Origin of the sequence: Giesbergeria anulus, from assembly GCF_900111115.1 — a bacterium.
Lineage (GTDB): Bacteria > Pseudomonadota > Gammaproteobacteria > Burkholderiales > Burkholderiaceae_C > Simplicispira > Simplicispira anulus.
The window spans coordinates 57,672-288,357 of sequence record NZ_FOGD01000002.1; the positions used below are offsets into that span (position 1 = coordinate 57,672).

Consider the following 230,686-nt stretch of genomic DNA (forward strand, 5'->3'; position numbering starts at 1 on the left):
TCTCGCCATAAAACTGGTGATACATCTGGCCTACTGGGCTTTTCAAGAAGGCGACGCCGCCGGAGTGGCCGGGGCAGTGCCAAGAATAAGAGCCGTCTTCGGCGTAGTCCAGCAGCGCCTTAAAGAACGGTGGCTGCACGCCCTCCAGATAGCTTTTGGCCTCGCGGATGATGTGCTTAGCCACGAACTCCGGCGTATCCTCAAACATGTGGATAAAGCCGTGCAGCTCGCGCAGAATGTCGTTGGGCAGGTGGCGGCTAGTTTTGGTCTCGCCATGCACATAGATGGGTACATCGGCGTTCTTGCGCCGCACTTCGCCAATAAAGTTGCGCAGGCTCAGCACAATCGGATCAAGGCCAGAGCCTAAGGTAAATTCTTCATCGTCTATCGACAAAATAAAGGCACTGGCACGGCTTTGCTGCTGGGCAAACTGGCTCAAGTCGCCATAGCTGGTCACGCCCAGCACTTCAAACCCTTCAGACTCGATAGCTTGGGCCAGCGCACGGATGCCCAAACCCGAAGTATTCTCCGAACGGTAGTCTTCATCGATGATGATGATGGGAAAGCGAAATTTCATGGGCAACCTCTCGAAGTAGCGGTTCAAGGGCGCAGTGCCCTAAAAAAGAAAATAGGCGCGAAGTGTAAGGAATAACTTTGTCGGTGCCGTGACGCATACCGTCAATGTCCCAGAGTATGCTGTGGTGCAGATTGATTGCAAAGGGAGACTCTTGTGACCCTAGATGATTCCACGCTGTGGTGGCTGCTGGCAGGGGCGATTGTGGTGGCCGAGTTGCTCACTGGCACTTTTTACCTGCTCATGCTGGCGCTGGGGACGGCAGCAGGGGCGCTGGCGGCCCATGCGGGCTTGGCACAGCCAGTGCAAATTACCCTCGCAGCACTGGTGGGCGGTGGAGCCGTAGTGCTGTGCCACTGGTACCAGCGCCGCCGCCCCAGAGACCCCTCGCCCCGCGCTGACCGCAGCGTCAACCTCGATATTGGCGAGGTGGTACACATTGAGGGCTGGAGCCCCGACGGCACCGCCTCGGTGCGCTATCGGGGCGCACAATGGACGGCCATTCACCGCCCCGGCACCACGCCGCGCACAGGCGCACACCGCGTGGCCGAACTGGTGGGCAGCCGCCTGCTCGTAGACCCGGTGTGATACCAACGCCTGTTTTTTCCAGTTCCCGCAGAAAGACCCATCATGGAAATCGCCATCATCGTTTTTATCATTGCCGTGATTTTTATTGCGCGCTCCATCAAAGTGGTGCCGCAGCAAAACGCGTGGGTCAAAGAGCGGCTAGGCAAGTACGCTGGCACACTGACACCAGGGCTGAATTTTTTGGTGCCTTTTGTGGATAAGGTGGCCTACAAACACAGCTTGAAGGAAATCCCGCTGGACGTGCCCAGCCAAATCTGCATTACCCGCGACAACACGCAGTTGCAAGTGGATGGCATCTTGTATTTTCAGGTGACTGACCCGATGCGCGCCAGTTATGGCTCGTCCAACTACATCATGGCGGTAACGCAACTGGCACAAACCAGCCTGCGCAGCGTGATTGGCAAGCTGGAATTAGACAAAACCTTTGAAGAGCGCGACATCATCAACGCCCAAGTAGTGCAGGCGATTGACGAAGCGGCGCTCAACTGGGGTGTGAAGGTGTTGCGCTACGAAATCAAGGATTTGACGCCACCCAAAGAAATTTTGCACGCCATGCAAGCGCAAATCACCGCAGAGCGTGAAAAGCGCGCCTTGATTGCCGCCTCGGAGGGCCGCCGCCAAGAGCAGATCAACATTGCCACCGGCGAACGTGAAGCCTCTATTGCCCGCTCGGAGGGCGAAAAACAGGCCGCCATCAACCAAGCCCAAGGCGAGGCCACGGCCATCATGACGCTGGCCTCAGCCTCGGCCCAAGCGATTGAGCGCATTGCTACCGCTATTCGCCAGCCCGGCGGTGAGCAGGCGGTGCAGCTCAAGGTGGCAGAAAAAGCCGTAGAAGCCTACGGCAAGGTGGCCCAAGATGCCACCACCACCTTGATTGTTCCCAGCAACATGACCGAGGTCTCGGCGCTGATTGCTTCGGCCATGAAGATGGTGCAAGCGCAGCCTCCGGCTTGATAGATCAATATTTATTTCTGTTTTTGCTCTGGAGTTGCAAATTTAGCACTACAATCATAGGCTCACGGAGAGGTGGATGAGCGGTTTAAGTCGCACGCCTGGAAAGCGTGTGTGGGCTAATCCCCACCGCGGGTTCGAATCCCGCCCTCTCCGCCAAAGATAAGTTTTCAGTGGTTCACCACTGTTCGCTGAAGTACAAAGTTACCCCAGTAAGTCATTGATTTACTGGGGTTTTTTGTTTTTTGGCGTTCTTTCCTGTTCGCTGACGTTATGTTTAAACCGGGGAAGATTGGGGGTACTTTTGGGGGGATGGGGGTATCGTGTTGGGGGTATCTTGAAAACATCCCCACTCGAAACACTCCACCATGCCCCTGCTTGACGCTGCAATCGGCAAAACTAAACCCACCGACAAGTGCACATCAGACAGCGAATTTATGGGAATTCTGGCATGGGAGGATCGTTTTCTTGCCCCCCCCAATCTGGCGATCATTCGGTTGGTTTTAACGTTCCAACTTATAAAAATCCCGAATGATGGCCCACGCCTCAGCAGGATCATCGGTCACGTGAAACAGCTTGAGATCGTGGGCCGAGATGGTGCCCTCTTCGACCAAGAATTCCCAATTGATAAGCCGCTTCCAGTAGTCGCAACCAAACAAGATGATCGGCACCGGCTTGGCTTTTTTGGTCTGCACCAAGGTCAGCACTTCAAACAGCTCGTCTAGCGTGCCAAAGCCGCCCGGAAAGGCTACCAACGCTTTGGCTCGGATCATGAAGTGCATTTTGCGCAAGGCAAAATAGTGAAACTTAAAGCTCAAAGACGGCGAAATAAAGCGGTTGCCCCCTTGCTCGTGGGGTAGGGCAATGCTCAGGCCAACATTGGGCGCATCGACATCGTGGGCACCTCGGTTAGCTGCTTCCATAATGCCGGGGCCACCACCAGTACAGATGTACAAGCGGTTTTCCGGTTTTTGGCGCTTGCTGTGCTCTGCCACCAACCGGGCAAAGTTGCGCGCTTGGGCGTAGTACTTGGCATTACGCACCGCCCGTTCTGCTTCTGCCATCTGATGGGCATGGCCTTTCTCTTTGGCTTGGGCCAGTTGTTTTGCTGCCTGCTTGGGCGAGACAAAGCGGGCGCTGCCATAGACCACCACCGTATTGTCAATGCCCTGTTCGGCCTGCCCAAGGTCGGGCTTGAGCATTTCAAGCTGAAAGCGGATGCCACGGGTTTCGCGCCTGAACATAAACTCAGGATCAGCAAACGCCATGCGATGGGCATCAGCGTGCAGGGGGTTGCCTTGGTGGGCATCGGTGTGCAATTCGGCCCACGCATCGGCGAGGCGGCGTTGATTCAGGCGGGTATTAGCGTCCATGGTGTCCAAAAAAACAGTGGTTTTTACTCATGCAGTCTCAACTGCGCTGGGTCAACAAGAGAGATATTGTTTGCAATCCGGCAATGGTCATGAGCAAAGAGCCCAGCAAGTGCAGCGCACTCCAGCCTAACGCCATCAGATAACGCTGTTGTTGCAATAGCCCTACTACTTCGACAGAAAAACTAGAAAAAGTAGTCAGCGCCCCTAAAAACCCCGTCACAAGGGCCAGCCGCCACACTGGATCGAGCTGTGGCATAGCCTGAAACAAGCCAACCAAGACACCAATCAAATAGCCGCCGATCAGATTGGCTACCAACGTGCCCCACGGCAAGACGGCACCAGTACTGAGCCAAACCCCCAAACGCCAACGCACCAGCGCGCCCACACTGGCCCCGACACAGATGCTCAACACTTGCACTGGCATGACGATCACTTGGGTGCGTCTTGGCGGGTGGGTGCCGGAAGAATACGGCTCAGGGAGGGTGGCACCCCCTTGTGCCGCGCTTGACGGGCACGAAACAACCCCGCCCGCATCAAAAAAATGGTGGTGATGGGTACGGTAATAGCCATAAAGAGGGCAATCAATAGGATATGCAGCGCCGGTGGCTCTGAGCGCAAGGAAAAATACAATACAGCGGCACCCACCATACACCAGCAGCCCAAGGTAGAGATCATGGCTGGCGCATGAACACGCTCAAAAAAACTGGGCAAACGCAGCAAGCCGATAGAGCCAAGCAGCGCAATGATGGCACCGCACAACAACAGCGCCGCAATAGCGATTTCTGCCCACAGGGGCAAGGCAGTGCTGCTCATTCAATCACCTCGCCACGCAGCAAAAACTTGGCCATGGCTGTAGAACTGACAAAGCCGAGCAAGGCCACCAACAAGGCGGCCTCAAAGTAGTGTGGGCTGTCGTAGCGCAAGCCCAGCACCAGCATCGCCAACATGGCGTTAAGGTACATGCAGTCCAGTGCCAACACCCGGTCTTGGGCGGTGGGGCCGATCAGCACACGCACCAAGGTGCAAGCCATTGCCAGCACCAAGATCAGCAGAGCCAAAGGGATGGCCCACGACAAAATAGGCGCGGTGGTGGTCATGGTTCAAAAATCTCCATCAGGCGGCGCTCATACTGTTGCTTGATATGGGCGACGATGGCATCGGCATCATCCAACTCCAACACATGCAGCAGCAATACACTGCGGTCAAGTGCCAACTCGGCCCAAGCGGTGCCGGGGGTGATGCAGACAATCATGGCTAGCACGGCCAGCGCATGGGGGTCACGCACCTCCAGCGGCACATGGACAAAGCCTGCCGGATAGCGTCTGCGGCTGGGCAGCAACAAAAAACGCATCAGGGCGATGTTGGAGCGGATGGAATCGAGCAACACTGCCAGCAGCAAACGCACGATGGTGCCGGGCCGCCGCACCCGCACCGACAAGGGGCGCAGCCCTTGGGTCAGTAAAGGGATCAGCAGCGCCAGCAGCACGGCCATGAGCCAGTGGCCTGCACTCAAACTGCGATTGAGCAGCAACCACAACAGCAGCAAAGCCAGAGACAGCAACGGCGTGGGCAGCAAACGTTTCATCATGGGGTAGCCTCCGTGTGGGGGGAGGGTATCGGCATGGTGGACATCACCGCGCGTATGTAGGTTCCGGGCGAGTGCAGGGCATCGGCGGTGGCTTGGGTATAGCGCAGCACGGGTTCAGCCGCCACGGTCAGCAGCACACAGGCCAGCAGCAGCCCGGCAATCGGCAGCCCCTCTACCAAACGCAATTGCGGTGCGGCCCGGTCGTGGGCCGCCCAAAAATGCCGGATGCCCACACGGGTAAGGGCTATCAGCGCCAGCAGCCCGGAGGCAATCAGCAGCGCCAAAAAACTCCAGCCCGGCCAACCGGGTTGGTACCCCGCCGAGGCCCCCATGCCCAAGGGGTTGAGCACAGCCGTGAGCATGGCAAACTTGCCGACAAAACTGGCCAGTGGCGGCAAGCCTGCCACCATCAGGGTGCAGCCCAAAAAAGCTATGCCCATAAAGGCTGCTGCCGCCGGAATGACGCGGCCCACCAGCACTTCTTCCTCATCATCGAGGTTCATGCCTGCGGGGGCGGGTACGAGTTCAGCATCTAAAAACGGGGCTTCATCGGCCAGCGGTTCGTAGGGCATGGTGCCACTGCCGTCGGAGCGCCAACGGTCGATCAGGTCACTGAGCAAAAAGAGCGCGCTGACCGCCAAGGTGGAGCCGAGCAGGTAATACAGCAGGCTGCCTGTGAGCAGGTTGTGACCGAAACCCATCGCTGCCAGCAAGGTGCCCGACGACAACACCGCCGCATAACCCGCCAAATGGCCTAGGCGCTGCGAGCCGAGCATGCCTATCGCCGCAAAAGCCATCGTCAGTAAGCCGCCACTGAGCAGCCACAGACTACCAAACCACGCCGACGCCCCCGACTCGGTGCCAAACAGCAGCGTCCACAAGCGCAGCAGGGCGTAAATACCCACCTTGGTCATCAGGGCAAACAAGGCACCAACGGGGGCCGTGGCGGCACTATAGGCCGGTACCAGCCAAAAATTGAGCGGCCAAGCCGCAGCCTTGATGAGAAAAGCCGTGGCTAGCACCGCCGCCGCCGCGTGCAGCAACCCCCGGTCGTTGCTGTGGATGGCGGGCATACTGCGGGCCAAATCAGCCATGTTTAGTGTGCCAGTCAGGCCATAGAGCATAGACACGCCAATCAAAAACAGTGCCGAAGCGGCCAGATTGATAGCGATGTAATGCAGCCCTGCTTGCACCCGCGCCCGCCCAGAGCCATGCAGCAGCAGGCCATAAGAAGCGGCCAGCATGATCTCAAAAAAGACAAACAGATTGAACAAATCTGCCGTTAGAAAAGCACCGCTCAAACCCATCAACTGAAATTGGAACAGCGGGTGGTAATGCACCCCGGCCCGGTGCCAGCGCGCCGATGCAAACAGCACCGAAGCCAGTGCTACCACGCTGGTGAGCACCAGCATCAGCGCGGCCAGGCGATCGAGCGCCAACACAATGCCAAAGGGGGCAGGCCAGTTGCCGGGCAGATAGACCCCCAAGCTGGTGGGCAAGCCCTGCTGGTTTGTCCAGAACAGCAACACCACGGCAATGAGCAGCCCCAAGGCGGTAGAAAGCAAGTTGAGCGTGACTTTGAGGCGCTGCTGTTCTTCGCGCAAGATCAGCATCAAGGCGGCAGTCACCAGCGGCAACACCACCGGGGCCAGCATCAGATGGGGCATGGCGGCCTGCGCCAGTGAGAGCAGCAGGGCCTTCATGCATCGTCCTCAGGGGCTTGGCGCGGGTCGCGGCCATCGACATGGTCATTGCCTGCCAGCCCGCGTGAGGCCAGCAACACCACCAAAAACAAGGCCGTCATGGCAAAGCCAATGACGATGGCCGTGAGCACCAAAGCCTGCGGCAGCGGGTCGGCATAGTGCGCCAAATCTTGGGCCACGCCGGGGCGCAGCACCGGGTCCATGCCAGTGCTCAGGCCTAAGCGGCCCATGCTAAAAATAAACAGGTTAACGGCATACGATAGCAGCGACAAACCCATAATGACCTGAAAAGTGCGCGGGCGCAGCAGCAGCCAAACGCCAGAGCCAGTTAATACGCCAATCGCCAAGGCCAAAGTCAGTTCCATTTGTCGCCTCCGGGCTGATGGGCAGCCTCTTCTGCCATCCGGGCATGAAAACGGTGGCCGCGCACCGACTGGTGGGCAATCGAGGTCAAAATGACCAAAGTAGCCCCCACCACCAAGGTAAACACACCCAAATCAAAAAACAAAGCGCTGGCCAAGTGCAACTCGCCCAGCCAAGGCAAGGTGAGATGCGCGGTGTGTGTGGTCAAGAAAGGGTAGCCCCAATACAGCGCACCCAAACCGGTAGCCAAGGCAAACAGCAGGCCCGTAGCCATCCAGCGCCGGGGCGTGAGCGGCATATGGGCCTCGACCCACTGCGTGCCCGACACGATGTATTGCAGCAGCAGCCCGACTGAAAACACCAGCCCGGCCACAAAGCCGCCCCCCGGCTCGTTGTGGCCACGCATGAACAAATACACCGCCACCAAGATGGTGAACGGCAACAGCAAACGCACCAGCACCGCAGGCACCATCAGGTAGCCCACTGCTGTATCGGTGGCTTGGCGTGGATTGATGAGGTCGGTTTGCAAGTCTGCGGGCAGCGAGCGTTGCTGCACCGGCAAATCCAGTGTTTCAGTGGCTGGGCGAAAACGCCGCAGCAAGGCATAAACCGTCAAAGCCACGATGCACAGCACCACGATCTCGCCAAAGGTGTCAAAGCCGCGAAAATCGACCAGCATCACATTGACCACATTGCTGCCGCCGCCGCCCGTCAGCGCATTTTCTAAAAAGAAAGTGGAGGTGCTTTCGGGAAAAGGCCGACGGAGCATCGCCAGTGCCAAAACCGCCATGCCAGCACCGGCGGCCAGCGCCAGCCAAAAATCGCGCAAGCGCCGCGCTTGGGTGCGCAAGCGCCCCGTGGGGGCGGGGGCGATGTCTTGCTCGCGCCGGGGCAGCCAGCGCAGGCCGAGCAAAATCAGCACCGTGGTCACCATCTCTACCATCAGTTGTGTCAGGGCCAAATCGGGTGCAGAAAACCACAGAAAAGTCATGCTGGTACACAAGCCCGCCCCGCCCATCAGCGTGAGCGCTGCCATGCGGTGGTATTTGGCCTGCCAAGCTGCTGCCACCGCGCAGGCCATGCCCGCCAGCCACAACACGACAAAGGCAGGCGATACCGGCATGGCCGAGCGGTTGCCGATATGCAGCCCACGGCTCCACAGCGGCACCGAGGCCACTAACAGGGTGATGCAGCACAGCCAGAACATTTGCCATTGCAGGCGCTGGGTGCCCAGCAAGCGCCGCCCTTGGCGTCCGAGCAGCGACAAGCGCGCCAGCCCATGTTCAAACAGGCGCTGGGCATCCAAGCCCCGCAGCCCCGGTGTGCCCTCCAGCCCCACACGCGCCCGTTGCCAACGCAACAGACTGTACAACGCCGTGCCCCCCAGCAAGGCCACCACACTCATCACAAATGGGGTATTAAAGCCGTGCCACACCGCCAAGCTGAACTCAGGCAAACGCCCGCCCACCACAGGCAATGCAGCAGCATTTAAGTAAGGGCCAACTGCCCAAGCAGGCAACATGCCCACCACCAAACAGGCACACACCAGTAGCTCGACCGGCACGCGCATCCAATGCGGCGGCTCATGGGGCTGGCGCGGCAGGTCGGTGGCGGGTGGCCCCCAAAACACATCTACCGTAAAACGCAAGGAATAAGCCACGCTAAACACCCCGGCCACAGTGGCAGCGATAGGCAAGAAGTAATTCACCAGCGTACTGCCATCGACAAACACGGTTTCGGCAAAAAACATCTCTTTCGACAGAAAACCATTGAGCAAAGGCACCCCGGCCATTGCTGCTGCCGCCACAGTCGCCAAGGTGGCCGTAATTGGCATCATGGTGCGCAGCCCAGACAAACGCCGGATATCGCGGGTGCCGCTTTCGTGATCGACAATGCCTGCCGCCATAAACAACGAGGCTTTGAAGGTGGCGTGGTTCAAAATGTGGAACACCGCTGCCACTGCCGCCAACGGGCTATTGAGGCCCAACAGCAGGGTAATCAAGCCCAAATGCGAGATGGTCGAATAGGCCAGCAAGCCTTTCAGATCATTTTGAAACATGGCGACATACGCGCCCAGCAGCAGGGTACAAGCCCCCGCTCCCCCCACCAGCCAAAACCATTCTTCAGTGCCACTAAGCACCGGCCACAGCCGCGCCAACAAAAACACCCCTGCCTTGACCATGGTGGCTGAATGCAAATAGGCCGACACCGGCGTGGGTGCTGCCATGGCATGGGGCAACCAAAAATGGAACGGAAACTGCGCGCTCTTGCTCAAGGCACCAAGCAAAATCAGCACCAACGCCGTGAGATACAGCGGATGGTCTCGCACCAACTGGCCCGCCACCAGCACATGGTCTAGGTCGTAACTGCCCACAATATGGCCCAGCACCAGCATCCCAGCCAACATACACAGCCCGCCCGTGCCCGTCACTGTGAGGGCCATGCGCGCACCGCGCCGAGCATCTTTGCGGTGGTGCCAGTAGCCAATGAGCAAAAACGAGAACAAGCTGGTCAGTTCCCAAAACAGCGCCAACTGGATCAGGTTGCCCGACAGCACCACGCCCAGCATGGCCCCCATAAAAGCGAGAAAGAAGGCAAAAAAGCGCGGCACCGGATCGGCTGGTGACATGTAGTAGCGCGCATACAGCACCACCAACGCACCGATGCCCAGCACCAGCATACAAAACAGCCAAGCAAAACCATCCAGGCGCAGCACCAAGTTCAGCCCTAGGGCTGGTAGCCAAGTGATTTCTTCGCGCACCACACCGCCACCGGCCAACTGCGGAAAATACAGTGCCATCTGTACGCAGCAAAACAGCGCCACTGCTCCAGCCAGCGTGGACTCGGTATTGCGCGCATTAGATGGCAGGACAGCAGCAACAGCGCTGGCTAAAAATGGTAGAAAAAGCAGGAGAATCAAAGACATGCAGAAACCATTTTACGGGGTGACACTATCATCCACACCATGATGCGAATACAAGACCTTTTCGGAATCGAGCTACCGATCATCCAAGCACCCATGGCCGGGGTACAAAACAGCGCATTGGCGATTGCTGTGTCCAACGCGGGGGGCTTAGGCTCCTTGCCTTGTGCCATGCTCAGTGCAGAAGCCCTGCGCTCCGAGCTAGAAACCCTCCAAGCCCAGACCCAGCGGCCATTCAACCTCAATTTCTTTTGCCACCAGCCACCTACCCCTGATGCCAGCAAGGCTGTTGCATGGCAGTCCCTGTTTGCGACCTATTACGCACAGTGGGGCATTGACCCCACCCAAGTGCCACGCGGCCCAGCCCGGATGCCATTCAACCAAGAGATGGCAGCCTTGGTGTGCGAATACCAGCCTGCGGTGGTGAGCTTTCATTTTGGGCTACCCGCCCCAGAACTGCTGAACATGGTGCGCAACTGCGGGGCCAAAATCGTCTCGTCGGCCACCACCGTAGCCGAAGCGCTGTGGCTAGAGGCCCAAGGGGTGGATGCCATCATTGCCCAAGGGCTAGAAGCAGGGGGCCATCGCGGTATGTTTCTCAGCCAAGACATCAGCACCCAAGTGGGCACCTTTGCCTTGCTACCGCAGATCGTGCAGGCCGTCAAGGTGCCAGTGATTGCCGCCGGGGGCATTGCCGATGCCGCTGGGGTACGCGCCGCCTTGGCTTTGGGCGCGGCAGGTGTGCAGGTGGGCACAGCCTATTTGTTATGCCCAGAGGCTACAACCAGTGCCGTCCATCGCGCAGCGCTCCAGAGCAGTCACGCACGCGTTACGGCACTGACCAATGTGTTCTCAGGCCGCCCCGCGCGGGGCATTGTCAATCGCTTGATGCAAGAGCTGGGGCCGATGAATACGCTGGCCCCAGCGTTTCCACAAGCCACCGCTGCATCAGCCCCCTTGCGGCTTGCCGCTGAACGGGCGGGCCTTGGCGATTTCTCTCCTTTGTGGGCTGGGCAAAATGTGTCGGGCTGCCAAGAGATTTCTGCGGCAGCACTCACGCAGGAGCTGGCAGGCTGAAGTCCGTTTAGAATCAAAAGTTCCCGTCATTGGGGAGTAGCCGACCTGCACCACGCAGGAGTTTGCGTCAACACACTTGTCCCTCAGGACATGGCGCAAGCAGCTTCCAAGCCTGGCAAGACCTTTGACTGTACCGCCTGCGGATGGGCCGCCGGGCTGTGCAGTCTTTGTTTTGCTTGCGGCCCTTGGAGTTGTTATGGAATCCTTCTTTATCTCTACCGGCGTGGTCGCTCTGGGCGAAATGGGTGACAAAACCCAGTTGCTGGCCGTCTTGCTGGCAGCCAAATTCCGCAAACCCTGGCCGATTATTTTGGGCATTTTGGTCGCCACCTTAGCCAACCATGCCTTGGCCGGGGCGGTGGGGCAATGGGTAGCCAGCCTGCTAGGGCCAGAGTTGTTGCGCTGGGTAATTGGCGTGTCTTTCTTGGCAATGGCTGGTTGGATGCTGATCCCAGATAAAGTAGATGATGATGCCGCCGATAGCAAGGTGCTGCTGGGCGTGTTTGGCACCACCGTGCTGGCTTTTTTTATGGCCGAGATGGGCGACAAGACCCAAATTGCCACAGTGGCTTTAGCCGCTAAATACCCAGATTTTGTATCGGTTGTGGCCGGTACTACTTTTGGCATGATGCTGGCTAATGTGCCAGCGGTGTATTTGGGCCACAAGGTGGCCGAGCGCATCCCCATGAAGTTGGTGCATGGCATTGCAGCGGCTATTTTTGCTGTGCTGGGGCTGCTCACTTTATTCAATGTGGGTAATCTTTGGTAACAGACGGCACGGCCCAAGCACTCTATCTAACACCTTGATACTCCAAAGGAGTAGGTTTGACTATTGGTACATCATTTCTGCTCATCATTCTGGCCAGTGTGGTATTGGCCATGGCGCTGGCAGTGGTGTCGTACCGCCGCACCGGTACCCATGTACTGCATATCTGGGCCAGTGGACTGGTCGTCCATGCCATAGCCTATGTGCTGTTTGCCTTGCGCGGCCAAATCAACGATGGGCTGTCTATTGTGCTGGCCAATACCCTGCTGGCCTTTATGTTTATTCTGTTTGCATTGGGCGTGGCCCGGTTTCAGCAGCGCCCATTAGCACCCCTGCTGCTGTGGGGGCCGATGGTGGTGGTGCCACTGCTGTTTACCGTGTTGTTACCCTATAGCGAGGCCAGAGTGGTGCTGGGTGGGGTGATCTTTTCTGCACAAGCGGGGTTGGCTGTACTGCTGCTGTGGCAGCAGCGTCAGCAAACGCCGGGGCGAGGGCAATACATTTTGATGGCCGGGTTTTTTCTGGTCATTTCGGTGTTTAGCTTGCGCGCCGTCGCTACCCTGACCGGATACGTCAAAATGACCTCGATACTAGACGAAAACCCGGTGCAGTACCTCTCTTTTCTGACAGTAATTGTTTGTTTAATGTTGCTGGCCATGGGACTGGTGTTGATGGTTTATGAACGCCTAGAAACCGCTTTACTCGACAGCCAAGCCCTGTTGCAGGAACAAAACCAAGAACTGGCACAGTATGCGATTGATTTAAAGCGGGCCAATCAACAATTAGAAACCCTGTCTATCACCGACGGCCTCACTGGGCTGTTCAACCGCCGCCATTTTGATCATCTGCTAGAAACGCAGTGGGCGCAGGCGGCCCGCCAAGGCGGTGTGTTTTCGGTGCTCATGACCGATGTAGACTGCTTTAAGAAATTTAACGACCACTACGGCCACCAAGCAGGCGATGCATGTTTAGTGCAGGTAGCGCAAGTGCTGCAAAATCTTACCCTGCGGGCTGGCGATGTGGTTGCCCGCTATGGAGGTGAAGAGTTTGTTTTGCTGTTGGGCGGCAGCGCACAGCCCGCTGCCGCTGGCGCAGTGGCGGATGCCTTATGCCAAGCAGTGCAGGCGTTGCACATTCCCCATACCAAATCACCGTGGGGATATGTCACCATCAGTGTGGGCGTGGCCTCGGTAATGGCAACCCCACAGGGGTCGGTTGACCAAGTGTTAAAGCTGGCCGATGACGCTTTGTACGCGGCCAAAGCTGCTGGGCGCAATCGGGTTTGCACTGCGGCATCACTCAAGGCCAGCCCGCACGCCCTTGAGATTGCTCATTGATGTGGGCCACAAAAGCAGCGGCCTGCGTTTGGGGCAGGCGCAAATGCAGCGTGACCAACGAGGCGTGTTCTACCTGCAACAATTCGGCCCCGGCGTGTTCAATCTCGCGGCGCAGCAGGCCCTCTAGGGCATACGGCACAAGGCATTGCAAGGTTTGCATCCGTTGCAACTGCACTTTTTGCGCTGTGAGCAAGGCTTGGGCAATGGTGTCGGTGTAGGCACGCACCAAGCCCCCGGCCCCCAGCTTGACGCCGCCAAAGTAGCGCACCACGGTCGCCAACACCCCTTCAAGGTCTTGGTGGCGCAGCACATCCAACATAGGCCGCCCTGCCGTACCCCCCGGTTCCCCATCATCCACCGCTGCCGATTGCCCACCCGCCAGCAAAGCCCAACAAATATGGGCCGCCCCCGGATGTTCTTTCCAGAGGGCATCCACATGGGCTTGGGCCGAGGCCCGGTCGCTCATGGGCAGCACGCAACCGATAAAGCGGCTCTTTTTAATGATGAGTTCGCTGTGCGCTGGGGCAGCAAGGGTTTGGGACATGGGGCGGCAGTTTACGCGCCGAGATAGGCTTTGCGGATATCACCGTTGGCTAGCAGATTAGCCCCGGTATCTTCGAGCACGACCCGGCCATTTTCTAGCACATAGCCCCGGTCGGCAATTTGCAACGCTTTGTTGGCATTTTGCTCCACCAAAAACACCGTCACGCCCTCGCTGCGCACCTTTTGAATGATCTCAAAAATCTGGGCAATGATGAGCGGGGCCAGCCCCAGCGTAGGCTCATCGAGCAGCAACAGGCGCGGTTTGGACATCAGCGCCCGCCCAATCGCCAGCATTTGCTGCTCACCACCCGACATGGTGCCTGAGCGCTGATGCGCCCGCTCGCGCAAGCGTGGAAACAGGCCAAACACGTGCTCAATGCCCGCCTCAATCTCAGCGTTGTCGAGAAAGAAACCGCCCATTTTCAGGTTTTCGGTCACGGTTAAATCGGCAAAGACGCGCCGCCCTTCGGGCGAGATAGCAATACCCTTGCGCATCAAAAGGTGCGAGGGCAAGTTGGTGATGTTCTCGCCCTCAAACCACACCGAGCCACTGCTGGCGCGGGGGTTGCCACACACCGTCATCAGCAGGGTGGTTTTGCCAGCACCGTTAGAGCCGATCAAAGAGACGATCTCGCCTTGGTTGACGCGCAGGCTGACATCGCTGGCTGCCCGGATGGCTCCATAGTAGGTATTGATGTCGCGCAGTTCCAACATGGTTTGCATCATTCTTCTCCCAGATAGGCTTTGATGACCCGCTCGTCGTTGCGAATGGCTTCGGGGGTGCCCAAAGCAATCGGTTTGCCGTACTCCATCACCAAAATGCGCTCCGAGACTCCCATCACCAAGCTCATGTCGTGCTCAATCAACAACACCGTGACTTTGTGCTGATCGCGCAATTGCCGGATCAAGCCTTGCAGGTCTTTTTTCTCTTGGGGGTTCAGGCCCGCCGCAGGCTCGTCCAGCATCAGGACGCGCGGGCGGGTAATCATGCAGCGGGCAATCTCTAAGCGGCGCTGGTGACCGTAGGCCAAATTGCCCGCCTCGCGGTTGGCAAACTCGCGCAGGCCCATGTAGTCCAGCCACTGCACGGCTTGGTCGATGGCTTCTTGTTCGGCGCGGCGGTAGGCCGCCGTATTGAACAGCCCGGCCAGCAATCCGGCACGCACATGACGGTGTTGGGCCACCAGAAGGTTTTCCAGCACCGTCATGTTTTTGAACAAGCGGACATTCTGAAAGGTACGCACCAAGCCGTGCGTGGCTACGGTGTGGCTACCTAAACCGGCAATGTCGCGGCCTTCTAGCGCAATGCGGCCCGTGCTGGGCTTGTAAAAACCGCTGATGCAGTTAAACACCGTGGTTTTGCCCGCCCCATTGGGGCCAATGATGGCAAAAATCTCGCCACTTTGCAGCGAGAACTCGACGCCATCCACGGCCAGCAGACCGCCAAAACGCATCGACAGTTGCTTGATGTCTAGCAAAGGGGCGCTCATGTTCGCACCTCGATATGGTGACGTTGCATCGGCAGCAGCCCTTGGGGCCGCCAGACCATCATCAAAATCATGACCAGCCCAAAAATCAACATGCGGTATTCAGAGAACTCACGCGCCAGCTCAGGCAGCACCGTAATCAGGATGGCCGCGATAATCACGCCCAATTGCGAACCCATGCCGCCCAGCACCACAATCGCCAAAATCAAGGCCGATTCAATAAAGGTGAATGATTCAGGATTCACAATGCCTTGGCGCGCCGCAAAAAAGGCACCACCAAAACCGGCAAACATAGCCCCCAGCGTAAAGGCCGAGAGTTTGATTTTCATCGGGTTCAGGCCCAAAGAGCGGCAGGCGATTTCATCCTCGCGCAGCGCTTCCCAAGCCCGGCCAATCGGCATGCGGATCAGGCGGTTAGAAATCCACAGCGTCAACACCGCCAGCGCCAGCGCCATCAGGTAGAGAAAAATCACCATGTGCAAGGAGTTGAACTCCAGCCCCAGCCATTGGTGGAAAGTGGTACCCCCCTCCACACTGGGATTGCGGGCCAGCTCCAACCCAAACACGGTGGGTTTAGGAATGCTAGAGATGCCATCGGGGCCGCCCGTCCAGTCAGTCAGGTTGACCAGCAACAGGCGGATGATTTCGCCAAAGCCCAGCGTAACGATAGCCAGATAGTCACCGCGCAGACGCAGCACCGGAAAGCCCAACAAAAAGCCAAACAGTGCCGAGGCCGCGCCAGCCAACGGCAGCGCCTCCCAGAAGCTCCAGCCCGCCCAGTGGAACAACAGGCCATAGGTATAAGCGCCCACGGCATAAAAGCCGACAAAACCCAAATCGAGCAAGCCTGCAAAGCCGACCACAATGTTCAGGCCCAAGCCAAGCATGACGTAAATCATCGCCAAGGTGGCAATGTCCACGGCGTTACGACCGGCAAAAAACGGCCAGCTCACCGCAATCAGCAAAGCGGCCAATATCAGGCCGGTACGCTGGCTGCCAGACACCGATGGCAAGCTAGGCCAAGCCAAGTGTGACAGGCGCTTGCCTAGCACCGGGCGCAGCATTTGCACCACAAACACCAAGGCACAGGCCCAGAAGACCCCATTCCACTGCGGCAGCACCACTGTGCGGCCCCCAGCGCGCTCTAGGTGCAAGCCAAAAATCGGAATCACTACCAATGCCGTGAGCACGGTAGCCATGAACGCATGGCGAAGGTTAGAACGCAGCATCACACCTTCTCCACTTCAGGTTTGCCCAGCAGGCCCGTGGGGCGGAACAACAAAATCAACACCAGCAAGCCAAAGGCCACGATGTCTTTGTATTCCGACGAGATATAGGCAGCGGCAAAGGTTTCTGCCACCCCCAGCAGCAAGCCGCCGAGCATGGCCCCCGGAATGCTGCCAATCCCGCCCAGCACCGCCGCCGTAAAGGCTTTGATGCCAACCAAAAAGCCAATGAACGGATTGAGCTTGCCCACGGCTAGCGCGATCAGCACCCCGCCCACCGCAGCCAGCATAGCCCCCAAAATAAAAGTGAACGAAATCACGCGGTTGGTATCAATACCTAACAGATTAGCCATATGCATATCCTGCGAACAAGCCCGCGAGGCACGCCCCATGCGCGAATGCTTGATATACAGCGTCAGGGCAATCATCAAGGCCACAGCCACCACAATAATCAGCACACGCGAATAGGGGATATAAATTTCAAAGCTACCCTCAGTACCAAAGCGCATGGCACCGGGAATGAGCGAGGGCACAGCCATGTCGCGCGCACCTTGGCCCAAGGCCACCCAGTTTTGCAGAAAAATCGACATCCCAATGGCCGAGATCAGCGCGACCAAGCGGGGGCCGTGGCGCACCGGCTTGTAGGCCACTTGCTCGACGACAAAGCCATAAACGCCGGTGAGCAAAGCCGACACCAGCAGCATCAGCCCAATCACCACCGCCACGGGCAAACCGCTTTGCGTGCCAATGACCGACAAAGTGACCAGACCGGCATAGGCACCGATCATATAAATTTCGCCATGCGCAAAGTTGATCATGCCGATGATGCCGTACACCATGGTGTAGCCAATGGCAATCAGCGCATAAATCGCACCCAGCGACAGGCCGTTAAACAGCTGTTGAATCAGCTGTGGCAGGAGTTCAGACATCCAGAGCCATCCAAAAGAAAAGGGGCCATACGCCCCCAAGAATCAATGACGCACCAAAGCATGGCCCCCGCTACTGCGGGGCCATGCTCAGGCAAAAGGTTTGAGGGTGGGTTGCGGTTTACTTGGTAGCCAACGACTTGCCGCCGTCTTTGTGCCACTGGTAAATTTGGAACTCAAACGACTTCAGATCGCCCTTTTTGTCCCACGCCACGGTACCAATGGGGGTTTCAAACGATGCTTTGTGCAAATGTTCGGCCACCTTGGCGGGGTTGTCACCCACGGCCTTGATGCTGTCAATCAGCACTTGGGCAGCGGCATAAGAAGACAATTGGAAGGCACCGGCAGGATCGCGCTTCTTGTCTTTGAATGCCTTGACGATGGCGGCATTCTTGGGGTTGGCAGAAAAATCGGCGGGCAGGGTCAGCAACATGCCTTCTACGGCAGGGCCAGCAATGGCATTGATTTCGGGGTTGCCCACGCCTTCAGGGCCCATGATGCGGGTTTTCAGGCCCTGCTCTGCCGACTGGCGCAGCAACAAGCCCATTTCAGGGTGATAGCCACCGTAGTAGATGAAATCCACACCGGCACTCTTGAGCTTGGTAATGACGGCAGAGTAATCGCTGTCGCCCGCGTTAATGCCTTCAAACAGCACTACATTGACGCCCACCTTCTTTAGGTCGTCGCGCACGGAGGCGGCAATGCCTTGGCCGTAGGATTGCTTGTCGTGCAGCACAGCCACTTTTTTCGGCTTGATTTTGTCCGCAATAAACTTGGCTGCTGCGGGGCCTTGCTGGTCATCGCGGCCAATAGTGCGGAAGATGAACTGGAAGTTCTTGCCTTCGGTCAGGGCCGGAGAGGTGGCCGAGGGGGTGACGGCCACTACGCCTTCATTGTTGTAGATTGGCACGGCAGCAATGGCAGCGCCAGAACACACTGGGCCGACCACATAACCAATTTTGGCATTAACAACGCGGTTGGCCGCCACGGGGCCTTGCTTGGGCTCGCAGGCATCATCGACCGGCACCAGTTCAATCTTCTTACCGTTAATGCCACCGGCGGCATTGGCCATTTCTACGGCAGTGGTCACGCCTTCTTTGACCATATCACCGTACTGGGTGACGGGGCCAGTGGCCGGAATGACCATCGCAATTTTGATATTTTGGGCGTGGGCTACGGGCAACAACATGGCACCAGCCAAACCCAAGGCCGCAGCGACGGTGTGCAAGCGAAACGAAGACGTCATCGGAAATACTTCCAAAATAGGGTGATACCAAACTTACAGTTTGGCGAAAAGTGGCGCTATTGTCTGCCAAGATGAAAGAATTTGTATAGAAGGAACCCTGCCTGCTGGGGTATTACCGTACGACCTTATGTCAGACCACTGGTTGCTTGCCCCACACCCCAGCCACCGCTTGCAGTTGCCGCTGCAAGAGACTACAGCCTTGCTAGAAAAGTTGGGCCACGCCAGCAGCCATGCCGTGGCGGAAGATTTGCTGCGCCTGCTGGGCCGCCATGTGGCCTTGGCGCAATGCACCATCTTTACTTTTCGCGGCCAAGGCAGCCCACAACTGGTGGGGTTGGGGGATCGTTCTCGCACCCAGCAGTTGGCGCTGATCTCTAGCGACTATGTGCGCCGTTTTTACCTGCTCGATGGCAGCCAGCAGGTGATGCAGGCTGAGCAAAGCCGCCATCGCCGCTCAGGTGCCGCTGGTGATCGGCAGCGCATCTTGTTACACCGCCAGCGCAGCAGCGATGTACAGCACCCGGAATACCGCGCCATTTGTTATGAGCAGCCCCGGCTGGTGGAGCGGCTGTCTATTTTGCAGCCGCAGGAGGGCGGGCGCTGGCTGTCAGTCAATCTGTACCGGGGCGTAGAGCACGGCTTTTTGGATGAAACGGCCATTGCCACCATCGAAGCCTATGCCCCCTTGGTCATGCAGGCCATGCGTCTGCACTATGCGGGCCAAACCTTGGAGGATGACTTGGCGGGCTTGGTGCTGGCCCGCCTGCAACAGCGTTGTGCCACTTTAACGCCGCGTGATCTGGACGTAGTGCGGGCCGTATTGCAGGGCCTGAGCACCGAGGCGCTGGCCGAGCGCTTGGGCCTGACGGTAGAAAGCGCCCGCACTTACCTCAAGCGCCTGTACCGCAAACTGGGCGTGGCCGGGCAGCGCGAGCTGTTTGCGCTGCTGCTAGAGCCTGTGGCCTAAAACCTACCGCCCCCCACGGGAAAAACCACCCCTCAGCAGGAGCTGTATGTCCCCTTTTAGGGACATTTTGGACGCGCCTTCATTTCTACACTGCATAGCATTCAGATTGGAGACCTTGTTGATGCACCAGCCCACCACCCAGCCGCGTCCCTCGATTTACTATCCTTATCAGGTCTTTGCGCCGTGGCTGCCCTCGCAACACCCGGCCCAAGAGCGCAAAAAAGTGGTGATTGCCGGTTCTGGCCCCGCTGGGATGGTGACAGCGCTGGAGCTGGCCCGCCACGGCGTGCCCTGTGTGGTGCTGACCTCAGAATTGCAATTTTCGCAAGGCAGCCGAGCGATTGTGTTTACGCGCCGCAGCATGGAAATTTTGCAGCAGGTGGGCACCGCCGAGCGCATGACTGAAAACGGTCTGCCTTGGCTATATGGCAACTCTTACTACCGGGGCCAACGTGTATTTCGCATGGAAAGCCAGCACGACACGGACGACCGCTTCTTTCCGATGCTCAACATCCAGCAGCAGTACATGGAAGAATATCTGTACGAAGCCTGCGCCGCCCAGCCGCTGATTGATTTCCGCTGGGGCAACAAGGTGGTCAAGGTAGAACAAAAAGCCCCAGTGGCCCATGTCACGGTGGATACGCCGGAGGGTGAATACCAACTCGATACCGATTGGCTGGTGGCCGCCGACGGTGGCCGCTCTGACATCCGTACCGCCCTGAATTTGCAGATGGAAGGTGCATCTTACGAAGGCTTTTTTGTCATTGCCGACATCAAGATTGATTTGCCCTTACCCACCGAGCGCTTTGCCTATTTTGACCCCGACTGGAACCCCGGCAACACCATCTTGATGCACCGTGAGCCGCATGGCATTTGGCGCGTCGATTACCAATTACCCCCGGGTGAAACCCCGGAGCAAGCCCTGCGCCCCGAATCGCTCAAGGCGCGCATCAATGCGCAATTGGCGATGATTGGCCATGCTGGCGTGCCGTGGGAGCTGGATTGGAGTTCGGTCTATTCGGCCCGCACCCTGACTCTGCCCGACTATGTACACGGGCGTATCTTGTTCACCGGCGATGCCGCCCACCTGCTGCCCATTTTTGGCGTGCGCGGGGCCAACACGGCTTTCCAAGACGCGCAATCCTTGGGCTGGCAGTTGGCTTTTGTGGTCAAAGGCTTGGCGAGTGAGAAACTCTTGGCCAACCACAGCGCCGAGCGCGTTGGCGCGGCCCGCGAGATCATTGACGAGGCGGGCAAAAGCACCCGTTTCATGGCCCCGCCCAGCGCAGGCTTTCGCCTGCTGCGTGATGCGGTGCTGTCTTTGTCACTCACCCAAGCCTTTGTGCGTCCGCTCTACCACTGGCGCACTTCGCGCCCCCATGCCTATACCCATTCCATACTCAACAGCTTGGGGGACGATAACGCCCTGTTCAAGGCCGGGCCAGCGCATGGTGCGCCGCCACAAAATATCCGTTTGGGGGCCAACGATTTTCTGCTCGACCACTTGGGCGGTGGTTTTGACCTGCTGTATTTCACCGATGCAGCAGCCATCCCAGAAGCTTTGCAAAAGGTGGTGCAAGCTGCCCGCGCCCAAGGCGTGCCGCTCAAGGTGATTGCCGTGGGGGCCAACCAACCCGTGGCGGGGGCCGATCAAACGCTGGCCGATGCTGAAGGCCATTTCCGCCAGCGCTATGGCGTTTTAGCCAATGGTGTTGCTTATCTGCTGCGCCCCGATCAGCATATCTGCGCCCGCTGGCTCACGCTGGATGCCACGCGCCTGCAAGCAGCCCTGAACACGGCTTTGCCCCAGTAACCAGAGAACCCCATCATGACCACCACCCCCAACGCCCTGACCATTGCTGGCCTAGAAACCGTGTACGACGCCTTGGCCAGCGCCATCGACCAAGCTGGCCCCGAAAAATCGCAACTCTTTTTGGTCAAGCTGGCGCTGCTCAACGCCAACACGCTGGCCGATACCGAGCTGTTTGCGGCGCACATTGCGGCCTCCTTGTGCGATTTGTAACCGCGCTGCCCGTCAGGGCGCACTCAACGACCGCTGGCCCGACACGCAGGCTGTGGAATACTTCACGCTCTGAGTTTTTCTTCACGGAGCAGCGCCTTGCCGGGCCTGAATGTTTTGTCTTCTGCGCACACTTCCTGCCATTGCGGCCACGACCACGGCCCCAGCGCCAAGCATATTTATATCTATTCGCCCTCCAGCGCCGTGCGCGACAAAGCAGCGTTTCGCCGGGGCGTGAAGCGTTTGCAGGCACTGGGCCATGAGGTAGAAATTGATACCGATGCCTTGGCTAGCCATACCCGCTTTGCAGGCGACGATGCCACACGATTGGCCGCTATTGGGCGCGCCGCCGCCAGTGGTGCCGATGTGGCGCTGATCTCACGCGGGGGCTATGGTCTGACGCGCATTTTGCCCGGCATCCCCTATGCCGCAGTGGACAAGGCAATTGCGCAGGGCACACAGTTTGTCGGGGTGAGTGATTTCACGGCCTTCCAATTGGCCGTGCTGGCGCAAACTGGGGCCACCACTTGGGCTGGCCCGGCCCTGTGCCCCGATTTTGGCGGCACTGAGGCCCCCGACGACATCATGCAAGCCTGTTTTGAAGATTTGCTCTACGGCCACGGCGAAGGCTCTGGCTGGCGCTTGCCACCGCCCAAAAAGCTGCCAGCCGATCAGCCATCGCCACCACCACAAGAACTGCACATCGAATCGGGGCGGCTGTGGGGCGGCAACCTGACCGTGCTGTGCTCTTTGCTGGGCACGCCATATTTTCCGCAAGTGCCGGGCGGCATTTTGTTTCTAGAAGATGTGAACGAGCACCCCTACCGCATTGAGCGCATGTTGACGCAACTGTTGCACGCTGGGGTGCTGGCGCAACAACAGGCGGTGCTGTTGGGACAATTTACTGGCTACACCTTGGCCGCCCATGACAAGGGTTTTAAGCTGGCTACCGTGGTGGAAGGGCTGCGCAGCCAACTCAAGGTGCCGGTGCTGACCGGCCTACCCTACGGCCATGTCGAGACCAAGGTGCTGTTGCCCGTGGGGGCAACGGTGGAGCTATCGGTGCAGGGGCGCGATGCCCTGCTGTATTGGGGCCATCTATAAAGCGCAAGCAGAAAATTTGCGTCCCGCTACAGCGCACCCAAACTGGTACTGCGCTGGGCAGCATACAGCCCTACGCGCACCATGGTGCGGTGGTTAAGCTCCATCGTGACGGCGGCACGAGGCAGCGCAGACTGGATCAGCGGCTTGCTGTCAGCCGTTTGGTGCAATCGAGCCGGGTTGTATTGCTTGCCATTTTGATCGGCCAGACAGGCCACCAGCGGCAGGTTGGCTCTGTCGCTGCGGCGCAGCACAATGGCGGTGTCGCCGTTGTCTAGGCGCACAAAAGTGCCGGGCGGGCACAGGCCAATACTGCGCACCAGCAAATAGCCTACCTCGTCGCGTTGGTCAATGCCGGGGCCAACCAGCGCCCGTACAGAGTCGGTAGCACTGCGCCCTGGGCGGCTGTGGCGCGGGCTGATCATGGCGGCGTAGCGGTCAATGGTGTTCAAAATCCGCGTCAGGCGATCCACCTCTTCCAGCGCGGCCAGCGGTGTGCGCTGGGGCAGATTGAGATGGTGCTGGCCCACCACGTCCAGCCAGAGATGATCGGTGACGTACAAGCGCTCTAGCAAGGCTTGGCCTTCGTCGGGGTGCTTTTGGATGGCTTGTTGCTGCTCCGCGTTGGGACGCTCGTGCTGGTTAGCCAACTCATCTTGCAGCGCGGTCATGCCCACATTCATGGTCAGGGCAGCGCGCACCAAGGCATTGCGCTCGCGCTGTGGCAGGGCCAGCTCTGCGGCCATGATGTGGCACAAAGTAGCGCAGACCAGCGCGTGAGAGGTGCTGTAACCCACGGTAGAGGTAGAGGCCAACTGAAACATCAGGTACAGCGCGGCGTCAATGTCGTGGGCCACCAAGTCTTGCAGCCAGCGGTCACACTGGCGCACTTTGGCGGCAAAATTGCGCGCTTGCAGCGGATAGGCGAGCAATACCGACAGGCTAGACTCCAAATCGGCCCACAAGCCCAGCAGGTCTTCGTATTCTTCGTCTTGTGCCTGACGACGCGGCACTCTGGAATTCATGGCGGAGAGCAAAACGGGAGGTCAGCGGCGCTTTTCTAGCACCATCTGGTCGGGGCTGCGGGTCATCTGAAAATAGTTCAGAAAATTGTTGCCCAGTAGCACATAGGGCATGGGTTGCGACGTCACTATCGCATCGACACCAAAAACCTGCACATCCCCCAAGCGCACGCTATCGAGGCGCAAACGCCAGCCTTGGGCAATGCCATTGGCAGTGTTTATGCGTACCGGCGGGCCGCTGCGGTAGTCCAGCCCTAAGCGCTGGGCTTGGGCTTGGCCCAAGGCGATGGTAGAGGCACCGGTATCGACCATAAACTCCATCAACTGGCCATTGATCTGCCCTTGCTGCACAAAATGCCCTCGGGCATCGGCCACCAACACCACACGTTGGCTGCCACCGCCAGTGCCACCCACACTCACGGGCGCTTGGCCCAGTTGCAAGGTGCTGCGCGTGCCAGCCACCTCCACCACGGCCTCTTCTTTGCCCACCGAGAGCACACGCACGCCTTGGTGCGTTTCACCGGCAGCCACGGCGCGGGGCGCAGCGCCCGCCACCACCAACAGGGCCTTGCCACCGAGCACGCCACTCAAGGCCACGCTTTGTGCTGGCGCTAATGTGGGGGTCAGCGCCAGAAAGGCCGCTGCCAACAGGTGATGTATCCCGTGGGAGTAAGGCTGCAACATGGGGCCGATCCGCAAGCTGGGGCGCTTAGTCGCGGAAGTTGTTAAACGACAGCGGCATATCGGCAATGTCTTTGCGGATCAGTGCCATTGCAGCCTGCAAGTCGTCGCGTTTGGTGCCGGTAACGCGCACTTTTTCGTCTTGGATGGCCGCTTGCAGCTTGAGCTTGCTCTCTTTGATGAGCTTTTGCAGCTTTTTGGCCAGTTCGCCCTCAATGCCGTTGCGCACCTTGATGACTTGCTTGAGCTTGTCACCGCCCATTTTTTGCGGCTTGCCAATGTCCAAAAAGCGCACATCCACATTGCGCTTGGTCAGCTTGTTGCGCAGCAGGTCTTCTACCTGTTGGAGCTGGAACTCAGCATCGCCAAACAGGGTGATCTCTTTGTCTTTTAGCTCAATGCCCGCAGAGGTGCCCTTAAAGTCAAAGCGGGTGCCAATTTCTTTGGCCGCGTTGTCCACGGCATTTTTGACTTCTACAAAATCGGCTTCGCAAACGGTATCAAACGATGGCATAGTAAAAAATCTTTCCAAAAAAGCGTGTCGCACACAATACACAAGCCCGCCTAGCAGCCCGGTGCGACAATCTGGGCAATGTTAGTCGAGAAAAACGTTTCCTTACAACCTTGCAACACCTTTGGCATCTTGGCCCGCGCCCAGACCTTGGTGCGCGTGCGCAGCGTGGACGATTTGCATGCCCTGCGCGCCGATCCGGTGCTGGGCCGCCAACCTTGGCTGGTGCTGGGCGGTGGCAGCAATATCGTGTTTACTGGCGATGTGGAGCCGGTGGTGCTAAAAATGGAACTGCGGGGCCGCCGCTTGGTGCAAGAGACCGAGCGCGCTTGGATTATCGAGGCCGCCGCTGGTGAGTCTTGGCACGACACCGTGGCCTGGACGCTAGCGCAGGGCTGGCCGGGGCTAGAAAACATGGCGCTGATTCCGGGCACCGTGGGCGCAGCGCCAGTGCAAAACATCGGTGCCTATGGTATCGAGTTGCAAGACCGTTTTGAGTCTTTAGATGCCATCGACATGGCGACGGGCCAAGCTTTTACGCTGGATGCTGCGCAATGCGCCTTTGGCTACCGCGATTCGGTGTTCAAGCACCTGCCAGCCGCCAGCACTGCCGAGGGTCTACCGCGTGGCATGGGGCTGGCTGGGCGCGCCATCATCACACAGGTGCGCCTGCGCCTGCCCAAGCCGTGGAAGCCAGCGCTGGGCTATTTGGAGCTAGAACGCCGCTGCGCTCAAGAGGGTACAACGCAGCCCAGCGCACAGCAAATTTTTGACTGGGTGTGTGAAATTCGCCGTGCCAAGCTACCCGATCCGGCAGTGATTGGCAATGCAGGCAGTTTTTTCAAAAACCCCACGGTCACGCCCGAGCAGTGCGCCGACATCATCGCGCGCGAGCCGAAAATCGTGCATTACCCCATGCCCGATGGCACGATCAAGCTGGCCGCCGGTTGGATGATTGACGCCTGCGGCTGGAAGGGCAAAACCGTGGGCCAAGCCGCCGTGTATGACAAGCAAGCGCTGGTGCTGGTGAATCGAGGCCGAGGCGAGAACAGCGTCACTGGCGGCGAGGTGATGACGCTGGCCAAAGCCATCCAAACCAGCGTCTATGAGCGCTTTGGTATCCGGCTAGAGCCTGAGCCGTTGGTGGTATAGCACGGTCGTGGTTTAAGAATCTGGCTGCGTGCCATCGAGCAAGTAGCGCTTGACCAGATCAAAGAAGCTATCGTAAAAGCTGTCTGAGGAGATAGTCTGGCTACCCACCTTAGCCAAAGACTCGCCCCCGGAGCTAAATGGCAACGACACTGACCCCAGCCCCCCTACACCCAAGCTAGCCGAGTTGTTGATTTTTTTCAGGGTGTAGCTGTCTTGCACAGCGGTGACAAAGCCCAAACTGACGTTGCCGGTGTGGCCTTCGGACACACAAACGATGCGAATCAGCATTTGCAAGTGCGTATCGCCGTTGGGCTGAAAGTTTTTCTTGCCCTCAATCAGCTCAGGTTGGCTGGTTTCAATCAGATAGCCTTGGCTGAGCAGGGCACGCCGGGCGGCCTCGCAGGTTTGCGCGGGGGTGGCATCAAACAGCCGCGAATAAGTAGCCACCGAAGAAAAGCTCTCTTGTGGCCCCAGCACCTTGGTACGACTGGTGGCACAACCGGCCAGCAGGGCCACAGTGCACAAACCAACTGCACAGGCGCTGCGCGGCCCACGGGCCCAAGGGGCGGAAAACGGCAAATAGCTCATAGCAGGGGGCTCATTTTTCTACCGAGGCGCTCCAGCGGTCGCCCCAGTCGCGCACGCGTTCTAGGTCGCGGCGGTTGCGTTTGGTCGGGCGGCCTTCGTGCAGGCTGGCAGCAGGCTCTGGGGCTAGGCGGCGCTGCTCGGCAGCTTTCTCACGGGCCAAGATACTGTCGGGGGTTTCTTCGTACAGTTGCTGCGCTACGGGAGCCGGGCCACGGGTGTGGCTGATAGCGCGTACCAGCACAGTGCGCGGCACCAAGCCTTGGCGCAAGGCCACGGTGTCGCCGGGGCGCACTTCACGGGCTGCTTTCACCGCTTGGCCATTCACGCTCACGCGGCCTTTGGCGATTTCGTCAGCCGCGAGGCTGCGGGTTTTGAAAAAGCGGGCGCACCACAACCATTTGTCAATGCGCAAAGTTTCGGGAGGGTTCATGGCAAGGGCAGGTAGAGATAGAAACCGTTTTATGCTGCTGGCGTGAGCGGCGCTGGCTCACTGTCTTGTGGCAGGGGGGCAAGATCAGACAAGCGCGCCAGCCGCTGCGCCGCTTTATAGCCTTGCTCTACAGCGCGGCGCAAGTCGCTCAGGCGAGCCAGCCAGTCATACACCGCACCCACATCCACGGCACCACCGGCACCGGCGTGCAGCAAGGCAGCTTTGGCCGCTTGGTAGCTGTCTTCAAAATTATCGTGGGCCTCTGTCAGGAGCCAAGTGCAGCCGGGGCCTTGTTGCTCGCCCTCAGGGTCAGCGGTGGTAAAAAACTCCTGTGCGGCCTGAAACACCGGCACCACACACACGACGAGATCTGTGCTGGGGGTTTTGGTTGGCTCGGTGGGCACAGGGGCGGTGCCTGACGTGCTGGTTGGGGTCAATATCTGTTGCAGTACATTGGGCAAAATCAGCAGCGAGGGGGCTGCGCTGGCAAGGGCTGGCTCAGGCCGGGGCATATGCCAGCCTTGCAGGCCTACATGGTGCATGACCCGCGCCAAGGTATCAAAGTGGGTGGCAATGCGCAGCAGTTCGGGCAGTTGGCTCGATACATCTTGGGGCATGGGCTGGCGGCTCAGTTCCCCGACAAAATCACCAATGGCGCGTTGCAGGTGCTCCACGGTTTCTAATTCGCGGGCCAGTTGCTGCTCGGCATGGGCCGGTGCCGCTGCCCAAGGCAAAGCCAACGGATTCAGGCGGGTGGCATGGCCGGCTAATTGCACTGACAGATGGCCCATGCGCGCCAGTTCGCGCCGCAGGGCTTGCAAAGCCAGCACCGGCACCGCCGTCACGTTGCGATCAAGATAACGCGGGCGGGCCAAGTCTTCATGGCCGCTATCAAAGCGCGCCAGCAAAAATTGAACCAGCCAATGCGACAGCGGCCACATCAGCAGCACGCCCAGAAAATTGAACACCGTATGAAACACCACCAGCTGCGTGACCACATCGCCACTGTCGGCGGCCCACAAAATCATGGTGTGGATCAGCTCCAGCAAGGGCGAGAGCAGTGCCATCGCCACCACCGCCGTGACCACATTGAACAAGACATGCGCGGCTGCCAGCCGCCGAGCATTGGCAGTGGCACCAATGGCCGCCAGAATGCCGGTCAGTGTGGTACCCACATTGGCACCAATCACCATGCCTGCGCCCACCTCGACCGTCATCATGCCCCCAGCCACAGCGGTAAGCACCAGCGTCAGGGTGGCCGATGAGGCTTGCAACACAATGGTCAGCGCCAGCCCGATCAGCATAGCCAAGCCCACGCCATGCCAGTCATTGCCCAACTGCGGCAAAGATTCTGGCCCCAGCCCGGCAAAGCCGTTTTTGAGCATATCAATACCCAAAAACAGCACACCAAACCCGGCCAGCGCCATGCCCAGCCCAGCCCGGCGCGTGCCTGCCCCAGTGAGCTTGAGTGCCATGCCAATGCCAATAAAGGGCAGGGCAAAGGCATCAATTTTCATTTTGAAGCCAATCCAAGCCACCAGCCAGCCCGTGACCGAGGAGCCTAGGTTGGAGCCAAACACCACCCACAATGCCGAAGAAAACGTGAGCAGCCCGGCATTGACAAAGCCAATCGCTGCCACCGTCATGGCCGTGGACGATTGCACCAGTGCCGTGAGCAAAATACCTGTGATGAGCCCGTGCAGGCGGGTGCGCGTCCAAGCGGCCAAAATGCGCTCCAAAGCCCGGCCTGCGGCCAGTTTCAGGCCATCGGTGAGCATGGTCATGCCCAGCAAGAACAAGCCAATGCCACCCAGCAAGGCGATGAGCATCATTGTGGGCGAAGGGGCAGCAGGGGTCATCGTTCTCTCCTTCGGCAAAGGTGCGCTAGGCCGTAGGCGGCAGGGTTACGACGAGCGGCGCGGCAGCCGCGTGCGCGCTGCGGCCTGACAAGCCCGGCGAAAGCGGCGCAGCGTCTGTTCGGCGCGGGCAATCACGCTGCCCGCTTCTGCCGTCATGCCGCTGGCATCGACACCGGGGGCGCAACCCGTGAGCAAGGCTATGCCATCGCCCACATGGCTGGCGGTATAGATATGAAAATTCCCTTGCGCTACCGCTTGCACGATGTGCGGCTCTAACATCAGGTGGTGGCGGTTGCGCGCCGGAATCAGCACCCCTTGGCGGCCATCCAAGCCCGCCGCTGCGCAGGTGCGAAACCAGCCCTCGATTTTTTCATTGATACCGCCCACGGGCAGCACCTCGCCGTGCTGGTTCAAAGCCCCAGTGACGGCAATGCCTTGTGCCAGCGGCAAGCCCGACAGCGCCGACAGCAGTGCATACAGCTCGGCGCACGAGGCCGAATCGCCCTCCACACCGCTGTATTCTTGCTCAAACACAATCGAGGCATTCAGCGCCAGCGGGGCAATGTGACCAAACAGCGCCATCAGGTAGCTGTGCAAAATCAGCACCCCCTTGTCATGGATGGGGCCAGACATTTCTACTTCGCGCTCAATGTTGAGCAAGCCCTCGTGCCCGGCAAAGGCCCGCGCTGTGATGCGTACCGGAAAACCAAAGCGGTAGTCGCCCAAGTCAATTTGCGTTAAGGCGTTGATCTGACCGATATGGCTGCCGTGCAGGCTCAGGAGCCGCTCGCCGTCGGTGATGGACTCGTGCAGGCGCTCTTCGGGGTAATTGTGGCGCAACATGCGCGCTTGCAGGGCAGCGTCAATATCGCAAGACTCGACCAAAGTGCCGCTGCGGCTGCTGCACTGCGCGGCACTCTCAATCACCAGCGCCTCGGTTTGGGCAAACAGGGCACTTTGTCGCGTTTGGTCGTCGGCATCGCGGTGGCTTTGCTCTAGCAAGCGGGCTACGGCAGCGGCAGAGAGATGCGGCAGGTTGCGCTTGCGCACCGTTTGGGCGATAAAAACGGCAGTGTTGTGCCGGGTGTGCGCCGTGGCACGGAAGGATTCGACAAAATCGACCTTGACACGAAAGCGCCGCGCCACTTCGGGGTCGCCTTCTTGCAGGGCGTAATACTCGTCCACCGAGCCAATCAGCACAATTTTCACGTCCACCGGCACGGACTCTGGTTGCAGCGCCACCGTAGCTAGGGGGCCATGCGGGGCACCCGGCTCCTCAATTTGCAGCCGGTTGCAGCGCAAAAAGCGGCGCAAGCGCTCCCACAAGCCCTCGTCTTCGAGCAGATCGCGCAGATGCAACATCAAAAAGCCGCCATGTGCGCGCAGCAAGCTACCGGCATGGATGCAAGAAAAATCAGCCAGCAGCATGTCGTCTTGGGCTTGGTATTCAATGCTGCCAAACAGGGTACGCACCTGCGGGTTGTCTTCGCTCAGCACCGGGGCGCTATCTAACCCGGCATTGTCTACCACCAGATTGACATGGCAATGCGCCAGCAGGTCTTCCAGATCGTCTTTGCGCTCTTCTTCGGCGGCCTCACTGCTAGGCTCGCTGCTGACAAACAACTCTAGCTGCTCAAGCACCTCTTTTTGCACTTGCGCTAGCCATTGCGTCAGGCGGGTAGGGTCAGCCTCTGGGGCCTCTGGGGCCTCTGGCGTCTCTGGGGGGGCTTGCAGGCTAGCGCGCACGGTTTGCAAGGCTTGCTCTACCAAAGGCTGGGCCGTTTGGCGGCGCAGTTGCTCTAGGGCCTCGTCGCGGGCGCGCTCCAACGGGCGCGTAACATCGAGAAAATGGGTGATTTCTCCGCGCAGGCGTTGCTCGGCGGTATCCAATTCAGCGCGGCGCTCACGCGGCAGAGCATGGGCTTCGTTTTCGGTCAGTGGGTGGCCTTTGGCCCCCAGCAGGGTAAAAACCATGTGGCCGTTATCGCGGCTGAGGCGAAAGTGCAGCGTTTCGGCCAAGGCATCGAGCGCAGCAAAGGCGGCATTTTCTTGCGTTTGGTAGTTTTTTTCGATGCGTTCGGCCTCGGCGCGAAAGTCCGCCCCTTCTAGCCGCTTGGGCAGTTCGGTTTGCAAGGTGCGGGTGCATTGCTCCATGCCTTGGCGCAAAAGGCGGCCTTGGCCTGCGGGCAGGCGCAGTGCATGGGGGTGCTCAGGGGTGTCAAAGTCGTGCAAATAGCAGACATCGGGCGGCACCGGGCGCTCCTTGGCCGCCGCCTGCATAGCTTGGCGCAGCAGTGAGGTGCGCCCGCTGCCCACTTCGCCCAGCACAAACAGGTGGTAGTCGGGTTGCAGCAGTCCTAAGCCAAACTGCGCCGCTGCCTGTGCGCGCTCTTGGCCTATCCACGGCACGGGCAACCCTTGCAGTTCTGCGGTGCTGGCAAAACCCAAGGTGGCAGGATCGATGGTCAGGCGCAGTTGGTTGGGGGCAAGGGTGGCAGCAGGCATGGAGCGATGTGGGTTTCTCAAGATGGGTTAATCGGAGGTGTGTCAGGCACCTTCTGGCGCGCCACCGGCCAGCGCATGGGCTTTGGCGCTAGCCTGTACCATGCGATCAGGCGCTTGCGTGGGCCAGCCCAACAGGTGCTGTTGGGCAATGCCTTGCAGCGCGGCAATCCAGCCGGGGCTGTCATTCAAACAAGGGATGTAGTGAAATTCTTTGCCACCAGCGTGCAAAAAGGCTTCGCGTGCTTCTTGGTTGATTTCTTCAAGCGTCTCTAGGCAGTCGCTGCTAAAGCCAGGGCAAATCACATCCACCCGCTCCACACCCGACTGGGCCAATTGCACCAAAGTAGGCTCGGTGTAGGGTTGCAGCCATTTGGCCTTGCCAAAGCGCGATTGGAAGGTGACTTGGTAATCGTCCTTCTGCAAGCCCATGCGCTGGGCCAGCAGGCGCGCGGTCTTGTGGCTTTCGCAGTGGTATGGGTCGCCCAGATGCAGGGTGCGCTCAGGCACGCCATGAAAGCTCATCACCAGCTTATCTGGCGGGCCATGGCGCTTCCAGTGGTTTTTCAGACTGGCGGCCAAGGCATCGATATAACCAGCATCATCGTGGTAGTGATTAACAAAGCGCAGCTCTGGGATGTGGCGCGTGCGCGCCGCCCACGCATAAACCGCATCACACACGCTAGCCGTAGTGGGGCCAGAATACTGTGGGTACAGCGGCAAAATCAGGATGCGCGTAGCCCCTTCTGCCTTCAGGGCATCGAGCTGGCTGGCAATCGACGGGTTGCCATAGCGCATGGCATGGCGCACCAACACATGGTGCCCGGCGTCTTCTAGGGCATCGTGCAACAGGGCGGCCTGCTTGGCTGTCCAAACGGCCAGCGGCGAGCCTTCGGGCGTCCAAACGCTGGCATATTTGGCCGCTGATTTGCGTGGCCGGGTGCGCAAAATAATGCCGTGCAAAATCAGCCACCACAGCGGCTTAGGGATTTCTACCACGCGCTGGTCAGACAAAAACTGCCCCAAATAACGGCGCAATGCTGATGGCGTGGGTGCATCGGGGGTGCCCAAATTGCACAGCAAAACGCCAGTGCGGGGGGCTTGTCCGTGGGTGTAGGCTGGTTCAGGATAAAAAGGCATCGGCATCAATCAAAAGAGCGTACGAGGCGCACGGCCAAGGGCGTGGTTTTGGGCAGATCGCCGGTAGCCTCGCCCGTTTGCGGGTTGAACGCCCAGCCCAACAAAGGCGACAGGGTACTGCCGCCTTCGCCGGTGCGACCTTGGGAAATGTTGGCATAGTCGTACTGATTGCCAGGGCTGTGCTGGATAGAGGGCGTAGACGTCCAGTGCAGATCGGTGGGCGCTTGCGGAAACAAACCCGGATGCAGCCCCGGTGGCTTGCTGTATTTGTCCACCAGATGGCGCAACTCAGACACACGCGGCAACCGCCAGCGCACTCCCGGCGCTGGGCTGCGCGCCGCCGCCAACTCTACGGCATCGGCATACTCAAACAACATGCGAAAGCCAATGCAAGTGCTGCCCGTCCAGCGCATCCCCTCCACACAGCGCGGCCAAATCAACCTGCTGCGCAGATCGAGCACATAGTTGCCATCGGCAGAAACCACCAAATGCGGTGGTACTGGCGGCAGGGCAGGCGTAGCACTGGGGGAGGCGGGTATGGGGGTGATGGTCACAGCCACCCCTGCCGGTGCGCTCTGTGCCGCCCCCTTGGTGGGAGCTGCACCCAGCACCAAGCAGGCCACGACACACAGGGCAGAAGAAAAAAGCGTGGAGTGCAGCATGGTAGGGGCCATCAGTGCCTTTAGTGCGCCTTGTGGTGCTGTTGTTCCCAACGCGACTTGCAAGCCACACAGTGCTGCGTTTGCGGCTCGATTTTCAGACGCTCAAACGGGATATGGCAACCACATTCACCACACAGGCCATAACTGCTGTCTTCAAGGGTCTTGAGGGCATGGTCAATGCGCTGGATGTCGGCAGCTTCAATGTCGGTCAAGGCTTGCTCTACTTCGCGAGCCACATTGCGCTGCACCACGCCACCTTCATCGGCAGAAGGCGGGGTCAGGTTCTCACGTTTTTGCGCAATTTGCAGCAGCAATTCGCTGCGGTGGGCCAGCAGCAAAGCTTTGAGTTCATCGCGTTGCACGGCGGTCAGTGCTTGGGGCATGTGGTTCTCCTGTAGGGGAAGGGTCAAAAAAAGATGGGCCTGCGGCCACCTGTCCAGAATACCCGTTTCCGCCCCCCGTGCCGGGCAAATGCAGCAACAATTGGGGTTTATGGCTCAAGCACGTGCATTGTGACGGCTTGCTGGCTCTGGCTACGCCCCCCTGCCTACACTAGTGGCAGTGCCCACCAAGAGAAGATCGTAGCCCTGCCAGTACATTATCAGAAACTTCTTTAGAAGAATGGTTTATTGTGGAATATATGCCATTTAAATAATTGGCAATCATTCAATTCGATAAAAATAAAAATCTAGAAAAATTAATACTGCCGGTAGTTTTTACAATCGTAACCAGCTTTATTATATCCACACCAAAACCAAGAAAGTAAAAATAACACAGAAAATAATATCTACGCCGAATTTTCGGCATCATGTTATATAGCATACGAGATTGAGGAAAATTTTTACAAATAGGAATTCCGGCTGCCGGAGCCAATAAAATTGGTGCCATCAGCACCCAACAATCCAGAACATCAAGAATTTATCTACAAACCAGCATTGCAAACCCCATACAAATAGTCTTTAATTCTTTATTCTGCTAACGGCATGGAAATTCCACATTATTATAATTTTCCTAAAAAACAAGGACATCAATCTACTGACCTCAGGCACTCTATTGAAAAATCCAATGGGGAAATCATAGAAACCCCATGTTAAAAATTTTAACCAAAGACCTGTTATCGCCAACAGACCGCCATCAAAAACAAATCTAGCCATATGATTAGCATACCGACTAAAATTTTCTTAATTATCCGAATAATTCTGCTTTGCCAGACAACCAAATTCGCTCTTGAAAATCCTAATCTTTCACCATCAATATGCCAAAATAATGAATTATTGCAACACCCAGAGATCAATCAAGCATACTTGATAAAATCAAAGAACCCAGTATCAATGCACGAACCCCTATTAAAACAACTCCATCGACTAGCTAGATTTTGTAAATTATCCTTCCAATCAAAGATTCCTTTATTCCTGTGCGCACAATACAGTGGCTGACCCACAAAAGCTCTGGTGGCCTTTCTACATTATTTCTTCTCTTAGCATAGTTTTCTTGTGGCGCATATAACATCCATTGCATGCAGCCACCACCAAAATCCAGAGCATGATCTGTGGCAAAGAAAAACCCCATACCTTGCCAGTATTTTTCAAGCTGAATTTCATATTTTTCAGTATCTTAAATATTTTTATTCGATCAATACAACGAATTAGCAAAAGACTTAGGCCAGAGCAACGAACCCCCTCATCTCCATTATTAAAACAGAATAAAAATAGCCATAATTACTCAAAAATATGGCAATCAACGAAACACTATTGCGAAAATTAAACATACTGGAAAAAAATATGCTCTTTCTAAAACATGAATGGCAGGCAATCGCCATAAAAGTGACACAAGCACTGCCGCCATCATACCAAGATGCTCTCAATTTCTTCAGCACCAAAATCAGCTAATAATTTTATGGATCACTGTATTTTTAAATCATTGGATTAAAAAGTTCACGCTATTGAATTGATAAATATTCTGTACTCACACACAATGCTCGCGACGACATTATCGGCCCGCCAAGTATGTCCAGTGATCTTAAAAAACGATCAAGTCTTCAACTCAGGCACTGTGAGGCCATCGTTCATTTTTCAAATGATACAATTATTAGAAAAATGCTAGGCGGTGTAATCATTAGCTGCCCCCAGAGGATGAATCTATTTCAAATTAAACCGATGGCACAATAATTTCAAAAATCAGCACCATGTTACTTCTAGAAGATTACCAGCATGAAAAATAAATTCTTCAGAATTAAGAAGCGGTATCGTCAAATTCCTGAGGGGCCGACTGTGCGAAGATAGTATGATGCTTAGCATCAGCGCCACGATTTTTCTGATCTTTGATGGTCAAGGAAATGTAGTCGGCACCTCTGAGGTTGCACGCGATAATACTGAGAAAATTCGCAAAAACGATCTAAAACGCTTGACGTAAACCCATATGCTCACAGGCTTGGCAATCGGCACCATTTCACAGCACTGACCGAGCAAGAGTTAGCACACACCGCTTTCTACGGTAGAAAATTATCGGCATTGATAATATATATTGACCACTTCAAAAATATCAATAGCACCTATGGTCACCATGCTGGCGATCTGGTTACTCAGAAGCTGGGACAATTGTTCCAACAAAATTTGCGTAAAGATATTGACGTGGCAAAGCGCATTGGTGGCGAGGAATTTGCTGTTATTTTGCCCAAAACAGACAGTCAGCAGACCGTGGATGCCGCAGAACGTTTGCACGACGGATTGCACGCACCGAGGTGCCTTGGGAGCAGGGTGGCCCGCTCCACTTTACCGTGTCAGTAGGGGTGGTCGGTACCTCTATGGTGCCAAAGCAAATGGCCGTAATCGGGTCTGCTGCGAGCATGCCGCCCTCTCGTGATGGTGGGTGACGCCGGAGCCAGCAGCCACAGGCGCAGGACAATACGGTTCTTACTTTTTGGAGGTACTTTTCCGATGTTGTTGTTTCCCCTGTTAACGCTGCGGTGGTGGCAGCCATGATTTTCGGCTTGACTGAAGAGCAAATTGCCGAATTTTTCCTCACCTATGGCGTCGGTGCCTTTATCGTACTGATGCTTTTTATCATTGGGCAACTGGCTTGGGAGTCCAAGGCGGGCAAGTTTGGCACGATGATCATGTTCATCGGCTTGGGCCTAGGTATTTTGGGTTTTGTGGCCAAAATGGTGTTGCAGTCGGTGCTCAAGTTATAGCGCCAGCTGGTCAAGCACGCCCAAACCCGCAGCGGTGCCACTGCGCACCGCCCCCTCCAACGTGGCGGGGTAAGGCCCAGCAATGTAGTCGCCACAGGCCCACAGGCCATTGGCAATCTGGCGCGCTGGGCGTTGCAGCCCTGGGGTGCAGGCAAAGGTGGCACGCTTTTCAATCACGGTTTGTACCGGCACCAATCCCTCGAGGCCCAGTTCGCGCTGCGCCTGTTCTAGCACCTGCTGCTCTAGGCTAGCGCGGTCTCCTTGGCTAGCGCTGGCTACAAAGGCCAACAGCCCCGGTGGGCCACCAAGCTGGCCCCGATCAAAAACAAATTGGGCAGGCCCATGCAGATGGCTACGCAAGGCCAGCATCGGGCTTGACAATACCGGCCCCGGCCCACGCTCTTGCATCGGCACTTGGGCATACACAGTGGCTATGGCCTGAAACTGCAAGGCTTGTGCGGTGGCCGTCCAATCGCACAAGCGGATCACCATGGCAGGCGGGGCCGTTTGCACGCAATGCGACACCAGCCGTGCCGCTTCATTGCTCGAGCAGGCCAGCACTACAGCATCAAAGGGGGTGCCGTTGATCAGCCAGCGCCCACTTTGGGGCATGGCATTGAGTGTGCGCGCGCGCACCCCGGTGCGGACAATCGAGCCTTGGCCCCGCAGCCAGCGCGCAGCGGCTTCTGGAAAAACCTCACCCAAATTGACACGCGGCAGCAGCAAATTGGAGCCCCCCGGCCCACTGAACAAGCTATCGTGCAGCACCCGCAAAAAAACTTGGCCACTGGCCTGTAGGGCGGGCGTGTTGAGTGCTGCCACGCACAGCGGGTCAATAAACTCATCGAGCAGGCGCTGGGGCAGGGCGCTACACAACTCGGCCACCGTCACTTGGGCATCACAGCGAAAACGCTTGAGCCGCCACTTGAGCGCCGTGCGCAACAGCGCCAGCCGCTCTTGGCGCTTCCAGCCTCTGGCAGTAGCAATAGCCACCAGTGCATCCCAAGGCGGCGATAGCCTAGGCCATTGCAGCCCGGTGCCATCGGCAAAACGCAGCACCAGCGGCAAGCGCAACAGCGCGGCATCTACATCCACACCCACTTGGCGCATCAAACGCAGCGATTCAGTATAGGCACCAATCAAGATATGCTGACCGTTGTCGAGCACCAGCGGCGCCTCATGGCTGGCACTGTGGCCCAAAATGGCCCGCGCCCGCCCGCCAATCACGCGCGCAGCCTCTAACACCGTGGCACGGTGCCCGCCTTGCACCACGGCCATGGCCGCTGCCATACCCGCCCAACCCGCCCCAATGACGGCTACTTTTTTCACAAACGCCCCAAGGCTTGAACTTTCCAAGCCAACCAAAATTTGCGCAGTGGCGTCAGGCTGATGCGCTGGTGCAGCACTTGGAATTCCTCGTCTTCAATCTCACGCAGCAAGGTGCGGTAGATGCTGGCCATCATCAGGCCAGGCTTTTGGGCGCGCCGGTCTGCCGCTGGCAGCAAGGCCAAGGCTTCGTCGTAGAGCTGGTGCGCCCGCTGGGCCTCAAACCGCATCAGCGCCACAAAGCGCTCGGAGTATTCGCGCTTGATGATCTCGTGCGCCTTGACATCAAACTGCTGTAAATCATTAACGGGCAGATAGATGCGCCCGCGCAGCGCATCCTCGCCCACATCGCGCAAGATGTTGGTCAGTTGCAGCGCTTGGCCCAAGCGGTGGGCATATTGTGTGGTGGCGGGGTCAGTTTGGCCAAAAATTTGCGCCGCCACCTCACCTACGATGCCCGCTACCAAATGGCAATAGCGTTGCAGGCCAGCGTAGTCCAAATAACGGGTTTGGTCTAAGTCCATCAGGCAGCCCTCAATCACGGCTTGCAGGTGGCGCGGCTCCATGTGGTAGCTGGTGGTGTGGGGCATCAGGGCCTGCATCACCGGATGGCTAGGTTGGCCCTGAAAGGCCCGTTGCACTTCGCCCTGCCACCACACCAGCTTGTTGCGCGCAACGCTAGGGTCGGAGGTTTCATCGACCACATCATCAACCTCTCGGCAAAAGGCATAAAACGCCGTAATAGCTGCCCGCCGGGGTGGAGGCAGGAACAAAAAGGCGTAATAGAAACTGCTGCCCGAAGCGGCGGCTTTTTGCTGGACGTACTGTTCCGGATTCATAGGGCGATTGTCACATGATGCCTGTTCGCTTTTGGCAGAGCTTTCGGGCGCTATCATCGCTGGCCCCCAGCCACTTCTCTCTCCTATTGCTTGTCTTGCCCCTATGTTCAATAACCTGCGCATTACCCAGCGTTTTATCGTCATCCTTTGTGCTTACTGGATTTCATTTGCTGCTGTGATTGCAGTCAGCCTCTGGGGTTTGCTGGCAGCACGCGATGGCCTGCGCATCGTGCATGACCAAGCCATGCAGCGCGCACTCATGGCCGAAGAATCCATGAATGCCACGATTCAAAATCGCTTACAAGTACTGTTGGCCTTCCAACACGCACCAGAGAACCCATTGGCGTCGGTACACACCCACCCAACCAATCTCCACTTGGATGCCATTGCCGAGACCCGTATCAAAGCTAACGCAACCAACAAGGCGATGGAAGAGGGCATTGTCGATCCCGAAGAGCGCAAACTCTACGATTCCACCAAGCCCATCCGCGCCGCATGGCGGGCCAAGCTCGATGAGACCACTGAAGCCATCCGCACGGGCAACTTCAGTACTGTGGCATTAGAACGATTTTTGGTGGCCAGCCGTACCGAAGGCGAGGCAGTTGTCCAGTCGATGGGGGCCTTTCGCGATTACCAAGTAAGCCGCGGCAAGCTGGCCTATGAAGAAGCGCAAAAGCGCTACGAAGCGGGCCTGTGGGTGTTTGGCCTGACCACCGTGCTGGGGGGCATTCCTGCCACCTTCCTGGCGCTCACCTTGCTCTCACGCATGCGTTCAGGCTTTGGCATGGCTATTGAAACTGCCAGCGAGATTGCAGGCAACAACTTGTCGCACCCCGTGCCCCATGCCGGTCACGACGAAATTGGCACACTGCTGGGCCAGATGGAAATCATGCGCAGCAATCTGCACAAAACTATCAGCCAAGTACGCCACGGGGCCAATGCCATTGCCGGTGCGGCTGCCGAGGTAGCCACGGGCACACACGATCTGTCGGCCCGCACCGACTCACAAGCCAGCTCTTTGGAGCAAACGGCGGCGGCCACCGAGCAGCTCTCAGGCACTGTGCGGCACAACGCCGACAACGCCAACCAAGCCAACCAACTGGCCTCTGCGGCCACCGGCATGGCTCAACGTGGCGGTACTGTGGTGGCACAAGTGGTAGGTACGATGGAAGCCATCAACACGTCTTCGCGCAAAATTGTGGACATCATCGGCGTGATCGATGGCATTGCTTTTCAAACCAATATTTTGGCGCTCAATGCAGCAGTAGAAGCAGCACGCGCTGGTGAGCAAGGCCGGGGCTTTGCCGTGGTGGCCTCTGAGGTGCGCAACTTGGCTGGACGCAGCGCTGAAGCAGCCAAAGAGGTGCGCGCCTTGATTACAGACTCGGTGGACAAAGTGGGCGTGGGCAGCACCCAAGTGTCACAGGCGGGCACTACCATGCAAGAGATTGTCTCTGGCATCCAGCGGGTGGCCGATATTGTGGGCGAGATCGCAGCGGCCAGCGTCGAGCAATCTTCCGGGCTGGCACAAATTAACCAAGCCGTGGCCCAACTCGATGGCGTCACGCAGCAAAATGCGGCCTTGGTCGAACAAACCTCAGCCGCGTCCAGTGCCTTGCAAGATCAAGCGCGCCAATTGGCTGCGCTGGCGGCCTTGTTTACTTTGGAGTCTGGCAGCAGTGCCAGCCAGACCCTGCGTTCTGTACCACGGACATCCGTGGCCCTGCTGGGCCGGTGATGCACTCGTGGCGCTCTGGGGCATACCAGCCATTGCCTTGTTATGCAGGCGTGGTCGGTACTGCCGTTGTTCATATTGATTGCAGCCAATCCAATGGGGTGTTGTGCTGATTGCGTGGGGAATTTATGTCGTCCGTTCTTCAAATTCCAGGTCTTTCGTTTGAGGAAGCTGATAACCAAATTTTGTTGGTGGCCTTGCCCACCACAGAGCGTCAGCCCATCGATAGCGATACCCTGCACGAATTGCTGCTACAAGCCGGTTACGGCGATTGCTCTATCAATCAAGCGTCGATCCGCAGCGCCGCTGAGATGTGCAATATGCAGAAAGAGCCTTTTGGCATTGAGCTGGCGCGCCGCTACGATGCAGAGTACCAAGTGCATGTGTCCTCTGATGGCATGAATGCCACCCTGACCATCATCGCGCCCATTGGTGGCAAAGCGGTCAGCACCGATGATGCTTTGCGCGCATTGAGCAAGGCCAGTGTCAGCTTTGGGATTGACCAAAGTGCCGTGCAAACGGCCTGCGAGCGCGGCAGTTGTACCCATGTGATTGTGGCGCGTGGCATTGATGCCATTGATGGTATCGATGCCTTATTTGAAGACCTGACCCCGCACACCGTCGATCGCGAGCCTAAGCTCGATGAAAATGGCCTGATTGACTACCGCGAGCATGGTGAAATCGTTGCTGTGCAGCCCGGCTATCCACTGATGCGGCGCACACCAGCCACCACCGGCACCGATGGCAAAAGCGTCAAGGGAACCGTGGTCAAGGCCAAACCTGGTAAAGACAAGCCTTTTGCCACCGGGCTCAAGGGAGCAGAAATCTCTGCCGATGACCCCACCGTGCTGGTGGCGGCCATCGGTGGTTTGCCAGTACGTGTCGATGCAGGTGTTAATGTCGAGCCGGTGCTGCATTACAAAGAAGTAAATATGGCCACCGGCAACATCCACTTTGATGGCAGCGTCCATGTCACGGGTGAGGTAGTGCAGGGCATGACCATCCATGCCACCGGCGACATCGTGGTCGATGGCATGGTCGATTCGGGCATTTTGCAGGCCGGGGGCGATATACGTATTGCTGGCGGCATCATTGGCCGCTCAACGATTGAAGCGGCAGGCTCGGTAACAGCCCGTTTTGCCGAAGGGGTAGAAATCCGCGCAGGCACTGTCATTGCACTCAAAGACATGGCGCTAGAGTGTGAGCTGCACGCCATCAACCAAATCACCATTGGCACAGGCGTGCGCAAAACTGGGCGCTTGGTGGGTGGCAGCGCCTCGGCCATGATGGCGATTCGTGTCGCCACCCTAGGCTGCGACAAAGGTGGCACCACCAAGGTCACGTTGGGCGTTAATCCAGCCTTAGATGCCGAATATGCCGCTCTGCTCAAGCGCATTGAAGAAGAAAAAGCCCAAGAAACCCGGCTAGAGCAAGTGGTCAAGCAACTCAAAACGGCTGATCCAAAAGGGATGCTGGAGCGCGCCCGTGCTTCTTGGCAACTGGCCGTGCAAGTGTGGGGGAAATCGCTCAAAGAGCGTGAGGTACTAGAAAAAGAACTCGAAAAAGCCCGTTTAGCACACCTAGAAGTCACTGTGGGCACTGAGGGCGCGGTAGAAATCACCCTGTGCAAATTGGTAGCCCGTTTGCGCCAAGACTTTAGTGCTGGAGCATTTCACTTGGATGAGGGCGGCAGCCTGATCTTTACGGGGCGCGACAGCAAACCGGTGATTTTGGCACTGGGCTAAACAGCCAGCACTTGTTTACATCACCAGCGCCCGCCCCAGCATCAGCGGCCCATCCCAAGCTCGGATGCGGGGCCGCTGGTGCAAGCTGGCACCGTGCAGCGCCTCCAGTTTGTCCAAGATGCGCAGGCCCCCTTGCACCACCAGCCGCAACTCCCAACCAATGCGCCCCGGCAACCGATGCACCAGTGGCGCACCGCGCAGCATTTCGCTGCGCGCCCATCGGGCGCAGTCCAGAACCAAGGCCACGGTGGCTGGGGTGCTGCGCAGCGCCAGCAGATCAGCCCGCGCCACGGCATGGGCAGTGCAGTCGGCTTCGGGCAGGTAGAACCGGCCGCGTGGAATATCTACACTCAAATCTTGCCAAAAATTAATCAGTTGCAGCGCCGTACAGATAGCGTCACTTTGCTGCAAGGCTTGGGGCTCTTGCACGCCATACAGGTGCAATAACAAGCGCCCCACAGGATTGGCGGAGCGGCGGCAGTAGTCGAGCAATTCGGTGCGGTCAGCGTAGCTGGCAGCGGCAGCTGTTTTTTGTACATCTTGTACAAAGGCACTGAGCAAATCGTCCAACAGGGCTACCGGCAGCTGGTGGCGGTGCAACATGGCTGCCAACGGCACAAACACCTGCGCCCAACGCGGGCCGGGGGCAGCACCCGTAGCAATGATATGCAGCTCCATGCGGTAAGCCGTTAAATCGGCCAGCCGTTCAAGATCTGTGGCATCACCTTCGTCGGCAATATCGTCAGCAGTACGCGCAAAGGCATAAATAGCAGCAATCGGTGGCCGCAGTGCGGGCGGGCACAAGAGCGAGGCCACCGGAAAATTTTCGTAATGGGTAATAGCTTGAGGTTTAGTCACAGGCCTGATTGTCGCTTGACAAGCAACGCCCCTATCGCCTAGATTACTAACCAGTCAGTCAGTAACTACCCGCTACTCTGGATTTTTCATGTCCTCTTTGCCCGCACCACCGTCCCGTAAGGGGCTTTTTTGGGTTTGTGCCGCCACTTTCTGCTTGGCGGCCTGCTCCCGGCCCGAACCTGCTCCTGAGCCACTGCGTGCCGTCAAGCTGCTGACGGTGGGAGCCAACGCCTTGCAAGCCCAGCAAGAATATGCGGGTGAGGTGCGCGCGCGCACCGAGTCACGACTGGGCTTTCGTGTGGCGGGCAAAATCATGCAGCGCCCGGCAGAACTAGGGGCACATGTGCGCCCCGGTGAATTGCTCGCGCAGCTCGATCCACAAGACTACCAACTGGCAGCGCAGGCAGCACAGGCCCAAGTCACGGCAGCACAAACACAGCAAGAATTGGCAGCTGCTGACTACCAACGCTACGCCCGTCTGCAAGCGCAAAACTTTATCAGCGGTGCTGAATTAGAGCGCCGCGAAACCACCCTCAAAGCCGCACAAGCCACGCTGGCCCAATCGCGCGCCCAAGCAGCGGCACAAAGCAACCAAACCGGCTACACCCGCCTGTTGGCCGATGTGGCCGGTGTGATTACTGCCATTGAGGCAGAACCCGGTCAAGTCGTCACTGCGGGAGCACCGGTGCTGCGCTTGGCCCACGATGGCCCGCGCGATGTGGTGTTTGCTGCACCCGAAGACAAAGTGTCCGCCCTGCGCACCGGCCAAGCGGTGCAAGTGCGGCCTTGGGTGCAGGGTGCCTTGTTGCAAGGGCGTATCCGTGAAGTAGCTGCCAGCGCCGATCCCACCACCCGCACCTACGCCGTCAAGGTGGCTTTAGAGGGGGCCAACCCGCCAGCTTTGGGGGCCACGGTGTATGTGCTTCCGCAGTCTTTAGGTCGGGCTGGTCAGACCGCTATCACCCTGCCCACCACTGCACTGCTGCAGCAAGGCAATGGCACCGCCGTCTGGGTGTATGACCCAGCCACCAGCACGGTGCGCCTGCAAAAAATAGAAGTGGCTACGGCCGATGGCAATGCAGCCGTGGTGGCCTCTGGCCTGACCCCCGGCATGCAGGTGGTAGCTACAGGCGTGCATGTGCTGTCGCCGGGGCAAAAAGTGACCGTGTACCAGCCCAAAACCGGGGTTGCAAATGGTGTTGTTTCTTCTCAGCATTAAACCGCCATGACTACCCCGACCAAGCCAGAGGGCTTTAACCTCTCCCAGTGGGCGCTAGACCATCCGGCCCTCACGCGCTACCTGATGATCGTGCTGATGCTGCTGGGCTTTGCGGCCTACTTTCAGCTGGGTCAAGACGAAGACCCGCCCTTTACCTTCCGCGTCATGGTGGTGCGCACCCTGTGGCCCGGTGCCACCGCGCAGCAGATGGCCGAGCAAGTGACCGACAAGCTCGAGCGCACCCTGCAAGAGGCCCCCTATGCCGACAAAATTCGCAGCTACTCTAAGCCCGGCGAGTCACAAATCATCTTCCAGATCAAAGACTCCTCCCCAGCCAGTGAGGTAGCCAATGTCTGGTACACCGTGCGCAAAAAAATCACCGATATGCGCCACACCCTGCCCCAAGGCATCCAAGGGCCGTTTTTTAACGACGAGTTTGGCGATGTCTATGGCGTGATTTATGCACTAGAGGCCGATGGCTTTAGCCCAGCGGAACTCAAAGTCTTTGCCGATGATGCGCGCCAGCAGTTGTTGCGCGTACCCGATGTCGCCAAGGTAGAACTCTTTGGCGTGCAAGACGAAAAGCTGTTTGTCGAAATTTCGCAAAAGCGCCTATCCCAGCTGGGGCTGGACATGAATGCTGTGCTGGCCCAACTGGGCCAACAAAACGCCATCGAGAGCGCGGGCACAGTGCAAACCCCGCACGACCAAATCCAAGTGCGCGTAGCCGGACAGTTCAACGCCATCGAAGAACTGCAAGCCATGCCCATCCGGGGCGCTTCGGGGCGGCCATTGCGTTTGGCTGATATTGCCGAGGTGCGGCGTGGCTATATCGATCCGCCCAACGTCAAGGTGCGTCACGAAGGACAAGACGTCATTGCCTTGGGGGTTTCGATGACCAAGGGCGGCGACATCATCGCCTTGGGCAAAGCCTTACACCACGCCACAGACACCATCGCCCAACAATTGCCTGCCGGTGTGCGGCTGGTCAATGTACAAGACCAGCCCCAAGCCGTGGCTAATTCGGTCAATGAATTTGTCAAGGTGCTGATGGAAGCCGTGGTCATTGTGCTGCTGGTGAGCTTTATCAGCCTAGGCTTGCACCGCCGCCCCGGCACGCAACAGTGGTGGCGACGCTGGACGCTCGACCCCCGGCCCGGCTTGGTGGTCGGCATCACCATCCCACTGGTTTTAGCCATCACCTTTTTGGCGATGTGGTACTGGAACATTGGGCTGCACAAAATTTCTTTAGGCTCGCTCATCATTGCGCTGGGCCTGTTGGTGGACGATGCCATCATCGCCGTAGAAATGATGGTGCTCAAGCTCGAAGAAGGCTACGACAAGGTGCGCGCTGCCACCTTTGCCTATGAAGCCACAGCCATGCCCATGCTCACTGGCACCTTGATTACCGCCGCAGGTTTTTTACCCATCGGCATTGCCAAGTCGGTCACGGGTGAATACACCTTTGCCATCTTCGCCGTGACGGTGATTGCGCTGGTACTGTCGTGGGTGGTGTCGGTGTATTTCGTGCCCTATTTGGGCACCTTGATCCTCAAGCCACCACCGCATTTGCCGTTAGTACCCGCAGCACCGGGAGCGCCTGAAGGCATCCACGCCGATCCGCACGAAGTGTTTGACACCCCGTTTTACACCGCGTTTCGCCGTTTGGTTGATGGGTGCGTGGAGCACCGCTGGCTCACCATTGCAGCCACGGTACTGATTTTTGCCTTGGGCGTAGTGGGCATGGGCCGGGTGCAGCAACAGTTCTTCCCCGATTCCAACCGCCCCGAAATTTTGGTCGATGCGTGGTTTCCCGAAGGCACCTCTTTTGTGGGCAACGAAGAAGTCACGCGCCGCATTGAGGCCCGACTGCGCGCCGAGCCAGGCGTGAACAGCGTCACTACGTGGATTGGTTCGGGCGTACCCCGTTTCTATCTGCCCCTCGATCAGGTGCTGCCACAGAGCAATGTGTCGCAGTTCATCGTCATGTCCAAAGACTTAGCCACCCGTGCTATTTTGCTGGAACAACTGCCTGCCACCTTGGCCAGTGAGTTTCCTGAAGTACGGGGCCGCGTCAAACTGCTGCCCAACGGGCCACCCGTGCCCTACCCGGTACAGTTTCGTGTCGTGGGGCCAGACCCGCTAGTGCTGCGCGCCCGTGCCGACGAGGTCAAAGAGGTGCTGCGCCAATCGCCACAAATGCACGGCGTCAATGACAACTGGAACGAATCGGTCAAAGCGCTGCGTCTGGAAGTCGATCAAGACAAAGCCCATGCGCTGGGCGTGAGCAGCCAGAGCATTGCCCAAGCCTCTAGGGTGATGCAGTCGGGCGCATCCATTGGCCAGTACCGTGAGGGCGACAAACTCATCGACATCGTGCTGCGCCAGCCCGAAGCCGAGCGCCGCTTGATTACCGACATTGCCAATACCTACTTGCCCACGGCATCAGGCCAGTCGATTCCAATGATGCAAATTGCCAAGCCCATCTTTACTTGGGAACCGGGCGTCATGTGGCGCGAAAACCGCGACTACGCCATCACCGTGCAAGGCGATGTCACCACCGGCGTGCAGGGCGCTACCGTCACCGAGGCACTGCTGCCCGCACTGCGCCAAATCGAAGCGCGTTGGCACACATCTGGTCAAAATGCCTACCGCATTGAGGCTGCTGGAGCGGTAGAAGAAAGCGCCAAGGGTGCAGCCTCAATTGCGGCGGGTGTGCCCGTCATGCTGTTCATCACCTTCACCCTATTGATGCTGCAATTGCACAGCTTTAGCCGGGCACTGCTGGTATTTTTGACTGGGCCGCTGGGCATTGCCGGTGTAGCTGCTGCCCTGCTGCTGCTTGATCGCCCGTTTGGCTTTGTCGCTCTGCTGGGTGTGATTGCCCTGATGGGCATGATCCAACGCAACTCCGTCATTCTGATCGACCAGATTGAAAAAGACCGCGCCCGTGGCGTACCGGCCTGGGATGCCATTGTCGAGGCTGCCGTGCGCCGCCTGCGCCCAATTGTGCTCACAGCCGCCGCAGCAGTGCTGGCTATGATTCCCCTGTCGCGCAGCGTCTTCTGGGGGCCGATGGCCGTTGCCATCATGGGCGGCTTGATCGTGGCCACCGTACTCACGTTACTGGGCCTGCCAGCCCTGTATGCAGCCTGTTTTCGTGTGCATCGGCCCAATCCTTTACTGCGTGATGGCTAAAACTGCTCGCCAACAGGTTAAAATAACGGACTCACCAATTTCACACAGGCGGCAAACTCAGCGTTGCCGCACTGTTTGTTAGAAGAGTGCGCGGGTGGCGAAATTGGTAGACGCACCAGGTTTAGGTCCTGACGCCAGCAATGGTGTGGGGGTTCGAGTCCCCCCCCGCGCACCACTCTTTTATAAAAACTTGCCCCCCATTGGCGTGCGCTATGGCGTCATGGGCAGGTTCAAATCCCCCCAATATAGGAATCGTCATGGCTGTTACCGTTGAAACCCTCGAAAAGCTCGAACGCAAGATCACGCTGAGCCTGCCTGCCACCGCCATCGAAACCGAAGTGCAAACCCGCCTCAAGCGCTTGGCCCGCACTGTCAAGATGGATGGCTTCCGTCCCGGCAAGGTTCCTCTGAGCGTGGTAGCCCAACGTTATGGCTACTCAGTGCAATACGAAGTGCTCAACGATAAAGTAGCAGAAGCCTTTTCCGTGGCCGCCAACGAAGCCAATCTGCGCGTTGCTGGTCAGCCCCGCATCAGCGAAAAAGAAGGCGCACCTGAAGGCGAACTGACTTTCGATGCCGTGTTTGAAGTCTTCCCCGAAGTCAAACTCGGCGACCTGAGCGACGTCACCATTGAAAAGCTCACCACCGAAGTCGATGACGGTGCCATCGATAAAACTGTGGACATCCTGCGCAAACAACGCCGCACCTTTGCCCAGCGCCCCCAAGACGCTGCTGCCCAAGACAGCGACCGCGTGACGGTGGATTTTGAAGGCAAGCTCGATGGCGAACCCTTCCAAGGCGGCAAGGCTGAAGACTTCCAGTTTTTGGTCGGCGAAGGCCAGATGCTGAAAGAATTTGAAGACGCCGTGCGCGGCATGAAGGCAGGCGAAAGCAAGACTTTCCCCTTGGCCTTCCCTGAAGACTACCACGGCAAGGACGTGGCCGGTAAAACAGCCGACTTCTTGGTCACCGTCAAGAAGATTGAAGCCGCCCACCTGCCCGAAGTCAACGAAGCCATGGCTAAGTCCTTGGGCATTGCTGATGGCAGCATCGATGGCCTGCGCGCAGACATCAAAGCCAATCTGGAGCGCGAAGTCAAGTTCCGCCTGCTGGCCCGCAACAAGCAAGCTGTCATGGACGCCCTGCTGTCCAAGGCTGAACTCGATCTGCCCAAGGCCAGCGTAGAGTCTGAAGTCGAGCGTCTGCGCGAAGGTGCCGTGGCCGACCTCAAGCAACGCGGCATCAAAGACGCCGACAAGATCGAAATTCCTGCTGACGTCTTCCTGCCCCAAGCCGAGCGCCGCGTGCGTCTGGGCTTGGTCGTAGCCGAGCTGGTACGTGCCAACGAACTGCAAGCCAAGCCAGAGCAACTCAAAGCACACATCGACGATCTGGCCGCCAGCTACGAAAAGCCTGAAGACGTAGTGCGCTGGTACTTTGGCGACCGCCAACGTCTGGCCCAAGTCGAGGCCGTAGTGATCGAAAACAATGTGTCCGATTTTGTCTTGGGCCAAGCCAAGGTCACCGAAAAAGCCATCGCCTTTGACGAGCTGATGGGCCAGAGCTGATCCACGGATTCCACGGTGCTTGGCGAAAATCTTTGATTTCGCCAGAACCTTTGGCATCCTAGGGGCTTGTGCTTACGCGCACAGGCCCCCATTTGTTTCTGGGTACAGTACCCGCCTGACAGGAGAAAACAATGAGCGCACTGGAAACACAAGGCCTGGGCATGATCCCGATGGTCATCGAGCAATCGGGCCGTGGTGAACGGTCTTATGACATCTATTCGCGCCTGCTCAAAGAGCGGGTGATTTTTCTGGTCGGGCCAGTCAATGACCACAGCGCCAATTTGGTCGTGGCACAGTTGTTGTTCCTTGAAAGCGAAAACCCCGACAAGGACATCTCGTTCTATATCAACTCGCCCGGTGGCTCCGTCAGTGCCGGCATGGCGATTTTTGATACCATGAACTTCATCAAGCCCGATGTGTCCACACTGTGCACCGGCTTGGCCGCCAGCATGGGGGCGTTCTTGTTGGCTGCTGGAGCCAAGGGCAAGCGTTTTTCGCTGCCCAACTCCAAAGTCATGATCCACCAGCCTTTGGGCGGTATGCAGGGCCAAGCCACTGAGATCGAAATTCACGCCCGCGAAATCCTCAAGACCCGCGAGCAGTTGAACAAAATCTTGGCCGAACGCACCGGCCAGCCGCTGGAAAAGATCGAGCGCGACACCGAACGCGACTACTTCCTCTCGGCGGCTGAGGCCAAAGACTACGGTCTGGTCGATCAAGTTATTGACAAACGCGCCTGAACCTAGCCACTGCACCGTGGACGGCGTTTTCCCCCACAGGGAAGGCGCCGTTTCTGTTTGGTTATCATCGCAGGCCCATTTTCTTCATTCTCGTCACAAGGCATTCTTCCCATGGCCGATAAAAAAGGCTCTCCCAGCGAAAAAACCCTTTACTGCTCTTTCTGTGGCAAAAGCCAGCACGAGGTAAAGAAGCTGATTGCCGGCCCGTCGGTTTTCATCTGCGATGAGTGCATCGACCTGTGCAATGAGATCATCCGCGATGAACTACCCGCCGACGCTGGCCGTGATGCGCGTGGCGATCTGCCCACCCCCGCAGAAATCAAGGGCAACCTTGACAACTACGTTATTGGCCAAGAAACGGCCAAACGCACCTTGGCGGTGGCGGTGTACAACCATTACAAGCGCCTGCGCCACAAAGACAAAGCCCACAAAGACGACATCGAGCTGTCTAAGAGCAATATTTTGCTGATTGGCCCCACAGGCTCCGGTAAAACGCTGCTGGCACAAACGCTGGCCCGTATGTTGGATGTACCCTTTGTCATGGCCGATGCCACCACCCTGACCGAAGCCGGTTATGTGGGTGAAGACGTTGAAAACATCGTAGCCAAGCTGCTGCAAAGCTGCAATTACGACGTCGAGCGTGCCCAGCGCGGCATTGTCTACATCGACGAAATCGACAAAATTTCGCGCAAGGCCGACAACCCCTCCATTACCCGCGATGTCTCCGGTGAAGGCGTGCAGCAAGCACTGCTCAAATTGATCGAAGGCACGATGGCCAGCGTCCCACCCCAAGGTGGGCGCAAGCACCCGAACCAAGATTTTCTGCAAATCGACACCACCAACATTCTGTTCATTTGCGGTGGTGCCTTTGCTGGGCTAGAAAAGGTGATTGAAAACCGTACCGAAGCCTCTGGCATTGGTTTTGGCGCTGCCGTGCGCAGCAAAAAGCAGCGCTCGTTGTCGGATGTGTTCACGGAGATCGAACCCGAAGATCTGATCAAATTTGGTCTGATCCCTGAGTTGGTAGGCCGGATGCCGGTAGTCACGGCGCTGGCCGAACTGAGCGAAGATGCCTTGGTGCAGATTTTGACCGAGCCCAAGAATGCCTTGGTTAAGCAATACAGCAAGCTGCTGACCATGGAAGGGGCCGAGCTAGAAATCCGCCCAGCCGCCCTCAAAGCCATTGCCCGCAAGGCGCTGGCACGCAAAACGGGTGCCCGTGGCCTGCGCTCCATTCTGGAGCAGGCATTGATTGGCACGATGTTCGATCTGCCCACCATGAGCAACGTGGAGAAAGTGGTGGTCGAAGAGTCCACGATCGAAGAAAGCAAGCCCCCGCTGCTGGTGTACCGCGAGGCGGCCAAGCAAGCCTAAGCCTCGACAGCCAACCTGTTTCTCACGCCGCAGGTTGGCGTTTGTGCTGCTATCGTCACGCTGGCGGGTTGAAAACCCCAGTCTGCGGGTCATCTTCTATCCAGCTTCATGAGAATTCCCATGTCCGGACACACCCCCTTGCCTGCTCTCCCGATTGATCTACCCCTGTTGCCGTTGCGCGACGTGGTTGTTTTTCCCCACATGGTCATACCGCTGTTTGTCGGCAGACCCAAAAGCATTAAAGCCCTAGAACTGGCGATGGAAGCCGACCGGCGCATCATGCTGGTGGCGCAAAAAGCAGCGGCCAAAGACGAGCCATCGGTCAGCGATATGTTTGATGTGGGTTGCATCTCCACCATCCTGCAAATGCTGAAATTGCCCGATGGCACCGTCAAGGTGCTGGTCGAAGGCCAACAGCGTGCCTTGGTGAAAGAAATTGTTGATGCGCAAACCCATTTCTCCGCCACCATCCTGCCGGTAGAACTGGAACTGACCGCTGGCAAACCCAGCGAGATCGAAGCCTTGCGCCGCGCGGTGATGCAGCAGTTTGACCAGTACGTCAAGCTGAACAAAAAAATCCCGCCCGAAATCCTGACCTCCATCTCCAGCATTGAAGATCCAGGCCGCTTGGTCGATACCATCGCTGCCCATCTGCCACTCAAGCTGGAAAACAAGCAAGCCGTGCTAGACCTGTCCGACATCAAGGATCGGCTAGAAAACCTGTTTGAGCAGCTCGACCGCGAAGTCGATATCCTGAATGTAGATAAAAAAATCCGGGGCCGCGTCAAGCGCCAGATGGAAAAAAACCAGCGCGATTTTTACCTGAATGAGCAAGTCAAGGCCATTCAAAAAGAATTGGGCGAAGGCGAAGACGGGGCTGATCTCGAAGAACTGGACAAAAAAATCCGCTTGGCCAAGATGCCGCTGGAAGCGCGCAAAAAAGCCGAGAACGAGCTGAAAAAGCTCAAGCTGATGTCGCCTATGTCAGCAGAAGCCACCGTGGTGCGCAACTACATTGACGTGCTGGTGGGTTTGCCTTGGAGCAAAAAAACCAAAGTCAAGCACGACTTGGGCCATGCCGAAACCGTGCTCAACGAAGACCATTACGGCCTCGACAAAGTTAAAGACCGCATTTTGGAATACCTTGCGGTGCAACAGCGCGTGGACAAGGTCAAGGCTCCCATTTTGTGCTTGGTTGGGCCTCCGGGCGTGGGCAAAACCTCACTGGGGCAATCGATTGCCAAGGCTACCGGGCGCAAATATGTGCGCATGGCCTTGGGCGGTATGCGCGATGAAGCCGAGATTCGGGGCCACCGCCGCACCTACATTGGTGCCATGCCCGGCAAAGTTTTGCAAAGCCTGAGCAAGGCTGGCGCACGCAACCCGCTGTTTCTGCTTGATGAAATCGACAAGCTGGGCACCGATTTTCGGGGTGATCCGTCCAGCGCCCTGCTCGAAGTGCTTGACCCAGAGCAGAACAGCAAATTTGCCGACCACTATGTCGAAGTGGATTTCGACCTGAGCGACGTCATGTTTGTCGCCACCTCGAACTCCATGAACATCCCTCCGGCATTGCTGGATCGGATGGAAGTGATTCGCCTGTCGGGTTACACCGAAGACGAAAAAACCAACATCGCCACCAAATACTTGGTTCCTAAGCAATTCACCAATAATGGTGTCAAGGCCGACGAGCTGCGTATCGACGAATCCGCCGTGCGCGACATCGTGCGCTACTACACCCGTGAGGCAGGCGTGCGCTCGCTAGAGCGCGAACTGTCCAAAATCTGCCGCAAAGTTATTAAAGGTTTGCAGCTCAAGCAGCTGCAAGCTCCGGTGGTGGTGGGCGCAGACAATCTGCCCGACTATCTGGGCGTGCGCAAATACAGCTATGGCCGCGCCGAGCAGCAAAACCAAGTCGGTCAGGTCGTTGGCTTGGCATGGACAGAGGTGGGTGGTGATTTGCTCACCATCGAGGCTGCCACTATGCCCGGCAAGGGCGTCATTACCCGCACCGGCTCGCTGGGCGATGTGATGAAGGAATCGGTAGAAACAGCCCGCACTGTGGTGCGCAGCCGCGCCCGCGCCTTGGGTATTTTGGACGAAGCCTTTGAAAAGAAGGACATCCATATCCATGTGCCCGATGGCGCTACCCCCAAGGATGGCCCTAGCGCGGGTGCCGCCATGACCACGGCATTTGTGTCAGCGCTGACGGGCATTCCGGTGCGCGGCGATGTGGCGATGACCGGCGAGATCACCCTGCGCGGTGAAGTCACGGCCATTGGTGGCCTGAAAGAAAAGCTGCTGGCCGCTTTGCGTGGTGGCATCAAGACGGTGCTGATCCCGGAAGAAAACGTCAAGGACTTGCAAGAGATCCCTGACAACGTCAAAAGCGGCCTAGAAATCGTGCCAGTGAAATGGATCGACAAGGTGCTAGAGATTGCCCTAGAGCGCCAGCCTGTGCCCCTGACCGAAGAGCAAGTGCAGGCGCAGCAGGCTGCCGCAGCCGCGAAAGCACCGGCCAGCGCGGTGGTAGCAGCTGTGGCCCCCCCTGCCCCAGTCCCGGCCAAGACGAGAAAAGCACCGGTCAAGCACTAAAATTTGTGCAAACCCAAAAAACTGCGCTATAATAAATGGATTGCAGCAATCGTAAGATTTCTGCTTTATGCGGGATTAGCTCAGTTGGTAGAGCGATACCTTGCCAAGGTATAGGTCGAGAGTTCGAGCCTCTTATCCCGCTCCAAATTGGCATAAAAGGGAAGCAACCGCTTCCCTTTTGTATTCGGATGATAAGGCGCGGTAGCAAAGCGGTTATGCCCCGGATTGCAAATCCGGTTAGTCCGGTTCGACTCCGGACCGCGCCTCCAAAGTTTGGAGCCTTCAAAAGCTCTGATATAATTGGAAACCACAAAATTGTGGTGACTCTGCGGGATTAGCTCAGTTGGTAGAGCGATACCTTGCCAAGGTATAGGTCGAGAGTTCGAGCCTCTTATCCCGCTCCAAATTAAAAACAAAAGGGAAGCAACGCTTCCCTTTTGTTTTGGGTATTGCCTTGGCGTAAAGGCCGGGTTACGCTGTGGTAAAACCATATGCACAGCACCCATGCCCCGATGGTGAAATTGGTAGACACTGCGGACTTAAAATCCGCCGCTTCCTGAAAAGGGGCGTGCCGGTTCGATTCCGGCTCGGGGCACCATTACGATTCAATCATGTCAAACTACAACGCTCCCTTCGAAATTCATGTACATGGCGAGGTGTTGCTGCGCGCCGATGTTCAATACGCACAGTTGCAAGAGGCGCTCAAACCCCTGTGGCAATACGCCGGGGCACGCTCCTTAGCTGCCGGTGCTGCCAGTGCCTATGAAGAAGAGCCGGGCATCAAGTTTGATGCCCCAGAGCATGTTTTGCGTATGTGCTGGACAGTGCGCGGCGACGAAGATTTCCGCCAGTCTTTGGATGAGATGTGCATGGGCCTCAACGAGTTGGCCGAGCAGGGCGCACCCATTGAAGTCACGTTTTACGATGCCCAATTCGATGACGACGAAGATGAGAACGATGACGCAGAGTCGCGCGATGACTTTTTGATGCTGTTCGTTGGGCCGACGCCCGCAGCCATCATGCAGGTGCAGCGTGATCTGTTGGTGCAAGATGTGGTTCACATGATGGAGCGCCATTTTGATGGTGCTGAACTGGGCGGCGTCGTCACTGAGATCGACAAGCTGTTTACCCAGCGTTTTGACGCTTTGGTCGATTCCTTAGAAATCAGCAAACCGCCCCGTGGCGCTTCGGGTGGTGGTCATGGTGGTGGCCGTCGGCCCCGCCACTTGCACTAAGCCATGGCCTTGGGGGGGCGCGGGGTGCCAGTCGCCCCGCCCGCGCATGATTTTCCTTATCTGCGCGCCTATTCTGAGAGCTTGCGCCAACAGGTAGCGGCGCTGATGGCGCAAGAGGATGGTTTGGCTGCGCTGCTGCGACGCAAGTACCCGCACGCGCATACCGTGCGCACCGACAAAGCACTCTACCACTACACCAGCGCCCTCAAAAGCCGCCATCTGCGCAATGCCGACGCGGTGAACAAGGTGGTGTTTGACAGCAAAATCCATGTCGTGCGCCATGCCCTAGGGCTGCACACGGCGGTGTCACGGGTACAGGGGGGCCGCTTGGCGGCTAAACACGAGATTCGTATCGCAGCGATGTTCAAGCAGGTGCCTGAAGAGTTTCTGCGCATGATCGTGGTGCATGAACTGGCACATCTGCGTGAGCGTGAACACAACAAGGCGTTTTACCAACTCTGTGAGCACATGGAACCTGCCTACCATCAGTATGAACTCGATGTACGGCTGTACCTAACGCATTTAGAGCACACTGGCCCTAGGCTATGGCAGGCTGATCTGGCGGTGGCTGAATAGCCATTACAGGTCAGTGGTGCGGCAAAGCAATGGCTTGGCAACAGCTGGTGGGCAGTTGCAGCCAGCGCGCTGCGGCGGTTTGCAGAGCAGCGAGGGTGCCGGTGGTGTAAAGCTGCACGGCTGTGTGAGGGGCGGCTATGGCCTCTGGTGGCGCTAGGGTGCCTGCCGCTTGCAACAAACGCCGTGTTTGGCGCGCTACCGGGTCTCCGGTGGCTATCAGGCGAATGTGTGGCCCCAGCAGAGCGCGCAGCTCCTCTTGGGCAAACAGATAGTGCGTGCAGCCCAGCACCAAGGTATCCATAGCGCCGGTCTGCGGGCCAAAAGCACCCATCGCTTGGGTATATTGAGCGCACAAGGCGTGGGTTTCTGTCTGCGTGGCATCGTCGGGCGGGGAATGCAAGGTGCTGCGCTCAATGGCATGGGCCAACCCATCGCACGGTTGCACCACAAACTCGGCCTGCCCTTGCAGGGAGGCCAACAGCCGGCCAAAGCGGGCGCTGCCCAGCGTGCCACGCGTGCCCATCACGCCAATGCGCTTGGTCTGGCTCTGGGCTACGGCAGGCTTGAGGGCTGGCTCCATGCCCACCAGCGGCAAGGCTGGGTGCTGGGTGCGCAATACATCAATGGCGGCGGCGGTGGCGGTGTTGCAAGCAATGACCAGCGCCTTGATATGGTGTGTTTGGCAAAGATAATCTGTAATAGCTTGGCTGCGTGCCGTGACAAAAGCGTCACCGCGCTCGCCGTAGGGTGCGTAAGCGCTGTCGGCCAAATAAACAAAACGCTCATGCGGCAACTCAGCCCGCAACGCTTGGAGCACGCTCAACCCACCCACGCCACTATCAAAGACACCAACAGGGGAGGAGGAAAGTGGCATGGCGCAGCAAAACCCAATGGCGAGGTAAAGAAAAATCGAGGCCCGATTGTAGGAAAACACGCCTCGGCTGTCGCTGGCTTAGGTGGGTGGTGGTGGCAGATAAAGCCGGTCTGACCACGTAGCCAGCCATTCTGGTCTAAAAGCCACAAAAATGGCGGTCATCATCCCAGTCATAAAGGCATCGCCCCAAGCCATGAGCCAATGCGCCACCATCGACAAATCGCCGCCCACACCGGGCAGGGGCTGGCCCAACCACTGCGCCAGCGCCGATGCCGCAAACAACGACAACGCAGTGCCCAAAAAGGCCCGGCCCAGCACATAAACAAACAGGTGCTCGCCGGTCAAGCGGCGCAACAACGCCCCCCAGCCCAGCGCCAGCGTAGCCGGAAGCACTCCCTGCCACAGCGCCAAGGCCATGATGCCATCCAGCGATGGCGCGCCACTGAACACACCCGCCACCACAGCCACCAGCAGGAATAACAGCACAGCCAAAGGCCAGCCCAACATCAGCGCCACCATGCAAGCGCCTGAGAACTGCAATTGCAGCGGCATAGCGTGCAACTGCGGCAAAGCCCACATCCACGGCAGCACCACCAAGGTAGCTAGCACGGGCGTGAGCAGGGCACCACCGCGCAGCCAGCGCCAAGGCTTCATCCACAGGGCGATAGCCAGAGTACAGGCCAATAGCAGCAGGGTAGGTTCTTGGTCGGTCATGGTGGCGATGTCTCTTATGCTACGGTATCTACCGAGGGAGTCAACGGCTGTCCCAAACTGCGCAAAATCTCGCGCACGGCTTGGGCACGGTCTTGCGGGTCGGGCAGGGCGCGTTCAATGCGCAGTTTCTCGTTGCCAGCCAGTTTGATATGTTTGTGCTTTTGCACCAGCTCAATGATGCGCATCGGGTCAATGGGGGGCTGGGGCTTGAAGGTGATGATGATGACGCCTGGTGTGGCATCCACCTTGGTCACGCCATAGGGCTGGGACAGCACACGCAAGCGATGCACATCGACCAGCGTTTGCGCCTGCGGTGGCAGCTTGCCAAAGCGATCGACAATTTCTTCCAGCAGCGCATCAATTTTGTCGGCGGTTTTGGCAGTGGCGAGCTTTTTATAAAAGCTCAGGCGCAGATGCACGTCACCACAATAATCATCCGGCAATAATGCCGGGGCGTGCAGGTTGATGTCGGTGGCTGCCGACAGCGGGGCCAGCAGGTCTGGCTCTTTACCGGCTTTGAGGCAGCGCACGGCTTCGGACAGCATCTCGTTGTAGAGCTGAAAGCCAATCTCCATCATGTTGCCGCTTTGGTTCTCGCCCAGCACCTCACCAGCACCACGAATCTCCAGATCGTGCATCGCCAGATAAAAGCCGCTGCCCAGTTCTTCCATCGCTTGGATGGCGTCCAGCCGCTGTTGGGCCTGTTTGGTCAGGCTCTCGATGTCGGGCACCATCAGGTACGCATAGGCTTGGTGGTGACCGCGGCCCACGCGGCCCCGCAACTGGTGCAACTGTGCCAAGCCAAACTTGTCGGCGCGGCTCATGATGATGGTGTTGGCGGTGGGCACGTCAATGCCGGTCTCGATGATGGTGGAGCAGAGCAGAATATTGAAACGCTGGGCGACAAAATCGCGCATCACTTTTTCGAGTTCGCGCTCAGGCATTTGGCCGTGGGCGATGGCAATGCGCGCTTCGGGCAAAATTTCCAGCAGCTTCTGGCGGCGGTTTTCAATGGTTTCGACTTCGTTGTGCAAAAAGTAGCACTGGCCGCCGCGCTTGAGTTCGCGCAGTATGGCTTCACGAATCACGCCGTTGTTTTCGCTGCGGACAAAGGTTTTAATCGCCAAACGCCGTTGCGGTGCCGTGGCGATCACGCTCAGGTCGCGCAAACCTTCTAGCGCCATGCCCATGGTGCGCGGAATTGGCGTGGCCGTGAGCGTGAGCACATCCACTTCGGCGCGCAGGGCTTTCATCTGCTCTTTGTGGCGCACGCCAAAGCGGTGTTCTTCGTCAATGATGAGCAGGCCCAAGTTGTGGAACTTTGTCGATTCACTGAGCAGCTTGTGCGTACCGACCACAATATCCACTGTGCCATCGGCAATGCCCTTGATGGCGGCAGAAATCTCTTTGCCAGAGCGAAAGCGTGACACTTCGGCAATTTTGACCGGCCATTTGGCAAAGCGATCAACCAAGGTTTGGTAGTGCTGTTCCGCCAGCAGCGTGGTTGGGGCCAAAAAGGCCACCTGTCTGCCCCCAGTGACGGCGACAAATGCGGCGCGCAATGCCACTTCGGTTTTGCCAAAACCGACATCGCCACAGACCAGTCTGTCCATCGGGCGCGGGCTAATCATGTCTTGGATCACGGCATGGATAGCGGCGTTTTGGTCGGCGGTTTCTTCAAAGCCGAAGTCGTTGGCAAATTGTTCGTATTCTTGCGGGTGGAAACGGAAGGCAAAGCCTTCGCGGGCGGCGCGGCGAGCGTAGATGTTGAGCAACTCGGCGGCGCTGTCGCGCACCTGTTCAGCCGCTTTGCGCTTGGCTTTTTCCCATTGGCCGCTACCCAGTTTGTGCAACGGAGCCTCGTCGGCACTGACGCCGGTATAGCGGCTAATCAGGTGCAACTGGCTGACCGGCACATAGAGCACGGCTTGGGCGGCGTATTCCAAGTGCAGAAATTCTTGCAAGGCCGGGCTGCCATCGGCGTTTTTCTCGCCCAAGTCCATGTTCACCAGACCCCGGTAGCGGCCAATGCCATGCTGGCTATGGACTACCGGGTCACCGATGTTCAGTTCGCTCAGGTCTTTGATGAGCGCTTCGACATCACTGACTTGCTCTTGCTTTTTGCGTCGGCGCACACTGGCCCCGGCGGAGAACAATTCGGTCTCGGTAATGAAGTCGATGCCCTGCTCTTGGCAAGAAAAACCCACGGCCAAGGCGGCAGTAGCCATGCCCAGCGGCTCGGTGCTGGCCGCAAAGGCGGCCAGCGAGTCAAACACCACCGGCTGCACCTTGCCTGCACGCAGAAAGTCGAGCAAGCTCTCGCGGCGGCCATCGCTTTCGGCTAGCAGCAGTACGCGCTGCGGGGTGTTAGCAATGTGGGCGCGCAAGCGGGCCAGTGGCTCCTCAGCGCCGCGCACCACCGACACATCCTTGATGGATTGGATGTCAGACGCGCCTGCTGCGGCATCGCTGCTGGCGGGGCGCAGCGCCAGTTGCGCATGGGCCTTGCACTGGCCGTAGAACTGCTCGGTACTCAAAAACAGCGCTGGCGGGGGCAGCACTGGGCGTTCTGGGTCGCCCTGCACCAGGCGGTAGCGGTCTTGAGTGTCTTGCCAAAAGCGCTGGAACACGGGTTCTAAATCGCCGTGCAGCACCACGGTGGCGTTTTCGCCCAAGTAGTCGAACATGGTGGCGGTGTCATCAAAGAACAGCGGCAGGTAATACTCGATGCCCGCCGTGGCTACGCCGTTGCCCATGTCTTTGTAGATGCGGCTTTTGGTCGGGTCACCGTCCAGCAGTTCGCGCCAGCGGCTGCGAAATTTAGCCCGCGCCGGCTCGTCCATCGGAAACTCGCGCCCCGGCAGCAAGCGCACTTCGGGCACCGGGTACAGGCTGCGCTGGGTGTCTGGGTCAAAGGTGCGGATGCTGTCGATCTCATCATCGAACAAATCCACGCGGTAGGGCACGGGCGAACCCATTGGGAACAAATCTATCAGGCCGCCGCGCACGGCATACTCGCCGGGGCTGACTACTTGCGTCACATGGTTGTAGCCCGCCAGCGTGAGTTGGGCGCGAAATTTAGCCTCATCCAGCTTTTGCCCCACCTTAAAGTGGAAGGTGTAGCCAGCCATAAAGCTCGGCGGAGCCAGCCGGTACAGCGCCGTGGTGGCGGGCACAATCACCACGTCTGCGCCGGTATCTTGGGTTTTTTGCCGGATGCGCCAGAGAGCCGCCAAGCGCTCGCTAATCAGGTCTTGGTGCGGTGAGAAGGTATCGTAGGGCAGGGTTTCCCAATCCGGAAACAACGCGCAGCGCAAGCCGGGGGCAAAAAAGGCCAGCTCGTCCAGTAGGCGACCAGCATCGCTGGCATCGGCGGTGACGATAGCGGTAGTACGCTGGGCGGCCTGTTCGCGCTGGCCGAGGCGGGCCAGCAACAGGGCATCGGCACTGCCCACAGGGCGGGGAAGGGTAAAACGTTTGCCGGGGGAGAGTTTGGGGAGTTCCATGCGCTCAAGGGGAAAGTGGCCGCGCCACGACCCCGGTGGCGCAAACTGTGCACACACCGCCCGCGACGGGAAGCGGCAATTTTAGAATGCTGCCATGACTGCCCCCCCGCCCCTATCCCAAAGCCTAGCCCATAGCACTGTCACACCTCCCCGTTTTTGGGCAGTGATTCCTTGTGCGGGCACCGGTAGCCGCGCCCTGTCTGCGGATCAGGCCAGTGCAGCCGCCCCCTTGCCCAAGCAATACCAACAGGTGGCGGGCCAACCTTTGGTGCTGCATACCTTGGCAGCTTTTGCGCTGGTACCACGGATACAGGCCACGCTGGTGGCCGTGGCCGCTGGAGACCACTTTTTGGCGGCCTACCCGGCGACCTCTTTCTTTTTGGCCGAATGCGGTGGCCCCACCCGCGCCGATACCGTGCTCGGGGGCTTACGCACCTTGCGCCAACGCGGCGCCCAAGAGCAAGATTGGGTGCTGGTACACGATGCCGCCCGCTGCCTGATTACGCCGCAGCAAATTGACGCGCTGATTGACGCCTGCGCCAGCGATGGCGTCGGTGGCCTGTTGGCGCACAAGCTGGCCGACACCCTCAAAACCGCTACCAACGGCCCAGCCGGTTTGCGCGTGGGCAGCACCTTAGACCGCAGCGACAAATGGTTGGCGCAAACGCCCCAAATGTTCCGCCTTGGCCCCCTGTGCCATGCGCTAGAGCAACTGGGGCCAGCGGCCACCGACGAGGCCAGCGCCATCGAGGCGATGGGGCTACACCCACGTTTGGTACCGGCCAGCGCGCTCAATTTCAAGGTCACGTATCCCGAAGATTTTGCGCTGGCCGAGGCGGTACTGACACAACGTGCCCACGGTGCCACGCTAGAACGCTTTGGCGGCGACCGGGGCTTGGCCAGCGATGCGCCACACCGCACTATTTTTTAAGGACGATTTGCATGAACTTCAGAATTGGCGAGGGCTGGGACATCCATGCCTTGGTGCCGGGACGCCGCTTGGTGCTCGGTGGCATTGAGATAGCCCACCACAGTGGCCTACTGGGACACTCGGATGCCGACGCGCTGCTGCACGCCATCACCGATGCCGTGTTGGGGGCAGCAGCGTTGGGCGATATTGGCAGCCATTTTCCAGACACCGATGCCACCTTTCGCGGGGCCAACTCGATGGTGCTGCTGGCCGAAGCCGTGCGCCAAGTGCGCGCCCAAGGCTACGACATTGGCAATATCGACAGCACCATCGTGGCGCAAGCGCCGCGCATGGCCGCACATATACCAGCCATGCGCCAAGCCATTGCCCAAGCACTGGGTTTGCAAATGGCACAGATCAACATCAAGGCCAAAACCGCCGAGCGCCTCGGCCCGGTAGGCCAAGGGCTGGCGATTGAAGCGCGTGCGGTAGCATTGCTGTTCAACTGTGTACCGAGTAAGGGCGCGGCGGCAGGTTGCGCTTGATCTGTGGGCGTTGTAGGCGTTGTTGCGGGTCGGCACCCTCAGGCAAATCACGGGCGCGTTGCAGTTGCACATGGGCTACTAAGCCCCCAGCGGCAGAATTGGCAAGGGCAAACACTCCCCCCATACGCTGCACGGTTTTTTCCACAATCGACAGGCCCAACCCCGCGCCAGCAGCCGCAGTGCGTGCCAAATCGCCGCGAAAGAACGGTTTAGTCAGGTTAGACAACAGCTCAGGCGAGACGCCCAAGCCGTGGTCGCGCACCTTGATAACTACCCAGTTTTCATTGCCTTTAGCCACCATATCCACATGGGCAATACCCGCACTGTCTGGGGTTTTGCCATAGCGGCGGGAGTTTTCTAACAGATTAGAAAGAATGCGCGCCAACTCTACCTCGTCGGCCAGCACGTTCAGGTCTTCGGGCACCTCGATCGTAATTTGCAGCTCGCGGTGGTCTTGCACGGCATAAACACAGGAGGCCACGACGGCATGGAGATTGACCGGTTTGAGCGTGACATGGCCAGGGCGGGCGTAATCCAAAAATTTGTCGATGGTGGCATCAAGCTGCACAATATCGGCCACCATGTGCTCGCGGGCTACTTCGTCAGAGACGCTCATTTCGGTCTCTAGCCGCAAACGCGCCAGCGGCGTGCGCAGGTCATGCGAGATACCCGCCAGCATCACGGCACGGTCTTGCTCTAACTTGGCTAGTTTTTCGGCCATGCGGTTAAAGCCAATATTGACCTCGCGGATCTCATTGGTCACGGCTTCTTCGTCCAAATGGCTGGCCGAAAAATCGCCGCCTTGCACCTTGTTGGCAGCGTAAGACAGCTGCTTGAGCGGCTGGTTAATGAGCTGTGCAATAGCAGCTGCACCAGCCAGTGACAGCACGCCAGCCATGACTAACCAGAGCAACCAAGTTTTATCGTTGGTCGGTTGCAGGCGAGACAACTCCATGCGCAGCCAGTGGGCCTGTCTGCCGGTGCTAAAACCTATCCACAAGCCCGGCTCGCTATTGACGCTACCCGCCATGACCGTACTAGGGCCCAGCTGTGCAGACAAGGTCTGACCCAGCAGCTCACTCACTGCCGTAGGCGGCAACGGGGTAAACTGGTCTTCAGGCAAGCGCAACTGGATGCGCAAACCCTCTTGTTCCGCCAAGATGTTGAGCAGGGAGGTACGCCCCAGCGGATCAGCAGACAACAAGGCCGTACGGCTCAGTTGCACCAAGGAAGTCAATTGCTGCGCTATATGCAAACTGCGCGGCTCAAACTCCAACCCCCGCAGGGTTTGTAGCCAAGCCAGAATGCTCACCACCAGCAGCAAGCCGAGTAAAAAGAAGGTGCGCCAAAACAAGTTGAGTCGCATCCGCCTGCTGGCTTCGCGCTGCCTTTCGCACAACTCCAGCGGAGCCGAGCCGGTGGCATCGGGGTGTACGCTGTGGCTCATGGCTGCGCACTCCCCTCAGCGTTAAGACTTGCCATCGGGCACAAAAACGTAGCCTACACCCCACACCGTTTGGATATAACGTGGCACAGTGGGATCGTCTTCGATCAACTTGCGCAGGCGCGAGATTTGCACATCCAAGCTGCGATCAAAGGGTTCAAACTCGCGGCCACGGGCTAGCAGGGCCAGCTTCTCGCGCGACAACGGCTGGCGCGAGTGGCGCACCAGCGCCTTGAGCATGGCAAACTCACCCGTGGTCAGGGACAACTCCTCACCCGTTTTTTGCAGAGTGCGCGTCGTCAAATCAAAGGTGAAGGGGCCAAAAGCCACCACTTCATCCTCTGCCGAGGGTGCGCCCGGCGCTTCTTGCAATGGGCGGCGGCGCAGCACAGCATGGATACGCGCCAGCAGTTCGCGCGGGTTAAAGGGCTTGCCAAGGTAATCGTCAGCGCCCACTTCAAGGCCCACGATGCGATCGACATCCTCACCTTTGGCAGTGAGCATGATGATGGGCGTGCGGTCATTGCAAGCGCGCAAACGCCGACAAATCGACAAGCCATCCTCGCCGGGCATCATGAGATCGAGCACGATCAAATCGACGCTATCGCGCAGCAACACCCGGCTCAGGGCTTTACCGTCTTCAGCTACCATGGTCTCAAAACCTTCTTGTGCCAGATAGCGGCGCAACAGCTCGCGGATACGCGCATCGTCATCGACGATCAAAATTTTGTCGGCCCGGTGGTTAGTGCCTGCCATATCGGGTGCCCTGCGGTTGTTTGTAACAGCAGCGATTGTTACCAGTTTGTACGGGCTCACTTTGGTTTTTTAGGCCATTGGCTAACCAAAGGTTACAAGTTTTGCCATTGAGGCACATTACTGGCCCCACCAGCCCGTGCTGGGGGGGCCATACGAGGGCATTACTGCGCTGCCCAACCGCCATCCATGTTCCAAGCCACACCGCGCACATTGTTGGCTGCCGATGAGCAGAGAAACACGGCCAACGCGCCCAGCTCATCTGGCGTCGTAAACTGCATGGATGGCTCTTTTTCACCCAGTAGCTGGCGCGTAGCCTCTTCATTGGAAATGCCCAAGGCAACCGCCTTGGCATCTACCTGCTTTTGCACCAGCGGCGTCAGCACCCAGCCGGGGCAAATCGCATTGCAGGTGATACCGGTGGTGGCCGTCTCTAGTGCTGTCACCTTGGTCAGGCCCACCAAGCCATGCTTGGCCGCCACATAGGCCGATTTTTGCGCCGAGGCCACCAAGCCATGCACCGAGGCCAAATTGATGATACGCCCCCAGTTGGCTGCCTTCATCGCGGGCAAAGCCAATCGGGTGGTATGAAAAGCGCTGCTCAGGTTGATGGCAATGATGCTGTCCCAACGCTCGGCAGGAAAATCCTCAATGTTGGCCACATGCTGGATGCCCGCGTTGTTCACCACAATGTCTACTGCGCCAAACTCGGCTTGGCAATAGCCAAACATGGCTTCAATCTCGCTGGCACGCGACATATCGGCACCGTGGTAGCCCACACGGGCCCCACTGCCTTGGGTGGCGGCCAGCACCTCGGCACGTGGCGCATCCACGTCACCAAAACCATTAAGCACCACATGGGCACCTTGGCTGGCCAATGCCTTAGCAATGCCCAAACCAATGCCGCTGGTAGAGCCGGTGACGAGCGCTGTTTTGCCTTTAAGCATGAAATCTCCTAAGAATGAATTACGATGGAAAGAGAAGGTATTGGCATCCTGAGCCATTATCCCGCCATGTTTCCCGGAGCTGCCCCCATGCTTAAACCTACGCTGAACTACGTACCCTGTCCTTGGGCCGCCCCCGCTGGCCAGTCTGAGGCAGTGCGCCGCATGGCCTATTGGGAATGGAATGCCACCGGCAACCTCCACCATCCGCATGTGGTGCTTTGTGTACACGGCTTGGCGCGCCAAGGGCGCGATTTTGATGTGCTGGCACGCACTCTTAGCCCCTATGCGCGCATCATTTGCCCCGATGTCGCAGGCCGTGGCCAAAGCGACTGGCTGGCCGATCCGCAGGGCTACCAAATACCGCTCTATGTGGCCGACATACTGGGCTTGCTGGCCCAACTGCACCAGCAGGCCCCCATCACCACGCTCGATTGGGTGGGCACCAGCATGGGCGGCTTGATTGCGCTGGGGCTACTGGGCCAGCCGGGCCTGCCTTTGCCGGTACCAGTGCGCCGTTTGGTGCTCAATGATGTTGGGCCAGTGATTGAATGGGAGGCGCTGACGCGCATTGGCGAGTACGTGGGGCAAATGGAGCAATTTGATTCTCTGGAACAAGCCGCTGATGCCCTTTGGGGGATATCAGGCAGTCATTTTGGCCCGCACACGCGCCAGCAGTGGCTCGATTTGTGCGCCCCCCAATTGCGCCCACGGCCCGAAGGGGGCCTCACCCTGCATTACGACCCGGCCATTGCCGTGCCCTTTCGCACATTAGCCCAAGCCACCCCGGAGATGGCCCAAGCCGGGGAGGCGGCGATGTGGCAGCTTTATGAGCACATCACGGCACAAACTTTGCTTCTGCGTGGCGCACAATCGGATCTGCTGTCTTCAGCCACCGCCGCTGCCATGACCCAGCGCGGCCCCCAAGCTCGCTTGGTTGAATTTGACAACGTCGGACACGCCCCCACCTTGGTGGTGGCCGAACAGGTGGCTGTGGTAAGTGATTTTTTATTCCCGGCCGATGAGCCAAGGTAGTGAGTGCATGACCGTTTCTCCCAGCCCCGCGCTTGATATTTTGTCCTTGCCCGAACCAGTGGCACCCGTGGCCCCACTGATTGTGGCCACCTCCCAGACCCTGCCAGAGCAAGAAAATGCCCTCATCCGCGCCCGTGCTTTTGCCGAGCCCCTGATTGCCGATGAAAACCTAGCCACCGGCGAAAATGCCCTCGCCCACGCCGATGCCGTAGCCGCCATCCTCAAGGTGATTGGCGGCTCCGAGGCCATGCAGGCGGCCAGCTACTTGGTGCATGCCTGTATGCACCTGAACAAGCCTGAAGAGGTAATTGCCAAAGCCTTCGGCCAGAACTTTGCCACCTTGGCCGTCGAAACCACCAAGCTGATGCGAGTGCAAGAGCGCGCGCGTGCCGTGCATCCGTCGGTGCAGCAGGTCAACGACCCGGCGGTGCAAACCGAAAATGTGCGCAAAATGCTGCTGGCGTTTTCACGCGACTTGCGCGTGGTGATGCTGCGGCTGGCCTCGCGCCTGCAAACCCTGCGCTACCACGCGGCCAGCAGCACGCCAGTGCCCCCCAGCATCTCGCACGAGGCGCTGCATGTGTTTGCGCCGCTAGCCAATCGGCTGGGCATCTGGCAAATCAAGTGGGAGATGGAAGACCTGGCCTTTCGCTTTCTGGAGCCACAAACCTACCGCGAAGTGGCCCGCCTGCTGGACGAAAAACGCGCTTGGCGCGAGGTCTATATGGCGCAACTACGCGCCAGAGTGGCGTCTGAACTGCGCGCACGCAGCATCAGTGCCAGCGTGCAGGGGCGGCCCAAGCATATCTACAGCATCGTCAAAAAAATGCGCGGCAAATCGCTGCATTTTGACCAGTTGTTTGATTTGCGCGCCTTGCGCGTCATTGTGCCCAGCGTGCGCGATTGCTATGCGGCCCTCAGTTGGATTCATGCCCAATTTGAGTCCATTGCCGAGGAGTTTGATGACTACATCGCCCGGCCCAAGCCCAATGGCTACCAATCGCTGCATACCGTCGTCTATGACGAAGCTGGGCGCACCATTGAGATTCAGATTCGCACCCAAGCCATGCACGACCACGCCGAGCACGGTGTGGCTGCGCACTGGGCCTACAAAGAGGCGGGCAGCAAAGGCTATGCCGGGGTCTCGGCCAATGGCGACTACGACAGCAAAATTGCCGTGCTGCGCCAGTTGCTGGCATGGGAGCGCGACTTGGTGGGCGCACCGCAACAACAAGGCCTGTTTGATGACCGCATCTATGTGCTCACGCCCGACGCGGCCATTGTTGAATTGCAGCAAGGCTCCACGCCGGTCGATTTTGCCTATGCCGTACACACCAACTTAGGCCACCGCTGCCGGGGTGCCAAGATCAACGGCAACATGGTGCCGCTCAACACCCAGTTGCAAAACGGCCAAACAGTAGAGATCATCGCGACCAAAGAAGGCGGCCCGTCACGCGATTGGCTCAACGCCGATTTAGGCTACCTCAACAGCAATCGGGGCCGCGCCAAGGCCAGAGCGTGGTTCAACGCCCGGGCCCTGCACGAAACCGTGGCCCGTGGCCGCGAAGCAGTCGAAAAACTGTTGCAGCGCGAAGGCAAAACCGCCATCAAACTGGACGATCTGGCAGGACAGTTAGGCTTCAAATCAGCCGATGCGCTGTTTGAAGTGGTGGGCAAAGACGAGTTCTCACTGCGCAATATCGAAAATCTGCTGCGCCCTCCAGAGCCGCCCCCTGATATTGAAGACTATCTGCTGCAAAGAAAAGTCCGCTATGCCGACCGCACGCCCAAAGGCGGCGTACTGGTGGTGGGTGTCGATTCGCTGATGACGCAGTTAGCCAAATGCTGCAAGCCCGCGCCGCCCGACGAGATTTGTGGCTTTGTCACCCGTGGCAAAGGGGTGAGCGTCCACCGGGCCGATTGCAGCAATTTTCATGAACTGGCCGCACGCACGCCTGAGCGCGTGATTGAGGTCGAATGGGGCCTGCCCAAAAAGTCGGACGTGGCTTCGGTCTATCCGGTGGATGTCATGGTGCAAGCCTCCGACCGCCAAGGCTTGCTGCGCGACATCTCAGAAGTTTTTGCCAAAGAAAAAGTCAACGTGGTTGGTGTGCAAACCCAGAGCGTCAAGGGCACAGCTTGGATGACCTTCACCGTAGAGGTCTCGGATGCTGGCCGTTTGAGGAAGGTACTGGCTGCGGTGGCGATGGTGCCTTGTGTGCGCTCGGCGCGTCGGCGTTGAAACTTTTTTGCATAAAAAACGGAGGCTGCCGTTTTTATGGTGCTACAATAGCGTTCTCTGTTGATTCAGACAGAGGCGCGTAGCTCAGCTGGTTAGAGCACCACCTTGACATGGTGGGGGTCGTTGGTTCGATTCCAATCGCGCCTACCAATTCTCCGCAAAAAGCGGCACAAAAAACCTTTCAGATTTCGGTCTGAAAGGTTTTTTTGTTTTTGCGTGCCTAAGCGCTATGCTTACCAACATGGCACAACTCATGGATTCCTTTTTTCGCGCCCTAGCGTATTGCATGCTGCCGCGTGTGATCGCTTGGTCTTTGCTACCCTTGCTGCTCATGGGGGCACTGGCCGTGGGTGGCGGCTACCTCTACTGGCAAGAAGCCGTACAGGCCATGCGCACCACCTTGGAGGCTACCAGTTGGCTTGGTTTTGTCTGGAGTTGGCTAGAGCAGCAGGGCCTGAGTAACGTCACACAGCTGCTGGCCCCGATCATGGTGGCCGTGCTAATCACACCCGTGATTGTGCTGGTCTCGCTGCTCACAGTCGCCTTTTTAATGACGCCCGCGTTGGTGGCTTTGGTCGGGCAACGGCGCTTTCCGACCTTAGAGCGTCTGCAAGGCGGCTCGTTACTGCACAGCATAGTGGCTTCTATCGGCGCAACACTGCTGGCGCTGGCGGCACTGTTGTTGTCTATGCCCTTATGGCTGATTCCGCCACTGGTGCTGATCGTGCCGCCCTTGATCTGGGGCTGGCTAACCTACCGAGTCATGGCATTGGATGCCTTGGCAGAACACGCCAGCAACGCCGAATGCCAAGAACTGCTGCGCCGCCACCGCATGACCTTGCTGCTGATGGGCGTGATTTGTGGCTATCTGGGGGCAGCCCCGGCCATTGTCTGGGCCTCTGGGGTGTTGTTTGTGGCCGCCTTCTTCATTCTGGTGCCCTTGGCCATCTGGATTTACACCTTGGTGTTTGCCTTTTCGTCTTTATGGTTTATCCATTTTTGTTTGGCAGCGCTGCAACAATTGCGTGCGGAGCAGCGCGCTGCCGCCCCAGACGGGCCGCTGCCCACCATAGCCACCCTGCCCGAAAGTGCCGAGCTGCAGCCACCGCCTGTTCTGCCACCTTCCGTTTCCTGAAAAAGCAACACCTTATGCAAAAATTCGGTCTCATTATCGTTGGCGATGAAATCCTCTCAGGCAAGCGTGCCGACAAGCATCTAGCCAAAATCATTGAGCTGCTGGCCGCACGCGGTTTGGCACTGTCTTACGCCGACTATGTGGGCGACGACCCCGAACGCATCACTGCCACCTTGGGCCGGGCCTTTGCCTCTGGTGATGTGGTGTTTAGTACCGGCGGCATCGGTGCCACACCGGATGACCATACCCGCCAATGTGCTGCCCGCGCCTTGGGAGTGGCATTGGAGCTGCACCCGGAGGCCGCTGCCCTGATCCGCGAACGCATCCAAGACATGGCCCGCGAGCAGGATGTGCCCTTTGATCCCCAATTGCCCGACAACCTACACCGCCTCAACATGGGCATGTTTCCGGTGGGAGCGCGCATCATTCCCAATCCGTACAACAAAATTCCCGGTTTTAGTTGCAGCGTGCCCAATGCTGGTGCAGTGCATTTTGTGCCCGGTTTTCCGGTCATGGCTTGGCCGATGGTGGAATGGGTGCTAGAGCAGCACTATGGTCACCTGTTCCATCAAGCACCCCAAACGGAGCATTCTGTGCTCGTCTATGGTGCAATGGAAGCAGCACTCACACCGCTGATGCAGCAGCTAGAGCACGACCACCCAGAGGTGCGCGTGTTCAGTTTGCCCAGTGTCGATCACCCGGTGCATGGCCGCCATATTGAATTGGGTGTTAAAGGCCCCACCAGCGCCGTACCCGCTGCTTGGGTCGATTTGCGTGCAAAGCTGCACCAACTTGGTGCAAATTGTGGCCCCGAATTGGTGCGTAATCTTTAAGCGCTTATCCAAGCATAAGGCGGGCGCAAACAGGCACAATAGCGCCGTGGCTGGCATGTAATCTGCTTTGACCGGACATATATCTATTTTTTCAACGAGCGTTTTTCCAGGAGAACCTGATGGCCAAGACCGTTGCAGACGTGATGAACATGGTGAAAGAAAACGAAGTCAAGTTTGTTGACTTCCGTTTCACCGATACCCGTGGCAAGCAACACCACACCACGGTGCCGGTGTCGCATTTTGATGAAGACAAGTTCTCGTCGGGCCACGCTTTTGATGGCTCTTCTATTGCCGGTTGGAAAGGCATTGAAGCCTCCGACATGCAATTGATCCCTGACCCGAACACGGCAGTGATCGACCCCTTCTTTGAAGAACCCACCCTGGTGATGACCTGCGACGTCATCGAACCCAGCGATGGCAAGTCGTATGACCGCGACCCCCGCTCCATCGCCAAGCGCGCTGAAGCCTACCTCAAGGCTTCTGGCTTGGGCGACACCGCCTTCTTCGGGCCAGAACCCGAATTCTTCATTTTTGATGGTATCCGTTGGGGCACTGAGCCACACAACACCTTCTACGAAATCGAAGAATACGAAGCCCCTTGGAACACCGGCTCCAAGCTCGACGGCGGCAACCGTGGCCACCGTCCCACGGTCAAGGGTGGCTACTTCCCAGTGCCCCCTGTCGATAGCACGCAAGACATGCGCGCTGAGATGTCGCTGATTTTGGAATCCTTGGGCATTCCCGTTGAAGTGTTCCACCACGAAGTGGCTGGCGCAGGCCAAAACGAAATCGGCACCCGCTTTAGCACCTTGGTAGAGCGCGCCGACTGGACGATGCTGCAAAAGTACGTCATCCACAACGTAGCCAATGCCTACGGCAAGACTGCTACCTTCATGCCCAAGCCCTACCACGGCGACAACGGCTCCGGTATGCACGTTCACCAGTCGGTCTGGAAAGACGGCAAGAACCTGTTTGCTGGCGACGGCTATGCAGGTCTGTCGGACTTCGCCCTGTACTACATCGGCGGCATCATCAAGCACGCCCGCGCCCTCAACGCCATCACCAACCCTGGCACCAACAGCTACAAGCGTCTGGTTCCCCACTTTGAGGCTCCGGTCAAGTTGGCCTACTCGGCCAAGAACCGCTCGGCATCGATCCGTATTCCTTACGTGTCCAACCCCAAGGGCCGCCGCGTCGAGGCTCGCTTCCCCGATCCACTGATGAACCCCTACTTGGGCTTTGCTGCCCTGCTGATGGCGGGTCTGGACGGCGTGGAAAACAAAATCCATCCCGGCGAAGCTGCCACCAAGGATCTGTACCATCTGCCCCCCGAAGAAGACAAGCTGGTGCCCACCGTGTGCCACAGCTTGGATCAAGCGCTGGAGCACCTCGACCAAGACCGCGCCTTCCTGACCAAGGGTGGTGTGTTCTCTGACGCCATGATCGATGCCTACATCGAACTGAAGATGACTGAAGTGACACGCTTCCGTATGGCTGTGCACCCTGTCGAATACGACATGTACTACTCGCTGTAATCAGCACCGGGGCTGGGCTACATCGGCCCAGCTACCCAACCGAAGGCGGTGTGTATAGCGCACCGCCTTTTTTCATGCCAGTACAGCTGGTGTGTGCCAGCCACGGAACCTAGATGGCACACTGCTATCGGATGAACTGTAGGGTGCTGCTGCCATTTGTCTCGTAGACGGGCAAAGTCTTTCGCGGATACTCTGGCGCATACCCCTGCATGTTCTGGGCGAGGAATTGAATGAAGAAAACACGTTTCATCTTGCGGTCTGGCTTGCTGTGCGCCATCTTGGCAGCCCATGCAGCTTGGGCGCAAGATCGCATCTACCGCTGCGGTAACGAATACACCAACAATGCCACCCAAGCGCGAGAGCGCGGCTGCAAGGCGGTGGATGGCGGCAACATTACCGTGGTGCAGTCACCGCCACGCAACAATGCGGGCGCTGCTGCCGGTAGTAAACCGGCTGCCACCGCCACATCGCCTGCCGGGGCACCCAAGGTTGACAACAGCGCGCAGCGCGCCCGTGATGCCGATGCCCGTGCTATTTTTGAAGCCGAATTGCGCAAAGCCCAAACCCGATTAGCTGATTTGCAAAAAGAATACAACAACGGTTCCCCGGAAAAAACTGCCCTTGAGATGCGCAATGTGCAAGGCTACGCCGAGCGCACGGCAGAACTCAAGGCCAACATTGCGCGGGTAGAAAGCGATATTGCGAGCATTCAACGCGAGATGGGGCGCCTGAAATGACGCCATCCGCCCCCATGCCGGTACTGGCCGGACGTTTCCAGTCGCTCGATTTGCTGTCGGTGTTGGTAGCCGTGCTGCGCGGCGATGGCACTGTGCAGTTTGCCAATGCTGCCCTTGAAGACGCCGTCGGGCTATCGCGGCGCACCCTAGAGGGCATGGACTTTACCCAGTTCTTCACCCTGCCCTCGTTGCTACAAAATGCGCTGGCAGGCAACCGCAGCGAGGATTTTGCTGCCGTGCGCTTTGATGGTTGCCTCAAGCGCTTGCACCAAGAGCCGGTGCTGGTACACGTGAGTGTGGTGCCCGGTGATGGCCCCGGCGAGGTGCTGATAGAGCTGTGGCCGCTAGAGCAGCAGGCCCGCCAAGACCGTGAAGAGCGCCTGCGCGATCAGGCCCAAGCGCACAAAGAGCTGATACGCAATTTGGCCCACGAAATCAAAAACCCACTGGGAGGCATTCGCGGGGCTGCCCAGTTACTGGAGATGGAACTCGACAGCCCGGAGATGACGGAATACACCCAAGTCATCATCCATGAGGCCGACCGCCTGCAAAGTTTGGTCGATAGGCTGCTAGAGCCGCACCGCCACCCCCATCTGGTGGGCGACGTAAATATCCACGAAGTCTGTGAGCGCGTGCGCTCTCTGGTGCTGGTGGAGTATCCGCAGGGCTTGCGCATTGAGCAAGACTACGATATTTCGATCCCAGAGTTTCGCGGCGACCAAGCACAACTGATTCAGGCGGTGCTCAACGTGGTACAGAACGCGGCGCAGGCGCTGGTGCCGCAAATGGCACAGCACGACGCACGCATCATCTTGCGCACCCGCGTGGCCCGGCAAGTGACGCTGGGGCGCGAGCGCTACAAGCTGGCATTGGAATTGCATGTCATTGACAACGGGCCGGGCGTGCCCGATGCCATACGGGAGCGCATTTTTTATCCCTTGGTGTCGGGGCGCGATGGCGGGTCGGGCTTGGGTTTAACGTTGGCACAAACTTTTGTGCAGCGCCACCACGGCATGATCGAGTGCGATAGCGCGCCCGGTCGCACCGACTTTCGCATCCTGATTCCGCTGCCCTGAGGATAAATAACCGGTAACCAGTGAGAGACAACACCCATGAAGCCGATCTGGATAGTAGATGACGACCCCTCGATCCGCTTTGTGCTGGAAAAAGCACTGGCGCGTGACAACCTGCCCACGCGCAGCTTTACTAACCCGCGCGAAGTGCTGGAGGCGCTGGCCGAGGTCGGCTCTGGCGATGCCTCCCAGCCGGGGCCGCAAGTGCTGGTCAGTGATATTCGGATGCCCGGTGGCTCCGGGCTACAGTTGCTAGAAAAAGTCCATGCCATGCAACCGGCATTGCCCGTCATCATCATGACGGCCTATTCCGATCTGGACAGTGCGGTGTCTGCGTTTCAGCGCGGTGCGTTTGAATACCTGCCCAAGCCCTTCGATTTGCCCAAGGCGGTAGAGTTAATACGCCGTGCTGTGCAAGAAAGCCAGCGCGAAAGCGTAGCCCAAGACAGCCCCGCCGCCGCTGCCGAGATGCTGGGCCAAGCCCCAGCGATGCAAGATGTGTTCCGCGCCATTGGCCGCTTGAGCCAAAGTGTGGTCACGGTGCTGATTACCGGCGAGTCTGGCTCCGGCAAAGAGCTGGTTGCACGGGCCTTGCACAAACATTCACCCTGCGCCAGTGGGCCGTTTGTAGCCATCAACACCGCCGCCATCCCCAAAGACCTGCTCGAATCCGAACTGTTCGGCCATGAGCGTGGTGCTTTTACTGGCGCGCAAACCCAGCGCCGGGGCCGCTTTGAGCAGGCAGAAGGCGGCACGCTGTTTCTGGATGAAATTGGTGATATGCCCTTCGATTTGCAGACACGGCTGTTGCGCGTGCTGTCAGATGGGCATTTTTACCGCGTGGGTGGGCACAGTGCCGTCAAGGCCCATGTGCGCGTGATTGCCGCTACGCACCAGCATCTGGAGCAGCGCGTAAAGGATGGTGGTTTCCGTGAGGATTTGTTCCACCGCCTGAACGTGATCCGGCTGCGCCTGCCCGCCTTGCGCGAGCGCCCCGAAGATGTGCCGATGCTCACGCGCCACTTTTTACAACAAAGTGCGCGCCAATTGGGCGTGGAGCCTAAACGCATTGCCGATGCCGCCTTGGCCCGGTTGGCGCTGTTTGCCTTTCCAGGCAATGTGCGCCAACTAGAAAACATCTGCCACTGGCTGACCGTGATGGCCCCAGCCCAAGTGATTTCGGTGCAGGATTTACCGCCAGAGGTGCTAGAAGTGCCCGCAGCGCCAGCAGCAGCCGTAACGCCCGCACAGCTCCCCATACCCCCCTTGGGCCAACCGCCGATTCATGTGCCGCCAATGGCAGAGCCAAGGGCTGGGGCCATCTATGCCGACTGGGAGTCCACGCTGGAAGCAGAAGCCCAAGCGCTATTGGCAAGTGGGCAAGCGGATGTCTGGGATGTGCTGACGCGCCGTTTTGAGTCTCGGCTCATCACAGCGGCCTTGGCGGCCACGCATGGCCGACGCATGGAGGCGGCGCAGCGCCTAGGCATTGGGCGCAACACCATCACACGCAAAATCCAAGAGTTGGGCTTAGATGCCCATGAGGACTAAAGCGCTCGCCCTCAAGCCAGCATCTCTGCGACGCTAACCCTGATGGGCACATGGTACCAACCGATACTTGGCTGTGTAAATGACCCTGCCCCCCGCAAAACAACTCTATCAGCAAGAAAAATAGCAGTTTTTCTGCAACCCTGTAAATTTCTCGAGCGCTAAGTTGAATATACGCTGTGAGTGGTTGTAACCCACTGGTGGAGATTCCCAAGTCCACGTCACATCAGGAATTCGCATGACACAGCCAACCCTCTTTATCCATCAGTTGATGGTACATATCCTAGAAGGCAACCAAATTCCTAAGGTGCAGATCGAGCGCGTGGTTGGCCCGATACTAGGTTTCTTTTTGGCTGAGGTATTGACCACTACGCTGCAAAAAGATGAAGGGTTCAGCGGCCAGTACAGGATGCTTTGCCCGGAGTTCCCCTTGCTGAAACCGGTGGGGCTGCAGTCGAGCAATATCGACTGGCTACTCTACAACGAAACCCGACAAGAACTGGTGTTTCTGGAGCTCAAAACTGCCAGTGGTAGCTTCTGTACAAAACAGGCAGCGACCTATCTGGAAAAGAGGTTGCAGGTGCTAGACCAAGGAGCGGGTTTCTTGGCAGAGGATTTGAAGAAAATCGAGAAAGCTTCCTTAGCAGCTGACAAGTACGCCTTTGTTCAAAAGATGTTGGCAGAGCGTTTCCCTGGTGGCCTAGAAGCCCTGAAGGCTTGTCGCAAAGCCCAAGTCATGTATCTGGTTCCAGCTACAGCCCTGCAACAAGAGGCATGCCACTTCAACCGCATGGACAAGGTGCTGACATTTAGCGAATTGGCAGATCAAATCGATGACCCGTTTGCCTCAGAGTGGTACACCATCTGCCATGCACTACGCCAATTGGATGGCGGCAGCCAAGCGGCCCCAGAGAATTACCAAGCACATACTGATTTTGAGCAAATCAAGCGGTTGTGCCGTGATAAAGAGGCGCATATCATCGTCGGCTTTATGGGTGGTGAGCAGGCTTTGCAACAAGCCAACCTGACCTATTTGCGACAACGTACATACAAATGGGATCGGACAAACGGCGGTCATGGTTACAAACACCAAGCCAACTGGATTAATGGCGACCGCTTTTTAGAGGTAGTGAACCGCATTGAGGCAGACCTAGCAGCTTCCGAGCCTGCCACAAAAAGGCAGCCCCCTGATCTGCTGGGCATTTAGTACCGAGGTTTACGGCTCAATCGGCCAGCGTAACCACCACCGGGGCGTGGTCGCTGGGTTGCGGGTTTTTGCGGGGGGCTCGGTCAATGGTGCAAGCAGTCGCGGCAGGGCGCAGCGCGTCACTCACCAAGATATGGTCAATGCGCAGCCCCCGGTTTTTTTGAAAGCCTAGCATTCGATAATCCCACCAAGAGAAGCACTTGTCTGGCTGCTCAAACAGCCGAAAAGCATCGTGCAGGCCCAAACCCAGCAGGGCTTGAAATTGCGCCCGCTCCTCCTCGGTGTGGTGGATGCTGCCGCGCAAGCCTTCCGGATCGTACGAATCTCGGTCTTCGGGGGCGATATTGAAGTCACCCAACACCACCAGTCGGGGGTGGCTGACCAGTTCGGCCTTAACCCAAGCGCGCAGAGCGTCGAGCCAGCGCAGCTTGTAGGCAAACTTGTCGCTGCCCGGTGCCTGCCCATTGACAAAATAGCCATTGATGAGGCGCAGCGGCCCCTGCGGGGTATCGAGGGTGGCAGCAATAGTGCGCGCCTGCTCATCGGCAAAACCGGGAATGTTGCGCACCACATCGCGCACTGGCTGGCGCGTGAGCCACGCCACACCGTTGTAGGTTTTTTGGCCGTGGGCCACGGCGTGGTAGCCCGCTGCTTGCAGGGCCATAAAGGGGAACTTGTCTTCTACCAGCTTGAGTTCTTGCAAACCTAGGGCATCGACGGGGTTGGCGGCCAGCCAGTCCAACACTTGCGGCAAGCGCACGGAGAGGGAGTTGACGTTCCAAGTGGCAATTTGCATAAGTCCTACAATTTCTCTGATACCAAAAGCGCAAATATTGGATTTTGACTGACACCGATGACCACCACCGCTACTGAACTTTCCCCCGGCCTTGTTGTACAACACATTACCAGCCCCTTACGCCTGCAAGACTTCAAGCTGATCGCGTTCGATATGGACTCGACGCTTATCAACATTGAGTGCATTGACGAAATTGCCGATGCCGCCGGGCGCAAGGCCGAAGTGGCCGCCATCACCGAAGCAGCGATGCAGGGCATCATTACCGACTTCAAAGACAGCCTGCGCCGCCGTTTGGCATTGCTCAAGGGCGTGCCCGTATCCCATTTAGAAGCCGTGTTCACTGAGCGCTTGCGCTTTAACCCCGGCGCACAAGAGCTGATGGCTGCTGCCCGTGCTGCTGGACTCAAAACCCTGCTGGTTTCGGGTGGTTTTACCTTTTTTGCCGACCGGGTGAAGGCCGGTCTGGGCATGGACTTTGCCCGCGCCAACCAGTTAGAAATTGAAGACGGCCACCTGACAGGCCGCCTGATCGAGCAATGCTGGGGCGATATTTGCGATGGTGCAGAAAAGCGCCGTACCCTGCTAGAAGTAGCATCTCTGATGGGCATTGCGCCCAGCCAAGCCATTGCCGTGGGCGATGGGGCCAACGATCTGCCCATGATGGGCGCAGCGGGGCTGTCGGTGGCCTACCATGCCAAACCAGCCGTGCGCGCCCAAGCCAAGGTAGCCATCAACAGTGGCGGCTTAGATCGCCTGCTGGAAATACTGCGCTAAAGGCGGCCACTCGATGCCAGAGCCAACCACGCAACACCTGAACACCGAGAGCATCACCAGCTTGGTGCATGATTTTTATACTGATGTGCGCGCCGACCCGGTGCTAGGCCCGGTGTTTGAGCAAGCACTGCATGAACGTTGGGAGCCACACTTGCAACGCATGGTGGATTTTTGGAGCACGATTGCTTTGGGCGACAAACGCTACAGCGGCAACGTGTTTGCCAAACACATGGCACTGAGCGGCATTGCACCAGAGCATTTTGCTGCTTGGGTGCGCTTGTGGGGTCAGCACACTGAACGGCTGTTTTCCCCCGACGTAGCCCATGAATTGCAAAGCGTAGCCCACGGCATTGCGCGCAACCTGTATCTGGGCTACTTTGGCACTCGCCCGGTGTTTAGCACCGACCCGCCTGAAGACCCGCACGCCCTGCCCATTCTGCACGGAACTTCAAACGCACCGGGCAGTCCTATATAGGACTGCGACACCGCACCCTCACGGAGACTGTTTTTATGCTTGCCCCTTCCCTGCGCGCCACGGCCACCGTTCTCACCCTGACCACTGCGGCCATGCTCATGCCCTCACTGGCCCATGCCAAACTTTTTGGCCGGAGTAAGCCTGCACCCACCGCCCCTACTGCGCGCATTGGCAGTAACGCCACGCCCCCCACGGCACCAACGCCCCCGGTGGCACCGGCCAGCCCAGCGTTGCCTGCTGCGGCTGCGGCCCCCGCCGCAGGTGGCTCAGGCATGATGGGCACCTTGGGCGCAGCGGCAGTGGGTGCCGTAGCTGGCTCTTTGGCAGGCAACGCCATCGCCAGCGCTATGACGCCCGACGCCAAGGCCAAAGAGGCCGAGGCAGCTGCGGCCAAAGCCAAAGCTGCCGAAGCCGCCGAAAAAGAAGCCCAAGAGCTGCAAAAAAAGGCCGATGAGGCCAAAAAGAAGGCTGAAGCGGCCCGCGCTGCTGCTGCCGCCCCAGCAACCCCAGCCGCTACCCCCGCTAAGTAAGCCAGCCGCTCAGGCGCGGGGACGCAACCACCACAGTAGTTCTGCTGGGGCGAGCACCCAAGCCCCAGCATGCTCCGCTTGCGTGGCTTGGGCCTGGTCTTGCGTGACCAACAGCCGCAATTGGGCAGGAACGGCCACCTGCAAATGGTGCAGATGGGCCAAGATGCGCGCATCGGCCCGGTCACTGCCTTGGCCGCCAGAAAAATGCACACGCAGATTGGCCGCCCGTGTACTCTCCGAAAGCACGGGGCCATCAAACCATAAATCAATATGCAGCGTTGGGTAGCGCTGTGCCACCGCCAATAACAGGCGCGTGAGCTGCTCACGCGCTGGGGCACCGGGTTGGCCCTGCTCGTACCACGGCCTAAAGTTAGCCACTTGGGTATAGAGCACATTGTGACCATCCACCAGCAAGCTGGCATTGTGGCCTTGGGCCAGTGCTGTTTGCAAGGCGCGCAGGGGCAACACGCGCCACCAGTCCGAATAGTGCTCGCCACTGGGGGCCATGCTGACCTGTGCATAGAGCCGCACACTGGCCTGATCGACCAAGGCATAGGCCTGCGCTAAAGCTGGCCCCTGCAACCAACCCAAAGTAGCGCTGGCTTGCAAAGCTTGGCGTACGTCGGCCACACCATCCAGCGTTTGCTGCGCAGCCAAAGTTTGTTCGATTTGCGCCAGCAAAGGGTGCGTTGGTGCAGACGTCACCGCCGGTGCCGGGTCTTGCAAGCGCTGCTCTATTTGCTCGATACGGGCCTGTAGGCGCTGGGCCAAAGGCCATAACTCAGGCAAGGGACGCAGGGCATCATGGCGGGCCTGCTCCAAACGGGCATGGGCCTCATGGCAGGCTTGCAACTCGGTGCGCAACTGCGAACGCAAACCATGCAAACGGTCGTGGGCAGCCTGACGCTGCAACAGCGCGTCGGCCTGTTGCAATAGGCTGTGATGGGAGCCAGACAAAGCGGCTACCTCATCGGCCAAGGCTTCGGCAGGGCGCAGCCAAGGCAACAAGCGCTCATCCAGCAGCGCCGTGACGCGCTGGGTGACGCGCGCTTCCCATTGGGTTTGCAGCGCGGTGTGCTCTGCTTTGGCTGTAGCAGCCAGTGCTTTGGCATCGTCCCAGCCATGCAGGGCGGCAGCCAAATCCAGCGCCTGCTGCTGGTGCTGGCCGCTCAAGGCGTTGAGTTCACGGCGCAGGCGTTTGACCTCTTTATCCTTCTCACGCAGGGCCTGCACCAACCGCTGCTCATTGGCGGTGCGGTGGGTGCCAGCCATCGGCGTTGGGGGATCAGCAACAGTGGTAGGCACAGCGGCCTGCGTGGACAGGGTGTGCAAGTGCGCCCACAGCGGGGCACACTCGGCATGCAAGCCTTGCGCCGCTGCCTGTAGCGCCTCCGGGGCCGGTGCCTCATGGGGTGCTTGGCCCGGTGGCTGCTCTAGCCATTGCACTGCCAGATGGCGCACGGCTTCGCGCTCGTCCAAATACAAGGCGGCCACCAGCGCCAGCGTGCCAAAATAATGGCACAGCGGCGCTGCCCAGCGCTCCAAGGCCTGCTGCGACAACACCGACACCCATCCATCGGCCAACGTGGTCTGGCGCAGTAAAGCTCGGTAAGCAGGGGGCAATTCTGCCAACAGCCCCAACTGATGCTGGATACGGGTGCAGGCCACCTTGATATCCACCTTGCCCACGCGGTAACCGGCACCCAGCTCCTTGTGCTGGCCCACCAGCTTTTGGATGGCCGCAGGCGTGGCGTGCGCAATGGATTGCTTCCACGCCTGCAACACCAAGGCAGGAACGGGTTGATCGTCGATGTTCATGGGCAGGTTGGTGGGGTATTAACCACCTGCACGCTTCACGGTATAGCCCTGTTTTTTCAGGGCCTCCATGACACGCTCGATATGGTCGCCTTGCACCTCAATCACACCGTCTTTGACGGTGCCGCCGGTGCCACAGGCGGCTTTAAGCTGTTTGCCCAGTTGTGCCAGCGCTGCTGCATCCAGCAGCACGCACTTAACCAGCGTAACCGCCTTGCCGCCGCGCCCTTTGGTCTCCCGCGAGACACGCACAATGCCGTCGCCTTGGGGCACCGTAGCCGCTTTGCACACGCACTGCGCTTGCGGCTGGCGGCAATCGGGGCACATACGGCCATGATCGGTGGAATACACCAGCCCACCTAAACTCGCCAACCCCTTCATTTGCGGTTGCGGCCATCCGGCGCAAAAAACAGCATGACGCCCACCACAATCAAAATCAAAGGCCACCACACCCGGAACAGTTGAAATAGGCTGATATCAATCAGCTGTAGGTTGTTGAGCAGAAAAAAGCTGCCCAGCAGCACCAGCACCACGGCGGCAAAGTTGCCCTTCATAAAATTTCCTTTTTTTGCATCGTCGGTTGAACTTCTGCCATCGTAGCGTGAGCGTGGCCGTATGGCCGCGCTGGCACACTGGCCCGCCCACCCCAGTCTTTACTTATGCCCCAGCATATGAAAATTGAGCAGCCGGGTGGCCATCACGGTTTCGACAAAAAACAGCACCAGCGCCAGCAAAAACGACACCACGCCCGTCAAAAAGCTGCCCAGCGCCCAACTGTGGCCCCGAAAATTGGTGGTCTCGCCCAAAAACAGCAACACAATGGTCAAGCCGATCAGAAAACCGCACAAGGTCAGCAAACCAATGCAGCCGTTGGCCATGCGCCCTCGCGTACGCAAATAGCCCAGCTCCAGCAAGGCCCGTTGCAAAAATTCAGATTCAACGCTTTGGCGGGCGCGCTCTTCTACCACTCGGGCGCGGTCAATGATGCGCGCCAGCCGTCCGGCCACGGCACCAATCATGCCCGCGACGGCAGTAAGCAAAAACACCGGTGCCACCGAGAGTTGGATGCTGTGGGTGATGGTGGAAGAATCAATAGACAAAGGCATGGCACAAACTTTCACAGGCTAGGCAGCTAAGCGCACTCAGCAGCAATTATCAGGCCACACACCGCCATAGCGCACAATGCCCCCTTGCCGGGCTATCGCCCCTCTGTTCAGTCTCCTAGCGCCTATCCAACCATGCCTTTTGCCTCTCTTGGCCTCTCTCCCGCTCTGGCCCATGCTGCCAGCGCGCTGGGCTTTACCGTGCCCACCCCCATCCAAACACAGGCCATTCCGGCTATTTTGCAAGGCGCTGATGTCTGGGCCAGCGCCCGCACCGGCTCGGGCAAAACCGCCGCCTTTGCCCTGCCTGCACTGCAACAGCACCAAAACCTGCTGCTGGCGCGCCATTCTGGTGGCGGTGCGCGCCGGGTGCATACCTTGGTGGTAGTGCCCACCCGCGAACTGGCTGCCCAAGTGGGCGAGGTGCTGCGCAGCTTGGGCCAACCGTTATCGCAACCGCCCAAAGTGGTGGTGGCGTTTGGTGGCGTCTCGATCAATCCGCAGATGATGGCTTTGCGCGGCGGTGCCGACATCGTTGTGGCCACACCGGGGCGGCTGCTCGATTTGGTCGATCAGCGGGCGCTGCGCCTGTCTGCCGTGCAACTGCTGGTGCTCGATGAGGCCGACCGCCTGCTGGATTTAGGCTTTAGCGAAGAACTGAACCGCGTACTCGCACTGCTGCCCGCACAGCGGCAAACGCTGTTGTTTTCCGCCACCTTCCCTGACAGCGTACAAGCCCTAGCGCAGAGCCTGTTGCGCTCACCCGTACGTATCGAAGTCGCTGCCAGCGAGGACGAGACCCACGCCGACGCCACCATTTTGCAACGCGCCTTGGCCGTAGACGACAAACGCCGCACCCAGCTTTTGCTCAAACTGATTAAGGATGAAGGCTGGGATCGGGTGCTGGTGTTTGTCGCCACTAAATACACCGCCGAGCATGTGGCAGAAAAGCTCTACCGCGCTAAGGTATTTGCCACGCCCTTTCATGGCGATTTGAGCCAAGGGGCACGCACACAGGTGCTCGATGAGTTCAAGGCCAACCGCTGGCAGGTGGTGGTCACTACCGACTTGGCCGCCCGTGGCATCGACATTGCGCAACTGCCCGTGGTGGTCAATTACGACTTGCCGCGTTCTACCGAAGATTACACCCACCGCATTGGCCGCACTGGCCGAGCCGGTGAAAGCGGCTTGGCCGTGACGTTTGTCACTCCGGCCAGCCAAGCGCATTGGCAACTGATCGAAAAACGCCAGCACTTGAGCCTGCCGCTAGAGCACATTGCTGGCTTTGAACCGACGGAGGTGGCTCCGGCACCATCGCCCAGCAATGGTGGTATCAAGGGCAAACGCCCTAGCAAAAAAGACAAACTGCGCGCTGCACAAGCTGCCAGTGCTCAGTCCTCGCCCAAATAGGGGGCAGCCAGCGGCGGCTCTACGGGGCCACGCACCGGCGGCGCTTGGCGCTTGCCGTGGCCGGCCAGAATTTCCAGATAAAACTGGGTGCCGCCTTCTTTGGCCAAAGCATCGACCGCTGCGATGATCTCGCCCACGCCCACAGGGGTAGCGGCTTCTTTGCTGGGGCCAAATTGGCAGGCAAAGTCCCAATAGTCTGCGCCCTCAGGCAAGGGGCGGCTGCGTTCGCGCTTAAGGTATTTGCGAATCTCGTGCTTGGTGGCGTCAAGCAGCCGGTCGGGGTGCTTGCCTTCGATCTGAAGTTGGAATGTTTTGCGCATGGAGTTGTCCTTCAATGGGAAAATTCGCCCGGAATGGACGTCTCAGGGGCGCGATGATACGGCCTAGCGCTGTAGGGCAGCAGGGCCTTAGCCGCCTCGATACGCAGGGGCAAAGGCACGGTGGCGTCGTTCATCACGCGGTGCAGAAAATGGTAGGCCTCCCCCCCGGCAGGGCTAGGGGCTGCTGGCACAGCGCTGGGCGTGCTGGGCGCAGGCTGGCACTGCTGCACCATGCGGCTCCAAGCCGCTGGCGCAATGCTTTGCAGCGGCTGCAACAAATCAGCTTGGGCATCAGGGCTGGGGGCACGTTCCAGCCAAGGCTCCTCGGCAAACATGCTGCCCAAGCCGGGCACGATAAAAGCCGACCAATAACCCGTGCCACCCTGCACGGCAGGCACCAGCGGCGCGTGTTGGTGCTCTGGTGTGGGCCAAGTGCGCAACTGCGCCGGGGCAACATCGGCCCCATACTGCTGGCGCAGCCACTGCACCACGTCCAACGCCTCCGCCAACGGTACTGGCACAGCCAGCGAGAACCAAAGCTGAAAACCATCGCGCCCCGACACCGCCAAAGCCGGAGGCGGCAAGCCCCACTCATCCTGCACTTGATGCCAAAAAGCCGCCACCCGCTCCCAAGGTATGGCGCGGGCCAGTTCCACCACGATGGCGCGCACCCGGCCTTGGGCGTCGATCAGTGCCGGGGCTGTGTCATCTGCTGGAAAGTCCTCCAGCAGATACAAGCGCTGGAGTTCAGTGTGCAAACGGCTCATGCGGCGTTCAGGGCTTGGGCCAGCCGTGCTACACCTTCGCGGATTTTTTCCACATCAGCCGTGGCAAAAGACAGGCGCAGCGTGGCCGGGTCGGGGTTCTGGGCAAAGAAAGGCGCACCGGGCACAAAGGCCACACCGCGCTCAATAGCGCGCTGGGCCAAGGCATGGGCGTTGTGCTCCTTACCACCAGCCCCGGTCAGGCGCAGCCACACAAACAAGCCGCCCTGCGGCTGGACAAACTCCACTGCATCGCCCAATTGCGCGCGCAGCGCATCGCACAGGGTTTGGGCGCGCTCGGCATAGACTTGGCGCACATGGGCCAGCGTGGCAGGCATCCGGCCCGCTTGCAGGTACTGCGCCGCCACGGCTTGGGCAAAGGTACTGGTGTGGGCATCGCTAAACTGTTTGCACATTACCGCATTGGCCAGCAGGGCAGGCGGTGCCATCAGCCAGCCCACACGCAAGCCCGGCGAGAGCACTTTACTCAGGGAACCACAGTGCGCCAACCAATCGCGGCTGCCGGGCACTTGGCTAGACAGCGCCAGCAAGCTCGGTGGCGGTGCGGCGTTGAAATACAAATCGCCATACGGATCGTCTTCTACCACCAGCGTTTGGTACTGCGCTGCCAGCTCCAATACGCGCAAGCGCCGCTCTCGGCTCAAGGTAGCGCCGCTGGGGTTGCCAAAGGTGGGGATCAGGTAAATCAGCTTGGGGCGGTGCTCGATGATGAGTTGCTCTAGCACATCGGTTTGGACGCCATCACCATCAATCGGTGCCGTCACGATATCGGCACCATAAAGGCGGAAACACTGGATAGTGGCTAGAAAGGTCGGGCCTTCCACAATCACCTTGTCACCGGGGCTAATCATGGTTTTGCCAATCAAATCCAGAGCCTGCTGGCTGCCCGTGGTCACGATCAACTGCTCTGGGGCAGCATCTTGCACCCCCTTGCTAGCCATAAAGGCTGCTAGTTGCTCGCGCAGGGGCAGATAACCTTCGGTGGCACCATATTGCAAAGCCGCTCCGGGGTCTTGGCTCAAGGCACGCTCGGTAGCGGCACGAATACCATCGACATCGAACATCGCGCTGTCAGGAAAGCCACCGGCAAAGCTGATGATGCCGGGCTTGCCCAGCAGCTTGAACAGTTCGCGGATGGCCGAGGTTTCGATGGCGTCGAGGCGGGAGGCAAATTGCATGACAGAAATCGGTGGTGGACAAGTGAACTTCGCATTGTGCCCCCGTCAGCTCAAGCCCTACACTGCCACGCCATGAAAGCCGCACTGATCGAACCATTTTTCGCCACCCTACAAGCTGCCAACCCCCACCCACAAACTGAACTGCAATACCAAAGCCATTTTGAACTGCTCACTGCCGTGCTGTTGTCGGCACAAGCCACAGACGTGAGTGTGAACAAAGCCACACGACTACTCTTTCCGGTAGCCAACACCCCGCAAGCCATGCTGGCGCTGGGCCAAGAAGGGCTAGAGGGTTACATCAAAACGATTGGCCTGTACCGCAGCAAAGCCCGGCATCTGCTAGAAACTTGCCGCCTGCTACTAGAGCGCCACGGCGGCGAAGTGCCGCGCACCCGCCAAGAATTAGAGCAACTGCCCGGCGTGGGCCGCAAAACGGCCAATGTAGTGCTCAATGTGGCTTTTGGCGAGCCAACCATGGCTGTGGACACGCATATCTTCCGGGTGGGCAACCGCACCGGGCTGGCACCGGGCAAAACGCCACTGGCGGTAGAGCAGCAACTGCTGCGGCGCGTGCCCGATGCCTATGCGGTGGGCGCGCACCACTGGCTAATTTTGCTAGGCCGCTATGTGTGCCAAGCGCGCAAACCGCATTGCTGGGAATGCGCGGTGGCCGCTTACTGCGACTACCAGCCCAAAACGCCAGCGCCTTGATGCTGGAGGCACTGAATCCCCCACGCTAGACCTTAAACACACTCACCGTATCCACCACGGCATTGGCCTGCTGCTCTAGGGATTGAGCAGCGGTGGCTGCATCCTGCACCGAAGCGGCATTTTCGCGCGTGGCATAGTCCATATCGATCACAGCCTGTTTGACTTGGTCGATGTCCAGCGCCTGCTGCTGGCTGGCTTGGGTGATTTCTTGCATGATGGCGGCGGCGCGCTGTACGCTATCGACAATCTGGCTCATGGTGCTGCCCGCTTCTTCTACCAGCTTGCAGCCCGCATCTACACTATTGACCGAATTGCCAATCAGCGTTTTGATTTCTTTGGCCGCCTCGGCACTGCGACCAGCCAAACTGCGCACCTCAGAGGCCACCACGGCAAAACCCCGGCCTTGCTCACCGGCCCGTGCTGCCTCTACGGCGGCATTGAGCGCCAAAATGTTGGTTTGAAAGGCGATGCCGTCAATCACACCAATGATGTCGGCAATTTTGCGCGACGACCCGTTGATCGCTTCCATGGTATCGACCACCTGCGCCACCACCGCCCCCCCTTTGACGGCAATGGCAGAAGTTACCCCCACCAGTTCGTTGGCGTGTTGGGCACTTTCGTGGTTGTGCTTGACCGTGACCGACAACGCCTCCATCGCGCCCGCCGTTTGCTCTAGCGCGCTGGCCTGCTGCGCCGTGCGCGCGGATAAATCAACATTGCCGTTGGCAATTTGCGTCGTGGCAGTGGCCATTGCCTCAGCACTAGTGCGAATACGGGTGACGACATCGGTCAAATTGCGCTGCATAGATTGCAAATGTGCCATCAGGCTGTTGCTATCGCCCTGCTGCAAGGCGATACGCTCACTCAAATTCCCCTGCCCGACATGGCGCACCACACTAGCGGCATCTGCTGGCTCCGCGCCCAAATCGCGCCACACCGAGGCAATAATGGCCCGCGAACCCAGCCCCAACACAATCAGCACGCCGGTGATGATGTTGACCATCAGCCCCTCGCGCTGGGCAGCAGCCAAGTCGGTAAAACGCTCGTCTAGCGTGACATGGGCCTGCTGGCGTGAGATCTGCATCTGACGGGCCAATTCTTTTTGCGCTGCATTCATGCGCTGCACCTGTTCAGGCGAGACGCTTTTGCTCAACATGCCCTGCGTAGCTTGCAGTGCGGCTGCTTGATAAGCATCAAACGCAGCGCTTAAATCGGCCACTAGTTGAGATTTTCCATCGAGCTGGCGCGATTGATCCAAAGAAGATCGCACCTTTTGGGTGGTCTTTTGCGCATCTTTCAGCCTATCGGCATCGTCTTCTAGCGCTGCCGCCTGAAAATCAGCCTGCAACTGGTTTATGCCACGCTCGGCCTCAAACAGATTCTCTAAAAATGGGGTTTCTACCGTGCGCAACAAATCCAAATTGCGGTTGTTTTGCAGCCCAATGACCAGACTTAACACCAGCCCTGCACCAAATGCAGCCCCAACACTGAGGGGCAGCAGCCATATTTTTACACGAAATTTCATGAAATAAATTCCTTATTGTGAGCAGTGCAGAGTGATGGCTAAAAGGAAATTGGCTGCAATGCAAACCGTCAATCTACACTCAGCAACACTTTCACTGAACTGTCTACGGCGCTTTTTTCAATATAGCCCACCGCTTTCGGGTTGCTGGCCAGTGCTTTTTTTACCTCAGCAGAACTGGCTAATTCTTTGGGCAAGGTGGCCTTACCAGAGAACACCAGCCGCGCCCAAGCAGCCTTAACCTGCGCAGCCGATTTTCCGGTCACTTTGGTATAAAAATGCTCACGCACTGCCGCAGATTCTGGTTGATCGAGCAGCGTGACAGCGCCAGCCCCCGGAAGCTGATCAGCTTTACCTAAAAACAAGGCCGATGCGTGCTCGGTACTCAGTGGCGTAGCAGCGCTTTGCGCACCCACCACAATGGCTACTTGGGCCATACTGGCCTGTCCCAGTAACAACCCCGATGCCAGCAACAAAATATTTTTTATTTTTTTCATGGTACCCACCGATCAGAAAACGCGGTCGTAGCTAATGCGCAGCACGGTGGTGTTTCCACCCAACACCTTGCTGTCATCCACGTTGCGGTCTACCTGGGTCTTGACGGCACTGCTAGAAGACAGGTCGTAGCGCAGTGATACCGAACTGCGATGGTAATTGCCTACTTGGAACAACTCGCTGTTGGTAGTACGCTCTCCGAAGTGCGCATAGTTGACAAAGGGTGTCCATTTACCTAAGCGCATCCCAGCACCCACCGTCACGACTGGATCGGTAACTTTGTAATCTGAATATTTGCGCGTTAGTTGCGTAAACTCAGAAAGTACAAACCATTGATCCATGTCCAAGTTAGCAGCCAGCCCATAGGCACGCAGGGTGGCTTGGCTATCGACCGGATTGGCAGAATTTCTATTAATGGTGCTGACATCAGCCCCCATCAAGACGGCACGCAAGGTCAAGGGGCCATTGTTGACTTCAACATCGCCACCGATGATATTATTCCAGCGCACTTGGGTGCGGCCCTCAGGATAATAAATTTTTTGGTAACGCGAGTTATTGACTTTTTCTTGCCCGGCAAAAAAGCTAGCCGTGAGGCTGGCATCACCAATGCTGCGATTATAACGCAAGCTGGCACCGTTGTAATTGGTGGCTTCCCAACCATACAATTCAGGCGGTGGCGATACCCAAGGGTAAGCTACGCCAATATCCTGAAAATCAGAATAATAATACAGTGGTATGCGCTTACGCCCCAAATATAGTTCAAAGTTTTGGTCTAGCTTGTAGCTAACAAAAGCCCATGCCAGATCTGGGGTGGCTTTCGTACCGCGACTCACCAATTGCATGGTGATGCCTGCTTTTTCATTCAGGGTATATTTGCCCTGCACGCCAATGCGCGACTCAGGCCGCAAAGTAAATTGATCGCCATAAATACCGGCATTATTCCAATCAGCCACGTAGCAGGGGCAATCAGTACCGGTAATGCTACTGGGGCCAATATTACCTTGTAAGCTACCGCTAGTGGTTTTCCCACCCACAATAGACACATAGCCAGACAGCTTGAGTTTTGACTCGGTTGCTGCATCTTCTTGTGCCAGTGCAGAAAATGATGGCAATAAGCCTATCCCCACGATCAATGCACCAGCCCACAATGGTGGTTTTGTTTTTGTAATAAAATTGGTGGTCATAAAATAATAATAATAAAATTAAGGAGAACAACGCTTGCCTCATCGCTGTCCCACGAATGATCGTATGCGGCTTGCCACAAGCACCGCAGCCAGAATCGTAACAGCGCTACCTCTATAAACTAGGGCAGCGGGTAAGATAGATACAAAATCTTACACAGAACCCAGTTCTGCCACGCCTTGCATAGTGAGCCAGCCTTCGTGGTCACTGGCCCACAGGCGCACAGCACGGCCATCAGGCGATGGTGCGCCATGCACAGTAAAAGGATGCAGATCAAACGTAGGGCGCAGCGCTTTAAAGCTAAAACTGCGCACCGGTGCTTCAGGCCTCTGGCGGCGCAGCAAATCGAGCAGCAAGGTGGCAATCAACGGGCCATGCACGATCAGGCCGGGGTAGCCTTCGGTTTGCGTCACATACTGGCGGTCGTAGTGGATGCGGTGGCCGTTAAAGGTGAGAGCAGAATAGCGAAACAACAGCACATCATCAGGCACGATTTGGCGCTGCCACAGGGCAGCCGTTTCTGCGGCTACCGGGGCTGGTACCGCATCGCCGGGCAAGGGGGCAGCGCGGTACACAATGTCGTGCTCTTCGGTCAGCGCCAGCCCTTGGGCGTTGCTGATAGTGTGCTCCACCAGCACAAAGACCAAATCGCCCGTGCGCCCAGCCTTGTGCGTGACCGACACAATGCGCGAGACCCGCTGCACCGCATCGCCCACGCGCAAGGGGTTATTGGGCTCCCAGCGCAAACGGCCACCGGCCCACATGCGCCGGGGCAGCGGCACTGGCGGCAAAAAGCCACCGCGCAGCGGATGACCATCTGGCCCTAGGCCACTTTGCCGGGTTTGCGGCAAAAAATACAACCAATGGCCCAGTGGCGGCACCGGGGTGCCGGGGCAAGGCTCCGGGTCATCGCGGTCTAGCGTGGCCGACAGTCCACGCAGCGGTGGCACGGTGATCTGATCTTGCAAGGTCTCGGTGCGGCCTTGCCAACTTTGCAGATGGGCCAGTAGGCTGGCATCGACGGTACGGGGGGCAGTGCTCATCACGACGCTCCTATGCTTTGGTAGCCACGCCTGCCGTGGCAAAGCTAGCCATCTCGCGCAAGATGGCACAGGCCGACACCAACAGGGGCCACGCCAAGGCAGCCCCAGAGCCTTCGCCCAAGCGCAAGCCCAAATCCAACAAGGGCTGGGCCCGCAACTGCGCCAACATCAACGCATGACCCGGCTCACCCGAATTGTGCGCAAACACACAGCGCTGCAATACCAACGGCTCCAAGCGGCTGGCTACCAACACGGCAGCGCTGGTGATGAAACCATCCACCACCATCACGCGGCGCTCACTGGCGGCCTGCAACACGGCACCGACCATCGTTGCCACTTCAAAACCGCCCAAGGCGGCCAGTGCTTCCAGCGGCTCTACGGCCCCCGCATTGGCCTGCAAGGCCTGCTCTAACACTTGCCGCTTGCGCGCAATGCCCGCCGCATCCAGCCCAGTGCCCGCACCAGTACAAGCCTCCAAGGGCACACCGCACAGCCGCGCCAACAGCAGCGAAGCCACCGAGGTATTTCCAATGCCCATCTCGCCCAATAGCAGCACGTTGCCAGGCAGGCTGCGCACCACCTCCATGCCATGCGCTACGGCCTGCGCGCATTGCGCGGGCGTCATGGCGGGGCCAATAGAGGCATCTTGGGTGCCAGCAGCCACTTTGCGCGCCAGCAATTGCGGCTGGCCTGCCACGGCCTGACGTGGTGTCAAATCGCGGGCGACGCCGCAATCGACCACCGTCAGTGCCAAGCCATGCTGGCGGGCCAGCACGCTCACGGCAGCGCCACCGGCCAGAAAATTCTCCACCATTTGCCACGTTACATCACTGGGGTAGGCCGACACACCTTTGGCGGCCAAGCCATGATCGCCCGCAAACACCACCATTTGGGGAACCTCTAAACGGGGCTGCTCAGTGCCCAAAATCTGGCCCAACTGCAAGGCCAGCGCCTCCAGCCGCCCTAGCGCTCCCAACGGCTTGGTTTTGTGGTCGATCAGATGGTGCAGTGCGCTGGTCAGGGTGGGGTCGGCAAGGTCAGCCACCACGGGCAACGAGGGCAGTTCAGAAGGCAAGAGCATGGGCAAACACGAAAAAAAGACAAGACAGCCGCCATTGTCGCCGCCATCAGCGCCCCAGCACCAATACCACATTGGTGTGCAAAGCCGGTTCAATTTTGGCCACTGCGGCCTGCAAGGCGGGCAGGTAGCGCCGGGCAGCTACCGTCTGGACTTGCCCCCCGTTTTGACGGCCATTGTGGTCGGCGCGGATCAAATCACGCAAAACCAAGACAATATCGTTGACATCCTCTCCGGGCTAAACCCCGGAGATTCCTACTGCTAGACGGCGATGCCCCGCCGCGAGAATGTTGCGTGCTGCATTCACGTCGCGGTCGTGTACCGCTCCGCAGTCGCTGCACGTCCATTCCCTTATTCGCAAACCAGCCCTACCTTTCGGACTGCTGGCGGGAACGCTCCCGCAGCACGAGCAAGTTTGGGTTGAATACACTTCGTTCACTTGCCTAAAGACAATACCGGCCTGATGGCTCTTGTATTCCAACATCGTCTTTAGCATGGCCCAACCCGCATCCAGCGTGGACTTGGCCATCTTGGTTTTCACCAGCTTCGCGCTAGCTACGTCGCCCACGAAAATGGCGGCGTTTTCTCGCACCATCGTGGTGCTAAATTTATGCAGCGCATCTTTGCGCTGATTGGCAATTTTTGCGTGGATGGCGCGGGCCCGGTGCTTTTTATGCGCCCGCTGTGCTTTAGCCAGTTCCAACTCATGCTGGCGATACCAGCGGCCATGCTCTTTTTTCCCGTTTGACGCCGTGGCGCAGTCTTTCAGGCCCAAGTCAATACCCACACTGGCCGTTGCCGCTGTAGGCTTAGTTTGCACCTTGACTACGATATTGAGATACCAACGCCCCCGGTTGTCTTGGCTAAAACTGCCAGAACGTAGCTCATAGTCTGCCAAGCCGTAGCTATCCCAAAGGCTCAATGTCTGACCGGCAAAGGCGACTTGCCCTGCCTTGTACTGCAAGGCCCGTGCTTTGAAAGGAATCCAGCCCAAGCTGTGTTTGCTGCTCTGGGGGTTGGAGACACGCCAGCGCAGCTTGGCCTTTTTGAACTGCTTGCGGGCCTTGGCGTAGCCTTCACACACTTGCTGCACGGTGGGCGAACCGATGTGTACCCCATCGCACTTGCTGAAACCGTTGGTTAGCTTTTGCAGGTCGTAGCCCGAAAGCCACTGGTGGCGCTCACGGATGGCGCGGTGGCTCGTTTCGTTGCAGAAGTTCCAGACCTGATTGACCTCACGCGCCATCGCAGATAGCACACGAGCGTGCTTGTCTTTGATGCGTAGACGCAGAGTTTTGGTGCAATCCATGCTGTGCATTATGATTGGTCTAATAAATCAATGCAAGAGTAGTTATGGCCCGCCCACTCAAGCTAGATAGCGATTTACGTCACGGAAGACATTGCGTATTTGCGCTCCATGTTCATTTGGTATTCGTAACTAAGTATCGACGCAACGTGTTCAAGAAAGAGCATCTCGATGCCATGCAATTGATTCTTGCAAACGTCTGTAAGGATTTTGATGCCCAGTTGATGGAGTTCAACGGCGAACATGACCACGTCCATCTGCTAATCAACTATCCGCCCAAAGTAGCCTTGTCCACTCTCGTAGCTTCGCTCAAGGGTGTCTCATCGAGGTTGCTGCGCCAGAAGTTTGGAGACTTCCATCCGTGGCTTAAACGCAGGGGCGTTCTATGGTCGCCTTCCTACTTTGCCTCAAGTTGTGGAGGTGCGCCGATTGATATTCTTAGACAATACATCGAAGAGCAGCAAACGCCCTATTAGGACGCCTACGGCGTCCGCGCTCTCAACTTCGGGCTAAACCCCGAGGCTTCCTGCGCACTGGGTGAAATGCTGGGCAGCCAGTTGCGGGGTAACGCGCTGCCTGCCAATAACCCGTTTGGCGTCAAGCCCTCAACCCCTGTATTGCACTGCACCCGAGAAACACAAAAATGACCACGGAGATCATCAACCAACCCCCAGAGTGGCAACCCAATGCCGCGCTGGCAGCCCTGCCCCCAGTGTCGTCCAACGACCATCGGTGTGGTTTGCGCCACTTCGCCATTGGCGTCACCCTGATTTCGGCGCGGCACGGCGATCAGCGTGCCGGGCTGACGGCCACGGCTGTTTGCTCGGTCACTGCCGATCCACCGCGCTTGGTCATTTTTGTCAATAAAAACGCCGTGGCCTGCGACCTGATTTTGCAAAGCGGTGCCTTGTGTGTCAATGTGCTGGCGGCAGATCAGGAAGAAGTGGCCAAGGCTTTTGCGGCCATGATTCCAGACGTGCGTGGCGACAAGCGCTTTGAATACGGCCAATGGGATCAACTGGTCACCGGCGTGCCGGTGCTGCAACAATCTTTGACCAACTTTGACTGCCGCGTGGTCAAGGTGTTTGAGGAAAGCACACACCAAGCATTCTTGTGTGAAGTGCTAGCTACCCGCGAGCGCAACGACGGCGATGCCCTGGTGTACCTTAACGGGACGTTTCGCAGTCTGCCGCAGTAAGGGCAGTCAACACACCGGGGGCAAAGTGGCGGTCGATATAGGCGGCCATGCCGTCAAACACCTGCTCTAAGGTGGGCGCTGCGGCACCAAACAGCGCTTGCAAGGCCGCTGGGTCTTCCAGCAGACCATGCAGGTACAAGCCCAGCACATTGCCCGCGTTGTTTTGCCAAGCCAAGCCCGGTAGCACTTCTTGGGCTACATCGCCCTTAGCAGCCATCGCTGGGTGCTGTGCCGTTTGGCCGTGGTGGATTTCGTAACCCGATACCTCCACCCCCGACAAGGCCGCCCACGCCCCAGACAGGGGTGCAAAGCGCGCACGGGTATGGCGCACGGTTTTGGCGGTTTCAAACACCGTGACCAAGGGCAGCAGCCCCAATCCGGGGCCATTGCCATCAATGCCGTTCGGGTCGATCAGCGCCTCGCCAAGCATTTGCAAGCCACCACACACACCCAGCACCCGGCCTCCGGCCTGTGCATGGGCGGCTACGGCAGCATCCAAACCTTGGGCGCGCAACCACGCCAAATCTGCCGCCGTGGCCTTGGAGCCGGGCAATACCACCCAATCCGAAGGCTGTAGCCCTGCCAATTCTGCCGGGCTGCGCGCCCACAGCAGGCGTACACCGGGGATGTTCTTGAGCGGTTGAAACTCATCCAAATTGCTCAAGCGAGGGTAGGCAATCACAGCCACTGTGGTGTGCACCGCGCCTTGGCTGCGGCTGCGGTCATCAAACACGCCGTCTTCTTCGGGAAGACCATGCTGCCACCACATGGGCAAGGTGGCTACAGTGGGCACCCGCGTCAGGTCTTGCAACATTTGTGGCGCGGGGGCCAGCAAGGCGGCATCACCGCGAAACTTGTTGAGCACAAAACCGTGGATCAGCGCCCGCTCCTGTGGCGGCAGCAAGGCCCAAGTGCCATAGAGGTGGGCAAAAGCCCCCCCCCGATCAATATCCGTGACCAGCAGGCAGCGCGCCTGCGCGTGGCGGGCCACACGCATATTGACAATATCGCTGGCGTGCAGATTGATCTCAGCGGGGGAGCCAGCACCCTCAATCACCACCACATCGTTGTCTGCCCGCAAATCATCCAACGCCTTTTGGATCGCAGGCCAAACCCTCTCACTGCGCCCGCGCCAAGGCATGGCCGTGAGTTCAGCACTGACTTGGCCTAACAGCACCACTTGGCTGTGCGTATCGGCCTCCGGCTTGAGCAGCAACGGGTTCATGCGCACTTCGGGGGTAGCACGGGCGGCCAGCGCCTGAAAATATTGTGCGCTGCCAATCTCACCCAAACTACCACCCGGCCCCACCACCACCCGGGCGTTGTTGCTCATGTTCTGCGCTTTGAACGGTGCCACCTTCAAGCCTTGGTTGCTCAACCAGCGGCACAGGGCTGTGGCAAGCCAGCTTTTGCCAGCACCGCTGGTGGTGCCCAACACCATGACACACAGGGCGGGGCGAACAGAAGGTGCAGTCATGGTGTGTTAGGGGTGGCCGGGCGTTTTTGTAGCTCGGTACCAATATCAAAACGGTCGCTGTACTGGCCAAAACCGACGGGTGCTTTGGTTGGCGGCGATACCACCGGAGGAGCAGCCAAAGCCATCAGCTCCTGCTCTAAGCCCGCAGGCAAGGTAAAGTCCACATCGAATTCTTCGCCGTCAATCAAAATACGCCGCGCCGAAACTGTTGGCTCTGGTGCTGGCTTTGGCTCTGGTTCAGGTGCAATCACAGGCACAGGCACAGACGCCAGCTCCGGCAAAAGATCCATGGAAAAATCAAGTGCAGCCGGAGCCTCAGGAGACTTGGGCACCGCCGGAATCTCAGGCACTGGTGGCGCAACAGGCGGTGCTTGCAGAGCTTGGCTCGGTGGCGTCCAAGAAAAATCATCCATAGACAAGCTCGGCGGCAGCAACTCAGGCTCTGACGACGGTGCAGGTGCAGGTGCAGGCAACGGTGGCGGTGTCCAGTTCAGCTCGGACGGCAGCGAGAGCATCGCGCCCTCTTTCTGGGCGGCCACTGAAGGGGGCGGCTCGGTGCTACCTGTTTCATCAAATTGCGGTGTGGTGCGTGAACGCGGCAGGGGTAAACCACGGGCGTGGGGTGGCGTGGTTTGTGCAATAGCGTACAGCAGCATCAAATCGTCATAGGCATTGAGATCGAATGCTGGCGTATTGCCATCATGCTGGAATAAACAACGGGCCAGCTCCTCTAACACCTCTTGGCTGTTCCATTGCGCCTCAATGCGTGCCAGCACATCGGTGTAACCCAGCAAAGAACGCCCGGTCTGGCTGAAATGGGCAAACTCAGGTACAGCCGCATTGAAATGCTGCTCAAACTGAGCGCGCAACTGGCTAAACTCTTCTACCCGCCCTAAAGAGTGGTAGAGGCGCAACAACTCCAAATAAGCCAAAGGCGACGTAGTTTCGTTCTCGGCAATGTGCTGCTTCATGACCTCGATGGCCTGATCGTTCTCACCCACCGAGATAAAAAACTCAGCTTGCTGCTGCAAATCAAAGATGGCTTCTGGGTTAATGACCCGACGTGTCAGCTCCACCACAGCGGGCGCAGCAGTTTCAACGATCACGACCGGCTCTGCCTGGGCAGCTTGGGTGCTCTCTGGCTGCTGCATAAAAGCGATATCTACAGACGGCAACGTCTCTGGGCTCACCTCGTCCAAAATCACCGAGTCTGATTCTGGCTGCGAGTCTTGCTCTGACAAGAACGATGATGGCAAAGCCGTAGTGACTGGCGCCCAAGCGGCGGGCTGCTGCACATTGGTCTCAGGTGGAGCAAAGAGCGAATCTTCTTCTTGGCCTGTGGCTACCGCACGCGCCCGTTTCCAGAGCCACAATGCACTAGCCAACAGCACCACCAGCAGACCGAGCAGTATGTACACCAGTGTGGGCGAAAAGCCCTGCTGCTGCGCCTGCTCCAATTGCTGCAGCAGCTGCGCATTGGCCGCACGCAGCTCTTGCTGGTTAGCGCGCAAGGCGGCCATGTCCGAGCGCAGTTGTAGCAATTCTTGCTCTTGGCGCTCGGCTTGCGCAGAAGGCAAGGCCGGGGCGTCGGAGGCTCCTGAATCGCGCTCCCCATCGGGTTTGGGCAAGGCCGTGGGTGACGTGCTGGCCGCCTCAGGCACAGCACCCACAGGCTCCATTACCAAACGGTCTGAAGGTGGCGGCTGAACCGGCGCAGGTGCTGGGGCAGGTGCAGGAACGGGCGCTGGGGCAGGAACTGGGGCAGGAACTGGGGTAGGGGCTGGTGCCGGTACCGGGGCTGGAGCAGACACCGTAGCTGCAGCAGGCTCAGGGGCCGGGGCAGCCGTGATCGTTGGCCAATTTTTACGCACCTTGGCTGGCTGGTGCGCCACCGACACGGGTGAGGCCAGTGGCGCACGCACCAGTGGTGGCTCCTGTTTGGCCTCTTTGGGGCTGCTAGAAAATGTTTCTAACGCCAGTGGGCGCACCCGCACCGAAGAATCTTGAAAAGTGCTGGCTGCCGACTCGGGCAAATCGGCCAAAAAAGTGTAAGAGCGGCGAACCGAGCCCGCGCAACCGGCAGACATCTGCACCATCACCACCGGCTCGCGGATCGGGGCATACGTACGCACGCGGGCCAACAAAGCTGGCCCAGGCACGGTAGACAACGCCACGGTGCTGGGCATGACGCCCGAACTGCTATCGCCCTGCACCACCTGGGCCGTGACACATAGCGCCTGGTCTAACTGCGCCGCCGCATCAGGCTGGATATGAAAACGGATGTCCAGCGGACGGCCTAACACGGCCCCTCCTAACGATCCGCCCAGAGACAAGGCGCTGGCACCAGAAGTGAACAGCGCTGTACTGAGCGCAACGATAGAAGTGGGCAGTTTCACAGGATTATCTTCTCGAAATGTGGGGGGATTTTGGCACAGCCTTCACATCAAAACCCAGCCGTTGGGTGCCCAGCCAGCCACTGAGCAGCCCCTGCACCAGCACGTACCCCAGTGGCCATACTGGCCGTGAGCAGATAACCGCCGGTGGGTGCTTCCCAGTCCAACATCTCTCCCGCACAAAACACCCCCGGCAACTGACGCAGCATCAAGTGCTCATCCAAAGCCTCTAGCGCCACACCACCTGCCGTGCTGATAGCCTCGTCGATGGGGCGGGTAGCAACCACCGTCACTGGCAGCGCTTTGATAGCTGCTGCCAACGCCAGCGGCTCGTTCATGCGCTCTTTGCCCAGTTGCTCGTACAAAATGCCCATTTTGATGCCCTCTAGGCCCAAGCGGCTTTTCAGGTGGCTAGACAGGCTGCGCGTGCCACGCGGATGGCGCACCTCGGCCAGCACCCGCTCTGGGCTATGGTCTGGCAGCAAATCGAGGTAAAAAGTGGCGCTGCCGTGGGCTTCAATTTCATCGCGCAGCAAAGCCGAAACAGCGTAAACCAAGCTGCCCTCGACACCAGTAGCGGTAGCCACAAACTCGCCCCGGCGCTGAAAATGTGGCCCCGCGCTACCCTGAAAATTAATCGCTACCGATTTGAAGGGCTGCCCTGCAAAACGGCTGGAAAAATGCGCCGTCCAGCCAACGGTCGGAAACTGGCCCAGTAATTCCCGCAGAAACTCGCGGCGCGTCTCGCCACCGACACTGGCTTGGTGTAGCACATCAAAACCGCAGTTGGCCGGACGCAGCTTTGCCACCTCTACCCCCTGCGCCTGCAACCAAGGGGCCCAAGCACCATCCGAGCCTAAACGCGACCAACTGGCACCGCCCAAAGCCAGCACCACCGCCTTGGCCTGCACCTCTAGGCTGCCCGTGGGTGCATCCAAGCGCAAAGCACCATTCTGGCCCCAGCCCGTCCAGCGCTGGCGCATATGAAACTGCACCCCCAAACCGCGCAAGCGCTGCAACCAAGCACGCAGCAAAGGCGCAGCCTTCATGCTCGACGGAAACACCCGCCCCGACGTGCCCACAAAGGTATCCACCCCCAAGCCCTGCGCCCAAGCACGCACATGATCGGCACCAAACTGCTGCAACCAAGGCTGCAATTGCGCCTGACGCGCGCCAAAACGACTGACAAAATCAGCGGCTGGCTCTGAATGGGTCAGGTTCAGCCCGCCCTTACCCGCCAACAAAAATTTGCGCCCCACCGTAGGCATGGCATCAAACACGTGTACGGCTATGCCTTGACGGGCCAAGGTTTCGGCAGCCATCAGACCGGCTGGGCCAGCGCCCACAATGGCTACGCCATCAATAAAACAAGGGGATTGGGAGTGGGGTAAATTCATGGATTAGCGCTTACTGCATACCCTGCTTGGCTATCACTGCCATAGCCAAAACCAGCCCAGAGGGCCGCAGGAAAAAAGGGGGTTTCTGTCACAATGTGCGCACTTTATCTTGTGCGCCCCCGATTGAAGGAAAAATTCATGGCCAGCGAATTGATTAAACATGTCTCCGATGCCAGCTTTGATGCTGACGTGCTGCAAGCCGCCAGCCCCGTGCTGGTCGATTACTGGGCCGAGTGGTGCGGCCCCTGCAAAATGATTGCCCCCATCTTGGACGAAGTGGCCAGCGCCTACCAAGGCAAGCTGATCATCGCCAAAATGAACGTCGATGAAAACCGCGAAGTACCTGCCAAATTTGGTATTCGTGGCATCCCCACGCTCATGCTGTTCAAAGATGGCCAACTGGCTGCCACCAAGGTCGGTGCCCTGAGCAAAGCCCAGCTCACCGCCTTTATCGACCAGCAACTGGCCTAAGTGCCACCGTGGGGGATTGGTCAGCGCGGCCACCCCCCACGCACTGCGTAGCCAGGCCTGGTAATACGGCACAGTAACGGTAGTTGCCAGCCTACGTCAGCTTTGCAGGCGGTTGGCTCTGTTGTGAAACATTTTTTCCTGTCATAATCTCCCACTGATCCACGGTCTGCGCACATTGGCAGCACCCGGTTGGATCACCCGGCCCACACCAACGGCCCGTTGCAGCCCTGCACCGCCTCGCATTCCCCCAGAGTCAGATCCATACCACTCCGCCACGGAGTCTCATTCCCATGCACCTTAACGAACTCAAGGCACTGCACGTGTCTGAAGTCCTCCAGCAGGCCGAAGCACTTGAAATCGAAAACGGCGGCCGGATGCGCAAACAAGAATTGATGTTTGCCATCATCAAAAAACGCGCCAAGGCCGGGGAGCAGGTCTTTGCCGATGGGGTACTCGAAATTCTGCCCGACGGCTTTGGCTTTTTGCGCAGCCCCGACACCAGCTACACCGCCAGCACCGACGATATTTACATCTCGCCCAGCCAAGTGCGCCGCTTTAACCTGCACACCGGCGACATGATTGAAGGCGAAGTGCGCACGCCCAAGGATGGCGAGCGCTACTTTGCCCTTACCAAGCTTGATAAGGTTAACGGCGGCCCGCCTGAGCAAAACAAGCACAAAGTGATGTTTGAAAACCTCACGCCGCTGTTCCCCAAAGAACAGATGCGGCTAGAGCGCGACATCAAGAGCGAAGAAAACATCACCGGGCGCATCATCGACATCATTGCCCCCATTGGCCGGGGCCAGCGCGCCCTGATCGTGGCACCGCCCAAGAGCGGCAAAACGGTGATGATGCAGCACATTGCCCACGCCATCACTGCCAACAACCCCGATGTGCATTTGATGGTGCTGTTGGTCGATGAGCGCCCCGAAGAAGTGACCGAGATGCAGCGCACGGTCAAGGGCGAGATCATTGCCTCCACCTTTGACGAACCAGCAGCCCGCCACGTTCATGTGGCTGAAATGGTGATTGAGCGCGCCAAGCGCTTGGTCGAGCTGAAAAAAGACGTGGTGATTTTGCTCGACTCCATCACCCGGCTGGCCCGCGCTTACAACAACGTCGTGCCCTCCTCGGGCAAGGTGCTGTCGGGCGGTGTCGATGCAGCGGCGCTGCAACGGCCCAAGCGCTTTTTTGGCGCAGCGCGCAAGGTCGAAGAAGGTGGCTCACTGACCATCATTGCCACAGCGCTGGTCGATACCGGCAGCCGCATGGACGAAGTGATCTTTGAAGAGTTCAAGGGCACAGGCAACTGCGAAATCCACCTCAACCGCCGCCTGTACGAAAAGCGCGTGTTCCCAGCCATTGAGCTCAACAAGAGTGGCACGCGCCGCGAAGAGTTGCTGCTGGCCCCAGAGATTTTGCAAAAAACCCGCATCTTGCGCCAGTTTATGTACAACATGGACGAGATCGAATCCATGGAGCTGATGATCAAGAATATGAAAGCCACCAAGAGCAATGTCGAGTTCTTCGACATGATGCGCCGGGGCGGTTGATTAGCGCACCACTGTGCGATAATCGAGAGCTTTTTCTGCGGAAAGTACGCCAAATGGTTTGGCACGGCTCCCGCACCAGACATAAAAGGTAAAGATCATGAAAGCAGGCATTCACCCCAACTACCGCGAAGTGCTGTTCGTTGACCTGTCCAACGGCTTCAAGTTCGTGACTCGTTCTTGCGTGAACACCAAAGAAAAGGAAACTTTCGAAGGCACGGAATATCCGCTGTACAAGCTCGATACCTCCTCCGAATCGCATCCCTTCTACACTGGCACACAAAAGTCGGTGGACAACATGGGCGGTCGCGTGGAAAAGTTCCGCAACCGTTTCGGCAAGACCAGCCTGGCCAAGTAAGCCCTGCTTCTTCGCCACCAAGGGCAGCCCGGGCAACCGCGCTGCCTTTTTGTTTGTCCCGGCTCGTTCTGAGCCACTTTCTGCCCGTTGCACCGCGTGAGCCCACAGACCACCCCTGCTATCGTTGCCCAAAGCGCTGTGCGCCGGTTGCCACGTCTGGCATTGTGGCTGTTGTGCTTGGCCTATATCCTGCCCGGCTTTTTAGCCCGCGACCCTTGGCGCGGCAACGACATGACTGCCTTTGGCTACATGCGTGCTTTGGCCCAAGGCCAAACTGATTGGCTGGCTCCCCAATTGCTGGGCATGGCCCCAGACAACCCCGGCCTGCTGCCCTATTGGCTAGGGGCGTGGGCCATCCAAGGGCTTGGCCCACTGCTCACGCCTGAACTGGCAGCACGCCTGCCTTTTATAGCCATGCTGGTGCTCAGTTTGGTGGCTACGTGGCACGGCGTTTATTGGTTGGCCCACAGCCGGGGGGCGCAACCTGTAGCTTTTGCCTTTGGCGGCGAGGCACAACCAGCCGACTACGCCCATGCCATTGCCGATGGCGCACTGCTGGCCTTGTTAGCCTGCCTAGGGCTTGCCCAGCCCGCCCACGAAATCAGCTGCCACCTGAGCCAACTGTGTGGCACTGCTTTGGTGTTTTATGCGCTGGCGGCCTCCTCACCGCAGGCTTGGCGGCCCGTGTTGGCCTTGGCCGCTGGCCTAGGCACCTTGGTTTTGAGTGGTGCCCCGGCACTGGCGCTACTGTACAGCTTAGGCGGTGCCCTGTTGTGCTGGTGGGAGTGCACACAAGCCCGCCCCGATAGCAGCCATACCCGGCGCTGGGCCGCCACCGTCGCGTTGATGGGGTTGTTGGCAGGGGCCATCGCACTGCCACTCAACTTGCTGCACTGGCAGGCCACACCCCCGGCACTGGCTGATATCGGCAGCCTAACACGACTCTTGCTGTGGTTTCCTTGGCCCGCTTGGCCATTGGCGCTATGGACGGTTTGGCGCTGGCGCAAGCAAATTACCCACCGCCAGCCACACCGGCATTTACTGCTACCGCTGTGGTTTGTGCTGGTAGGCTTGGGGGCCACCCTGAGCACCCCCCCCTCTGACCGCGTTTTGCTGCTGGCCTTGCCCGCTTTGGCGGCATTGGCCGCTTTTGCCCTGCCCACCTTGGGGCGCAGTGTGGCAGCGCTGGTAGATTGGTTCACACTGCTGTTTTTTAGCATTTCGGCTATTACCATCTGGGTGATTTGGCTCTCGGTACAAACTGGCATTCCGGCCAAACCGGCGGCCAATGTGGCCCGGCTGGCACCGGGTTTTATGCCCGAATTTTCAGTGCTGGCCCTGCTGGTAGCCCTGAGTGCCAGTGCGGCTTGGTGTGTCTTGGTGGCTTGGCGTGCTGGACGCCATCGGGCAGCCATCTGGAAAAGTTTGGTACTGCCTGCTGCAGGTGCCACCCTGAGCTGGGTCTTACTGATGACGTTGTGGCTCCCTATACTCAACTATGCGCGCAGCGATGCCCCACAAAGCCGAGCAGTGGTGACAGCACTAGGGCAGCCATCTGGCTGTGTCTATGCACATGCCCTCAGCCGCACCCAAGTGGCTGCCTTGCAATACTACGGGGCGCTAGCGTTGCAACTTTTGCCGCAGCGTGGGCCAACCCACACCGCCCACACCACGTGTGATTGGCTCATCACCAGCCACAGCTATCGCTTACCAGAGGCTTGGACTGGCGCATGGACAGAACAAGCCCGCATCACCCGGCCTACTGACAAAACCGATGTGCTGATCGTTTATCGGCGCTTAACTGCCAGAGACTAAGGTGGCAGCATGGGGCAGCCCCACTGGTGCCCGCACCCGACTGGCCGGAAAATGCACACTGAAAGTGGAACCTTGGCCCAAGGTGCTCTGAATGTGCAAGGTGGCATCGTGGCGCTGCAACACATGCTTGACAATGGCAAGCCCCAGCCCGGTGCCGCCCGTTTCACGCGAGCGGCTGCGGTCAACGCGGTAAAAACGCTCGGTCAGGCGCGGAATATGCACCGCATCAATGCCGGGGCCAGTATCGCGCACGGCAAACACAGCGCCGCCATCATCCTGCCAGCGCCAGCTTACTTCAATCGTGCCACTGGCGGGGGTATAACGCACTGCATTGCTAATCAAGTTGGACAGGGCACTTTGCAACTCGGTCTGGATACCAGCAATCTCACCCATGCCCTCTGGCGGCGCAGGCAGCGGAAAAATCATCAGGTGGTGGCGCGCTTGATGGCGCGTGAGCAATTGCGACAAGGCGCGGCCCTCATCGGCACAATGCTCTAACAAGTGCTGGAGCGAAACCCAGCCACCCATACCGGGGCGTGGGCTTTCTTCTAGGCGCGATAAGGTCAGCAGGCCCTGCACCACGCTTTGCATCCGTGCCGACTGCTGCGCCATCAGGGCCAAATAGCGTGTTTGCTCCTCTGCGGTCAACTGCAAGGTTTGTAGGGTTTCAACAAACCCGGCCAGCACCGTGAGTGGCGTGCGGATTTCGTGCGACACATTGGCCACAAAATCGCGGCGCATGGCCTCGGCCTGCTCTAGCGCCGTGATGTCGCGCGAGATCATCAGCTTGCGCCCTTGGCCGTGTGGGTAGATTTGTACCGACAGCCGCACAGGCCGTGCTGGCGTGCTCAAGCGCCCCTGCAACACCACATCGTGGCTATAGTCCTTGCCGTTGTAGTAGGCGGTAAAGTCGGGGTCGCGCACCAAGTTGCCCAGCGATTGCATCTGATCGCGCTCGGCATCAAAGCCAAAATGGCCGCAGGCGGTTTTATTGCACCATTCAATATGGCCTTGTGAATCGAGCAGTACCAGCCCGTTGGGCGAAGCCTGCAACGCAGCAAACACATCATCCAAACGCCGTTGGTACTCTTGCACCTGTTGTTGCTGGATACGCAACAGACGGCGCACTCGATCCACCGCCAACCCCCACAAGCCATGCATATCTTGCGGTGCTGCATCCAGCTCGCCGCTGCGAAACCAGCGCAGCACCCGTGCCCCGCGCCAAAGGTCACTGGCAAACCAGCACCAGCCCGCGAAGGCCCCACCCAAGGCAGCACCCCAAGCACCGGCATACCACCAGCCCAACAGCAATCCCATAGCCTGGCTGAACGAGAAAATAAAAACACGCCAGGTCATTGCAAAGGCTCGGTGATGTTAGGGAAAAAATACTGTTTAAGCTTGCAGCAGCGCCTTGGGTTGCGCCGTCAGGCGGTAGCCCGCACCGCGCACGGTCTCGACCATCGTGCCTGCCACGCCCAACGCCTCGCGCAGGCGCTTGACATGCACATCGACGGTGCGCTCTTCAATAAAGACGTGGTCGCCCCACACCTTATCGAGCAATTGCGAGCGGCTGTGTACGCGCTCAGGGTGCTTCATCAAATAATGCAGCAACTTGAACTCGGTGGGGCCGACCTTGACCGGCTGCTCTTGGCACGACACCCGGTGCGTGGCCGCATCCAGCGTCAAAATGCCAATGGTCACGCTATCGTTGAGCTGCTCAGGCGCACGGCGGCGCAGCACAGCACGGATGCGCGCCAGTAGTTCTTGGGTAGAAAACGGCTTGGTGATGTAATCATCGGCCCCTGCATCAAGGCCAGCCACCTTATCTGGCTCATCGCCACGGGCCGTGAGCATCAAGATAGGGATGGGCTTGGTGCGGCTATCAGCGCGCCATTTGCGCGCCAATGCCAAACCACTCTGGCCCGGCAGCATCCAGTCGAGCAAAATCACATCCGGCAGCACGGCATCCAACTCGCGCTGGGCCGACTCGCCATCTTCTGCCCAGATCGGCGAGAAACCGTTGTGGCGCAGATTGACGGCAATCAACTCTGCAATGGCCGGTTCATCTTCAACAATCAGAACGCGGGGAAATTGTTTCATCGTTCAGGCCCGGCTTGAATATCGGTTCAGCGCAAGCTCGACTCGATCTGCTCTAGCGAGGTGTGGCGCACATCCAAGCCTTTGACCAGATAAATCACCAGTTCAGCCATGTTTTTGGAATGGTCACCAATGCGCTCAATGGCCTTGGCCAAAAACAGCAAGTCGAGGCTGGAGGAGATGGTGCGCGGGTCTTCCATCATGTAAGTGATGAGCTTGCGCACAAAGCCATCAAACTCTTGGTCAATCAAGTTGTCTTCTTTGAGGATGTCTACCGCTGCCTTGATGTCAAGGCGGGCAAAGGCATCAAGCGCCTTGCGCAACTGGCCCGAAGCCATGTCGGCGGCCACGCGCAAATCAGTGGCAGCAAAGGCGCGTGGCACACCACCACGCTGCACAATAGACTTGACCATGCGCGCCATGCGGCTGGCCTCGTCCCCCATGCGCTCGAGGTTGGCCGTGGCCTTGGACACAGCCATCAGCAAACGCAAGTCGCGGGCGGTGGGCTGACGCCGGGCAATGATGGAGGCCAGCTCGTGGTCAATCTCGACCTCCATGCTGTTGACGCGCGTCTCTAGCGCTTCAACGTGTTCTACCGCCTCTAGGTTGAAGTTAGCAAAGGCTTCAATGGCCTGATGAATCTGAGATTCGACCAGCCCGCCCAACTCCATGACACGGGCCGAGACATTGTTCAGTTCGCTATCAAACTGAGATGAAAGGTGTTTTTCGCTCATTGCATGTCTCCCTTTATCAGCCAAAACGGCCCGTGATGTAGTCTTCGGTTTCTTTGCGCTGGGGCTTGAAGAACATACGCTCGGTCTCGCCAAACTCCACCAAGTCGCCCAAGTACATATAGGCGGTGTAATCGCTGCAACGGGCCGCTTGCTGCATGTTGTGCGTGACAATGACCACGGTGTAATCGCTCTTGAGTTCAGCAATCAGCTCTTCCACCTTGGCGGTAGAAATCGGGTCGAGCGCCGAGCAAGGCTCGTCGAGCAACAGCACTTCGGGCTTGATGGCAATGCCACGGGCAATGCACAGACGCTGCTGCTGACCACCAGAGAGGCTAGAGCCACTCTGGTGCAGCTTGTCTTTCACCTCGTTCCAGAGGGCGGCCTTGTTCAACGCCCATTCAACGCGGTCTTCCATCTCACTGGCGTTGAGGTTTTCAAACAGCTTAACGCCAAAAGTCACGTTGTCATAAATCGACATCGGAAACGGCGTGGGCTTTTGGAACACCATACCGACCTTGGCACGGATCAGCGCCACGTCTTGCTTGCTGGTGAGTAGGTTCTCACCATCCAAAACAATCTGGCCCTCCGCGCGCTGCTCAGGGTACAACTCAAACATGCGGTTGAAGGTGCGCAGCAAAGTGGACTTGCCACAGCCAGACGGGCCAATAAACGCCGTCACCTTGTTGGCCGGAATGTCCAAATTGATGTTTTTCAGGGCGTGGAACTTGCCGTAATAGAAGTTCAGGTCGCGCACCGTGATTTTGGCATCGGAGGGTGCAATCGGGGTGACGTGGGCAGAAGAAGTCATGCAACAGTCCTTGTCTTATTTTTGGCGCGTCAGCACGCGCGCCAGGATATTGAGTCCGAGTACCGCCAGAGTGATCAGGAACACACCGGCCCAAGCCAGTTGCTGCCAGTTCTCGTAGGGGCTCATGGCAAATTTGAAAATCGTTACTGGCAGGCTGGCCATCGGTTTGGACAGGTCTGAGTTCCAGAACTGGTTGTTCAGCGCAGTAAACAGCAGCGGGGCCGTTTCACCAGCAATACGGGCAATGCCCAGCAGCACCCCAGTAATCACACCAGCACGGGCGGCGCGCAGCGTCACCATCGTAATTACCCGCCACTTGGGCGTGCCCAAGGCATAAGCGGCTTCGCGCAGACCTGCGGGCACCAGCAGCAGCATGTTCTCTGTGGTACGAATGACCACCGGAATCACAATCAATGCCAGCGCCAAAATACCGGCATAGGCCGAGAAACTCTTAAAGCGCGCCACCACCACCGCATAGACAAACAAGCCGATGACGATACTGGGGGCCGAGAGCAAGATGTCATTGACAAAGCGGGTGGACGTGGCCAGCAAGCTGCGTGGGTTGTATTCGGCCAAATAAATGCCCGCCATGATGCCAATGGGGGTGCCCACCAGCGCCGACAGGGCCACCATGACAAACGAACCATAGATGGCGTTAGAAATACCGCCCACCTCGTTGGGTGGTGGCGTCATCTCAGTAAACAGGGCGATACTCAAACCACCCACACCCAAGCGGATGGTTTCCCACAAAATCCAGATCAGCCAAAACAGGCCAAAAGCCATCGCCCCCAGTGACAGCGTCAGTGCCACTTGGTTGACGCGCTTGCGGCTGTTGTAGCGCGCTTGACGCGCTTGGTTTTGCTCTGGGCTGTGGGCCGAAGCGGGTACGGAACTCATGTGCGTGCTCCTTCGTTCTTTTGCAGACTGGCCAGCAACACTTTAGACAAGGCCAACACCACAAAGGTAATGAAAAACAGCACCAAGCCCAGATAAATGAGCGATGCTTGGTGCAGGCCCTCGCCCGCTTCAGCAAACTCATTGGCCAAAGCCGAGGTAATGCTGTTGGCGGCTTCAAACATCGACAGCGAATCGAGCTGGTTCATGTTGCCAATCACAAACGTGACAGCCATGGTCTCGCCCAGCGCTCGGCCTAGGCCCAGCATGATGCCACCGAGCACACCCGTCTTGGTAAAGGGCAGCACCACTTTCCAAACCACTTCCCAAGTGGTCGAGCCTAGCCCGTAGGCCGACTCTTTGAGCAGCGGTGGCGTCACTTCAAACACATCGCGCATCACCGAGGCAATGAACGGAATGACCATGATGGCCAAAATAATGCCAGCGGACAAAATACCAATACCTACCGGCGGGCCAGATACCAGTGCGCCCAAATAAGGCACACCTGCAAACAAGGCTTGTAGCGGCTGCTGCACATAGGTGGACAAAATGGGGCCAAACACCATCAGGCCCCACATGCCATACACAATAGAAGGCACCGCTGCCAGCAATTCAATGGCCGTGCCCAGTGGGCGCTTGAGCCAAGCAGGCGAGAGTTCGGTCAAGAACAGGGCAATGCCAAAACTAACCGGCACGGCAATCAGCAAGGCAATGATGGACGTGGCCAAGGTGCCATAAATCATGACCAAGCCGCCGTACTCGTCTTGCACGGGGTCCCAGACGGTACTGGTCAGAAAACCCAGCCCATATTTGGAGATAGAAGGCCAAGCCCCGGCCACCAGCGAGGCCATGATGCCCAGCAACAGCAACAGCGTCAGGATGGCGGCCCCACGGGCCAGCCAGCCAAACAAGCGGTCGGCCAACATGCCAGAAATCAATGGGTTGTGGGGGGGATTAGGCTTGGGTTGCACGCGGGGCTCGGTATGAACCGACGTGCTCCCGCTGACGGGCATCATGGTGGACACGTGGAGTCGCCTTGAGAGTGGGATAAAAATGCAAACAGCGGGGCAGCACTGGCATCAGCGCCACCCCAGCAAGGATTACTTGTAAGCGATGGCCTTGCCCGCAGCATCCTTGATGTTCTCAGCCCAAGACTTGGCAACCAAGTCTTTCACAGCCGCTGGCAGGGGCACATAGTCCAAGTCGGCAGCGGTTTTGTCGCCGTTTTTGTAGGCCCAGTCAAAGAACTTGAGCGAGGTAGCTGCATCCACCGCCTTGTCGGGGGTCTTGTGCATCAGGATGAACGTGGGGTTGGTGATGGGCCAAGTGGCCGCACCGGGCTGGTTAGTCAAGATCAGGTAAAAGCTCTTGGGCCACACAGCGCCAGCGGCAGCCGCCTTGAAGGCATCATCTTCAGGGGTCACAAAATTACCCGCTGCATTTTGCATCTGGGCATAGACCATCTTGTTTTGCTTGACGTAGGCGTATTCGACATAGCCAATCGAATTGGGCAGGCGACCCACAAAAGCGGCCACGCCCTCGTTGCCCTTGCCACCGGCACCGGCAGGCCAGTTGACCGCTGTGCCTTCGCCCACTTTGCTCTTCCACTCAGCGTTCACCTTGGATAGGTAGTTGGTAAAGATAAAGGTGGTGCCAGAACCATCCGCGCGGCGCACTGGAGCAATGCTGGCATCGGGCAGGGCCAAACCGGCGTTGATGGCTTGGATGGCTGGGTCATTCCATTTAGTGATCTTGCCCAAGTAGATGTCGCCCAGCACTTGGCCGGTGAGCTTGAGCTGTCCGGGAGCAATGCCCTTGACGTTGATAACGGGCACCACACCACCAATGACCATTGGGAACTGGGTCAGGCCCTTCTTTTCGAGGTCATCTTCTTTCAAAGGCATGTCTGAGGCACCAAAGGCCACGGTTTTGGCTTCGATCTGGCGCAGACCGGCACCCGAGCCTACCGATTGGTAGTTGATCTTGACGCTGGTGGCTTTGTTGTAATCGGCTGCCCATTTGGCATACAGCGGTGCGGGGAAGGTAGCGCCTGCACCCGTAACCTCTTGTTGTGCCAGCGCACCAGAGAATGCACCAGCACCAACAATACTAGCCACCAGCACGCGAATCATGGACAGTTTCATAAAAGAGACCTCTTAGGGTTGGAAAATACAATTGCTACCAACTCTAAAAGCCGTTTGTGACACCGTTGTGACACCCTTCACCAACATCTAACACCACCCCCACACTGAAGAAATCAAGTGCAGAATGCACCACGTCACTGCTTATGTGACAACCTCGTCACAGTAGTGTCATGATTTCTGCATAGTCTTCAGGCACCGGCCTACCCGCACAACCCCATGCAAAACGCAACATTGCTCGCTGCTGTGGATCTTGGATCCAACAGCTTTCGCCTGGAAATTGGCCGCTTCGAGCACGGCCACATCCAGCGCGTTGAATACCTCAAAGAGACCGTGCGCCAAGGCAACGGGCTGGACGAAGACCGCAACCTGACGCCTGAGGCCATGCAGCGCGGCTGGGATTGTTTGGCGCGCTTTGCTGAGCGGCTGACCGACTTTCCACGCGCGCAGGTGCGGGCCGTAGCCACGCAAACCCTGCGCGATGCCCGCAACCGCGAGATTTTCTTGCAACGGGCCATTCAAATTTTGGGCTACCCCATTGAAGTCATCTCTGGCCCCGAAGAAGCACGACTGATTTACCAAGGCGTCTCACGCATGTTGCCGCAGTCCGATGAGCGGCGGCTGGTGGTAGATATTGGTGGCCGCTCCACCGAGCTAATTTTGGGCCAAGGCTTTACTGCCCACACTGTGGCCTCGTTCCGCGTCGGTAGCGTGGCTTGGTCTAGCCGCTACTTTGACCACGGCAACTTCACCCCCCAAGCCTTTCACACCGCCGAGATTGCCGCCAAAGCCGTGCTAGACGAAGCATTGGTTTCTTACCACCCCAGCACGTGGGAAGTAGCCTATGGCTCCTCTGGCACGGTGGGTGCGGTGGGCGATATTTTGGCGGCGGCAGGCTATTTGCCTGCGGGCACCATCACCCGCGAGGGGCTAGATTGGCTGCAAGAACGCCTGCTACGCGCACAGAATGCCGACCGGGTACGCCTAGATGGCCTCAAAGATGAGCGCCGCGCTGTGATTGGCGGCGGCCTGAGCGTGCTGCGTGCTTTATTTGATCTGCTCGATATTCGGCAAATGCAGGTGGCCCAAGGCGCTCTGCGCCAAGGGGCACTGTACGACCTGATCGACCGCGAACAGCCCGAAACCGACCTGCGCAGTTCTACCGTGCGGGCGCTGATGGAGCGCTTTGCCGTGGATATGCCGCAAGCTGAACGGGTAGAGCGGGTGGCCTGTGGTTTGTTTGCTCAGGCCGCACCCAATGCCAGCGCCCATGCGCAACGCAAACTGGGCTGGGCAGCACGCCTGCACGAGATTGGCTGCCGTATCTCGCACAGCTACTCGCACCGGCATGGCGCTTATATTTTGGACAACACGGATGTGGCGGGATTTTCGCAGCCAGAGCTGCACCGCTTGGGCCTGTTGGTATTGGGCCACCGTGGCAAGGTACACAAGCTAGAGACCGATTTAGACGATGCCATCTTTGCCTTGCAACTGCTCTGCCTGCGTGTGGCCGTCGCGCTGTGCCATGCACGGCGCGAGCCACAGGTGCAAGGGCTACAGCTAGAAGTGCTTGGCAACGGCTTTTTACTGCAAGTACCACCGGGCTGGGCCGAGCGCTATCCGCAATCGGTGCATCTACTGCACGACGAAGTGCAAGCCTGGCAAAAAACCCCTTGGACACTCACGTTAGACATGCCCTAACGCAGCGCCAAGACCCCGCCTATCACCCACGCCCGTCGACAGGGTGAGGGACAGGGTGAGGGTGGCTGTTAGAGCAGTTCTGGCGACTGCACCGTGAGCAGCACGGTTTCGGTTTGCTCCAACTTTTGGCGCTGACGCAGCCACCAGACGGCACCCTTACGGATAGAGCATTCTCCAGCCTGTATGCCCAGCAACTGCGCTGCCACCTGCCCCAGCATGGGCTGGTGCCCCACCACCAGCACAGCCCCCTTGGCATTGGGCCAGCGTGCCAGTTCTAACAGTTCTTGCGGCGAGCCATCGGGCAGCAACTCAGCGCGCAACTTGTATTTGCGCTCCAAGGCGCGCACCGTTTGCTCAGTACGCACTGCCGGACTGGCTAGCACACGCAGGCCATCGGGCAGGTGCTTGTCCAGCCAAGCGCCCATGCGTGCTGCCTGTTTCTCGCCACGCGGCGTGAGCACGCGCTGCAAGTCATCTTGCCCCTCCGCCAAATCGAAGGCTTCGGCATGACGCCACAAAATCAAGTCCATCATGTCAAGCCTTTGTTGTTGGTTAGACGGGCTGTATAACGCTGCATGAGAGCGTCTTGCGCCCCCGTGCCAGTACCGGCATTGCAGTCTGCTTGGCAGGTATTGGCATAGACGCCATCTGGTTGCAAAATCCACGCATCACGGTTATCGCACAGGTAGGCGACCAGACATTCGTCCAGAATACGCTGGCGCAGTTTGGGGTCGGTGACGGGCCACGCCACCTCTACCCGACGCATCATGTTGCGGTTCATCCAATCGGCGCTGGACAGGTACAGGTCTTCTTGCGTACCGGCACGGAAGTAGAACACCCGGCTGTGCTCTAAAAAGCGACCAATGATAGAACGCACCCGAACGTTATCGCTCACGCCCGGCACTTGGGCGGGCAAAATACAGGCACCGCGCACAATCAGGTCAATTTTGGCACCATGCTGACCCGCCTTGAGCAGCGCTCGCACCAGCACCTCATCGGTCAGGGAATTCATCTTGGCCACAATCCGGGCATCTTTGCCTTCGGCTGCGGCACGCCCCACCTGCTCAATCTTTTCTATCATGCCCCGGTGCAAATGGAACGGTGCCACCAGCAAGCGGCTCATTTTGGGCAAACGGTTCTGGCTGGCCAAGTGGTTAAACACGTTGTCCATATCTGCCGTGGTGTCTTCGTCGGCGGTCAGATAGCTCAGGTCGGTATACAGGCGCGCTGTGCGCGGGTTGTAGTTGCCGGTGGACAAGTGACCATAGCGGCGCAACTGCCGCCCCTCGCGCCGGGTAATAAGCAACAACTTGGCATGGGTTTTTAACCCGACCACGCCATACACCACTTGTGCCCCTACCGATTCCAGCGCCTCGGCCCAGTTGATATTGGCTTCTTCGTCAAAACGGGCTTTTAGCTCGACCACCACCAACACTTCTTTGCCACGGCGCACGGCCTCGCGCAGCAGGTCGAGCATTTGTGGATCAGAGCCGGTGCGGTAGATGGTCTGCTTGATCGCCAGCACTTGCGGATCATTCACCGCTTCACGCAAAAAGGCCAGCACGCCATCAAAACTCTCAAAGGGCTGGTGGATCAGCACATCGCCTTTGTTACGCAATTGCGTCAGGATGGAGCCGCTCTGCGGCATCTGGTGCGGCCAGCACGGCACTGAACGCGGAAAAACCAGTTCAGGCATATCGGCCAGATCAATCAACTGGCCCAAACGCACCAGATTGACTGGCCCATGCACCCGGTACAAGGCTTCGGTGGGCAAATTGAACTGAGCCAGCAGAAAATCAGCCAAAAACTCCGAGCAGCCTGCCGACACCTCTAGCCGCACCGCCTCACCATAGTGGCGCTGTTGCAAACCTTGGCGCAAAGCGGTGCGCAGGTTGCGCGCATCTTCTTCGTCCACCGCCAAATCAGAATGGCGCGTGACGCGAAACTGCGAAAACGCCGTGACTTCACGCTCTGGGAACAAATCGACCAGATGCGCGCGCACCACGCTAGACAAGCTGACGCACTGCACGCCCTTAGCCACGCTGGCGGGCATACGGATCAGGCGCGGCAGCACCCGTGGGATTTTGACAATGGCAATCTCATTCTCGCGGCCAAAGGCATCGCCACCTTTGAGGCGCACAATAAAATTGAGCGATTTATTAGCCACCTGCGGAAAAGGATGCGCCGGGTCTAGGCCAATAGGAATCAGCAGCGGGCGCACCTCGCGCTGAAAATACTCGCGCACCCACTGGCGCTGCGCTGCATTGCGCTCGCCATGCGGAATGATACGGATGCCGTGGTCAACCAACGCGGGCACCAGCTCATCGTTGTAGAGTGCATATTGCCGCTCCACCAAATCGTGTGCCTTGGCCGCCAGCGCCTTAAAAGAAGCTTGGGTATAAACCCCTTTGGTGTCACCAGTGCGGGCAGCGGCCAGATGGGGGGCGGCACGTACCTCAAAAAACTCGTCGAGATTAGACGAGACGATGGTGAGGTAGCGCACCCGCTCTAGCAAGGGCACATCAGGGCGCACCGCCCAGTCAAACACGCGCTCGTTAAAGGCCATGATGCTGTGATCACGATCGAGCAAAGTAGCAGGATGCAAGGCAGGTGGTTGGGCAGCAGCGCTGACAGGATGCGACGCCATCACGACGGGATCCGCAGAAAGAGGTGGCATGGCACAGGCAGAATTCAAGACTAATTGTGACAGTATTGGTGCAGGGTGTGTCAGTTTCATGACGCCCATCATGATAGGACAGAGAAACAAGGGCAAGTGCCTATCTTTGCTGCACAACTGGGCATTTGTCCAAAGCAGAGCGAAACTTGCACAATCTGATCAAAGCATTACGGTGTGTTACGGCACTGCCATTTTTTCTGCTCTTCGCCACTGTGTACGGCTTGTACGGCTTGTACGGCTTTTTTGGTTTTTGCCTGCATCGCTGTGTGCTTTACTGTCTGGGTTTGACTGCTAGAGCAGCACAGCCAAGCCCAGCAGCGCACGCAGGCTTCTAGGGTGGCGAATGACAATGAACATGCCCTCGCCAAACGACACTTTTGGGGTTTTACCACCGTCACCATCCGCATAGCCCAAGCCTTGGATATACGCACCACCGCCAAGGGGGGTAGAAACCCAAGCCTAACGCGCCTTTTTATTGGCGCAGGGCTACAACGAGGGCCAAGGCTATCTGCTCAGCAGCCCCTTGGCCACAGCAGCCTTTGAAGCACTGCTGTCCACAGCCGGCTGATCGCTTTACTTTCCGCCACAATTGGGCGACGATCAGGCATCCAGTGCGCCTGACGTACCGGCACAATACGGAAAGCGTAAATTATTACCAAATACCCCCATCAGACAGCCCGCTGATCCGGTCTCCCTTTACCCGGCAAAGAGCCCTGATGGGCGGGACATTTTCAGGAGAGAGAACTATGGCTACCATCGCCGTCACCCCCACTGCCATTGCCCCCCAGGCCCAAGCCCAAATAGCTCGTCGCGAAGCCCAACAGGCCGAGCAAGATGCCAAAACACTGCAATCCAAGGCTCAAGATGCCCAGCGCACCGCCAATATGGAACAAACGCGTGCAGATCAAATTAACCAGCAGGCCGAGGACGCGGGCCAGCGTTCCGATGCAGCCAACAGCAATGCCACAGCCGCCGAGGCCAATGCCCGACGCAGCACGCCTGCGGCGGCCTCACGCATCAATGTGAATGGCACCGGGCAAATCACCGGCGTCTGGGTAGATACCAAGGCCTAAACCGCATCACCCACGAATTAGCCCATGCGTGCTGCTTGGCTCAACCGTTCGGCACAGCGGCTGGCCACGGCTTGGTCGGCGGCCTCCACCATGATACGCAACACCGGCTCGGTGCCGCTGGGGCGGATCAACACGCGCCCAGATGCGCCCAATTCTGCCTCAACGGCTTGGGCCTCTTGCACCAAGCGGGTGTTGGCGCGCCAATCTTGTCCCAAAGGCACACGCACATTGAGCAGCACCTGCGGAAACAGCGTCAGCCCCGCCAACAATTGAGCCATGGTTTGCTCACTGCGTGCGCAGTATTGCAATACCTGCAAGGCACTGACCAAGCCGTCGCCGGTAGTTTGGCGGTCTAACGCCAACAAGTGGCCTGAACTCTCACCGCCCAACACCCAGCCGTGGCGAGCCAACGCTTCGAGCACATAACGGTCGCCCACCTTGGTGCGTTCCAACTTCACACCCCGTGCGCGCAGGGCCAACTCTACGGCCATATTGGTCATGAGGGTGCCCACCACACCGGGCACATCCTCATCACGGCCCATGCGGTCAATAGCCATCAGGTAGAGCAGTTCATCACCGTTGTACAGGCGGCCTTGGGCATCCACCATTTGCAAGCGGTCGGCATCACCATCCAAGGCAATGCCGTAGTCGGCCCGGTTGGCACGCACTGCCCGCACCAAGGCATCAGGGTGGGTGGCACCCACTTCGTGGTTGATGTTTAGGCCATCCGGTGCGCAACCAATGGCAATGACTTCAGCACCCAGCTCATGAAACACCTTGGGAGCGATATGGTAGGCAGCACCGTGGGCACCATCGACCACGATTTTCAGCCCCTTGAGGGTCAGATCGTGCGGAAAAGTGCTTTTGCAAAATTCAATGTAACGCCCAGCCGCATCGTCTAGGCGGCGGGTTTTACCCAGTGAGGCCGAATCGGCCCACACCGGCGGCTGCTGCAAGGCAGCCTCCACTTCCAACTCCCAAGCGTCGGGCAGTTTGCTGCCTTGGGCGCTGAAAAACTTGATGCCATTGTCATGGTAGGGATTGTGGCTGGCACTGATAACCACGCCCAAACTAGCCCGCTGCGCACGGGTGAGGTAGGCCACCCCTGGTGTAGGCAACGGCCCCAGCAACACCACATCCACCCCAGCAGAATTAAAGCCCGATTCCAGTGCGCTCTCTAGCATGTAACCAGAAATGCGCGTATCTTTGCCAATCAGCACCGTGGGGCGCTCTTGTGTGCGCTTGAGCACCCGGCCCACCGCATGGGCCAATTGGAGAACAAAATCAGGGGTAATGGGATGCTGGCCTACCGTGCCCCGAATGCCATCGGTGCCGAAATATTGACGTGTCATGCGATACTGCCTAGTGAGAGAGCTGCACACGCAGCCGGATAAACATGCGCCAAAGCGAAAAGCCCTGTTATCGTTTGATAACAGGGCTTTGCTGTGAGTGGTGGGTCCTGAGTGGCTCGAACACTCGACCTACGGATTAAGAGTCCGCTGCTCTACCAACTGAGCTAAGAACCCACTATATAAATTGTGTCGCTTGCTGCGAAGAACTCAATTATGCACTATTTTTGCGGCACTTGGCAAAGATATCTAAAAAAATGGGAGCCGCTTAGGCCATACCATTGCGCTGGGCCAGCTCTAAGAACAATGCACTTTGGTCTAGATCGGCCCAGCCATGGTCTGCGGCCTGAGCGTATAGCCCAGTCAGTAGGCCGGTGACTGGGGCCTCAAAGCCCAGCTCTTGGGCGGTAGCGATGGCATTACGCATATCCTTAAGCTGCACACTGACCCGCCCCCGTGGCGCAAAGTCTTGCTCTACCATGCGCTGACCATGCAATTGGAGAATGCGGCTATCGGCAAAGCCACCGCTGATGGCCTCGCGCACTTTGGCCATGTCGGCCCCACCCTTGGCGGCCAACAACAATGCCTCGGCCACAGCCCCAATGGTGATGCCGACAATCATTTGGTTGGCTAGCTTGGTCAGTTGCCCCGTGCCATGCGGGCCGACATGGGTGGCTCGCCCCAGTGGTGCAAACACCGGCTGGGCACGGGCAAAATCTGCCGCCTCGCCCCCCACCATGATCGCCAAGGTACCTGCTTGAGCCCCCACCGTGCCGCCAGAGACAGGCGCATCCAGACAGCCCACGCCTTGCGCTTGCAAACGGGCGGCATGGTCACGCGCCTCACGGGGTTGGATAGATGCCATATCCACCCACAGGCTGCCCGGACGCATGGCAGCTGCCACCCCTTGCTGGAACAACACATCGGCCACCACTGGGCCGTTTTCTAACAGACTGAGCACGATATCTGCCGCGTGCACGGCATCGGCAGCATGTTCATGCACCACAGCACCCGCAGCAGCCAGCGGCTCGGCTTTGGCACGGGTGCGGTTCCAGACCTGCACGCGGTGCCCAGCAGCACACAAACGCCGGGCGATGGGCAGGCCCATCATGCCAATGCCCAGCACAGCCAGCGACAGGGGAGGTGCCTCATTGATTTGCATTTGATTGAACCCTTGACCACAATTGAACCAGCATGCGATCATACAACAGTCAATTAACTAAAGATGGCGTTTCTTCTTTCATCAATTTATCTACTAAGCTATGCGCGATTCTTTAAAAGAAAGAAATATTTTTCTTATCGAAAAATTATGCAAAGAAATTAAAAAATTTGTTAAGCAAGAAAAATGGAGCAATGTCGAGATTAGCTGCAAATCATTACTGCAATTAAATGAAAATCATTGCATAGCACACGAAAATTTACCGCTCGCTCTTGCCAACCAAGGAAAAAAGAAAGAAGCAAAAATAACATACGAAGAAGCACTTAAAATTTATCCAAATTTCGGAAACATCATTACCAATTATTCTATTTGCTTAGGTGATCTTGGTCTATTTGAAGCATCAGCCATACAAGCAGAAAAGGCTGCCGTCCAAGACCCAAACAATCTGCTTTATCAGATCAACTGGATGGCTGCATCTATCAAAAATAAAAAATATGGAACTGCAATCAAGATAGGAGAAGAAATAGCCAAGCTACCTGACATCAGACCAGAAATAAAAAATATCATACTGAACAACCTAGCCAACGCTTATCGAATCACTGGAAAATTAAAAGAAGCAGTAGCTATTTTTCAGCAGGCAATATATCTTGCACCAGAGCTATTAGACACCCACACCAATTTACTCCTTACCATGCACTCGGAGCCAACGGTAAGTGACATGGACATCTTCGACGCCGCAAGAAACTACTCTCAGCAAGCAGAAAAAATAGCAGCACAAACACCACCACTGCCCACCCCAAAAGACAAAAATCCACACAAGATACTGCGCATCGGCTTTATATCCCCTGACTTCAGAAAACATCCCGTCCTTTATTTTATTGAAGGCCTACTCGCCCAATTAGACCGCAATAGATTTTATGTGGAATGCTTCTCCTTGAGCCACCAAGAAGACGAGGCAACAGAGCGCATTATCAGTTACAGTGACAAATTCTTCTTGATTGCAGGATGGAAAAATTTAGATCAGGTAAATTTCATTCGGAATCGCAATATTGATATTATGATTGATTTAGCAGGCCATACTGCTGACAGTGGATTGGCTATTTTGGCACACCGCTGTGCTCCAGTTCAGGTGACTTGGCTTGGGTTTCCTGGAACCAGCGGACTCCGTACCATCGATTGGCGAATCACAGATCGAGTAGCCTCGCCTGCGTCTGATGACAATTTTTATACAGAACGTTTAATTCGGTTACCCAAGATTTTTTGTGCTTATCGACCATTGGCGCGCTGTATCCCATTACGCTACACTGAACCATACCAAGTCAGAGAATCACCTGCCCTCCATAAAGGCTATATCACTTTTGGCTGTTGCAATAGCCCTGCTAAATTTTCTGATGATATTTTAAACCTCTGGAGCAAAATTCTTCTAGAACTTCCTACATCACGCCTACTAATTGAGGCATCAGGAATATCTGAGGATGAGCCAAAAAATCAACTAATGAGTCGTTTAACTGGCTGCGGAATCCCAGAATCACGCATCATTCTTATCCACAGAAATCCTGATAATCAATACCTCACCTACCACGATATCGACATTGCGCTCGATACTTATCCACTCACGGGCGGCACCACTACGTTCGATACCCTGTGGATGGGTGTGCCACTCGTCTCCTTGGCAGGCTCTGGATTTAGATCCAGAATGTCTACATCTATTATTAGCGCCCTTGGATACCCACAATGGATTGCCCAAAACCCTGATGAATATGTACAGATTGCCAAAAACTTGAGTCAGAACCTATCACACCTGAACAGCACACGACTACAACTACGGCAACGTATGCAAAATAGTCCGCTGATGGATGAGCTTGGATTTTCACGTATTTTTGGTCGAATGCTGCGAGACTTGTGGTGGCACTGGCTGACAGACCACGAACACCCTGCCAATCCTCATATCCGAACACATGAAAGAGTCACTCTGTACCAACAGCAGTTTGCAAACTGGCGTCAGAGCGAGCCACTAAGTCAATCCTCAATCCGTGTCTGCCTCTCTGCGGGAAAGGCTATTACATTAGAGCAAGCATATGCACATCTACATGTGCTACTAGAGCGTGCGCAACAATCGCTGAATATGCCAGAAGCATGCAATACGCTGGAAAGATGGGCATGGACTATCCTGGCAGCACGCCCCGATGACAGACGGGCAGTACTGGCATTAGCCCACTGTGCACAAGCGCGAGGACAGCAAAGCACGGCAGAGACGCACCGAATGCTAGCCGATTCATTCACCTAAACACCACATTCAAAACGCCACATTAATTACATAGTAGCTATTTAGTACCGCAAAGCAACCAGACCACATTGCACACCTGCTAGGAGCTAGAGGACCAACATCAGGGTAAACCCCAATGTGGAACCCCACACTTGGCTAAATAGTGCCTCCCCCCTATCGTCACGGGTATCGGCCAGCGCTGCTACCAGCGCTGTTTCCACTCACTTTTAGCAGGGGACACCCATGTCGTCACCAACAGCGCAGCGCAAGCCGCTTTATCAATCCCTTTATGTTCAGGTACTGATCGCAGTGATCGCGGGCGTGTGCTTGGGCCACTTTTATCCGCAACTGGGGGCCGATATGAAGCCCTTGGGCGATGGCTTCATCAAGCTCATCAAGATGATCATTGCCCCGATCATTTTCTGTACGGTGGTGGTGGGTATTGCCGGTATGGAAGACATGAAAAAAGTCGGCAAAACCGGCGGCTTGGCTCTGTTGTATTTTGAAGTGGTCTCTACCTTGGCGCTGATCATTGGCTTGGTGGTGGTCAATGTGCTGCAACCGGGCAACGGCATGCACGTCGATCCCAGCACGCTCGATACCAAAGGCATTGCGGCCTACACCGCCCCTGGCAAAATGCAGGGCACGGTCGATTTCTTGCTGAACGTCATCCCCTCCTCGGTGGTCGATGCCTTTGCCAAGGGTGAAATCCTGCAAGTGTTGCTGTTCTCGGTGCTGTTTGGCTTTGCGCTGCACAAGTTTGGTGGCCGTGGCACGCTGGTGTTTGACTTTATCGAGCGCTTCTCCCATGTGCTGTTTGACATTGTCGGCATCATCATGAAGGTAGCCCCGGTCGGTGCCTTTGGTGCGATGGCTTTTACTATCGGCAAATATGGTGTGGCCTCGCTGTTCTCGCTGGGCAAGCTGATGGGCGCTTTTTACCTGACCTGCCTGCTGTTTGTTTTTATCGTGTTGGGCACCATCAGCCGCCTGCATGGCTTTAGCATCGTCAAGTTCATCCGCTACATCAAAGAAGAACTGCTGATCGTGCTGGGCACCTCGTCGTCCGAATCGGTGCTGCCACGCATGATGGAAAAACTGGAAAATCTGGGCGCACGCAAATCGGTGGTCGGTTTGGTGATTCCCACAGGCTACTCTTTTAACTTGGATGGCACCTCCATCTACCTGACGATGGCAGCGGTGTTCATCGCCCAAGCCACCGACACCCCCATGACGCTGACCCAGCAACTGACGCTGCTGGCGGTGCTGCTGCTCACTTCCAAGGGCGCGGCAGGCATTACCGGCAGTGGCTTTATTGTGCTGGCAGCCACGTTGTCGGCGGTCGGTGGCGTGCCGGTGGCCGGCTTGGCGCTGATTTTGGGCATTGACCGCTTTATGTCCGAAGCCCGCGCCCTGACCAATCTGGTCGGCAATGGCGTCGCTACCTTGGTAGTGGCTAAATGGACGGGCGATTTGGATATGCAGCGCTTGCAGCAAGGGTTGAATTCACCCACGATGATTGAGGCGCAAGAGCCAGAGGCTCTGATGGACGAGCGCGAAGAACACATGGCCGTGGCACCTGCCACCCGCTAAACACTACGGACATAACCCCAAGCCGTGGCAGACTGTTGTGGTCTGCCACGGCTTTTGTGTTTTAGGCTGCCTCTGGCGGCGACAGCTCCAAGCCACAGGCGCGTATATCGGCCACCGTGGTGGCCAAGGCGGCGGCAGAATCCACCCCCAGTTTCTCAAACACTTTGGCGCGGTGTACCTCTACCATGCGCTCGGATACATTGAGTTTGGCGGCAATCACCTTGTTCAAGTCCCCGGCGGCCACCAGCACCGCCACGCGGCGTTGCTGTGGCGTTAGGCTTTCCACCAACGATTGCAAAAACTGGCTGCGTTTGGCGGCGGCCTGCCACTGTGCTTCCAGCGCCAGCGCATCACGCAAAATAGCAATCAAAGAATCATCGGTGTAAGGCTTTTCAACAAAGTTCAGTGCCCCTCTGGCCATAGCGGCTACGGCCATCGGAATATCGCCGTGGCCGGTCAGAAAAATCACGGGGTTGCGCTGGCGCAGGCCCCGTTGTAACAACTGTTCATGCACTTGCGGCCCCGACATCGGCTCCATGCGCACATCGAGCAAAAAGACACCGCGTACCGGCGGCAGCAAAGCATCAAGGGCGGCAAGCAATTCGGGGCCGCTGCTGTAGGCGCGCACCTCAAAGCCATATTGCCGCAACAAAAATGACAGGGCACCACTGACGCCCGCATCGTCATCGCAGAGAAAAATAGTGCTCATGGCAAAGACTCCGGGGGAGATGGTGACAACGGGGCGGCCATAGGCAGGCTAAAACGGAAAATGGCACCGCCAGATTCTGCATCGCTGGCACTAAAAGTGCCGCCATGCGATTCGACAATCGAGCGGCAGATACCCAGCCCCAAACCCATGCCTTGGGTCTTGGTGGAGTAAAAGGTGGCGCACAGATCATCAATGTTGCGACCTTGCATACCGGGGCCATTGTCACTCACTGCAAGCTCTACACTCCCGCCACCACCCTCAGGGGCGTGGTGTGAGGTCAGGGTGATTCGGACATAGCCTGTCCGGCTTTGCTGCTCTGACAGCGCTTCGAGTGCATTGCGCAGCAAATTGCCCAACACCTGTTCTATGCCCACACGGTCGGCCAGCACGGGGCACTCTGAGTTGGGTGGTGTCCACTTGAGCGCAACGCCCGCCTGCTGGAAGGTATGCCGGTGCATCGCCAGCACCTCGGCCACCAAAGCAGCCATATCTAGCCGCTGGTGCTGGGCAGGCACGCGGCTGGTCTGGCGTCGAATCCAATGCACGATGTCACCCGCCTTACGGGCATTTTTTTGCAAGGCGTCTAAGGCGGCGAGGATGTCCGGGCTGGCTTGCTCCATTTTGCGCACCGCCATCGATAGGCCAGAGCTGTAGGCAATCACTGTCGCCAAGGGCTGGTTAAGCTCGTGTGCCAGTTCTGAGGCCAGTAAACCCAAATCGCTCAGGCGCGCATGTTGGGCCATCAGCGCGGTATAGCGGCGGTTTTTTTCTTCTAACAGTTTGCGGTCACTGATATCGACGATAGAACCCATCCAGCCAATATGCTGGCCCTGCGGATCGTGCAGGCGGGACTCAAAAATCATCACGTCAATGAAGTGGCCGTCGCGGTGCTGCCAGCGGCTCTCAAAGCCTGTGGCTGGGGCGGCTCCGGCCAAGGTGTCGAGGTTGCGCGCCATCATCGCATCGACGGCATCGGGCGGCCAAAACGGCAGCGGGGGCCGCGAGCCGATCAGTTCGTGTGCGCTGTAGCCCACCATATCGCACAGGGTTTTATTCACGTAGAGGATGCTGCCCTCAGTATCACGGGCGCGCAAGCCCACCAAGGCTGAGTCTTCCATGGATTGCCGCCAAGCAGCTTCGGTTTGGGCATCAGCCACAGCTTGAGCCACGCGCCGCATTTCACGGCGCAACAGCAAGGAGCCTCCGGCCCCCAGCAGCAGCAAGCCTGCTAACAGGGCAAAAGTGCGCGGGCTGCGCCACCACAGTATGGGCATATCGTAGGGGCGCAGGATAAGGCGGGTATCGGTAGAGGAGACTAAATGCCGCTCGAATGGGGCACCGTGGGCTATGCGCTGCGGATGCGCTGTGGTGGCAATCACCTCGCCCAATTCGGACAAAAACGATACCTCGTAGCGGCGGTTGAGCCAAGCCAAATCTGTGCTCCCAAGCAGATCGGTGATTTCGTAGCGGGCCAGCAATTGGCCGCCGGGCTGGCCGTAGCCTCCGGGGGCAGGCACCACCAAATGCTCGGCTTGGCCGCGCATCTGGATACGCAAATCGGTGCTGTCTTCCAGCCCACTCCACTGGGCTGGGCGTTCGGCACTGGCAAGCAGCCGCAACTTGTCATCGAGCCAAACCAGCCGGTTCGATAAACGCTGCAACCCAGCCTGCACTTCTGGCAGTTCGGCAAAGCCGGTGCGGTTTTTGGCAGACTCCAGCGGCAGCTGACGGGCGATATCACGCAAGCGCGCCCGCTCCACCTCTAAGCGGGCCACGATCTGAGCTTCTACACTGGCGGCATCAGAGGCCAAGGTTTGGGCAAAAGCGCGCTGTTCAGTCGCATCATTGACCGATGCCCAAGCTCCAACCATCAGCACAAACACCAGTGCCAGCAGGCCGGGCAGTAGCCAATAATTGCGTTTCACAAAAGACGCCCTCACCATAGGACGGAATGGGGTGGGGAGGTGAGCCGCTAGCATCTGTGCATTCTAGGATTGACCTAGGTTTAGAGTGCATTTTTGGCCGTATTGCTCTACGATTTAGCACCCGTCAGGAAAATCGACTCCACGACGGATGCCATTCCTCCTCTCGCGATGCGTCCCCGCCGTTCAGCGTCGATAACGCACACGATGAGTGAAAAGAGTGATTCTGTGAGCGCAGCAGCACTCACATCGACGCGGAAATACCCTGCACGCTGATAACGCAAAAAGAATGCGTCTAGGGCTGTCTCAAACTCTGCACAGACGCGAAACCAGCGCTCATCCTGAAGAGTGTCCGGCTTCCAGTGGTATGTCAAAAAGGCTCCCATTTCGCGATGCTCAAGCTGACTGTGAATGACCCGCCTTAGTGCCTCTTCAGCAGTCCCATCCTCCAAAGCAGCAGTTGCAAGGGAACGCTGCATCAGCTCTGCTCCATAGGACATGAGCTTTTCTACAAGCTCTTCGCGTGTTCTACAGGAGCGATAGAGAGTCGCTTTACTTACACCTATCGATTTGGCGAGCTCTTGCAAGGTGGCACGTGGTTTTTCCACCAGCGCTAAGGCTAGTGCGGCCATCATAGTTTCATCACCAAGTTTTGATTCCACAGCAGTCATCTTCTCTGAACTCCTATTCTCGAACTTCATAACGTACGCAACTGTCTGCGCACGCGCCTTCAATTGTCGCATCACTTGGAAAAAAGACCCAATTTAAACTTATTTGAATCAAATTTGATTCATATCATGACATAATGATTCCTTTGAAATGCCTGCAGTGAGGTGGGCGCAATAGGGGAAATTCATGGCGAGGGGTACTACAGATCGGTGGAGCATGGCAGCTGGTGTGGCGCTAGCGGTCTCGGTATTGCTACTTGGCTGCGGCGGCGACCAAGGACAGAACGGACAAGTGCAAGCACCGGGCGCTGCGGAAGTCAATGTCCTGATCGTTCAGCCGCGCATACTTGAACTGATGCAAGAACTACCAGGACGTATCTCAGCGACCAAAGTGGCCGAGGTGCGAGCACGTGTTGCGGGCATCGTGCTCACCAAGCACTTCCAAGAAGGGGCCGCTATCAAGGCGGGGCAGTTATTATTTACCATCGATCCTGCCCAATACAAGGCCGCCCTTTCACGAGCACAAGGCGAACTGGCTAAAGCAGATGCCGCTGTCGGAAACGCGCAGACAGTAATAAATCGATACACGCCTTTGGCCAAGATGGATGCCATCAGTCAACAAGACCTCGATACGGCACAGACTACGCTCCAATTAGCCCAAGCTGCACGCACATCAGCGCAGGCCGATGTGGAGACGGCCCAACTTAACCTAGCCTACACCCGTGTCACTGCCCCCATTGCAGGGCGCATTGGGCGCGCGGCAGTGACGGAAGGTGCGCTAGTGGGCCAAGCAGGAGAGGCCACGGCGCTTGCCACCATCCAGCAACTAAATCCCATCTATGCAGACTTCACGCAATCGGTCACTGACACAGTGCGTGCACGCGAATCACAGGCTGGGGCAATGCCCTTGCACGATGGCAAGCTGATCCACTCGAAGTTATCGTTAGCGGTGGAAGGTTCGAACAAAATAAGAGAAGGTAAGTTAATCTTTGCCGATGTCACCGTCGATCGCAGCAGCGGAAAAATCTCTCTGCGGGGTGAGTTTCCGAACGACGATGGGCTGCTGTTGCCGGGTATGTATGTGAGAGTTCGAACGTCGCAGGGAACAGAACAGGCTGCGATGCTGGTACCACAGCGCGCCGTCAAACGTACAAGCGATGGACAAGCACAGGTACTGATTGTTGGTGCAGATCAAAAAGTCCAAGCACGCCCTGTGCAAACAGGCGCAATGTATGGCTCGGACTGGCACATCCTCAATGGTCTCAAAACCGGAGATAGCGTGATTATTGGTGGCCCGGCTGTTAATCCGGGCGACCAAGTGACGGTTGCACACGCGCAACCAATGCCCGCCCCCTCTGCCAGCGCCCCTGAGACGGGTAGCAAGGCTGCTCAGTGAGCACACCCAGCATTCTTATCTGGCCTCAACAGGATCGATAGACATGTCCCGATTTTTCATCGGCAGGCCCAACTTTGCGTGGGTCATTGCCATCTTCATCACCTTGGCCGGACTGCTGGCCCTCCCGTCTCTTTCTGTCTCGCAGTTTCCAGACGTTGCACCGCCACAAATTTCAGTCCTCGCCACATATCCTGGTGCGTCGGCCACCACTGTGGTCGAGTCCGTCACCAGTGTGCTGGAAGAAGAACTCAATGGTGCCAAGGGGATGCTCTATTTCGAGTCATCCAGCTCCAGCGGCAGTGGTGAAATCAGCGTGACCTTTAAGCCAGGCACCGATCCAGCACTGGCCCAGGTAGACGTTCAGAACCGCCTGAAGAAGGCTGAGTCTCGGTTGCCTGCTGTAGTGACCCAGCAAGGACTGCAAGTTGAGCAGGCCAACTCCGGATTTCTGTTGATCTACGCACTCTCATACAAAGGAGATACGTCAGGCAAGGATGTCGTAAATTTGGGCGAATACGCAGTACGCAATATCAACAACGAAATCCGGCGTCTGCCTGGCGTGGGTAGGTTGCAGTTTTTTGGAGCAGAGGCTGCCATGCGGGTCTGGATTGACCCGCAAAAACTGCTGGGATTCGGTCTATCCATTGCCGACGTGAATGCAGCCATTGCAGCGCAGAACGTGCAAGTTCCAGCTGGCAGCTTTGGCGGACGGCCAGGTAACGCAGATCAAGAGCTAACCGCTACCCTAGCCGTCAAGGGCCTGCTTGAATCCCCAGACGAGTTTGGCAAAATCATCTTGCGGGCAAATCTAGATGGATCTTCCGTGCGGCTCGCTGATGTCGCCCGCCTAGAAATTGGTCGCCAAGACTACAACCTAGAAAGCCGTAAGGATGGCCGCCAAGCAGTTGCTGCGGCCGTACAGCTTACACCGGGTGGCAATGCCATTCAGACGGCAGATGCCGTCAAGGCGCGGCTGGCAGAGCTGTCAACTGCTTTTCCGGCGGATATGGAGTATTCGATTGCTTTCGATACCTCGACCTTCGTTAAGGTAGCCATCACAAAGGTGTTGTATACGCTGTTGGAGGCTATGGTTCTGGTGTTCCTAGTGATGTTCATGTTCCTACAGAACTTCCGCTACACCCTGATTCCATCTATCGTTGTACCTGTGTGCTTGCTGGGAACGTTTGCAGTGATGTACGTTCTCGGCTTCTCTGTGAACATGATGACGATGTTTGGCATGGTGCTGGCTATCGGCATTTTGGTAGACGACGCCATTGTCGTGGTGGAGAACGTAGAGCGCATCATGGCCACAGAGGGCTTATCGCCAAAGGAAGCGACGGTCAAGGCGATGGGCGAGGTGAGTGGTGCCCTCGTAGGCATTACCCTTGTTCTGACAGCCGTGTTTCTCCCGTTGGCATTCATGAGCGGCTCGGTGGGCGTGATCTATCGACAGTTTTCCTTGTCATTAGCGGTATCTATTCTGTTCTCAGGCTTTCTCGCCCTCACACTCACACCAGCCCTTTGCGCAACGTTGCTCAAGCCCATCCCAAAGGGCCATCATGCAGAAAAGCAGGGATTGCTGGGTTGGTTCAACCGACGCTTTGAAGCACTGACTGCACGCTTTGAGGCACTCAACTGCCGGCTGCTTCGCCGCACGGGCCGGTACATGCTGGTCTACGGCATCATCGTTGTAATGTTGGCATTTATGTACGTGCGCGTGCCTGAGTCCTTCGTGCCCGTTGAGGATCAGGGTTACCTGATCGTTGACATACAACTGCCTCCGGGCGCAACCTATTCGCGAACGGAAAAGCTAGTTACCGAGGTCGATCAGTTTCTCATGTCACGTGAGAGCGTAGCATCGAGCTTCAGCATTCTCGGGTTCAGCTTCTCTGGTATGGGCCAGAACGCGGCATTGGGCTTTCCCAACATGAAGAACTGGTCAGAGCGCAGTGCAGATCAATCGCCTGCGGCGGAAGCAGCTGCGCTCAACGAACGCTTTGCGGGCAACAAAGACGGCACTGTGATGGCTGTTACACCGCCACCGATAGAAGGGCTGGGGAACTCTGGAGGGTTCTCGTTGCGATTGCAAGACCGTGGTGGCTTAGGTCGTGATGCCCTGATTGAGGCCAGAGACCAATTGCTACAGCGCGCGAATACGACGCCGGTTATTGCTTACGCGATGATGGAAGGGCTTCAGGATGCGCCACAACTGCGGTTAGATGTTGATCGGGCTAAGGCTGAGACCTTTGGGGTAGGCTTTGATGTGCTCAATACAGCTATTTCAACAGCCTACGGGTCTGCAATGGTCAGCGACTTTGGCAATGCCGGGCGCTTGCAGCGCGTCGTAATCCAGGCAGATGTGCGAAGTCGCATGACGCCAGAGAGCGTCATGCAGTTACACGTACCAAGCAAAAGCGGAACACAAGTTCCTCTAAGCGCCTTTGTGAACGCACGTTGGGAAACTGGGCCTGTACAGATCTCTCGCTACAACGGTTATCCAGCATTCAAGATCAATGGCGATGCAGCACCTGGTCACAGTACTGGCGAGGCAATGGCAGAACTGGAGCGCATCATGGCCGAGCTGCCCAAGGGCATCGGCCATGAATGGACTGGACTGTCTCTTCAGGAGCGCCAAGCAGGTGGTCAAGCGCCATTTCTGTTTGCTCTAGCAATTCTTGCAGTCTTTCTGCTGTTAGTCGCTCTCTACGAAAGCTGGACGGTTCCTGTGTCTGTGATGCTGATCGTCCCGATTGGCGCTTTTGGTGCGGTGCTGGCAGTGACAGTGACGGGCATGTCCAACGACGTGTACTTTAAGGTTGGCCTCATCACCATCATTGGTCTGGCCGCGAAGAATGCCATTCTCATCATAGAGTTTGCCAAGAGCCTGCACGAGGAAGGACACTCACTTATTGACGCGGCCTTGGGGGCTGCCCGGCTGCGTTTTCGCCCCATCGTAATGACGTCACTGGCCTTCATTCTTGGCGTGGTACCGTTAGTGATGGCTTCTGGAGCTGGCGCTGCAAGTCAACGCTCGTTAGGCGTAGGCGTGATTGGTGGCATGTTGAGCGCTACGGTGCTTGGGGTAATTTTTGTGCCCGTGTTCTTCGTCTGGGTGATCTCTCTGTTTTCGCACAGAAATCGTATAAAGGACGATACACCACCTACCAGCCCCTCACATCTAATTTCCGCAGAATGATGTGCACAACTCAAAATGCAATAGGTCTGCTTGACGCGAACACCGAGCGTCAGGTTGCGCGCGCGAAATTGGTGATTCAATCTATTGAGATAAATTAGAATTTTTCTATAGTGTGGATGTCAACACACAGCAGTATGCGCAGCACCAGCTCCTCTCCAGACTCCACCCCGGCTTTGACACGCCGCAGCTTTGCCTGCGCACTGCCACTAGCCGTGGCGGGCGGCTGGCCCTTGGCCTACACCACGGCCCAAGCACAAACTGCCCATGACCCCATCGTGATCCAGTTCAGCCATGTGGTGGGTGCCGATACTGCCAAAGGCAAAGCAGCGCTGAAATTTAAAGAACTAGCCGAGGCGCGCACCGCAGGCCGAGTGCGCGTAGAGGTCTACCCCGACAGCACACTTTACAAAGACCGAGAGGAATTGCAGGCGCTGCAAATTGGTGCCGTGCAAATGCTGGCTACCTCGCTGTCCAAGCTCGCTACCGTGGGCGGCAGCGATTTCGAAGTCTTTGACCTGCCTTTTTTGTTCAAAGACCATGCAGCCTTTCGGGCTGCCGTGGATGGCCCGGTGGGAGCCTCCCTGCTGCGGCGCTTAGAACCCAGCGGCCTGCAAGGGCTGGCATTTTGGGACAACGGTTTTAAGGTGTTTACTGCCAACCGGCCACTGCTGAGTCCAGCGGACTTTCGCGGGAGCAAGATTCGGATTCAATCATCGCGGATTTTGGTCTCACAAATGAAGGCGTTGGGGGCCGATGTATCCATCCACCCAATGGCTAATGTGTATGAAGCCCTGCGCTCCGGCCAACTCGATGGCCAAGAAAACGTGCCCACTAATATTTACAGCCAGCACCTGCACGATGTACAAAGCCATTTGAGCGTAACCCGGCATGGCTATCTGGCGTATGTGGTGCTAGTGAACCGGCAGTTTTGGGACAAGCTGCCCGCTGATATTCGCGAAGCCCTGCGTTTGGCTTTGCGCGAGGCTACGCAATATGCCAACAGCATTGCCGAAGCAGAAAACCAACGGGCGCTGGAGTTGCTCAAGGCCAGCGGCAGACTCACCGTGCATGAGCCTACGGCCCCAGAGCTGGCGCTGTGGCGCACTACGCTAGCCCCGGTCTATCGGCAGGCCAGCGCTTGGATTGATCCCACCATGCTGGCAGCCATCCGGGCCAGCGGTGGCAGTACGCGCTAAACCGGCGGGCTGGCCCTTAAGCCATCAGGGCTTCGCGCACTACCGGCACCTGCCGCCGCGATACCGTCAGCCACTGTGCCAGCCCATGCAGACGCACTGCCCAGACTTCGCCCTCTTGCGGATCGCGGTGTTTTTCTAGCGCACGGATGGCATGGCGGGCCACCAGCGCATTGCGGTGGATACGCACCCAATGCGCGCCATAACGGGCCTCTAAGTCACTTAAAGCATCATCGAGCACATAGCTGTGCGTGGCAGTACACACGGTGACGTATTTGAGTTCTGCTTTGCAATACAGCACCTCGGCCAAAGGCACGCGCTCGGTGCGGCCCCGATCTTGGATCAGCAGCACCTCGCCCACGGCGGGTTCTAGGCCCAGCGCAGGCGGTGCAGCCAGCACCCGCCCCACTTTAGCCAGTGCCTGTTGCAATCGTTCACGGCGCACCGGCTTGGTCAGGTAGTCCACAGCATCCAACTCAAAGGCACTCAGGGCATGTTCGGTATGTGCCGTGACAAACACCACGGCAGGGGCGTGGACCAAGGTGCGTAAATGCCGGGCCAATTGCAAACCATCTTGGCCGGGCAGGTGGATATCGAGCAACAGCACATCAAAGGTTGGCCCGTCGCCCGCTGCCAGCAAAGCCAAGGCTTCATGGGCGGTGGCGGCCTCGGCCAGCTGGTGAGCCCCCCCTTCAGCCAGCAGGGTGTGCAAACGGCTGCGGGCCAGTGGTTCATCGTCAACGATCAGGATGTTCATGGCGGTATCAGGCAGAAGCAGGGGCAGGCAGGGTGATGCGCACTTCATAAACATCGCCGTGAACGCCCGCCCTGAAATCACACTGCACATCATGCAGCAACAGCAGCCGGGCGCGCACATTGGCCAAGGCAATGCCGTGGCCTTTGGTGCCCGCAGCACTCCCAGATGGGTGGGCCACTGGCAGGGTGTTGGTAATACGCACCACCACCCGGCTGCTCCGCAGTTCGGTACAAACACGCAATTTTCCGCCCCGCGCACAAGGCTCGACGCCATGCTTGACGGCGTTCTCTACCAAGGGCTGCAACAACAACGGCGGCAACAAGGCGGCGTCGGCACGCGAATCCAAACGCCATTGCACTTGCAAGCGCTCGCCAAAGCGCACCTGCTCAATGGCTAGATAACGACGGGCGAGGGTGATTTCTTCTTCCAGCGTCACGGTCTCGCCCTGCTCAGTCAGGGCACTGCGAAACAGGTCGCTCAGGTCTTCCAGCAGCGCCTCGGCCTTAGCCGGTTCATCGCGCACCAAGGCAATAGCACTGTTGAGGGTATTGAACAAAAAATGGGGCCGGATGCGCGATTGCAACTCGGTCAGCCGGGCTGTGGTGGCGGCTGGGGTGCGGGCCTGCGCCCTCAGCACCAAGGCCACCACCAGCATGGCAGCCAATAGGGCACCGCTGGCAGCACTGGCCAGCCACGGCACAGGCTGCTGCACCGCATCTATCCACGCGAGGATGGTGCAAGCATACAAGCCCGCCAACGCACCCAACAGCACCCCGGCGGCCAGTTGGCCCGCCACGCCCAAGCCTTGCAGGCGTTGTTTCAGGCTACAGGCGATGAGCAGCCAAGCCAGTGTGGCAGGCAGCACCACCCCCGTGAGCAACGCTAGCCGGGCCAACCACTCTAGCGCACTCTGGCTGCCAAACAAGGCACCCACCCCGACCACAGTTTCGACAAACAGCACCGCCCGCAACACCACACCTGCATCGCAGGCATCAAAGACCAACACGCGCCCAATCTCCACCCGCCCTTGCGGCTGTGTAGCGATGGCATCGGGCCGATGGAGCGGGGTCGATAAAATTCGCGGCTTCTGCATTGCGGCATCCGGGTGTTCCGGGTGTCTGTTTCACCGGATTATTGCCCTCCCATGCCCACCAGCCAAGCTACCCCCCCCTCACACAACCAACTCGACACCAAAGCACAGGCTTGGTCAGCGCTGTTTTCTGAACCCATGAGCGATTTGGTCAAGCGCTACACCTCTAGCGTTTTCTTTGACAAGCGCCTGTGGCAAGCCGACATCACAGGCAGCTTGGCGCACGCCGAGATGCTGTCGGCACAAGGCATCATTGCCCCAGCCGACCACGCTGCCATCGAGCGCGGTATGGCACAAATCAGCCAAGAAATTGAGTCCGGTCAGTTTGAATGGAAACTGGACTTAGAAGACGTTCACCTGAACATCGAAGCCCGCCTGACGCAACTGGTGGGCGATGCAGGCAAACGCCTACACACAGGCCGCAGCCGCAACGACCAAGTAGCTACCGATGTGCGTCTGTGGCTGCGCAGCGAGATCGACCTGATTGGCGGCCTGCTGACCGAGCTGCAAAAGGCACTGGTAGAAGTGGCCGCCCAAAACATCGACGTAATTTTGCCCGGCTTTACGCACCTGCAAGTGGCCCAGCCCGTGAGCTTTGCCCACCACCTGCTGGCCTATGTCGAAATGTTTGCCCGCGATGCCGAGCGCATGGCCGATGTGCGCAAGCGCACCAATGTGTTGCCCTTGGGCAGCGCCGCACTGGCGGGTACCACCTACCCGCTCGACCGCGAGCGCGTGGCTCGCACGCTGGGCATGGAAGGCGTGTGCCAAAACAGCCTCGATGCCGTGAGCGACCGCGACTTTGCCATCGAGTTCACTGCCGCTGCCAGCCTGTGCATGGTGCATATCAGCCGCCTGTCGGAAGAACTGATTATCTGGATGAGCCAAAATTTTGGCTTTATCAAAATTGCCGACCGCTTTACTACCGGCAGCTCGATCATGCCGCAGAAGAAAAACCCCGATGTGCCTGAACTGGCACGCGGCAAAACCGGGCGCGTGGTCGGCCATCTGATGGGCCTCATTACGCTGATGAAGGGCCAACCACTGGCCTACAACAAAGACAACCAAGAAGACAAAGAGCCACTGTTTGACACCGTGGACACGCTCAAAGACACGCTGCGCATTTTTGCTGAGATGGTGGGCGGCCAAATCAACCCAGCCACGGGTGCCAAAGAAGGCGGTATTACCGTCAATGCCCAAGCCATGGAAGATGCTGCCAAGAAGGGCTACGCCACCGCCACCGATCTGGCTGACTATCTGGTCAAAAAGGGCCTGCCCTTCCGCGATGCCCACGAAACCGTGGCCCATGCAGTCAAAGCTGCCACCGCCCATGCCTGTGATTTGTCTGAGCTACCCCTGACGGTGCTGCAAGGCTTTCACGCCTCGATTGAAAAGGATGTGTATGAAGTGTTGAGCCTGCGCGGCTCGCTCAACGCACGCAACACCTTGGGCGGCACGGCCCCGGCGCAGGTGCGGGTGCAGATTGCACGGCACCAAATGCGCTTGAGCTAAAGCCAACCCCTTGCACAGATCAGGACATACGAAACCGGGCCACGCGCTCGGACAACGCTTGTGCCTGTTCGCGCAAGGTGGTGGAGGCAGCAGCAGTGTGCTCGACCAATGCCGCATTTTGCTGCGTGCTGTGCTCCAGCGTTTTGGTGGCCTCATCTACCTGCACAATGCCTTGAGCACCCGCACGGGCATCTGCGGCGATGTCACCAATCAACTGGCCGATACGATCGGCGTTGGCCTGTACCTTGGCAATAGAAGCTCCGGCCTCATTGGCCACCTGCACGCCTTGGAGGGCTTGCACGACGTTGTCACTGATCAGTTGGCGGATTTCATGCGAGGCAGCAGCGCTGCGTTGGGCCAAATTGCGCACCTCAGTGGCTACGACGGCAAAACCGCGACCGGCCTCTCCGGCACGGGCGGCTTCTACGGCAGCGTTGAGTGCCAAGATGTTGGTCTGAAAGGCAATACCATCAATAGTGCCAATAATGTCATTGATCTTGCCCGAAGCGGTGCCGATGTCATCCATCGTGGCCACCATGCGCTGCATGATTTGCCCGGCCTCGTGCGCAGTTTTAGCGTTGTCGGTAGCCATTGCGGCAGCCTGCTCGGCGTTTTGCGCACTGTTTTGGATGGTGCCAGAAATCTGCGCAAGGGCATGTGCCGTTTCTTGTAAGGTGCTGGCTGCCGCTTCAGTGCGCGCCGACAAATCGATTGAGCCTTCGGCAATATCGGCACTGGAGCCGACGATCTCATCGCTGGCTACGTGCATATCGCCCACAATGGCCCGCAGTGAATCTTGCATCTGGCGCAAGGACAACATCAGCGCAGCAATATCGTCCGCCCCCCAAGGGCTGGGCTGGGTGGTCAAATCACCACTGCTCATGGCTTCTAGGTGGCGGCGCGTTTCTTTCAGGCCACCATCCATCACACAGTAAAAACTGTAGAAAAAATAACCCGCCAGCGCCAAGGCCAGCAAAATCAAGCCCATCGACAGATTGCGCTCAGTTTTGGCGGCCACCAAACGGGCCTCTAGGCGTTGGTGAGCCATTTGCATGGCGGCCGCTTGGGTAGCGTACAAATCGACCACCAACTGGCTGCCCTGACGCCACCAGCCATCTACATCGGCCACCAAAGCCGGGTCGGCCTTGGCAAATACCTTGTTTACTTGGGCCACATAGGTTTGGGCACGCTCTAGCACCGCTAGGTCAAGTTGCTTTTCTACGGTGGGTGCCGCTTGGATGACCCCTTGGAGCCAAGCTTTGCTCTCCATCACATGCTTTTGTGCCCGTGCGCTCCAACCAAACAACCGCTGTATGGCAGCAGGGTCTTGCAACTGCGTCACTAACGCTACCGTGCCCCAACTGCGCATTTGCCCCACCGCCTCGGCCAAGAAAGGCACCTCACGGGTGTAAGCCATGAGCAGCTGTAGATCGGCAGCATCCGAGTCGAGAATGACCCCAGAGCGGGCGGACATCAGGTTGTAGTAGTCCACCGTTTTTTGTAATACCGCCTCAATCGCCTTGATGTCGGCCTTGTCTGGCAAAGCCTCCAGTGCTTGGTGCAGTTGCACAGCCTCTTGCACCAGCCCCAAGCGTTCGACATAACTTCCTTCTACCAAACGCAGCGCCTCTTCAGCTTGGTGCAAATCGGCATGGGCCTGCACCAGCAGTGGCGCTGCCGCCGAGTAGCCCACACCTTGGGCGCGGCTGGCGTTGCGCAGGTCAGTGAGCGCGCGCAGCACCGGGGCCAACCGACCCGCAATCAACACCCCCGCCTGCTCTTTGCGTAGCTGCTCAATACCCTGCTGGGCACTACTCAGATACAGCGCTACCCCGATCAGGGTGGCAATCAGAAACAAGATGCTGACGATGGCTGCCTTAGCACCAAAGCGCAACTGACGAAACAGCCGTATGCCCAGCGACCAGATACCGTGGTGGGAAAAAAAACCGGGGTCTTGGTCAGACGAGGGGGTAGAAGGAGCAAAGGGCAGAGGGCGGTTCATATGCAAAAGGTAAGAACCTTTACATTTTGTAATTTTTTGCTTTATGCCGTCTCAGCACAAAGCAAAAGACCATTGAACGCACTCAGGGGGCGAGGCGTTCCAACCCACCCAAATAAGGGCGCAACGCTTCAGGCACCGTCACGCTGCCGTCTTGGTTTTGGTAGTTTTCTAGCACCGCCACCAAGCAACGGCCCACGGCCAAGCCCGAACCGTTCAAGGTGTGTACCAGCTCGTTCTTACCTTGGGCATTCTTGAAGCGCGCTTGCAGGCGGCGCGCTTGGAAGGCTTCACAGTTACTGACCGAGCTGATCTCGCGGTAGGTGCCTTGGGCGGGCAGCCACACTTCGAGGTCGTAGGTTTTGGACGCGCCAAAGCCCATATCGCCGCTGCACAGGCTCATGACGCGGTAGGGCAAGCCTAGCTTTTGCAAAACAGCTTCAGCGTGGCCGACCATGTCTTCGAGCGCGGCATAGCTTTGTTCGGGGTGGACGATTTGCACCATCTCCACCTTGTCAAACTGGTGCTGGCGGATCATGCCGCGCGTATCGCGGCCATAGCTACCGGCTTCGGAGCGAAAGCAGGGGGTGTGCGCCGTCAGTTTGATCGGCAGTTCGGCTTCTGACACCACCACATCGCGGACAAAATTGGTCAGCGGTACTTCACTGGTCGGAATCAGGTAGAGCGCGGCGTTGTCGGGCACGGGTTCGCCATCTTGGCCGCCCTTTTTGGCGGCAAACAAGTCGCCCTCAAACTTGGGCAACTGGCCGGTGCCCTTGAGCGAGTCGGCATTAACGGCATAGGGCACGTAGCATTCGGTATAGCCATGCTCTTGCGTTTGCACGTCCAACATGAATTGGGCCAAAGCACGGTGCAGGCGGGCAATGCCACCCTTCATCACCGTAAAGCGCGAGCCAGAGAGCTTGACGCCCATATCAAAGTCCAGCCCCAGCGGCGTGCCCACATCCACATGGTCTTTGACATCAAAGTCAAAGCTGCGTGGGGTGCCCCAGCGGCGCACTTCGACATTGCCGGTTTCGTCGCTGCCCACGGGCACGCTCTCGTGCGGCAGGTTGGGCACAGCCAGCAACAGAGTTTGCAACTCGGCTTGGATTTGCTCTAGGCGGGTGGCCGATTGCTCTAGTTCGGTTTTAGAGGCCGCTACTTGGGCCTTGGCGGCCTCGGCACCGTCTTTGTCGCCCTTGCCCATGAGCATACCAATCTGCTTGGACAGTTGGTTGCGCTGGGCCTGCAACTCTTCGGTGCGGGTTTGCAAGGTTTTGCGTTCGGCTTCGAGGGCCTGAAACGCCTCGACATTCAAAAATGCCTGGGGGGTTTTGCGGGTTTCCAGCCGGGCGATGGCCGAAGCGAGGTCTTTGCGGAGGAGGAGGATATCTAGCATGGGCTGATTTTAGGCGGCAGTGTCGCTAACATCCTTACCTTGTGCTTATCCACAGCGGCCACTAGGAGAACGTATGTTTTTTGTCTTTGGCCCTTCAGGGCAGATGTACCGGGGCGGCCCAGAGAACTTGGCCAAAATCTCTCCCGTGCGCGCCGTCACCCGCCCACAGGCCCTGCGCATCCGTGCTGCCGGTTTGTATGGCGAAGAGGCAGCACCGCCCATGCCACTGCCTGCACCCAGCGCTACGGCTGCCCCGCGCACGTTGCTGGCCCAAGATGCAGTGTCGGCCTATGCCAACAGCAGTGGGCTAGCACCTGAGCGACAACCGCTTACGCTGGTGCGCGACGTCATGACACGCGGTGCCCTGACGGTGCCGATGTCAGCGCGGGCACACGATGCTTGGGAGATGTTTGCCCGCTATCAAGTGGGGCAAGCGCCAGTGCTCAATGGGGCCGGGCGTGTGGTGGGCTTGCTGCTGCGCACGGATATGGGGCCGCCAGAGTTGTTGCCCGCCCCCGGCAATGTGGGCGAACAGCTAGAGCATGCCCGCCGCCCGGTGTCGGAGGTGATGGTCAGCCCAATACCTACGGTGTCAGAAGATACGGAGTTGCGCCGCTTGGCGGGCGTACTGCTAGAAACAGGCTTGCCCGGCCTGCCCGTAACAGACGACAGCGGCGAGCTGAAAGGCTTTGTCTCACGCACCGACCTGCTGCGCGCCATCGCCGCCAATCCGCCACTGGATTTGTGGACTTAGGCACCCCCTTAAATATGCAAAATATTGATTGCAATAGTAAAATCAATAGAAAAAAATCTATAAAAAGATGTTATTTAATACACCAACATCTTCTATAAAATGGCGAAACCATCAGGCGAAAGCCTGACTTATCGCTCTTTGAAAATTAGCTGACCTAGAAAAACAAGTCTGAGTCTTTTTCGAAAGAAAAAGACGCTTGCGTAAAACAATTTTGCGTAGGCTCGACCGGCATGCCCCTAGGAGTCGACGCCCGTAACACGGGAAGAAGACTAGAAAGGACGACGGCACACCATTGTTGAACGAATATACAGACGTCTAAAGCCCTGACAGGTTGTTATTGTTTTCTCTACCTCCTTAGTTGAACGGGGTCATGCGCCGCATGACTCAAAACATCGGAGGTAATTTCATATGCGTAAGCAGAAAAAATTGGGTCGGCGTAATTGTGGTGCATGCACCACTAAAAAGATTGGAGCCTCTCAGCTTGAAGGGTTAGGTTCCAAATTTGATAAGGCCTGTCGGGGTCTTGGAACTGTTTATCACGCATACAACGCGTACCGTGGTTTTGAAGTTCTTAAATCTTTGATTGATTATGTGATAAATATGCTCAATTGAAGTTAGATGTCTGTTATTTTTAATTCATGTATGAAGGCTAAATTCTTAGGGACTCCTATTGCTCGCGTGGAGTCGCTTGCTCGTACTCTCGGAGTATCTATCCATGATTTACGAACAATCGCTGGAGCAGCATCATCTAGATACAATGACTTTCAAATAGATAAAAAAGATGGTGGAAAACGTGATGTTTCATCGCCACGAATAGAGCTAAAATTAATTCAAAAGCGAATTAATAGAGAAATTTTTGAGAAAGTATATTTCCCAAGCTATTTAAATGGCGGGATCAAGGGAAGGGATTACGTAAAAAATGCATATGAGCATGGTAATTCTGAAACAATAATATCCCTTGACATAGAAAACTTTTACCCAAAAGTATCAAGAATAAGTATACTAAATATTTTTAAGAACTTCCTAAAACAACCAGAAGAAATTGCAGAAATACTTACAAATCTTTGCACAAAAGACAACAAACTACCTCAAGGTGGATGTGCAAGCTCATATTTAGCCAACCTTGTATTCTTTGACATCGAGCCAAGATTAGTCAGTCGCCTTCAAGAAGAAGGATTTACATACACAAGATTAATTGATGATATAACAATATATTCAAAAAATCTTATTAGCAAGAAAAAGATTTCCGATTTAATAGAAAGCATCACAAAAATGCTTAAATCTCGTGGTTTCAAATTAAAACAAAAGAAAACTCGATGTACATCTGCATCGAATCCTGAAAAATTAATGGAAGTCACCGGTCTTTGGTTAAATCGAGGTGCACCAAGAGTTCGACGAAATGAACGTGCAGAAATTCGAAAAGAGGTTAGAGAATGCTTGATTTCTGCCGAACTCAACAAAACCGACAAAGAATACCACGACCTCCATCAAAAAGTATCAGGTAGAGTTGCCAAGCTTTCTCAACTCAACCATTGTCAAGCAGAACGTTTTCGCAAAGAATTACGAGAAATACTTCCTATTTACAGTGATGCAGATATTCGTAAAACACGCCGCCTTGTTGCGAAAATCATAAAAACCCCAAGAACTACTCGCTCTAGTTTAGGATATATTAAAAAATATCATCAGATAGTTTACAGAATAAACATTCTAGCGAGAAGCAACAAATCAATCGCTAGAAGTCTAAGAGAAAAAATGAAAATTTGCGCGCCAACAATTACAAAAGAAAATTCAATTCATGGCTAAAGATGAAGATATTCTTAATGAAGGCCAGAGGATTTTTGGTGGAGTCAATTATTACTCTCCCATAAAAGGTTACGGATTTATCCGCAGAGAAAAAGGTCGTGATGTATTTTTCTTATGGACTGACGCAGCCAGCGAATCAATTCTAATTGAAGGATCAAAAGTATCCTTCGTACTAACAATCTCATCAAAAGGCCCACGAGCTAACGAGATAAAAAGAGAAGGCTAACGCCTCTTAAATCCTATAAACAATTAAGTAGTCCAGCATCACTGTGATTTATAAATCTATTCTAAGAATTAGAATACGCAAAAACCACATCAGTTACGCAGGATTACTTAACATGATCTATGGAAATACTTCTTAAGCGCTAAACAGCTGCCTCGATTTTGAGGCCCTTGGGCAGCGGGAACTTGATAGTCTCTTCCATACCTGGCACCGTGCGTACCGATACGGCTCCCAGCGCCTTGATGCGGTCAACCACTTGGCGCACCAAAATCTCAGGGGCCGAAGCTCCGGCGGTCAGGCCGACGCGGGTCACGCCTTCAAACCATTCGGGGCGCAACTCTTCTGCGCTATCGACCATGTAAGCGGGGATACCCAATTTCACGGCCAACTCGCGCAGGCGGTTGCTGTTGGAGCTGGTAGGGCTGCCCACCACGATCATCAAATCGACTTGGGCACTGAGCACCTTGACCGCATCTTGGCGGTTTTGCGTGGCGTAGCAGATGTCTTGCTGCTTAGGCTCGCGCACGCTAGGGAAACGCGCCCGCACGGCGGCAGTGATCTCTGCGGCATCATCGACGCTCAAGGTGGTTTGTGTCACCACGGCCAGCAGCTTGGTCTGTAGGGGCTGCACGCGGGCCACATCGGCCACATCCTCGACCAGATGGATACCATGCTCCAACTGGCCCATGGTGCCTTCTACCTCTGGGTGGCCTTTGTGGCCAATCATGATGAACTCGTAGCCTTCTTGTGCCAGCTTGGCTACTTCGACATGGACTTTGCTTACCAATGGGCAAGTGGCATCAAAGATACGAAAGCCCCGTGCCTCGGCCTCGTTTTGCACCGCTTTGCTCACGCCGTGTGCGCTGAATACCAGCGTCGCGCCGGGGGGCACCTCGGCCAGCTCTTCAATAAAGATGGCACCCTTGGCCTTGAGGTCGTTGACCACATAGGTGTTGTGCACGATTTCGTGGCGCACATGGATCGGGGCACCAAACTTTTGCAGCGCCCGCTCCACGATCTCAATGGCGCGATCAACCCCGGCACAAAAACCGCGTGGCTCGGCCAACAAAATTTCTTGCGGCTGGCTCACAACGCTCCAATCACATGCACTTCAAAGGTCACGGGCTGGCCTGCCAGAGGGTGGTTAAAGTCCACCAAAATGGCGTTGGGGCTGTCGGCATTGCCCACTTGTACCACCACACCAGCATAGGTAGCCATGCCGTCGGGGGTGGCAAACTCCACCACTTCGCCCACGGCATAGCGCTCATCGGGGTCACCCAGATCATTGAGCAGCTTGCGCGCTACCCATTGCTGCATATCGGGGTTGTGTTGCCCGAAAGCCTCGCCAGCGGCCAGCTCAAAGGTGGCGCGCTGGCCTTCTTCTAGGCCCAGCAGGCGCTCTTCTACCGCTGGGGACAGCTCGCCGCTGCCCAGCGTCAGGGTGGCGGGCTTATCGGCAAAGGTATTGATGATGTCGCCAGCGGGGCCCGCCAGACGGTAATGCAGGGTCAGAAACGAACCCGGTTGAACGGTTGCCATAAGAAGCCTCTATAAACTGGCTGCATTTTACGTTTGCCCTAGGCTCTTGCACCATGTCCTTCAAAGACCTTCCTGCCGACACCCTGCCGCGTGAAAAACTGCTGGCCCGTGGCCCGGCGGCACTGGCTGATGCGGAGTTGCTGGCAATTTTGCTGCGCACCGGCATTGCGGGCAAAAACGTGTTGCAAATGGCACAAGAGCTGCTCGACCCGCCCAGCACGGATGCCACCACCGGCCAACTGCGTGGCGGTTTTGGTGGTATTGGTGGCCTGCTGCACACCAGCGCGGCTGATTTAGCCCGCATCAAGGGCTTGGGGCCAGCCAAACGGGCCGAACTGGTGGCAGTGTTGGAGTTGGCCCGGCGCGCACTGGCGCAGCAATTGCAACAGGGCGAGGTGTTTGACTCGCCCGATGCCGTCAAGCATTACCTGCAATTGCACTTGGCCTACAAGGGCCACGAGGTGTTTGCCGTACTGTTTTTAGATGCCCAACACCGGCTGCTGGCGCTCGAAGAAATGTTCCGGGGTACCCTGACGCAAACCAGCGTTTACCCACGTGAAGTGCTGCTGCGGGCCTTGCATCACCAAGCCGCTGCCGTGGTGTTGGCACACAACCACCCCAGCGGCAGTGTGCAGCCCAGCCCCGCCGATAACGCCCTGACGCAAACTCTCAAAACGGCATTAGGCATGGTGGATGTGCGCGTGCTTGACCATGTGATCGTGGCACCGGGGGCTGCGTTGTCGATGGCAGAAAAGGGCTTGCTCTAAAGGAGAGTGTGATGGCATTTTTGAGCACCACCTCCCCACGTTGGCAGCAGCTACTCAGCCTGCGCCGTTGGGGCACAGCCGCGTTGATTGCTCTGTGCTCGCTAGCCCTGACCGAAACCCTCTGGCGGCAAGGTGCCCTCGAAAGCGTAGACCAGTGGTACAGCGATGCTTGGTTCAGGGTAGCTGGGCAGCGCCATGCGGTAGAGCGGGTGGTGCTGGTGAAACTCGACGAGGCTACCCTCAGTCAGTTTCCAGATGAACCATTGGTGTTTTGGGGGCCACATTACGCCAAGGCCATCCAAACCCTGCACGCCGCTGGTGCCACGGTCGTGGGCATGGACTTTTTGCTCAGTAGCAGCCCTGAGCAATGGTTGGCCAAACTAGGGGCCATGCCTACCTTGGCGGCACGCCAGTTTGACCAGCCACTGCGCCAAGCCTTGGCCACCGGCCAAGTGGTGGTGGCCGGAATGCAGGCCCCCGACGAGCTGTTGCTGCCCACCCCCGACTACCTTGCCGCCCTGCCTGACTGGGACGTGGCCCGCTTTGTGGGTGCTGCCAACCTGCAAGCCGATGCTGATGGTGTGCTGCGCGCTTACTCTCCTGCCGTGGCATACACCGATGCCGCTTCAGGGCTGCGCTTGCGCTCTTTGCCGTTTTTGCTGGCGCTGCACGCCAGCGGCCAGTCTGCGGCAGACAATAGTTGGCAGTTTGCTGGGCGCAAGGTGGCGGTGGATGATCGCCTGCGCTTGGCCTACGCTGGGCCGCCCGGCACGGTGCCCGCTGTGTCGATGCACGAATTGCTGCGCCCCGATGCCCTGAGTCTGCCGCAAGTGCAAGCCCTGCGCGGTAAGGTAGCGCTGATTGGGGCCAGCTATGGCGGCATGAACGATGTCCATATCACCCCCTATGGCCGTGGTTGGGGCCAAGCACCGCTGATGCTGGGCATGGAAATCCAAGCGCAAACCATCGAGGCGCTGTTGCAAGGGCATTGGCTCGATGCCACCCCGGCCAGCACGCGCATCGGCTTGGCACTGCTGCTTACCTTACCAGCCAGCCTGTTCTGGTGGCAGCAGCGGCTTTGGCGTGGTTTGCTGCTGTGTGCGCTGCTGTGGCTGCTGGCCGCTGGCCTGAGTTATGCCGCTTTGGGGCGCAATAGTTTGCTGTCTACCGGGCATTTGCAACTCACGGCGCTGTGCGGTTTTATGGGTATTTACGCTTGGCGCTTTACCCACGGTGAGCGCGAGCGCCAGCGCATCCGGTTGATGTTTTCGCGCTATCTGGAGCCGGGGGTGGTAGAGGCACTAATCCATTCCGACCAGATGCCACAGTTGGGCGGCGAGCGCTGCGAAATGACGGTGCTGTTTACCGACATCCGCAACTTCACCACCATCAGCGAGCAATTGACCCCGGAAGAAGTGGTGGAGATGCTCAACCACTATTTTTCTGCGGCCTGCGCGGTGCTGACCGAACAGGGCGGCTGTATCGACAAATTTATTGGCGATGCCATCATGGCCGAGTTTGGTGCCCCGCTCAAAAATGCCGACCACGCCCACCGTGCCCTGACCGCCGCCCTGCATTTGCGCACCGTGGCTGAGGAGTTTGACCAGTGGATGCTCCAGCGCTTTGCCGGGCGCAACCTGCCACCGTTTCGCATTGGTATTGGTATTCACACCGGGATGGCGATTTCAGGCAATATCGGCACTGCACAGCGCATGGAATACACCGCCATTGGCGATACCGTCAACCTTGCATCGCGGCTCGAGGGCATGACCAAAACCTTGGGCTGCGTGATTTTGGCCAGCCAAGACACCCTGCACGCGGCAGGCCCCGGCTTTGTGCGGGGCCGCAGCGACACCATCACGGTGCGCGGGCGCACCCGCCCCACCGAGGTGTTTGAAGTCATCGGATTGGAGGAAAAAGCATCATGAAAAAATGGCATTTGTGGGCTGTTCTGGGCAGCAGCATGGTTGTCTGTGGCATGGCGTGGGGGCAAGCCTCTTCGGCGATGGTGCTGAGTGTGCAAGGCGAGGTGCTGCTAGAGCTAGCCAACAAGACCCAGCCGGTAGAGCCTCTGATCCGCCTGCTTGAGGGCGACCGCCTACGGCTGGCACCGGGGGCGCAGGTGCGCCTGCTGTATGCCCGCAGTGGCTTGCAGGAAGACTGGCAAGAGGCCGGCGTGCTGCGCATTGAGGAGAGCGAAAGCAGCATTGTGCGTGGCAAGCCACAACGGCAAACCCGCCAGCTACCGCTGCTGATTACCCAGCAAATGGCGCGCACCCCCCGCACGGACAGCACCGCACGCATCGGGGGGGTGCGGCTGCGCAACCTCCCGGAGCTAACGGCTACAACCCCCAAGCCACCCGCCCCTGAAAAAATGGCCGAGCTGGAAGGAAACTACCAGTCCTTGCGCCACAGCAGCCCCCCTGATGACCGCAGCCCGGAGGTGTATTGGTTGGCTGGCCTGTGGGACTTAAAAGCCCATGAACGCCTGCGCAGCGAGTTAGAGCGCCTCAAAGGACTGCACCCCCAAGACCCGGTCATAGTGCGGTTGCAAACACTGTATGCAGGGGTACTGCCCGCCACGGGCACACCAGCGCCGGGGGATGCAGCAAAATAGCCTGCATGAGCCACAATGATTCGGGTGCCCTGCGTTCCGCACTGGCCCATGCCCTAGAGGCAGCGTGCCATCCCCCGGCAGGGGCCAGCACTGCTGTCACCCCACCCGCCTCTGTGCGTCCGGCGCGGGCAGCTCGCCGCGCCTTGGCTAATGCTAGTGCGTTATTAACGCGCTCTGTGCGCGCTAGCCGCGCCTTGGCAGGCAGCACGGGCACCGGGGGATCACCAGCCCAGCCAGCAGCCCGCCCACGGCGCACCAAGCAGCCACCAGCCCCCCGCCCGGCCAGTGTGCGCCTAGAGGGCCTGCACGACTTGGGCGTGGTGGCACAGCAATGGCGTGAGGCACAAGCCAAAGCCCAAGCCGAAGAACAAAAGCGCCGCGAGGCCGCCGCTCGCCAAGAGGCCGAGCGCCAGTGGTTCAGTCGGGCCGTAGGGCCGGTCAAGCCGCTGCACCAGCGCAACCACATCCACCTCAAGCACCCGCAACCCGAACCCCTGCCGCTGCAACTGTGGCTAGACGAAGAGCGCGTGCTGCAAGAATCCATCAGCGATGATTTTGATGTCAGTACCCTGCTCGATACCGATGACCAACTGAGTTTCCGCCGTCCCGGCATTGGTATCGAAATCACACGCCGCCTGCGCGCTGGGCATTGGAGCATCCAGCGCCAGCTCGATCTGCACGGCCTGCGCACCGACGAGGCCCGCGAAGCCTTGGGCGCTTTTATTCGCCAAGCACACCGCAGTGGCTTGCGCTGTCTGCGCATCATCCACGGCAAGGGATTAGGCTCACCGGGTAAAAGCCCGGTGCTCAAAGGCCGGGTGCAAGGCTGGCTGGTGCAAAAGAAAGAAGTGCTGGCCTTTGTCCAAGCGCGCCCAGTGCAAGGTGGGGCCGGGGCTTTGCTGGTGCTGCTGGTGCCAGCAGGGCACGCGCAAGCTGCTTCTGATCCAAGTTAAGGCCGATGCGCGCACCTACAAGTAGCGCGCAAACGGATCGACCTGTGCCGCCAACGAGTCTGGGCCGGGTTGCAACACCGGCTTGGGCGGTTGGGGGTCGGGGGGCATTTCGATACGTACCAGCGGCAGCGGTGGCATGGGGCGGCCATAAATGCGCCGCACCCGATCCAGCAACGGCGGATGGCTATCGAGCCACCGTGCCCAACGCCCACCACCAGCCAGATCGACCAGCAGCATATGCTGCAAGCTGGGATGCTCCAGACCGGTTTGGCTGTGCCTGTCTGCATCCGCTGCCTGCTGCTGGGCCAGCACCTTGCGCAGCACGCCGCCCAAGCCCTGCTGGTTGCGCGTCCATTGCACAGCACGGGCATCGGCCAAATATTCACGCTGGCGCGACACGGCAGCTTTGAGCACCTGCCCCACCAGCCAGCCCAACCAACCCACCGCCATGATAGCGCTGCCAAACAGCGTAGCCAGCCCGCCGCGCTCTCGCAGGGTATCGCCAAAATGGTGGACTAACTCTAGCCCAAATACCATGCCCGCCAAGCGCATTTTGAGGCGGGTATCGCCCTCGTGTAGGTGCGATAGTTCATGGGCCACCATACCTTGCAGTTCTTCGCGGTTCAGGTAGTCCAGCGCGCCTTGGGTAACGGCTACCACCGCATCCGACTGATCCCAACCCGCCGCAAAGGCATTGATGGCCGGGGTGCGCGCCAACACCATGACTTGGGGCACCGGCATATGGGCGGCAATGCACAGCTCTTGCACGATATTGCACAGGCGCTGCTCGGCATGCGAGCTACCGGGCCGTGCCTCGCGTGCCCCGACACGCACTGCCAACTTGACGCCGCCAGCACGCAAATTGGCCGTTTCTAGCCACCAGCCGCCCAAAATAAAAAACAGCGTCATGCCGATATTGACGGCCATAAAGCCTGCCGGGTAGGACAAATGTACCGACAGCAGGGCATTGAGCAACCACCAAGCCAGCACCAACGCACTATGCACCCCCGCCACCACCAGCAGCACGGCCATGCTAAAGGCCAGCAGCAGGCGACGGGTTTCGATGCGGGCGTTTTCTTGGTGATCCCAAAATTTCATGCGTTGGCGCTCCCGTCTTGTTTTAAGCCCAGCCGTTTAGCCAGCCTAGCCAAATTGGCCCGGTCGATACGCAACTCGCGCGCGGCTGCCGCCCAATGGTAATCATGCCGTTGCAAACAATCTTGCACTAGCTGGCGCTCAAAAGCATCTACCGCTGCACGCAGGCCCTGCCCCTGCGGCACAGCACTGGCAAGCGGCACTGGAGCCGCAGCCACCACTGGCCCCACAAACGGCACGAACTCCCGCAGCCCTAGATCGGCGGCGGTCAGCGTCAAAATCCGTGGGCGGGGCCGATGGCGGCCCAACGCCTTGAGCACACTGCGGCCAATCAGGTGCTCTAGCTCGCGCACATTGCCCGGCCAATCGTAGGCCAACAGCGCGGCTTGGGCCTCGCGGTCTAGCCGCAAGCTGCCCAGCCCCAAGCGGGTGCGGTTTTCTTCCAAAAAGAAGCCACTGAGCATCAGCACATCGCGCCCACGCTCGCGCAGTGCGGGCACCGGCAGCGGATACACACTGAGGCGGTGGTAAATGTCGGCGCGCATCCGCCCAGCGCGTACCTCGGCCACCAAATCGCGGTTGGTGGCTACGATCAGGCGTACATCGACATGGTGCTCCCGATCCGAACCTAGGCGCTGCAACTGTCCGCTTTGCAGCACACGCAATAGCTTGGCTTGCACCGGCAAGGGCAACTCCCCGACCTCATCCAGAAACAGCGTACCGCCATCGGCCAACTCAAACTTGCCTTGGCGCTCTTGCACCGCCCCGGTAAAAGCGCCACGCACATGGCCGAACAGTTCGCTCTCCACCAGTGTATCGGGCAGGGCGGCGCAATTGAGGCTGATCAAAGGCCGATTGGCGCGGCGTGAGCGCGCATGGAGCGCCCGCGCCACCAACTCTTTGCCCACGCCGGTCTCACCGCTGATGAGCACGGTCAAATCGCTGGGGCCGACCACCTCAATCTCGTGCAACAACTGCTGCAAGGCTAGGCTGTGCCCCATCAATTGGTGCGCAGAACCACCACCGCTGGCAGCCAACCGGTAAGACTCGGCACGCAGGTGCTCGTTGTCGGCCCGTGCTGCCAGACGGTTGATACGCATGGCTGCTGCCACCGTGGCCGCCGCCAAATCGCTAAAGGCTCGCAAGGCCGCCAAATGGGCCGGCGTAAACTGGCCCGGCACCAAGGCATCCAAGGTCAACAGCCCCCAAGGCTGGCCCTCTACCGCCAGCGCACAACCCATGCAATCGTGGACTTCCAAGTGCCCGCTCACCCCCTCAATCAGGCCATCGTAGGGGTCGGGCAAATCGCTGCCCAAAGGGAAATGCGTCGGCTGGCCCGCCTGCAACAGCGCTTGCAAACGCGGGTGGGCGCTGACGCGAAAGCGCCGCCCCAGCGCATCGCTGCTCAGGCCATCCATGGCTAACGGTACCAGCCATTCGCCCTCCAGCCGCAACAAGGCTACGGCATCGCAAGGAAACAGCGCCCGCACCGCTTGCAATAAACGACGATAGCGCTCGCGCTCAGGCAGTTCTTGGGACAAATCAGCCACCAAGGGAACCAAGGCAGCCAGCAGGGTCGATGTAGTCATATTGACTATTGTGCAGTCTTTATGACACTTATTTTGCTGTAGTCATTAAGACCACTATCGGTATAAGTCTTTGTTTTTCAAATGGCTAAATATTGGCACAGATGCTGCGTAGGCACAACAGGCTCACTTTGCCTTGCTGATTATTTTTTCTCTTGGAGACTCTATGCTCACCGAAGCCCAACGCGCCATTGTCAAAGCCACCGTCCCGCTGCTCGAAACCGGCGGCGAAGCCCTGACCAAACACTTCTACGGCATCATGCTCAAGGAGTACCCCGAAGTGCGCCCGCTGTTCAACCAAGCGCACCAAGCCAGTGGCGACCAGCCCCGCGCCTTGGCCAACAGCGTGCTGATGTACGCCCGCCACATTGACCACTTAGAGAAGCTGGGCAACCTGCCCGCGCAAATCGTTCACAAACACGTCGCCCTGCAAGTGCTGCCGGAGCAATACCCGATTGTGGGTACCTGCCTGCTGCGGGCCATCCGCGAAGTGCTGGGCGCTGACATTGCCACCGACGAGGTGCTGGCCGCTTGGGGCGCTGCCTACCAACAGTTGGCCGATATGTTGATCGGTGCCGAAGAGCAAGTCTATGCCGCCAACGCCGCCAGTGAAGGCGGCTGGCGCGGTGTGCGCCTGTTCCGTGTGGCGCGCAAAGTGGCCGAGAGTACCGAGATCACCTCGTTGTACCTAGAGCCCCAAGACGGCGGCCCCGTGCTGCGTTACCTGCCCGGCCAATATATTGGCCTGCGCTTGGCGCTAGAGGGTAAAGAAGAACAGCGGCGCAATTATTCGCTGTCGGCAGCCGCCGATGGCCGCAGCCTGCGCATCAGCGTCAAGCGCGAAGCGGGGGGCGTGGTCTCTAACTACCTGCACGACCAAGTGCAAGAAGGCAGCACGTTGGAGGTCTTCCCGCCCGCTGGCCCGTTCACACTGCAAACCAGCGACAAGCCCTTGGTGCTGATCAGTGGTGGCGTGGGCATCACCCCCACCTTAGCCATGTTGCCTGCCGCATTGGCCAGCGGGCGGCCCGTGCATTTCATCCACTGCGCTCGCAACCGCGCCGTCCACGCCTTCCGCGACACCGTGGACGCACTGGCCGCCGAGCACCCGCAATTGCAACGCTTTTATAGCTATGACCAAGCCACCGAGGCCGATGGTGCCGATGCCGTGGGCTACCTGACCCAAGAGCAATTGGCGCAATGGCTGCCCGAAAATCGCGATGTGGATGCCTACTTCCTTGGCCCCAAGCCGTTTATGGCACTGGTGAAACGCAACCTGCACGCACTGGGGGTGCCAGAAAGCCAAACCCACTACGAGTTTTTTGGCCCCGCTGCCGCGCTGGCCTAACCGAACGGGCGAACCCGGCTCAGAACTGCACGCGGGGCGCTTGGCGCTCGGCCTCAGACTGGGTCGATTCGAGCATCGCTGCTGGGGGCAAACCCGTCAGCCGTGCCACCAACACCGCAGGAAACTGCGTGGCGAGGTTATTAAAGTCCAGCACCTGATCGTTGTAGGCTTGGCGGGCAAAGCCAATGCGGTTTTCGGTGCTGGTCAGTTCTTCGCTCAAAGCGGCCATCGTGGCATCGGCTTTGAGGTCTGGGTAGTTTTCGGCTACCACCATCAGGTGGCCTAGGCTAGAGCCTAAAGCCCCTTCGGCCACCGCCAGTGCGCCCATGGTGGCGGCATTGGTGGGCTGGTTGCGTGCGGCTTGGGCTGCGCCTTGGGCTTGGCCCCGCGCTTGAATCACCGCTTCTAGCGTAGCGGCCTCGTGCTTGAGATAGCCCCGTGCCACCTCGACCAAATTGGGCACCAGATCGTGCCGCCGCTTGAGTTGCACATCAATCTGGCCGAAGGCATTGGCAATGCGGTTGTGCAGCTTAACCAGCCGGTTATATACCCCGATCGCCCACCACGCCACCGCCGCCAACACCACCAGTTGCGCCCAAGTTGTCAGGTTCATCACGCCTCCTATCGGTGCAGCTTTAACGCAACTGCGGCACGGCGCTTTGCGTTTGCAGCGCCTGTGCCATACCCAAGCCCGCTGCTACGCCAAAGCGCTTAGCCAAGCGCTCGGCCACGTTTTCGTGGCGGGTGTAGTCAATCAACTCTTCGGCCTTGACCACCTCGCGGGCGACATAATCGACGTTGCCCAAGCGGTCGGCCAGCCCCATGTCAATGGCTTGCGTACCCGTCCAGAACAGGCCGCTAAAGGTTTGCTCGGTAGGCTTGAGCCGGTTGCCGCGTCCGGCGCGCACCACGGCAATAAACTGCTGGTGGATTTGATCGAGCATGGTTTGGGCATAAACGCGCTGCTGCTCGGTTTGCGGGCTAAACGGGTCTAAAAACCCCTTATTTTGGCCCGCAGTGAGCAAGCGGCGCTCTACCCCCAATTTATCCATCGTGCCGGTAAAACCAAAGCCATCCATCAGCACACCAATGCTGCCCACAATGCTGGCCTTATCGACATAAATTTCATCCGCCGCCGCCGCAATGTAATAAGCGGCTGAGGCGCAGGTTTCTTCTACCACCGCATAAATGGGTTTGTGGTGTTTAGCCTTCAGGCGCACGATCTCATCGTTGATGATGCCTGCCTGCACCGGGCTGCCACCGGGCGAGTTAATCAGCAAGACCAGCGCCTTAGAGCCTTGGTCTTCCAACGCACTGCGCATAGCGGCGATGATGTTTTCGGCGCTGGCATCGGCACCAGAGGCGATCTCCCCTTTGATGGCTACCACGGCAGTGTGTGGTTTGCTCTTTTGCGTTGAGGCGGTCATCTCTTGTGATAGTGCCATCCACAACAAAAAGGCAAAAAAAGCCAGCCAGCCCAAGCGAGTAAAAATGCGCCAGCGCCGAGCAGCGCGCTGCTCGGCCAAGGTGCCCAGCAGCAGTTTTTCGAGCACCTCACGCTCCCAGCCTAGCATATTGGTATGGGGGGCCTGTGCTGCCGCAGTAGCGCTGGCTTGCGGCCCCCAGAGGTCTGAGGCAGGGGGAAGAGGGGATGCGGAGGACGGTGGGTGCGGTTCAGACATGGCTAGATCAAGGGGCTATCGGCAGGGGCGGGGCGTGAGAGTGCAGTATGCCAGCGGCACAAGGCGCTGCGCGTTCAACCATGAACACGCAGCCAGTCGTGTAGCTCCTGCACGGTATGCGCTACCCCTAAGGGCCGCAGGGGCGCAAAGGTCTGAGGGTCGTGGGCACCATAGGCCACGCCCACACTGGCACAGCCCGCATTGAGCGCCATTTGCAGATCGTGCGTGGTGTCGCCAATCATCAGTACGCGCTCAGGCGGCACATCAAATTCGGCCATCAGCTCTTGCAACATCAACGGATGGGGCTTGCCCGCCGTTTCATCAGCGGTGCGTGAGCCATCAAACACCCCCCGCAGCGCGGCGCTTTGCAGCGCATCATTCAAGCCCCGGCGGCTCTTGCCCGTCGCCACAGTCAGCAAATGGCCACGGGCGCGCAAATCGTCTAGCAGCGGCAAGATACCCTCAAACAGGCTCAATTCATCTTGCAGGCGCAGATAGTGGTAACGGTAGCGGTTGCTCAACTCCGGGTATTTTTCTGGCGGTACATCAGGCGCAGCATGGGCCAGTGCTGGTATCAAGGCCATGCCAATCACGTAGGCAGCCGCCTCTTGGCTGGGCACCACGCCCCCCACATCCTGCACCGCCTGCTGAATGCAGCGCACGATGATCTGAGTGGAATCAAACAAGGTGCCATCCCAATCAAAGGCGATCAGGTCAAAGCGGCGGGAGCGGGGCAGGGTCATGGCGGGGAGGTCAAAGGTCAAGAATCGGCAAAAAACACAGGCGCAGCGATGGTAAACCAGTCAATCGCTATCGCAGGCCATGCCCGAAACGACCGCAGACAAAGCACGTAGAACTTGCCCTCTCTGTGCAGCACATCAAGGCAAGGGTTTTTGATACACAGTGTTTCAATTTTCTACGGCCAGAGGTTGCTGATTTCTTGCGCAGAAATTAGCGAAGATTGCGGTCAAAAAATCCCCAATCAGCAAGCAGCAAGCAGCAAGCAGCAAGCAGCAAGCAGCAAGCAGTCCTACAATGATCTGGCTATGCCCCTACCAAACGCCATGCGGATAAACCGGGCGAGGCGTTTGTTTAAAAATCAGCAAGTTAGCGGCTACCATCGCCTTTTGTCAACTTGAATGCATGAACCACATGCTCAAGGTGCTCGGCTTGGTCTTGTAGGGATTGCGCCGCTGAGGCTGCTTGCTCCACCAAAGCCGCGTTTTTCTGGGTGACCTGATTCATATGGTCGATGGCATTGCCTACACGCTCTATGCCACTGCTCTGGCTTGCGCTGGCCTCCAAAATTTCAGCCATGATGTTCGTGACGTGGCCAATACTGTCAACGATGTCGTTCATGGTGCTGCCTGCTTGCTGCACCAGACTGCTGCCAGCATCCACTTTACTTACCGACTCATCAATCAGTCCCTTGATCTCCTGTGCCGCATTGGCCGAGCGCTTGGCCAAGTTGCGCACTTCGGCGGCCACCACGGCAAAGCCACGGCCCTGTTCACCGGCACGTGCGGCCTCTACGGCGGCGTTGAGGGCCAGAATATTGGTCTGGAACGTAATCCCATCAATCACTGCAATGATGTCCACAATGCGCTTGCTAGAGGCATTGATCGATGCCATCGTGTCAATCACCCCAGCCACCACGGTACCACCACGCACGGCCACGTCAGAGGCCGACTGTGCAAGCTGATTGGCCCGGCGTGCATGGTCTGCATTCTGGTTGGCTGCGGCAGTGACCTCTGCCATAGAGGCAGCCGTGTTTTCTAGCGTCTTGGCCTGTAGTTCGGTGCGGTTGGACAGGTCAAGATTGCCACTGGCAATGTCACTGGAGGCGCTAAAGATGGTGTCGGTACCAACCCTCACTTGGCGCACCACTTTCTCCAGACTGGTGTTCATCTCCTTGAGCGCTTGTTGCAATTGGCCCATTTCGTTGTGCGAACCCACTTGAACCTGTTGGGTCAGGTCGCCTGAGGCAATGCCTTTGGCCACCATGATGCAATACTCCAATGGCTGCGTCACCACCCGGCGGATGAATGGATAAATCAACATCAGTATCGGAATGCAGGTGATAAGTGCCATCAGTATGGACTTGAGCTGCTGGTCGGCCAAACTGGCATTGACCTTGTCTAAAGATACCTTCATGCTCACCACCCCCAGCACAGAGCCTTCAGGCACTTGGTGGCACATAGTGCAATCTTTGCCCAGATAATTCTTCAATGCCAGCGCGGGCCGCACAGACCGCAGGTGCTCACCACCATTGTCGCTCGATTCAACCAGCCATACTGCTTGGCCAGATTTCAGCACCTGTTGCTCCAGTGCATCAGGTTTGGAGTCATCTTTTTCGGTGCCTACCCCAAAGGCCTTAATAACGGCCTCGCCACGCAAGACGCGCACATCACGAATAGAGTCCAAACTTTTCATCTGATCCAGAAACACATCGCGCTGGGCCACAGTGCCGGTCACCATCATGCCAGTGAGTCCAGCCATAGTGGCATCGTGCATGGTGCTGGAAAAATCAAGCGCCTGATCCAGCGCCGCCTGCCGTGTGACATGGCCTTGCCAGAAGATCACACCAGTCCAAACCACCAGCAGCGCTGCGCCAATAGTGCCCAGGAGTTGAATCCAAATTTTGTATTTAACAGTGTTCACAAATTTTCCTGAGCAATATTTTTGGTGGTAGCAAATTATTATTAGATAGAGTAATTCAGACCCTAAAAATTCACTCCTCTAATATTGGTGCTAGGCGGCGGATAGCTCACCGATAGCCACTAGCAGAGATGTCCTATCTGTCTATGTTTCTCATAAACTTTTTTACCCCATCGCACAGTGGCAGTTGAATTTCAGTAGATAGCAACACCCCATCCTTCAATGCAACACGCTGGCCTGCAAGTACCCCAGCACCATCACCGCCACTTGCAGCAGCACCAACAGCACCAGTGATGCAAAATCCACGCCACCCACCAAAGGGATGATGCGGCGTACAGGCCGCAACAGCGGTTCACTGAGCCGGTCAATCACATCAGCCAGCGCCGAGCGCGTTTGCACCCAAGACAACACGGCATGGATGATGATGAGGCCCGTCATGCCAGTCAGTGCCACCCGCACCAAGGCACACAGCGCCAACCACGGCAGCCAGAGCAGTCCGGTGCCTGCGCCTAGCAGCAACCAGAGCAACAGGTATTGCAACAACTCCACCAGCGCAGCCGCCAGCAAGCTGGCCGTGTCGATGCGGCCCAGCGGCGGAATGACTTTGCGCAGCGGCAAAATCAGCCAATCGCTCAGGGCAAATACCATTTGCCCCACTGGATTGCCAAACGGCACACGCTGCCACTGCATATACAGGCGCAGCAGGCAGGCACCACAGAGCAGGCCAGCGGCCACATCAAGCAGAAAAGAGACAATTTGGTAAAGCATGGAGTGGCAAATCCTTGAGCGCAGTGCGTACACGGGATGATAACGATAACTTTTTTGCCTATAGCAGGCCGCACTGGTGGGCACCTGAAGGTGGTTCAGCAGCCAGCCTTTGCCTGAACCCATAAAATCGACCGTTTGGCTGTCAACAGCCCCATTTTTACGTCCCGCAGCGACGGCACCTATGTCTGACCATCTCCACGCCTCTCCTTCCCAAGATGAAAACCAACTCATGGCCGAGCGCCGCGAAAAACTGCGCGCCTTGCGCGAATCCGTGCAGGATGGCGCAGGCGTAGCCTTTCCCAACGACTTCAAGCCCGCACACCATGCCGCGCACTTGCAGCAAGAATATGCAGGCACCAGCGCCGAGGCATTGGAAACCCAGCCCGTCACCGTCTCGGTAGCCGGGCGCATGATGCTCAAGCGCGTGATGGGCAAGGCCAGCTTTGCCACAGTACAAGACGGCTCCTTGGGCAGCACCGGGGGCCGGGTGCAGTTGTATGTCACACGCGATGCGCTGGGTGAAGAGCTCTATGCCGCCTTCAAGCACTGGGACTTGGGCGATATTGTCGGTGCCGAAGGCACCTTGATGAAAACCAAGACCGGCGAGCTATCCATCAAGGTCACGCACCTGCGCTTGCTCACCAAGAGCCTGCGCCCGATGCCCGACAAGTTCCACGGCATCCACGACCAAGAAGTCAAATACCGCCAGCGCTATGTCGATTTGATGACCGATGAATCGGCCCGCCGCCGCTTTATCGCCCGCAGCAAGGCCGTCAGTGGCATCCGTGACTTCATGGTGCAACACGACTTTCTGGAGGTGGAAACCCCGATGCTGCACCCCATTCCCGGTGGTGCCAACGCCAAGCCCTTTGTTACGCACCACAACGCGCTAGAACAAGAGATGTACCTGCGCATTGCGCCGGAGTTGTACCTCAAGCGCTTGTTGGTGGGCGGTTTTGAGCGCGTGTTCGAGATCAACCGCAACTTCCGCAACGAAGGGATTTCGGTACGCCACAACCCCGAATTCACGATGATGGAGTTCTATGCGGCCTATTGGAACTACCGCGATCTGATGGACTTTACCGAAGCGCTGGTGCGCGACGCGGCCATGAAGGCGGTTGGCTCTTTGGAGCTGTCGTACCAAGACCGCAGTGTGGATTTGAGCCAGCCTTTCCAGCGCCTGACTATCCGCGAGGCTATTTTGGCGCACACCGAGGCCGGTGACAATGTAGATGATGCAGCTTGGTTGATCGCCGCCCTGCAAAAGCTGGGCATGAATGAGGCCAAAAATCGCCTGTCGCAGCGCACATTGGCAGGCTTGCAAGTGCTGTATTTTGAAGAAACGGTAGAAGACAAGCTCTGGCAGCCCACCTTCATCATGGAGCACCCGACCGAGATCAGCCCGCTGGCCCGCGCCAATGACCAGCGCCCCGAAGTGACCGAGCGTTTTGAGCTGTACATCACGGGCCGCGAGTTTGGCAACGGCTTTAGCGAGCTCAACGATGCCGAAGACCAAGCGGCGCGCTTCCATGCCCAGGTAGACAACAAGCACGCAGGCGATGATGAGGCCATGTATTACGACCACGACTTTGTGCGTGCGTTGGAGTACGGCATGCCCCCGGCAGGCGGTTGCGGTATTGGCATTGACCGCCTGATGATGTTGCTCACTGATAGCGCCAGCATCCGCGATGTGATCTTGTTCCCAGCCCTGCGCCGCGAACTCTGATATTGAGCATCAAGCTACAGCAGCATGGCAAAGCGCAATTGGCAAGATCAACTGCCCGAATGGGCACAAGACTGGCTAGAAGTCATCGTTCCGGGTGGGCAAATCTTGCTCATTTTGGTGGCTGCTTGGGCTTTGCAACGGCTGATCGTGCGCGTGGTGGATCGGGCAGGTACCCACTACCAGATGCCGCTGGAACTGATGGTACCCATCAATGGCTTGCTGCGCTGGACGATTTTGCTCAGTGCCTTGCTGTTGGTGTTGGAGCGCATGGGCGTGTCGGCCACGGTGCTATGGACAGCCTTTACCGGCTTTGCCACCGTGGGGGCGGTCGCCTTCTTTGCCGCTTGGAGCGTACTGTCAAACCTGTTTTGTGCGCTGTTGATTTTTACCATCGGGCCGTTCAGTCTAGGTGACACGATTGAACTGCTCGATACCGCAGAAAAACCCGGTGCCAAGGGGCGGGTGATTGACATTAATCTGCTCTACACCACGCTAGAAGACAGTACCGCACCCGGCACCTTTTTACAAATCCCCAACTCTCTGATTTTTCAGCGCGTGCTGCGCCGCTGGAAAGGCGGGCAGGCGGTAGCAGCCTCCAGCAGCACACCAGCCCCAGCTGCCGAGGTCACACCAGACCCTCACCCTGTAGTAGCACCACTGAACAATACACCAGCCCCCAGCCCTCCCTGAATGGGGGGGCATTCGTCCATCGCAACATTGCTGGCACTGTCATACGCTTGCCATACGGTTTTTGAAGAATGGATTCTTTTTGCATTCCATTGTCCTTTGGAGCCCCTGATGACCGCACCCAGCACCTACGATGACAACGAAATCGTTAACGCCTCCAGCAACTTGCATATGGATGCGCTGATTGCCACGCGCCTGAGCCGCCGCCAAGCACTCAAGGGTGGGATGAGCGTGACAGCTGCAGCCTTGTTGGGCAGCGTCAGCCTAAGCGCCTGTGGCGGCTCCGACGATGCAGCCACAGCGGATGGGCTACAGCTGAGTTTTAGCGCCGTAGCAAAAAACAAGAATGACTTGGTCACAGTGCCCGAAGGCTACCAAGTAAGCATTCTGCACGCGCTGGGTGATCCGCTGCAATTTGGTGAAGAATCTTGGAAGGGTGATGGCAGCGAAAGCGCTGAATCCTACAACCGCCGCATTGGCGACGGCCACGATGGCATGTATTACTTTGGCCTGTCCGACGACGGCAAATTCAACGCTGAGCGCTCAGATCGTGGCCTGCTGGCCATGAATCACGAGTATGTCGTCGCCCCTTATGTCCTGCACCCCAATGGCATGACCACAGGAGCCGCCCGCGTGCCCACCGAAGTAGAAAAAGAAATCTACGCCCACGGCGTCAGTGTGGTGGAGGTCAAGCGCAGCAGTGGCAATGACATGGCGATGGTGCGCGGCTCGCGTTTTAACCGCCGCATCACCTCGGCCACCGAGATAGCCTTCGCCGGCCCCGTGCAAGGCCATGCCTTGGTGCGTACCAAATTCTCGCCCGATGGCCTTAAAACCCGTGGTACCAACAACAACTGTGCCAATGGTTATACCCCTTGGGGCACTTACCTGACTTGTGAAGAAAACTGGCTCAATGTGGTGAGCCGTGCTGCGGGCGACGATGCCAAGCGCAGCGCCAAGGAGGTGGTAGCACTGAAACGCTACGGCCTGCCAGAAAACCGCAAAAGCCCCTACCTGTGGGACACCGCTGGCAGCGATGATTTGTTTGCCCGCTGGACTTCTTCCGTGACCGGAGCCAGCGCCAACGACGATTACCGCAACACTGCCAACACCTTTGGCTGGGTGGTAGAGATTGACCCCTTCAACCCCACATCGACCCCTGCCAAGCGCAGCGCCTTGGGCCGTTTTAACCACGAAGGTGCTTGGCCTGCGCCCGCCGTGGCAGGCCAGCCTATCGTCATTTACATGGGTGACGATGCCCGCAACGAGTACATCTACAAGTTTGTCTCTAAAGCCCTGTGGAACCCACAAGACGTAAACGGTGGCATGGCCGTAGGAGCCAAGTATCTGGACGAGGGCACGTTGTATGTGGCTAAGTTCAATGCCGATGGCAGCGGCCAGTGGCTAGAACTGAGCTATGGCAAGAACGGCTTGGATGCCAGCAATGCCGCCTACCCGTTTGTCGATCAGGGCGATGTCGTGACCCATGCCCGCTTGGCTGCCGACAAAGTAGGAGCCACGAAGATGGATCGTCCAGAATGGGGTGCCGTGCATCCGCGCAACGGCGAGGTCTATATGACCCTGACCAACAACAGCAACCGTGTCGATCCCAGCGCCACCCCCACCGGCAGCCAACTCAAGCCCGATGCCGCCAACCCACGCTACTACAGCGACAACTACACCAACAACGACGGCAGCAGCAAGAGCAACAAGGGCAACCCCAACGGCCACATCATCCGCTGGCACGAAAATGGCAGCAATGGTGCCGCCACGGCGTTTGCTTGGGATATTTACCTGTTTGCCGCCCAAGCCGATGCAGCGGGTGACGTCAACCTGTCAGGCTTGAGCGCAGTGAATGATTTTTCTAGCCCCGATGGCCTGTATTTTGACCCGCGTGGTTTGCTGTGGATTCAGACCGATGATGGTGCTTATACCGATGTGACCAACTGCATGATGCTGGCCGCTGTGCCCGGCCAAGTGGGCGATGGCGGTGCGGTCACTGCTGCGGGTGGCACAGCCACACGCAAAGGAGCCAATGCCTCGCCGGACAATCTGCGCCGCTTTTTGGTTGGCCCCAAGCAGTGCGAGATCACTGGCGTGGCCGTCACCCCGGACGGCAAAACGCTGTTCTTTAATGTGCAACACCCCGGAGAAGAAAGCAGCCTGAGCAACTTGGGCAGCCATTGGCCCGCCAGCCAGACTAATCCAGCCGCCACCCAGCGCCCACGCTCGGCTACGGTGGTGGTAACGCGTACCGATGGCGGGGCTATCGGGCTTTGACGCCAAATGCAGCCTGCCGGGCCATGCCTAGCGGGCTGTTTACGCCAGCAGGGCGTCCGCGCTGGCATAGGAAGGCCCGCTGTTGCGGGCAATGTCGCGTACCTCTTGGGTGGCTTGGCGGTTGATTTGATGGCGCTGCCGCATCGCCCTTGCCTGTTCTGGCGTCAGGCGAAGCTCAAAGGGAATGCCATTAACGCCTGACCAAGTTCTTGGGCGCTGGGGTGAATGCGTTCTACAAGGCTTTTCCATCAAAGAGCGAGGTGCGCCTTTATGCAGACCTTCTGTAGCGGGTTTTATTTTTAATCAGTTGCTGTGTACGTTACCGAACAGTCTAGACCAACTTACGAAGCTACTATCAGTTAGCACTTTGGTTAGGTGAAAACAAAACCAGTGCTGATTGACTGTAAATTCATCCACTTCTTCAAGTTAGGAAAATATTATGACTAATACCAACGAATCCAGCGCTCTGCACAAAAAAGCTGCCGGCGATCACGAAGCAGCCGCAAAACACCACCAGAAGGCAGCCGAATCCCATGACCAAAACAAGTTGAGTGACGCGAAGGTCAGCGCCAAGAGCGCCATGGATAGCTCCGACGCTGCACACAAAAATACGAAAGTCGCTTGCGACAGTTCGGCAAAGTAAATTCTTGCTGGAGGGCATAAATCGTCATCTAGATCAAATCTAATTTATCTAAATAAAATTTATGCCCTTCATTTCTAAAAATACAAATAAAAATTAATTTTTTATAGTCAAATAATTTATCTGGTATTAAAAAGCGGTAATGGCCGCTACCGGCACCAGAATCAAAACGTGCTATCGAGCTTGGTATCAGGCAAATCGACATCCGCAGCTTGGGGTGGCTCAAAGCAATCGCGGAAGGTAAAGACGATAGAGCTAAAGAACATGGCGGCCATCATCATGGCCATAGCCACCATCAGGCCCGCCATCGCCCCAGCGCTGAACAGGCCCAGCCCGGCCAGCAGCGCCCCCAGCAAACTGATAAGCACACCACCGATAGCAAAAGCCCCCAGCCAGCCTAGGCCAAAGAAGATAAAAGCCGTGATGTTGCGCGTACAAGCCACTAGGCTAAAAAAGAGGCTTTTGACCGGCGGCACCCCATGCCAATGCACCAAGCCCGGCGCATGCCAAAACAGCAGCGACAGCGGTAGGTACAGCAACATAGCCAGCCACATGGCATACTGGAACTCATCGCTTTCGGCCAGTTCCGCACTCATGGGGATATGGCCCAAATAGACTTGGGCAAACAGGCCGCCATCGACCAACGCAGACAGCGCCATCACCAGCAAAAACCCAACCGCATACAGCGCCCCCAACACTAGCATATCGCGCAGGTGTTGCTTGCCAGTGCGAAAAGCCACCAGCAGCACGGCGGGGGTCGGAAAGCGCCCTTGCATGGCCTCTGCCGCCGCCACCATCATCGCTAAGGTGGCCGAGGGCAACAGGCCCAGCGCCAGCGCAGGGCCAATCAAGGGCACGATGGAGACCAATGACATCGAGGCCATGGTCATGAAAAACAGCGCCGCGATGGCCATCGGCTGACGCCGGAACACGCTGATCCCCCCCTTGACCCAAGTGAGGCCGGTGCTGGCAGGGACGATGCGAAGTTTCATAAATCAGACGATCAAAGTGCCAGAGGCTGGGCAATGCGCTGGCGCAGCACGCGCTCAAAATGGGCGGGGTCGTGCGGCGTGAGCAAAGAGGCTTGGCGTGGTAGGTGGAAATCCCAGAGGCGCGAAATCCAAAAGCGCAAGGCCCCAGCGCGCAGCATGGCGTTGAGCAGTTCGCGCTCGGCAGCGATCAGCGGGCGCACCGCCTGATAGGCACGCAACATGGCCTCGGCGCGGGAGGTGTCGTGCTGGCCGGTAGCCAAGTCAATGCACCAGTCGTTCAGGCACACGGCCAAATCGAACATCCACGTATCGACGCCCGCAAAATAAAAATCAAAAAAACCGGTCAGGGTGTCGCCGTCAAACATGACGTTGTCGCGGAACAAATCGGCATGGACGGGGCCACGCGGCAGTGCGGTATAGGCCGAAGAGGCGGCGACATGGTTTTGGTAGGCCAGCTCCGATTGCAACAACGCAGCCTGCTCGGGCGCAAGGTAAGGCAGCACCACTGGCACAGTTTCGTTCCACCACGGCAGGCCGCGCAAGTTGGGCTGTTGGCGCTCGTAGTCGCGCCCAGCCAAGTGCATACGGGCCAGCATATCGCCCACTGCGGCGCAATGCACGGCTTGGGGGGCCAATTGGCTTTTGCCTTGCAGGCGGTTGACCAGCGCGGCGGGCTTGCCACAGACGCGGTGCAAAATCTCGCCATGCTGGTCGGGCCGGGGGTCGGGCACCGGAATGCCTGCATGGGCCAAGTGCTTCATCAGGTGCAGATAAAACGGCAACTGCTCGGCGGTCAGGCGCTCAAACAGAGTGAGCACAAACTCACCTTGGTCGGTGGTGACAAAGTAGTTGGTGTTCTCAATGCCCCCTTCAATGCCGCGCAGCGCTTGCAGTTCTCCGAGTTGCAACCGTTGCACGAGGGTGTGTGCATCTTTCAGGGGGACTTGGGTAAATACGGCCATCGCTCAACAGACTAGGGAATAGAGGCTAAAAAAAGGAAATCCCACAGCACTACCGAGCCAACACCGGCCCCGCAGCACGCACGGAAAAATCAGAACTGCTTAAGGTTCCAGACACGGGTGCCAGTATTGGTCTCGCCGCCGTTGCGTGGGCGGTTGCGCACACCATCGGAGGGTTGCACCTCGTAGGCGGGTACATCGCCCACCTTGGGCTGGACGGTGATGCTTTGGGTTTGACCACCAATGCGCAGCTCATCGACGCGGCTGCCACCATCTTCAACGTGGATGCGTTGGGTGCGTTGTTCGGGGCGATGGCTTTTAGCGGCAGGCGGTGGCGGATTGGTATGCCCGGCAGTGGCCTTGGGGCTGAAAGCATCAGGATTTTGGGCCAAGGCCGGGCCAGCAGCCAAAGCCAGCAACAGAAGGGGTAGAACAGCGCGCATAGCGCGATTGTAGGCCGCGCCTGCGCCCACTGGCCGGGCCATGCACAATCGGCCCCATGAGCAAGCCTAAAACCTTGGTGCTGGTCGATGGTTCCAGCTACCTATACCGTGCCTTCCATGCCATGCCCGACCTGCGCGCCGTGCCGGGCGACCCTAGCAGCCCCGCCACTGGGGCCATTCAGGGCATGATTAAGATGTTGCAGGCGCTGCGCCGCGAGCACCCTGCCGATTATGCCGCCTGCATTTTTGATGCGCCCGGCCCCACGTTTCGTGATGCCATCTATCCGGCCTACAAAGCCACGCGCAAACCGATGCAAGATGATTTGCGTGCGCAAATCGCTCCCATCCACGAGGTGGTGCGCCAACTGGGCTGGAGCGTGCTGGCCGTACCCGGCGTCGAGGCAGACGATGTGATTGGCACCCTCGCCCATGCAGCGGCACAACAGGGCGTGGATGTGATTGTGTCCAGTGGTGATAAAGACTTAAGCCAACTGGTCAATGAGCATGTCACCATCATCGACACCATGAAGCAGGGCAAGCGCCGCGATGTGGCGGGCGTGACCGCAGAGTTTGGCGTGCCCCCAGCGCTGATGGTGGATTTTCAGATACTGGTGGGCGATAGCGTGGACAACGTGCCCGGTGTGCCCAAAGTGGGCGAGAAAACGGCGGCCAAGTGGTTGCAAGAATACGGCTCGCTCGATGCCATCATCGCCCAAGCTGACCAGATCAAAGGCGTGGTCGGGCAAAACCTGCGCGCCAGCCTCGGCTGGCTGCCCACAGGCCGCCAGTTGGTCACTATCAAAACCGATTGCGATTTGGCCGATTGGGTGCCGGGCTTGCCCGCGTTGGATGCCTTGGCGGTGGGTGAACCGCAAACCCAAGCGTTGTACGATTTTTACAAGCGTTATGGCTTGAAGGGGCTGGCGCAGGCATTGCCCACAGCGGCAGCAGCCACCACGACGCCCACCCGGCCTGCCAAGCCAGCGGCGTTGGCGCGTGGTGAGAGTGGCGATTTATTTGCTGATCCACCACCGCCGTCCGCTGAAGGCCCGCAGCACCTTACCGTAGAAGGTGATTTGTTTGCTGCCCCCAATGCCACCGAATTGGCGCAGGCGGTAGAGCACCGCAGCTTGGCTTATGACACCATTGTGGATTGGGACACCTTAGAGCGCTGGCTGGCCAAGGTGCAAGCAGCAGAATTGGTAGCCATCGACACCGAAACCACCTCCTTGGACGCCATGCGCGCCGAGCTGGTAGGCATCAGCCTGAGCGTGCAGCCCGGCGAGGCGGCCTACATCCCGTTGGCCCACACCGGCCCGGAGGCCCCAGCACAGTTGCCCTTGCTAGAAGTGCTGGAGCGCCTGCGCCCGTGGCTAGAAGATGCCCGCCACGCCAAGCTGGGCCAACACATCAAATACGACCGCCATGTTTTTGCCAACTACGGCATTGAGGTGCGCGGCTATGCCCACGACACCATGCTGCAAAGCTATGTGCTAGAAGTGCATAAGCCCCACAGTTTGAGCAGCTTGGCGCAGCGCCACTTGGGGCGCAGCGGCATTAGCTATGAGGATTTGTGCGGCAAGGGCGTACACCAAATTCCGTTTGCCCAAGTCCCGGTGGATAAAGCCGCAGCCTACGCCTGCGAAGACGCCGACCAAACGCTGGACGTCCACCAAGCGCTATGGCCGCTGCTGGCCGCCCACGACAAGCTGCGCGCCATTTACGAGCTAGAAATCGCCAGCAGCGAGGTGCTCTACCATGTCGAGCGCCACGGCGTGCTGATTGATGCGCCACTGTTGGCCGCGCAAAGCCAGCAACTGGGCGCACGCATTGTGGAGCTAGAGCAAGAAGCCTATGCGCTGGCTGGGCAGCCATTCAACCTGAGCAGCCCCAAGCAGTTAGGCGAGATTTTCTTCGACAAACTGGACATGCCGGTGGTGAAAAAAACCGCTACCGGCGCACGCAGCACCGACGAAGAAGTGCTAGAAAAGCTGGCGCTGGACTACCCCCTGCCCGCCAAAATTTTGGAGCACCGCTCCTTGAGCAAGCTCAAGGGCACCTACACCGACAAATTGGCGGGCATGGCACATCCGCGCACAGGGCGCGTGCATACCCATTACGCGCAGGCGGTGGCCGTGACCGGGCGCTTGTCCAGCAATGAGCCGAACCTGCAAAACATTCCGATCCGCACCCCCGAAGGGCGGCGCGTGCGCGAAGCCTTTGTGGCCGCGCCCGGCTGTGTGATTGCCAGCGCCGATTACAGCCAGATTGAACTGCGCATCATGGCGCACCTGAGCGGCGACCATGCACTGCTGCACGCCTTTCAGCATGGCTTGGACGTCCACCGGGCCACGGCAGCAGAGGTGTTTGGCGTCAGCGTGCATGAGGTGACGCAAGAACAGCGCCGCTATGCCAAGGTGATTAACTTTGGTTTGATTTATGGCATGAGCAGCTTTGGGCTGGCGCGCAATTTGGGCATCGACCAGACGGCGGCTAAAAACTACATTCAGCGCTACTTTGAGCGCTACCCTGGCGTCAAGCAATACATGGACGACACCAAGGCCCAAGCCAAAGCGATGGGCTATGTCGAAACCGTGTTTGGCCGCCGGTTGATGCTGCCTGAAATCAACTCCCCCAACGGCCCGCGCCGCGCCGCTGCCGAGCGCGCTGCCATCAATGCACCCATGCAGGGCACCGCCGCTGACCTCATCAAAATGGCGATGGTGGCAGTGCAAAAAGTGCTAGAAGCTGAAAAGCCCAGCATCAAAATGATTATGCAGGTACACGATGAACTGGTGTTTGAACTGCCAGAGTCCGAAGTGGACTGGCTGCGCCAGCAGGTGCCGCGCCTGATGGCGGGAGTAGCCAGCCTGCGCGTGCCCCTGCTGGCCGAGGTGGGCGTGGGGCCTAATTGGGAGCAGGCCCACTAGAGCCGCGCGCATTTAGCGCCAAGCCGTTGCCACCAACCGGCGGTAAGGGACGGCTGAACGGCCCAGCAGACGAGCAAAATCAGCAGCATCGCCCACGTTATCGGTGCCCAACATAGCCAAAGTCTCACTGCACCAAGGCGAGGCGGGCACACTATCGCCCAACCGGGCGCTGAGTTTGGTGAGCCAGCTAGGCATCCGCAGCACCCACGCCGGGCCGTGGCCCAGTTGCTGGCGCAGGCTGGCAATAAAGGCCCCCATGCGCAAGGCTTCGGGGCCCACACATTCAACCATGCCAACGGTGGCTTGGGCTGGGCCAAGCAGCGCTACCACCGCAGCGGCCAAATCGTGTACCGAGACTGGCTGCACTTGGGCATCGAGCACCGGCCCCGGCAACACCACCATGGGAAGCCGGGCCAAATTCATGAATAGAGCGCTGCTGTCGCCGCCTTGTCCAAACACCACGCTGGGACGCAAAATAACCGGTCGCAGCTTGTGCTGCGCCGCCAGCGCCCACAGCCGCTCTTCCGCCGACCGCTTGGTGCTGGCGTATTGCGTGGTGCTGCCATCAATGCCCAAGGCCGAGATTTGCACTACGCGCTGCACCCCGGCTTGAGCACAGGCTTCAAACAGGGCAATGGGGGTGTCGCGGTGTACGGCTGCAATCGGGCGGGCGCTGCTGTCGCGCAGCACGCCCACCGCATTGACCACGGCATCCATGCCTTCAAGCCGGGGCAGCCAGAAGGCGGGCATGGTGTCGTAGGCAAAGTCCATCGGCACCTGCAAGGCATTGCGGGGCGTTTGGCGCGGCGAGATACCACCGTACACCGTATGCCCGGCGGCGGTCAGAGCAGCGTAGAGGGTTTGGCCAACAAAGCCGGTCGAGCCGGTGAGAAGAATACGCATGGTAGAGCTTTCTACGAATAGAGTGGTCTTTATAAGACAATCGGACACCATCTACACAGATATCAAACTGGCGAACGCACAGTTTTACCAAACCAAAGCAAGTGGCCGCAATCGGGCAGTAACTTTCGATCCTCGCCTTCTCTGGGGCGGTTGCCATCAAATCCAGACAATATCTGCGGACATGGCGCCTGCGCCTAGGGACTGCGCTAGGGCTGGCCCTAGACTGCACATTTTTGCAGGACCCCATCAATGCCAAATGCCAACTGGTTTTCTGATATCAATGCCTTGCTGCCGGGGCGCAGCACCACTACAGGCACCACCCGCCGCACCGCTCTAGGCGCTGCGCTGGGGCTGGGGCTGGGCTATGCGGCGGCTGCCGCCCCATTGATGGCACAAACGGCCATCCACACCACTGCGGAAGGGCTCGATGCGGGCTGGATCAGCTTTAGCGTGCAGGGCTTTGAGGTGCCTGCCTACCGCGCCGCCCCCAGAACCGTGCCCGAGGGCCAAAGTGGCCTGCCAGTGGTGCTGGTAGTGCAAGAAATTTTTGGCGTACACGAGTACATTGCCGATGTCTGTCGGCGCTTGGCACGGGCAGGCTATCTGGCCATTGCCCCACAGCTTTATGCGCGCCAAGGCAACCCCTCCAGTTACAGTGAAATCACCAAGCTGATGGCCGAGTTGGTGTCTAAAGTGCCCGACGCCCAGGTGATGGCCGACCTCGATGGTGCAGTGCATTGGGCTACCACGCACGGCGGCGATGCCAGCCGTGTGGCAGTCACCGGCTTTTGCTGGGGTGGGCGCATCACTTGGCTGTATGCCGCCCACGGCCCCGTCAAGGCGGGCATAGCTTGGTATGGTCGCCTCGTGGGCGAGGCTACACCACACACCCCCAAGCATCCGGTCGATCTGGCGTCGTTGCTCAAAGCCCCGGTGCTGGGCCTGTACGGTGAAAAAGACAGCGGCATCCCGCTTGACACGGTTGATAAGATGAAAAAATCCCTGGCTCAAGGCTCGGCAGCGGCCAAATCATCGCAGTTTGTGCTCTATCCAGATGCACCCCATGCCTTCCATGCCGATTACCGCCCCAGCTACCGCAAAGAAGCGGCGCAAGATGGCTGGCATCGGGCGCTCGATTGGTTGCATCAGCACGGCGTGGCCTGAGCGCGGCCCTTGCTGCACCCAAGCCGCCAGGCATTTGCCGGGCGGCTTTTTTGCTTGCTTGGCCGTGTATTTTTGATTCCACAGGGGCTTGTATCCCTGCAAAGAAAGTGTTTCAGCTATGGTTCTGTTCACCATCATCATCGCCACTTTGGTCACTGGCATTGGCAGTGTTTGGATTGCTGCGCTGTTGTTGCGCACCCGCTTTGGTGGCCGCAGCGATAGCTTGGGGCCACAGTATCTGCTTAGTTTGGCCGCTGGCGCGCTGTTAGCTACCTCGTTCATGCACCTGCTGCCTGAAGCCTTTGAGAGCCAAGCGGGCGCGCACGATCTGTTTACCGTGTTGCTGCTGGGGGTGGTTTTTTTCTTTTTGCTCGACAAGGCCGAACTGTGGCACCACGGCCATGAGCACAACCACGACGCCCCAGCCCCACAAGCACCAACGCACCCGCACAGCGCGGCCCGGCACGAACATGGCGCTAGCCCGCACCATCACGACCACCACCATCATGACCACAGCCACCCTGCAAACGGAGGTGGCTTGCGCACCGGCGGCTGGACGCTCATCACTGGCGATAGCGTGCATTGCTTTGGCGATGGTGTGCTGATTGCTTCGGCGTTTATGGCCGACCTGCGCTTGGGGCTGATTGCCGCCGTCTCGGTGCTGGCCCATGAGGTGCCGCACCACATTGGCGATTTGGTGGTGCTGCGCCAAAGCAGCGCCAACCGGCGCATGGCACTGGTCAAAGTGTCACTGGCTGGGGCCGTAACGGCCATTGGTGGGCTGGTGGGTTACTTTTTGGTGGCGCAGTTGCAAGACTGGCTACCGTATTTTCTGGCGCTGGCCTCCAGCAGCTTTATTTATGTGGCACTGGCCGATTTGATTCCGCAACTGCAAAAACGCCTGAGCGCCCGCGAGACAGCAGCCCAGATTGCTTGGCTGCTGCTGGGTATGGGTGTGGTGGTGCTGCTCAGCAGCATGGCCCACAGCCACTGAGGGCCGGGGCAGGCAGCCAGAGACTCAGCGCCCAAGGGCAAACACCACCGGGGTGTGTTTGTCCGGGGCTTGGGGATTTTGACGCCACTGGCGCACCGCCATGCTTTGGATACGGGCTTCGGCCAGCGTCAGGCCACTGGCCAGTGCCAGCCGGGTATTGGGCTGCAAAGTGTGCAGCAGGCCCTGCAACAGCGCGGCATTGCGGTACGGGGTTTCAATAAACAACTGGGTCTGACCGCTTTGCAAAGCCAAAGACTCTAAGGCCCGGATGCGCTGGGCGCGTTCGGCGGCGTCTTGCGGCAGGTAGCCGACAAAAGCAAAGTTTTGCCCATTCAAACCACTGGCCGCCAGCGCTAGCAACAGCGAAACCGGCCCCACCAGTGGCACCACGTTCAGGCCCAAGTCATGCGCAGCGCGCACCACCGAGCTGCCGGGGTCGGCCACAGCGGGCATACCAGCTTCGCTCACCAGCCCAATGTCGTGTCCAGCCAAGGCTGGGGCCAGCAGGGGCCGGGCATCAAACACGGCACCGCCCTTGTCGCCATGATCGCCTTTTTTGTGCGCTTCGCGCGGCAACTCGGTAATCTGTTGCGCTTGTAGCGGCTGGGCCAAGGGATACAGGGCTTCTACCCGTTTGAGGTAGGCGCGGGTGCTTTTGGCATTCTCACACACCCAATGCGTCAAACGGGCAGCCACCGTTAGGGTGGTTGCGGGCAGGCTGTCTTGCAATGGGGCTTGGCTGGTACAGCCAAAATCGAGCGGTGCAGGTACCAAATACAGGGTACCGCGCCCACTTTGGCTTTGTGAGGTAGCGGTCATGGCAGGATGATCCCGGCCGCCCGCAGCAGGCGGCAGGTGCGAATCAAGGGCAGGCCAATCAGCGCCGTAGGATCGTCGCTCACGATGGCATCGAGCAGACTGATGCCCAAGCCCTCGCTCTTGGCGCTGCCCGCGCAGTCGTAGGGCTGCTCGGCGCGCAGGTAGCGTTCAATCTCGTCTTCGGCCAAGGCGCGAAAGCGCACTTCCACCGCTGCCAGCTCTGCCTGTTCAAAGCCAGTGGCATGGCAGACCACCGCCACCGCCGTCTGAAAAATCACCGTATGGCCGCTCATCATGCCCAGTTGGGCCACGGCGCGCTCATGGTTGCCGGGCTTGCCCAGCGGGTGACCAGCCAAATCGGCTACCTGATCGGAGCCAATCACCACCGCTTCGGGGTATTGCGAGGCCACAGCATGGGCTTTGGCCAAGGCCAAACGCAGCGCCAGCGCTGGTGGTGCCTCGCCGGGCTGCGGGGTTTCATCCACATCAGGTGCTGTCACCTCAAAGGGCAGACGCAAACGTTGCAACAGCTCGCGCCGATAACGCGAGGTAGAACCCAGCACCAGTGGGCGTTGTGGGGGAAAGAAAGATTGCATGGCCGCGATTCTCTTACACTGCACCCCATGACCAAGACCTTCCACCCTGAGAAACTGGACATCAAAGCCTTTGCCAAGGCCAGCGGGCATCTGAGCGGCCATGACACGCTGCTCAAATATGCACGTTTGGCCGAAGAAGCCCACGGCTTGCTGCACCCCGATTTGCATGTGAACTGGCAGGCCAACGCTGAGATGCTCTCCGATGGTGGCAACGGCCATCAACCTTGGCTGCATCTGCATGTAGAGGCCACCTTTCCGATGCTGTGCCAGCGCTGCCTCGGGCCGGTAGATGTGCCGCTGCTGGTGGAGCGCTCCTTCCGCTTTGTGCCTGATGAGGCCACTGCCGAGGCGCTGGACGAGGAGTTTGAAGAAGACCTGTTGGCGCTAGAGCCTGATTTTGACCTGCACACGCTGATCGAAGATGAGCTACTGATGGCCCTGCCCGTGGTACCCCGCCACGACGAATGCCCTGAGCCGGTACCGCTGGCTTCCAGCGACGAAGATTTTGAAGCGGCCAATGCAGAAAAGCCCAATCCCTTCGCGGCGCTTGCCAGTTTGCGGGTAGAAAAACCCAAGAATGAAGGCCATTGAGGCGTTTGCTATAATCTTAGGCTTCGCGCGAATCCCACCTCGTGTCTTTTGAATGGGCTGATCGCGTTTTTACCAACCCCCTTTTTAAGACCAGGAGCCCATCATGGCTGTCCAACAGAATAAAAAATCCCCCTCCAAGCGCGGTATGCACCGTTCGCACAATGCCCTGAACGTGCCCGGCATTGCTGTCGAAGCCACCACTGGCGAAATCCACCTGCGCCACCACATCAGCCCCAACGGCTTTTACCGTGGCCGCCAAGTGCTGAAGAATAAATCTGCTGCCTGACCGCATTCAGACCTTCGTACCTCCAAAGGCCCGTGGCTACTTGTTTTGTAGCACGGGCCTTTGCTTTTCTCGCTGCTTTCTCTCTTGAACCGGCTGCGCATACAGCCCCACATTTGTTCCGATGATTACTCTGGCTGTTGATTGCATGGGGGGCGACCACGGCCCCCGCGTCACCTTGGCGGCGTGCCGCCGGTTTCTGGACGAGCACCCCGACGCCCGCCTGTTGCTGGTGGGTTTGCCTGAGGCTTTGCAGAGCTTTACCCATGAACGGGCGCAAGCCATCCACGCCAGTGAAGTCGTGACGATGGAAGACCCAGTAGAAATCGCCCTGCGCCGCAAAAAAGATTCTTCGATGCGCGTGGCGATTCAGCAGGTCAAAGAAGGTACGGCAGCAGCGGTGGTGTCGGCGGGCAATACCGGTGCGCTGATGGCCATTGCCCGTTACATCCTCAAAACACTCGATGGCATTGACCGGCCCGCCATTGCAGGCCAAATTCCCAATGCCTTGGGCGGCTCCACCACCGTGCTCGATTTAGGGGCCAATGTCGATTGCACCGAGCTGCACTTGCTGCAATTTGCCATCATGGGCTCGGCGCTCGACTCAGTGCTCAAGGGCCGAGAGCAGCCCACAGTGGGGCTGCTCAACATCGGTGCTGAAGCCATCAAGGGCAGCGAAGTGATTAAAAAAGCCGGAGAGTTGCTGCACCATGCCGGCGATTCCGGCAGCATCAACTTTGTCGGCAATGTGGAAGGCAACGACATCTTCAAGGGCACCGTCGATATCGTCGTCTGCGACGGCTTTGTCGGCAATGTCGCCCTCAAAACCGGCGAAGGGCTGGCCAGCATGGTCAGCAGCTTTCTCAAGCAAGAATTTGCCCGCAACCCTTGGACAAAATTTGCCGCGCTCATGGCCTACCCGGTGTTGTCGGCATTTAAAAAGCGCTTAGACCACCGCCGCTACAACGGTGCAGCCCTGCTGGGCCTGCGTGGGCTGGTATTCAAAAGCCACGGCTCCGCCGATGAGGTGGCCTTTGGGCAAGCCTTGAACCGGGCGTATGATGCGGCCCGCAACAACTTGCTGGACCGGGTTCGCCACCGCATTGCCAGCGCAGCACCCTTTTTGCTGCCTGCCAGCCCTGCTACGGAGCGCGCACCAACGCCAGTTTCTCACCCATGAAACCCTACTCCCGCATTATCGGCACGGGCAGCTATCTGCCACCACGCCGCGTAACCAACGCTGATCTGGTGGCCGATTTGGCTGCGCGCGGCGTGGAAACCTCTGATGAATGGATTGTGGAGCGCACCGGCATCCGAGCGCGCCACTTTGCCGATGCCGATGTGGTTAGCAGCGATTTGGCCTTAGAAGCAGCGCGCCAAGCGCTACAGGCCGCCCATCTGCAAGCCCAAGACATCGACCTCATCATCGTGGCCACCTCCACGCCGGACATGGTGTTTCCGTCCACCGCCACCATCTTGCAACACAAACTCGGTGCCCACGGTTGCCCGGCCTTTGATGTGCAGGCGGTGTGCAGCGGCTTTATCTATGCCCTGACCGTGGCCGACGCCATGATCCGTGCAGGCACCGCCACGCGGGCGCTAGTGGTAGGTTCTGAAATTTTTAGCCGCCTATTGGATTTCCAAGACCGCACCACCTGCGTGCTGTTTGGCGATGGCGCTGGGGCCGTGGTGCTCGAAGCCTCCGACGAGCCGGGCATCTTGGCCACCGACATCCATGCCGATGGCAAACATGTAGGCATTCTGTGCGTGCCCGGCCATGTGTCGGGCGGCAAAGTCACTGGCTTGCCCCTGCTAACAATGGACGGCCAAGCCGTGTTCAAGCTGGCCGTGGGCTTGCTCGAAGGCGCGGCCCGCACCGTGCTGAACAAGGCCAGTCTGACCGAAGCCGATATCGACTGGCTGATCCCGCACCAAGCCAACATCCGCATCATGCAAAGCACGGCGCGCAAGCTCAAAATGGGTATGGACAAGGTGGTCGTCACCGTGCAAGAGCACGGCAACACCTCGGCAGCCTCCATTCCGCTGGCGCTAGACCATGCTGTGCGCGCCGGTCAGGTGCAAAAAGGCCAAACCCTACTGCTTGAAGGCGTGGGCGGCGGCTTTACGTGGGGCGCGGTGCTGCTCAAGCTCTGATTTTTCGATCAAAACAAAAACACCATGAAGACTTTTGCATTTGTCTTTCCGGGGCAAGGCTCCCAATCCGTGGGTATGTTGGATGCTTGGGGCGACCACCCCGTCGTGGCCCAAACGCTGCAAGAAGCCTCCGATGCCTTGGGTGAGGATGTCGCCAAGCTCATCCACGAAGGCCCTAAAGAACAACTGGCACTGACCACCAACACCCAACCGGTGATGCTGGTGGCCGGTGTGGCCGCATGGCGGGTTTGGCAAGCCGAAGGCGGCGCTTTGCCTGCGGCGGTGGCTGGGCACTCGCTGGGTGAATACTCGGCCTTGGTGGCTTCTGGCGTGCTCACGTTGGCCCAAGCAGCGCCGCTGGTGCGCCTGCGCGCTGCCGCCATGCAAGAAGCCGTGCCGGTGGGCACCGGCGCGATGGCCGCTATTCTGGGCTTAGAAGCCGCCAAAGTCATTGCAGGCTGTGCCGAAGCCACCGCCGCACTGGGCAGCAGCACCGAGGTGGTGGAGGCCGTCAACTTTAACGACCCCGCCCAAACCGTGATTGCCGGTAGCAAAGCGGCGGTTGAAAAGGCGTGCGAACTGCTCAAGGCGGCGGGTGCCAAACGCGCCCTGCCGCTGCCGGTGTCGGCCCCGTTCCACTCCAGCCTGATGAAGCCCGCCGCCGAAAAGCTGCGTGTGGCCTTGGCCAACACCAGCTTGGCTGCGCCACAAATTCCGGTGCTCAACAATATTGACGTGGCGGTGCAGCAAGACGCCGATGCCATCCGCGACGCGCTGGTGCGCCAAGCCTTTGGCCCGGTGCGCTGGGTCGAATGCGTGCAAGCGCTCAAAGCCCGTGGCATCAGCCACATCATCGAATGCGGCCCCGGCAAGGTGCTGGCCGGACTGGTCAAGCGCATTGATGCCGAACTGGTAGGCGCTGCCCTGTACGACCCCGCTACCCTCACCCAAACCAAGGAATTATTGGCATGAGCGAAACCACCACAAAAGCCCCCGTCGCACTGGTCACTGGCGCCTCGCGCGGCATTGGTGCGGCCATTGCACAAGAACTGGCCGCACGCGGCTACCAAGTCGTTGGCACTGCCACCACCGCTGAAGGTGCAGAGCGCATCAGCGCGGCACTGGCCGCCTACCCCGGCTGCCGGGGTGCTGCCTTAGATGTGAATGATGCCCCCGCTGTCGAAGCCCTGATCGACAGCCTCGTCAAACAACAAGGCGGCCTGCAAGTGTTGGTCAATAACGCGGGCATTACCCGCGACCAACTCGCCATGCGCATGAAAGATGACGACTGGGATGCCGTGCTCGACACCAATCTCAAGGCCGTGTTCCGCGTCAGCCGCGCCGCCATCAAGCCGATGATGAAGCAGCGCTTTGGCCGCATCATCAGCATCACCAGTGTGGTCGGTGCCTCTGGCAACCCCGGTCAGGCCAACTACGCCGCTGCCAAAGCCGGTGTGGCAGGCATGACCCGCGCACTGGCGCGTGAATTGGGCAGCCGCAATATCACCGTCAACTGCGTGGCCCCCGGCTTTATTGACACCGACATGACCGCCAGCCTGCCCGAAGCGCAGCAAAAGGCCCTGACGGCACAAATTCCGTTGGGCTGCTTGGGCAAGCCCGCCGACATCGCCCATGCCGTCGCTTACCTCGCCTCCAATGAGGCAGGCTACGTCACTGGGCAAGAGTTGCACGTCAATGGCGGCATGTACATGTAATTGCCAGAAGATCAAGCCAGTTGCATCACCACCGCAGGCTGTTTCGGCTTACCTCCCGATACAGCTAGAATCGAGAATTCATTCACAACCTCCCCGAGGGAAACCATGAGCGATATTGAAGCACGCGTCAAAAAAATCATTGCCGAGCAATTAGGCGTTGAAGAGACCCAAGTCACCAACGAAAAAGCCTTCGTGGCTGATCTGGGTGCCGACTCTCTGGACACCGTTGAACTGGTGATGGCCCTCGAAGACGAATTTGGCATTGAGATTCCCGACGAAGACGCCGAGAAGATCACGACGGTACAAAACGCCATCGACTACGCCACCGGCCACCAAAAGGCCTAATCGGCGCTTTGCGCCTTTCGATCAGCACAAGGTTTTAACGCATGAGCCGTCGTCGCGTTGTCGTGACCGGCCTGGGTTGCATCAGTCCCGTGGGTAACACGGTGCAAGATGCCTGGGCCAACATCCTCGCCGGTAAATCCGGCATTGATCTCATCACCAAGTTCGATATATCGAACTTCGCCTGCAAAATTGCCGGTGAGGTCAAGGGGTTTGACCTGGGGTCCTATATCAGCGCTAAAGATGCGCGCACTATGGACAGCTTCATCCACTTTGGCATTGCTGCCGCAGCACAGGCGGTACAAGACGCCGGGCTGCCCACCGGCGATGCCTTAGATGAAGAGCTGGCCACGCGCATTGCTTGCGTGATTGGCTCAGGCATAGGCGGCCTGCCGCTGATCGAAAACACCCACGCCGAGCTGGCCAGTCGTGGCCCCCGGCGCATTACCCCTTTCTTCGTGCCCGCCTCCATCATCAACATGGTGGCTGGGCATGTGTCGATGCGCTTTGGTTTCAAAGGCCCCAATCTGGCCGTAGTCACTGCCTGCACCACTGGCCTGCACTGCATTGGCGAGGGTGGCCGCATGATCGAATACGGTGATGCAGACATCGTCGTCGCTGGCGGCACCGAGGCCACCATCTCGCCGCTGGGCGTAGGCGGTTTTGCCGCTATGCGCGCCCTCTCTACCCGCAACGATGACCCACAAAGCGCCTCGCGCCCTTGGGACAAAGACCGCGATGGTTTTGTGCTGGGCGAAGGTGCAGGCGTGATGGTGCTCGAAGAGTACGAACACGCCAAAGCCCGTGGGGCCAAAATTTATGCCGAGCTGTGCGGCTTTGGCATGAGCGCCGACGCTGGCCACATGACAGCCCCCAGTATGGACGGCCCACGCCGCGCCATGCTGGCTGCGCTGCGCAATGCCGGTATGAACGCCGATCAGGTCGATTACCTCAACGCCCACGGCACCTCCACGCCGCTGGGAGACATCAATGAGACCAACGCCATCAAGGCCGCCTTTGGCGACCACGCACACAACATGGTGGTCAGCTCAACCAAGTCCATGACCGGCCACTTGTTGGGCGGTGCTGGTGGCATTGAGAGCATCTTTACCGTGCTGGCCCTGCACGATCAAAAGATTCCGCCCACCATCAACCTCAACACCCCCGACCCTGAGTGCGATCTGGACTATTGCGCCAATACGGCGCGTGATGCCAAGCTCGATATTGCTGTCAAAAACAATTTCGGCTTTGGCGGCACCAACGGCTCGCTGGTTTTTCGGCGTATCTAAGCACCACGTCAGGGCCTGCTGCTTCATGGCCTGCCCTGCACCACGGCCCACCCAGGCCCAAGGTTGCGCATGAGCCAGTCGGCTCCGGTGGTCACATACCCCATCACCCGCAGCCGGTCTGGGCGTTTTATGGGCTTGGGGGCTGTGGGGTGCTCCTGCGGGCCAAACCACCATGGCGATAGCCGCCGCTGCGTGGCTGCTGTGTGCCACGCTGGCAGCCCGGTTTTGGTGGCAATCGCCCCAAGGCCGCTTGCTCTGGGATGGCTACCACTGGGGCTGGACGCCTTCCTCTGGCACAGCCAGCGGCCCCGGCAGTGCCCATATCCATCTAGATTGGCAACACAGCCTGTGGGTGCGCTGGCAGTCTGATGATCGCACCCAAGTGTGCTGGTTCTGGCTAGAGCAGCGCCATGCCCCAGCACAATGGGCCGATCTGCGCCGCGCACTCCACGCACCTCCTGCTCCTCCACCTTCTACATCCACACCATGACCGCCTTTTCTTCTGCCGATGTGCCTGCGGGCGACAGTGACCTGGCGCTGGTTCAGCGAACGGTGGCCGGCGACCAGCGCGCTTATGAGTTGCTGGTGATTAAATACCAGCGCCGCATTGAGCGCCTGATCGGGCGTATGGTGCGCGACACCAATCTGGTAGAAGACATCGCCCAAGAAACCTTTATCCGCGCCTACCGTGCCTTGCCCCAGTTTCGTGGTGACGCCCAGTTTTACACCTGGCTGTACCGCATTGCCGTCAATACTGCCAAAAAAGCGCTAATGGATCTCAAGCGCGATCCGTTAATTTACGAAGGCGCGATGGCACTTCACGATGAAAACGATGAAACTTCACGGCCCGGACATGAACCAAGCACTGACGAAACCCCAGAAACCGTGCTGGCGGCCCAAGAAATCGCTGCGGCGGTCAATACCGCGATGGAAGCCTTGCCCGAAGACCTGCGCCAAGCCGTGACCCTGCGCGAAATTGAAGGATTGAGCTATGACGAAATTGCCTTGGCCATGAACTGCCCGATTGGCACGGTGCGTTCGCGCATCTTTCGGGCGCGCGAGGCTATTTCTTCGCGCGTGCGGCCTTTGCTGCAAAACCAGACGGGTAAACGCTGGTAAGTAGGCTCAGACGGCTCTAGCTAATGCAGGCCCCGCTCAGGGCCAAGACAGGTGAGAAAATCATGATGAAACAGCAAACTCAGCGGGAACAACTCTCGGCACTGGCTGATGGACAATTGCCAGATGAAGAATGGGCCTCGGCCCTTGGCTTTGCCGCCACAGACGAAGGGCGCGAAACTTGGCAGTTGTACCAACTGGTGGGCGACGTGTTGCGCTCGCCCGAACTGGCCCGCCAAACCCACGATGATGGAGCATTCTTGGCCCGGCTGCGCCAAGGCTTAGCCCAAGAGCCACTGCATGGTGTGCCCCCCGTGGCCGCTGCCACGACGCCCCCACAACCACCAGAGATACCCCAGCCTGCTACCTTCGTACCCAAAGCAGCAGCCAACGATTCGGTGTTCCGCTGGAAAATGCTGGCCGGAGTGGCTTCTCTAGCCACCGTAGCCGCCTTGGCTTGGAGCACTTGGGGCAGCAGCCAAGCCCCGGCAGCCCAGCAATGGTCTATGGCTGCACCGCTTGTTGCACCCGCCACTGTCTCCGCAGCCAACAGCCCAGCCAATCTGGCCTCTCACCCCCAAGTCATGCTGCGTGACCCCCGTCTGGATGAATTGCTGGCAGCACACCAGCGCTTCCACGGTGCCTCGGCTTTGCAACTGCCCGCCGACTTTTTGCGCAACGCCAATTTTGAGTCGCCCAAACGTTAAAGCTGCGGAACCAATCGGCTGTCAGGCCTTCTCAAGCACAAGGAACCGCACTGACCCTAGCGCGGTTTCATTGCTTCTGAATCGAGAAAGGCGTCTGATGAAAAACAACACACACTGGACAGTTTCGCGCTCTGTGCTGGCCGCTTGCGTGATGGCCGCAGCCAGCGTCACGGTGGTGCCCAGCACCGCTATCGCCCAACCCGCAGCAGCGGCCCGTGGCCTGCCCGACTTTACGGATCTGGTCGATCAGGTCGGGCCAGCGGTGGTCAATATCCGCACCACTGAAAAAACCGCTTCACGCACGCCCGTTAATGGCATGGACGAAGACATGCAAGAGTTCTTCAAGCGCTTTGGCCTGCCCATGCCCCATGCACCGCGCCCACAGCGGCCCCAGCGCCCGCACGACGACGAAGGCCAAGCCTCGCGTGGCGTCGGCTCAGGCTTTATTGTCAGCAGCGATGGCTACGTCATGACCAACGCCCATGTGGTGGAAGGCGCAGACCAAGTGCTGGTCACGCTCACCGACAAGCGCGAGTTCAAGGCCAAAATTGTCGGCACCGACAAGCGCACCGATGTCGCCGTGCTCAAAATTGAGGCCAGCGGCTTGCCTGCTGTCAAGGTGGGCGATAGCAACCGCTTAAAAGTGGGCGAATGGGTGATGGCCATTGGCTCGCCCTTTGGATTGGAGAACTCGGTCACGGCGGGCATCGTCAGCGCCAAACAGCGCGACACCGGCGACTACCTGCCCTTTATCCAGACCGATGTGGCTATCAACCCCGGCAACTCTGGCGGCCCACTCATCAATATGCGTGGCGAAGTGGTGGGCATCAACAGCCAAATTTATTCGCGCTCCGGCGGCTACATGGGCATTGCCTTTTCCATCCCCATCGATGAGGCCATGCGTGTGAGCGAGCAACTGCGCGCCAGCGGCAAAGTGACACGCGGGCGCATCGGGGTGCAAATTGGTCAAGTTTCTAAAGACGTGGCCGAATCTTTGGGGCTAGGCAAGCAACAAGGCGCGCTGGTCACTGGCATCGAGGCCGGATCGCCCGCCGACAAAGCCGGGGTAGAGGCAGGCGACATCATCACCAAGTTCAACGGCAAAGCGATTGATAAAGTCTCAGATTTGCCCCGCTTGGTGGGCAACACCAAACCCGGCAGCAAAAGCACGATTACGGTGTTCCGCCGGGGTGGCAGCCGCGATTTGAACATCACCATTGCCGAGGTGGAGCCCGACAAGGTGGCGCGCAAAGCAGCCGACAGCGATGCCCACCCCAAGGCCAAGTTAGCCAGCGCGCAACAGTTGGGCCTGCAAGTGTCTGACCTGAGCGAGGCACAAAAGCGCGATCTCAAGCTCAAAGGTGGTGTTTTGGTAGATGCTGCCAGCGATGCTGCTGCCCGTGCTGGTCTGCGCGAGGGTGATGTTATCTTGGCCATTGCCAACACCGAGATAGCCAGCGCCAAAGAACTGGAAGCCGTATTGACCAAGGCCGACAAAACCAAGCCTATCAATGTGTTGTTTCGCCGGGGCGAGTGGGCGCAATATGCGCTGATCAGGCCCAGCCGCTAAAGTGCGCAGGCCACCCCGTTGGGTAGAATAGCTGCTTGTCCCAGATGCAGGCCCTGCCGCCGGGACTTGCGCTGTACTGCCTCCAATACCACACCAACCACCGCAGTGGCACGGGAGAGTTGGTTCAGGGCGCGTCATCACCCGATGCGCCCTTTTTCTTGCGCGCGCCTTTTTCTGTAATCCTCTGACATGAACCATATCCGAAACTTTTCCATCATTGCCCACATCGACCACGGAAAATCCACGCTGGCAGACCGGCTGATCCAGCGCTGCGGCGGGCTGGAGGAGCGGCAAATGGAGGCCCAGGTGCTTGACTCGATGGACATCGAGAAAGAGCGTGGCATCACCATCAAGGCGCAAACCGCTTCTTTGCAGTACAAGGCCAAAGATGGTCAGGTGTACAACCTGAACCTGATCGACACCCCCGGCCACGTCGATTTTTCTTATGAAGTAAGCCGCTCACTGTCGGCCTGCGAAGGCGCGCTGCTGGTGGTCGATGCCAGCCAAGGCGTAGAAGCGCAAACCGTGGCCAACTGCTACACCGCACTCGATTTGGGCGTGGAAGTGGTGCCCGTGCTCAACAAAATGGACTTGCCCCAGTCCGACCCCGACAACGCCAAAGCCGAAATTGAAGACGTGATTGGCATTGATGCCACCGACGCCATTCCCTGCTCGGCCAAAACGGGCATGGGCATTGACGAAATCTTAGAAGCCATTGTGGCTAAGGTGCCCGCCCCCAAGGGCAACCCCGACGCGCCGCTGCGCGCGATGATTATTGACAGCTGGTTTGACCCCTATGTGGGCGTAGTAATGCTGGTGCGCGTGGTCGATGGCCGCCTGCTCAAGGGCGAGCGCATCAAAATGATGGCCTCAGAGGCCGTTTACAACGCCGACAACTTGGGTGTGTTTACCCCCGCCAACGAGCCGCGCAGCGCCCTGCGCGCTGGTGAAGTGGGCTACATCATTGCGGGCATCAAAGAGTTGCAAGCCGCCAAGGTGGGCGACACCATCACACTGGAAAAAAAGCTGCCCAACAACGCAGGCCCAGCCACCGAAGCCCTGCCCGGCTTCAAAGAAATCCAACCCCAAGTGTTTGCCGGTTTGTACCCCACTGAGGCCAGCGAGTACGACCAACTGCGTGATGCGTTAGAAAAGCTCAAGCTCAACGACGCCTCACTGCACTACGAACCTGAAGTAAGCCAAGCGCTGGGTTTTGGCTTTCGCTGCGGCTTTTTGGGCCTGCTGCACATGGAAATTGTGCAAGAGCGCCTAGAACGCGAGTTTGACCAAGACCTTATCACCACCGCGCCCAGCGTGGTCTATCAGGTGGTCAAGCCCGATGGCGAAGTCATCATGGTGGAAAACCCAGCCAAAATGCCCGACCAAGGCAAGCTGCAAGAAATCCGCGAGCCAATCGTGACGGTGCATTTGTACATGCCACAAGAATACGTCGGCCCAGTGATGACGCTAGCCAACCAAAAACGAGGCGTGCAGCAAAACATGGCCTACCACGGCCGCCAAGTGATGCTGACCTACGAAATGCCGCTCGGTGAGATCGTGCTCGACTTTTTTGACAAGCTCAAATCGGTCTCACGCGGTTATGCCTCAATGGACTACGAGTTCAAAGAATACCGCGCCTCGGATGTGGTCAAGGTCGACATCTTGCTCAACGGCGAGAAGGTCGATGCGCTGTCCATCATTGTCCACCGCAGCCAGTCCCAATACCGGGGCCGCGCCGTGGTGGCCAAGATGCGCGAAATCATCAGCCGCCAGATGTTTGATGTGGCGATTCAGGCGGCCATTGGTGCCAACATCATCGCCCGCGAGAGCATCAAGGCGCTGCGCAAAAACGTGCTCGCCAAATGTTATGGCGGCGACGTCAGCCGCAAACGCAAGCTGCTCGAAAAGCAAAAGGCCGGTAAAAAGCGCATGAAGCAGATTGGCTCGGTCGAGGTGCCACAAGAAGCGTTCTTGGCTATTTTGCAGGTGGAAGACTGATATGCAAGTGGTACAAATTTTTACCACGCTGCTGCTGGCCGCCTTTATTGGCTACATTGGTGCTTGGTACACCGGGGCCATTGAGGGCAACTTTGCCCTGCTGCTGTTCATGGCTACCGTGGTCACGGGCTGCTATTGGCTGGCCGAGCGCTTTCTCTTTTTGCCCAAGCGCCAACGCGCCGCTCAAGCCATTGCCGACGCCGCCGCCCAGCGCCGCGCCGAGCTAGACCGCATGGGCATTGCCAAGGTCGATTTGGATGTGAACGAGGCCCAGCAGCACGCACTGGCCCAGCCTTGGTGGCTGGACTGGACGGCGGGGCTGTTTCCGGTGATTGCAGCGGTGTTTTTGCTGCGCTCATTTTTGTTTGAGCCGTTCAAAATTCCTTCAGGCTCGATGATTCCGACGCTGCTGGTGGGCGACCTGATTTTGGTCAACAAATTCACCTATGGCGTGCGCCTGCCAGTGATTAACAAAAAAATCACTGAGGGCAATAAGCCCCAGCGCGGCGATGTGATGGTGTTTCGCTACCCGCCCCAGCCCCATATGGACTACATCAAGCGCGTGGTGGGTGTGCCCGGCGATGAGGTAGCCTATCTGAACAAGCGCTTGACCATCAATGGCCAAGAAGTGCCCACCACCACCGTGCCCGATTTTTTTGATGCCAGCGCCATGCGCTACTTTAAGCAGTTTGAAGAAAAAATCGGTGACCAGCCACATCGGTTGCTCAACAACCCTGAAGTGTCTGCCTTTATCCAAGGGGCTAGTGATTTTGCCTACCGTGACCAATGCCGCTACAGTATTGAGGGCGTGGTGTGCAAAGTGCCCGAAGGGCATTACTTCATGATGGGCGACAACCGCGATAATTCACTCGACTCGCGCTATTGGGGTTTCGTGCCTGATGCCAACATCGTGGGTAAAGCCTTTTTTGTTTGGATGAACTTTGGCGATCTCAAGCGCATCGGGGCCTTCCATTAACGCGCCTGTGCTCTATCCACACACAAGGAGTAAAGCTATGCACCTCAACCGTAGCAGAAGCCGTTTGCGCCAACGGGGCTTATCTTTTATTGGTGTCATCATCATCAACTTGTTGGCAGTGGCTGTCTTTGCCATTGGTGGTCAGTCGATTCCGATTTTTGTTGAGTCGCACGCAATCCAAAAAGCCTTAGACAAGTCCAAGGAGGGCGCTAGCGTGCCCGAAGTGCGTTCCATCTTTGATAAGGCCACGCAGATTGATGACATCAAATCGGTCAAAGCGGCTGATTTAGATGTGTCCAAAAATGACGAAAAGGTAGTGGTGCGGGCCAAATATTCCCGTGAAGTGGCCTTAGCTGGCCCGGCTTATTTGGTATACCGATTTGACCTCAAAAGTAAGTAACATCCCTGCCGCGCCCCTACTACAAGCACTGCAAGCGCGGCTACAACATCACTTTGCCAACCCAGCGCTGTTGCAACGCGCCATCACGCACCGCAGTTTCAGTGCCGACCACAACGAGCGCCTAGAATTTTTGGGCGATTCGGTGCTCAACTTGGCTGTCTCCAGCCTGCTGTACCAGCGCCTGAGCAACCAGCCTGAAGGCGATTTGTCGCGGGTGCGGGCCAATTTGGTGCGCGAGGGCACCTTGCACCAGTTGGCACTGCAATTGCAACTGCCCAACGTGCTGCGCTTGGGTGAGGGTGAATCGCGCTCTGGCGGGCAGCAACGGGCTTCTATTTTGGCCGACGCCTTAGAGGCACTGATTGGTGCTGTCTATCTGGATGCAGGCTACACCGTAGCTGAGGCGCTAGTGCATCGCTTGTTTGCCAACGTTGAGATCAACCCGCAGATGCAGGCCGCCGCCAAAGATGCCAAAACGGCGCTGCAAGAATGGCTACAAGGGCACAAAATGAAACTGCCCCAATACACCGTGGTGGCTACCGCTGGGGCAGCCCACCGGCAGACCTTTGAGGTCGAATGCCACATTGCCGAACTCGAACTCACCGAGCGGGGCAGCGGTGCCTCGCGCCGTGCCGCAGAGCAAGCTGCCGCAGCCTCCCTGCTGACCCTCTTGAAAGCCAAAAAAATATGAACGCAGAACCCGCCGCCAACGATTCCACCCCCGCAACCGCACCAGCACAGCCCGATTTGGACGCCATGCTGGCTGCCGCCCAAGCGCCGGGGGCCACCCCCGCCGTAGAGGGGCAGCGCTGCGGCGTGATTGCCATTGTTGGCAAGCCCAACGTGGGAAAATCTACGCTGCTCAATGCACTGGTCGGGCAAAAGATCAGCATTACCTCGCGCAAGGCGCAAACCACGCGCCACCGCATCACGGGCATTCGCACGCAGGGGGCGACGCAGTTTATTTTTGTCGATACCCCCGGCTTTCAGACCCGCCATGCCACCGCGCTGAACAAATCGCTGAACAAAACGGTGATGGGTGCCATTGGTGACGTCGATTTGATCTTGTTTGTGGTGGAAGCGGGCAGCTTTACCTTGGCCGATGCCAAGGTGCTCAGTTTGTTTAAACCCGGCATCCCAACGCTGCTGATTGCCAACAAATTAGACAACGTACACCGCCGCGCCGAGATTGCCCCTTGGCTGCGCGATATGCAAGAGCGCCACCCGTTTGCCGAGTTTGTGCCCATGTCGGCCAAGAACAAGGGCGACATTGGCCGCCTGTACGGCATCTGCGAAAAATACCTGCCCGAAGCGCCTTGGTGGTATGCCGCCGACGAACTGACCGACCGCAGCGAAAAGTTTCTCGCCTCCGAGACGGTGCGCGAAAAATTGTTCCGCTTTACCGGCGACGAGCTGCCCTACACCTCCACCGTCATCATCGACAAGTTTGAGGAAGAAAAGAGCAAAGTCCACAAGCGCATGATCCGCATTGCCGCCACCATCGTGGTGGAGCGCGATAGCCACAAGGCGATGATTATTGGCGACAAGGGCGAGCGCCTGAAACGCATTGGCACCGAAACGCGCCAAGAGCTAGAAAAACTCATGGACGCCAAAGTGTTTTTGGAGTTGTGGGTCAAGGTGCGCTCTGGCTGGGCCGACGACGAGGCCCGTGTGCGCTCCTTCGGTTACGAATAAGCCTTATTGTGGCCACTGCGCGCCGCTTTAGCCATGAACCAGCCTTTGTGCTGCACCGCTACGACTGGAGCGAGTCCAGCTTGATTCTGGAAGTATTCACCCGCCACCACGGCCGCACGGCGCTGGTGGCTAGGGGCGCAAAAAAGCCCAGTTCTAACTTTCGCCCGGTGCTGCTGCCCTTGCAGCCTCTGAGCCTGCACTGGACAGAAAGCGCCAGCCCCGCCACGGATGGCAGCGGTATCCACCCGCTCAAAGGGGCGGAATGGGTGGGCGGACATATCTTGCCCATGGGCGACGCCCTGCTTTCGGGCACTTACCTTAATGAGCTGCTGCTGCGCCTGTTGGCCCGCCACGACCCCCACCCGGCCTTGTTTGATGCCTATGCCGCCGTGGTGCGTGTGCTGGCCAGCGAGCATGGCGAGGCGCTAGAACCCGTGCTGCGCGCCTTTGAATTGTTGCTGCTGCGCGAACTGGGGCTGCTACCGGCACTCAATGCCCACACCCTGACCTTGGCCCCCGTGCAAGAACAGGCCCGCTATGCCTTGCTGCCCGACAGCGGCCTGTGCCCCACCCCAGCACAAGAGCGCGCCAGCCTGAGCGGCGCGCAATGGCTGCAACTTAATCAGGCTTTGGAGGGCACGGGCGTGCGCCTGTCGGCCCTGCTACAAGCCTGCGCCCCGGTGGCGGCAGAACTCAAACCGCAGTTGCGCACCTTGCTGCAATACCATTGCGGCGCACCGCTGCTGCGCACCCGCCAGCTCATGATGGATATGCAAACTCTATGAATTCTTCTACTCCCGCCCACCGCACCGCCCTGTCGGTCAATGTGAACAAAGTGGCCTTGGTGCGCAATACGCGCCATTTGGGTATTCCCAGCGTCAGCCGCGCCGCGTTGCTGTGCCTGCAAGCCGGGGCGCAGGGTATTACCGTACACCCGCGCCCAGACGAGCGCCATATTCGCGCCCAAGACGTGATGGAACTGGCTACCCTGCTGCAAAACTGGCCGGATCGGGAATACAACATTGAGGGCAACCCCTTTCATAACCTGATGGACTTTATCCGCAGCGTGCGCCCGCATCAGGCTACCTTTGTGCCCGATGGCGAAGGCCAGTTCACCAGCGACCACGGCTGGAATCTGGCGCAAGATGCCGAACGCCTGCGCCCCCTGATCGCAGAATGCCGCGCGCTGGGCGTGCGCGTGAGCCTGTTCATGGACCCCATCCCAGAGCAAATGGCCGCCGCCAAGGCCGTGGGTGCCGACCGGGTGGAGCTATATACCGAACCCTATGCCGCCGCTTGGGGCACACCGCAACAGGCCCAAGAATTGGAACGCTACCGCGCTGCTGCCCAAGCCGCGTTGGATGCAGGCTTGGGCGTGAACGCTGGCCACGACCTCAACCGCGACAACCTCGCTGCTTTTGTGCACACCGTGCCCGGCTTGCTGGAGGTGTCGATTGGGCACGCCCTGATCGCTGATGCGCTAGAGCTGGGCTATGGGGCTACCGTGCGTGCCTACTTGGACTGCATCCAGCAAGGGACAGCAGCCAACCCAGCATGATCTACGGCATTGGCACCGATATTTGCGACATCCGCCGCATTCAGGCCAGCCTAGAGCAGCATGGCGAACGCTTTGCCGCCAAAATTTTGACCCCCACTGAACTGGCAGCATGGCAAGAGCGCCGCAGTCGCTCGCCTGAACGTGGCGTGCGTTTTGTCGCTACCCGTTTTTGTGCCAAAGAAGCCTTGAGCAAGGCGATTGGCTTGGGTATGGTGCTGCCCATGTCTTGGCAGGCTTGCCAAATCACCACGCTCGATAGCGGCCAACCAGCACTACTCACGCATGGCGCTTTGCACGACTGGTTGCAAGAGCGTCAGCTCAGTATCCACCTCAGCATCAGCGATGAGCAAGACTATGCTGTGGGCTTTTGCGTGGTAGAAAAACTCCCTTTGTCTCCTCTTCATCCTCCTTCTTGCGCATGACCAACACCCATTCCCCCCTGATTTTGGACGTGGCTGGCACCGAACTGACCGACATCGACCGCCGCCGTCTGGCCCATCCGCTCACTGGTGGGGTAATTTTGTTTGCCCGCAACTGGCACAACCGTGCGCAACTGGTGCAACTCACCGCTGCCATCAAGGCCGTGCGTGGCGATTTGCTGATCTGCGTCGATCACGAAGGTGGGCGCGTGCAGCGCTTTCGCAGTGATGGCTTTACGCACCTGCCGCCCATGCAGGCGCTGGGTACTTTGTGGCAACGCGATAGCGCCAAGGGCAAAAACAAAAAAGGCCACAAAGCCAGCAAAAAGGGACAAAAGCGCAGCAGCTTTCTGAGTGGCAGCGCCCTCAAGGCTACCAATGCCGCTACGGCAGCGGGCTATGTGCTGGCCAGCGAACTGCGCGCCTGTGGCGTGGATTTCAGCTTTACCCCAGTGTTGGATTTAGATTGGGGCAGCAGCGGCGTGATTGGCGACCGCGCCTTTGGCCGCGACCCGCGCACCGTAACCCTGCTAGCCAAAAGCCTGATGCATGGCTTGCTGCAAGGCGGCATGGCTAACTGCGGCAAGCATTTTCCGGGGCATGGCTATGTCAAGGCCGACTCGCACACCGAAGTGCCGGTGGACAAGCGCAGCCTGAAAAAAATCTTGGCCGATGATGCCGCGCCCTACCCTTGGCTGCGCAGTAGCCTGACCAGCATCATGCCTGCCCATGTGATTTACCCGAAAGTGGATAGCCGCCCGGCAGGCTTTTCTAGCCGCTGGCTGCAAGATATTCTGCGCCAGCAAATGGGCTTTGATGGCGCTATCTTCAGCGACGATTTGAGCATGGAAGGCGCGCGCCGCTTGGACGGCCAAACTGTGAGCTACACCGATGCCGCCGTGGCTGCCTTGCAAGCCGGTTGCGATTTGGTGCTGCTGTGCAACCAAAGCCTGGGCGATGGTGCTGCCATTGACGAATTGCTCGATGGCCTGAGTGCCGCCCACGCCCAAGGTGACTGGCAACCCAGCGCTGACAGCGAAGCGCGCCGCATGGCCTTGCTGCCCCTGACGCCACCACTGCCGTGGGATGAACTGATGTTCCAGCCAGCGTACCAGCAAGCGCTGGAGTTGTTGCCTTAACGGATACCACCTCTATGTACTGCCCAGCCCACTTTCAACAAAATCAGCCTGAGTTGCTTTTAGGGCTGATAGAGGCGTTTCCGTTTGCCACGGTGGTAGCCAATGGGCCATCGGGCTTGGTAGCAGACCATCTTCCGGTGTTCCATCGCCCGGTGCCCAATGGATGGGGCCAACTGATGGGTCATGTGGCGAAGAATAATCCGCTATGGCGCTGCGCCCCAGAACAAGAACTGCTCTTGATTTTTCAAGGCCCATCCACTTATATCTCACCCCAGTGGTACGCCAGCAAACCCATAGATGGCAAAGTGGTTCCCACTTGGAACTATGCAGTGGTGCATGTCTATGCCACGCTCAAGGCGCTGCATGCGCCTGACGAGATTCTAGAAATCGTCACGCAACTCACCCAGCAGCACGAAGCAGCGCAGGCGCAGCCGTGGCAGGTGTCTGATGCGCCTGCTGATTTCACTCAGAAGCTGCTGGCGGGCATCGTTGGCGTAGAGTTCTCGATCCAACGGATACAAGGCAAATGGAAAGCAAGTCAAAACCAATCGGCATCCAACCAAGGCAGTGTGGTGGAGGGGCTGTTACAGCAAGGCACGGCACCCGCGTTGCAGATGGCCGAGTTGGTCAAGAAGTCTTTGGGCGCTCGGTGATGCGTGCGTACGTTCTGGCTCTGGTGGCCGTAGCCAGCTTGGGGGGCTGCGCCTCTGAGCAATGGTATGGCGCGGGCCAGCTTTGGCAGCGCCAAGAGTGCAACAAGATGCTCGATGCCCAGCAGCGCAGCCGTTGCGTGGCCAGCACCAGCAGCTCGTATGAGCAATACCAGCGCCAGCGCCAAGCCACCGAAGGCGCACAGTAGCACCTAGCCTTATGCAACGATGGTGAGCTTGGCTACCGCCAGCGCCAGCCATTTGCTGCCGTGGCGGCCAAAGTGAACGTGGGCGCGGGCATCGTCTCCCGTGCCTTCAATCGCTAAGACTTTGCCCTCGCCAAACTTGGTATGAAACACCGCTGTACCGGCACGCAACCCATGCGACGGTGTGGCTTTTTGCACTGGCACCGGCGGGCTGGCAAAGGTCTCGGTTTTGCTGCCTGTACTGCCCTTGCTGTAGCCGCTGTAACCGCCATAGCTGTTGCCTTGGCTGGCACGGGGCGCAAAACTGCCAAAACTGTTGCGCTGGGGTGTCAGCCATTTCAGGGCGCTGTCGGGCAATTCCTGAAAGAAGCGGCTTTTCTCGTTGTAGCGTGTCTGGCCGTGCAGCATCCGGGTTTGCGCGTGGCTGAGGTACAGGCGCTGGCGCGCACGGGTGATGGCGACATACATCAAGCGGCGCTCTTCTTCGAGGCCATCGCGTTCCCCTGCTGATTGGTCGTGCGGAAACAGCCCTTCTTCCAACCCACTGATAAAAACGCAGTCAAACTCCAGCCCCTTGCTGGCATGAACGGTCATCAGTTGCACAGCCTCTTGACCCGCTTGGGCTTGGTTGTCGCCCGCTTCCAGCGCTGCATGGGTTAAAAAGGCAGCCAAAGGCGAGAGCGTCTCGCCGGTATCACCATCCACAAGGTCGGGCAGGGTGGTGGTAGGGACGCCATGCTCGTCCACCGGTAGCGCCACCGCATCGCGGCCAAAGCCTTCTAAAGTGACAAAGCTTTCGCCCGCATTGACCAGTTCTTCTAAATTTTCGACACGGTCGGCACCGTCTTTGTCTGCGCGGTAATGCGCCACTAGGCCACTGGCTTGCAGCATCTGGTCGATGATGGTGCGCAGGTTTTGGCCTTGCGTTTGTTCGCGCAGCACCTGCACCAGCGCAACAAAATGATTCAGCTTGGCCCCGGCGCTGCCCGGCACCAACGATACGGCATCGTGCAGCGAGCAGCCACTGCTGCGGGCGCTGTCTTGCAAAATTTCGACACTGCGCGCACCAATGCCGCGTGGCGGAAAGTTAACCACGCGCATAAAGCTGGTGTCGTCGTGTGGGTTTTCTAGCAGGCGCAAATAGGCCAAGGCGTGTTTGATTTCGGCACGCTCAAAAAAGCGCAAGCCACCATAGACGCGGTACGGAATGCGGGCATTGAACAGCGCCGATTCAATCACCCGGCTTTGGGCGTTGCTGCGGTACAGGATGGCGATTTCTTGGTGCCGGAGCTGGTCGGATTTAAGCAACTGGCGGATTTCATCGGCCATCCATTGCGCCTCGGCCAAGTCGCTGGCCGCTTCATACACGCGCACTGGCTCGCCGGGGCCTTGTTCGGTGCGCAGATTTTTGCCCAAGCGGCGGCTGTTGTGGCTGATGAGCTGGTTGGCGGCGTCCAGAATGTTGCTGTAGCTGCGGTAGTTTTGCTCCAGCTTGATCTGCTGCTGCACATCAAACTCGCGCAAAAAGTCTTGCATATTGCCCACGCGTGCGCCGCGAAAGGCGTAGATGCTCTGGTCATCGTCGCCCACGGCAATCACGCTGGCATGGGTTTGCAATTGCCCATCTGCCTCGTCGCCTGCCAGTTGTTTGAGCCACAGGTATTGCAGCCGATTGGTGTCTTGGAACTCATCGACCAAGATATGCGCAAAGCGCCGTTGGTAATGGGCGCGCAGGGGGTCGTTGTCGCGCAGCAGTTCGTAACTGCGCAGCATCAGTTCACCAAAATCGACCACGCCTTCGCGCTGGCATTGTTCTTCGTAAAGTTGGTACAGCTCTACCTTTTTTCGTGTGTCTGGGTCGATACCAGCCACATCGCGCGGGCGGCGGCCTTCTTCCTTGCAACCGGCAATAAAGTATTGCACCTGCTTGGGCGGAAAGCGCTCCTCATCCACACCAAATTGTTTGCACAGCCGCTTGATGGCTGAAAGCTGGTCTTGGGTACCCAAAATTTGGAAGGTTTGTGGCAAACCCGCTGCTTGGTGGTGGATGCGCAGCAGCCGGTTGCACAGGCCGTGGAAGGTGCCGATCCACATACCGCGCACGGCAATGGGCAGCATGGCCCCAAGGCGGGTGAGCATTTCTTTGGCCGCCTTGTTGGTAAAAGTGACAGCCAAAATGCTACCGGGGCTGGCCTGCCCGGTGTGCAGCAACCAAGCAATACGGGTAGTGAGTACGCGGGTTTTGCCCGAACCGGCACCGGCCAGCACCAAGGCATGGCCGCTGGGCAGCGTGACAGCCGCTAATTGTTCGGGGTTGAGGTGGTGCAGCAGGGCTGCTGTGTCAGGGCTTGTAGGATCGAAAGGCAGGGAATGTGGGTGCATTCCGTCATTGTAGAAATTCCAAGGATTGGAGACGAACGCATCCGTGCTGCACTGGGCTGGCAATGTAGGCCAAAAAGTGCAAAAACCCTGTACCGGTGGCTACAAAAAACCAAAAAAGGCTTGCTACTAAATTTATAGTAGCAAGCCTTTGTATTTATTGGCGGAGAGGGAGGGATTCGAACCCTCGGTAGGGTCGCCCCTACGCCTGATTTCGAGTCGGGCAAAGTTATAATTCCGAACTGTTGATCTGTGTAGATAGATACTATAGAAATCAATGCGTTAAGTGTTTTCTCCCACTGAGAGAGCATGCCAAGTGTTGATTGATATTCGCCAAAATAGCCCAAAAGTGGCTACATGGTGGCTACATGGAATTTTTCATGTAGCCAAACAGCACAAGGAACCGACCGATGGCCCGCCCCAAAAAGTCCGAAGCACCCGACCTAGGTAGCCGCATCACGTTGACAGCAGGCAGCATCGAGCGACTGGCCTGCCCTGATGGCAAGCAGCAGGCATTCCTACGCGATAGCGAAGTGCCCGGCTTGCGTGTGCGGGTTACGGCGGCTGGTGCCAAGTCTTTTGTCTTTGAAGCAAAGTTGCAGCGCCAGACTATCCGCCGCACCATCGGGGATGTTCGGACATGGAGCATTGAGCAGGCCCGTACCGAAGCGCGCCGTTTGGCCGTGGTGCTGGACAACGGGCAAGACCCACGGGAGATAGAACGCCAGCAGCAGGCCGAGCGCCAAGCCGCCCAAGCCGCCGCTGCGGTGCAGGCCGTTACTGTGGGCAAAGTGTGGGCCGCGTATCTGCAAGCCCGCCGCCCACTTTGGGGAGAGCGCCATTACAACGAGCACCTGCTGATGGTCAAGGATGGCGGGTTGCCTACCAACCGCACCGCCACTGGTGTGACCTCCCCCGGTATCTTGCGCCCGCTGATGGATATGGCCTTGCGTGAGTTGACCGCGCCAGAGATCGAAGCATGGGCCATGCGTGAATCGGCACACCGCCCAGCAGCAGCCCGTCTAGCATGGCGCTGCCTGAAAGCATTTCTGTCTTGGTGTGAGGAGCAACCCCTGTTTGCCCCAGTGCTGCAACAGAACAACCCGGCCAAGATCAAGCGTACCCGCGAAGCCTTGGGCAAGTCCAGTGCCAAACAGGACGCGCTGCTGCGTGAGCAGCTACCGGCATGGTTTGGGGCAGTGCGCCAGTTACCAAACCCAGTGATGGCCGCCTACCTGCAAACCCTGCTCCTGACTGGGGCCAGAGCCGGGGAGGTTCTCGGGTTGCGCTGGGACGATGTGAACAGCCAATGGCGCGGCCTGACCATCCGCGACAAGGTAGAGGGAACCCGTGTCATACCCCTGACGCCCTACGTTCACCACCTGATCGCCACCCTCCCCCGACGCAATAGCTTTGTCTTTTCCAGTGCCACATCAGCCAGCGGAACCTTGGTGATACCGCGCAACCCACACCACGAGGCTTGCAAGGTGGCGGGCATTGATGGCCTAACCATCCACGGCTTGCGCCGCTCCTTCAAGAGCCTGACCGAGTGGCTGGAGATTCCTGCCGGGGTGGTAGCTCAGATCATGGGGCACAAGCCCAGTGCCACCGCCGAAAAGCATTACACCGTTCGCCCCCTTGACTTGCTGCGCGTACACCACGAGCGCATTGAGGCGTGGATGCTGGAGCAGGCCGGGGTGCAGTTTGATAGCGCCATCGAACCGGGCAAGCTACGTGCCGTGGGATAGCACACCAGAAGCAGCACAAAGACCTGATGAAGGGACTTCACTATGACTGAACAACACCGATTTACCAGCATTTGGGATGCCATCGAGGACACGCCTCAGCAAGCGGCCAGTATGCGTGCCCGTTCCAGCCTGACGATGAGTCTGACCGAGGCCATCCGCCAGCAAGGTATGACACAAGCCCAAGCCGCCGCCCTGTTTGGCGTTACCCAGCTGCGCATTTCTGACTTGATGCGGGGAAGGGTGAACCTGTTCTCGCTGGATACCCTGATCGATATGGCAGCAGCAGGCATGGCCCCGACCATCCATGTGTCCAAGCCCAAGGCTACACCACCGGCCCGCCGAGCCACACGCAAAACACTGGCCCACGCCTAACCGTTTTCGCCACCAGCTAGGAAGGGCTGCAATCCGACCGAACCGCCAGACCTCCCGCTGGTTTGCTGGTGGTATCTATTACGGGTTGCAGCATGATGACAATGCGATACCCAAAAGAACTTAGTCACCCAATAGCACGCCCGAAAGAATCGGACGATGAGACGGTGCGCCATGACTTCTCTCGAAAAATTGACAGAAAGATGCAACTGCTCTTTCAGTTTTTCAAGATCGAGGAAGGGGACTGGCCACAGATGGCAAACACTCTTGCAAGACGGCATTTGCCCGCATTCGAGCACTTGGAAATAAAGGCAGGCCACCATGAACAACTGGCACGCCTGCTTGCGCATACGTATGTGCCGGGACTCCAGTTATCCGATCGAGCAGGGCGGCCTACCAAATGGACTACGGAAGAAAGAAGGTCTCTCTTTTTTCATGTTGAATACCTTGTCCACGAACATCAAGAACTTTCTTTCGCCGAGGTGCTGCGCAAGGTTCAACGTAGCCCGGCATGGGCGAAGAAAACTAAAGGTCTAACCGATTCGGCCATGCGGAAATTGTTTGATACCTCTAAGGCTTTGGTAAAGAAAGAGGAAGCCGCTTTCAATCTGGCTATTGAGGAGGGGTTGAAGATGCTTGGTGCCTACCCCCAGCCAGCTCAACAAGAAAAATAGTTCGGAATCAATTGGGAGGGGGGCTATTTCTTCCCATTTTGGCTGGGCAAAGTTCATTTCGGAACACAAATCAACGTGTTTGAAAGACGAACTTTGCAAAACGACATCCATCACAACGCCGCTACCCGCCACGTAGCCACTGTCCCCAGCTTCCCACCGCTGGAGCTTGAAACCCGCCCCACTGTACCGACGGAGCAGGCCGCGTACTACTTGGCACGCCGTCCGCAGACAATGCGCTCATGGGCCTGCACCGAGCAAGGCCCACTGCGCCCTATCCGTATCAATGGTCGTTTGGCTTGGAAGACGGCAGACATTCGCGCTTTGCTGGGGATGTAAAAATGCCTATAAAGCAAAACGCCCTCAATCACCCAAAGGCAAAAGAGAGCGCCGCCGACAAGACGCATTTTGCCAGCACTGCACCGTACGTCAACCTGCTGGCGCTGGCCTGCACCGCTGGTGTGAGCTATGGCAAAATCAGCACCAAGGCGAAAGCCCCGGCGTGTGAAGACGCCTTTGGTAAAGCGGTAGCAGCCCCCACCGACAAGCGGGGTTTTGTCATGCCTGAATTCTTGGGACGTGGTGCAAGCCACGCCCACATGGTTTATGGGCATGGTGGGGGCTATCCGCAAGGACGCCCGCACGGCTTTACCCGTGTCTTCAACCACCATGCCCACCCGTTGTGTGTGAAGACGCAGCGCGTGGTTCTCAAGTCTCGTAAAGGAGCACTGACCATGCAGGTCAATCCATTGGGCCACCATGCGCCCACGCTCAAGGCCGCCCGTGCCATCCCCACCACCACCGAAGCCCAAGCCCACGCCCTGCTAGAGGCCACCACCAGCGCCAGCTTGGCAGCGTTCTATCTGCGCAAAGGCAATGTAGCCGCCGCACGCCGCAAGGCCGTGCAACTGCTCAAAAGTCTGCAAGTTTTGGAGGTGCCCGGCCATGCGTGAACAGCAACAATCGTTCGATCTACAGGCCGACATCTTTGGCGATATGCCAGCGCTGGCACCTTCGGTTGGGGCGGTGCCCGAAGCTATCACCATGCCAGTGGTGTCAGCCGGGAATGACTGTATCAACCGCCCCGGCGGTGCCAAAGCTGTGGCATTGCAGGTTCAGATTGACGCGGCAATTAAGGCAAATGATCCTGCCAAAGCTACACAGCTTTTTAGCGCAATGGCAGCCTTAGAGCTGGCCGACATCGACGCCCGCAAGGCTCTGTCTGACGCCTGTGACGTATGGCCCGAGTTGCGCGAGATCAAGACCGATTTGCCCGCCGTGCCTGCATTTGATGCTGTAACCCTATTGCCGCCGGTGCTGGCCGACTTTGTGCAGGACGAAGCCGACCGTATGCCGTGTTCGCCGGACTTTGTGGCCGCCTCGATGGTTGTTGCTTTGGGTTCGGTGATTGGTGCCCGCTGCGCTTTGAAGCCCAAGCGCCGCGACGACTGGATTGTCACGCCCAATCTGTACGGCGGCATTGTGGGCCTGCCATCGCAGAAGAAGACGCCCGCCGCCAATACTGTGATGCGCTTTCTCGACCGGCTGGAAGCCAAAGGAGCCGAGCTTTTGGAGGAAGAGCAGCGCATCCATGCTGCCGAGATGGCTGCTTTTGAAGCGCACGAGGCCGCCGTCAAGGCAGCAATGAAAAAAGCCGCCAGCAGCAAAGAGGGCCAGAACAAGATGGATGAAGCTATGGCTGACTTGCAGGCTCTGCAAGAGCCAGAAGAACCCCACGCCCGCCGATTCAAAAGCAACGACAGCACTGTCGAAAAGCTGGGAGAAATCCTATCGCGCAACCCGGCTGGCCTGCTGGTGTTTCGTGACGAGCTGATAGGTTTGCTATCGAGCTGGGAGCGCGAAGGCCACGAGGGCGACAAGGCGTTTTACTTGGAAGGCTGGAACGGTACCGGCAGTTTTTCGGTTGACCGTATCACCCGTGGCGAGATTCGCATCAAGAACTTTTGCCTAAGCGTATTCGGCGGCATTCAGCCCGACCTGCTGGAGCGCTATCTGTCCGGTATTGCCAACAGCATGGACAACGATGGCCGCATCCAACGCTTCCAAGTGCTGGTGTACCCCGATCCGGTGCTGTGGGAGTGGTGCGACCGCCGCCCGGTGCAAGGTGTCCGCGAAGCCGTGCGCGATCTGTTCGACCGCCTCGCCAGCTTTGACCCGGTGCAAGATGGTGCAGCACCCGCCGACGACTTTGTGAAGCTGCCTTACTTTAGCTTTGACGATGCGGCCCAAGAACTGTTTATCGAGTGGAGCCATCACCTGAACAAAGAGCTGATGCCGCAGGAAGAAAATCCGCTCATAGCCCAGCACTTGGGCAAGTTCGAGAAACTGTTCTGCGCATTGGCCCTGATCCTGCACTTGGCCGAAGGCAATATCGGCCCGGTGGGAGAAGAAAGCGCACTGCGCGCCGCCGCTTGGTGCGAATACTTGGCCGCACACGCCCGCCGCATCTATGGCACCGTGGAGGCCGCCAAAGTGAATACCGCAAAGACGCTGGCGCGGCATATCGGCAAGGGCAAGCTACAAGAGCACTTCACTGTCCGCGACGTGCATCGCAAAGGCTGGACGGGACTCAAGACCGCTGCCGAAGCCGAAACCGCCTTGATCGTGCTGGAGGAACATGGGGTTGTGCGTAGCTACGAGGCCATAGCCGATACAGGCCGCCCTACTGTCCGTTACCAGATCAATCCCAAATTGAGCGGGGCAGCATGAGTATGTGGGCAGAACGAGCAAAGGCGCATTTTTCACAAACGCCCCCAGAACGAACTGACGAAACTGACAAAACCCCTCTTTCGTCGGTTTTGTCAGTACCTTCCCAGCACTTTTGCGAAAAAACAGAAGAAACTTTTGGGGGTTTCGTCGGTTTTGTCAGTTCGCATCTAGTGCATCCTGAAAAAACCGCATTGCTAGCAACCGCCCCAGATTGGACGCCACCCGCACCATTGCCTGACCCCGGCATGGCCCGATTGCTGGCGCTGGCGATGACTTTGTGTGATCGAACGGGGGCCAGTGAAAAGACCCGGCAAGACTGGCGCGCTGATATTGAGCAGACACCGCACGGCTTGCGTGGTGGCTTGTATGCCCACTTGCTAGGCCAGTTGCCACCACCCCACAAACCCATGCCGCCCGCCGTGGTGGCAGTCCCAAGCACACCAGCGCCAGCACCTGCACCCACATGGCGCGAAGCCGACAAGGCCGACCAATCACACCATTGGAGCTGTGCCCAATGCCGCACGGGTGCCAAGTGCCCCGAAGGCCAGCGCCTGAGTGACGCCTATATCGAGGCCGCAAGCCGTGAGCGCTTCATTGCTGCCAAAACTGACCCGGCCAAGCCCTTGCCAAAGTTCCATGTTGCCCAGCCGGGGAATAAGGCAGACAAGACATATCAAGCCCACCATTGGAGCTGTGACGCCTGCAAAGCCTACGCCCGAAGCAATGGGCATGGCCAGCGCTGCATTGAAGGTCAGCAACTGCATTCCGCCTACGAGCAGGCAGCGGCAAAATGAGCCACACCATGACGGACACATTGCAACCGGGGGTTGCAAGCGTCCCCACCCGGTCATCCATCCCCGACCACTTGCGCGCCCAAGTGCTAACGCTGCGCCGTACACAATCGGCCAAGGCGGTATCTCAAACCCTTGGAATCCCCCTCGGCACCGTCAAGGCCATCAGTAGCCGATCAGGTATCACACGGGACAATGCCAACCTGCGCGAGTTCTTCAAGCTGCCCGACCCGGTAGCTAGCCGTTGCACCGACCTACAACCCCCGGTTGCACCGCCCCAGCCCGTAGCCGTCACAGGTGATAAGGACTTAGATGCGGTGCTGTGGTTGCGCCAAGTGGTGCAGACGGGTGATGCTGGCTTGATAGCCAAAGCCATGCAAGCAGCCGAGCGCATCCAGACCCCAGAGAAAGAGTTGGAAAACCGCTATGGCAACTACCTGATGCGCGTATCTGGTGGCAACACCATGAAAGCCGTCTTTGGCAGCATAGGCTTTGCCAATATCAAGGGACTGGCCGACCGCACACTGGACGAGCAGGCCCGCCGCCGTGAGGCACTGTCCCGCTTTGGCAGTCAAGATGCGGTGTTTGCCACCTTGCCCCAAGAACAGTTTTGCCTAGATGCGCTGGCGTTGGTGCCCAAGCAGGAGGGTATTTGGTCGTTCGACAAGGCCCAAGCCGCTGCTGCCTTTGCTACCCAGACCGATCTAGCACCGCACACCTTGGCCGACTGCCTTCACGAACTTGGATTCTGGAATCAGTTGTACCGCTTGCGCGATGGCTGGGGTACTGGTTGCGGCGATGGCCCCGCTGAAGTCAACGTCAGAGAGGGCTACCTGTTTCACTGCATGGGCCAGATCCGACCCAAGAGCAGAGAGGAAGCCAAATCGGTGCTGCGCTACTTGGCCGACCACGAGCGCATGGACAGGGAAGGCATCGATGCCATCTTGAACAACCTGATTGGATGACCCCCCCGGTTGCAATACTCAATCCCAGCCCGGCCACTGCGCCGAGTTTTTTGTTGCTGGCTCTGCTGGTATCCAGCGCGGTATCCACGGAATTGAGTGTTGGCAGGTTGGTTACCAAGCTAGTTACCAGCCAAACAAGTGCTTTGCGAGCTGTAACAGATGCCCGTGTAACAGGGGTCGTAACAGCTGGGACAGTGTTTCCAAAGCAGGTTTCGACGGAAACAGGCATTTTCGAGCTGGTACGCAAGATCACAGTACGCAGGCAGGTACGCACGGAAAAGGCCATCTAGTCGTGCGTACTTTCTAGTTAGCATGATGCTGGTTAGCGTCGTGGTTAGCATGCAAACAACGGAACCCGTAGGCGAACCCCTGCAGTGCAAGACTCATGCTTGGTATCCAAGGTGGTATCCACAGAATTGAGCGTTTGCAGGGTGGTTACAGCGCAATGGTTACCAGCCAAAGCTACATATTTGGAGCCGGTTTCCAAAGCGTGTTTCCAAGCTAGTTTCCAAGGAATTGGGCATTAGCGCATAGGTGTGCAAAATGAGGTACGCAGCGTGGTACGCACGGAAATGGGACTTTTGGGATGCGTACTAGACATGATGATCAAGTCCGGCCAACCAGAGCGTGTCGAGGGTATCCGTTGCTGTGAATTGTCCAAGCGGCCCGCGATAACTGCTTTAGTCAGTCTTTCTTGGCAGTCGTTCTAATCCGCTGGTACACAGCACGCATGAGGTGACTAGCAGCAACATTTCTGAAATCGTTGTCGTTCATCAAACGCATGAAGATTTCTTCGTTGCCATCCATGCGCTCAATGAACAGGTCTTCAAGCTGCTTGTTGAATACTGGCTCGAAGTTTTCTATGCTGTTGGCCATAACGGCATGGCGCAGCTGTTCATTGGCGACGGCTGTTTCACGAATTTGATCAAAGAAGAGCTGATCGGCAGGGGTGAACTCAGTTCCAAAGCGCTCATTGAGCTTGCCAACCAAGGTTGAAAGCTGCACATCCTGATCAGCTTGGCCTGTACCCACATCCGTCGGGCCTTTAAGCGCATCCGCTTCGCCCGCCTTGAGATCAATTGCACCCTCGCTGATTTTTTGCAGACGGTAGTATTTGAGCTCGACTTCATCATCGACCCGCACCGTTCGGTTGTCCAAAGTACGCGGCAACTTGGTCAGTAAGAAACGGGCGTAGGTGTACAGCTTCTCATGATCGGAGTCCTGATAAGGCACGATCTGAGAAACAAAGCTGTATAGATTGCGGAAGCTGACCAGCTGCCCTTTGAACAGGTTTTGATCTTCTTCCCCAAGCTTCTTGAATCGTTCAATTGCCAGATCAAGCAGGCCATTCAATTTTTTGTGCTCACCACCGGTGGGGTTCAGGCGATTGCGAAACCAAATTTCGCACCAATCGCTGATCTCTGCCTCGGTGTAAATCTTCCAACCAGCCAGTGTATGTGCCAGCGTGTTGAGCTGTTGTGGATCGGTGTCGTCGCCCTTTTCTGTCCTCTGGTAATAGGGTTTGAAGGCAGCGTAGATGTCTGCAGGCTCATTGACAAAATCGAGGACGAAAGTGTCCGTTTTGCCGCGTGTCGTGCGATTCAGGCGCGACAGCGTCTGCACCGCCTGAATGCCGGACAAATGCTTATCGACGTACATGCTGTGCAACAGTGGCTGGTCAAAGCCGGTCTGGTACTTGTCAGCCACCAGCAAGACTTGGTATTCCTCGGTGTTGAACTTTTCCGGCAGCTCAGATTCCTTGATGCCGTTGTTCATGCCCACTTCGGTGAACTTCTTGTCAACGAACTCTTTGAGGGTGATTTCGCCAGAGAAGGCCACCAATGATTTCACATCGGTGTAAGCCTTGTCTTTGATGTATTTGTCGAACCCCAGCTTATAGCGCACAGCATGTTCACGCGACCCAGTCACTATCATCGCTTTGGCCCGGCCACCAATCTTGTGGCGGGTATGGGTGCGGAAGTGTTCAACGATCACTTCGACTTTCTGCGCGATCTCATAATCGTGAAACTCAACGAACCGTGCGAGTGCGCGGGCAGCTTTGCGGCGCGGCACTTCTGGATCTTCCTCGACCTGCTGGATTAGGTGGTAGTAGCGCTTGTAGCAGGTGTAGTGCTTTAGCACATCGTGAATAAAGCCTTCATCAATGGCCTGCTGCATGCTGTAGTGGTGGAACGGCGCTTTACCATCGGGGCCGGGCTCATTGAAAACAGCCAGAGTCTTGAACTTGGGCGTTGCCGTAAAAGCAAAGAAACTCAAATTGGGCTGTTTGGCGCGCTTGAGCTGTTCACGCAACAGCCCCTTCTTCGCCTCTTCGCTCAAGGCATCATCGTCCATATCCAGCAACTGCTCGGCAATAGCGGATTCAATACCATCTTTATTCAGGATCTTGCGCAACTCCATCGCTGTTTCGCCGCTCTGCGAGCTGTGCGCTTCATCCACGATGACTGCGAAACGCTTGCCCGCTGTCGAGATGGCGACCGCTTTGCCGTTGGCCTCCATCGTGCGAATGGCTTGAGTGATGAAAGGAAACTTCTGGATGGTGGAAATGATGATCGGCACGCCATCGGCCAGCGCCTTCGCCAATTGCTGTGTGTTTTCGTCGATCTTCTGCACCACACCGAGCTTGTGCTCAAACTGGAAGATCGTGTCTTGCAGCTGTTGATCCAGTACACGCCGGTCAGTGATAACCACCACCGAATGAAAAATCTTGTCATTTTTGGCGTTGTGCAGACAGGATAGCCGGTGCGCCAACCAAGCAATAGAGTTTGATTTTCCAGAACCAGCAGAATGCTGGATCAAGTAGTTGTGTCCCGAACCATACGCCTGCGCGTGGCCGGTCAGTGCCCGTACTGCGTCTAGCTGGTGGTAGCGCGGGAAGATCATCGACTCTTTGCGGTGGCGCTTGATACCCTTCTCGGTAACGATGGTTTTTTCTTCGATGTCCAGATGGATGAACCGAGCCAAAATGTCCATCAAGCTGTCACGGATCAACACCTTGTGCCAAAGGTAGGTGGTACGCACATCACCCGCTGCTGGCGGGTTGCCCGCGCCGTGGTCATGGCCCAAGTTGAAGGGCAGAAAGAATGTGTCTTTGCCTTCCAGCCTAGTCGTCATGAACACCAACTCGGTATCCACTGCAAAATGCACTAGGCAACGCTGCTTGAAGGCAAACAGCAGCTCCTTGGGATCACGCTCAAAGCGATACTGGTACTTGGCGTTCTCCACGTTCCACCGCGTGGCCGACATTGGGTTCTTTAGCTCCAATGTGGCCACGGGCAGGCCATTGACAGCTAGCACTATGTCCGGAATGGCCCCGCTTTTGGTCTTGACCTGCCGCACGATGGTCAGGCGGTTGTGATCGTAACGCTTGGTACTCGCAGGATCTAGCCCGGTATTGGGCGCAAAGTAGGCCAGCCGCACTGTCTTGCCCACGCACTTGAAACCCTCACGCAAGATCGCTAAAGCTCCTTTGGCAGCAAGCTCCTTTACCAAATTATCCAGCAGCATCGCGGGTGCTTTGGCTGCATCAAGCTGGGTCAGGCGCGTCCAGATCTTGGGCTGGGTCTTCTGCACAAAGGTGACGACATCTGCCGGAAACAGCGCGGTTTCCGGGTCGTAGGTGTTGGGATCACCTTTTTCATACCCACCGCTACTGATTAGCGCGTGCTCAATGTCGTTTTCAAAGTCGATTTCTTTGTGCATACCTATCCCTTCCATGCCGTACCGAGGCTATCGCGAGACACATTCACCCTCAACATCTTTACCGATGCGTTCAGAGTCAAAAAAGAAATTATCTATAAGTCCATGATTTACAAGAGTTTTTTAAAGTTTCAAAGAGCAGCCGACGGTACCCAATCAAATAGCGGTCAAATAAGAAACATCAGGCCCAGAACGGCACGTACTTGGCATGCCGCCGTCCTTGGTCTGGGTCAAACGGCTTGACCAACCCTTGCGCAACCGCCTCCTTCATCACCCGACTCACCATCGCACTGTTCTCGGCGGCAATCCCAAACCGTTCGCGCAGACTGGCATTGGTCATCGGGTCGCGTTGCACATAGCGCAAGCAAGCATGCAGATAACACGCACGAACCCGGTCGCGACTGTCCATCTCTTTGTAGGCCGTGTGTGCAAACAGCACCGCACGGGTTGACCCTTCCGGCGTTTCAAAGCTTGGTGCGGGGAGTTGGTAGAACTCAGTTTCGGCAACCACCTTGTCCACACCACTACCGCGCTCTTCGCAAATGCCGACCCGCCGCATCAGCGATGCCAACTGCTCGTTGCGTGAGCGCGGCGGACTGTCCAGAAATCGTTGCGTATTCACCAGCGGCAGTCCAGGGTTGGTGATTTCCATCCGGTCAGCAAACACCTCCACCATAGGGCCAGCACCAGTGACAGAGAAATCCTGATGAATTAGTGCGTTGGCCACCAGCTCACGCACCGCAAGATCGGGATACATCGGCACCTCACGGCGCAAGGCTTTGCCGATGACCTCATTGCGGGGTAGCAAGGCGTTGACATAGTCCATCAACCCGGCAAATCCGCTGGCATAGCCTTTGCGGCCCTCCTGCTCACGCAGCGTTTTGATGCGTCCCTTGCCTTCGTAGACGACCACGCGCACCGCCTTGCGGGCCAATCCCCAAAATCGATGCAAATCCTTGGCAAACAAAATGGCACCTAGGTTGGTCACACCCCAAAGAGCCGCCGCATTTCGAACCAACAAACGATCTTCCTCAAGCCGCGCCAACAAGGCGGCTCTGTCCTCGGGTAAAGGCAGCTTTAGCAAGTCGAAGTAAGCGGGGTAGTCCAGCAAGGCCAAGGCATCAGAGCCTGACAAATTGTCTATCGCCAACTGCACCTCAAAGGGCGTGCTATCAAAGCGCCGCCACAGCTCACGCTCCAGTTCCGGATAGTCCTTCAGTGGCTTTTTGTTGCTGCCTACACGCACCCATTCTTTACCAGCAAACAGCGTGGGCTTGCCCGAAGCCGCTGGAATTTCCAACAATACCACTGGCTTGTCTTCCAGCTGCAAGGGCACAAAACGGAAATGCAAGCGCGGGCTGAGCATGCGCAGCAGCCAGCTTTCCAACTCTTCCCCGCCCTTGCGGGCCTTTGCCGGGGCGAAAGTGGTTCCTAGCACGGCATGGCTGTCGTTTTCTATGCCCCAGATCAGATAAGCATTGGCCTTGCCATCAAGCGCCGCCGCATTGGACAGCGCCGAAAGGTATTCACCGATAGTTTCGGGTTCGTCATTGTTGTGCTTGAACTCCAGCCATGATGTTTCAGCAGGCAATTTGCACAGTTCGCGCACCAGTCCAGCCCAGTAAGCCTGATCGCGGTCTACGGTCATGCGAATTCTTCCTGGATCTGTGCCTTCGCGGCAGATGCACTGGGCACTTGAAAGCCACGCACGTCGATTTTTCCGGTGACGGCATTAGTAATCAAAGCTGATCGGTACTCAATAAGGCGATCAATCACTAGACCAACTCGCTCCCGCTGCACATCAATGCTCTTTAGCTGAACAAGCAAGCGGGAAACAATTGACAATTGCTCGTTAATTGGTGGAACTGGGATGACGAGATTTGCGTATTTTTCAGCACTCACATTTTGAATTGTGGCTTGGATGAATACACTACTAAGCCATTGCCAGTAACAACTTGACTGGAGAAAAAGATATGCAAAATCTGGATTCATTGCATCTGACATCCTTGCGCGGATGAGATAACCTGCATAAGCTGCCATCCCCCAAGATGGCTTGTAAATAAATGACTTGCCCACCGTCGCACCACTACGGGCTAGAAGAATATCCCCATCGGAAAGTAAGTAATCATCCGCGATCTCTTGAGGTAAAGAACGAAACGTGTCCTCTCGAAGCGAGCCGTCATCATTGACGTCAGTAATTCGAATGTATCTTGGTAATTCAGGGTCAGTTAACTCTGCGGCCTCATTCGCGCCATATTTAAGTGGTTCACTGATGACAAATTTCAGGCGCTTTGCTTCCCAGTGCCTTGGAATATGGCCGAGCCAAGCTGCCTTCGAATCCTTCATCGGCACCGATGAATCAAGCCCCTTGGTGACGGCATGGCTGATAAGCGCCGTGCGCTTTTCGGCCAGCTTGTCGAGCAGTGCTTTTTTCTTGGCGATCAGGGCATCGATTTGTGCAGTTTTGAAATCGAGGAAACGGGCGATGGCTTTTTGTTCTTCCAGTGGTGGCTCTATGACCGGAATTCGAGCAAGGTCACTTGCATTGATGGCCGGGTAACTGACCCCTACCGAATTAGCCACCACATCGCCAACAAATCCATTGGACTGAAGTAGGTATCCAGCAAATCCAGAGAACAAGTTTTCTTTTGGTCGAACAACCGCAAAGCCGGTTGAAACGACCATATTTTCCGGAGGTTCGCAAACAGGGGCAATTGCCTTGAGATAAGTACGAACAGTCGAAACAATAATATCTCCATCTTTTACCTTGCGTCTAGCACGGGATGGAGACTTCTCGAAAGGCATCGCTTCTATTTTTTCGATCCCATTTACCAATGACACACTTGAAATATCGACGTACTTGATTTCCAAGTCGGGATCGGCTCTTTCATCAAGAGTCTCATCATTATGGGTGGCCACATTTTTCAGGCGTTTGAAGTCCCAGTGTTCTGGAATTTCCTTTAGCCAAGCGCAACGAGTCTGCTTGTATTTTCTGTAGGCCGGATAGTTTTCCATCACACCACCTCACTCAACATCGCTATGATGTCTTTTTCTAGCTGACTGATCTCGCTTGCAATCTCTTCCAGCGGGCGCGGCGGTTGGTACACATAAAAATGCCGGGTCAGCGGAATTTCGTAACCCACCTTGGTTTTGCTATGGTCTATCCAAGCATCCGACACATGCGGCAGGACTTCAGCTTTGAGGTAGGCTTCGCAATAGTCTTTCACCAACGCCAACAACTTATCGTGGCCGGTTTCGTTGTCATAGCCCAGCGGTAGCGGTAGGGTAATGTCTTTGGGCAGGGCCACTATTTCGGTATCACGCAGATCAGGATCAGGTTCCGGATTGCCTTTGGCATCCCGACAAATGTCGGCCTTGGGGTCGCGTTCAGACAGTGCCGCTAAGATGGCCTTCTTCACGGGTGCAGGAACCTTGCTGGGTACCTTTTTCAGGGCCGCTTCCAGCACGGCCTCAAAAGCAGGACGATTGCGGTACAGCGTTTCACTGTCCATACCTTGCAAGGCGGCCTTGATTGCCGCCTGTGTTGCTTTGCCCGCTGCGATTTCCGCTTGGTAGGCGGTATCGTCCCTGCGCTTTTTGCTGGTAGCCAAATTCACAAACGCGCTTTGTTGGCCCAGCTTGGCAATGCGTTCGGCACTGGCTTGAAAGTTCAAGCGCATCGGACGTTCCACCGTGAGCTTGAGGAAGCCAAACTCGCGGTTCTGAAAAATCTTGCTGCACACCCGGCGTTCAGGCTTTCCATCCACCAATACTTCGCTGGTTGCATCGTGTTCATGCTCGGCATACAGGCGCACCAGTTCTTTGATGTGCTCATCCGAGAGTTCGTTACGCTTGTTGCCCAAGCTTTTGTCCATTTTCTTGAAATGGCGCGTGCCGTCAATCAGCAGCACTTGGCCTTGGCGATGCTCGGGCTTCTTGTTCGTAACAATCCAGACGTAGGTATAAATGCCCGTGTTGTAAAACATCTGGTCTGGCAAAGCGACAACTGCATCCAGCATGTCACGTTCAATAATCCAGCGGCGGATATTGGACTCCCCCGATCCTGCATCACCCGTGAACAGCGGCGAGCCATTGAACACAACGGCAATTTTGGAGCCATCGCCACCAAGGTTCTTGCCATCGACCAGCTTGGGCGGCTGGTGCATCTTGGAGATCATGTGCTGCAAAAAGAGCAGCGAGCCATCGTTGATGCGTGGCAAGCCTGCACCAAAACGGCCATAGAAGCCTTGGTCTTCGTACTCTTCACGAACAAAGTCTTCTTCCGGCTTCCACTCCACGCCAAAGGGTGGGTTGGCCAGCATGTAATGAAATTTTTTGCCTAGGTGACCATCGTACGGCACAAAGCCGTTGGTCTTGTTCTTCGCGTCTTTGATGCCCAAGGTATCGCCATAGATCAGGTTGTTGATCGGCTCATCCTTGATCAACAGATCAGAACAGCAAATGGCGTAGGACTCAGGGTTGTATTCCTGACCGAACAGCTCGATGTTCGCATCCGGGTTCAACCCGGTGGTGAATCCATCACCGCAGATGAACTTTTCCGATTCAGACAACATCCCACCAGTGCCTGCTGTGGGGTCATACACGCTGCGGTAAATGCCTTTTTCGTAGATGCCATCTTCGCCGGTAAACAGCAACTGCACCATCAGGCGAATGACTTCTCGCGGGGTGAAGTGATCCCCGGCCTCTTCGTTGGCTTGCTCGTTAAACTTGCGCACGAGCTCTTCGAACAGGTAGCCCATCTGCAAATTGCTGATGGCATTGGGAGAAAGATTGATGTCTCCAGAACAGAACTCTTTGATGATCAGGTACAGCCGGTTCGCTTCGTCCAGCTTGGCAATCTCAGTTTCAAATTCGAACTTGTCGAAGATGTCACGGGCACGCGGCGAGAAGCCCTGAATGTAGGCAATCAAGTTGCCCGCGATGTTGGGCGCGTCGCCCAGCAATTTTTCAAACGTGAAGCCACTGGTATTGAACAGCTCTTGCTTGCGGTCGGTGGCAGCGATGCGGGACAACGCCTTTTCCAGCGCAGGGCCGGTGATGCCTTTGTCTTCCAAACGCTTCTTTTCGTCCAACACTTTTTGCTTGTTCTCAGCGAGCACCAGATCAAAGCGGCGTAAAACAATCAGCGGCAGCATCACACGACGGTACTGCGGCGGACGATAGGGGCCGCGCAGCTTGTTAGCGATGTTCCAGATGAAACCGACTAGGTTTTGGTGTTGTGTGTTCTGCATAGGCGATTCCTGAATACGGTGGACTGTTCTTACTTGGAGCTTCTGGTGTCGTCGTTGAGTTTGATTTGGCCAGATTTCAATTTGTAGGCACAACCCCAGTGATGTGCGGCGGCTCTTACAGGCATTTTTTGAGCTTGAGGGCCATGTTATCTATCTCCAAGCCGGTGACTTCATTCCTTCGGTTTGGGTGAAGTTCGGGCCGATAGGTTGACCATGTTGGTCGTGCTGCCCAGTCGATTGGGGTACAAAAACCATGTACCGCTGGCTACATGGTGGCTACATGAACCCAAAAACCAAAAAAGGCTTGCTACTAAATTCATAGTAGCAAGCCTTTGTATCTATTGGCGGAGAGGGAGGGATTCGAACCCTCGGTAGGGTCGCCCCTACGCCTGATTTCGAGTCAGGTACATTCGACCACTCTGCCACCTCTCCTGTGTGCCGAAGCGTAAATTGTAGCAGCAGTTTGCCGGGGCAGAAAGAAGGCGTGCTGGATAGGCTCAGTCAAGGTAAGTCAGCTCCGCTGAAACCAACCGCCCTTGTCGTGCCGTGATGCGGCAGATGTACCGCGAAAACGGCGACATCCCAGTAAAGGTGGCATAGAGCTGGTCATCGCCCTGCTCTTGCCGAAACCAGCGTGTCTGGCGCTGATCGGCCCCTTGCCCGATAGCCTCTTCTGCCAAGTGGGTACTGTCCATCCCTAGGGCCAGCGGGCGGCAAAACGCCTGCGCCCGCTGCTCTGCTTGGCGTTCGGCATAAGTGGCGTAAGCCAGCAATAACACCAGCGCCGCCACCAGCCCCAGCGCAGTTTTACCTAGCCGCCAAAGCCATCGGTACCCACGGCTGCTGGGCATGGCACTTTACTTTCCAGACGGGTTGGAGAGATTCACCTGCACCCGTGCATTGGGGTACTCGCCAAACATCTCTGGGGCATACATGGCTTCTACCCGGCTGGGGGGCAAGGCAAAGTCACCAGCATTGTTCAGGCGCACGGTGTATTCCATTTTTACGGTGCCTTTGGGCAGGTATTGGTAGTAGCTGCGGAAGGCCTCAAAGCTGCGCTCTTCAAATGCCGCCCAGCCGGAGCCGCTGCGTTTCTCGCCTTGGGTGGCCAGTTCCGAATCGCGCCCTAAGCCGCTGCCCAAAATGGTGGCACCACCGGGAATCGGGTCGGTCATGGCTACCCAAGTCATGTCGGCGCTGGCCGTCACCTCTAGACTGATGCGCAGCACATCGCCCCGGGTGTACTGGCCGGGGGGCAAGTGCTTGTTGGCCTGTTCTACCGGGGTGATGGTCTTTTGCAGGCTGTAGCCCGCCGCAAAAGGGGCTTTGCGCTGAAGAGCCGCTACCGATTGCAAGGTCAGCCACGGTTTGCCACTGCCTTGGTGCGTCACGGCCAGCGGGGATTTGTCAGCAGCCTTGGCCCAAGGCAGGAACATGCCGTTGCCGCGCAACATGCCGGGGGCTGCCGGGGCACCAAACCAAACACTTTGGTGCGCCGCACCGCTGGCGTCGGTGGACTGGATACGCTCTACCTTGGCCCAATCGACCTGTGCGCTCTGGCTGCCCAGCGTGGCGCGCGTCGTGCCTGCCACTGGAGTAGCCTCAAATTTTTGTGAGAAGCGCTCCAGCGCCAAGCCGCCCCACAGGTTGGCGGTGGTGGTGTGCCAAGCGCCGTTTTGTTGGCGCTGGATAAAGCCATTGGCCAAGCGGCCCATGTCCTCTTTCCAGCCGGGGTCGTCCATCACCGTCAGCATCAGCCGGGCCGTGTTGACATCACCGTTTTGCATCAGCCACCACCAGTAGTCATCTTGCTCGGTGCTAAACAGCAGCTTGGTGCCTTGGTAGCTCAGGCGGCCACGCACAATTTGCATGGCTTCTTCCAGACGCTTGTCGCGTTCGGGCATCGTGCTCAGGCGTTGCAACACATTGATCCAGTCGATCACGGCATGCGTAGGCCACTGGTTGGGCGCAATGGTGATGCTGGTCAGCATCTTGGGCGTGGCCTTGCCGTAGCGCGATAGTGCCTCAATGGCGGCCAGCTTGCGCATATCCAAGTCTTTGCGTGGGCTCCAGAAGCTGCGTTCAATGCGCCCCTCCACAAAGGCAATCAGGCCACGCTCCATTGGGGCGCGGGCCTCATCGGGCAAGGCAAAAGCCGGGTTGATACGGGCCGCCTCATGGGTAGCTGCCAGCAAATAGGCGGTCAGGGTGTCGCTGCCGTGGTTGGCCTCGCTGCTGTGCGGCGGAAAGTAGTTGGCCAAGCCATCACTGTCCAAGTAGGTGGGCAGTTGGGCCACCACGGTTTGCCAGAGTTTGGCATCGCGCAAGCCAATGGATTTGCTGGTTTTTTGCTCCAAGCAGGCAAAGGGGTAGTTGGCCCACCAGTCGCGCACACCGGGCAGGCCCTCGGCCAGCTTGGGTTGCAGCGCCATTTTCAGGCCGCCGCGTCCGGGCACAGCCTCGGCTGGCGGGCTGACGGGCAGGCTGTAGTTGCCGTCAATCTGCACCAAGGTGGCCTGCTGCACCGACAAAGGCACCGCAGGCACAATGCGCTGGCTCACCTTCAGGGCATCGCGAGCGCCGCTGCGGCTGTCTTTGGCCTCGATCTCCCACAAAATGGCTTGTATGCGCGTCTGGCCCAGCGGTGCCGGGGCTTTGACGTCCCAAGCCACTTCGCGGGCTTCTCCGGCAGGAATCTCTACCGTTTGCGGTTTGAGGTCGATCAGGGTGGCGCGAGGCGTCACTTCCACCTGCATCACCGCTTTGGTGGTGTTGCGCAGCGTGATTTGGGCGCGGAACAGGTCATCCTCGCGCACCAGTGGCGGCAGGCCGCTGATGATCTGTAAATCTTGTGTCGTGCGGATATGGGTTGCGCCAGTGCCAAACAGTCCGGTAGCGGCATCAGCCACAGCCACAATTTTGAAGCTGGTCAGGGCATCGTTGAGAGGCACCGTGACTTTGGCTTGGCCGTTGGCATCAAGCTGCACCGCTGGGTTCCACAACAGCAAAGTATCGAGCAATTCGCGCGTCGGGTTGCGACCCCCACCACCGCCCGCAGGCACGGCTTTGCGGCCATAGTGGCGTCGGCCAATAAGCTCCATTTGTGCTGTCGAGGTGGCTACCCCCCAACTACGCCGTTGCAACATGGCTTCCAGCAAGTTCCAACTGTGGTTGGGCATCAGCTCTAACAGGGCCTGATCGACGGCAGCCAGCGCCACTTCGGCATGGGCCGCAGGCTGGCCGTTGGGCAGTTTGGCGCTGATGGTGATTTGCGCTTTACCACGCACCGGGTAGCTGTCTTTGTCGGCTGCCACCTTCACATCCAGTTGGTGGCCTTTGGTGCCCACTTTGATTTCTGCCACGCCCAAGCGGAAGGCAGGTTTGCTCAAATCGACCAGCGCGCTGGGGGCCACATATTCGCGGCCTTCGTACCAAAAGGCTGTCCACCACTGGCGCGGGGCCTTGTAGCCCCAGCTAAAAAAGCTGTACCAAGGCACTTCTTGCAAACGCCCGCGCAGCGCCAGCACGCTCACATACACGTTGGGCCCCCAGCCTTCTTGGATTTTGAGGCTCACGGTCGGGTCTTGGCCGTTGAGTTCTACCACTTGGGTGTCCAAAATGCCTTCGCGCTCCACGCTGACCAGCGCAGTGGCAAAGCGGAACGGCATTCGCACCTGAAAGCGCGCCGTCTCGCCGGGTTGGTAGCTTTTCTTTTCTGGCAGCAGCTCGATGCGGTCGTGGTTTTCACCGCCAAACCAGAGTTCGCCTTGGCGCGTGACCCACACCGAGGCAGCAGCATCAAAGGTGTTGCCATCGGCATCGCGGGCGGTGGCAATCAGTTCGATCTCGCCGGGGTCGGCCATTTGGGTTTGGCACAGCAGCAGGCCACGGGCATCGCTCTTGCCAGTGCAAACAGTGCCCAAATCCTTGGTGCTGGTTTGGCTGTCGTAGCTATAAAAGCCCCCCACCATGCGCTTACGGCTGGTGGTAGTGATGCGGGCCATCGCCTGCACTTGCAGCGGCACATTGGCGGCTGGTTTGCCCTCTGGGGTCAGGGCCAACACTTGAAACTGTGCCTTCTGGCTGGCCGAAACCCAGCCCTCGGTTTTGATACCTGCCACCACCGCAGCAGGCCAAAGGGTGTGGGTGCTGCGCAGGGTTTGCACCTCGCCATTGGGGTCGGCATAGGTGGCCTCGAGCACCAAATCTTGGGCTTGGGCCGAGCGCGGCAGCTTCTCCAAGGTGATTTGGCCCGCGCCTTGGCGGTTGAGCGTCAGGGGTAGCTTATCAGCCACCACGCGGTTGTCTTGGCTGGCGCTAGCTTCTTCTTCGCCGTTGCTCTGGCCTTGTGGGCGCTGGCGGGGTGCCCTAAAGCTAAAGCCCTCGTAATCGGCAAAGTCTAGGCCCTTGCGGCGCACTTGGGCCGAGACCCGCACCGGCAGGTTGGCAGCAGCACCACCGGCCACATAGTTGATTTGCACATCGGTGGGCACCGAACGCACATTGACCAGTGGTTTTTTTTCTGCCGGGCCAATGCGGCCTTCAAACACGGGCAGGCGAAATTCTTCCACCCGAAACTCGCCCGAATGGAAGCTCTGTTCCTCGGCACGGCTATTGCGCAGCTCCACGCTATACAGCCCCAGCTTGGCGGCGGGTGGAATAGCAAAGCTGCTTTGCGCACTACGCCCGCCGGTAGCGGTTTTGCGCCAAGCCAGTGGCTGGGTAAATTGCTGGCCGCTGCCGCTGTGGGTGATGATGAGGGTATCGGGCCATTGCGCCGGAAGACCAAAGCCCTTGCTGGTCTCAGTGCGGATCAAGTGCTTCATCGACACCGTTTCACCGGCACGCAACAAGGTGCGGTCAAAAATGGTGTGGGCGCGCTCGTCCGGTTGGACGTTGTTACTGGTGGGTAGGTTAAAGCGCCAAGGCTCAATGCCGCGCTGCCACTCGCTCCACGTAAAGGCCATATCCTGCACGCCATCGGCCCCTTGGCTGCGCGCACTGACAAAATAGCCATGTGCCCCGCCGTATTCGTTATAACAACCGGGAGCCTCTGGGAGAAGCTTGTCAAACAAAGCCCGCCCTTGGGCATCGGTGGTGCCGCTGGCGAGCAACTTGCCGTGACAGTCAGACACTTGCACCTTGGCATCGGCCACCGCTTTACCCTTGTCTAAGGTAGTAACCCACGCCAAAGCGTTTTCGCGGCCCAACTTGAAATGCACGCCCAAGTTGGTCACCAGCGCCGAGGTGCGCACAATCATGGTGCGGCCCGCGCCGTGGCGCTCATCCAGCAGCGAGGCCCCCAGCCGGGATGAGGCAATCTCCACCACATGAAAGCCCGGTGTGAGCGGAATACCCACCACCTCAAACGGGCGCGGGTCGCCACTGGCAGGCTGGGGCAAGTCGAGGGTTTTCACGCCCGGCTGCCCAGCCAACAGCGAGAGCATCCGCGACTGCACATAGGCTTGGTCATCGGGGTTAATCACTTGCGGCAGCGGGCCTTTCACATCTTGGCGGGCTTGGCTACGGTCAACGATAAAGCTGTCGTAGTGCTGCACCTTGCGGTACCAAGCAATGATGTCGGCATCACTGCCGGGCTGCAAGGTACTGACCTTGCCTTGCGGGGCCGCCCCCGTGGGCAAGCCTTGGATACGCAAATTGGCCTCCACATTGCGCAGCGTGACGGGCAGCAGCGCTGGGCCGTTCGGGCCTTCGGCAAACCGCTCAACAATGCCAAACGGCGCAGCCGCAAACTTGGCCAGTGGCGGCCTGCCTGCCGTAGCCACTTGCAGCGGAAAGCTGGCTGCATTGACCAAGGTGCGGCCCGCTGCGTCGACAAACTGCTTGGGCAGTTCGACGGCAAAGCGGGTGTCTTCGGCCAGTGGCGGGGCAAACTGGATTTGCTCTACCAGTTCTCCCTCTAGTGGCTGGGGGGCCACGCTTTCGTTTTTGGATTTGAGCCGGATAGCGCTAGCTAGCTTGGCGGGCACCGGGGCATTGAACGAGAGCGACATGGGCCGGATCGGCAAGCAAGCGGCTTGGGCGTTTTCGCGCTCGCAATGGAATTCGGCTTGAAACGGTGCCCGCACGGTGAAAGCGAAGCGCTTTTCGACATGGTTGGCAATGCCGCTGGGGGTAGCTACGCCTTCCCCCCACACCAATTGCACCTTGGAAGATGGCGTCAGGCGTCGGTTGCAGGCCAGCGTGACCACCGATAGTGCCTCAGTGGCGGCCTGTTGGCGCAGGCCGTGGGCATCTAGCAGGGCGCTACGCTCCTTGCTATCGATCAAGCGCACCGGTATGCGCTCGCCCAGCCCTTCGGTGGCGCACCAGACATTGGCTTGCACACTAGCTGCCGTGGCCGGGCCATTGAGTTGCAGGATAAAAAACTGTTCTTCGTCAATCGGTTGCCAACTGGAGGGCCAAACCTGCTGCACAAAAGGCCCGCCGGTGTTGAACTGGTAGCGGGTGGTGCCACTCAAGGCGCTGTTGCTCGGGGATTGAAACCCCGGCTTGCCTTGCACGGTGCAGCGCACGCCGGGGGGCAAATCGCGGGCAAAGTCAAACACCCATTCGCGCTCGCTCGTCCAACGCCCCGTGCCTTGGCTGGCTTGGGCATCGCTACAGCGCACCTCCAGCGGCGCTGGGGCCTGCGGGTCGCCAAAGCGCACGGCGGCACCATCAAACTTGGCTACCAACTGGCGTACGCGGGCCACTTCGCCTTGGGGCGACAGGCTGGTGATCTGGAGCGCCTGTGCGCCCAGCGAGGTAAGGAGCAGGCCAGTGGCCAGCAAGAATTTTGCGGAGATCAAGGCAACGCCCTCACGTCTGAAATAGCACTTTTTAAGCATCGTAACAGCCTACTGTTCTTCAGCGCCTATGGGTGCTGTGGTTCTATTACCGCTTTTAATGTTGCAGAAGTGACATAGAGTTACAGCTCTCTACGCTCAAAAAACCTACGATAAAGCCGATATATACCTCAAATTCTTATAGAAAGGTTGTTATGACTATCATACGAGCAGCCCAATTGACCACCTCCCTCACCAGCGAAGCCTTGCGCGCCCGTGTGATTCAGGCGGGAGCCACCAGCCAAGCGGCCAAACCAGAAGTAAGCAGCAGTTCTACGTCGATGGAGGAACTGACAGCCAGTGCATCGGTTATTTATCGCCAGCGGCAAAATGAAGTGCCAAAAGATAATACGTATGTGCATTTACAATTATCGATAGACCCGCGATCTCCATCCCCATGGATGGATAAAGATATTCGTGAAAAACAGAAAGCCATTGACGTAAATTCAACATTTAATTCTATGGATAAGGCTTACAAAGAATTTAAGTCATCTTTGCAAAGAGTCGCGCCAAATTTAGCCAAACTTGACTTTGGATTCACCCTTAATCCTCAAGGCGATCTGATTGCAACAGGCGTAAGCGGACAGCAGAAAACTGAACTAACAAAATTATTAAATCAGTCCGAAGGCCTCAAAGAATTAGCATCGGAATTTGCTAATAAGGTAATGAAGTGGGGACAAGCAGACACATACCTAGGATTTGGACAATACAAGCTCAATGCTGAAAATTTTCAAAATACCATAAATATTGGCGAAGCATTAGATGCAAGCAATGGGAATATTAAAAAAGGAATATGGGTATATCAATTCTCTAGCAAAGGGGAAATTGATTTAGAGAAAAAAGAAAAAATGAAGCCCTATGCAATTGAATGGAATCCTCGTTAGTTTTAGTGGTTTTATATTTATGCGACTCATAAAACAAATCGCATGAATTTTTAAATTACTCAAATCATAGACATGCTACAGATATGGCCAAGATAGACTACTGGGTAATTTAACCCTCCAACACCAGCATCATTTGCGCCGCGAACATAAATTCTCCAAGCTCCTATATTAAAGTAATTTTACCAATTACGAGCAATTCCACTAGAGCCGTCTGGAAAAATAACATTATAATCGCCGACGCATTATTCAAAATCAACAACTCTAAAAGCTGAACCTCCACTATTCATTTCTAAATCATAGGATATAGTGCAATTGGGATCCGCAATTAAATTAGGCCATATTTTTAAAGTTGCCATAGATCTTGGCAGTGGACTATCTTTGGAATCTTTAACACTTGTGCTTCAGTTCATTTTTCGATAAATTTGCGTTGTTAAATAATGGTTTAAAATACAGAAAATGGAATTCTGATCAGGTTGTTTTCTCCAGATACTGAGTGACTTCCAGTCGTCGGCTTAGAGCCAAAATATAACTGATATTGAGCGGCTGCACTCCATGTGGCTGTGGGATTTGGGCGTACCCGCACATACAAAAGCTGATTCTGTTGCAATCCACCAATATTACTATAAATGTCATTCTGTAAAATATCCCAATTAATACCATTGCCAGAAATTTTAGTTATCCAGCGGTTACTGGTGCCGCTGGCTATGCCATTCAGTTCGACAACTACATCCTGTCCACGTACAGCGGTAAATTGGTAGTAATCATGATCGATGGTACTATCCGAATTGCCAACAATAGTATTAAATTTTTCCGGCAAAACCGTTGCCTTTGCTGGGGTGTCATTGACCTCGTAAGCATCAATTTGGTTGTTGACTGCTGCGGCAAAGTTGATAGGTGTGCCATCGGTAGCGTAAGGCACCATATACCAATAATAATTTCCCGGTTCAGTCAGGGCAACAATGGTTTCATCACCATTGCCAACCACATCTGAAGTGCCAACAATACTGACGTTGTTGGCACCGTCGTCTTTAAGTAGCATCAAACCAAAATCGGTGCCGCCGCTTTGGCCTGTCAAACCAACCATTGATTTAGCCTTTTTTGTGACCGCAAAGTGGTAACAGTAAGAATTACCTAATTGCACACCGCTCAAGGTGTAAAGCACATTCACATCTAATGTGGGACACAGCAGCGTAAAAGATACCGTGGCAGTTGCTGATTGCCTGCAGTGTTGTTTAGATTCAGTGGTGGTGGATGGTGCCTGCTTCTTGACCAATTCGTCCGGCAGCAAAGAGCGGGGCTGGGTCTCTATCAGCAGTGGCTGATCCGTGGTAATTTTTGGTGTCGAAATAAGTGGGGGTTGATTCAATTTCCCACACCAATTGCACCTTGGAGGATGGTGTCAGGCGTCAGGCAAGGAACGGCCCTCCTTGCCGTCAATTGGGCGCACAGGTACGCGCTTGCCCAACTCTGCTTCAGCGGGGCTGAAACCCACTTTTCTGAATGATGTGCGTCCAAGCCAAGCTATAGGCCCGCTCGCGGGTAGCCAATTGCTCGCTACTCATGTAGCCCACCGTCAAGCCCATGTCGGTAAGCTGTTTATGGACATCGGGCAAGACCAGCACCTTGGCCACCGCAGCCGACAGGCGTTGCACTTCAGCCGCTGGGGTGCCCTTGGGGGCGTAGATGCCATAAAAGGGCAGTTCTGCAAAACCCTTCAGGCCCAACTCGTCAAAGGTGGGCACATCAGGCAAGGCGGCTTGGCGCTGGGTGCCTAACACGGCCACCACGCGCACTTTGCCCGCCTTGTGGTGCTCAATGAAGTCTGGCACCGAACCTACGCCAGCGGCAATCTGGTTGCCCAGCATATCGGCCAGCATCGGGGCGCTGCCCCGGTAGGGTGCAGAGATCAAATCGAGGTGGTATTTGTCACCGATGAGCTTGACCAAAAATTCAGGGGTGGACGCTGGTGCCGGAATGCCCACGGCCCCTTTGCCTGCGCCTTGGGTTTTGACCCATTCCACATAGTCCTTAAAGCCCTTGGCTGGGGTGCCCGCCGACACAGCAAAGGCATTGACGAAGGTGGCAAACCCGGCCACCGGCACAAAATCTTGCGCTGGTTGGTAGCCGGGGTTTTTGACCACCAGTGGCAAGATGGAGATGGTGTGATCGTGCGACAAAAACAGCGTGGTGCCATCGGCGGGGGCAGCTTTGAGCGTTTGCGCCGCAATTTGCCCGCCTGCGCCGGGGCGGTTATCCACCACCACCGACGTGCCCAGCGGCTCCTTGAGCTTGTCAGCCAAGAGCCGGGCAACCATATCGGTGCCGCCCCCTGCCGGAAAACCAACCAGAATATGCACAGGCTTGGCCGTCTGTGCCAAGGCCGCAGCGCTGGCGGTACACGTTACGGCCAAAGCGGCAGTGCGCAAGATACGGGTCAGAAAATGGCGACGCGGGGCAAACATGGGCGATGGCTCCAAAAATCAAGAAAAGAAAAATTGCTGTTCAATGGCGCATAGAGCCAGACACTTGCAACTGGTGCAGGGCGGTGTGCAGCTCGCTAGAGGCCAGCACGGCGCGCAATTGCGCCAGCGCCGGGTGGCCCAAATAAGAGCGCAGATGGAAGGTGTCGGAGCCTAGATCGGCATCCAAGTCGTAGGCTTTGATAGAAGTCAACTGGCCCAGCGCCAGCTTTTCGCCCACACCAATACACAGATAACCCAGCGCCAGCAGCGGCACTTGTGCGTCATCGATGGCACTGGCCGGTGTCACCAGCACCCGGCTGATGACCGAGACATCTTCCACCAAGGTGGTGGGCAGTTCCCACAAGCGCAGTACCAAGCTGGCAACCTCACCAGCGGCCAAGCCAATCACCTCTTGCTCTAGTTTGGCGCGGCGCAGCCGGTCTTGCATCAGCCATTCTTCTACGCCATTGCTGGGCAGCAGCGAGGCTGCTGCCAGATGGCCGACAAACGCCAACACCACTTTGGTAGCCAAGACTCCCGGCTCAGGCAAGCCCAGCTCTTTGCCCAAGTACAAGCACAGCTCGCTGGCAGTGGCGCTGGCCTTCCAGATGGCATCAAACGAGCGCTGCGCTGATGCCAGCTCAGGGCGAAAGGCTTGCGCCAACATATATTGCAGGCAAACATTGCGCACCGTGTCCATGCCCAGCAGCGTCACAGCTGGCTCAATGCTGGTCACGGGCTGGGACAGGCCATACAACGGTGAATTGACGATGGCCAGCACCCGCGCTGCAATCAGTGGCTCACCCATCAGCAGCTCGCTTAGTTCTGCGGGATCAGCACGGGTAAAAAAATCAGGCTCCAGCAGTTTTTGCATCGACAGTGGCGGGCGCGGAATGCCACCAATCACCGTCATCAGTGCTTTATGCCGTGCCGAAGACAGGTCGCGCTCTAACATCCAGTGGAATGCGGCCAACTCTGGGGGAGTGTCAGGTGGCAAGACCACGGCGCTGTGCGCCACAGGCGCAGGCAGTGGTGCAACCGCCTGTCCGTCCATTCCTGCCAGCGGCACTGTAGGGCGCTTGGCGGGCAAGATGGTGGGTGGCTGTGGGGCGGGGGGGGGCATCTGCTCTTGGCCCAGTTTCTGGGGGGTATCGGTGTGGTTCTGGCGGGCGGCAGGGCGCAGCTTCCACCAGACCAAGGCAGCAAGGGCGATCAGGACAGGGATCAAGAGCAGCAAGGCAGGCACGGTTTCAACTCCTGGTGGATAGAAAAGCTGCCTATGCTAACGACTCTAGCCACGTTTTAGCCCCGGCACGGCGCGCCCAGCAGCAATTTCTGGGTATCCCTACAATGGCTGTCCCCCCCCTATGCCACCCGACTGCACCGTGCGCTTTACCCGCTCCCGTCAATTGATTTTGCTGGCTTTGCTGCTCTCGCTGGGGATTGGCACTCTGTTTGTTCATGCCATATCTACCATGCGGCAAGACCAGTGGAATTTTGCCAGCCGCACCCAAGTGAACTTGGCCCATACGCTGGCACTGGCCGTACGCCACAGCTTGGATGGCTTTGAAGATCCGCTACTGCATGTCGTCACGGAAATGCAAACCACGCCCACTCCGTCTATGGCATCGGTCTTGGGTGGAAACAGCTTGCCCGGCCTAGAGGCGGTGCTGGTGGTAAACCAAGCCGGACAAGTGGTGCTGGCCCCAGAGGCTGTGGCGTTGCCACCCAACACCCAGTTAGACCTTGAGGCTTTAGCGCTGTTGCCCTCAGGCCAGCACCACGGGCTGCACGTGGGCAAGCCGATGATAAGCCCCTTGTCTGGTCTCTATGTATTGCCGATGAGCCACACCTACCGTGGTGCCGATGACCAAGTGGCTGGGGTGGTGTTAGGGCTGATTCAATTGGAGCACTTTAATCGGTTGTTTTCCTCTGTCCAACTGGGGCCGCACAGCGGGATTAACTTATTTTTGCGCAATGGCACGGTGGTGGTGCGCTTTCCGTACGGAGGGAAGGACACCGGCAAATCGCTGGCGGGCACCGACAACATGCGCCAATTGCAAGCGGCCCCCCAAGGCACTTTCGCTAGCCAAGCGGTGTTCGATGGCGTATGGCGCATGTATGCGTTTGAATGGGTAGAGGGCTATCCGCTGGTGATTAACGTAGCCCAAGCGGTGGACTCAGTGCTGGCCGACTGGCGACGCAGCGCGATGTGGTTGGGTATTTTTGCCGTGGTGCTCATGGTAGCCTGCGTTGGTTTGGCAGTGCTGTTTGCCCGTGAACTGGAACGCCGCCAAGCCGTGAGTAGCCAGCTGCAACAAGCACAACACGACCTGCGCACCATTTTGGACAACCTGCCCTCAATGGTCAGCTATTGGGACAGCGATTTGCACAACCGCTTTGCCAACCGAGCCACCGAACGCTGGTTTGGCATTTCGCCCGAACAACTGCGCGGTATGCCCGCTGCCACCTTGCTTGGCCCCCAAGCCTACGCTGCCGTGCAACCCTACCTAGAGAAAGCTTTGCAAGGACAAGCCCAATCCTTTGAACGGCGTCTGACCGATGCCCAAGGCGATAAGCGCCATGTCTATATCACCTACACCCCCGATTTAGACAAAGGCCAAGTGCGTGGTATTTTGGCGCAGCTGATCGACATCACCGAGCGCAAGCGCATGGAAGATGAGCTGTTTGAAGAAAAAGAACGTATCCGCCTGACTCTGCGCTCTATTGGCGATGCGGTGGTCTGCACCGATGCTCAAGGGCACATCACTTACCTCAACCCAGTGGCCGAACGCATGACGGGGTGGCCTCTGGCCGATGCTGCTGGTCAAGATGCTGATGTAGTGGTGCCCCTGTATCTGGGCTATGGCAACCAGCCCCAACCCAGCCCCCTACATGATGTGCTCAGCACCCGTTTATGTTGTGGGCCTACCCGTGGCGTAGTGCTGCATGGCAGGCAGGGGCAGCGTTACGATGTAGAAGAATCGGCCAGCCCGATCATTGACCGCCACGACCAGCTCAGTGGTGCCGTCATGGTGCTGCACGACATGACCGAAACCATGGCGATGGCCGCGCGCATGGCCCATCTGGCGCAATACGACTCTCTCACCGATTTGCCCAATCGCCTGCTATTGCAAGACCGCACGCGCCATGCACTGGCCCAAGCGCGACGCGACGGCAAGCTGCTGGCAGTGGTTTATCTAGATTTAGACGGCTTTAAGCAAGTCAATGACTGCCTAGGCCACGATGCTGGCGACCAACTGCTGGTAGAGTTTGCCCGGCGCCTGAAGGCCACAGTGCGCGAATCTGATACCGTGTGCCGCCAAGGCGGCGATGAGTTCGTCCTCTTGCTGCCGGGGCTAGACAACCCTGCCCACATTGAGCGGCTGGCACACAAAATTTTGGCCACCTGCGAGGCACCATTCCAGTTACAACAGGGCTGCGCTGGCCAAACCAGTTGTGTGGGCGTCAGTGGCGGCGTGGCATTGTTTGCGCAGCATGGCAGCTCATTTGAAACGCTGGCACGCCATGCCGATGAGGCCATGTATGCAGCCAAGCGCGCCGGGCGGGGCCGTTTTTATCTCTACCAAGGCGAGGGGCTGGCCCCTGCCGCCATTGCACCGCGCCAAGCCTAACCCATTCGCCATGACCGACCTTGCCCATATCACCTGTATTGAAGACCTGCGCCAACTGGCCCAGCGCCGTGTGCCGCGTATGTTTTATGACTATGTAGATACCGGCTCTTACACCGAGAGCACCTACCGCGCCAACGAGGCCGATTTGCAACGCATCCGCCTGCGCCAGCGCGTAGCTATCAACCTGAGCGGGCGCAGCACCCGCAGCACGATGGTGGGCCAGACGGTGGCAATGCCCGTGGCACTGGCCCCCACTGGCCTGACGGGTATGCAGCACGCCGATGGCGAAATTTTGGCCGCCCGTGCGGCGCAAGCCTTTGGTGTGCCGTTCACGCTCTCGACCATGAGCATCTGCTCGATGGAAGACGTGGCAGCGCACACCGGGCGGCACCCGTTTTGGTTCCAGTTGTATGTAATGCGCGACCGTGATTTTGTGGGCCGCCTGATAGATCGGTCTAAGGCGGCAGGCTGCTCAGCGCTGCAACTGACTTTGGATTTGCAATTGCAAGGCCAGCGCCACAAAGACATCAAAAACGGCCTCTCAGTGCCGGTGCGCCCCACGCTGGCGAACCTGCTCAACTTGGCCAGCAAGCCACGCTGGTGCCGCGCTATGCTGGGCACGCCCCGGCGCACCTTTGGCAACATCATCGGCCATGTGCAAGGAGTTGATAGCCTGTCTTCTTTGGGAGCTTGGACGGCAGCGCAGTTTGACCCAACGCTCAACTGGAACGATGTGGAATGGATCAAGCGCCGCTGGGGGGGCAAGCTCGTCCTCAAGGGCATCATGGATGCCGAAGATGCCCGCCTTGCCGTAGCCACGGGGGCCGATGCCATCATCGTTAGCAACCACGGCGGACGCCAGTTAGACGGTGCGCCATCCACCATTGAAGCCTTGCCCGCCATCGCACAGGCCGTGGGCCAACACACAGAGGTGTGGATGGATGGTGGCATTCGCAGCGGGCAAGATGTGCTCAAGGCGCTGGCTTTGGGCGCACGCGGCACCTTGATCGGGCGCAGCTTTTTGTATGGCTTGGGAGCGGCAGGCCAAGCGGGCGTGACGCGGGCGCTAGAGCTTATCCACAAAGAGTTGGACACGACCATGGCCTTTTGCGGCCACACCGATATCCGCACGGTAGATGCTTCGGTGCTGTGGCCGGGTAGCTACCCACAGCCACGGGGGGTCTGCTGATGGCTGCGTCTCCAGATTGGTTATGGGTACCAGTGGTGCTGGTGGCTGCACTGGCGCAAACCGTGCGCAACACAGCGCAGCGCTCGTTAACTTCTGAATTAGGCACCCTGCCCGCCACCTTGGTGCGCTTTTTGTACGGGCTGCCATTTGCGGTGGTCTATTTGGCCGCCTTGTACCTGCTGTTGCCCGCAGCGCGGGTGCTGCCGCAGTTCAGCGCCAGCTATGTCGGCTGGATTGCCTTGGGGGCACTGTTCCAGATTTTGGCAACGGCGGCATTGTTGCGCGCAATGGAGGAGCGCAATTTTGCCGTGGCCGTCACGCTGGCTAAAACCGAAGTGCTGCAAGTAGCCTTGTTTGCTGCCGTGTTCTTGCACGAACTGCCTACTCCTTTGGCCTTGGTGGCGATGGTGCTATCGACGCTGGGTGTGGTCACGCTGTCTCTACCGGGGCGCGGGCAGTGGCTATCTTTGTCAGCTTGGTTAAGCCCGTCGGCCTTGTATGGGCTGGCAGGTGGTGCCTGTTTTGCCATTGCCACGGTATGTTTTCGGGGTGGCGCGCTGGCGCTGGATGCCGCCTCGCCGTGGGTGTCGGGGGCTTGGGGAGTCTTGTTGGCCCAGAGCCTGCAATCGGTCGGGCTGGGGGCTTGGGTTGCTTGGCGCAGCCCGCAGGGGCTGGCACCACTGTGGCGGGCTTGGCGGGTATCGTTGCTGACCGGCGCGATGGGGGCGACAGCTTCTATTGCTTGGTTTACCGCATATGCTTTGCAAAGTGTGGGGCAGGTGCGCACTTTGGGCATGATTGAGGTAGTGTTTAGCTATTTTGTCTCGCGACGTATCTTGAGTGAGCAACTGCTCTGGCAAGAAAAAACCGGCATGCTGATGGTGGTGGCCGGTTTGGTGCTGATTTGCTGGTTTTGATCTGCTTGTGCCCACTGCGGGCCATGCACTGATCGACTAGCCAGGCAGCAAGAAGAAAAAAATACAAAACCACTCGCTCCTGTCCAGTTATAAACTCTCGCGCACCAAAGTAGGACGGTTTTGAGGAGGAGACCCATTCATGCGTGTGAATTTGCCCGTGACAGATCAGGAGTACGATTTTCCTGCACAAAATATGTTGGTGTCTACCACCGACACCACCGGCGTCATCACGCATTGCAACCAAGCCTTTATGGACGCCAGCGGCTACTCTTACGAAGAGCTGGTAGGCCAGCCGCACAACCTGATCCGCCACCCCGATATGCCGCCCCAAGCCTACAAAGACCTGTGGGCCACGGTGGGCCGTGGTCTGCCTTGGTCGGGTATCGTAAAAAACCGGCGCAAAAATGGTGATTTTTACTGGGTGCGCGCTAATGTCACGCCCATCATGGAAAAAGGCAAGCCCACCAGCTACATGTCGGTGCGCACCAAGCCCAGCCGGGCCGAAATCGCCTTAGCCACCGGCCTGTATGCCCAATTGCGTGCCGATTTTGCCGCGCAGCGTGAGTCCTTGCGCTTGCGCCGGGGAGGGGTGGTATATCCCGGACTGCGCGGTGTCTTGCAGCGGCTGCGCCAGCTCGGCGCTACTCCCACGCTGGGCCTGATGCTAGTGGGCATCAGCGCTGTGGCTACGCTGCCGCGTTGGCTGGACTGGCAAGGGCCACTGGCTTGGGGCGCAGAGTTAGCTTTGGTACTGGGCGGCAGTGCCGCCGTGCTCGCTTGGTTCCACAGCCGCATTGTCGGTGGCATACGCTATGCCAGCGACTTTGCCCGCGATATTGCTGCCTGCAACCTCAATGGGCCATTTGACACCTCGCAGTTTGCCAACTCGCTGCAACCGATGGCGCGCAGCCTACAACAGATTCAGGTCAATTTACACGCTGTGGTCGGTGATGTGCGCACCGAGATTTCGGGCTTCATGAAGGCAGCAGACCACATTGCCCAAGGCGGCCACGATCTGTACCGCCACACAGAAGCCCAAGCACGCAGCCTAGAGCAAACGGCCACGGTGATGGAAACTTTGTCTGCGGCTGTACACCAAACGGCGCAGACCGCCGAGCAGGTCTCAGGCGACAGTATGAAAAGTGCTGGGGTGGCCCGCGAAGGCGGCCAAGCCGTGCAGCAGGTAGGCCAAGCCATGCAGGCCATTGAGCAGTCTTCGCGCCAAGTGGGCGACATCATCGCGGTGATTGAAGGCATTGCTTTTCAGACCAATTTGCTGGCGCTCAATGCGGCGGTAGAGGCTGCGCGGGCGGGCGAGCAAGGCCGGGGCTTTGCCGTGGTGGCAGGTGAGGTGCGGGCGCTAGCCCAGCGCAGTGCCCAAGCAGCCAAAGAAATCCGTACCTTGATTGGGGCCTCGGCGCGCCAAGTCAAAGACGGCACCGAGGAAATGGCACAGGCTGGGCGTACCATCGCCGAGGTGGTGGCCTCAGTGTCGCGGGTCAGTGAGTTGGTGCGCCAAATCAGCAATGCCACCACCGAGCAGTCGGTGGGTATTGACCGAGCCAATACGGCCATGATGCAGCTAGAAACCGCAACCCAGCAAAACGCGGCGCTGGTTGAGCAAACAGCAGACGCTGCCGATGCACTCAAGAGCAGCTCGACAGCACTGTCACGTTCCCTAGAAGTGTTTCGCCTCAGTTAACGAGTTTGCGATAAGTTGAAATAAGGCTGAATTTTGTTGCATTGGTGGCCCAAAAATGCTGCCAGCTTGCATATATTCAGGACTTCAACTGAGGATTTGCTCCATGCGCAACAACCTGCCTGTAACGCCACACGAGTTTGACTACTCGGGCCAAGAGTTGCTGATGTCCACCACCGATGCCAGGGGCATGATTACCCACTGCAATGCGGCGTTTTCTAGGGTGAGCGGCTACACTATCAGCGAGCTCATGGGCCAGCCACACAATATGGTACGCCACCCCGACATGCCCCCTGAAGCCTTTAAGGATATGTGGCAAACCATTGGCAATGGCCGTACTTGGGTGGGGGCAGTCAAAAACCGGCGCAAAGATGGCAGTTTTTACTGGGTACGTGCCCACGTCACACCACTGATGGAAAACGGCAAACCCAAGGGCTATATGTCGGTGCGGGTCAAACCCACCCGTGAAGAAGTCCGTGAGGCCGAGGCCCTGTATGTGCGCGTAGTGCAAGAGCGCCAATCTGGGCATCATAGTTTTTATCTGCACGCGGGCCGGGTGCGCCCCACAGGCTGGCGTGACTGGGTAGGGCGCTTGCAGCGCGCTACGTTTACCGAGCGTATGCTGGCCATGATGGTGCCCTTGTGGGCGGTGGCCTTGGTGCCGCAAACGATGGGCTGGGCCAGCAATCCTGCCGTGGTCGCAGGGCAAGTCACACTGGTGTTTTTGGTCTCCGGCATCATGTTGTGGCATTTTCATCAGCGCATTACATTGGCGCTGGCCGATGCCAATCAGTTGGCTATTGGCATTGCGGGTTGCAGTATCTCTGGCGATGAACGGCGAATCCAAGAGCGCCATCCAGTGGCGCTGTTGATGGAGCGTTTGCAACAAATACAAGTCAATATGCGCGCCATTGTGGGTGATGCCCGCGCTGAGATCAACGGCTTTGGTGAAATTGCCGACACCATCGCCTACAGTGCCCAAACACTGGCCGAGCGCACCGACGCGCAAGCCAGCAATTTGGAGCAAACCGCCGCCTCTATGGAGCAGCTCTCCAGCACCGTGCGCCAAGCCGCAGACACAGCCCAGCAAGTGCTGCGCGAGAGTGAGCACAGCGCCGATTTGGCGCGCCGGGGCGGTCAGGTAGTCACAGAGGTGGGAGAGGCCGTACAGTCCATCGAGCAGTCTTCACACAAGATGGGGCAGATTATTGGCACCATTGAGGGCATTGCTTTTCAGACCAATTTGTTGGCGCTCAATGCGGCGGTAGAAGCAGCCCGTGCTGGTGAGCAGGGCCGAGGCTTTGCCGTGGTGGCCGGTGAGGTGCGGGCGCTGGCCCAGCGCAGCGCGACCGCAGCGCGCGAAATCAAAAGTTTGATCGGTGAGTCCAGTGCCCATATTGAGCGCGGAGCCAGCCAGATGCAATCGGCACGCCAAACCATCCAAGAGGTGGTCGAATCAGTGGCCCACGTCAATCAGCTGATGGAGCACATGGGCGCAGCCACCCAAGAGCAATCACAAGGCATTGCGCAAGTCAATCAAGCCGTGACCGAGCTAGACCGCGTGACCCAAGAGAACGCCGCCCAAGTGCAGGAGTCGGCTTCTACCGCCGCAGCGATGAGCACCAACGCCGGGGTGTTGGGGCGCACGCTGGCGGTGTTTCAGTTGCCCTAAGCGGGGTGCATTTATTGCCGCGCTGTACGAACGTTGCGCGGCAGCGCCTGCGGGTGGCTGGTGCGCAGTGGGTTGATGTCTAACCCACCCCGGCGCGTGTAACGGGCATACACCGTCAGTTTGATCGGTTTGCAACGCTCGCGGATATCCATAAAAATGCGCTCGACGCACTGCTCATGAAACTCATGGTGGTTGCGAAAACTCACCAAATATTGCAGCAACCCCTCTTGGTCAATTTGCGGGCCACTGTAGGCAATTTGCACGCTGCCCCAATCGGGCTGCCCTGTAACCAAGCAGTTGCTTTTGAGCAGATGGCTCACCAGCACTTCACTCACTGGGGCTTGGTCAAACTGTGCCGTCAGTAGATCAGGAGCGGGTTGGTAGCGCGTGCACTCCACATCTAGCCTATCGAGCAGCAAACCATCGAGTTCGTGGACTGGCTCGCGGTCAAACACCTCCGGCAAGAGCAGTTTGACGCCCACCGTGGCGGTGCGGTCGGCACCGCGCCACGCAGCCTCACTGACATCGGCGCGGATGCGCGCCTGCACCTCGTCGGCATCGGCAAAGCGGGTGTTGTTCAAACTGTTTAAGTAGAGCTTGAACGATTTGCTTTCGATCAGGTTGGGCGTTTCGCAGGGCACCGTGATGTGGGCCAGCGCCACCTGCGGCTTGCCACGCAAATTGAGCCAAGACAGCTCAAAGGCCGTCCACAGATCAGCCCCAAAAAAGGGCGGCGCTGCCGTGATACCGATCTCACTGCGTTTGCTGGCCCGTGGTAGTGGAAACAGCAAGCTGGGATCGTATTGGTCGGTATAGGCAGAAGCCTTGCCCAACTGGGAGTGTTCAGGGATGTTCAAAGACATGAAGCAAAAAGGTTAAAAGCTTTCCCAGTCGCCATCGTTTTGTGCCGTGGTGGTGCGTGGTGCAGCGGGCGGGGGCAGTGCAGCAGCAGTTTTACGCGGGGGCGGGGTGGTGGACACGCTAGGCCGTGCAGCCGTGGCCGCTGGTAAGGCCGAAGCGTGGCGCACAGTGGGGCGAGTTGCTGGGCTGGCCGCTGCTGGTGGGCGTTGCTGCACCTTGCTGCGCTGGCCGTTGCCGCCCAACTGGAATACCGACACAGTTTGCACCAGTTCTTGTGCTTGCACTTTCAAGCTGCTGGCAGCAGCGGCCATTTCTTCAACCAGCGCGGCATTTTGCTGCGTAGCCTGATCCATTTGCGTTACCGCCTGACCAATCTCAATCACACCAGCGCTTTGTTCTGTGCTGGCGGCACTGATCTCGCCCATGATGTCAGTCACTTGCTGGATACTGCTGACCACCTTGCTCATGGTTTGGCCTGCCTTGTCCACCAAGAGCGTTCCTTGCCCTACGCGATCCACGCTGGCATCAATCAGGGTTTTGATCTCCTTGGCGGCGGCAGCGCTGCGTCCGGCCAAAGCACGCACTTCAGAGGCCACGACGGCAAAGCCACGGCCTTGCTCACCGGCACGGGCTGCCTCTACCGCAGCATTCAGGGCCAAGATATTGGTTTGGAACGCAATACCATCAATCACGCTAATGATGTCGGCAATTTTTTGCGAGCTGGTGTTGATTTCTTTCATGGTTTCAACCACTTGGCCCACCACATCGCCACCTTCGGCAGCCACACTGCTCGCTTGCTGGGCCAGTTGGTTGGCTTGGCGGGCGTTGTCGGCATTTTGGCGTACGGTCGAGCCTAGGTGCTCCATGCTAGAGGCTGTTTGCTCCAGCGCACTGGCTTGGTTTTCGGTGCGTGAAGACAGGTCTTGGTTGCCTTGGGCAATTTCAGCACTGGCGGTAGCCACTGATTCAGAACCTGTACGAACGCTGCTTACCACGCCAATCAGGGAGGTTTGCATTTCGCTCATCGTAGACAGTAAAGTGCCCAATTCATCGTGGTTGCGCACTTCAATGGGGCGGCTCAGATCGCCTTGGGCTATATGGCGAACAGCCTCTACGGCATAGTTCAGAGGGGTGGTGATAGAGCGGATAATAAAAAGGCTCAATGCCACAGTGGCACCAAGAGCAACAATTACGAGCACAATGATTTGCAGGTGTGCTGTTTTGTAGGCAGCATTAGATTTTTTTGCTGAATCTTCACTGCCTTTTTCATTAACTTTAACCAGCTTATCCAGATCATTGCCCATGCTATCAAACATGGGTTTAGATTCTCGCTCCAAAGCTATCTTGGTATCATCATCCAAGCCTTGACTACTTAATTGCAGTGCTCTTTTTTCAATTGCCTGAAGTTTCTGCCATTTTTCAAGATAAGATTTAAAAGCTATTTTTTCTTCTGGCTCAGTTATGAGCGCTTCATAAACTTTCTGAGTTTTTTCGATTTCTTTAATTTGCTCTTGAATAGCCGACTCTATTTTAGAAATGCTGTTTTTATCGGAGTTAATCATGTGCTCCATCATCAACAAACGCAAATCGCTATGCAGCAGATTCATTGTTTTGACAGAGGATATAGATGGCAACCAGTTGGTTGCTAAATCATCTGAAGCATCGCTCATGTCTTTCATCTTGAGCAAGGATGCACCTGCCAAAATCAAAAGCAATACAACAATCAAGCCAAAGGCACCTGATAGGCGGGTGCTTATCTTCCAATTTCCCATGGTCTCTACCTTTCTTCTATTAGTTGAAATAAACCCATTTATTTTGATATATCATGGGTGGAGGATTGCCTGATTGATGGTAACTTAATGCAACTATTGTAAGCTATTGTAAGCTATAGTTGCATCAACGATACCCTGATTGCGTCTATATGGCAACGTCAGAATTTCTCCCAGCCATCATCGTCGGATGTGGCTTTAGCTGATAGGGCCAGAGGCGCTATTGGTTTGGATGCAGCAGACCGCAGTTTTGGAGGTGTCACTGGGGTGGCTGGTTTGCGTACCGAACTGGCGTAAGCTGGGGCGCGTGCATTTGCTCCAGTCTGGGGGC

At 57.9% G+C, this 230,686-nt stretch carries 202 protein-coding genes, 9 tRNA genes, 1 pseudogene and 1 riboswitch (2 of these 213 only partly in view); of the genes and pseudogenes, 112 read left to right on the forward strand and 100 right to left on the reverse strand.

Annotated features, from left to right (window positions below):
* Window positions 1-577: the 5' end (the start) of an arginine/lysine/ornithine decarboxylase gene (locus tag BMX55_RS04155; RefSeq protein ID WP_091454785.1), read on the reverse strand. It extends 1,715 nt beyond the left edge of the window; only the first 577 of its 2,292 coding nucleotides appear in the window; it begins with the start codon at window positions 575-577; its stop codon lies off the left edge, out of view.
* A gap of 153 nt (window positions 578-730) precedes the next feature.
* Between BMX55_RS04155 and BMX55_RS04160 the strand changes: the two genes are divergently transcribed.
* From BMX55_RS04160 to BMX55_RS04170, 3 genes are all read left to right on the forward strand, one after another.
* Window positions 731-1,162, forward strand: a complete 432-nt coding sequence (locus tag BMX55_RS04160) for an NfeD family protein (RefSeq protein WP_091453369.1) — start codon at window positions 731-733, stop codon at window positions 1,160-1,162.
* Between the two features lie 42 nt (window positions 1,163-1,204).
* A complete protein-coding gene (locus BMX55_RS04165; protein ID WP_091453373.1) occupies window positions 1,205-2,119 on the forward strand; it encodes an SPFH domain-containing protein in 915 nt (304 codons plus the stop codon).
* A 66-nt stretch (window positions 2,120-2,185) separates the two neighbouring features.
* Window positions 2,186-2,275: transfer RNA gene (locus BMX55_RS04170), tRNA-Ser, on the forward strand.
* A gap of 344 nt (window positions 2,276-2,619) precedes the next feature.
* Here the strand turns inward: BMX55_RS04170 and BMX55_RS04175 are convergent.
* From BMX55_RS04175 to BMX55_RS04210, 8 genes are read right to left on the reverse strand one after another with little or no spacing between them, the layout of a single operon-like run.
* Window positions 2,620-3,489, reverse strand: a complete 870-nt coding sequence (locus BMX55_RS04175) for an LOG family protein (RefSeq protein WP_091453377.1) — start codon at window positions 3,487-3,489, stop codon at window positions 2,620-2,622.
* A gap of 37 nt (window positions 3,490-3,526) precedes the next feature.
* A complete protein-coding gene (crcB, locus tag BMX55_RS04180) occupies window positions 3,527-3,913 on the reverse strand; it encodes a fluoride efflux transporter CrcB (RefSeq protein ID WP_091454788.1) in 387 nt (128 codons plus the stop codon).
* A 5-nt stretch (window positions 3,914-3,918) separates the two neighbouring features.
* On the reverse strand, window positions 3,919-4,302 hold the full coding sequence (mnhG, locus tag BMX55_RS04185; protein ID WP_091453381.1) for a monovalent cation/H(+) antiporter subunit G: 384 nt from the start codon (window positions 4,300-4,302) through the stop codon (window positions 3,919-3,921).
* The gene (locus BMX55_RS04190; protein ID WP_091453384.1) at window positions 4,299-4,586 is read right to left on the reverse strand and encodes a K+/H+ antiporter subunit F; all 288 of its coding nucleotides are present in this window, start codon (window positions 4,584-4,586) and stop codon (window positions 4,299-4,301) included. The genes mnhG and BMX55_RS04190 overlap by 4 nt, the downstream gene beginning before the upstream one ends.
* Window positions 4,583-5,077, reverse strand: a complete 495-nt coding sequence (locus BMX55_RS04195; protein ID WP_091453387.1) for a Na+/H+ antiporter subunit E — start codon at window positions 5,075-5,077, stop codon at window positions 4,583-4,585. Before BMX55_RS04195 ends, BMX55_RS04190 begins: the two co-directional genes overlap by 4 nt.
* A complete protein-coding gene (locus BMX55_RS04200) occupies window positions 5,074-6,780 on the reverse strand; it encodes a monovalent cation/H+ antiporter subunit D (protein WP_245751274.1) in 1,707 nt (568 codons plus the stop codon). The genes BMX55_RS04195 and BMX55_RS04200 overlap by 4 nt, the downstream gene beginning before the upstream one ends.
* Window positions 6,777-7,145, reverse strand: coding sequence for a Na+/H+ antiporter subunit C (locus tag BMX55_RS04205; RefSeq protein ID WP_091453391.1), 369 nt, complete (start codon window positions 7,143-7,145; stop codon window positions 6,777-6,779). Before BMX55_RS04205 ends, BMX55_RS04200 begins: the two co-directional genes overlap by 4 nt.
* Entirely contained in the window at window positions 7,136-10,069 is a 2,934-nt protein-coding gene (locus tag BMX55_RS04210; RefSeq protein ID WP_091453394.1) for a monovalent cation/H+ antiporter subunit A, read from the reverse strand. Before BMX55_RS04210 ends, BMX55_RS04205 begins: the two co-directional genes overlap by 10 nt.
* Window positions 10,070-10,108: 39 nt before the next feature.
* On the opposite strand from BMX55_RS04210, the gene BMX55_RS04215 reads away from it, so the two are divergent.
* From BMX55_RS04215 to BMX55_RS04225, 3 genes are all read left to right on the forward strand, one after another.
* The gene (locus BMX55_RS04215; RefSeq protein WP_218144459.1) at window positions 10,109-11,143 is read left to right on the forward strand and encodes an NAD(P)H-dependent flavin oxidoreductase; all 1,035 of its coding nucleotides are present in this window, start codon (window positions 10,109-10,111) and stop codon (window positions 11,141-11,143) included.
* A gap of 14 nt (window positions 11,144-11,157) precedes the next feature.
* Window positions 11,158-11,336, forward strand: a riboswitch (yybP-ykoY riboswitch).
* 3 nt (window positions 11,337-11,339) lie between these two features.
* The gene (locus tag BMX55_RS04220) at window positions 11,340-11,912 is read left to right on the forward strand and encodes a TMEM165/GDT1 family protein (RefSeq protein WP_091453398.1); all 573 of its coding nucleotides are present in this window, start codon (window positions 11,340-11,342) and stop codon (window positions 11,910-11,912) included.
* A 56-nt stretch (window positions 11,913-11,968) separates the two neighbouring features.
* Window positions 11,969-13,246: a GGDEF domain-containing protein gene (locus BMX55_RS04225; RefSeq protein WP_091453401.1), complete on the forward strand. Its 1,278-nt coding sequence runs from the start codon at window positions 11,969-11,971 to the stop codon at window positions 13,244-13,246.
* Here BMX55_RS04225 and BMX55_RS04230 read toward each other — a convergent pair.
* From BMX55_RS04230 to BMX55_RS04255, 6 genes are all read right to left on the reverse strand, one after another.
* Window positions 13,209-13,790 (reverse strand): IMPACT family protein, encoded by a 582-nt coding sequence (locus tag BMX55_RS04230; RefSeq protein ID WP_091453404.1) that lies wholly within the window; start codon window positions 13,788-13,790, stop codon window positions 13,209-13,211. The two genes, BMX55_RS04225 and BMX55_RS04230, sit on opposite strands and share 38 nt — an antisense overlap.
* 11 nt (window positions 13,791-13,801) lie before the next feature.
* Window positions 13,802-14,503, reverse strand: a complete 702-nt coding sequence (locus BMX55_RS04235; RefSeq protein WP_177172837.1) for an ABC transporter ATP-binding protein — start codon at window positions 14,501-14,503, stop codon at window positions 13,802-13,804.
* 8 nt (window positions 14,504-14,511) lie between these two features.
* Window positions 14,512-15,279: a high-affinity branched-chain amino acid ABC transporter ATP-binding protein LivG gene (gene livG, locus BMX55_RS04240; RefSeq protein WP_091453410.1), complete on the reverse strand. Its 768-nt coding sequence runs from the start codon at window positions 15,277-15,279 to the stop codon at window positions 14,512-14,514.
* Window positions 15,276-16,505 (reverse strand): high-affinity branched-chain amino acid ABC transporter permease LivM, encoded by a 1,230-nt coding sequence (locus BMX55_RS04245; protein ID WP_091453416.1) that lies wholly within the window; start codon window positions 16,503-16,505, stop codon window positions 15,276-15,278. The genes livG and BMX55_RS04245 overlap by 4 nt, the downstream gene beginning before the upstream one ends.
* Entirely contained in the window at window positions 16,505-17,431 is a 927-nt protein-coding gene (livH, locus tag BMX55_RS04250) for a high-affinity branched-chain amino acid ABC transporter permease LivH (protein WP_091453419.1), read from the reverse strand. Before livH ends, BMX55_RS04245 begins: the two co-directional genes overlap by 1 nt.
* A 118-nt stretch (window positions 17,432-17,549) precedes the next feature.
* Window positions 17,550-18,674 carry a branched-chain amino acid ABC transporter substrate-binding protein gene (locus BMX55_RS04255; protein WP_091453421.1) on the reverse strand — a complete coding sequence of 375 codons (1,125 nt, stop codon included), beginning with the start codon at window positions 18,672-18,674 and terminating at the stop codon, window positions 17,550-17,552.
* A gap of 127 nt (window positions 18,675-18,801) precedes the next feature.
* Between BMX55_RS04255 and BMX55_RS04260 the strand changes: the two genes are divergently transcribed.
* The 4 genes from BMX55_RS04260 to BMX55_RS04275 all read left to right on the forward strand — a co-directional run bounded on the left by BMX55_RS04260 (window position 18,802) and on the right by BMX55_RS04275 (window position 22,765).
* Window positions 18,802-19,641 (forward strand): helix-turn-helix transcriptional regulator, encoded by an 840-nt coding sequence (locus BMX55_RS04260; protein ID WP_091453424.1) that lies wholly within the window; start codon window positions 18,802-18,804, stop codon window positions 19,639-19,641.
* A gap of 121 nt (window positions 19,642-19,762) precedes the next feature.
* Window positions 19,763-21,454: an FAD-dependent monooxygenase gene (locus BMX55_RS04265; protein ID WP_091454798.1), complete on the forward strand. Its 1,692-nt coding sequence runs from the start codon at window positions 19,763-19,765 to the stop codon at window positions 21,452-21,454.
* A 15-nt stretch (window positions 21,455-21,469) separates the two neighbouring features.
* Entirely contained in the window at window positions 21,470-21,664 is a 195-nt protein-coding gene (locus BMX55_RS04270; RefSeq protein WP_091453428.1) for a DUF2783 domain-containing protein, read from the forward strand.
* 96 nt (window positions 21,665-21,760) lie between these two features.
* Entirely contained in the window at window positions 21,761-22,765 is a 1,005-nt protein-coding gene (locus BMX55_RS04275) for an LD-carboxypeptidase (protein WP_245751275.1), read from the forward strand.
* Between the two features lie 26 nt (window positions 22,766-22,791).
* Here BMX55_RS04275 and BMX55_RS04280 read toward each other — a convergent pair whose 3' ends face one another.
* From BMX55_RS04280 to BMX55_RS04290, 3 genes are read right to left on the reverse strand one after another with little or no spacing between them, the layout of a single operon-like run.
* Window positions 22,792-23,787 (reverse strand): HD-GYP domain-containing protein, encoded by a 996-nt coding sequence (locus BMX55_RS04280; RefSeq protein WP_091453431.1) that lies wholly within the window; start codon window positions 23,785-23,787, stop codon window positions 22,792-22,794.
* A gap of 21 nt (window positions 23,788-23,808) precedes the next feature.
* Entirely contained in the window at window positions 23,809-24,468 is a 660-nt protein-coding gene (locus BMX55_RS04285) for a retropepsin-like aspartic protease family protein (protein ID WP_091453434.1), read from the reverse strand.
* Between the two features lie 25 nt (window positions 24,469-24,493).
* The gene (locus BMX55_RS04290) at window positions 24,494-24,979 is read right to left on the reverse strand and encodes a YajQ family cyclic di-GMP-binding protein (protein ID WP_091453438.1); all 486 of its coding nucleotides are present in this window, start codon (window positions 24,977-24,979) and stop codon (window positions 24,494-24,496) included.
* A 78-nt stretch (window positions 24,980-25,057) separates the two neighbouring features.
* Between BMX55_RS04290 and murB the strand changes: the two genes are divergently transcribed.
* A complete protein-coding gene (gene murB / locus BMX55_RS04295; RefSeq protein WP_091453442.1) occupies window positions 25,058-26,128 on the forward strand; it encodes a UDP-N-acetylmuramate dehydrogenase in 1,071 nt (356 codons plus the stop codon).
* Window positions 26,129-26,140: 12 nt separating this feature from the next.
* Here the strand turns inward: murB and BMX55_RS04300 are convergent, their stop codons facing one another.
* The 7 genes from BMX55_RS04300 to BMX55_RS04330 are packed head-to-tail and all read right to left on the reverse strand — an operon-like array spanning window position 26,141 to window position 33,692.
* On the reverse strand, window positions 26,141-26,716 hold the full coding sequence (locus BMX55_RS04300; RefSeq protein ID WP_091453444.1) for a DUF2242 domain-containing protein: 576 nt from the start codon (window positions 26,714-26,716) through the stop codon (window positions 26,141-26,143).
* Window positions 26,717-26,726: 10 nt separating this feature from the next.
* The gene (locus tag BMX55_RS04305) at window positions 26,727-27,146 is read right to left on the reverse strand and encodes an RNA-binding S4 domain-containing protein (protein ID WP_091453448.1); all 420 of its coding nucleotides are present in this window, start codon (window positions 27,144-27,146) and stop codon (window positions 26,727-26,729) included.
* Between the two features lie 29 nt (window positions 27,147-27,175).
* A complete protein-coding gene (locus BMX55_RS04310) occupies window positions 27,176-29,005 on the reverse strand; it encodes a Na/Pi cotransporter family protein (RefSeq protein ID WP_245751277.1) in 1,830 nt (609 codons plus the stop codon).
* A 45-nt stretch (window positions 29,006-29,050) separates the two neighbouring features.
* Window positions 29,051-31,510 (reverse strand): Lon protease family protein, encoded by a 2,460-nt coding sequence (locus BMX55_RS04315; protein WP_091453451.1) that lies wholly within the window; start codon window positions 31,508-31,510, stop codon window positions 29,051-29,053.
* A 42-nt stretch (window positions 31,511-31,552) separates the two neighbouring features.
* On the reverse strand, window positions 31,553-32,653 hold the full coding sequence (gene hemH, locus BMX55_RS04320; RefSeq protein ID WP_091453454.1) for a ferrochelatase: 1,101 nt from the start codon (window positions 32,651-32,653) through the stop codon (window positions 31,553-31,555).
* Window positions 32,653-33,321 carry an Lcl C-terminal domain-containing protein gene (locus BMX55_RS04325; protein ID WP_091453458.1) on the reverse strand — a complete coding sequence of 223 codons (669 nt, stop codon included), beginning with the start codon at window positions 33,319-33,321 and terminating at the stop codon, window positions 32,653-32,655. Before BMX55_RS04325 ends, hemH begins: the two co-directional genes overlap by 1 nt.
* Before the next feature lie 8 nt (window positions 33,322-33,329).
* Window positions 33,330-33,692 (reverse strand): TraR/DksA family transcriptional regulator, encoded by a 363-nt coding sequence (locus BMX55_RS04330; protein ID WP_091453461.1) that lies wholly within the window; start codon window positions 33,690-33,692, stop codon window positions 33,330-33,332.
* Window positions 33,693-35,039: 1,347 nt separating this feature from the next.
* Here BMX55_RS04330 and BMX55_RS16365 point away from each other — a divergent pair.
* The 3 genes from BMX55_RS16365 (at window position 35,040) to BMX55_RS04345 (ending at window position 36,499) form a co-directional block, all read left to right on the forward strand.
* Window positions 35,040-35,198 (forward strand): hypothetical protein, encoded by a 159-nt coding sequence (locus BMX55_RS16365; protein ID WP_177172820.1) that lies wholly within the window; start codon window positions 35,040-35,042, stop codon window positions 35,196-35,198.
* Between the two features lie 567 nt (window positions 35,199-35,765).
* Window positions 35,766-36,095, forward strand: a complete 330-nt coding sequence (locus tag BMX55_RS16910; protein WP_091453468.1) for a diguanylate cyclase — start codon at window positions 35,766-35,768, stop codon at window positions 36,093-36,095.
* 191 nt (window positions 36,096-36,286) lie between these two features.
* Entirely contained in the window at window positions 36,287-36,499 is a 213-nt protein-coding gene (locus tag BMX55_RS04345; protein ID WP_091454806.1) for a DUF2788 domain-containing protein, read from the forward strand.
* Here the strand turns inward: BMX55_RS04345 and hpnE are convergent.
* Window positions 36,494-37,828 (reverse strand): hydroxysqualene dehydroxylase HpnE, encoded by a 1,335-nt coding sequence (hpnE, locus tag BMX55_RS04350; RefSeq protein ID WP_281242816.1) that lies wholly within the window; start codon window positions 37,826-37,828, stop codon window positions 36,494-36,496. The genes BMX55_RS04345 and hpnE overlap by 6 nt on opposite strands.
* Complete coding sequence (gene hpnD / locus BMX55_RS04355; protein WP_091453472.1) at window positions 37,825-38,664, reverse strand: presqualene diphosphate synthase HpnD; 840 nt, start codon at window positions 38,662-38,664, stop codon at window positions 37,825-37,827. The genes hpnE and hpnD overlap by 4 nt, the downstream gene beginning before the upstream one ends.
* 103 nt (window positions 38,665-38,767) lie before the next feature.
* Here hpnD and BMX55_RS04360 point away from each other — a divergent pair, with 103 nt between their 5' ends.
* Window positions 38,768-40,402, forward strand: coding sequence for a methyl-accepting chemotaxis protein (locus tag BMX55_RS04360; RefSeq protein ID WP_091453475.1), 1,635 nt, complete (start codon window positions 38,768-38,770; stop codon window positions 40,400-40,402).
* Between the two features lie 125 nt (window positions 40,403-40,527).
* A complete protein-coding gene (locus BMX55_RS04365) occupies window positions 40,528-42,144 on the forward strand; it encodes a flagellar assembly protein A (protein WP_091453478.1) in 1,617 nt (538 codons plus the stop codon).
* A 15-nt stretch (window positions 42,145-42,159) separates the two neighbouring features.
* Here the strand turns inward: BMX55_RS04365 and hpnC are convergent, their stop codons facing one another.
* A complete protein-coding gene (gene hpnC / locus BMX55_RS04370) occupies window positions 42,160-43,002 on the reverse strand; it encodes a squalene synthase HpnC (protein ID WP_245751280.1) in 843 nt (280 codons plus the stop codon).
* A gap of 88 nt (window positions 43,003-43,090) precedes the next feature.
* On the opposite strand from hpnC, the gene BMX55_RS04375 reads away from it, so the two are divergent.
* The 13 genes from BMX55_RS04375 to BMX55_RS04435 all read left to right on the forward strand — a co-directional run bounded on the left by BMX55_RS04375 (window position 43,091) and on the right by BMX55_RS04435 (window position 55,507).
* The gene (locus tag BMX55_RS04375; protein WP_091453481.1) at window positions 43,091-44,221 is read left to right on the forward strand and encodes an efflux RND transporter periplasmic adaptor subunit; all 1,131 of its coding nucleotides are present in this window, start codon (window positions 43,091-43,093) and stop codon (window positions 44,219-44,221) included.
* Between the two features lie 6 nt (window positions 44,222-44,227).
* Window positions 44,228-47,419, forward strand: coding sequence for an efflux RND transporter permease subunit (locus BMX55_RS04380; RefSeq protein ID WP_091453483.1), 3,192 nt, complete (start codon window positions 44,228-44,230; stop codon window positions 47,417-47,419).
* A gap of 88 nt (window positions 47,420-47,507) precedes the next feature.
* Window positions 47,508-47,594, forward strand: a tRNA-Leu gene (locus tag BMX55_RS04385).
* Window positions 47,595-47,676: 82 nt separating this feature from the next.
* Window positions 47,677-48,987: a trigger factor gene (gene tig / locus BMX55_RS04390; RefSeq protein WP_091453485.1), complete on the forward strand. Its 1,311-nt coding sequence runs from the start codon at window positions 47,677-47,679 to the stop codon at window positions 48,985-48,987.
* A gap of 131 nt (window positions 48,988-49,118) precedes the next feature.
* On the forward strand, window positions 49,119-49,727 hold the full coding sequence (clpP, locus tag BMX55_RS04395) for an ATP-dependent Clp endopeptidase proteolytic subunit ClpP (protein WP_091453489.1): 609 nt from the start codon (window positions 49,119-49,121) through the stop codon (window positions 49,725-49,727).
* Window positions 49,728-49,838: 111 nt separating this feature from the next.
* Window positions 49,839-51,101, forward strand: a complete 1,263-nt coding sequence (gene clpX, locus BMX55_RS04400) for an ATP-dependent Clp protease ATP-binding subunit ClpX (RefSeq protein WP_091453492.1) — start codon at window positions 49,839-49,841, stop codon at window positions 51,099-51,101.
* 120 nt (window positions 51,102-51,221) lie between these two features.
* The gene (gene lon, locus BMX55_RS04405) at window positions 51,222-53,696 is read left to right on the forward strand and encodes an endopeptidase La (RefSeq protein ID WP_091453494.1); all 2,475 of its coding nucleotides are present in this window, start codon (window positions 51,222-51,224) and stop codon (window positions 53,694-53,696) included.
* Window positions 53,697-53,765: 69 nt separating this feature from the next.
* Window positions 53,766-53,841, forward strand: a tRNA-Gly gene (locus tag BMX55_RS04410).
* Between the two features lie 50 nt (window positions 53,842-53,891).
* Window positions 53,892-53,965, forward strand: a tRNA-Cys gene (locus BMX55_RS04415).
* A 59-nt stretch (window positions 53,966-54,024) separates the two neighbouring features.
* Window positions 54,025-54,100: transfer RNA gene (locus BMX55_RS04420), tRNA-Gly, on the forward strand.
* Window positions 54,101-54,202: 102 nt separating this feature from the next.
* A tRNA-Leu gene (locus BMX55_RS04425) sits at window positions 54,203-54,294 on the forward strand.
* Between the two features lie 13 nt (window positions 54,295-54,307).
* On the forward strand, window positions 54,308-54,931 hold the full coding sequence (locus tag BMX55_RS04430) for a DUF6806 family protein (protein WP_091453497.1): 624 nt from the start codon (window positions 54,308-54,310) through the stop codon (window positions 54,929-54,931).
* 3 nt (window positions 54,932-54,934) lie between these two features.
* On the forward strand, window positions 54,935-55,507 hold the full coding sequence (locus tag BMX55_RS04435) for a M48 metallopeptidase family protein (RefSeq protein ID WP_091453500.1): 573 nt from the start codon (window positions 54,935-54,937) through the stop codon (window positions 55,505-55,507).
* A gap of 10 nt (window positions 55,508-55,517) precedes the next feature.
* Here BMX55_RS04435 and murI read toward each other — a convergent pair whose 3' ends face one another.
* The 3 genes from murI to mfd form a co-directional block, all read right to left on the reverse strand.
* A complete protein-coding gene (gene murI, locus BMX55_RS04440; protein ID WP_091453504.1) occupies window positions 55,518-56,381 on the reverse strand; it encodes a glutamate racemase in 864 nt (287 codons plus the stop codon).
* 78 nt (window positions 56,382-56,459) lie between these two features.
* Window positions 56,460-57,095, reverse strand: coding sequence for a hypothetical protein (locus tag BMX55_RS04445; RefSeq protein ID WP_091453508.1), 636 nt, complete (start codon window positions 57,093-57,095; stop codon window positions 56,460-56,462).
* Window positions 57,096-57,109: 14 nt separating this feature from the next.
* Window positions 57,110-60,601 carry a transcription-repair coupling factor gene (mfd, locus tag BMX55_RS04450; RefSeq protein ID WP_091453511.1) on the reverse strand — a complete coding sequence of 1,164 codons (3,492 nt, stop codon included), beginning with the start codon at window positions 60,599-60,601 and terminating at the stop codon, window positions 57,110-57,112.
* 94 nt (window positions 60,602-60,695) lie between these two features.
* Here mfd and ispD point away from each other — a divergent pair, with 94 nt between their 5' ends.
* Entirely contained in the window at window positions 60,696-61,532 is an 837-nt protein-coding gene (gene ispD / locus BMX55_RS04455; RefSeq protein WP_091453515.1) for a 2-C-methyl-D-erythritol 4-phosphate cytidylyltransferase, read from the forward strand.
* Window positions 61,533-61,543: 11 nt separating this feature from the next.
* Window positions 61,544-62,056 carry a 2-C-methyl-D-erythritol 2,4-cyclodiphosphate synthase gene (gene ispF, locus BMX55_RS04460; protein WP_091453518.1) on the forward strand — a complete coding sequence of 171 codons (513 nt, stop codon included), beginning with the start codon at window positions 61,544-61,546 and terminating at the stop codon, window positions 62,054-62,056.
* Here ispF and BMX55_RS04465 read toward each other — a convergent pair.
* The 3 genes from BMX55_RS04465 to BMX55_RS04475 all read right to left on the reverse strand — a co-directional run bounded on the left by BMX55_RS04465 (window position 62,013) and on the right by BMX55_RS04475 (window position 65,200).
* Entirely contained in the window at window positions 62,013-63,503 is a 1,491-nt protein-coding gene (locus tag BMX55_RS04465) for an ATP-binding protein (RefSeq protein ID WP_245751282.1), read from the reverse strand. The genes ispF and BMX55_RS04465 overlap by 44 nt on opposite strands.
* Before the next feature lie 21 nt (window positions 63,504-63,524).
* Window positions 63,525-64,256 (reverse strand): osmolarity response regulator transcription factor OmpR, encoded by a 732-nt coding sequence (ompR, locus tag BMX55_RS04470; protein WP_091453521.1) that lies wholly within the window; start codon window positions 64,254-64,256, stop codon window positions 63,525-63,527.
* 161 nt (window positions 64,257-64,417) lie between these two features.
* Window positions 64,418-65,200, reverse strand: coding sequence for a 3-hydroxybutyrate dehydrogenase (locus BMX55_RS04475; RefSeq protein ID WP_091453524.1), 783 nt, complete (start codon window positions 65,198-65,200; stop codon window positions 64,418-64,420).
* 87 nt (window positions 65,201-65,287) lie between these two features.
* On the opposite strand from BMX55_RS04475, the gene BMX55_RS04480 reads away from it, so the two are divergent.
* The 10 genes from BMX55_RS04480 (at window position 65,288) to BMX55_RS04525 (ending at window position 76,542) form a co-directional block, all read left to right on the forward strand.
* Window positions 65,288-66,232 (forward strand): alpha/beta fold hydrolase, encoded by a 945-nt coding sequence (locus BMX55_RS04480; protein ID WP_091454817.1) that lies wholly within the window; start codon window positions 65,288-65,290, stop codon window positions 66,230-66,232.
* A 7-nt stretch (window positions 66,233-66,239) separates the two neighbouring features.
* Window positions 66,240-68,474, forward strand: a complete 2,235-nt coding sequence (locus BMX55_RS04485) for a RelA/SpoT family protein (protein ID WP_091454820.1) — start codon at window positions 66,240-66,242, stop codon at window positions 68,472-68,474.
* 73 nt (window positions 68,475-68,547) lie between these two features.
* Window positions 68,548-68,624, forward strand: a tRNA-Val gene (locus tag BMX55_RS04490).
* 79 nt (window positions 68,625-68,703) lie between these two features.
* Window positions 68,704-69,609, forward strand: coding sequence for an EI24 domain-containing protein (locus tag BMX55_RS04495; protein WP_177172821.1), 906 nt, complete (start codon window positions 68,704-68,706; stop codon window positions 69,607-69,609).
* Between the two features lie 14 nt (window positions 69,610-69,623).
* Complete coding sequence (locus BMX55_RS04500) at window positions 69,624-70,442, forward strand: competence/damage-inducible protein A (RefSeq protein WP_091453527.1); 819 nt, start codon at window positions 69,624-69,626, stop codon at window positions 70,440-70,442.
* 119 nt (window positions 70,443-70,561) lie between these two features.
* Window positions 70,562-71,977 (forward strand): type I glutamate--ammonia ligase, encoded by a 1,416-nt coding sequence (gene glnA / locus BMX55_RS04505; protein WP_091453530.1) that lies wholly within the window; start codon window positions 70,562-70,564, stop codon window positions 71,975-71,977.
* A gap of 230 nt (window positions 71,978-72,207) precedes the next feature.
* The gene (locus tag BMX55_RS04510) at window positions 72,208-72,714 is read left to right on the forward strand and encodes a hypothetical protein (protein WP_091453532.1); all 507 of its coding nucleotides are present in this window, start codon (window positions 72,208-72,210) and stop codon (window positions 72,712-72,714) included.
* Window positions 72,711-73,790: a nitrogen regulation protein NR(II) gene (gene glnL / locus BMX55_RS04515; protein ID WP_091453535.1), complete on the forward strand. Its 1,080-nt coding sequence runs from the start codon at window positions 72,711-72,713 to the stop codon at window positions 73,788-73,790. Before BMX55_RS04510 ends, glnL begins: the two co-directional genes overlap by 4 nt.
* Before the next feature lie 36 nt (window positions 73,791-73,826).
* Entirely contained in the window at window positions 73,827-75,338 is a 1,512-nt protein-coding gene (gene ntrC, locus BMX55_RS04520) for a nitrogen regulation protein NR(I) (protein WP_091453538.1), read from the forward strand.
* Window positions 75,339-75,573: 235 nt separating this feature from the next.
* On the forward strand, window positions 75,574-76,542 hold the full coding sequence (locus BMX55_RS04525; protein ID WP_143059574.1) for a hypothetical protein: 969 nt from the start codon (window positions 75,574-75,576) through the stop codon (window positions 76,540-76,542).
* 16 nt (window positions 76,543-76,558) lie between these two features.
* On the opposite strand, the gene xth is transcribed toward BMX55_RS04525, so the two are convergent.
* Window positions 76,559-77,338, reverse strand: coding sequence for an exodeoxyribonuclease III (xth, locus tag BMX55_RS04530; RefSeq protein ID WP_091453545.1), 780 nt, complete (start codon window positions 77,336-77,338; stop codon window positions 76,559-76,561).
* Window positions 77,339-77,395: 57 nt separating this feature from the next.
* Between xth and serB the strand changes: the two genes are divergently transcribed.
* From serB to BMX55_RS04545, 3 genes are read left to right on the forward strand one after another with little or no spacing between them, the layout of a single operon-like run.
* Complete coding sequence (gene serB / locus BMX55_RS04535; RefSeq protein ID WP_091453548.1) at window positions 77,396-78,112, forward strand: phosphoserine phosphatase SerB; 717 nt, start codon at window positions 77,396-77,398, stop codon at window positions 78,110-78,112.
* A 13-nt stretch (window positions 78,113-78,125) separates the two neighbouring features.
* On the forward strand, window positions 78,126-78,587 hold the full coding sequence (locus BMX55_RS04540; RefSeq protein ID WP_245751284.1) for a group III truncated hemoglobin: 462 nt from the start codon (window positions 78,126-78,128) through the stop codon (window positions 78,585-78,587).
* 35 nt (window positions 78,588-78,622) lie between these two features.
* Window positions 78,623-79,117, forward strand: a complete 495-nt coding sequence (locus BMX55_RS04545) for a hypothetical protein (protein ID WP_091453551.1) — start codon at window positions 78,623-78,625, stop codon at window positions 79,115-79,117.
* A 9-nt stretch (window positions 79,118-79,126) separates the two neighbouring features.
* Here BMX55_RS04545 and BMX55_RS04550 read toward each other — a convergent pair whose 3' ends face one another.
* The 4 genes from BMX55_RS04550 to BMX55_RS04560 form a co-directional block, all read right to left on the reverse strand.
* Window positions 79,127-80,935 (reverse strand): hypothetical protein, encoded by a 1,809-nt coding sequence (locus BMX55_RS04550; protein ID WP_091453554.1) that lies wholly within the window; start codon window positions 80,933-80,935, stop codon window positions 79,127-79,129.
* Between the two features lie 18 nt (window positions 80,936-80,953).
* Window positions 80,954-81,313, reverse strand: a complete 360-nt coding sequence (locus tag BMX55_RS04555) for a translation initiation factor Sui1 (RefSeq protein ID WP_091453558.1) — start codon at window positions 81,311-81,313, stop codon at window positions 80,954-80,956.
* Complete coding sequence (locus BMX55_RS16370; RefSeq protein WP_177172822.1) at window positions 81,310-81,486, reverse strand: LiaI-LiaF-like domain-containing protein; 177 nt, start codon at window positions 81,484-81,486, stop codon at window positions 81,310-81,312. Before BMX55_RS16370 ends, BMX55_RS04555 begins: the two co-directional genes overlap by 4 nt.
* A 99-nt stretch (window positions 81,487-81,585) precedes the next feature.
* Complete coding sequence (locus BMX55_RS04560) at window positions 81,586-82,038, reverse strand: DUF2721 domain-containing protein (protein ID WP_091453561.1); 453 nt, start codon at window positions 82,036-82,038, stop codon at window positions 81,586-81,588.
* A gap of 132 nt (window positions 82,039-82,170) precedes the next feature.
* On the opposite strand from BMX55_RS04560, the gene BMX55_RS04565 reads away from it, so the two are divergent.
* Window positions 82,171-83,445, forward strand: coding sequence for a DEAD/DEAH box helicase (locus tag BMX55_RS04565; RefSeq protein WP_091453564.1), 1,275 nt, complete (start codon window positions 82,171-82,173; stop codon window positions 83,443-83,445).
* On the opposite strand, the gene BMX55_RS04570 is transcribed toward BMX55_RS04565, so the two are convergent.
* Genes BMX55_RS04570 through BMX55_RS04580 form a run of 3 tightly spaced genes read right to left on the reverse strand, consistent with a single transcriptional unit; the run spans window position 83,427 to window position 85,728 of the window.
* Window positions 83,427-83,765 (reverse strand): DUF6172 family protein, encoded by a 339-nt coding sequence (locus BMX55_RS04570; protein WP_091453566.1) that lies wholly within the window; start codon window positions 83,763-83,765, stop codon window positions 83,427-83,429. The two genes, BMX55_RS04565 and BMX55_RS04570, sit on opposite strands and share 19 nt — an antisense overlap.
* A gap of 11 nt (window positions 83,766-83,776) precedes the next feature.
* The gene (locus BMX55_RS04575) at window positions 83,777-84,532 is read right to left on the reverse strand and encodes a hypothetical protein (RefSeq protein ID WP_091453569.1); all 756 of its coding nucleotides are present in this window, start codon (window positions 84,530-84,532) and stop codon (window positions 83,777-83,779) included.
* Window positions 84,529-85,728, reverse strand: coding sequence for an aminotransferase-like domain-containing protein (locus BMX55_RS04580; RefSeq protein ID WP_091453572.1), 1,200 nt, complete (start codon window positions 85,726-85,728; stop codon window positions 84,529-84,531). Before BMX55_RS04580 ends, BMX55_RS04575 begins: the two co-directional genes overlap by 4 nt.
* A 72-nt stretch (window positions 85,729-85,800) precedes the next feature.
* Here BMX55_RS04580 and nth point away from each other — a divergent pair, with 72 nt between their 5' ends.
* Entirely contained in the window at window positions 85,801-86,439 is a 639-nt protein-coding gene (gene nth, locus BMX55_RS04585; protein WP_091453575.1) for an endonuclease III, read from the forward strand.
* 25 nt (window positions 86,440-86,464) lie between these two features.
* Here the strand turns inward: nth and BMX55_RS04590 are convergent, their stop codons facing one another.
* The 7 genes from BMX55_RS04590 to BMX55_RS04615 all read right to left on the reverse strand — a co-directional run bounded on the left by BMX55_RS04590 (window position 86,465) and on the right by BMX55_RS04615 (window position 93,068).
* Window positions 86,465-87,964, reverse strand: coding sequence for a methyl-accepting chemotaxis protein (locus tag BMX55_RS04590; protein ID WP_091453578.1), 1,500 nt, complete (start codon window positions 87,962-87,964; stop codon window positions 86,465-86,467).
* Window positions 87,965-88,032: 68 nt separating this feature from the next.
* Window positions 88,033-88,458 (reverse strand): type 2 periplasmic-binding domain-containing protein, encoded by a 426-nt coding sequence (locus BMX55_RS04595; protein WP_091453581.1) that lies wholly within the window; start codon window positions 88,456-88,458, stop codon window positions 88,033-88,035.
* A 12-nt stretch (window positions 88,459-88,470) separates the two neighbouring features.
* A complete protein-coding gene (locus tag BMX55_RS04600; RefSeq protein WP_177172823.1) occupies window positions 88,471-89,568 on the reverse strand; it encodes a porin in 1,098 nt (365 codons plus the stop codon).
* A 222-nt stretch (window positions 89,569-89,790) separates the two neighbouring features.
* A complete protein-coding gene (locus tag BMX55_RS04605) occupies window positions 89,791-90,681 on the reverse strand; it encodes an HTD2 family dehydratase (RefSeq protein WP_091453588.1) in 891 nt (296 codons plus the stop codon).
* Between the two features lie 10 nt (window positions 90,682-90,691).
* On the reverse strand, window positions 90,692-91,762 hold the full coding sequence (cobT, locus tag BMX55_RS04610) for a nicotinate-nucleotide--dimethylbenzimidazole phosphoribosyltransferase (protein ID WP_091453591.1): 1,071 nt from the start codon (window positions 91,760-91,762) through the stop codon (window positions 90,692-90,694).
* 46 nt (window positions 91,763-91,808) lie between these two features.
* Window positions 91,809-91,970: a hypothetical protein gene (locus BMX55_RS16375; protein ID WP_177172824.1), complete on the reverse strand. Its 162-nt coding sequence runs from the start codon at window positions 91,968-91,970 to the stop codon at window positions 91,809-91,811.
* A 27-nt stretch (window positions 91,971-91,997) separates the two neighbouring features.
* Entirely contained in the window at window positions 91,998-93,068 is a 1,071-nt protein-coding gene (locus BMX55_RS04615; RefSeq protein WP_091454825.1) for an RNA-guided endonuclease InsQ/TnpB family protein, read from the reverse strand.
* Between the two features lie 44 nt (window positions 93,069-93,112).
* Here BMX55_RS04615 and tnpA point away from each other — a divergent pair, with 44 nt between their 5' ends.
* Window positions 93,113-93,541 (forward strand): IS200/IS605 family transposase, encoded by a 429-nt coding sequence (gene tnpA, locus BMX55_RS04620; protein WP_091453593.1) that lies wholly within the window; start codon window positions 93,113-93,115, stop codon window positions 93,539-93,541.
* 167 nt (window positions 93,542-93,708) lie between these two features.
* Window positions 93,709-94,263, forward strand: coding sequence for a flavin reductase family protein (locus BMX55_RS04625; protein WP_091453596.1), 555 nt, complete (start codon window positions 93,709-93,711; stop codon window positions 94,261-94,263).
* Here BMX55_RS04625 and BMX55_RS04630 read toward each other — a convergent pair.
* The 3 genes from BMX55_RS04630 to BMX55_RS04640 are packed head-to-tail and all read right to left on the reverse strand — an operon-like array spanning window position 94,232 to window position 99,530.
* The gene (locus BMX55_RS04630; protein WP_091453599.1) at window positions 94,232-95,704 is read right to left on the reverse strand and encodes a cobyric acid synthase; all 1,473 of its coding nucleotides are present in this window, start codon (window positions 95,702-95,704) and stop codon (window positions 94,232-94,234) included. The genes BMX55_RS04625 and BMX55_RS04630 overlap by 32 nt on opposite strands.
* Window positions 95,705-95,736: 32 nt before the next feature.
* Window positions 95,737-98,136, reverse strand: coding sequence for a type IV pilus assembly protein FimV (locus BMX55_RS16380; protein ID WP_091453601.1), 2,400 nt, complete (start codon window positions 98,134-98,136; stop codon window positions 95,737-95,739).
* A gap of 47 nt (window positions 98,137-98,183) precedes the next feature.
* The gene (locus BMX55_RS04640) at window positions 98,184-99,530 is read right to left on the reverse strand and encodes a TIGR03862 family flavoprotein (protein WP_091453605.1); all 1,347 of its coding nucleotides are present in this window, start codon (window positions 99,528-99,530) and stop codon (window positions 98,184-98,186) included.
* A gap of 138 nt (window positions 99,531-99,668) precedes the next feature.
* On the opposite strand from BMX55_RS04640, the gene trxA reads away from it, so the two are divergent.
* The 4 genes from trxA (at window position 99,669) to BMX55_RS04660 (ending at window position 103,724) form a co-directional block, all read left to right on the forward strand.
* Entirely contained in the window at window positions 99,669-100,001 is a 333-nt protein-coding gene (trxA, locus tag BMX55_RS04645) for a thioredoxin TrxA (protein ID WP_091453609.1), read from the forward strand.
* Window positions 100,002-100,291: 290 nt separating this feature from the next.
* Window positions 100,292-101,554, forward strand: coding sequence for a transcription termination factor Rho (gene rho, locus BMX55_RS04650; RefSeq protein WP_091453612.1), 1,263 nt, complete (start codon window positions 100,292-100,294; stop codon window positions 101,552-101,554).
* Between the two features lie 97 nt (window positions 101,555-101,651).
* Window positions 101,652-101,909 (forward strand): type B 50S ribosomal protein L31, encoded by a 258-nt coding sequence (locus BMX55_RS04655; RefSeq protein ID WP_091453616.1) that lies wholly within the window; start codon window positions 101,652-101,654, stop codon window positions 101,907-101,909.
* Window positions 101,910-102,005: 96 nt separating this feature from the next.
* A complete protein-coding gene (locus tag BMX55_RS04660; protein ID WP_091454827.1) occupies window positions 102,006-103,724 on the forward strand; it encodes a hypothetical protein in 1,719 nt (572 codons plus the stop codon).
* On the opposite strand, the gene phoR is transcribed toward BMX55_RS04660, so the two are convergent.
* The 7 genes from phoR to pstS all read right to left on the reverse strand — a co-directional run bounded on the left by phoR (window position 103,707) and on the right by pstS (window position 110,401).
* Complete coding sequence (gene phoR, locus BMX55_RS04665; RefSeq protein WP_091453619.1) at window positions 103,707-105,080, reverse strand: phosphate regulon sensor histidine kinase PhoR; 1,374 nt, start codon at window positions 105,078-105,080, stop codon at window positions 103,707-103,709. The two genes, BMX55_RS04660 and phoR, sit on opposite strands and share 18 nt — an antisense overlap.
* Window positions 105,081-105,116: 36 nt before the next feature.
* Complete coding sequence (phoB, locus tag BMX55_RS04670; protein WP_091453624.1) at window positions 105,117-105,824, reverse strand: phosphate regulon transcriptional regulator PhoB; 708 nt, start codon at window positions 105,822-105,824, stop codon at window positions 105,117-105,119.
* A 26-nt stretch (window positions 105,825-105,850) separates the two neighbouring features.
* Window positions 105,851-106,555 carry a phosphate signaling complex protein PhoU gene (gene phoU / locus BMX55_RS04675; protein WP_091453628.1) on the reverse strand — a complete coding sequence of 235 codons (705 nt, stop codon included), beginning with the start codon at window positions 106,553-106,555 and terminating at the stop codon, window positions 105,851-105,853.
* 16 nt (window positions 106,556-106,571) lie between these two features.
* Window positions 106,572-107,363 carry a phosphate ABC transporter ATP-binding protein PstB gene (gene pstB, locus BMX55_RS04680; RefSeq protein ID WP_091453631.1) on the reverse strand — a complete coding sequence of 264 codons (792 nt, stop codon included), beginning with the start codon at window positions 107,361-107,363 and terminating at the stop codon, window positions 106,572-106,574.
* A gap of 15 nt (window positions 107,364-107,378) precedes the next feature.
* Complete coding sequence (gene pstA / locus BMX55_RS04685) at window positions 107,379-108,260, reverse strand: phosphate ABC transporter permease PstA (RefSeq protein WP_091453635.1); 882 nt, start codon at window positions 108,258-108,260, stop codon at window positions 107,379-107,381.
* A complete protein-coding gene (gene pstC / locus BMX55_RS04690) occupies window positions 108,257-109,270 on the reverse strand; it encodes a phosphate ABC transporter permease subunit PstC (protein ID WP_091454830.1) in 1,014 nt (337 codons plus the stop codon). Before pstC ends, pstA begins: the two co-directional genes overlap by 4 nt.
* 87 nt (window positions 109,271-109,357) lie before the next feature.
* Window positions 109,358-110,401 (reverse strand): phosphate ABC transporter substrate-binding protein PstS, encoded by a 1,044-nt coding sequence (gene pstS, locus BMX55_RS04695; RefSeq protein WP_091453638.1) that lies wholly within the window; start codon window positions 110,399-110,401, stop codon window positions 109,358-109,360.
* Window positions 110,402-110,617: 216 nt separating this feature from the next.
* Here pstS and ppx point away from each other — a divergent pair, with 216 nt between their 5' ends.
* Entirely contained in the window at window positions 110,618-112,099 is a 1,482-nt protein-coding gene (gene ppx, locus BMX55_RS04700) for an exopolyphosphatase (RefSeq protein WP_091453641.1), read from the forward strand.
* A gap of 68 nt (window positions 112,100-112,167) precedes the next feature.
* On the opposite strand, the gene BMX55_RS04705 is transcribed toward ppx, so the two are convergent.
* On the reverse strand, window positions 112,168-112,632 hold the full coding sequence (locus BMX55_RS04705; protein ID WP_091453644.1) for a SixA phosphatase family protein: 465 nt from the start codon (window positions 112,630-112,632) through the stop codon (window positions 112,168-112,170).
* Window positions 112,629-114,746 carry a polyphosphate kinase 1 gene (gene ppk1 / locus BMX55_RS04710; RefSeq protein WP_245751285.1) on the reverse strand — a complete coding sequence of 706 codons (2,118 nt, stop codon included), beginning with the start codon at window positions 114,744-114,746 and terminating at the stop codon, window positions 112,629-112,631. The genes BMX55_RS04705 and ppk1 overlap by 4 nt, the downstream gene beginning before the upstream one ends.
* 776 nt (window positions 114,747-115,522) lie before the next feature.
* Here ppk1 and BMX55_RS04715 point away from each other — a divergent pair.
* Window positions 115,523-115,849: a hypothetical protein gene (locus tag BMX55_RS04715; RefSeq protein ID WP_091453651.1), complete on the forward strand. Its 327-nt coding sequence runs from the start codon at window positions 115,523-115,525 to the stop codon at window positions 115,847-115,849.
* 17 nt (window positions 115,850-115,866) lie between these two features.
* Here BMX55_RS04715 and glmM read toward each other — a convergent pair whose 3' ends face one another.
* The 3 genes from glmM to BMX55_RS04730 form a co-directional block, all read right to left on the reverse strand.
* Window positions 115,867-117,201, reverse strand: coding sequence for a phosphoglucosamine mutase (glmM, locus tag BMX55_RS04720; RefSeq protein WP_091453655.1), 1,335 nt, complete (start codon window positions 117,199-117,201; stop codon window positions 115,867-115,869).
* A gap of 98 nt (window positions 117,202-117,299) precedes the next feature.
* Window positions 117,300-117,375, reverse strand: a tRNA-Lys gene (locus BMX55_RS04725).
* Window positions 117,376-117,466: 91 nt separating this feature from the next.
* The gene (locus BMX55_RS04730; protein WP_091453659.1) at window positions 117,467-118,360 is read right to left on the reverse strand and encodes an NAD(P)-dependent oxidoreductase; all 894 of its coding nucleotides are present in this window, start codon (window positions 118,358-118,360) and stop codon (window positions 117,467-117,469) included.
* A 100-nt stretch (window positions 118,361-118,460) separates the two neighbouring features.
* Between BMX55_RS04730 and BMX55_RS04735 the strand changes: the two genes are divergently transcribed.
* A complete protein-coding gene (locus BMX55_RS04735) occupies window positions 118,461-120,644 on the forward strand; it encodes an O-linked N-acetylglucosamine transferase, SPINDLY family protein (RefSeq protein WP_091453661.1) in 2,184 nt (727 codons plus the stop codon).
* A 222-nt stretch (window positions 120,645-120,866) separates the two neighbouring features.
* Window positions 120,867-122,216 carry a dicarboxylate/amino acid:cation symporter gene (locus BMX55_RS04740; RefSeq protein WP_091453664.1) on the forward strand — a complete coding sequence of 450 codons (1,350 nt, stop codon included), beginning with the start codon at window positions 120,867-120,869 and terminating at the stop codon, window positions 122,214-122,216.
* A 61-nt stretch (window positions 122,217-122,277) separates the two neighbouring features.
* On the opposite strand, the gene BMX55_RS04745 is transcribed toward BMX55_RS04740, so the two are convergent.
* The 3 genes from BMX55_RS04745 to BMX55_RS04755 form a co-directional block, all read right to left on the reverse strand.
* Window positions 122,278-122,925, reverse strand: a complete 648-nt coding sequence (locus BMX55_RS04745; protein WP_091453667.1) for a response regulator transcription factor — start codon at window positions 122,923-122,925, stop codon at window positions 122,278-122,280.
* Window positions 122,922-124,850 carry a sensor histidine kinase gene (locus BMX55_RS04750; RefSeq protein WP_177172825.1) on the reverse strand — a complete coding sequence of 643 codons (1,929 nt, stop codon included), beginning with the start codon at window positions 124,848-124,850 and terminating at the stop codon, window positions 122,922-122,924. Before BMX55_RS04750 ends, BMX55_RS04745 begins: the two co-directional genes overlap by 4 nt.
* Before the next feature lie 107 nt (window positions 124,851-124,957).
* Window positions 124,958-125,518, reverse strand: coding sequence for a TetR/AcrR family transcriptional regulator (locus BMX55_RS04755; RefSeq protein WP_091454833.1), 561 nt, complete (start codon window positions 125,516-125,518; stop codon window positions 124,958-124,960).
* Between the two features lie 214 nt (window positions 125,519-125,732).
* On the opposite strand from BMX55_RS04755, the gene BMX55_RS04760 reads away from it, so the two are divergent.
* From BMX55_RS04760 to BMX55_RS04770, 3 genes are all read left to right on the forward strand, one after another.
* Window positions 125,733-126,911, forward strand: a complete 1,179-nt coding sequence (locus BMX55_RS04760; protein WP_091453673.1) for an efflux RND transporter periplasmic adaptor subunit — start codon at window positions 125,733-125,735, stop codon at window positions 126,909-126,911.
* Between the two features lie 43 nt (window positions 126,912-126,954).
* Window positions 126,955-130,107, forward strand: coding sequence for an efflux RND transporter permease subunit (locus tag BMX55_RS04765; protein WP_091453676.1), 3,153 nt, complete (start codon window positions 126,955-126,957; stop codon window positions 130,105-130,107).
* A gap of 134 nt (window positions 130,108-130,241) precedes the next feature.
* A complete protein-coding gene (locus tag BMX55_RS04770; protein ID WP_091453680.1) occupies window positions 130,242-131,303 on the forward strand; it encodes a DctP family TRAP transporter solute-binding subunit in 1,062 nt (353 codons plus the stop codon).
* A gap of 16 nt (window positions 131,304-131,319) precedes the next feature.
* Here BMX55_RS04770 and BMX55_RS04775 read toward each other — a convergent pair whose 3' ends face one another.
* Both BMX55_RS04775 and BMX55_RS04780 read right to left on the reverse strand, forming a co-directional pair.
* Entirely contained in the window at window positions 131,320-132,057 is a 738-nt protein-coding gene (locus BMX55_RS04775; RefSeq protein WP_091453683.1) for a LytR/AlgR family response regulator transcription factor, read from the reverse strand.
* Window positions 132,058-132,064: 7 nt separating this feature from the next.
* Complete coding sequence (locus tag BMX55_RS04780; RefSeq protein ID WP_091453686.1) at window positions 132,065-133,150, reverse strand: sensor histidine kinase; 1,086 nt, start codon at window positions 133,148-133,150, stop codon at window positions 132,065-132,067.
* A 51-nt stretch (window positions 133,151-133,201) separates the two neighbouring features.
* On the opposite strand from BMX55_RS04780, the gene argH reads away from it, so the two are divergent.
* Complete coding sequence (gene argH, locus BMX55_RS04785; RefSeq protein ID WP_091453689.1) at window positions 133,202-134,659, forward strand: argininosuccinate lyase; 1,458 nt, start codon at window positions 133,202-133,204, stop codon at window positions 134,657-134,659.
* Window positions 134,660-134,678: 19 nt separating this feature from the next.
* On the opposite strand, the gene BMX55_RS04790 is transcribed toward argH, so the two are convergent.
* Both BMX55_RS04790 and serS read right to left on the reverse strand, forming a co-directional pair.
* Complete coding sequence (locus BMX55_RS04790) at window positions 134,679-136,661, reverse strand: methyl-accepting chemotaxis protein (protein ID WP_091453692.1); 1,983 nt, start codon at window positions 136,659-136,661, stop codon at window positions 134,679-134,681.
* 82 nt (window positions 136,662-136,743) lie between these two features.
* Window positions 136,744-138,060 carry a serine--tRNA ligase gene (gene serS / locus BMX55_RS04795; RefSeq protein ID WP_091453695.1) on the reverse strand — a complete coding sequence of 439 codons (1,317 nt, stop codon included), beginning with the start codon at window positions 138,058-138,060 and terminating at the stop codon, window positions 136,744-136,746.
* Between the two features lie 73 nt (window positions 138,061-138,133).
* Here serS and BMX55_RS04800 point away from each other — a divergent pair, with 73 nt between their 5' ends.
* The 3 genes from BMX55_RS04800 to BMX55_RS04810 all read left to right on the forward strand — a co-directional run bounded on the left by BMX55_RS04800 (window position 138,134) and on the right by BMX55_RS04810 (window position 140,843).
* The gene (locus BMX55_RS04800; RefSeq protein WP_091453698.1) at window positions 138,134-138,814 is read left to right on the forward strand and encodes a CBS domain-containing protein; all 681 of its coding nucleotides are present in this window, start codon (window positions 138,134-138,136) and stop codon (window positions 138,812-138,814) included.
* 618 nt (window positions 138,815-139,432) lie between these two features.
* Complete coding sequence (locus BMX55_RS04805) at window positions 139,433-140,617, forward strand: reverse transcriptase family protein (RefSeq protein WP_091453700.1); 1,185 nt, start codon at window positions 139,433-139,435, stop codon at window positions 140,615-140,617.
* A complete protein-coding gene (locus BMX55_RS04810) occupies window positions 140,610-140,843 on the forward strand; it encodes a retron Se72 family effector protein (RefSeq protein ID WP_091453703.1) in 234 nt (77 codons plus the stop codon). The genes BMX55_RS04805 and BMX55_RS04810 overlap by 8 nt, the downstream gene beginning before the upstream one ends.
* Before the next feature lie 139 nt (window positions 140,844-140,982).
* On the opposite strand, the gene ispH is transcribed toward BMX55_RS04810, so the two are convergent.
* Both ispH and BMX55_RS04820 read right to left on the reverse strand, forming a co-directional pair.
* Window positions 140,983-141,930: a 4-hydroxy-3-methylbut-2-enyl diphosphate reductase gene (ispH, locus tag BMX55_RS04815; RefSeq protein WP_091453706.1), complete on the reverse strand. Its 948-nt coding sequence runs from the start codon at window positions 141,928-141,930 to the stop codon at window positions 140,983-140,985.
* Window positions 141,927-142,379, reverse strand: coding sequence for an FKBP-type peptidyl-prolyl cis-trans isomerase (locus BMX55_RS04820; protein WP_091453708.1), 453 nt, complete (start codon window positions 142,377-142,379; stop codon window positions 141,927-141,929). Before BMX55_RS04820 ends, ispH begins: the two co-directional genes overlap by 4 nt.
* Before the next feature lie 53 nt (window positions 142,380-142,432).
* On the opposite strand from BMX55_RS04820, the gene radC reads away from it, so the two are divergent.
* From radC to BMX55_RS04840, 4 genes are all read left to right on the forward strand, one after another.
* Window positions 142,433-143,146, forward strand: coding sequence for a RadC family protein (gene radC, locus BMX55_RS04825; RefSeq protein WP_091453711.1), 714 nt, complete (start codon window positions 142,433-142,435; stop codon window positions 143,144-143,146).
* Window positions 143,147-143,157: 11 nt separating this feature from the next.
* Window positions 143,158-145,074, forward strand: coding sequence for an adenylate/guanylate cyclase domain-containing protein (locus tag BMX55_RS04830; RefSeq protein WP_091453714.1), 1,917 nt, complete (start codon window positions 143,158-143,160; stop codon window positions 145,072-145,074).
* Window positions 145,071-145,763: a hypothetical protein gene (locus tag BMX55_RS04835; RefSeq protein ID WP_091453717.1), complete on the forward strand. Its 693-nt coding sequence runs from the start codon at window positions 145,071-145,073 to the stop codon at window positions 145,761-145,763. The genes BMX55_RS04830 and BMX55_RS04835 overlap by 4 nt, the downstream gene beginning before the upstream one ends.
* A gap of 320 nt (window positions 145,764-146,083) precedes the next feature.
* Entirely contained in the window at window positions 146,084-146,716 is a 633-nt protein-coding gene (locus BMX55_RS04840) for a Smr/MutS family protein (RefSeq protein ID WP_425432051.1), read from the forward strand.
* A 15-nt stretch (window positions 146,717-146,731) separates the two neighbouring features.
* On the opposite strand, the gene BMX55_RS04845 is transcribed toward BMX55_RS04840, so the two are convergent.
* Complete coding sequence (locus tag BMX55_RS04845) at window positions 146,732-147,814, reverse strand: M48 family metalloprotease (RefSeq protein WP_091453721.1); 1,083 nt, start codon at window positions 147,812-147,814, stop codon at window positions 146,732-146,734.
* The gene (norR, locus tag BMX55_RS04850; RefSeq protein ID WP_091453724.1) at window positions 147,811-149,400 is read right to left on the reverse strand and encodes a nitric oxide reductase transcriptional regulator NorR; all 1,590 of its coding nucleotides are present in this window, start codon (window positions 149,398-149,400) and stop codon (window positions 147,811-147,813) included. The genes BMX55_RS04845 and norR overlap by 4 nt, the downstream gene beginning before the upstream one ends.
* A 163-nt stretch (window positions 149,401-149,563) precedes the next feature.
* Between norR and hmpA the strand changes: the two genes are divergently transcribed.
* On the forward strand, window positions 149,564-150,745 hold the full coding sequence (gene hmpA, locus BMX55_RS04855; protein ID WP_091453727.1) for an NO-inducible flavohemoprotein: 1,182 nt from the start codon (window positions 149,564-149,566) through the stop codon (window positions 150,743-150,745).
* A gap of 19 nt (window positions 150,746-150,764) precedes the next feature.
* Here the strand turns inward: hmpA and BMX55_RS04860 are convergent, their stop codons facing one another.
* The 5 genes from BMX55_RS04860 to BMX55_RS04880 all read right to left on the reverse strand — a co-directional run bounded on the left by BMX55_RS04860 (window position 150,765) and on the right by BMX55_RS04880 (window position 155,853).
* Window positions 150,765-151,358, reverse strand: a complete 594-nt coding sequence (locus BMX55_RS04860; protein WP_091453730.1) for a LemA family protein — start codon at window positions 151,356-151,358, stop codon at window positions 150,765-150,767.
* A 22-nt stretch (window positions 151,359-151,380) separates the two neighbouring features.
* On the reverse strand, window positions 151,381-152,427 hold the full coding sequence (locus BMX55_RS04865) for a S49 family peptidase (RefSeq protein ID WP_091453733.1): 1,047 nt from the start codon (window positions 152,425-152,427) through the stop codon (window positions 151,381-151,383).
* 74 nt (window positions 152,428-152,501) lie between these two features.
* The gene (locus tag BMX55_RS04870) at window positions 152,502-153,170 is read right to left on the reverse strand and encodes an HAD-IA family hydrolase (protein ID WP_091453736.1); all 669 of its coding nucleotides are present in this window, start codon (window positions 153,168-153,170) and stop codon (window positions 152,502-152,504) included.
* Window positions 153,171-153,534: 364 nt separating this feature from the next.
* Window positions 153,535-155,088: a methyl-accepting chemotaxis protein gene (locus BMX55_RS04875; RefSeq protein ID WP_245751288.1), complete on the reverse strand. Its 1,554-nt coding sequence runs from the start codon at window positions 155,086-155,088 to the stop codon at window positions 153,535-153,537.
* A gap of 216 nt (window positions 155,089-155,304) precedes the next feature.
* Window positions 155,305-155,853: a YggT family protein gene (locus BMX55_RS04880; RefSeq protein ID WP_091453740.1), complete on the reverse strand. Its 549-nt coding sequence runs from the start codon at window positions 155,851-155,853 to the stop codon at window positions 155,305-155,307.
* Window positions 155,854-156,034: 181 nt separating this feature from the next.
* Between BMX55_RS04880 and lysS the strand changes: the two genes are divergently transcribed.
* From lysS to BMX55_RS04900, 4 genes are all read left to right on the forward strand, one after another.
* Entirely contained in the window at window positions 156,035-157,579 is a 1,545-nt protein-coding gene (gene lysS, locus BMX55_RS04885; protein ID WP_091453743.1) for a lysine--tRNA ligase, read from the forward strand.
* A gap of 24 nt (window positions 157,580-157,603) precedes the next feature.
* Window positions 157,604-158,269, forward strand: a complete 666-nt coding sequence (locus BMX55_RS04890) for a mechanosensitive ion channel family protein (protein ID WP_091453747.1) — start codon at window positions 157,604-157,606, stop codon at window positions 158,267-158,269.
* Window positions 158,270-158,377: 108 nt separating this feature from the next.
* Window positions 158,378-160,546, forward strand: a complete 2,169-nt coding sequence (locus BMX55_RS04895) for a PhoX family protein (RefSeq protein WP_091453749.1) — start codon at window positions 158,378-158,380, stop codon at window positions 160,544-160,546.
* 439 nt (window positions 160,547-160,985) lie between these two features.
* Window positions 160,986-161,189 carry a hypothetical protein gene (locus BMX55_RS04900; protein WP_091453752.1) on the forward strand — a complete coding sequence of 68 codons (204 nt, stop codon included), beginning with the start codon at window positions 160,986-160,988 and terminating at the stop codon, window positions 161,187-161,189.
* A 161-nt stretch (window positions 161,190-161,350) separates the two neighbouring features.
* Here BMX55_RS04900 and BMX55_RS04905 read toward each other — a convergent pair whose 3' ends face one another.
* The 3 genes from BMX55_RS04905 to BMX55_RS04915 all read right to left on the reverse strand — a co-directional run bounded on the left by BMX55_RS04905 (window position 161,351) and on the right by BMX55_RS04915 (window position 163,580).
* Window positions 161,351-162,178, reverse strand: coding sequence for a BPSS1780 family membrane protein (locus BMX55_RS04905; RefSeq protein WP_091453755.1), 828 nt, complete (start codon window positions 162,176-162,178; stop codon window positions 161,351-161,353).
* An 11-nt stretch (window positions 162,179-162,189) separates the two neighbouring features.
* Window positions 162,190-163,140 (reverse strand): homoserine kinase, encoded by a 951-nt coding sequence (locus BMX55_RS04910; RefSeq protein ID WP_091453759.1) that lies wholly within the window; start codon window positions 163,138-163,140, stop codon window positions 162,190-162,192.
* Between the two features lie 89 nt (window positions 163,141-163,229).
* Window positions 163,230-163,580, reverse strand: a complete 351-nt coding sequence (locus BMX55_RS04915) for a hypothetical protein (RefSeq protein WP_091454838.1) — start codon at window positions 163,578-163,580, stop codon at window positions 163,230-163,232.
* Window positions 163,581-163,636: 56 nt separating this feature from the next.
* On the opposite strand from BMX55_RS04915, the gene polA reads away from it, so the two are divergent.
* Window positions 163,637-166,510, forward strand: a complete 2,874-nt coding sequence (gene polA / locus BMX55_RS04920; RefSeq protein WP_091453762.1) for a DNA polymerase I — start codon at window positions 163,637-163,639, stop codon at window positions 166,508-166,510.
* A gap of 12 nt (window positions 166,511-166,522) precedes the next feature.
* Here polA and BMX55_RS04925 read toward each other — a convergent pair whose 3' ends face one another.
* Window positions 166,523-167,413 (reverse strand): NAD-dependent epimerase/dehydratase family protein, encoded by an 891-nt coding sequence (locus BMX55_RS04925; protein WP_091453764.1) that lies wholly within the window; start codon window positions 167,411-167,413, stop codon window positions 166,523-166,525.
* 249 nt (window positions 167,414-167,662) lie between these two features.
* Between BMX55_RS04925 and BMX55_RS04930 the strand changes: the two genes are divergently transcribed.
* Together BMX55_RS04930 and BMX55_RS04935 are read left to right on the forward strand one after the other, a co-directional pair.
* Window positions 167,663-168,577, forward strand: coding sequence for a dienelactone hydrolase family protein (locus BMX55_RS04930; protein WP_091453767.1), 915 nt, complete (start codon window positions 167,663-167,665; stop codon window positions 168,575-168,577).
* 118 nt (window positions 168,578-168,695) lie between these two features.
* Window positions 168,696-169,571, forward strand: a complete 876-nt coding sequence (locus tag BMX55_RS04935; protein WP_091453770.1) for a ZIP family metal transporter — start codon at window positions 168,696-168,698, stop codon at window positions 169,569-169,571.
* Window positions 169,572-169,595: 24 nt separating this feature from the next.
* On the opposite strand, the gene BMX55_RS04940 is transcribed toward BMX55_RS04935, so the two are convergent.
* Both BMX55_RS04940 and BMX55_RS04945 read right to left on the reverse strand, forming a co-directional pair.
* Entirely contained in the window at window positions 169,596-170,390 is a 795-nt protein-coding gene (locus BMX55_RS04940; RefSeq protein ID WP_091453773.1) for an SAM-dependent methyltransferase, read from the reverse strand.
* Window positions 170,387-170,986: a Maf family nucleotide pyrophosphatase gene (locus tag BMX55_RS04945; RefSeq protein WP_091453777.1), complete on the reverse strand. Its 600-nt coding sequence runs from the start codon at window positions 170,984-170,986 to the stop codon at window positions 170,387-170,389. The genes BMX55_RS04940 and BMX55_RS04945 overlap by 4 nt, the downstream gene beginning before the upstream one ends.
* 27 nt (window positions 170,987-171,013) lie before the next feature.
* Here BMX55_RS04945 and BMX55_RS04950 point away from each other — a divergent pair, with 27 nt between their 5' ends.
* From BMX55_RS04950 to BMX55_RS05060, 23 genes are all read left to right on the forward strand, one after another.
* Entirely contained in the window at window positions 171,014-171,577 is a 564-nt protein-coding gene (locus BMX55_RS04950) for a YceD family protein (protein ID WP_091453779.1), read from the forward strand.
* Window positions 171,578-171,680: 103 nt separating this feature from the next.
* Window positions 171,681-171,863: a 50S ribosomal protein L32 gene (rpmF, locus tag BMX55_RS04955; protein ID WP_091453782.1), complete on the forward strand. Its 183-nt coding sequence runs from the start codon at window positions 171,681-171,683 to the stop codon at window positions 171,861-171,863.
* A gap of 121 nt (window positions 171,864-171,984) precedes the next feature.
* Entirely contained in the window at window positions 171,985-173,040 is a 1,056-nt protein-coding gene (gene plsX / locus BMX55_RS04960) for a phosphate acyltransferase PlsX (protein ID WP_091453786.1), read from the forward strand.
* Window positions 173,037-174,014, forward strand: coding sequence for a beta-ketoacyl-ACP synthase III (locus BMX55_RS04965; RefSeq protein ID WP_091453787.1), 978 nt, complete (start codon window positions 173,037-173,039; stop codon window positions 174,012-174,014). The genes plsX and BMX55_RS04965 overlap by 4 nt, the downstream gene beginning before the upstream one ends.
* A gap of 24 nt (window positions 174,015-174,038) precedes the next feature.
* A complete protein-coding gene (fabD, locus tag BMX55_RS04970; protein WP_091453790.1) occupies window positions 174,039-174,986 on the forward strand; it encodes an ACP S-malonyltransferase in 948 nt (315 codons plus the stop codon).
* On the forward strand, window positions 174,983-175,729 hold the full coding sequence (fabG, locus tag BMX55_RS04975; protein ID WP_091453793.1) for a 3-oxoacyl-ACP reductase FabG: 747 nt from the start codon (window positions 174,983-174,985) through the stop codon (window positions 175,727-175,729). The genes fabD and fabG overlap by 4 nt, the downstream gene beginning before the upstream one ends.
* A 105-nt stretch (window positions 175,730-175,834) precedes the next feature.
* Window positions 175,835-176,074 carry an acyl carrier protein gene (gene acpP, locus BMX55_RS04980; RefSeq protein WP_091453797.1) on the forward strand — a complete coding sequence of 80 codons (240 nt, stop codon included), beginning with the start codon at window positions 175,835-175,837 and terminating at the stop codon, window positions 176,072-176,074.
* Between the two features lie 41 nt (window positions 176,075-176,115).
* Window positions 176,116-177,360, forward strand: a complete 1,245-nt coding sequence (fabF, locus tag BMX55_RS04985) for a beta-ketoacyl-ACP synthase II (protein ID WP_091453801.1) — start codon at window positions 176,116-176,118, stop codon at window positions 177,358-177,360.
* A gap of 172 nt (window positions 177,361-177,532) precedes the next feature.
* Complete coding sequence (locus BMX55_RS04990) at window positions 177,533-177,850, forward strand: hypothetical protein (protein ID WP_091453805.1); 318 nt, start codon at window positions 177,533-177,535, stop codon at window positions 177,848-177,850.
* Window positions 177,847-178,479: an RNA polymerase sigma factor RpoE gene (gene rpoE / locus BMX55_RS04995; protein ID WP_091453808.1), complete on the forward strand. Its 633-nt coding sequence runs from the start codon at window positions 177,847-177,849 to the stop codon at window positions 178,477-178,479. Before BMX55_RS04990 ends, rpoE begins: the two co-directional genes overlap by 4 nt.
* 62 nt (window positions 178,480-178,541) lie before the next feature.
* On the forward strand, window positions 178,542-179,183 hold the full coding sequence (locus BMX55_RS05000; RefSeq protein ID WP_091454840.1) for a sigma-E factor negative regulatory protein: 642 nt from the start codon (window positions 178,542-178,544) through the stop codon (window positions 179,181-179,183).
* Between the two features lie 97 nt (window positions 179,184-179,280).
* Window positions 179,281-180,753 (forward strand): DegQ family serine endoprotease, encoded by a 1,473-nt coding sequence (locus tag BMX55_RS05005; RefSeq protein WP_091453812.1) that lies wholly within the window; start codon window positions 179,281-179,283, stop codon window positions 180,751-180,753.
* A 189-nt stretch (window positions 180,754-180,942) separates the two neighbouring features.
* A complete protein-coding gene (gene lepA, locus BMX55_RS05010; protein ID WP_091453814.1) occupies window positions 180,943-182,751 on the forward strand; it encodes a translation elongation factor 4 in 1,809 nt (602 codons plus the stop codon).
* Between the two features lies 1 nt (window position 182,752).
* Window positions 182,753-183,727 (forward strand): signal peptidase I, encoded by a 975-nt coding sequence (gene lepB / locus BMX55_RS05015; protein WP_091453817.1) that lies wholly within the window; start codon window positions 182,753-182,755, stop codon window positions 183,725-183,727.
* A 37-nt stretch (window positions 183,728-183,764) separates the two neighbouring features.
* Entirely contained in the window at window positions 183,765-184,127 is a 363-nt protein-coding gene (locus BMX55_RS05020) for a DUF4845 domain-containing protein (RefSeq protein WP_091453820.1), read from the forward strand.
* Between the two features lies 1 nt (window position 184,128).
* Window positions 184,129-184,818 (forward strand): ribonuclease III, encoded by a 690-nt coding sequence (rnc, locus tag BMX55_RS05025; RefSeq protein ID WP_091454843.1) that lies wholly within the window; start codon window positions 184,129-184,131, stop codon window positions 184,816-184,818.
* Window positions 184,815-185,822: a GTPase Era gene (gene era, locus BMX55_RS05030; RefSeq protein WP_091453826.1), complete on the forward strand. Its 1,008-nt coding sequence runs from the start codon at window positions 184,815-184,817 to the stop codon at window positions 185,820-185,822. The genes rnc and era overlap by 4 nt, the downstream gene beginning before the upstream one ends.
* 8 nt (window positions 185,823-185,830) lie before the next feature.
* Window positions 185,831-186,607, forward strand: a complete 777-nt coding sequence (gene recO, locus BMX55_RS05035; protein WP_091453831.1) for a DNA repair protein RecO — start codon at window positions 185,831-185,833, stop codon at window positions 186,605-186,607.
* Window positions 186,604-187,380: a pyridoxine 5'-phosphate synthase gene (locus tag BMX55_RS05040; protein WP_091453835.1), complete on the forward strand. Its 777-nt coding sequence runs from the start codon at window positions 186,604-186,606 to the stop codon at window positions 187,378-187,380. Before recO ends, BMX55_RS05040 begins: the two co-directional genes overlap by 4 nt.
* A complete protein-coding gene (gene acpS / locus BMX55_RS05045) occupies window positions 187,377-187,802 on the forward strand; it encodes a holo-ACP synthase (protein ID WP_091453838.1) in 426 nt (141 codons plus the stop codon). Before BMX55_RS05040 ends, acpS begins: the two co-directional genes overlap by 4 nt.
* Window positions 187,799-188,938, forward strand: coding sequence for a beta-N-acetylhexosaminidase (nagZ, locus tag BMX55_RS05050; protein WP_091453843.1), 1,140 nt, complete (start codon window positions 187,799-187,801; stop codon window positions 188,936-188,938). The genes acpS and nagZ overlap by 4 nt, the downstream gene beginning before the upstream one ends.
* 14 nt (window positions 188,939-188,952) lie before the next feature.
* A complete protein-coding gene (locus BMX55_RS05055; protein ID WP_091453847.1) occupies window positions 188,953-189,591 on the forward strand; it encodes an FMN-binding negative transcriptional regulator in 639 nt (212 codons plus the stop codon).
* Entirely contained in the window at window positions 189,591-189,797 is a 207-nt protein-coding gene (locus BMX55_RS05060; RefSeq protein WP_091453850.1) for a hypothetical protein, read from the forward strand. The genes BMX55_RS05055 and BMX55_RS05060 overlap by 1 nt, the downstream gene beginning before the upstream one ends.
* Window positions 189,798-189,806: 9 nt before the next feature.
* On the opposite strand, the gene BMX55_RS05065 is transcribed toward BMX55_RS05060, so the two are convergent.
* Window positions 189,807-192,176: a UvrD-helicase domain-containing protein gene (locus tag BMX55_RS05065; RefSeq protein ID WP_091453855.1), complete on the reverse strand. Its 2,370-nt coding sequence runs from the start codon at window positions 192,174-192,176 to the stop codon at window positions 189,807-189,809.
* Between the two features lie 407 nt (window positions 192,177-192,583).
* On the opposite strand from BMX55_RS05065, the gene BMX55_RS05070 reads away from it, so the two are divergent.
* The 8 genes from BMX55_RS05070 to BMX55_RS05105 all read left to right on the forward strand — a co-directional run bounded on the left by BMX55_RS05070 (window position 192,584) and on the right by BMX55_RS05105 (window position 199,447).
* On the forward strand, window positions 192,584-193,921 hold the full coding sequence (locus tag BMX55_RS05070; protein WP_091453858.1) for a tyrosine-type recombinase/integrase: 1,338 nt from the start codon (window positions 192,584-192,586) through the stop codon (window positions 193,919-193,921).
* 42 nt (window positions 193,922-193,963) lie between these two features.
* Window positions 193,964-194,293, forward strand: a complete 330-nt coding sequence (locus BMX55_RS05075; protein ID WP_091453861.1) for a helix-turn-helix domain-containing protein — start codon at window positions 193,964-193,966, stop codon at window positions 194,291-194,293.
* A gap of 92 nt (window positions 194,294-194,385) precedes the next feature.
* Window positions 194,386-194,964: a hypothetical protein gene (locus BMX55_RS05080; RefSeq protein WP_143059575.1), complete on the forward strand. Its 579-nt coding sequence runs from the start codon at window positions 194,386-194,388 to the stop codon at window positions 194,962-194,964.
* Between the two features lie 75 nt (window positions 194,965-195,039).
* Complete coding sequence (locus BMX55_RS05085) at window positions 195,040-195,300, forward strand: hypothetical protein (RefSeq protein WP_342707671.1); 261 nt, start codon at window positions 195,040-195,042, stop codon at window positions 195,298-195,300.
* A gap of 2 nt (window positions 195,301-195,302) precedes the next feature.
* Window positions 195,303-195,914 carry a hypothetical protein gene (locus tag BMX55_RS05090; protein ID WP_091453867.1) on the forward strand — a complete coding sequence of 204 codons (612 nt, stop codon included), beginning with the start codon at window positions 195,303-195,305 and terminating at the stop codon, window positions 195,912-195,914.
* Complete coding sequence (locus BMX55_RS05095; RefSeq protein ID WP_245751289.1) at window positions 195,907-197,691, forward strand: YfjI family protein; 1,785 nt, start codon at window positions 195,907-195,909, stop codon at window positions 197,689-197,691. The genes BMX55_RS05090 and BMX55_RS05095 overlap by 8 nt, the downstream gene beginning before the upstream one ends.
* A gap of 191 nt (window positions 197,692-197,882) precedes the next feature.
* On the forward strand, window positions 197,883-198,485 hold the full coding sequence (locus tag BMX55_RS05100; protein ID WP_143059576.1) for a hypothetical protein: 603 nt from the start codon (window positions 197,883-197,885) through the stop codon (window positions 198,483-198,485).
* Between the two features lie 8 nt (window positions 198,486-198,493).
* Window positions 198,494-199,447 (forward strand): hypothetical protein, encoded by a 954-nt coding sequence (locus BMX55_RS05105; protein WP_143059577.1) that lies wholly within the window; start codon window positions 198,494-198,496, stop codon window positions 199,445-199,447.
* Window positions 199,448-200,131: 684 nt separating this feature from the next.
* On the opposite strand, the gene BMX55_RS05115 is transcribed toward BMX55_RS05105, so the two are convergent.
* The 7 genes from BMX55_RS05115 to BMX55_RS05145 form a co-directional block, all read right to left on the reverse strand.
* Window positions 200,132-203,170, reverse strand: a complete 3,039-nt coding sequence (locus tag BMX55_RS05115; protein ID WP_091454853.1) for a type I restriction endonuclease subunit R — start codon at window positions 203,168-203,170, stop codon at window positions 200,132-200,134.
* Window positions 203,171-203,348: 178 nt separating this feature from the next.
* The gene (locus tag BMX55_RS05120) at window positions 203,349-204,815 is read right to left on the reverse strand and encodes an ATP-binding protein (protein ID WP_091453881.1); all 1,467 of its coding nucleotides are present in this window, start codon (window positions 204,813-204,815) and stop codon (window positions 203,349-203,351) included.
* A complete protein-coding gene (locus tag BMX55_RS05125) occupies window positions 204,812-206,182 on the reverse strand; it encodes a restriction endonuclease subunit S (protein ID WP_091453886.1) in 1,371 nt (456 codons plus the stop codon). Before BMX55_RS05125 ends, BMX55_RS05120 begins: the two co-directional genes overlap by 4 nt.
* On the reverse strand, window positions 206,182-208,419 hold the full coding sequence (locus BMX55_RS05130; RefSeq protein WP_091453890.1) for a type I restriction-modification system subunit M: 2,238 nt from the start codon (window positions 208,417-208,419) through the stop codon (window positions 206,182-206,184). The genes BMX55_RS05125 and BMX55_RS05130 overlap by 1 nt, the downstream gene beginning before the upstream one ends.
* Window positions 208,420-208,761: 342 nt before the next feature.
* Window positions 208,762-208,851: transfer RNA gene (locus BMX55_RS05135), tRNA-Ser, on the reverse strand.
* A 65-nt stretch (window positions 208,852-208,916) separates the two neighbouring features.
* Window positions 208,917-209,270, reverse strand: a complete 354-nt coding sequence (locus BMX55_RS05140; protein WP_091453895.1) for a hypothetical protein — start codon at window positions 209,268-209,270, stop codon at window positions 208,917-208,919.
* Window positions 209,271-209,276: 6 nt separating this feature from the next.
* Entirely contained in the window at window positions 209,277-215,231 is a 5,955-nt protein-coding gene (locus BMX55_RS05145; protein WP_245751290.1) for an alpha-2-macroglobulin family protein, read from the reverse strand.
* Window positions 215,232-215,446: 215 nt separating this feature from the next.
* On the opposite strand from BMX55_RS05145, the gene BMX55_RS05150 reads away from it, so the two are divergent.
* Window positions 215,447-216,151, forward strand: coding sequence for a hypothetical protein (locus tag BMX55_RS05150; protein WP_143059578.1), 705 nt, complete (start codon window positions 215,447-215,449; stop codon window positions 216,149-216,151).
* A gap of 442 nt (window positions 216,152-216,593) precedes the next feature.
* Here the strand turns inward: BMX55_RS05150 and BMX55_RS05155 are convergent, their stop codons facing one another.
* From BMX55_RS05155 to BMX55_RS05165, 3 genes are all read right to left on the reverse strand, one after another.
* A complete protein-coding gene (locus BMX55_RS05155) occupies window positions 216,594-217,517 on the reverse strand; it encodes a hypothetical protein (protein WP_143059579.1) in 924 nt (307 codons plus the stop codon).
* 106 nt (window positions 217,518-217,623) lie between these two features.
* Window positions 217,624-218,613, reverse strand: coding sequence for a Bug family tripartite tricarboxylate transporter substrate binding protein (locus BMX55_RS05160; protein ID WP_091453911.1), 990 nt, complete (start codon window positions 218,611-218,613; stop codon window positions 217,624-217,626).
* A 40-nt stretch (window positions 218,614-218,653) separates the two neighbouring features.
* On the reverse strand, window positions 218,654-219,859 hold the full coding sequence (locus BMX55_RS05165) for an HDOD domain-containing protein (protein ID WP_091453914.1): 1,206 nt from the start codon (window positions 219,857-219,859) through the stop codon (window positions 218,654-218,656).
* Between the two features lie 121 nt (window positions 219,860-219,980).
* Here BMX55_RS05165 and BMX55_RS05170 point away from each other — a divergent pair, with 121 nt between their 5' ends.
* The 5 genes from BMX55_RS05170 to BMX55_RS05190 all read left to right on the forward strand — a co-directional run bounded on the left by BMX55_RS05170 (window position 219,981) and on the right by BMX55_RS05190 (window position 227,725).
* Window positions 219,981-222,248: a diguanylate cyclase domain-containing protein gene (locus BMX55_RS05170; protein ID WP_091453918.1), complete on the forward strand. Its 2,268-nt coding sequence runs from the start codon at window positions 219,981-219,983 to the stop codon at window positions 222,246-222,248.
* A gap of 10 nt (window positions 222,249-222,258) precedes the next feature.
* The gene (locus BMX55_RS05175) at window positions 222,259-223,437 is read left to right on the forward strand and encodes an alpha-hydroxy acid oxidase (RefSeq protein WP_091453924.1); all 1,179 of its coding nucleotides are present in this window, start codon (window positions 222,259-222,261) and stop codon (window positions 223,435-223,437) included.
* Complete coding sequence (locus BMX55_RS05180) at window positions 223,437-224,354, forward strand: DMT family transporter (RefSeq protein WP_091453926.1); 918 nt, start codon at window positions 223,437-223,439, stop codon at window positions 224,352-224,354. The genes BMX55_RS05175 and BMX55_RS05180 overlap by 1 nt, the downstream gene beginning before the upstream one ends.
* A gap of 139 nt (window positions 224,355-224,493) precedes the next feature.
* Window positions 224,494-226,056, forward strand: coding sequence for a methyl-accepting chemotaxis protein (locus BMX55_RS05185; RefSeq protein ID WP_091453929.1), 1,563 nt, complete (start codon window positions 224,494-224,496; stop codon window positions 226,054-226,056).
* A gap of 103 nt (window positions 226,057-226,159) precedes the next feature.
* Window positions 226,160-227,725, forward strand: coding sequence for a methyl-accepting chemotaxis protein (locus BMX55_RS05190; RefSeq protein ID WP_091453932.1), 1,566 nt, complete (start codon window positions 226,160-226,162; stop codon window positions 227,723-227,725).
* An 11-nt stretch (window positions 227,726-227,736) separates the two neighbouring features.
* Here BMX55_RS05190 and queF read toward each other — a convergent pair whose 3' ends face one another.
* From queF to BMX55_RS16915, 3 genes and pseudogenes are all read right to left on the reverse strand, one after another.
* Window positions 227,737-228,582, reverse strand: a complete 846-nt coding sequence (queF, locus tag BMX55_RS05195) for an NADPH-dependent 7-cyano-7-deazaguanine reductase QueF (RefSeq protein WP_091454855.1) — start codon at window positions 228,580-228,582, stop codon at window positions 227,737-227,739.
* An 18-nt stretch (window positions 228,583-228,600) separates the two neighbouring features.
* Window positions 228,601-230,358 (reverse strand): methyl-accepting chemotaxis protein, encoded by a 1,758-nt coding sequence (locus BMX55_RS16825; protein WP_091453935.1) that lies wholly within the window; start codon window positions 230,356-230,358, stop codon window positions 228,601-228,603.
* Between the two features lie 158 nt (window positions 230,359-230,516).
* Window positions 230,517-230,686, reverse strand: a pseudogene (locus BMX55_RS16915) (methyl-accepting chemotaxis protein) (its annotated part continues 748 nt past the right edge of the window); the annotation flags it as partial.

What these genes read in the sequence shown, in the direction of transcription:
- BMX55_RS04165 (WP_091453373.1), top strand. Translation starts at nt 1,205, where the DNA reads ATGGAAATCGCCATCATCGTTTTTATCATTGCCGTGATTTTTATTGCG.
- BMX55_RS04175 (WP_091453377.1), bottom strand. Translation starts at nt 3,489, where the DNA reads ATGGACGCTAATACCCGCCTGAATCAACGCCGCCTCGCCGATGCGTGG.
- crcB (WP_091454788.1), bottom strand. Translation starts at nt 3,913, where the DNA reads ATGCCAGTGCAAGTGTTGAGCATCTGTGTCGGGGCCAGTGTGGGCGCG.
- mnhG (WP_091453381.1), bottom strand. Translation starts at nt 4,302, where the DNA reads ATGAGCAGCACTGCCTTGCCCCTGTGGGCAGAAATCGCTATTGCGGCG.
- BMX55_RS04190 (WP_091453384.1), bottom strand. Translation starts at nt 4,586, where the DNA reads ATGACCACCACCGCGCCTATTTTGTCGTGGGCCATCCCTTTGGCTCTG.
- BMX55_RS04195 (WP_091453387.1), bottom strand. Translation starts at nt 5,077, where the DNA reads ATGATGAAACGTTTGCTGCCCACGCCGTTGCTGTCTCTGGCTTTGCTG.
- BMX55_RS04200 (WP_245751274.1), bottom strand. Translation starts at nt 6,780, where the DNA reads ATGAAGGCCCTGCTGCTCTCACTGGCGCAGGCCGCCATGCCCCATCTG.
- BMX55_RS04205 (WP_091453391.1), bottom strand. Translation starts at nt 7,145, where the DNA reads ATGGAACTGACTTTGGCCTTGGCGATTGGCGTATTAACTGGCTCTGGC.
- BMX55_RS04210 (WP_091453394.1), bottom strand. Translation starts at nt 10,069, where the DNA reads ATGTCTTTGATTCTCCTGCTTTTTCTACCATTTTTAGCCAGCGCTGTT.
- BMX55_RS04215 (WP_218144459.1), top strand. Translation starts at nt 10,109, where the DNA reads ATGATGCGAATACAAGACCTTTTCGGAATCGAGCTACCGATCATCCAA.
- BMX55_RS04220 (WP_091453398.1), top strand. Translation starts at nt 11,340, where the DNA reads ATGGAATCCTTCTTTATCTCTACCGGCGTGGTCGCTCTGGGCGAAATG.
- BMX55_RS04230 (WP_091453404.1), bottom strand. Translation starts at nt 13,790, where the DNA reads ATGTCCCAAACCCTTGCTGCCCCAGCGCACAGCGAACTCATCATTAAA.
- BMX55_RS04235 (WP_177172837.1), bottom strand. Translation starts at nt 14,503, where the DNA reads ATGTTGGAACTGCGCGACATCAATACCTACTATGGAGCCATCCGGGCA.
- livG (WP_091453410.1), bottom strand. Translation starts at nt 15,279, where the DNA reads ATGAGCGCCCCTTTGCTAGACATCAAGCAACTGTCGATGCGTTTTGGC.
- BMX55_RS04245 (WP_091453416.1), bottom strand. Translation starts at nt 16,505, where the DNA reads ATGCTGCGTTCTAACCTTCGCCATGCGTTCATGGCTACCGTGCTCACG.
- livH (WP_091453419.1), bottom strand. Translation starts at nt 17,431, where the DNA reads ATGTCTGAACTCCTGCCACAGCTGATTCAACAGCTGTTTAACGGCCTG.
- BMX55_RS04255 (WP_091453421.1), bottom strand. Translation starts at nt 18,674, where the DNA reads ATGACGTCTTCGTTTCGCTTGCACACCGTCGCTGCGGCCTTGGGTTTG.
- BMX55_RS04260 (WP_091453424.1), top strand. Translation starts at nt 18,802, where the DNA reads ATGTCAGACCACTGGTTGCTTGCCCCACACCCCAGCCACCGCTTGCAG.
- BMX55_RS04265 (WP_091454798.1), top strand. Translation starts at nt 19,763, where the DNA reads ATGCACCAGCCCACCACCCAGCCGCGTCCCTCGATTTACTATCCTTAT.
- BMX55_RS04270 (WP_091453428.1), top strand. Translation starts at nt 21,470, where the DNA reads ATGACCACCACCCCCAACGCCCTGACCATTGCTGGCCTAGAAACCGTG.
- BMX55_RS04280 (WP_091453431.1), bottom strand. Translation starts at nt 23,787, where the DNA reads ATGAATTCCAGAGTGCCGCGTCGTCAGGCACAAGACGAAGAATACGAA.
- BMX55_RS04285 (WP_091453434.1), bottom strand. Translation starts at nt 24,468, where the DNA reads ATGTTGCAGCCTTACTCCCACGGGATACATCACCTGTTGGCAGCGGCC.
- BMX55_RS04290 (WP_091453438.1), bottom strand. Translation starts at nt 24,979, where the DNA reads ATGCCATCGTTTGATACCGTTTGCGAAGCCGATTTTGTAGAAGTCAAA.
- murB (WP_091453442.1), top strand. Translation starts at nt 25,058, where the DNA reads ATGTTAGTCGAGAAAAACGTTTCCTTACAACCTTGCAACACCTTTGGC.
- BMX55_RS04300 (WP_091453444.1), bottom strand. Translation starts at nt 26,716, where the DNA reads ATGAGCTATTTGCCGTTTTCCGCCCCTTGGGCCCGTGGGCCGCGCAGC.
- BMX55_RS04305 (WP_091453448.1), bottom strand. Translation starts at nt 27,146, where the DNA reads ATGAACCCTCCCGAAACTTTGCGCATTGACAAATGGTTGTGGTGCGCC.
- BMX55_RS04310 (WP_245751277.1), bottom strand. Translation starts at nt 29,005, where the DNA reads ATGACCCCTGCTGCCCCTTCGCCCACAATGATGCTCATCGCCTTGCTG.
- BMX55_RS04315 (WP_091453451.1), bottom strand. Translation starts at nt 31,510, where the DNA reads ATGCCTGCTGCCACCCTTGCCCCCAACCAACTGCGCCTGACCATCGAT.
- hemH (WP_091453454.1), bottom strand. Translation starts at nt 32,653, where the DNA reads ATGCCGATGCCTTTTTATCCTGAACCAGCCTACACCCACGGACAAGCC.
- BMX55_RS04325 (WP_091453458.1), bottom strand. Translation starts at nt 33,321, where the DNA reads ATGGCCCCTACCATGCTGCACTCCACGCTTTTTTCTTCTGCCCTGTGT.
- BMX55_RS04330 (WP_091453461.1), bottom strand. Translation starts at nt 33,692, where the DNA reads ATGCCCCAAGCACTGACCGCCGTGCAACGCGATGAACTCAAAGCTTTG.
- BMX55_RS16365 (WP_177172820.1), top strand. Translation starts at nt 35,040, where the DNA reads ATGGCAATCAACGAAACACTATTGCGAAAATTAAACATACTGGAAAAA.
- BMX55_RS04345 (WP_091454806.1), top strand. Translation starts at nt 36,287, where the DNA reads ATGATTTTCGGCTTGACTGAAGAGCAAATTGCCGAATTTTTCCTCACC.
- hpnD (WP_091453472.1), bottom strand. Translation starts at nt 38,664, where the DNA reads ATGAATCCGGAACAGTACGTCCAGCAAAAAGCCGCCGCTTCGGGCAGC.
- BMX55_RS04360 (WP_091453475.1), top strand. Translation starts at nt 38,768, where the DNA reads ATGTTCAATAACCTGCGCATTACCCAGCGTTTTATCGTCATCCTTTGT.
- BMX55_RS04365 (WP_091453478.1), top strand. Translation starts at nt 40,528, where the DNA reads ATGTCGTCCGTTCTTCAAATTCCAGGTCTTTCGTTTGAGGAAGCTGAT.
- BMX55_RS04375 (WP_091453481.1), top strand. Translation starts at nt 43,091, where the DNA reads ATGTCCTCTTTGCCCGCACCACCGTCCCGTAAGGGGCTTTTTTGGGTT.
- BMX55_RS04380 (WP_091453483.1), top strand. Translation starts at nt 44,228, where the DNA reads ATGACTACCCCGACCAAGCCAGAGGGCTTTAACCTCTCCCAGTGGGCG.
- tig (WP_091453485.1), top strand. Translation starts at nt 47,677, where the DNA reads ATGGCTGTTACCGTTGAAACCCTCGAAAAGCTCGAACGCAAGATCACG.
- clpP (WP_091453489.1), top strand. Translation starts at nt 49,119, where the DNA reads ATGAGCGCACTGGAAACACAAGGCCTGGGCATGATCCCGATGGTCATC.
- clpX (WP_091453492.1), top strand. Translation starts at nt 49,839, where the DNA reads ATGGCCGATAAAAAAGGCTCTCCCAGCGAAAAAACCCTTTACTGCTCT.
- lon (WP_091453494.1), top strand. Translation starts at nt 51,222, where the DNA reads ATGTCCGGACACACCCCCTTGCCTGCTCTCCCGATTGATCTACCCCTG.
- BMX55_RS04430 (WP_091453497.1), top strand. Translation starts at nt 54,308, where the DNA reads ATGTCAAACTACAACGCTCCCTTCGAAATTCATGTACATGGCGAGGTG.
- BMX55_RS04435 (WP_091453500.1), top strand. Translation starts at nt 54,935, where the DNA reads ATGGCCTTGGGGGGGCGCGGGGTGCCAGTCGCCCCGCCCGCGCATGAT.
- murI (WP_091453504.1), bottom strand. Translation starts at nt 56,381, where the DNA reads ATGCCACTTTCCTCCTCCCCTGTTGGTGTCTTTGATAGTGGCGTGGGT.
- BMX55_RS04445 (WP_091453508.1), bottom strand. Translation starts at nt 57,095, where the DNA reads ATGACCGACCAAGAACCTACCCTGCTGCTATTGGCCTGTACTCTGGCT.
- mfd (WP_091453511.1), bottom strand. Translation starts at nt 60,601, where the DNA reads ATGGAACTCCCCAAACTCTCCCCCGGCAAACGTTTTACCCTTCCCCGC.
- ispD (WP_091453515.1), top strand. Translation starts at nt 60,696, where the DNA reads ATGACTGCCCCCCCGCCCCTATCCCAAAGCCTAGCCCATAGCACTGTC.
- ispF (WP_091453518.1), top strand. Translation starts at nt 61,544, where the DNA reads ATGAACTTCAGAATTGGCGAGGGCTGGGACATCCATGCCTTGGTGCCG.
- BMX55_RS04465 (WP_245751282.1), bottom strand. Translation starts at nt 63,503, where the DNA reads ATGAGCCACAGCGTACACCCCGATGCCACCGGCTCGGCTCCGCTGGAG.
- ompR (WP_091453521.1), bottom strand. Translation starts at nt 64,256, where the DNA reads ATGGCAGGCACTAACCACCGGGCCGACAAAATTTTGATCGTCGATGAC.
- BMX55_RS04475 (WP_091453524.1), bottom strand. Translation starts at nt 65,200, where the DNA reads ATGCTTAAAGGCAAAACAGCGCTCGTCACCGGCTCTACCAGCGGCATT.
- BMX55_RS04480 (WP_091454817.1), top strand. Translation starts at nt 65,288, where the DNA reads ATGCTTAAACCTACGCTGAACTACGTACCCTGTCCTTGGGCCGCCCCC.
- BMX55_RS04485 (WP_091454820.1), top strand. Translation starts at nt 66,240, where the DNA reads ATGACCGTTTCTCCCAGCCCCGCGCTTGATATTTTGTCCTTGCCCGAA.
- BMX55_RS04495 (WP_177172821.1), top strand. Translation starts at nt 68,704, where the DNA reads ATGCTTACCAACATGGCACAACTCATGGATTCCTTTTTTCGCGCCCTA.
- BMX55_RS04500 (WP_091453527.1), top strand. Translation starts at nt 69,624, where the DNA reads ATGCAAAAATTCGGTCTCATTATCGTTGGCGATGAAATCCTCTCAGGC.
- glnA (WP_091453530.1), top strand. Translation starts at nt 70,562, where the DNA reads ATGGCCAAGACCGTTGCAGACGTGATGAACATGGTGAAAGAAAACGAA.
- BMX55_RS04510 (WP_091453532.1), top strand. Translation starts at nt 72,208, where the DNA reads ATGAAGAAAACACGTTTCATCTTGCGGTCTGGCTTGCTGTGCGCCATC.
- glnL (WP_091453535.1), top strand. Translation starts at nt 72,711, where the DNA reads ATGACGCCATCCGCCCCCATGCCGGTACTGGCCGGACGTTTCCAGTCG.
- ntrC (WP_091453538.1), top strand. Translation starts at nt 73,827, where the DNA reads ATGAAGCCGATCTGGATAGTAGATGACGACCCCTCGATCCGCTTTGTG.
- BMX55_RS04525 (WP_143059574.1), top strand. Translation starts at nt 75,574, where the DNA reads ATGACACAGCCAACCCTCTTTATCCATCAGTTGATGGTACATATCCTA.
- xth (WP_091453545.1), bottom strand. Translation starts at nt 77,338, where the DNA reads ATGCAAATTGCCACTTGGAACGTCAACTCCCTCTCCGTGCGCTTGCCG.
- serB (WP_091453548.1), top strand. Translation starts at nt 77,396, where the DNA reads ATGACCACCACCGCTACTGAACTTTCCCCCGGCCTTGTTGTACAACAC.
- BMX55_RS04540 (WP_245751284.1), top strand. Translation starts at nt 78,126, where the DNA reads ATGCCAGAGCCAACCACGCAACACCTGAACACCGAGAGCATCACCAGC.
- BMX55_RS04545 (WP_091453551.1), top strand. Translation starts at nt 78,623, where the DNA reads ATGCTTGCCCCTTCCCTGCGCGCCACGGCCACCGTTCTCACCCTGACC.
- BMX55_RS04550 (WP_091453554.1), bottom strand. Translation starts at nt 80,935, where the DNA reads ATGAACATCGACGATCAACCCGTTCCTGCCTTGGTGTTGCAGGCGTGG.
- BMX55_RS04555 (WP_091453558.1), bottom strand. Translation starts at nt 81,313, where the DNA reads ATGAAGGGGTTGGCGAGTTTAGGTGGGCTGGTGTATTCCACCGATCAT.
- BMX55_RS16370 (WP_177172822.1), bottom strand. Translation starts at nt 81,486, where the DNA reads ATGAAGGGCAACTTTGCCGCCGTGGTGCTGGTGCTGCTGGGCAGCTTT.
- BMX55_RS04560 (WP_091453561.1), bottom strand. Translation starts at nt 82,038, where the DNA reads ATGCCTTTGTCTATTGATTCTTCCACCATCACCCACAGCATCCAACTC.
- BMX55_RS04565 (WP_091453564.1), top strand. Translation starts at nt 82,171, where the DNA reads ATGCCTTTTGCCTCTCTTGGCCTCTCTCCCGCTCTGGCCCATGCTGCC.
- BMX55_RS04570 (WP_091453566.1), bottom strand. Translation starts at nt 83,765, where the DNA reads ATGCGCAAAACATTCCAACTTCAGATCGAAGGCAAGCACCCCGACCGG.
- BMX55_RS04575 (WP_091453569.1), bottom strand. Translation starts at nt 84,532, where the DNA reads ATGAGCCGTTTGCACACTGAACTCCAGCGCTTGTATCTGCTGGAGGAC.
- BMX55_RS04580 (WP_091453572.1), bottom strand. Translation starts at nt 85,728, where the DNA reads ATGCAATTTGCCTCCCGCCTCGACGCCATCGAAACCTCGGCCATCCGC.
- nth (WP_091453575.1), top strand. Translation starts at nt 85,801, where the DNA reads ATGAAAGCCGCACTGATCGAACCATTTTTCGCCACCCTACAAGCTGCC.
- BMX55_RS04590 (WP_091453578.1), bottom strand. Translation starts at nt 87,964, where the DNA reads ATGAAATTTCGTGTAAAAATATGGCTGCTGCCCCTCAGTGTTGGGGCT.
- BMX55_RS04595 (WP_091453581.1), bottom strand. Translation starts at nt 88,458, where the DNA reads ATGAAAAAAATAAAAAATATTTTGTTGCTGGCATCGGGGTTGTTACTG.
- BMX55_RS04605 (WP_091453588.1), bottom strand. Translation starts at nt 90,681, where the DNA reads ATGAGCACTGCCCCCCGTACCGTCGATGCCAGCCTACTGGCCCATCTG.
- cobT (WP_091453591.1), bottom strand. Translation starts at nt 91,762, where the DNA reads ATGCTCTTGCCTTCTGAACTGCCCTCGTTGCCCGTGGTGGCTGACCTT.
- BMX55_RS04615 (WP_091454825.1), bottom strand. Translation starts at nt 93,068, where the DNA reads ATGGATTGCACCAAAACTCTGCGTCTACGCATCAAAGACAAGCACGCT.
- tnpA (WP_091453593.1), top strand. Translation starts at nt 93,113, where the DNA reads ATGGCCCGCCCACTCAAGCTAGATAGCGATTTACGTCACGGAAGACAT.
- BMX55_RS04625 (WP_091453596.1), top strand. Translation starts at nt 93,709, where the DNA reads ATGACCACGGAGATCATCAACCAACCCCCAGAGTGGCAACCCAATGCC.
- BMX55_RS04630 (WP_091453599.1), bottom strand. Translation starts at nt 95,704, where the DNA reads ATGGTGTTGGGCACCACCAGCGGTGCTGGCAAAAGCTGGCTTGCCACA.
- BMX55_RS04640 (WP_091453605.1), bottom strand. Translation starts at nt 99,530, where the DNA reads ATGAATTTACCCCACTCCCAATCCCCTTGTTTTATTGATGGCGTAGCC.
- trxA (WP_091453609.1), top strand. Translation starts at nt 99,669, where the DNA reads ATGGCCAGCGAATTGATTAAACATGTCTCCGATGCCAGCTTTGATGCT.
- rho (WP_091453612.1), top strand. Translation starts at nt 100,292, where the DNA reads ATGCACCTTAACGAACTCAAGGCACTGCACGTGTCTGAAGTCCTCCAG.
- BMX55_RS04655 (WP_091453616.1), top strand. Translation starts at nt 101,652, where the DNA reads ATGAAAGCAGGCATTCACCCCAACTACCGCGAAGTGCTGTTCGTTGAC.
- phoR (WP_091453619.1), bottom strand. Translation starts at nt 105,080, where the DNA reads ATGACCTGGCGTGTTTTTATTTTCTCGTTCAGCCAGGCTATGGGATTG.
- phoB (WP_091453624.1), bottom strand. Translation starts at nt 105,824, where the DNA reads ATGAAACAATTTCCCCGCGTTCTGATTGTTGAAGATGAACCGGCCATT.
- phoU (WP_091453628.1), bottom strand. Translation starts at nt 106,555, where the DNA reads ATGAGCGAAAAACACCTTTCATCTCAGTTTGATAGCGAACTGAACAAT.
- pstB (WP_091453631.1), bottom strand. Translation starts at nt 107,363, where the DNA reads ATGACTTCTTCTGCCCACGTCACCCCGATTGCACCCTCCGATGCCAAA.
- pstA (WP_091453635.1), bottom strand. Translation starts at nt 108,260, where the DNA reads ATGAGTTCCGTACCCGCTTCGGCCCACAGCCCAGAGCAAAACCAAGCG.
- pstC (WP_091454830.1), bottom strand. Translation starts at nt 109,270, where the DNA reads ATGCCCGTCAGCGGGAGCACGTCGGTTCATACCGAGCCCCGCGTGCAA.
- pstS (WP_091453638.1), bottom strand. Translation starts at nt 110,401, where the DNA reads ATGAAACTGTCCATGATTCGCGTGCTGGTGGCTAGTATTGTTGGTGCT.
- ppx (WP_091453641.1), top strand. Translation starts at nt 110,618, where the DNA reads ATGCAAAACGCAACATTGCTCGCTGCTGTGGATCTTGGATCCAACAGC.
- BMX55_RS04705 (WP_091453644.1), bottom strand. Translation starts at nt 112,632, where the DNA reads ATGATGGACTTGATTTTGTGGCGTCATGCCGAAGCCTTCGATTTGGCG.
- ppk1 (WP_245751285.1), bottom strand. Translation starts at nt 114,746, where the DNA reads ATGGCGTCGCATCCTGTCAGCGCTGCTGCCCAACCACCTGCCTTGCAT.
- BMX55_RS04715 (WP_091453651.1), top strand. Translation starts at nt 115,523, where the DNA reads ATGGCTACCATCGCCGTCACCCCCACTGCCATTGCCCCCCAGGCCCAA.
- glmM (WP_091453655.1), bottom strand. Translation starts at nt 117,201, where the DNA reads ATGACACGTCAATATTTCGGCACCGATGGCATTCGGGGCACGGTAGGC.
- BMX55_RS04730 (WP_091453659.1), bottom strand. Translation starts at nt 118,360, where the DNA reads ATGCAAATCAATGAGGCACCTCCCCTGTCGCTGGCTGTGCTGGGCATT.
- BMX55_RS04735 (WP_091453661.1), top strand. Translation starts at nt 118,461, where the DNA reads ATGCGCGATTCTTTAAAAGAAAGAAATATTTTTCTTATCGAAAAATTA.
- BMX55_RS04740 (WP_091453664.1), top strand. Translation starts at nt 120,867, where the DNA reads ATGTCGTCACCAACAGCGCAGCGCAAGCCGCTTTATCAATCCCTTTAT.
- BMX55_RS04745 (WP_091453667.1), bottom strand. Translation starts at nt 122,925, where the DNA reads ATGAGCACTATTTTTCTCTGCGATGACGATGCGGGCGTCAGTGGTGCC.
- BMX55_RS04755 (WP_091454833.1), bottom strand. Translation starts at nt 125,518, where the DNA reads ATGACTGCTGTGGAATCAAAACTTGGTGATGAAACTATGATGGCCGCA.
- BMX55_RS04760 (WP_091453673.1), top strand. Translation starts at nt 125,733, where the DNA reads ATGGCAGCTGGTGTGGCGCTAGCGGTCTCGGTATTGCTACTTGGCTGC.
- BMX55_RS04765 (WP_091453676.1), top strand. Translation starts at nt 126,955, where the DNA reads ATGTCCCGATTTTTCATCGGCAGGCCCAACTTTGCGTGGGTCATTGCC.
- BMX55_RS04770 (WP_091453680.1), top strand. Translation starts at nt 130,242, where the DNA reads ATGCGCAGCACCAGCTCCTCTCCAGACTCCACCCCGGCTTTGACACGC.
- BMX55_RS04775 (WP_091453683.1), bottom strand. Translation starts at nt 132,057, where the DNA reads ATGAACATCCTGATCGTTGACGATGAACCACTGGCCCGCAGCCGTTTG.
- BMX55_RS04780 (WP_091453686.1), bottom strand. Translation starts at nt 133,150, where the DNA reads ATGCAGAAGCCGCGAATTTTATCGACCCCGCTCCATCGGCCCGATGCC.
- argH (WP_091453689.1), top strand. Translation starts at nt 133,202, where the DNA reads ATGCCCACCAGCCAAGCTACCCCCCCCTCACACAACCAACTCGACACC.
- BMX55_RS04790 (WP_091453692.1), bottom strand. Translation starts at nt 136,661, where the DNA reads ATGAACCGCCCTCTGCCCTTTGCTCCTTCTACCCCCTCGTCTGACCAA.
- serS (WP_091453695.1), bottom strand. Translation starts at nt 138,060, where the DNA reads ATGCTAGATATCCTCCTCCTCCGCAAAGACCTCGCTTCGGCCATCGCC.
- BMX55_RS04800 (WP_091453698.1), top strand. Translation starts at nt 138,134, where the DNA reads ATGTTTTTTGTCTTTGGCCCTTCAGGGCAGATGTACCGGGGCGGCCCA.
- BMX55_RS04805 (WP_091453700.1), top strand. Translation starts at nt 139,433, where the DNA reads ATGTCTGTTATTTTTAATTCATGTATGAAGGCTAAATTCTTAGGGACT.
- BMX55_RS04810 (WP_091453703.1), top strand. Translation starts at nt 140,610, where the DNA reads ATGGCTAAAGATGAAGATATTCTTAATGAAGGCCAGAGGATTTTTGGT.
- BMX55_RS04820 (WP_091453708.1), bottom strand. Translation starts at nt 142,379, where the DNA reads ATGGCAACCGTTCAACCGGGTTCGTTTCTGACCCTGCATTACCGTCTG.
- radC (WP_091453711.1), top strand. Translation starts at nt 142,433, where the DNA reads ATGTCCTTCAAAGACCTTCCTGCCGACACCCTGCCGCGTGAAAAACTG.
- BMX55_RS04830 (WP_091453714.1), top strand. Translation starts at nt 143,158, where the DNA reads ATGGCATTTTTGAGCACCACCTCCCCACGTTGGCAGCAGCTACTCAGC.
- BMX55_RS04835 (WP_091453717.1), top strand. Translation starts at nt 145,071, where the DNA reads ATGAAAAAATGGCATTTGTGGGCTGTTCTGGGCAGCAGCATGGTTGTC.
- BMX55_RS04845 (WP_091453721.1), bottom strand. Translation starts at nt 147,814, where the DNA reads ATGAAATTTTGGGATCACCAAGAAAACGCCCGCATCGAAACCCGTCGC.
- norR (WP_091453724.1), bottom strand. Translation starts at nt 149,400, where the DNA reads ATGACTACATCGACCCTGCTGGCTGCCTTGGTTCCCTTGGTGGCTGAT.
- hmpA (WP_091453727.1), top strand. Translation starts at nt 149,564, where the DNA reads ATGCTCACCGAAGCCCAACGCGCCATTGTCAAAGCCACCGTCCCGCTG.
- BMX55_RS04860 (WP_091453730.1), bottom strand. Translation starts at nt 151,358, where the DNA reads ATGAACCTGACAACTTGGGCGCAACTGGTGGTGTTGGCGGCGGTGGCG.
- BMX55_RS04865 (WP_091453733.1), bottom strand. Translation starts at nt 152,427, where the DNA reads ATGTCTGAACCGCACCCACCGTCCTCCGCATCCCCTCTTCCCCCTGCC.
- BMX55_RS04870 (WP_091453736.1), bottom strand. Translation starts at nt 153,170, where the DNA reads ATGACCCTGCCCCGCTCCCGCCGCTTTGACCTGATCGCCTTTGATTGG.
- BMX55_RS04880 (WP_091453740.1), bottom strand. Translation starts at nt 155,853, where the DNA reads ATGCTTTACCAAATTGTCTCTTTTCTGCTTGATGTGGCCGCTGGCCTG.
- lysS (WP_091453743.1), top strand. Translation starts at nt 156,035, where the DNA reads ATGTCTGACCATCTCCACGCCTCTCCTTCCCAAGATGAAAACCAACTC.
- BMX55_RS04890 (WP_091453747.1), top strand. Translation starts at nt 157,604, where the DNA reads ATGGCAAAGCGCAATTGGCAAGATCAACTGCCCGAATGGGCACAAGAC.
- BMX55_RS04895 (WP_091453749.1), top strand. Translation starts at nt 158,378, where the DNA reads ATGACCGCACCCAGCACCTACGATGACAACGAAATCGTTAACGCCTCC.
- BMX55_RS04900 (WP_091453752.1), top strand. Translation starts at nt 160,986, where the DNA reads ATGACTAATACCAACGAATCCAGCGCTCTGCACAAAAAAGCTGCCGGC.
- BMX55_RS04905 (WP_091453755.1), bottom strand. Translation starts at nt 162,178, where the DNA reads ATGAAACTTCGCATCGTCCCTGCCAGCACCGGCCTCACTTGGGTCAAG.
- BMX55_RS04910 (WP_091453759.1), bottom strand. Translation starts at nt 163,140, where the DNA reads ATGGCCGTATTTACCCAAGTCCCCCTGAAAGATGCACACACCCTCGTG.
- BMX55_RS04915 (WP_091454838.1), bottom strand. Translation starts at nt 163,580, where the DNA reads ATGCGCGCTGTTCTACCCCTTCTGTTGCTGGCTTTGGCTGCTGGCCCG.
- polA (WP_091453762.1), top strand. Translation starts at nt 163,637, where the DNA reads ATGAGCAAGCCTAAAACCTTGGTGCTGGTCGATGGTTCCAGCTACCTA.
- BMX55_RS04925 (WP_091453764.1), bottom strand. Translation starts at nt 167,413, where the DNA reads ATGCGTATTCTTCTCACCGGCTCGACCGGCTTTGTTGGCCAAACCCTC.
- BMX55_RS04930 (WP_091453767.1), top strand. Translation starts at nt 167,663, where the DNA reads ATGCCAAATGCCAACTGGTTTTCTGATATCAATGCCTTGCTGCCGGGG.
- BMX55_RS04935 (WP_091453770.1), top strand. Translation starts at nt 168,696, where the DNA reads ATGGTTCTGTTCACCATCATCATCGCCACTTTGGTCACTGGCATTGGC.
- BMX55_RS04940 (WP_091453773.1), bottom strand. Translation starts at nt 170,390, where the DNA reads ATGACCGCTACCTCACAAAGCCAAAGTGGGCGCGGTACCCTGTATTTG.
- BMX55_RS04945 (WP_091453777.1), bottom strand. Translation starts at nt 170,986, where the DNA reads ATGCAATCTTTCTTTCCCCCACAACGCCCACTGGTGCTGGGTTCTACC.
- BMX55_RS04950 (WP_091453779.1), top strand. Translation starts at nt 171,014, where the DNA reads ATGACCAAGACCTTCCACCCTGAGAAACTGGACATCAAAGCCTTTGCC.
- rpmF (WP_091453782.1), top strand. Translation starts at nt 171,681, where the DNA reads ATGGCTGTCCAACAGAATAAAAAATCCCCCTCCAAGCGCGGTATGCAC.
- plsX (WP_091453786.1), top strand. Translation starts at nt 171,985, where the DNA reads ATGATTACTCTGGCTGTTGATTGCATGGGGGGCGACCACGGCCCCCGC.
- BMX55_RS04965 (WP_091453787.1), top strand. Translation starts at nt 173,037, where the DNA reads ATGAAACCCTACTCCCGCATTATCGGCACGGGCAGCTATCTGCCACCA.
- fabD (WP_091453790.1), top strand. Translation starts at nt 174,039, where the DNA reads ATGAAGACTTTTGCATTTGTCTTTCCGGGGCAAGGCTCCCAATCCGTG.
- fabG (WP_091453793.1), top strand. Translation starts at nt 174,983, where the DNA reads ATGAGCGAAACCACCACAAAAGCCCCCGTCGCACTGGTCACTGGCGCC.
- acpP (WP_091453797.1), top strand. Translation starts at nt 175,835, where the DNA reads ATGAGCGATATTGAAGCACGCGTCAAAAAAATCATTGCCGAGCAATTA.
- fabF (WP_091453801.1), top strand. Translation starts at nt 176,116, where the DNA reads ATGAGCCGTCGTCGCGTTGTCGTGACCGGCCTGGGTTGCATCAGTCCC.
- BMX55_RS04990 (WP_091453805.1), top strand. Translation starts at nt 177,533, where the DNA reads ATGGCGATAGCCGCCGCTGCGTGGCTGCTGTGTGCCACGCTGGCAGCC.
- rpoE (WP_091453808.1), top strand. Translation starts at nt 177,847, where the DNA reads ATGACCGCCTTTTCTTCTGCCGATGTGCCTGCGGGCGACAGTGACCTG.
- BMX55_RS05000 (WP_091454840.1), top strand. Translation starts at nt 178,542, where the DNA reads ATGATGAAACAGCAAACTCAGCGGGAACAACTCTCGGCACTGGCTGAT.
- BMX55_RS05005 (WP_091453812.1), top strand. Translation starts at nt 179,281, where the DNA reads ATGAAAAACAACACACACTGGACAGTTTCGCGCTCTGTGCTGGCCGCT.
- lepA (WP_091453814.1), top strand. Translation starts at nt 180,943, where the DNA reads ATGAACCATATCCGAAACTTTTCCATCATTGCCCACATCGACCACGGA.
- lepB (WP_091453817.1), top strand. Translation starts at nt 182,753, where the DNA reads ATGCAAGTGGTACAAATTTTTACCACGCTGCTGCTGGCCGCCTTTATT.
- BMX55_RS05020 (WP_091453820.1), top strand. Translation starts at nt 183,765, where the DNA reads ATGCACCTCAACCGTAGCAGAAGCCGTTTGCGCCAACGGGGCTTATCT.
- era (WP_091453826.1), top strand. Translation starts at nt 184,815, where the DNA reads ATGAACGCAGAACCCGCCGCCAACGATTCCACCCCCGCAACCGCACCA.
- BMX55_RS05040 (WP_091453835.1), top strand. Translation starts at nt 186,604, where the DNA reads ATGAATTCTTCTACTCCCGCCCACCGCACCGCCCTGTCGGTCAATGTG.
- acpS (WP_091453838.1), top strand. Translation starts at nt 187,377, where the DNA reads ATGATCTACGGCATTGGCACCGATATTTGCGACATCCGCCGCATTCAG.
- nagZ (WP_091453843.1), top strand. Translation starts at nt 187,799, where the DNA reads ATGACCAACACCCATTCCCCCCTGATTTTGGACGTGGCTGGCACCGAA.
- BMX55_RS05055 (WP_091453847.1), top strand. Translation starts at nt 188,953, where the DNA reads ATGTACTGCCCAGCCCACTTTCAACAAAATCAGCCTGAGTTGCTTTTA.
- BMX55_RS05060 (WP_091453850.1), top strand. Translation starts at nt 189,591, where the DNA reads ATGCGTGCGTACGTTCTGGCTCTGGTGGCCGTAGCCAGCTTGGGGGGC.
- BMX55_RS05065 (WP_091453855.1), bottom strand. Translation starts at nt 192,176, where the DNA reads ATGCACCCACATTCCCTGCCTTTCGATCCTACAAGCCCTGACACAGCA.
- BMX55_RS05070 (WP_091453858.1), top strand. Translation starts at nt 192,584, where the DNA reads ATGGCCCGCCCCAAAAAGTCCGAAGCACCCGACCTAGGTAGCCGCATC.
- BMX55_RS05075 (WP_091453861.1), top strand. Translation starts at nt 193,964, where the DNA reads ATGACTGAACAACACCGATTTACCAGCATTTGGGATGCCATCGAGGAC.
- BMX55_RS05080 (WP_143059575.1), top strand. Translation starts at nt 194,386, where the DNA reads ATGATGACAATGCGATACCCAAAAGAACTTAGTCACCCAATAGCACGC.
- BMX55_RS05090 (WP_091453867.1), top strand. Translation starts at nt 195,303, where the DNA reads ATGCCTATAAAGCAAAACGCCCTCAATCACCCAAAGGCAAAAGAGAGC.
- BMX55_RS05095 (WP_245751289.1), top strand. Translation starts at nt 195,907, where the DNA reads ATGCGTGAACAGCAACAATCGTTCGATCTACAGGCCGACATCTTTGGC.
- BMX55_RS05105 (WP_143059577.1), top strand. Translation starts at nt 198,494, where the DNA reads ATGACGGACACATTGCAACCGGGGGTTGCAAGCGTCCCCACCCGGTCA.
- BMX55_RS05115 (WP_091454853.1), bottom strand. Translation starts at nt 203,170, where the DNA reads ATGCACAAAGAAATCGACTTTGAAAACGACATTGAGCACGCGCTAATC.
- BMX55_RS05120 (WP_091453881.1), bottom strand. Translation starts at nt 204,815, where the DNA reads ATGACCGTAGACCGCGATCAGGCTTACTGGGCTGGACTGGTGCGCGAA.
- BMX55_RS05125 (WP_091453886.1), bottom strand. Translation starts at nt 206,182, where the DNA reads ATGGAAAACTATCCGGCCTACAGAAAATACAAGCAGACTCGTTGCGCT.
- BMX55_RS05130 (WP_091453890.1), bottom strand. Translation starts at nt 208,419, where the DNA reads ATGCAGAACACACAACACCAAAACCTAGTCGGTTTCATCTGGAACATC.
- BMX55_RS05140 (WP_091453895.1), bottom strand. Translation starts at nt 209,270, where the DNA reads ATGCCCAGCAGCCGTGGGTACCGATGGCTTTGGCGGCTAGGTAAAACT.
- BMX55_RS05160 (WP_091453911.1), bottom strand. Translation starts at nt 218,613, where the DNA reads ATGTTTGCCCCGCGTCGCCATTTTCTGACCCGTATCTTGCGCACTGCC.
- BMX55_RS05170 (WP_091453918.1), top strand. Translation starts at nt 219,981, where the DNA reads ATGCCACCCGACTGCACCGTGCGCTTTACCCGCTCCCGTCAATTGATT.
- BMX55_RS05175 (WP_091453924.1), top strand. Translation starts at nt 222,259, where the DNA reads ATGACCGACCTTGCCCATATCACCTGTATTGAAGACCTGCGCCAACTG.
- BMX55_RS05180 (WP_091453926.1), top strand. Translation starts at nt 223,437, where the DNA reads ATGGCTGCGTCTCCAGATTGGTTATGGGTACCAGTGGTGCTGGTGGCT.
- BMX55_RS05185 (WP_091453929.1), top strand. Translation starts at nt 224,494, where the DNA reads ATGCGTGTGAATTTGCCCGTGACAGATCAGGAGTACGATTTTCCTGCA.
- BMX55_RS05190 (WP_091453932.1), top strand. Translation starts at nt 226,160, where the DNA reads ATGCGCAACAACCTGCCTGTAACGCCACACGAGTTTGACTACTCGGGC.
- BMX55_RS16825 (WP_091453935.1), bottom strand. Translation starts at nt 230,358, where the DNA reads ATGGGAAATTGGAAGATAAGCACCCGCCTATCAGGTGCCTTTGGCTTG.